At 67.3% G+C, this 230686-nt stretch carries 207 protein-coding genes, 3 tRNA genes, 3 rRNA genes and 2 riboswitches (2 of these 215 running past the window's edge); of the genes, 150 read left to right on the top strand and 63 right to left on the bottom strand.

Going from position 1 to position 230686, the window contains the following annotated elements; genetic code table 11:
- The 3 genes in view from R5O87_RS06510 to R5O87_RS06500 are tightly spaced (each overlapping or abutting the next) and all read right to left on the bottom strand, a layout consistent with a single transcriptional unit that may run on beyond the window.
- On the bottom strand, nt 1-628 hold the 5' portion of the coding sequence (locus R5O87_RS06510) for an ABC transporter ATP-binding protein (RefSeq protein WP_410555736.1). The gene continues 131 nt to the left of window position 1, outside the view; the window shows 628 of its 759 coding nt (coding positions 1-628); it begins with the start codon at nt 626-628; its stop codon lies off the left edge, out of view.
- Nucleotides 604-1572, bottom strand: coding sequence for an ABC transporter permease (locus R5O87_RS06505; protein ID WP_410555734.1), 969 nt, complete (start codon nt 1570-1572; stop codon nt 604-606). Before R5O87_RS06505 ends, R5O87_RS06510 begins: the two co-directional genes overlap by 25 nt.
- Nucleotides 1569-2747: an ABC transporter substrate-binding protein gene (locus R5O87_RS06500; RefSeq protein ID WP_410555733.1), complete on the bottom strand. Its 1179-nt coding sequence runs from the start codon at nt 2745-2747 to the stop codon at nt 1569-1571. Before R5O87_RS06500 ends, R5O87_RS06505 begins: the two co-directional genes overlap by 4 nt.
- Before the next feature lie 422 nt (nt 2748-3169).
- Between R5O87_RS06500 and R5O87_RS06495 the strand changes: the two genes are divergently transcribed.
- The gene (locus R5O87_RS06495; protein ID WP_410555732.1) at nt 3170-3682 is read left to right on the top strand and encodes a GNAT family N-acetyltransferase; all 513 of its coding nucleotides are present in this window, start codon (nt 3170-3172) and stop codon (nt 3680-3682) included.
- A gap of 41 nt (nt 3683-3723) precedes the next feature.
- Nucleotides 3724-4107, top strand: a complete 384-nt coding sequence (locus tag R5O87_RS06490; RefSeq protein ID WP_410555731.1) for a RidA family protein — start codon at nt 3724-3726, stop codon at nt 4105-4107.
- Nucleotides 4108-4528: 421 nt separating this feature from the next.
- Here R5O87_RS06490 and R5O87_RS06485 read toward each other — a convergent pair whose 3' ends face one another.
- Nucleotides 4529-5191, bottom strand: a complete 663-nt coding sequence (locus R5O87_RS06485) for a response regulator (protein WP_410555730.1) — start codon at nt 5189-5191, stop codon at nt 4529-4531.
- 82 nt (nt 5192-5273) lie between these two features.
- Nucleotides 5274-7001: a sensor histidine kinase gene (locus R5O87_RS06480; RefSeq protein WP_410555729.1), complete on the bottom strand. Its 1728-nt coding sequence runs from the start codon at nt 6999-7001 to the stop codon at nt 5274-5276.
- Nucleotides 7002-7200: 199 nt separating this feature from the next.
- On the opposite strand from R5O87_RS06480, the gene R5O87_RS06475 reads away from it, so the two are divergent.
- The 4 genes from R5O87_RS06475 (at nt 7201) to gatB (ending at nt 12395) form a co-directional block, all read left to right on the top strand.
- Entirely contained in the window at nt 7201-8685 is a 1485-nt protein-coding gene (locus R5O87_RS06475; protein WP_410555728.1) for a CitMHS family transporter, read from the top strand.
- 339 nt (nt 8686-9024) lie between these two features.
- Nucleotides 9025-9321: an Asp-tRNA(Asn)/Glu-tRNA(Gln) amidotransferase subunit GatC gene (gene gatC / locus R5O87_RS06470; RefSeq protein WP_003802035.1), complete on the top strand. Its 297-nt coding sequence runs from the start codon at nt 9025-9027 to the stop codon at nt 9319-9321.
- 3 nt (nt 9322-9324) lie between these two features.
- Nucleotides 9325-10887, top strand: a complete 1563-nt coding sequence (gene gatA, locus R5O87_RS06465; RefSeq protein ID WP_410555727.1) for an Asp-tRNA(Asn)/Glu-tRNA(Gln) amidotransferase subunit GatA — start codon at nt 9325-9327, stop codon at nt 10885-10887.
- Nucleotides 10887-12395, top strand: coding sequence for an Asp-tRNA(Asn)/Glu-tRNA(Gln) amidotransferase subunit GatB (gatB, locus tag R5O87_RS06460; RefSeq protein WP_410555726.1), 1509 nt, complete (start codon nt 10887-10889; stop codon nt 12393-12395). The genes gatA and gatB overlap by 1 nt, the downstream gene beginning before the upstream one ends.
- Nucleotides 12396-12490: 95 nt before the next feature.
- Here gatB and R5O87_RS06455 read toward each other — a convergent pair whose 3' ends face one another.
- On the bottom strand, nt 12491-13399 hold the full coding sequence (locus R5O87_RS06455) for a LysR family transcriptional regulator (protein ID WP_410555724.1): 909 nt from the start codon (nt 13397-13399) through the stop codon (nt 12491-12493).
- A 133-nt stretch (nt 13400-13532) separates the two neighbouring features.
- Between R5O87_RS06455 and tdh the strand changes: the two genes are divergently transcribed.
- The 5 genes from tdh to R5O87_RS06430 all read left to right on the top strand — a co-directional run bounded on the left by tdh (nt 13533) and on the right by R5O87_RS06430 (nt 19175).
- Nucleotides 13533-14579, top strand: coding sequence for an L-threonine 3-dehydrogenase (gene tdh, locus R5O87_RS06450; RefSeq protein WP_410555723.1), 1047 nt, complete (start codon nt 13533-13535; stop codon nt 14577-14579).
- A gap of 89 nt (nt 14580-14668) precedes the next feature.
- On the top strand, nt 14669-15865 hold the full coding sequence (locus R5O87_RS06445) for a glycine C-acetyltransferase (RefSeq protein ID WP_410555722.1): 1197 nt from the start codon (nt 14669-14671) through the stop codon (nt 15863-15865).
- Nucleotides 15866-15909: 44 nt separating this feature from the next.
- Nucleotides 15910-17052, top strand: coding sequence for an NAD(P)/FAD-dependent oxidoreductase (locus R5O87_RS06440; protein WP_410555721.1), 1143 nt, complete (start codon nt 15910-15912; stop codon nt 17050-17052).
- Between the two features lie 11 nt (nt 17053-17063).
- The gene (locus tag R5O87_RS06435; RefSeq protein WP_410555720.1) at nt 17064-18275 is read left to right on the top strand and encodes an amidohydrolase family protein; all 1212 of its coding nucleotides are present in this window, start codon (nt 17064-17066) and stop codon (nt 18273-18275) included.
- 111 nt (nt 18276-18386) lie between these two features.
- Complete coding sequence (locus R5O87_RS06430) at nt 18387-19175, top strand: DeoR/GlpR family DNA-binding transcription regulator (RefSeq protein ID WP_377994132.1); 789 nt, start codon at nt 18387-18389, stop codon at nt 19173-19175.
- 34 nt (nt 19176-19209) lie between these two features.
- Here R5O87_RS06430 and R5O87_RS06425 read toward each other — a convergent pair whose 3' ends face one another.
- On the bottom strand, nt 19210-19890 hold the full coding sequence (locus R5O87_RS06425) for a histidine phosphatase family protein (RefSeq protein WP_410555719.1): 681 nt from the start codon (nt 19888-19890) through the stop codon (nt 19210-19212).
- 87 nt (nt 19891-19977) lie between these two features.
- Here R5O87_RS06425 and R5O87_RS06420 point away from each other — a divergent pair, with 87 nt between their 5' ends.
- Nucleotides 19978-20757 carry a CPBP family intramembrane glutamic endopeptidase gene (locus R5O87_RS06420; protein ID WP_410555717.1) on the top strand — a complete coding sequence of 260 codons (780 nt, stop codon included), beginning with the start codon at nt 19978-19980 and terminating at the stop codon, nt 20755-20757.
- A 160-nt stretch (nt 20758-20917) separates the two neighbouring features.
- On the opposite strand, the gene R5O87_RS06415 is transcribed toward R5O87_RS06420, so the two are convergent.
- Nucleotides 20918-21556 carry a VOC family protein gene (locus R5O87_RS06415; RefSeq protein WP_003802054.1) on the bottom strand — a complete coding sequence of 213 codons (639 nt, stop codon included), beginning with the start codon at nt 21554-21556 and terminating at the stop codon, nt 20918-20920.
- A gap of 128 nt (nt 21557-21684) precedes the next feature.
- Nucleotides 21685-21801: riboswitch (SAM riboswitch) on the top strand.
- Nucleotides 21802-21843: 42 nt separating this feature from the next.
- Between R5O87_RS06415 and R5O87_RS06410 the strand changes: the two genes are divergently transcribed.
- From R5O87_RS06410 to R5O87_RS06395, 4 genes are all read left to right on the top strand, one after another.
- Nucleotides 21844-23160, top strand: coding sequence for a bifunctional o-acetylhomoserine/o-acetylserine sulfhydrylase (locus R5O87_RS06410; RefSeq protein WP_410555716.1), 1317 nt, complete (start codon nt 21844-21846; stop codon nt 23158-23160).
- 104 nt (nt 23161-23264) lie between these two features.
- Nucleotides 23265-23380: riboswitch (SAM riboswitch) on the top strand.
- Between the two features lie 12 nt (nt 23381-23392).
- Nucleotides 23393-24574, top strand: coding sequence for a homoserine O-acetyltransferase MetX (metX, locus tag R5O87_RS06405; RefSeq protein WP_410555715.1), 1182 nt, complete (start codon nt 23393-23395; stop codon nt 24572-24574).
- 214 nt (nt 24575-24788) lie between these two features.
- A complete protein-coding gene (locus R5O87_RS06400) occupies nt 24789-26171 on the top strand; it encodes an MFS transporter (protein ID WP_410555714.1) in 1383 nt (460 codons plus the stop codon).
- 102 nt (nt 26172-26273) lie between these two features.
- On the top strand, nt 26274-27422 hold the full coding sequence (locus R5O87_RS06395; protein ID WP_410555713.1) for an alcohol dehydrogenase catalytic domain-containing protein: 1149 nt from the start codon (nt 26274-26276) through the stop codon (nt 27420-27422).
- Between the two features lie 113 nt (nt 27423-27535).
- Here R5O87_RS06395 and R5O87_RS06390 read toward each other — a convergent pair whose 3' ends face one another.
- A complete protein-coding gene (locus R5O87_RS06390) occupies nt 27536-28438 on the bottom strand; it encodes a LysR family transcriptional regulator (protein WP_410555823.1) in 903 nt (300 codons plus the stop codon).
- Nucleotides 28439-28582: 144 nt separating this feature from the next.
- Between R5O87_RS06390 and mmsB the strand changes: the two genes are divergently transcribed.
- The 3 genes from mmsB (at nt 28583) to R5O87_RS06375 (ending at nt 31757) form a co-directional block, all read left to right on the top strand.
- Nucleotides 28583-29485, top strand: a complete 903-nt coding sequence (mmsB, locus tag R5O87_RS06385; RefSeq protein WP_410555712.1) for a 3-hydroxyisobutyrate dehydrogenase — start codon at nt 28583-28585, stop codon at nt 29483-29485.
- Between the two features lie 91 nt (nt 29486-29576).
- On the top strand, nt 29577-31061 hold the full coding sequence (locus R5O87_RS06380; RefSeq protein WP_410555711.1) for a CoA-acylating methylmalonate-semialdehyde dehydrogenase: 1485 nt from the start codon (nt 29577-29579) through the stop codon (nt 31059-31061).
- A 204-nt stretch (nt 31062-31265) separates the two neighbouring features.
- Entirely contained in the window at nt 31266-31757 is a 492-nt protein-coding gene (locus R5O87_RS06375) for a hypothetical protein (protein ID WP_410555710.1), read from the top strand.
- Between the two features lie 110 nt (nt 31758-31867).
- Here R5O87_RS06375 and R5O87_RS06370 read toward each other — a convergent pair whose 3' ends face one another.
- The 3 genes from R5O87_RS06370 to R5O87_RS06360 form a co-directional block, all read right to left on the bottom strand.
- Entirely contained in the window at nt 31868-32530 is a 663-nt protein-coding gene (locus tag R5O87_RS06370) for a hypothetical protein (protein WP_462836397.1), read from the bottom strand.
- Nucleotides 32531-32635: 105 nt separating this feature from the next.
- Nucleotides 32636-33871, bottom strand: a complete 1236-nt coding sequence (locus R5O87_RS06365; RefSeq protein WP_410558274.1) for a winged helix DNA-binding domain-containing protein — start codon at nt 33869-33871, stop codon at nt 32636-32638.
- A gap of 64 nt (nt 33872-33935) precedes the next feature.
- Nucleotides 33936-34808: an SGNH/GDSL hydrolase family protein gene (locus tag R5O87_RS06360; RefSeq protein WP_410558277.1), complete on the bottom strand. Its 873-nt coding sequence runs from the start codon at nt 34806-34808 to the stop codon at nt 33936-33938.
- Between the two features lie 94 nt (nt 34809-34902).
- On the opposite strand from R5O87_RS06360, the gene R5O87_RS06355 reads away from it, so the two are divergent.
- Complete coding sequence (locus R5O87_RS06355) at nt 34903-35553, top strand: alpha/beta hydrolase (RefSeq protein WP_410558273.1); 651 nt, start codon at nt 34903-34905, stop codon at nt 35551-35553.
- A 6-nt stretch (nt 35554-35559) separates the two neighbouring features.
- On the opposite strand, the gene R5O87_RS06350 is transcribed toward R5O87_RS06355, so the two are convergent.
- Complete coding sequence (locus tag R5O87_RS06350) at nt 35560-35793, bottom strand: RNA-binding S4 domain-containing protein (protein ID WP_410558272.1); 234 nt, start codon at nt 35791-35793, stop codon at nt 35560-35562.
- A gap of 33 nt (nt 35794-35826) precedes the next feature.
- Between R5O87_RS06350 and R5O87_RS06345 the strand changes: the two genes are divergently transcribed.
- From R5O87_RS06345 to R5O87_RS06335, 3 genes are all read left to right on the top strand, one after another.
- The gene (locus tag R5O87_RS06345; RefSeq protein WP_410558271.1) at nt 35827-36849 is read left to right on the top strand and encodes a DMT family transporter; all 1023 of its coding nucleotides are present in this window, start codon (nt 35827-35829) and stop codon (nt 36847-36849) included.
- A 175-nt stretch (nt 36850-37024) separates the two neighbouring features.
- Nucleotides 37025-38410, top strand: coding sequence for a glycine--tRNA ligase (locus R5O87_RS06340; protein WP_003802092.1), 1386 nt, complete (start codon nt 37025-37027; stop codon nt 38408-38410).
- 2 nt (nt 38411-38412) lie between these two features.
- Nucleotides 38413-39390: a GNAT family N-acetyltransferase gene (locus R5O87_RS06335; RefSeq protein WP_410558270.1), complete on the top strand. Its 978-nt coding sequence runs from the start codon at nt 38413-38415 to the stop codon at nt 39388-39390.
- Between the two features lie 57 nt (nt 39391-39447).
- Here the strand turns inward: R5O87_RS06335 and R5O87_RS06330 are convergent, their stop codons facing one another.
- Genes R5O87_RS06330 through R5O87_RS06320 form a run of 3 tightly spaced genes read right to left on the bottom strand, consistent with a single transcriptional unit; the run spans nt 39448 to nt 41948 of the window.
- Nucleotides 39448-40290: a lysophospholipid acyltransferase family protein gene (locus R5O87_RS06330; RefSeq protein WP_410558269.1), complete on the bottom strand. Its 843-nt coding sequence runs from the start codon at nt 40288-40290 to the stop codon at nt 39448-39450.
- Between the two features lie 16 nt (nt 40291-40306).
- Nucleotides 40307-41137 (bottom strand): DUF1295 domain-containing protein, encoded by an 831-nt coding sequence (locus tag R5O87_RS06325; RefSeq protein WP_410558268.1) that lies wholly within the window; start codon nt 41135-41137, stop codon nt 40307-40309.
- A gap of 49 nt (nt 41138-41186) precedes the next feature.
- A complete protein-coding gene (locus tag R5O87_RS06320; RefSeq protein ID WP_410558267.1) occupies nt 41187-41948 on the bottom strand; it encodes an alpha/beta hydrolase in 762 nt (253 codons plus the stop codon).
- A gap of 110 nt (nt 41949-42058) precedes the next feature.
- Here R5O87_RS06320 and R5O87_RS06315 point away from each other — a divergent pair, with 110 nt between their 5' ends.
- From R5O87_RS06315 to R5O87_RS06290, 6 genes are all read left to right on the top strand, one after another.
- Complete coding sequence (locus R5O87_RS06315; protein WP_410558265.1) at nt 42059-43510, top strand: YibE/F family protein; 1452 nt, start codon at nt 42059-42061, stop codon at nt 43508-43510.
- A gap of 94 nt (nt 43511-43604) precedes the next feature.
- Nucleotides 43605-44786 carry a tRNA dihydrouridine synthase DusB gene (gene dusB, locus R5O87_RS06310; protein ID WP_410558263.1) on the top strand — a complete coding sequence of 394 codons (1182 nt, stop codon included), beginning with the start codon at nt 43605-43607 and terminating at the stop codon, nt 44784-44786.
- Nucleotides 44770-46083, top strand: coding sequence for a deoxyguanosinetriphosphate triphosphohydrolase (locus R5O87_RS06305; RefSeq protein WP_410558262.1), 1314 nt, complete (start codon nt 44770-44772; stop codon nt 46081-46083). The genes dusB and R5O87_RS06305 overlap by 17 nt, the downstream gene beginning before the upstream one ends.
- Nucleotides 46084-46156: 73 nt before the next feature.
- A complete protein-coding gene (gene dnaG / locus R5O87_RS06300; protein ID WP_410558260.1) occupies nt 46157-48196 on the top strand; it encodes a DNA primase in 2040 nt (679 codons plus the stop codon).
- A gap of 111 nt (nt 48197-48307) precedes the next feature.
- Nucleotides 48308-48380 (top strand) — tRNA-Asn (locus R5O87_RS06295).
- 125 nt (nt 48381-48505) lie between these two features.
- Nucleotides 48506-48578, top strand: a tRNA-Asn gene (locus R5O87_RS06290).
- A 144-nt stretch (nt 48579-48722) separates the two neighbouring features.
- On the opposite strand, the gene R5O87_RS06285 is transcribed toward R5O87_RS06290, so the two are convergent.
- From R5O87_RS06285 to R5O87_RS06275, 3 genes are all read right to left on the bottom strand, one after another.
- Nucleotides 48723-49130 carry a hypothetical protein gene (locus tag R5O87_RS06285; protein ID WP_076798221.1) on the bottom strand — a complete coding sequence of 136 codons (408 nt, stop codon included), beginning with the start codon at nt 49128-49130 and terminating at the stop codon, nt 48723-48725.
- 120 nt (nt 49131-49250) lie between these two features.
- Entirely contained in the window at nt 49251-49442 is a 192-nt protein-coding gene (locus R5O87_RS06280; RefSeq protein ID WP_410558259.1) for a hypothetical protein, read from the bottom strand.
- Nucleotides 49443-49613: 171 nt separating this feature from the next.
- Nucleotides 49614-50834 carry a multidrug effflux MFS transporter gene (locus tag R5O87_RS06275; protein WP_410558258.1) on the bottom strand — a complete coding sequence of 407 codons (1221 nt, stop codon included), beginning with the start codon at nt 50832-50834 and terminating at the stop codon, nt 49614-49616.
- Nucleotides 50835-51015: 181 nt separating this feature from the next.
- Between R5O87_RS06275 and R5O87_RS06270 the strand changes: the two genes are divergently transcribed.
- The 6 genes from R5O87_RS06270 to R5O87_RS06245 all read left to right on the top strand — a co-directional run bounded on the left by R5O87_RS06270 (nt 51016) and on the right by R5O87_RS06245 (nt 56354).
- Nucleotides 51016-51897: a phage holin family protein gene (locus tag R5O87_RS06270; protein ID WP_410558257.1), complete on the top strand. Its 882-nt coding sequence runs from the start codon at nt 51016-51018 to the stop codon at nt 51895-51897.
- A 55-nt stretch (nt 51898-51952) separates the two neighbouring features.
- Nucleotides 51953-52576 carry a CDP-alcohol phosphatidyltransferase family protein gene (locus R5O87_RS06265; protein ID WP_410558256.1) on the top strand — a complete coding sequence of 208 codons (624 nt, stop codon included), beginning with the start codon at nt 51953-51955 and terminating at the stop codon, nt 52574-52576.
- On the top strand, nt 52576-53484 hold the full coding sequence (locus R5O87_RS06260; RefSeq protein WP_410558255.1) for a DMT family transporter: 909 nt from the start codon (nt 52576-52578) through the stop codon (nt 53482-53484). Before R5O87_RS06265 ends, R5O87_RS06260 begins: the two co-directional genes overlap by 1 nt.
- A 105-nt stretch (nt 53485-53589) precedes the next feature.
- Nucleotides 53590-54786: a glycosyltransferase gene (locus R5O87_RS06255; protein WP_410558254.1), complete on the top strand. Its 1197-nt coding sequence runs from the start codon at nt 53590-53592 to the stop codon at nt 54784-54786.
- 143 nt (nt 54787-54929) lie between these two features.
- Nucleotides 54930-55003, top strand: a tRNA-Ile gene (locus tag R5O87_RS06250).
- 160 nt (nt 55004-55163) lie between these two features.
- Nucleotides 55164-56354, top strand: a complete 1191-nt coding sequence (locus tag R5O87_RS06245) for an acyl-CoA dehydrogenase family protein (protein WP_410558253.1) — start codon at nt 55164-55166, stop codon at nt 56352-56354.
- A 178-nt stretch (nt 56355-56532) separates the two neighbouring features.
- Here R5O87_RS06245 and R5O87_RS06240 read toward each other — a convergent pair whose 3' ends face one another.
- Complete coding sequence (locus R5O87_RS06240; RefSeq protein ID WP_410558252.1) at nt 56533-57102, bottom strand: M23 family metallopeptidase; 570 nt, start codon at nt 57100-57102, stop codon at nt 56533-56535.
- Nucleotides 57103-57525: 423 nt separating this feature from the next.
- Between R5O87_RS06240 and rpsB the strand changes: the two genes are divergently transcribed.
- The 6 genes from rpsB to R5O87_RS06210 all read left to right on the top strand — a co-directional run bounded on the left by rpsB (nt 57526) and on the right by R5O87_RS06210 (nt 62494).
- A complete protein-coding gene (gene rpsB, locus R5O87_RS06235; protein WP_410558251.1) occupies nt 57526-58374 on the top strand; it encodes a 30S ribosomal protein S2 in 849 nt (282 codons plus the stop codon).
- Between the two features lie 126 nt (nt 58375-58500).
- Nucleotides 58501-59337 carry a translation elongation factor Ts gene (gene tsf / locus R5O87_RS06230; RefSeq protein WP_410558249.1) on the top strand — a complete coding sequence of 279 codons (837 nt, stop codon included), beginning with the start codon at nt 58501-58503 and terminating at the stop codon, nt 59335-59337.
- A gap of 125 nt (nt 59338-59462) precedes the next feature.
- Entirely contained in the window at nt 59463-60200 is a 738-nt protein-coding gene (pyrH, locus tag R5O87_RS06225) for a UMP kinase (protein ID WP_236807821.1), read from the top strand.
- Between the two features lie 96 nt (nt 60201-60296).
- Complete coding sequence (frr, locus tag R5O87_RS06220) at nt 60297-60854, top strand: ribosome recycling factor (protein ID WP_410558248.1); 558 nt, start codon at nt 60297-60299, stop codon at nt 60852-60854.
- Nucleotides 60854-61777 carry a phosphatidate cytidylyltransferase gene (locus R5O87_RS06215; protein WP_410558247.1) on the top strand — a complete coding sequence of 308 codons (924 nt, stop codon included), beginning with the start codon at nt 60854-60856 and terminating at the stop codon, nt 61775-61777. Before frr ends, R5O87_RS06215 begins: the two co-directional genes overlap by 1 nt.
- A 129-nt stretch (nt 61778-61906) precedes the next feature.
- On the top strand, nt 61907-62494 hold the full coding sequence (locus R5O87_RS06210; protein WP_410558245.1) for a DivIVA domain-containing protein: 588 nt from the start codon (nt 61907-61909) through the stop codon (nt 62492-62494).
- A 93-nt stretch (nt 62495-62587) separates the two neighbouring features.
- On the opposite strand, the gene R5O87_RS06205 is transcribed toward R5O87_RS06210, so the two are convergent.
- Genes R5O87_RS06205 through R5O87_RS06190 form a run of 4 tightly spaced genes read right to left on the bottom strand, consistent with a single transcriptional unit; the run spans nt 62588 to nt 66373 of the window.
- Nucleotides 62588-64054 carry a sodium/solute symporter gene (locus R5O87_RS06205; protein ID WP_410558244.1) on the bottom strand — a complete coding sequence of 489 codons (1467 nt, stop codon included), beginning with the start codon at nt 64052-64054 and terminating at the stop codon, nt 62588-62590.
- A 7-nt stretch (nt 64055-64061) separates the two neighbouring features.
- Nucleotides 64062-64424, bottom strand: coding sequence for a DUF485 domain-containing protein (locus R5O87_RS06200; RefSeq protein WP_410558242.1), 363 nt, complete (start codon nt 64422-64424; stop codon nt 64062-64064).
- Nucleotides 64421-65140 (bottom strand): LytR/AlgR family response regulator transcription factor, encoded by a 720-nt coding sequence (locus tag R5O87_RS06195; protein ID WP_410558241.1) that lies wholly within the window; start codon nt 65138-65140, stop codon nt 64421-64423. The genes R5O87_RS06200 and R5O87_RS06195 overlap by 4 nt, the downstream gene beginning before the upstream one ends.
- Nucleotides 65141-65161: 21 nt before the next feature.
- Nucleotides 65162-66373, bottom strand: coding sequence for a sensor histidine kinase (locus tag R5O87_RS06190; RefSeq protein ID WP_410558240.1), 1212 nt, complete (start codon nt 66371-66373; stop codon nt 65162-65164).
- A 164-nt stretch (nt 66374-66537) separates the two neighbouring features.
- Between R5O87_RS06190 and R5O87_RS06185 the strand changes: the two genes are divergently transcribed.
- Complete coding sequence (locus R5O87_RS06185; protein ID WP_410558276.1) at nt 66538-66921, top strand: DUF485 domain-containing protein; 384 nt, start codon at nt 66538-66540, stop codon at nt 66919-66921.
- Nucleotides 66918-68534: a solute symporter family protein gene (locus R5O87_RS06180; RefSeq protein WP_410558239.1), complete on the top strand. Its 1617-nt coding sequence runs from the start codon at nt 66918-66920 to the stop codon at nt 68532-68534. Before R5O87_RS06185 ends, R5O87_RS06180 begins: the two co-directional genes overlap by 4 nt.
- Nucleotides 68535-68679: 145 nt before the next feature.
- On the opposite strand, the gene R5O87_RS06175 is transcribed toward R5O87_RS06180, so the two are convergent.
- From R5O87_RS06175 to R5O87_RS06160, 4 genes are all read right to left on the bottom strand, one after another.
- Complete coding sequence (locus R5O87_RS06175) at nt 68680-69327, bottom strand: hypothetical protein (protein ID WP_410558238.1); 648 nt, start codon at nt 69325-69327, stop codon at nt 68680-68682.
- A gap of 29 nt (nt 69328-69356) precedes the next feature.
- Nucleotides 69357-69761 (bottom strand): DUF4383 domain-containing protein, encoded by a 405-nt coding sequence (locus R5O87_RS06170; RefSeq protein ID WP_410558237.1) that lies wholly within the window; start codon nt 69759-69761, stop codon nt 69357-69359.
- A gap of 123 nt (nt 69762-69884) precedes the next feature.
- Nucleotides 69885-70445, bottom strand: coding sequence for a hypothetical protein (locus R5O87_RS06165; protein WP_410558236.1), 561 nt, complete (start codon nt 70443-70445; stop codon nt 69885-69887).
- A 140-nt stretch (nt 70446-70585) separates the two neighbouring features.
- The gene (locus R5O87_RS06160) at nt 70586-71059 is read right to left on the bottom strand and encodes an Lrp/AsnC family transcriptional regulator (protein WP_410558235.1); all 474 of its coding nucleotides are present in this window, start codon (nt 71057-71059) and stop codon (nt 70586-70588) included.
- A gap of 196 nt (nt 71060-71255) precedes the next feature.
- On the opposite strand from R5O87_RS06160, the gene pdhA reads away from it, so the two are divergent.
- Genes pdhA through R5O87_RS06145 form a run of 3 tightly spaced genes read left to right on the top strand, consistent with a single transcriptional unit; the run spans nt 71256 to nt 74841 of the window.
- A complete protein-coding gene (gene pdhA, locus R5O87_RS06155) occupies nt 71256-72431 on the top strand; it encodes a pyruvate dehydrogenase (acetyl-transferring) E1 component subunit alpha (RefSeq protein WP_410558234.1) in 1176 nt (391 codons plus the stop codon).
- Complete coding sequence (locus R5O87_RS06150) at nt 72431-73441, top strand: alpha-ketoacid dehydrogenase subunit beta (RefSeq protein WP_410558233.1); 1011 nt, start codon at nt 72431-72433, stop codon at nt 73439-73441. Before pdhA ends, R5O87_RS06150 begins: the two co-directional genes overlap by 1 nt.
- A gap of 8 nt (nt 73442-73449) precedes the next feature.
- Nucleotides 73450-74841 carry a dihydrolipoamide acetyltransferase family protein gene (locus R5O87_RS06145; RefSeq protein WP_410558232.1) on the top strand — a complete coding sequence of 464 codons (1392 nt, stop codon included), beginning with the start codon at nt 73450-73452 and terminating at the stop codon, nt 74839-74841.
- Nucleotides 74842-75206: 365 nt separating this feature from the next.
- Here the strand turns inward: R5O87_RS06145 and R5O87_RS06140 are convergent, their stop codons facing one another.
- Together R5O87_RS06140 and R5O87_RS06135 are read right to left on the bottom strand one after the other, a co-directional pair.
- Nucleotides 75207-76313 (bottom strand): IS110 family RNA-guided transposase, encoded by a 1107-nt coding sequence (locus R5O87_RS06140; protein WP_462836396.1) that lies wholly within the window; start codon nt 76311-76313, stop codon nt 75207-75209.
- Nucleotides 76314-76710: 397 nt separating this feature from the next.
- Nucleotides 76711-77385, bottom strand: a complete 675-nt coding sequence (locus R5O87_RS06135) for an SACE_7040 family transcriptional regulator (protein WP_410558345.1) — start codon at nt 77383-77385, stop codon at nt 76711-76713.
- 144 nt (nt 77386-77529) lie between these two features.
- Between R5O87_RS06135 and R5O87_RS06130 the strand changes: the two genes are divergently transcribed.
- The 7 genes from R5O87_RS06130 to R5O87_RS06100 are packed head-to-tail and all read left to right on the top strand — an operon-like array spanning nt 77530 to nt 85544.
- Nucleotides 77530-79137: a carboxyl transferase domain-containing protein gene (locus R5O87_RS06130; protein WP_410558343.1), complete on the top strand. Its 1608-nt coding sequence runs from the start codon at nt 77530-77532 to the stop codon at nt 79135-79137.
- A 7-nt stretch (nt 79138-79144) separates the two neighbouring features.
- Nucleotides 79145-81361 carry an ATP-binding protein gene (locus R5O87_RS06125; RefSeq protein ID WP_410558341.1) on the top strand — a complete coding sequence of 739 codons (2217 nt, stop codon included), beginning with the start codon at nt 79145-79147 and terminating at the stop codon, nt 81359-81361.
- A 2-nt stretch (nt 81362-81363) separates the two neighbouring features.
- Nucleotides 81364-82539, top strand: coding sequence for an acyl-CoA dehydrogenase family protein (locus tag R5O87_RS06120; RefSeq protein WP_410558339.1), 1176 nt, complete (start codon nt 81364-81366; stop codon nt 82537-82539).
- Between the two features lie 55 nt (nt 82540-82594).
- The gene (locus R5O87_RS06115; RefSeq protein WP_410558338.1) at nt 82595-83437 is read left to right on the top strand and encodes a CoA transferase subunit A; all 843 of its coding nucleotides are present in this window, start codon (nt 82595-82597) and stop codon (nt 83435-83437) included.
- Nucleotides 83438-83439: 2 nt separating this feature from the next.
- Nucleotides 83440-84174: a CoA transferase subunit B gene (locus R5O87_RS06110; protein WP_410558337.1), complete on the top strand. Its 735-nt coding sequence runs from the start codon at nt 83440-83442 to the stop codon at nt 84172-84174.
- The gene (locus tag R5O87_RS06105; protein WP_410558336.1) at nt 84171-84698 is read left to right on the top strand and encodes a MaoC family dehydratase; all 528 of its coding nucleotides are present in this window, start codon (nt 84171-84173) and stop codon (nt 84696-84698) included. Before R5O87_RS06110 ends, R5O87_RS06105 begins: the two co-directional genes overlap by 4 nt.
- Before the next feature lie 15 nt (nt 84699-84713).
- Entirely contained in the window at nt 84714-85544 is an 831-nt protein-coding gene (locus tag R5O87_RS06100; RefSeq protein WP_410558334.1) for an HpcH/HpaI aldolase/citrate lyase family protein, read from the top strand.
- A 21-nt stretch (nt 85545-85565) separates the two neighbouring features.
- Here the strand turns inward: R5O87_RS06100 and R5O87_RS06095 are convergent, their stop codons facing one another.
- Complete coding sequence (locus R5O87_RS06095; protein WP_410558332.1) at nt 85566-87011, bottom strand: lipase maturation factor family protein; 1446 nt, start codon at nt 87009-87011, stop codon at nt 85566-85568.
- Between the two features lie 142 nt (nt 87012-87153).
- On the opposite strand from R5O87_RS06095, the gene dxr reads away from it, so the two are divergent.
- The 11 genes from dxr to R5O87_RS06040 all read left to right on the top strand — a co-directional run bounded on the left by dxr (nt 87154) and on the right by R5O87_RS06040 (nt 98674).
- Complete coding sequence (gene dxr / locus R5O87_RS06090) at nt 87154-88368, top strand: 1-deoxy-D-xylulose-5-phosphate reductoisomerase (RefSeq protein WP_410558330.1); 1215 nt, start codon at nt 87154-87156, stop codon at nt 88366-88368.
- A 19-nt stretch (nt 88369-88387) separates the two neighbouring features.
- Entirely contained in the window at nt 88388-89719 is a 1332-nt protein-coding gene (locus tag R5O87_RS06085) for a M50 family metallopeptidase (protein ID WP_410558329.1), read from the top strand.
- 87 nt (nt 89720-89806) lie between these two features.
- Nucleotides 89807-90517, top strand: a complete 711-nt coding sequence (locus tag R5O87_RS06080; RefSeq protein ID WP_410558328.1) for a MarR family transcriptional regulator — start codon at nt 89807-89809, stop codon at nt 90515-90517.
- Nucleotides 90514-91047, top strand: coding sequence for a hypothetical protein (locus tag R5O87_RS06075; RefSeq protein ID WP_410558327.1), 534 nt, complete (start codon nt 90514-90516; stop codon nt 91045-91047). The genes R5O87_RS06080 and R5O87_RS06075 overlap by 4 nt, the downstream gene beginning before the upstream one ends.
- A gap of 25 nt (nt 91048-91072) precedes the next feature.
- Nucleotides 91073-91366, top strand: a complete 294-nt coding sequence (locus R5O87_RS06070) for a YciI family protein (RefSeq protein WP_354261805.1) — start codon at nt 91073-91075, stop codon at nt 91364-91366.
- 39 nt (nt 91367-91405) lie between these two features.
- Entirely contained in the window at nt 91406-92572 is a 1167-nt protein-coding gene (gene ispG, locus R5O87_RS06065; RefSeq protein ID WP_331573793.1) for a flavodoxin-dependent (E)-4-hydroxy-3-methylbut-2-enyl-diphosphate synthase, read from the top strand.
- Complete coding sequence (locus R5O87_RS06060) at nt 92535-93422, top strand: GNAT family N-acetyltransferase (RefSeq protein WP_410558346.1); 888 nt, start codon at nt 92535-92537, stop codon at nt 93420-93422. Before ispG ends, R5O87_RS06060 begins: the two co-directional genes overlap by 38 nt.
- 38 nt (nt 93423-93460) lie before the next feature.
- Nucleotides 93461-94228 (top strand): hypothetical protein, encoded by a 768-nt coding sequence (locus tag R5O87_RS06055; protein WP_410558325.1) that lies wholly within the window; start codon nt 93461-93463, stop codon nt 94226-94228.
- A gap of 315 nt (nt 94229-94543) precedes the next feature.
- Nucleotides 94544-96355: a proline--tRNA ligase gene (locus tag R5O87_RS06050; RefSeq protein WP_410558324.1), complete on the top strand. Its 1812-nt coding sequence runs from the start codon at nt 94544-94546 to the stop codon at nt 96353-96355.
- A gap of 15 nt (nt 96356-96370) precedes the next feature.
- On the top strand, nt 96371-97165 hold the full coding sequence (locus R5O87_RS06045; RefSeq protein ID WP_410558323.1) for a sulfite exporter TauE/SafE family protein: 795 nt from the start codon (nt 96371-96373) through the stop codon (nt 97163-97165).
- A 57-nt stretch (nt 97166-97222) separates the two neighbouring features.
- Nucleotides 97223-98674 carry a pyridoxal phosphate-dependent decarboxylase family protein gene (locus R5O87_RS06040; protein ID WP_410558322.1) on the top strand — a complete coding sequence of 484 codons (1452 nt, stop codon included), beginning with the start codon at nt 97223-97225 and terminating at the stop codon, nt 98672-98674.
- A gap of 52 nt (nt 98675-98726) precedes the next feature.
- Here R5O87_RS06040 and R5O87_RS06035 read toward each other — a convergent pair whose 3' ends face one another.
- The 3 genes from R5O87_RS06035 to R5O87_RS06025 form a co-directional block, all read right to left on the bottom strand.
- The gene (locus R5O87_RS06035) at nt 98727-99794 is read right to left on the bottom strand and encodes an aminoglycoside phosphotransferase family protein (protein ID WP_410558320.1); all 1068 of its coding nucleotides are present in this window, start codon (nt 99792-99794) and stop codon (nt 98727-98729) included.
- Between the two features lie 191 nt (nt 99795-99985).
- Complete coding sequence (locus tag R5O87_RS06030) at nt 99986-100729, bottom strand: VIT1/CCC1 transporter family protein (protein ID WP_410558319.1); 744 nt, start codon at nt 100727-100729, stop codon at nt 99986-99988.
- A gap of 117 nt (nt 100730-100846) precedes the next feature.
- The gene (locus R5O87_RS06025) at nt 100847-102067 is read right to left on the bottom strand and encodes a DUF4439 domain-containing protein (protein ID WP_410558318.1); all 1221 of its coding nucleotides are present in this window, start codon (nt 102065-102067) and stop codon (nt 100847-100849) included.
- A 105-nt stretch (nt 102068-102172) separates the two neighbouring features.
- On the opposite strand from R5O87_RS06025, the gene rimP reads away from it, so the two are divergent.
- The 5 genes from rimP to rbfA all read left to right on the top strand — a co-directional run bounded on the left by rimP (nt 102173) and on the right by rbfA (nt 108233).
- On the top strand, nt 102173-102790 hold the full coding sequence (gene rimP / locus R5O87_RS06020; RefSeq protein ID WP_410558317.1) for a ribosome maturation factor RimP: 618 nt from the start codon (nt 102173-102175) through the stop codon (nt 102788-102790).
- Nucleotides 102790-103767, top strand: coding sequence for a transcription termination factor NusA (gene nusA, locus R5O87_RS06015; protein WP_076798160.1), 978 nt, complete (start codon nt 102790-102792; stop codon nt 103765-103767). The genes rimP and nusA overlap by 1 nt, the downstream gene beginning before the upstream one ends.
- A gap of 254 nt (nt 103768-104021) precedes the next feature.
- Nucleotides 104022-104363, top strand: a complete 342-nt coding sequence (locus R5O87_RS06010; protein WP_102970850.1) for a YlxR family protein — start codon at nt 104022-104024, stop codon at nt 104361-104363.
- Between the two features lie 152 nt (nt 104364-104515).
- Entirely contained in the window at nt 104516-107386 is a 2871-nt protein-coding gene (infB, locus tag R5O87_RS06005) for a translation initiation factor IF-2 (protein ID WP_410558316.1), read from the top strand.
- A 337-nt stretch (nt 107387-107723) separates the two neighbouring features.
- Nucleotides 107724-108233: a 30S ribosome-binding factor RbfA gene (gene rbfA / locus R5O87_RS06000; protein ID WP_410558315.1), complete on the top strand. Its 510-nt coding sequence runs from the start codon at nt 107724-107726 to the stop codon at nt 108231-108233.
- Nucleotides 108234-108365: 132 nt separating this feature from the next.
- On the opposite strand, the gene R5O87_RS05995 is transcribed toward rbfA, so the two are convergent.
- The gene (locus R5O87_RS05995; RefSeq protein WP_410558314.1) at nt 108366-109487 is read right to left on the bottom strand and encodes a ScyD/ScyE family protein; all 1122 of its coding nucleotides are present in this window, start codon (nt 109485-109487) and stop codon (nt 108366-108368) included.
- 370 nt (nt 109488-109857) lie between these two features.
- Between R5O87_RS05995 and R5O87_RS05990 the strand changes: the two genes are divergently transcribed.
- Both R5O87_RS05990 and R5O87_RS05985 read left to right on the top strand, forming a co-directional pair.
- Entirely contained in the window at nt 109858-111666 is a 1809-nt protein-coding gene (locus R5O87_RS05990) for an HNH endonuclease (protein WP_462836395.1), read from the top strand.
- Between the two features lie 49 nt (nt 111667-111715).
- On the top strand, nt 111716-112201 hold the full coding sequence (locus tag R5O87_RS05985; protein ID WP_410558150.1) for a nucleoside deaminase: 486 nt from the start codon (nt 111716-111718) through the stop codon (nt 112199-112201).
- Nucleotides 112202-112207: 6 nt separating this feature from the next.
- On the opposite strand, the gene R5O87_RS05980 is transcribed toward R5O87_RS05985, so the two are convergent.
- On the bottom strand, nt 112208-113368 hold the full coding sequence (locus tag R5O87_RS05980; protein WP_410558148.1) for a pyridoxal phosphate-dependent aminotransferase: 1161 nt from the start codon (nt 113366-113368) through the stop codon (nt 112208-112210).
- Nucleotides 113369-113459: 91 nt separating this feature from the next.
- Here R5O87_RS05980 and truB point away from each other — a divergent pair, with 91 nt between their 5' ends.
- Genes truB through R5O87_RS05965 form a run of 3 tightly spaced genes read left to right on the top strand, consistent with a single transcriptional unit; the run spans nt 113460 to nt 115277 of the window.
- Nucleotides 113460-114464 (top strand): tRNA pseudouridine(55) synthase TruB, encoded by a 1005-nt coding sequence (gene truB, locus R5O87_RS05975; RefSeq protein WP_410558147.1) that lies wholly within the window; start codon nt 113460-113462, stop codon nt 114462-114464.
- A gap of 2 nt (nt 114465-114466) precedes the next feature.
- Entirely contained in the window at nt 114467-114820 is a 354-nt protein-coding gene (locus R5O87_RS05970; protein ID WP_410558145.1) for a hypothetical protein, read from the top strand.
- Nucleotides 114821-114839: 19 nt separating this feature from the next.
- Entirely contained in the window at nt 114840-115277 is a 438-nt protein-coding gene (locus R5O87_RS05965; RefSeq protein WP_410558144.1) for a hypothetical protein, read from the top strand.
- Between the two features lie 65 nt (nt 115278-115342).
- Here R5O87_RS05965 and R5O87_RS05960 read toward each other — a convergent pair whose 3' ends face one another.
- On the bottom strand, nt 115343-116170 hold the full coding sequence (locus R5O87_RS05960; protein ID WP_410558143.1) for a DUF937 domain-containing protein: 828 nt from the start codon (nt 116168-116170) through the stop codon (nt 115343-115345).
- 276 nt (nt 116171-116446) lie between these two features.
- On the opposite strand from R5O87_RS05960, the gene R5O87_RS05955 reads away from it, so the two are divergent.
- From R5O87_RS05955 to R5O87_RS05925, 7 genes are all read left to right on the top strand, one after another.
- Nucleotides 116447-117430, top strand: coding sequence for a bifunctional riboflavin kinase/FAD synthetase (locus R5O87_RS05955; RefSeq protein ID WP_410558142.1), 984 nt, complete (start codon nt 116447-116449; stop codon nt 117428-117430).
- A 55-nt stretch (nt 117431-117485) separates the two neighbouring features.
- Nucleotides 117486-118340, top strand: a complete 855-nt coding sequence (gene kynA, locus R5O87_RS05950; RefSeq protein WP_410558141.1) for a tryptophan 2,3-dioxygenase — start codon at nt 117486-117488, stop codon at nt 118338-118340.
- Entirely contained in the window at nt 118337-119575 is a 1239-nt protein-coding gene (kynU, locus tag R5O87_RS05945; RefSeq protein ID WP_410558140.1) for a kynureninase, read from the top strand. The genes kynA and kynU overlap by 4 nt, the downstream gene beginning before the upstream one ends.
- A gap of 178 nt (nt 119576-119753) precedes the next feature.
- Complete coding sequence (rpsO, locus tag R5O87_RS05940; RefSeq protein WP_003798808.1) at nt 119754-120023, top strand: 30S ribosomal protein S15; 270 nt, start codon at nt 119754-119756, stop codon at nt 120021-120023.
- 239 nt (nt 120024-120262) lie between these two features.
- Complete coding sequence (locus R5O87_RS05935; RefSeq protein WP_410558198.1) at nt 120263-122527, top strand: polyribonucleotide nucleotidyltransferase; 2265 nt, start codon at nt 120263-120265, stop codon at nt 122525-122527.
- 197 nt (nt 122528-122724) lie between these two features.
- Nucleotides 122725-124068 carry a M16 family metallopeptidase gene (locus tag R5O87_RS05930; RefSeq protein WP_410558139.1) on the top strand — a complete coding sequence of 448 codons (1344 nt, stop codon included), beginning with the start codon at nt 122725-122727 and terminating at the stop codon, nt 124066-124068.
- A 29-nt stretch (nt 124069-124097) separates the two neighbouring features.
- The gene (locus tag R5O87_RS05925) at nt 124098-124559 is read left to right on the top strand and encodes a DUF1579 family protein (RefSeq protein WP_410558138.1); all 462 of its coding nucleotides are present in this window, start codon (nt 124098-124100) and stop codon (nt 124557-124559) included.
- An 80-nt stretch (nt 124560-124639) separates the two neighbouring features.
- Here the strand turns inward: R5O87_RS05925 and R5O87_RS05920 are convergent, their stop codons facing one another.
- Complete coding sequence (locus R5O87_RS05920; RefSeq protein WP_410558137.1) at nt 124640-124906, bottom strand: MoaD/ThiS family protein; 267 nt, start codon at nt 124904-124906, stop codon at nt 124640-124642.
- Between the two features lie 3 nt (nt 124907-124909).
- The gene (gene moaA, locus R5O87_RS05915) at nt 124910-126082 is read right to left on the bottom strand and encodes a GTP 3',8-cyclase MoaA (protein ID WP_410558136.1); all 1173 of its coding nucleotides are present in this window, start codon (nt 126080-126082) and stop codon (nt 124910-124912) included.
- A 272-nt stretch (nt 126083-126354) separates the two neighbouring features.
- Here moaA and R5O87_RS05910 point away from each other — a divergent pair, with 272 nt between their 5' ends.
- The 7 genes from R5O87_RS05910 to R5O87_RS05880 all read left to right on the top strand — a co-directional run bounded on the left by R5O87_RS05910 (nt 126355) and on the right by R5O87_RS05880 (nt 132043).
- On the top strand, nt 126355-127776 hold the full coding sequence (locus R5O87_RS05910) for a molybdopterin-dependent oxidoreductase (RefSeq protein ID WP_410558197.1): 1422 nt from the start codon (nt 126355-126357) through the stop codon (nt 127774-127776).
- Nucleotides 127777-127794: 18 nt separating this feature from the next.
- A complete protein-coding gene (locus R5O87_RS05905) occupies nt 127795-129114 on the top strand; it encodes a molybdopterin molybdotransferase MoeA (protein ID WP_410558135.1) in 1320 nt (439 codons plus the stop codon).
- On the top strand, nt 129102-129596 hold the full coding sequence (gene moaC, locus R5O87_RS05900; protein WP_410558134.1) for a cyclic pyranopterin monophosphate synthase MoaC: 495 nt from the start codon (nt 129102-129104) through the stop codon (nt 129594-129596). Before R5O87_RS05905 ends, moaC begins: the two co-directional genes overlap by 13 nt.
- A gap of 74 nt (nt 129597-129670) precedes the next feature.
- On the top strand, nt 129671-130150 hold the full coding sequence (locus R5O87_RS05895) for a MogA/MoaB family molybdenum cofactor biosynthesis protein (RefSeq protein WP_387100536.1): 480 nt from the start codon (nt 129671-129673) through the stop codon (nt 130148-130150).
- Entirely contained in the window at nt 130140-130625 is a 486-nt protein-coding gene (locus R5O87_RS05890) for a molybdenum cofactor biosynthesis protein MoaE (RefSeq protein ID WP_410558132.1), read from the top strand. Before R5O87_RS05895 ends, R5O87_RS05890 begins: the two co-directional genes overlap by 11 nt.
- A 166-nt stretch (nt 130626-130791) precedes the next feature.
- On the top strand, nt 130792-131550 hold the full coding sequence (dapB, locus tag R5O87_RS05885) for a 4-hydroxy-tetrahydrodipicolinate reductase (RefSeq protein WP_410558131.1): 759 nt from the start codon (nt 130792-130794) through the stop codon (nt 131548-131550).
- A gap of 4 nt (nt 131551-131554) precedes the next feature.
- Nucleotides 131555-132043 (top strand): hypothetical protein, encoded by a 489-nt coding sequence (locus tag R5O87_RS05880; protein ID WP_410558130.1) that lies wholly within the window; start codon nt 131555-131557, stop codon nt 132041-132043.
- A 31-nt stretch (nt 132044-132074) separates the two neighbouring features.
- On the opposite strand, the gene R5O87_RS05875 is transcribed toward R5O87_RS05880, so the two are convergent.
- Together R5O87_RS05875 and R5O87_RS05870 are read right to left on the bottom strand one after the other, a co-directional pair.
- A complete protein-coding gene (locus R5O87_RS05875) occupies nt 132075-133310 on the bottom strand; it encodes a heparan-alpha-glucosaminide N-acetyltransferase domain-containing protein (protein ID WP_410558128.1) in 1236 nt (411 codons plus the stop codon).
- A 61-nt stretch (nt 133311-133371) separates the two neighbouring features.
- Nucleotides 133372-133935 (bottom strand): dihydrofolate reductase family protein, encoded by a 564-nt coding sequence (locus R5O87_RS05870; RefSeq protein WP_410558127.1) that lies wholly within the window; start codon nt 133933-133935, stop codon nt 133372-133374.
- 142 nt (nt 133936-134077) lie between these two features.
- Between R5O87_RS05870 and R5O87_RS05865 the strand changes: the two genes are divergently transcribed.
- The 7 genes from R5O87_RS05865 to R5O87_RS05835 all read left to right on the top strand — a co-directional run bounded on the left by R5O87_RS05865 (nt 134078) and on the right by R5O87_RS05835 (nt 141989).
- Entirely contained in the window at nt 134078-134458 is a 381-nt protein-coding gene (locus R5O87_RS05865; protein ID WP_410558126.1) for a hypothetical protein, read from the top strand.
- A gap of 79 nt (nt 134459-134537) precedes the next feature.
- Nucleotides 134538-135446 (top strand): 4-hydroxy-tetrahydrodipicolinate synthase, encoded by a 909-nt coding sequence (dapA, locus tag R5O87_RS05860; protein ID WP_410558125.1) that lies wholly within the window; start codon nt 134538-134540, stop codon nt 135444-135446.
- Between the two features lie 42 nt (nt 135447-135488).
- Nucleotides 135489-137180, top strand: coding sequence for a ribonuclease J (locus tag R5O87_RS05855; protein ID WP_410558124.1), 1692 nt, complete (start codon nt 135489-135491; stop codon nt 137178-137180).
- 84 nt (nt 137181-137264) lie between these two features.
- Nucleotides 137265-140150: an FtsK/SpoIIIE family DNA translocase gene (locus tag R5O87_RS05850; protein WP_410558123.1), complete on the top strand. Its 2886-nt coding sequence runs from the start codon at nt 137265-137267 to the stop codon at nt 140148-140150.
- Between the two features lie 53 nt (nt 140151-140203).
- Nucleotides 140204-140863, top strand: a complete 660-nt coding sequence (gene pgsA, locus R5O87_RS05845; protein ID WP_410558122.1) for a CDP-diacylglycerol--glycerol-3-phosphate 3-phosphatidyltransferase — start codon at nt 140204-140206, stop codon at nt 140861-140863.
- Complete coding sequence (locus R5O87_RS05840) at nt 140860-141345, top strand: CinA family protein (RefSeq protein WP_410558121.1); 486 nt, start codon at nt 140860-140862, stop codon at nt 141343-141345. Before pgsA ends, R5O87_RS05840 begins: the two co-directional genes overlap by 4 nt.
- Before the next feature lie 191 nt (nt 141346-141536).
- Complete coding sequence (locus tag R5O87_RS05835; protein WP_003798764.1) at nt 141537-141989, top strand: helix-turn-helix domain-containing protein; 453 nt, start codon at nt 141537-141539, stop codon at nt 141987-141989.
- A 197-nt stretch (nt 141990-142186) separates the two neighbouring features.
- Here the strand turns inward: R5O87_RS05835 and R5O87_RS05830 are convergent, their stop codons facing one another.
- Nucleotides 142187-142696 (bottom strand): MarR family winged helix-turn-helix transcriptional regulator, encoded by a 510-nt coding sequence (locus R5O87_RS05830; protein WP_410558120.1) that lies wholly within the window; start codon nt 142694-142696, stop codon nt 142187-142189.
- A gap of 42 nt (nt 142697-142738) precedes the next feature.
- Here R5O87_RS05830 and R5O87_RS05825 point away from each other — a divergent pair, with 42 nt between their 5' ends.
- The 7 genes from R5O87_RS05825 (at nt 142739) to dapF (ending at nt 149286) form a co-directional block, all read left to right on the top strand.
- Nucleotides 142739-142978 carry a DUF3046 domain-containing protein gene (locus R5O87_RS05825; protein WP_410558119.1) on the top strand — a complete coding sequence of 80 codons (240 nt, stop codon included), beginning with the start codon at nt 142739-142741 and terminating at the stop codon, nt 142976-142978.
- Nucleotides 142979-143186: 208 nt separating this feature from the next.
- Nucleotides 143187-144239, top strand: coding sequence for a recombinase RecA (gene recA, locus R5O87_RS05820; protein ID WP_076798124.1), 1053 nt, complete (start codon nt 143187-143189; stop codon nt 144237-144239).
- 151 nt (nt 144240-144390) lie between these two features.
- The gene (locus tag R5O87_RS05815) at nt 144391-144879 is read left to right on the top strand and encodes a regulatory protein RecX (protein WP_410558196.1); all 489 of its coding nucleotides are present in this window, start codon (nt 144391-144393) and stop codon (nt 144877-144879) included.
- Nucleotides 144880-144898: 19 nt separating this feature from the next.
- Complete coding sequence (gene miaB / locus R5O87_RS05810) at nt 144899-146446, top strand: tRNA (N6-isopentenyl adenosine(37)-C2)-methylthiotransferase MiaB (RefSeq protein WP_410558118.1); 1548 nt, start codon at nt 144899-144901, stop codon at nt 146444-146446.
- Nucleotides 146447-146450: 4 nt separating this feature from the next.
- A complete protein-coding gene (miaA, locus tag R5O87_RS05805) occupies nt 146451-147350 on the top strand; it encodes a tRNA (adenosine(37)-N6)-dimethylallyltransferase MiaA (protein WP_410558117.1) in 900 nt (299 codons plus the stop codon).
- 23 nt (nt 147351-147373) lie between these two features.
- On the top strand, nt 147374-148345 hold the full coding sequence (locus R5O87_RS05800; protein WP_410558116.1) for a DMT family transporter: 972 nt from the start codon (nt 147374-147376) through the stop codon (nt 148343-148345).
- Nucleotides 148342-149286, top strand: a complete 945-nt coding sequence (gene dapF, locus R5O87_RS05795; RefSeq protein WP_410558115.1) for a diaminopimelate epimerase — start codon at nt 148342-148344, stop codon at nt 149284-149286. The genes R5O87_RS05800 and dapF overlap by 4 nt, the downstream gene beginning before the upstream one ends.
- Here the strand turns inward: dapF and R5O87_RS05790 are convergent.
- Nucleotides 149267-149881 carry a class I SAM-dependent methyltransferase gene (locus R5O87_RS05790; protein WP_410558114.1) on the bottom strand — a complete coding sequence of 205 codons (615 nt, stop codon included), beginning with the start codon at nt 149879-149881 and terminating at the stop codon, nt 149267-149269. The genes dapF and R5O87_RS05790 overlap by 20 nt on opposite strands.
- A gap of 395 nt (nt 149882-150276) precedes the next feature.
- Between R5O87_RS05790 and hflX the strand changes: the two genes are divergently transcribed.
- Nucleotides 150277-151854 carry a GTPase HflX gene (gene hflX / locus R5O87_RS05785; RefSeq protein WP_410558113.1) on the top strand — a complete coding sequence of 526 codons (1578 nt, stop codon included), beginning with the start codon at nt 150277-150279 and terminating at the stop codon, nt 151852-151854.
- The gene (locus R5O87_RS05780; RefSeq protein ID WP_410558111.1) at nt 151847-153919 is read left to right on the top strand and encodes an ATP-dependent DNA helicase; all 2073 of its coding nucleotides are present in this window, start codon (nt 151847-151849) and stop codon (nt 153917-153919) included. The genes hflX and R5O87_RS05780 overlap by 8 nt, the downstream gene beginning before the upstream one ends.
- A gap of 60 nt (nt 153920-153979) precedes the next feature.
- Here R5O87_RS05780 and lexA read toward each other — a convergent pair whose 3' ends face one another.
- Nucleotides 153980-154723, bottom strand: coding sequence for a transcriptional repressor LexA (gene lexA / locus R5O87_RS05775; protein WP_410558110.1), 744 nt, complete (start codon nt 154721-154723; stop codon nt 153980-153982).
- 364 nt (nt 154724-155087) lie between these two features.
- Here lexA and R5O87_RS05770 point away from each other — a divergent pair, with 364 nt between their 5' ends.
- From R5O87_RS05770 to R5O87_RS05735, 8 genes are all read left to right on the top strand, one after another.
- Nucleotides 155088-155438 (top strand): LysM peptidoglycan-binding domain-containing protein, encoded by a 351-nt coding sequence (locus tag R5O87_RS05770; RefSeq protein ID WP_410558195.1) that lies wholly within the window; start codon nt 155088-155090, stop codon nt 155436-155438.
- A gap of 147 nt (nt 155439-155585) precedes the next feature.
- Entirely contained in the window at nt 155586-156704 is a 1119-nt protein-coding gene (locus R5O87_RS05765) for a histidinol-phosphate transaminase (RefSeq protein WP_410558109.1), read from the top strand.
- Nucleotides 156705-156763: 59 nt separating this feature from the next.
- On the top strand, nt 156764-157390 hold the full coding sequence (hisB, locus tag R5O87_RS05760) for an imidazoleglycerol-phosphate dehydratase HisB (protein ID WP_003798736.1): 627 nt from the start codon (nt 156764-156766) through the stop codon (nt 157388-157390).
- The gene (gene hisH, locus R5O87_RS05755) at nt 157387-158124 is read left to right on the top strand and encodes an imidazole glycerol phosphate synthase subunit HisH (protein WP_410558108.1); all 738 of its coding nucleotides are present in this window, start codon (nt 157387-157389) and stop codon (nt 158122-158124) included. Before hisB ends, hisH begins: the two co-directional genes overlap by 4 nt.
- Nucleotides 158125-158283: a hypothetical protein gene (locus R5O87_RS05750; RefSeq protein ID WP_306922126.1), complete on the top strand. Its 159-nt coding sequence runs from the start codon at nt 158125-158127 to the stop codon at nt 158281-158283.
- A gap of 91 nt (nt 158284-158374) precedes the next feature.
- A complete protein-coding gene (gene priA, locus R5O87_RS05745; RefSeq protein WP_087873510.1) occupies nt 158375-159121 on the top strand; it encodes a bifunctional 1-(5-phosphoribosyl)-5-((5-phosphoribosylamino)methylideneamino)imidazole-4-carboxamide isomerase/phosphoribosylanthranilate isomerase PriA in 747 nt (248 codons plus the stop codon).
- A gap of 90 nt (nt 159122-159211) precedes the next feature.
- Nucleotides 159212-160072, top strand: a complete 861-nt coding sequence (locus R5O87_RS05740) for an SseB family protein (protein ID WP_410558194.1) — start codon at nt 159212-159214, stop codon at nt 160070-160072.
- A 59-nt stretch (nt 160073-160131) separates the two neighbouring features.
- Complete coding sequence (locus R5O87_RS05735) at nt 160132-161430, top strand: MFS transporter (protein ID WP_410558106.1); 1299 nt, start codon at nt 160132-160134, stop codon at nt 161428-161430.
- Between the two features lie 140 nt (nt 161431-161570).
- Here R5O87_RS05735 and R5O87_RS05730 read toward each other — a convergent pair whose 3' ends face one another.
- Nucleotides 161571-161957 (bottom strand): DUF1844 domain-containing protein, encoded by a 387-nt coding sequence (locus tag R5O87_RS05730; RefSeq protein WP_003798723.1) that lies wholly within the window; start codon nt 161955-161957, stop codon nt 161571-161573.
- 383 nt (nt 161958-162340) lie between these two features.
- Here R5O87_RS05730 and infC point away from each other — a divergent pair, with 383 nt between their 5' ends.
- The 4 genes from infC to R5O87_RS05710 all read left to right on the top strand — a co-directional run bounded on the left by infC (nt 162341) and on the right by R5O87_RS05710 (nt 165162).
- Nucleotides 162341-163327, top strand: a complete 987-nt coding sequence (gene infC, locus R5O87_RS05725) for a translation initiation factor IF-3 (RefSeq protein ID WP_410558104.1) — start codon at nt 162341-162343, stop codon at nt 163325-163327.
- Between the two features lie 117 nt (nt 163328-163444).
- Complete coding sequence (rpmI, locus tag R5O87_RS05720; protein ID WP_076798109.1) at nt 163445-163639, top strand: 50S ribosomal protein L35; 195 nt, start codon at nt 163445-163447, stop codon at nt 163637-163639.
- Between the two features lie 117 nt (nt 163640-163756).
- On the top strand, nt 163757-164212 hold the full coding sequence (rplT, locus tag R5O87_RS05715) for a 50S ribosomal protein L20 (protein ID WP_314195606.1): 456 nt from the start codon (nt 163757-163759) through the stop codon (nt 164210-164212).
- A gap of 53 nt (nt 164213-164265) precedes the next feature.
- Nucleotides 164266-165162, top strand: a complete 897-nt coding sequence (locus tag R5O87_RS05710; RefSeq protein ID WP_410558103.1) for a TrmH family RNA methyltransferase — start codon at nt 164266-164268, stop codon at nt 165160-165162.
- A 272-nt stretch (nt 165163-165434) separates the two neighbouring features.
- Here the strand turns inward: R5O87_RS05710 and R5O87_RS05705 are convergent, their stop codons facing one another.
- Entirely contained in the window at nt 165435-165710 is a 276-nt protein-coding gene (locus tag R5O87_RS05705) for a GlsB/YeaQ/YmgE family stress response membrane protein (protein ID WP_076798106.1), read from the bottom strand.
- 229 nt (nt 165711-165939) lie between these two features.
- Between R5O87_RS05705 and R5O87_RS05700 the strand changes: the two genes are divergently transcribed.
- Nucleotides 165940-166893: a cation diffusion facilitator family transporter gene (locus R5O87_RS05700; protein ID WP_410558102.1), complete on the top strand. Its 954-nt coding sequence runs from the start codon at nt 165940-165942 to the stop codon at nt 166891-166893.
- A 65-nt stretch (nt 166894-166958) separates the two neighbouring features.
- On the opposite strand, the gene R5O87_RS05695 is transcribed toward R5O87_RS05700, so the two are convergent.
- Nucleotides 166959-168164: an MFS transporter gene (locus tag R5O87_RS05695; RefSeq protein WP_410558100.1), complete on the bottom strand. Its 1206-nt coding sequence runs from the start codon at nt 168162-168164 to the stop codon at nt 166959-166961.
- 128 nt (nt 168165-168292) lie between these two features.
- Between R5O87_RS05695 and R5O87_RS05690 the strand changes: the two genes are divergently transcribed.
- Nucleotides 168293-168751, top strand: a complete 459-nt coding sequence (locus R5O87_RS05690) for a (deoxy)nucleoside triphosphate pyrophosphohydrolase (RefSeq protein WP_410558099.1) — start codon at nt 168293-168295, stop codon at nt 168749-168751.
- Between the two features lie 86 nt (nt 168752-168837).
- On the opposite strand, the gene R5O87_RS05685 is transcribed toward R5O87_RS05690, so the two are convergent.
- Entirely contained in the window at nt 168838-169977 is a 1140-nt protein-coding gene (locus R5O87_RS05685) for an Rv2578c family radical SAM protein (protein WP_410558193.1), read from the bottom strand.
- A gap of 82 nt (nt 169978-170059) precedes the next feature.
- Here R5O87_RS05685 and pcp point away from each other — a divergent pair, with 82 nt between their 5' ends.
- On the top strand, nt 170060-170755 hold the full coding sequence (pcp, locus tag R5O87_RS05680) for a pyroglutamyl-peptidase I (protein ID WP_410558098.1): 696 nt from the start codon (nt 170060-170062) through the stop codon (nt 170753-170755).
- Here the strand turns inward: pcp and R5O87_RS05675 are convergent.
- Together R5O87_RS05675 and R5O87_RS05670 are read right to left on the bottom strand one after the other, a co-directional pair.
- On the bottom strand, nt 170708-171418 hold the full coding sequence (locus R5O87_RS05675) for an SIMPL domain-containing protein (RefSeq protein WP_410558097.1): 711 nt from the start codon (nt 171416-171418) through the stop codon (nt 170708-170710). The two genes, pcp and R5O87_RS05675, sit on opposite strands and share 48 nt — an antisense overlap.
- Complete coding sequence (locus tag R5O87_RS05670) at nt 171411-171941, bottom strand: hypothetical protein (protein WP_410558096.1); 531 nt, start codon at nt 171939-171941, stop codon at nt 171411-171413. The genes R5O87_RS05675 and R5O87_RS05670 overlap by 8 nt, the downstream gene beginning before the upstream one ends.
- Before the next feature lie 360 nt (nt 171942-172301).
- Here R5O87_RS05670 and pheS point away from each other — a divergent pair, with 360 nt between their 5' ends.
- Both pheS and pheT read left to right on the top strand, forming a co-directional pair.
- A complete protein-coding gene (gene pheS, locus R5O87_RS05665) occupies nt 172302-173363 on the top strand; it encodes a phenylalanine--tRNA ligase subunit alpha (RefSeq protein WP_410558095.1) in 1062 nt (353 codons plus the stop codon).
- Nucleotides 173364-173365: 2 nt separating this feature from the next.
- On the top strand, nt 173366-175909 hold the full coding sequence (gene pheT / locus R5O87_RS05660; RefSeq protein WP_410558094.1) for a phenylalanine--tRNA ligase subunit beta: 2544 nt from the start codon (nt 173366-173368) through the stop codon (nt 175907-175909).
- 104 nt (nt 175910-176013) lie between these two features.
- Here the strand turns inward: pheT and R5O87_RS05655 are convergent, their stop codons facing one another.
- The 3 genes from R5O87_RS05655 to R5O87_RS05645 form a co-directional block, all read right to left on the bottom strand.
- Nucleotides 176014-177363 (bottom strand): M1 family metallopeptidase, encoded by a 1350-nt coding sequence (locus tag R5O87_RS05655; protein WP_410558093.1) that lies wholly within the window; start codon nt 177361-177363, stop codon nt 176014-176016.
- Nucleotides 177364-177392: 29 nt separating this feature from the next.
- Nucleotides 177393-181370, bottom strand: coding sequence for a Pls/PosA family non-ribosomal peptide synthetase (locus R5O87_RS05650; RefSeq protein WP_462836435.1), 3978 nt, complete (start codon nt 181368-181370; stop codon nt 177393-177395).
- A gap of 115 nt (nt 181371-181485) precedes the next feature.
- Nucleotides 181486-182451, bottom strand: a complete 966-nt coding sequence (locus R5O87_RS05645) for a quinone oxidoreductase family protein (protein WP_410558092.1) — start codon at nt 182449-182451, stop codon at nt 181486-181488.
- 165 nt (nt 182452-182616) lie between these two features.
- Between R5O87_RS05645 and argC the strand changes: the two genes are divergently transcribed.
- From argC to R5O87_RS05600, 9 genes are all read left to right on the top strand, one after another.
- Complete coding sequence (argC, locus tag R5O87_RS05640; RefSeq protein ID WP_410558091.1) at nt 182617-183648, top strand: N-acetyl-gamma-glutamyl-phosphate reductase; 1032 nt, start codon at nt 182617-182619, stop codon at nt 183646-183648.
- Complete coding sequence (gene argJ, locus R5O87_RS05635; RefSeq protein ID WP_410558090.1) at nt 183645-184811, top strand: bifunctional glutamate N-acetyltransferase/amino-acid acetyltransferase ArgJ; 1167 nt, start codon at nt 183645-183647, stop codon at nt 184809-184811. The genes argC and argJ overlap by 4 nt, the downstream gene beginning before the upstream one ends.
- 68 nt (nt 184812-184879) lie before the next feature.
- Complete coding sequence (gene argB / locus R5O87_RS05630; RefSeq protein ID WP_377953864.1) at nt 184880-185839, top strand: acetylglutamate kinase; 960 nt, start codon at nt 184880-184882, stop codon at nt 185837-185839.
- Nucleotides 185836-187149 carry an acetylornithine transaminase gene (locus R5O87_RS05625; RefSeq protein ID WP_410558089.1) on the top strand — a complete coding sequence of 438 codons (1314 nt, stop codon included), beginning with the start codon at nt 185836-185838 and terminating at the stop codon, nt 187147-187149. The genes argB and R5O87_RS05625 overlap by 4 nt, the downstream gene beginning before the upstream one ends.
- Nucleotides 187146-188153, top strand: a complete 1008-nt coding sequence (gene argF / locus R5O87_RS05620; RefSeq protein ID WP_410558088.1) for an ornithine carbamoyltransferase — start codon at nt 187146-187148, stop codon at nt 188151-188153. Before R5O87_RS05625 ends, argF begins: the two co-directional genes overlap by 4 nt.
- The gene (locus R5O87_RS05615) at nt 188153-188689 is read left to right on the top strand and encodes an arginine repressor (RefSeq protein WP_410558087.1); all 537 of its coding nucleotides are present in this window, start codon (nt 188153-188155) and stop codon (nt 188687-188689) included. Before argF ends, R5O87_RS05615 begins: the two co-directional genes overlap by 1 nt.
- Nucleotides 188690-188780: 91 nt before the next feature.
- The gene (locus tag R5O87_RS05610; protein ID WP_410558086.1) at nt 188781-189986 is read left to right on the top strand and encodes an argininosuccinate synthase; all 1206 of its coding nucleotides are present in this window, start codon (nt 188781-188783) and stop codon (nt 189984-189986) included.
- Nucleotides 189987-189992: 6 nt separating this feature from the next.
- Nucleotides 189993-191432, top strand: a complete 1440-nt coding sequence (gene argH / locus R5O87_RS05605) for an argininosuccinate lyase (RefSeq protein ID WP_410558085.1) — start codon at nt 189993-189995, stop codon at nt 191430-191432.
- A gap of 253 nt (nt 191433-191685) precedes the next feature.
- Nucleotides 191686-192468, top strand: coding sequence for a maleylpyruvate isomerase family mycothiol-dependent enzyme (locus R5O87_RS05600; RefSeq protein ID WP_410558084.1), 783 nt, complete (start codon nt 191686-191688; stop codon nt 192466-192468).
- On the opposite strand, the gene R5O87_RS05595 is transcribed toward R5O87_RS05600, so the two are convergent.
- On the bottom strand, nt 192469-192978 hold the full coding sequence (locus R5O87_RS05595) for a methylated-DNA--[protein]-cysteine S-methyltransferase (RefSeq protein ID WP_410558083.1): 510 nt from the start codon (nt 192976-192978) through the stop codon (nt 192469-192471).
- Nucleotides 192975-194612, bottom strand: a complete 1638-nt coding sequence (locus R5O87_RS05590; RefSeq protein WP_410558082.1) for a DNA-3-methyladenine glycosylase 2 family protein — start codon at nt 194610-194612, stop codon at nt 192975-192977. The genes R5O87_RS05595 and R5O87_RS05590 overlap by 4 nt, the downstream gene beginning before the upstream one ends.
- A gap of 135 nt (nt 194613-194747) precedes the next feature.
- Between R5O87_RS05590 and R5O87_RS05585 the strand changes: the two genes are divergently transcribed.
- The 7 genes from R5O87_RS05585 to rrf all read left to right on the top strand — a co-directional run bounded on the left by R5O87_RS05585 (nt 194748) and on the right by rrf (nt 205677).
- Entirely contained in the window at nt 194748-195386 is a 639-nt protein-coding gene (locus R5O87_RS05585; RefSeq protein WP_410558081.1) for a DNA-3-methyladenine glycosylase, read from the top strand.
- A gap of 9 nt (nt 195387-195395) precedes the next feature.
- Nucleotides 195396-195953, top strand: coding sequence for an adenine phosphoribosyltransferase (locus R5O87_RS05580; protein WP_410558080.1), 558 nt, complete (start codon nt 195396-195398; stop codon nt 195951-195953).
- A 127-nt stretch (nt 195954-196080) separates the two neighbouring features.
- On the top strand, nt 196081-198309 hold the full coding sequence (locus tag R5O87_RS05575) for a HelD family protein (protein WP_410558079.1): 2229 nt from the start codon (nt 196081-196083) through the stop codon (nt 198307-198309).
- 93 nt (nt 198310-198402) lie between these two features.
- Nucleotides 198403-199716 carry a tyrosine--tRNA ligase gene (gene tyrS, locus R5O87_RS05570; protein ID WP_410558078.1) on the top strand — a complete coding sequence of 438 codons (1314 nt, stop codon included), beginning with the start codon at nt 198403-198405 and terminating at the stop codon, nt 199714-199716.
- Nucleotides 199717-200227: 511 nt separating this feature from the next.
- Nucleotides 200228-201751, top strand: a 16S ribosomal RNA gene (locus R5O87_RS05565).
- 524 nt (nt 201752-202275) lie between these two features.
- Nucleotides 202276-205400, top strand: a 23S ribosomal RNA gene (locus tag R5O87_RS05560).
- 160 nt (nt 205401-205560) lie between these two features.
- Nucleotides 205561-205677: ribosomal RNA gene (gene rrf, locus R5O87_RS05555) — 5S ribosomal RNA — on the top strand.
- The 16S, 23S and 5S rRNA genes sit together here, the layout of an rRNA operon.
- A 116-nt stretch (nt 205678-205793) precedes the next feature.
- Here the strand turns inward: rrf and R5O87_RS05550 are convergent.
- From R5O87_RS05550 to R5O87_RS05540, 3 genes are all read right to left on the bottom strand, one after another.
- Nucleotides 205794-207815, bottom strand: a complete 2022-nt coding sequence (locus R5O87_RS05550; protein WP_410556789.1) for a multicopper oxidase family protein — start codon at nt 207813-207815, stop codon at nt 205794-205796.
- Nucleotides 207816-207966: 151 nt separating this feature from the next.
- Nucleotides 207967-209886, bottom strand: coding sequence for a cytochrome c oxidase assembly protein (locus R5O87_RS05545; protein ID WP_410556788.1), 1920 nt, complete (start codon nt 209884-209886; stop codon nt 207967-207969).
- Between the two features lie 309 nt (nt 209887-210195).
- The gene (locus R5O87_RS05540) at nt 210196-211206 is read right to left on the bottom strand and encodes a hypothetical protein (protein ID WP_462836394.1); all 1011 of its coding nucleotides are present in this window, start codon (nt 211204-211206) and stop codon (nt 210196-210198) included.
- Nucleotides 211207-211260: 54 nt separating this feature from the next.
- On the opposite strand from R5O87_RS05540, the gene R5O87_RS05535 reads away from it, so the two are divergent.
- The 12 genes from R5O87_RS05535 to R5O87_RS05480 all read left to right on the top strand — a co-directional run bounded on the left by R5O87_RS05535 (nt 211261) and on the right by R5O87_RS05480 (nt 223416).
- A complete protein-coding gene (locus R5O87_RS05535; RefSeq protein WP_410556786.1) occupies nt 211261-212166 on the top strand; it encodes a hypothetical protein in 906 nt (301 codons plus the stop codon).
- 6 nt (nt 212167-212172) lie between these two features.
- Nucleotides 212173-213165 (top strand): HAD-IIA family hydrolase, encoded by a 993-nt coding sequence (locus R5O87_RS05530; protein WP_410556785.1) that lies wholly within the window; start codon nt 212173-212175, stop codon nt 213163-213165.
- 9 nt (nt 213166-213174) lie between these two features.
- Nucleotides 213175-213456: a hypothetical protein gene (locus tag R5O87_RS05525; RefSeq protein ID WP_410556783.1), complete on the top strand. Its 282-nt coding sequence runs from the start codon at nt 213175-213177 to the stop codon at nt 213454-213456.
- 2 nt (nt 213457-213458) lie between these two features.
- Nucleotides 213459-214271 (top strand): TlyA family RNA methyltransferase, encoded by an 813-nt coding sequence (locus tag R5O87_RS05520; protein WP_410556782.1) that lies wholly within the window; start codon nt 213459-213461, stop codon nt 214269-214271.
- Nucleotides 214272-214284: 13 nt separating this feature from the next.
- Entirely contained in the window at nt 214285-215310 is a 1026-nt protein-coding gene (locus tag R5O87_RS05515; protein ID WP_410556781.1) for an NAD kinase, read from the top strand.
- 3 nt (nt 215311-215313) lie between these two features.
- Nucleotides 215314-217053 carry a DNA repair protein RecN gene (recN, locus tag R5O87_RS05510; RefSeq protein ID WP_410556780.1) on the top strand — a complete coding sequence of 580 codons (1740 nt, stop codon included), beginning with the start codon at nt 215314-215316 and terminating at the stop codon, nt 217051-217053.
- A gap of 128 nt (nt 217054-217181) precedes the next feature.
- Nucleotides 217182-218939, top strand: a complete 1758-nt coding sequence (locus R5O87_RS05505) for a CTP synthase (RefSeq protein WP_410556779.1) — start codon at nt 217182-217184, stop codon at nt 218937-218939.
- Nucleotides 218940-218987: 48 nt separating this feature from the next.
- On the top strand, nt 218988-219650 hold the full coding sequence (locus R5O87_RS05500) for an NUDIX domain-containing protein (RefSeq protein ID WP_410556778.1): 663 nt from the start codon (nt 218988-218990) through the stop codon (nt 219648-219650).
- On the top strand, nt 219650-220678 hold the full coding sequence (gene xerD, locus R5O87_RS05495; RefSeq protein ID WP_410556777.1) for a site-specific tyrosine recombinase XerD: 1029 nt from the start codon (nt 219650-219652) through the stop codon (nt 220676-220678). Before R5O87_RS05500 ends, xerD begins: the two co-directional genes overlap by 1 nt.
- 131 nt (nt 220679-220809) lie before the next feature.
- The gene (locus tag R5O87_RS05490; protein ID WP_410556776.1) at nt 220810-221301 is read left to right on the top strand and encodes an 8-oxo-dGTP diphosphatase; all 492 of its coding nucleotides are present in this window, start codon (nt 220810-220812) and stop codon (nt 221299-221301) included.
- Nucleotides 221302-221375: 74 nt separating this feature from the next.
- The gene (locus R5O87_RS05485; protein WP_410556775.1) at nt 221376-221915 is read left to right on the top strand and encodes an RNA polymerase sigma factor; all 540 of its coding nucleotides are present in this window, start codon (nt 221376-221378) and stop codon (nt 221913-221915) included.
- A gap of 1 nt (nt 221916) precedes the next feature.
- Nucleotides 221917-223416, top strand: coding sequence for a hypothetical protein (locus tag R5O87_RS05480; RefSeq protein ID WP_410556774.1), 1500 nt, complete (start codon nt 221917-221919; stop codon nt 223414-223416).
- Nucleotides 223417-223506: 90 nt separating this feature from the next.
- Here R5O87_RS05480 and R5O87_RS05475 read toward each other — a convergent pair whose 3' ends face one another.
- From R5O87_RS05475 to R5O87_RS05460, 4 genes are all read right to left on the bottom strand, one after another.
- Nucleotides 223507-224646, bottom strand: coding sequence for a bifunctional 2-methylcitrate synthase/citrate synthase (locus R5O87_RS05475; protein ID WP_410556773.1), 1140 nt, complete (start codon nt 224644-224646; stop codon nt 223507-223509).
- A gap of 72 nt (nt 224647-224718) precedes the next feature.
- Nucleotides 224719-225624, bottom strand: a complete 906-nt coding sequence (gene prpB, locus R5O87_RS05470) for a methylisocitrate lyase (RefSeq protein WP_410556772.1) — start codon at nt 225622-225624, stop codon at nt 224719-224721.
- On the bottom strand, nt 225625-227145 hold the full coding sequence (locus R5O87_RS05465) for an MmgE/PrpD family protein (RefSeq protein WP_410556771.1): 1521 nt from the start codon (nt 227143-227145) through the stop codon (nt 225625-225627).
- A complete protein-coding gene (locus R5O87_RS05460) occupies nt 227138-227794 on the bottom strand; it encodes a GntR family transcriptional regulator (RefSeq protein WP_410556770.1) in 657 nt (218 codons plus the stop codon). The genes R5O87_RS05465 and R5O87_RS05460 overlap by 8 nt, the downstream gene beginning before the upstream one ends.
- Before the next feature lie 412 nt (nt 227795-228206).
- On the opposite strand from R5O87_RS05460, the gene R5O87_RS05455 reads away from it, so the two are divergent.
- On the top strand, nt 228207-229874 hold the full coding sequence (locus tag R5O87_RS05455) for an HNH endonuclease signature motif containing protein (RefSeq protein WP_410556769.1): 1668 nt from the start codon (nt 228207-228209) through the stop codon (nt 229872-229874).
- 182 nt (nt 229875-230056) lie between these two features.
- Here R5O87_RS05455 and R5O87_RS05450 read toward each other — a convergent pair whose 3' ends face one another.
- Nucleotides 230057-230686, bottom strand: the 3' portion of a protein-coding gene (locus R5O87_RS05450) for a response regulator (protein ID WP_410556767.1). 84 nt of this gene lie beyond the right edge of the window; 630 of the gene's 714 nt are visible here — the last part of the coding sequence; the start codon falls outside the window, past its right edge; it ends in the stop codon at nt 230057-230059.

The following is a 230686-nucleotide window of genomic DNA, read 5'->3' as shown; positions in this document are numbered from 1 at the left end:
TGCCGTGGTCCAGCACGACGATGCGGTCCGCTAGCGCGATCGCCTCATCCACGTCATGGGTGACCAGGAGCACGGCAGGCTGATGGGCGGCCACCAGGTCCGCGAGCAGGCCGTGCATCTTGAGCCGGGTCAGCGCGTCCAGCGCCCCGAAGGGCTCATCCGCCAGCAGCAGTTCGGGATCGCGGACCAGGGATCTGGCCAGCGCCACGCGCTGCTGTTCCCCGCCGGAGAGCTGATGGGGCCAGGCCTTTTCGCGTCCGGCGAGTCCCACTTCGGCGAGCGCACGGCGGCCGCGTTCTTCGGCGTCGTGATCCTGCAGGCCCAGCGTGACGTTCCCCAGCACCGAGTCCCAAGGGAGCAGCCGGGAGTCCTGGAAGACCACCGAGACTTTGGCAGGAACGGTGACCGTTCCGCTACCGCTGACCTCATGGTCCAGCCCGGCGAGGGCGCGGAGCAGGGTGCTTTTGCCGCAGCCGCTGGGACCGAGCAGCGCCACAAACTCGCCGGGTGCGATGTCGAGGTCCACGCCGTTCAGGACGCCCTTGGGTCCGTAGCCGCGGATGAGGCCGCGCACGCTGACCGTTGCAGTTGGGGCGTTCGGGGTCAGCCGGCCATCGTTCGTTGCCATGACAGTGCCTTTCGTTGCAGGAGTTGGACGGCGCCGTCCGACAGGAGGCCGAGGATTCCGTAGACGGCCAGGCCGAGGACAATGATGTTGGTTTGGCCGTACGTGCGGGCGAGCTCCATCATGTAGCCGATGCCGCTGGTTGAGTTGATCTGTTCGACGACGACGAGGGAGACCCAGGCGCCTGTCACCGCGAAGCGCAGACCGAGGAAGAAACCCGGCAGGGCTCCCGGCAACACCACTCGCTTGATGAAGGCCAGGCGGCTCAGCCGCACTGTCTGGGCCAGCTCCACGTATTTGGTTTCGATGCTGCGGAGTCCGGCGTGGGTCTGCAGGTAGATGGGGACGAACACTCCGAGGGTGATGGTGAGGACCTTCATGGTCTCGTCGATCCCGAACCACAGGACGAGCAGCGGCAGGAGTGCGAGGGACGGGATGGCTCTCTTGATCTGCACCGGTCCGTCCACCAGGGCCTCGCCCACTCGGCTAAGCCCGGAAGCCAGGGCAAGAACCACGCCGAGGACGATTCCGAAGAACAGCCCCAGGGCCGCCCGCTGGGCAGAAATTCCGAGGTGCTCCTGCAGTTTCCCCGAGGCCAGTTGCTCACCGGCGGTGGCCACGACGTTCCATGGTTCGGAGAGGATGCGCGGGTCAAGCAGGCCCGCGCCGGAGGCGAGGCACCACGCGGCCAGAAGCAGTGCCGGGCCGGCGAGGGCGGCGAACCGGCGCCGCGGTCCCGGGCCCAGGCGCCGGGTCAGCGGCCGGCGGTCGGCTGCTTCGGAGCTGCTTGGATTTCCGTTGCCTTGTTCGTTGCCTTGTTTAGCGTTGTTTGATTCGCCGTGGCTGGGTTCGCCGTCGCTGGGACCCCGGCCTGGCTGACCGGTGCCGGTGCCGGCGGGCCGGGACACGCCGGCGGCCAGTTTCCGCACCAGCACTCCGGCGGTCATGGCCGGGCCCCGGTGGCTACGGCGGATGGAGTGGCAGCCGGGGCCGGTGCAGCAGCCGAGGCCGGTGCTGCAGGTGAGGCGCCCGATGCTGCAGCTTTGGCTTCTGCGAAGGCGGTGCCGCCAATCGACTCAAACCGGAGGTCGTAGAGCTTGTGGGCGTCAAACTGCGGCTTCTGCTGTTCGCGGGCCAGCAGATCGATGGTCTGCTGGTGACGGGCGATGGCATCTGTCCATGAGGTGGGGATGTCCTTCCGCCCGGCCGCCTTGATGAGGTAGTCGCCGTCTTCTGCGCTCAGGTTCTGGTTGCGGACGTAGTACCCGTCGCGCCATTCCTTGGGATGGTCCTCGATCCAGCGCTGGGCGGCGCCCCAGCGCTGCACGTATTCACGAAGGGCGGCCGCCTTGGCCGGGTCCTGCAGCACCTGGACCGGAGCGTACAGATGGCCCGGATCGTCGCGGAGGCCGTGCTTGATGGTGGTAGCACCTTCGCCGCCGTACTTGGCAAGGTAGCGCTTGATGTTGACGCCGCCCAGGGGAGCGGCGTCCACCTGCTTTGCCGCCAGGGCGGTGGGGTAGACGTCCCCGGTGCTGGGCAGTTCCACGAGCCTAACGTCGCTCTGCTTGAGCCCCGCCTTTTCCAGGATCCGCAGGACCAGCGCGCCCTGTGCCTGGCCCGGGCTGTAGGCGATCTTCCTGCCCCGCAAGTCGGCAAGGCTGCTGATGCCCGCGTTCGGCGCAATGCCCAGTTCGTAGAGCGGGAACCGGACCGCGTCCGCGCGGTACTGGCTGGCGACGATCTTCACGTCCAGGCCGGTCCACGTGGCGTGGATCGGCGGGATGTCCGCCACCGAGCCGACGTCGAGGGCCTTGGCGCGGAACGCCTCAGTGGTCTGCGGGCCGCCGGACAGGTTGGCGAACTTGATGGGGAAGGTGAACTTATCGATCTGCCCGGACAGTTGCAGCGCCACCTGCGTGGTCGGATCGCCCACCACCAGTTCGGTGCCGGCCGGAACCGTGGAGGCCAGCGGCGCCTTCAGTGCATCGGAGTCTGTTTCGCCGGCCGCAGTGGCCTGGACGCTGCAGGCTGTCAGCGCGGCGATGGCGGGAAGGGCAATGGACCAGGCCAGCAGCTGGCGGCGGGTGGGACGCTTCGGACGGTCTAAGTGCGGCGGCATGGGGGATCCTCCTCGGTTGGCGGTGCGGGTGGGTGGACACCACTAAACACGCCCCCGAGCACAGGAGCCAGCGTGCGGGTCGCAAGCCGAAACCGCCGGAAACCCCCGGAAATCCGGCGCAAGAAAGCCGCAATGCCGGGTTATTCGGAGCCTTCCGGAGCCTCGCTTCGTAACACCGCGAGGCTCCTGTGGAGAGCGGCGCGGAAGCGGCGCCGGAAACCGCCGGACCGTCGTCGTAACTCGGCCGGGGCGTCGTCGTAACTCGGCCGGGCCGTCGTCGGGCATGGTTCCCGGACCGTCGTCGGGTTGCCCCGAATGGTTCCGGGCTGCGGCGGGAGCGCCGCCGTCGGTAACGTGATAGTTCAGTCACGGAAACAGCCGTTTCGCGGGGTGCATCGGTTGGCCGGCACTACCATTGACGGGTGCAGCCGCAGATCACCGTCCGTCCCGCCGTCCCCGCCGACTTTGCGGCCATCGCCCGCATCACCCGGGACGCCTATCTGGCGGCCGGATATTTCGAGACCGCTGACCATCCGTACATGAAGCAGATCCAGGACGTGGCCACCCGTGCAGAACTGGCCACCATCTGGGTGGCAGAGCGAGCCGGAACGATTGTCGGCTCCGTGACGCTGGCGCTGGCCGGTGAGAAGTATGCCGATATCGCGCTCGACGACGAGCTGGAGTTCCGCATGCTGGTGGTGGACCCTGCCGTGCAGCGCAGCGGTGCCGGCCTGGCCCTGGTCGAAGCGATCATTGCGCACGCCAGATCACTGGACGGGATCCGTGCCGTGGCGCTGACCACCGGCGGGGACTGGGAAAGCGCCCACGGGCTGTACCGAAAAACGGGCTTCCGCCGGGTGCCCGAGCGCGACTGGTATGTGCCCGGCACCGACATAAAGCTGCTGGTTTTCAGGCTGGAGGTCCGGCCCGCCTAGAGTGGAGCCGACTTAAAACCCCTAGTGAAAGGCGCAGCAGCATGCGCAAGACGTTCGGCACCGGCTCGGTCTGGGAACAGAAGCTCGGCTACTCCCGCGCGGTCCAGGTGGACAACACGCTTTACATCTCGGCCACCGCTGCCAGCGGCGAGAACGGCATCGTCGGCAGCGACTTCTACGAGCAGACCCAGTTCATCCTGCAGAAGCTCGAGACCGTCCTGGCCGACGCCGGATTCGCGCTCGCCGACGTCGTGCAGTCCAAGCTGTACCTGACGGACATCAGCAAGTGGGAGGACGCCGGCCGTGCGCACGGCGAGGTCTTCGGCGAGATCCGCCCCACGATGTCGCTGGTCCACGTCCTGCCGTTCCTGGATCCGGAAATGCTCGTGGAGATCGAGCTCGTCGCCCAGAAGAGCGCCAGCTAGCTCTTCCCGCCCTGCGCGAACCCGAGCGCGAACTGGCCGGTAATGCCCGCAAATCCCGGTTTTGAGGGCGTTACCTGCCAGTTCGCGCTTTTGTTTTTCCGACGCCGAGTCCCCGGCCTGGGCGGTGTTCTCTGTGCTGTGCTGTGCTGTGCTGTGCTGGCTGTGTTGTGTTGCCGTGCCTGCCGTGTCGTTCTTGGATCCGCAGGCGCTCGCGGAGATCGGGCGCGTCGCGCAGGACAGCACCAGCTAGCTAGTACTACCCACCAAGCGCGAACGTACAGTTGGGACCCTGAACCGGCGAATTCAGGGGCCTCAACTGTACGTTCGCGCCAGGCGCCGGCGCCTCGTGCGCGAACATGCAGGTAATGCCCGCAAATCCCCGCTCTGCGGGCGTTACCTGCCAGTTCGCGCTGTCTGGAGGCTAGGAAGCCGGGAGGCCGTAGCGGTGTTCGGGCCGGCCCGTGGTGCCGTAACGGAGCTGGATCTCGACGGCGCCGTCGTCCGCCAGCGAGGACAGGTACCGCTGGGCGGTGGCCCGGGACACGCCAACCCGCCCTGCCACATCGGCCGCCGAGTACTGCTCGCCCGGAACCAGCGACTCCAGCACTGCCGCCTCCGTCGCCGAACGGGGCTTGGCCGATGGCGAGACGTCACCCGGAATGAGCGCCCGCTTTGCCCGTTCCACGGTGTCCTGGTCCAGAGCTCCGGGCTGGCCAAGGATCCGCCGGTACCGTGCGTAGGAGCGCAGCTGCTGGGACAGCGACTCGGCCGTGAACGGTTTGAGCAGGTATCCGAGGGCGCCGCGCCGGAACGCCGTCCGCAGCGACGCCGCATCCGACGCCGCACTGAGGATCATCGTGTCGACGTCAAGCTGGTGCAGGAGGTCCAGCCCGGAGGCATCCGGCAGGTACACGTCCAACAGCACCAGGTCCGGGCGCAGGCTGTGGATGGACTGCAGCGCCAGCGATGCCGAACCAGCCGGCGGCAACGCCAGAAACCCCGCCACGGAATCCACATAGGCAGCGTGGAGCTTGGCGACGTGGAAGTCGTCATCCACGATCAGCACCCTGAAATCCTCAGACATCCTCGTCCTTCCGTCCGGTCTCCATCAGTCTTGTCGGGAATCCTTCAGCCTTGTCCGGCATCCATCAGTCGTTACGCGCCCATTAGTCTTTCCGCGCGGTGGCGGCCGCGGTGGTGGTGCCGGGCAGCGTGGCCATGAACACGGCGCCGGGGCCGCCGACGTTCCCCGGCTCCAGCACCGTGACGTCGCCGCCGCGCCGCCGGGCCAGCTGACGGGCCAAGGCAAGGCCCAGCCCCTGGCCGCCCCCGGCACGGACCGCGCCCCGCACACCATTGCCGGCCGCCGTCGTAAATCCTTCCGCGAACACCGCCTCCGGATTGCCGCCGTCCGGAAGCCCGTCGCCGGAATCGGCGACGACGACGTGCAGCGTACCGCCGCCGTCGCCCTCGCTGTCCAGCAGCTCAAGCTCCACCCAGCGCTCGGCGGCCGTGCCGGCCACCGCCGCGTTGACCGCGTTGTCGATCAGGTTACCGAGCACCGTAGTGACATCCTGCGGCTCCGTCACCTGCCCGCGCACCAGAGTTTCCGGCCCGATCCGCAACGATACCCCGCGCTCGTCGGCCTCCACGCCCTTCGCGCCGATGAACGCCTGCAGATACGGGTCCTGCAGCAGTTCGGCCTGGTCCACGGGGAACTTCAGCGGACCGGTGGCGGCGAGCCGTTCCAGGTAGTCGCGCGCCTGCTGGTGCTGGCCGATACTCATGAACCCGGCGATCGTGTGCAGCTGGTTGGCGAACTCATGCCGCTGGGCACGCAGGGCGGTGGACATGGTTCCCACGGCGTCGAGCTGCCGGGTCAGGTGCTGGAGCTCCGTGCGGTCGCGCAGCATGACCACCCAGCCCAGGTCTTCGCGGCGGTGGAGCGCCTTCCGGGCGCTGGCGACGAGAACCTGTTCGCCGGCCACGAGTTCCACCGCCTCGCCCTCCCGGGCATCGGGCAGGGTCAGGGCCTTGAGCCGGGCCGGTACCGGTGCGTCCTGCCAGAGCTGACCGGCGAGGTCGGGCTGGCCGAGGAGGCGCTGGGCTGCGGCGTTGAACACGCTGATCCGGCCGTCGGCGGAGATGCCCACCACGCCCTCGTCCACGCCCTCGAGGACCGCCACCTGGTCATGCACCAGCGCGCCGATTTCCTCCGGTTCCAGCCCGAGCGTGAGCCGCTGCAGCCGGCGCCTGAGCAGGAAGGACGCCAGGACCCCGGCAGCCAGCGAGCCGGCCGCGGTCAGCACGATCGGCACGATGTCCCGGGCCAGGCTCTGCCCGATGGACTCGGTGGAATAGCCAACGCTCACCTCGCCAACGACAGTCCGGGGGCCGGTACCGGAAGATACGTCCGGCGCGAACACCGGGACCTTCGCCCCGGCCGACGGGCCCAGCGTTCCGGTATTGCGGGTGGTCACCTCGCGGCCGGCAAGCGCCTCGGACGGGTCTGTACTGACCCGCTCACCCAGCCGGTCGGCGTCGGGATGGGCCAGCCGCAGCCCTGTCTCGTCGGTGATCACCACGAACAGGGCACCGGTGCGGGTGCGGGCGCCCTCGGCCACCGCCATGAGCGGCCCGGCCTTCAGCTCCGCGGGCGGGGGAGTGCCCGCCTGCCGGCTGATGGCCTGCACGTTGGCGCGCACCGAAGGGTCCGACGCCACGGTCCGGGCCAGGGTCAGTGCCTGGTTTTCCGCCTCGCGGCCCAGCCGTTCGAAGGTCAGCCACGCATGCACCGCGCCGCTCAGGAGCACAACGAGCAGAACCACGCCCAGCTGCAGGAGCAGCGTCTGGGTGGAGAACCTGAGCGGAAGCCTGCCGGCGGGGCTCTTCATGGCACTCCTTTGCGGGTCGGACGGGCTGCAGGATGGCGTTTCAGGCTGGCAGCAGTGCGTTTGAGCAAAATGCGCAAAATGCTCCCAATAAGCAGTATGCCAATCAATTGAGCCAAAGGCACTGCCGTGACCGGGGCCACTCTAACCTCTGTAGTACGCATCACACCGGGGTGGTGCCGTTCACTAAAAGGAGCCGGCTGTGCTGGTATTACTTGGATTCGCCATGATCGCGGTTTTCATGGTGCTGATCATGACGAAGAAGTTGACGCCAGTGCTGGCGCTGATCATCGTCCCCACCGTTTTCGGTCTTTTCGCCGGAGCCGGCCTTGGCATCGGTGACATGGTGATGGACTCAATGAAGTCCATGACCTCCACCGCGGCGCTGCTGATGTTCGCCATCATCTACTTCGGCCTGATGATCGACGTCGGGCTGTTCGACCCGCTGGTCAGGTTCATCCTGCGCAAGCTCGGCAATGACCCCGCCAAGGTGGTCCTGGGCACCGCGCTGCTGGCCGCTGCCGTTTCCCTCGACGGCGACGGCTCCACCACCTTCATCCTCACCACCGCCGCCATGCTGCCGATCTACCTCCGCCTGAAGATGAGCCCGGTAGTCCTGACCTGCGTCGCCGGCCTGGCCAACGGCACCATGAACATCGTTCCCTGGGGCGGCCCCACCGCCCGCGCCGCCAGCGCCCTGAAGATCGACGTCAACGAGGTCTTCGTCCCCATGATTCCGTCGCTGGTCGCCGGCCTCGCCGTCGTCCTGGTCTTCGCCTGGATCCTGGGCCTGCAGGAACGCAACCGCCTCCGCGCCACGCAGCCGGAGATCTGGGGAACGCCGGAAACGGCTGAAGGGTTCGACGGCGGTACTCCCGCCGGCTCCGGCCGCACCGGCCGCGGTGGTTCGGGCCGTGGTTCCGCACCTGTTCCCGCAAAGGGCGGCCCCGCCGTCGGCGGTTCCCCTGAAGGTTCGTCGGTTGCCGTCCTGGAGCGCACCGAGATCCTGGTGGACGACACCGACACCGCCATGGCCGACACCGCCCTGGACCCCAACCGCAAGACCCTGCGCCCCAAGCTGCAGTGGTTCAACCTGGCCCTCACCGTTGCCGTCATGGGCATGCTCGTAGCCGACCTCGTGCCCCTGCCGTACGTCTTCATGGTGGGCTCCGCCATCGCACTGCTGGTGAACTTCCCGCACGTCAAGGACCAAGGCGCACAGCTCATTGCCCACGCGCCGTCGATCGTCGCCGTCGTCAGCATGGTGATGGCCGCCGCTGTCCTCACCGGCGTCCTGAAGGGCACCGGCATGGTCGAGGCCATGTCCGCCTGGCTGGTGCAGATCATCCCGTCCAGCATGGGCCCGCTCATGGCAGTCATCACCGGTGTCCTCAGCATCCCCATGACGTTCTTCATGAGCAACGACGCGTTCTACTTCGGCGTGCTGCCCGTCCTGAGCGAGACGGCCGCCCACTACGGCATCAGCGCCGCGGAGATGGCCCGCGCCTCCATCACCGGCCAGCCGTTCCACATGCAGAGCCCGCTGGTCCCCGCCATCCTCCTCCTGGTCTCCCTGGCCAAGGTAGACCTGGGCGACCACCACAAAAAGGTCCTCTGGCGCAGCGCAGTCGTAGCCCTGGTAATGCTAGGAGTAGGAATGCTGACAGGAGCAATCGGCATCCACTAGGGGCTCCGGTACCGGATAGAGAAGCCCCGTACAGGACAAATAAACAAAAGGAAAGCAGAGTGCGGAATGACTCCCGCACTCTGCTTTTCGTTGTGCTGGGACGCTGAAAGTGAGATGGGCACGCCGGCAACGGGACGGATATCCGGAAGCGTGCGTCTAAGCGAGTGCCCCGCCGTCGGGTTCCCTGCCCGAGCTTGCGAGGGGAGGGAACGGCGGGGTGTACGAGCGAGCACGCGGAGGATGTCCGGCCCGGGGCCGGAAGGTGAGTAGCAGGAAACCGGCAGGGCAACGTGACAGTAGACTAGTTCGGAAACCCATTCCGAACTTGCAGGGAGATCCATGGCTGCGATCAACCGTGACGACGTCGCGCACCTAGCGCGGCTCGCGCACATTGAGATGAGTGCTGAAGAGCTGGACAGGATGGCCGGCGAACTCGCCGTCATCGTAGACGCGGTTAAGTCCGTGAGTGAGGCCGCCGGTGACGGCGTTCCGGCCACTTCGCACCCGATTCCGCTGAGCAACGTGTTCCGCGAGGACGAGGTGGGCCACACCTTCACCGCGGAGCAGGCACTCTCCGGCGCTCCGGACTCGGACGCAGACCGCTTCAAGGTCCCGGCAATCCTGGATGAGGACTAGAACATGACTGAAACCAACAGCACGGAACTCATCCGGCTTTCCGCAGCCCAGCTGGCCGCGAAGCTCGCCGCCGGTGAGGTCACCGCCGTCGAGGTCACCCAGGCGCACCTGGACCGCATCGCCGCCGTCGACGGGGGAGAACGCGGCGTCAACGCGTTCCTGCATGTCAACACCGAGGAAGCACTCGCCGTCGCCGCCGAGGTGGACGCCATCCGCGCCGCCGGCGGGCAGGCCGCCGAGGAGCTGCACGAGCTCGCCGGCGTCCCCATCGCCGTCAAGGACCTCATCGTCACCATCGGCCAGCCCACCACGGCCGGCTCCAGGATCCTCGAAGGCTGGCACAGCCCGTACGACGCCACCGTCGTCAAGAAGCTGCGCGCCGCCAAGATGCCGATCCTCGGCAAGACCAACCTGGACGAGTTCGCCATGGGCTCCTCCACCGAGCACTCGGCCTTCGGCCCCACCCGCAACCCGTGGGACCTGGACCGCATCCCCGGCGGTTCGGGCGGCGGCTCCGCTGCCGCCGTCGCAGCCTTCGAAGCGCCGCTGGCGCTCGGCACCGACACCGGCGGATCCATCCGCCAGCCCGGCGCCGTCACCGGCACCGTGGGCGTCAAGCCCACCTACGGCGGCGTGTCCCGCTACGGTGCCATCGCCATGGCATCCTCGCTGGACCAGATCGGCCCGGTTTCGCGCACCGTCCTGGACTCGGCGCTGCTGCAGCAGGTCATCGGCGGCCACGACCCGCACGACTCCACCTCGCTGCCGGACCCGGTGGGCGACCTCGTGGCCGCGGCGCGCCTCGGCAACGTGGACGGCATGAAGATCGGCATCATCAAGGAACTCCACGGCGAGGGCTACCAGGCCGGCGTCGAGAACCGCTTTAACGAGTCGCTCGAGCTGCTCAAGGAGGCCGGCGCGGAAATCGTTGAGGTGTCCTGCCCCAACTTCCAGTACGCCCTGGGCGCCTACTATCTGATCATGCCGTCCGAGGCCTCCTCCAACCTGGCCAAGTTCGACGGTGTCCGCTACGGCCTGCGCGTGCTCCCCGAGGACCCGCCCATGACCATCGAGCGTGTCATGGGCGCCACCCGCGCCGCCGGTTTCGGCGACGAGGTCAAGCGCCGCATCATCCTGGGCACGTACGCGCTGTCCGCCGGCTACTACGACGCCTACTACGGGTCGGCCCAGAAGGTCCGTACGCTCATCCAGCGCGACTTCGAGGCTGCCTTCGCCAAAGCCGACGTCCTGATTTCCCCCACCGCGCCCACCACGGCGTTCAAGCTGGGCGAGAAGCTGGATGACCCGCTGGCGATGTACCTCAACGACGTCGCCACCATCCCCGCCAACATGGCCGGTGTCCCCGGCCTGTCCCTGCCCGGCGGCCTGGCCGACGAGGACGGGCTGCCCGTCGGCATCCAGCTGCTGGCGCCGGCCCGCGAGGACGCCCGCCTCTACCGGGTGGGCGCTGTCCTTGAATCCCTGCTGGAAGCGAAGTGGGGCGGTCCGCTGCTGGACAAGGCCCCGTCGTTGGCTGAGCTTGTCGAAACCCAGGAGGCAAAATAATGAGCACTGACGCAATCCTGAGCTTCGAAGAGGCCATGGAGAAGTACGATCCCGTCCTGGGGTTCGAGGTCCACGTGGAGCTCAACACCAAGACCAAGATGTTCTCCTCCGCGCCCAACGTGTTCGGCGACGAGCCCAACACCAACGTCAACGAGGTGGACCTGGGCATGCCCGGCGTCCTGCCGGTGGTGAACAGGACCGCGGTGGAGTCCTCCATCAAGATCGGCCTGGCGCTGAACTGCAAGATCGCCGAATCCTGCCGCTTCGCCCGGAAGAACTACTTCTACCCGGACACCCCGAAGAACTTCCAGACGTCCCAGTACGATGAGCCGATCGCGTATGACGGCTACCTGGACATCGAACTCGAGGACGGCACCGTGTTCCGCGTCGAGATCGAGCGCGCACACATGGAGGAGGACGCCGGCAAGCTGACCCACCTGGGGGGCTCGGCCGGACGCATCCAGGGCGCGGAATACTCGCTGGTGGACTACAACCGCGCCGGCGTTCCGCTCGTGGAGATCGTCACCAAGCCGATCGAGGGCGCCGGTTCCCGGGCCCCCGAGCTCGCCAAGGCCTACGTCGCCGCCGTGCGTGAAATCGTCAAGAACCTTGGCGTCTCGGACGCCAAGATGGAGCGCGGCAACGTCCGCTGCGACGCCAACGTCTCGCTGCGCCCGCACGGCCGGGAACGCTTCGGCATCCGCTCCGAGACGAAGAACGTGAACTCGCTGCGCGCCGTCGAACACGCCGTCCGCTACGAGATCCAGCGGCACGCCGCCGTCCTGGAGTCCGGCGAGCCGGTGATCCAGGAAACCCGCCACTGGCACGAGGACACACGCACGACGACGTCGGGCCGGGAAAAGTCCGACGCCGACGACTACCGCTACTTCCCGGAGCCGGACCTGGTTCCCGTCGTTCCCTCCCGGGAGTGGGTTGAGGAGCTCCGCGCCACCCTGCCGGAGCCGCCGGCCGAGCGCCGCAAGCGGCTGAAGCAGGACTGGGGCTACTCGGACCTGGAGTTCCGCGACGTCGTCAACGCCGGCGTGCTGGACGAGATCGAAGAAACCATCGCCGCCGGAGCCACCGCGTCCGTGGCCCGCAAGTGGTGGATGGGCGAGATCGTCGGCCGCGCCAAGACCGCCGACGTTGACCCCGGCCAGCTGGGCATCGAACCGGCCACCATCGTGGAACTGAGCAAGATGGTGGAAGCGGGCAAGATCAACAACAAGATGGCCTCCCAGGTCCTCGACGGCGTGCTCGCCGGCGAAGGCACCCCGGCCGAGGTCGTCGAGAAGCGCGGACTGGCCGTGGTCTCCGACGACGGCCCGCTCCTGGAAGCGATCGACGCAGCCCTGGCCGCGCAGCCCGACGTCGCGGAGAAGATCCGCGGCGGCAAGGTGCAGGCCATCGGCGCCATCGTCGGCGGTGTCATGAAGGCCACCCGTGGCCAGGCCGACGCCGGTCGCGTTAAGGAACTGATCCTGGAGAAGCTCGGCGTCACCGCCTAGCCGCATCTCACCCGAAACTGGGTCGCAGCACCGGGGCTTCTGAGCGCTCAGAACGCCCTGTGCTGCGACCCAGTTGGGTTTAACCGTGGCTGGCGCTATCCGTGGCTGAGCCGGGACATGATGTCCTGCAGCGCCTCGCATACCACCCGGACCGAGGCGCGCTTCAGGTTTTCCGGGCGCGCCAGGATGTCGATCCGGCGCCGGGTGCTGATCCCGTGCAGCGGCCGCAGCACAATGTCCGGGTTCAGCACGGGCCGGGCCGTGTGCCGCGGCAGCAGGCCGATCACGCTGCCCGACGCCACCAGCGCCGCCACCGTGGAGTAGTCGTTGATCCGGTGCACGATGTTCAGCTCCCGGCTGGACACCGCGGCGACGGCGGACAGCACGTCCGCGGGGGAGTATCCGGCGCGGCTGGTCACCCAGGGTTCGCCGACGACGTCGGACGCCGTCAGCGCCACCTGCCCGGCCAGCCGGTGGCCCGCCGGCAGCGCCACATCCAGCGGCTCGTGCGCCAGCGGAATCACCGCCACCCTTTCCTCCGGCCACTTGGGACTGTGGTCCATCCGGTGCGCCAGCACCAGGTCGTACCGTGCCGTCAGCGCCGGGAAATCCTGCTGCGCCACATCCTCGTCGGAGAGCAGCACCTTCGGCTTGTCCGGGCCGTCCAGCAGCCGGGCCAGCGGCGCAAACAGCGCCTGCCCCGCGCTGTGGAAACCGCTCACCGTCACCGGCGCCACCGTGGAGCTGTGGTACGCGCCGATCGCCATCCGCGCGTCGGCCATGGCACTGACGACGGCGGCACCCGCGTCGGCCAGCACCTGGCCGGCCTCCGTGAGGACCAGGTTCCGGCCCTCCTTGCGCGTCAGCGGCACCTCGACGCTTTTCTGCAGCTGGGCCAGCTGCTGGGAGACGGCCGACGGCGTGACGAGCAGGGTATCGGCCACGGCCTTGACGCTTCCCAGCGCGCCAAGTTCCCGCAGCATTTCGAGCTGGTGGATCTCCATGCCGTCCATCCTATTCCTTAGCGTTTCCTTAATCGTCGATTGAGAAAATTCCCCTTGTGCTAACGGGTCTGAAGTGGCTCTAATGAAGGGAGAATTCCCCGCATGCCACCGCATGCCGAACGTTAGGAAGCCAATGAAGGCCCTCTACAAGTCCGGCGCACACGCCGGGTTTGAACTGACCGACCGCCCGGAACCCGAGGCGGGATCCGGCGAGGTCAAGATCCGCGTGCTGACCACCGGCATCTGCGGAACGGACCTGCACATCCAGTCCTGGGACGCCTGGGCGCAGGGCATCATCGAGGCGCCGCTGATCGCCGGGCACGAGTTCTACGGCGAGGTCGTGGCCACGGGCGAGGACGTGCGCTACGTCAAAGTGGGCGACCGGGTGTCCGGCGAAGGCCACATCGTCTGCGGGATCTGCCGCAACTGCCGCGCCGGCCGCCGCCAGATGTGCATCCACACGGTCAGCGTGGGCGTGCAGCGGGACGGGGCATTCGCCGAGTACGTCGTCATCCCGGAAACGAACGTCTGGGTGCACCAGGACCCGTCCGTCACACCCGAGCTCGGCGCCATCTTCGACCCGTTCGGCAACGCCGTCCACACCGCGCTGAGCTTCCCGCTGGTGGGCGAGGACGTGCTGATCACCGGCGCCGGACCGATCGGCCTCATGGCCATCGCCGTGGCCCGCCACGCCGGCGCCCGCAAGATCGCCATCACCGACGTCTCCGCACCGCGGCTGGAGCTCGCCCGGCAGCTCGGCGTGGACCTGGCCATCGACGTCTCCAAGACGCGCGTCCGGGAAGCGCAGCGGGAGCTCGGCATGCGCGAGGGCTTCGACATCGGGCTGGAGATGTCCGGCCATCCCACGGCGCTGCCGGAGATGATCGACAACATGAACCACGGCGGACGCATCGCCATGCTGGGCCTTCCCAGCCAGTCCATCGACATCGACTGGGGCAAGGTGGTCACGCACATGCTGACCCTGAAGGGCATCTACGGCCGCGAGATGTTCGAGACCTGGTACGCCATGAGCGCCATGCTGTCCTCCAACCCGGCGGTGCACGCCAGCATCTCCGCCGTGGTCACCGACGTGCTGCCGGCCGCCCAGTGGGAGAAGGGCTTCGAGATCGCAAAGGCTGGCGTCGGCGGCAAAGTGGTGCTCGACTGGTCGGAAGTCTGACCCGCACCCCGGCCCGAAGATCAGGCCCCAAATTCCGGACCTAATCCGTCCACAGTTTCTGACAGTTTCCCAGCCGAGGAGAACCCGCCATGTACTCAGCCATCAAAGACCAGCTCGCCGCCGAGCTGGACGACATCCGCACTGCAGGCCTCTACAAGACCGAGCGGCACATCGACTCTGCCCAGGCCAGCCACATCACGGCCGGGCAGATCGGTGAGTCCGGCTCGCCGGTCCTGAACTTCTGCGCCAACAACTACCTGGGCCTGGCCGACCACCCCGAGATCATCGCCGCGGCCAAGGCCGCCATGGACGAGCGCGGCTTCGGCATGGCCAGCGTCCGGTTCATTTGCGGCACCCAGGACCTGCACCTCGAGCTGGAAGCCGCGGTCTCGAAATTCCTGGGCACGGAGGACACCATCCTGTTCTCCAGCTGCTTCGACGCCAACGGCGGTGTTTTCGAGTCGCTCTTCGGCCCCGAGGACGCCATCATCTCCGACGCGCTGAACCACGCCTCGATCATCGACGGCATCCGGCTCTGCAAGGCACAGCGGTTCCGCTACGCCAACCAGGACATGGCCGACCTGGAGGCGAAGCTAGTGGAGGCGAAGGACGCCCGGCGGAAGATCATCGTCACCGACGGCGTCTTCTCCATGGACGGCTACCTGGCCCCGCTGGAGGCCATCTGTGACCTCGCCGAGAAGCACGACGCCCTGGTGATGGTGGATGACTCCCACGCCGTCGGGTTCATGGGGGCCACCGGTGCCGGGACCCCCGAGCACGCCGGCGTTGCCCACCGGGTGGACATCTTCACCGGCACCTTCGGGAAGGCGCTGGGCGGCGCGTCCGGCGGCTACGTGTCCGGCCGCGGCGAAGTGGTGGCCATGCTCCGGCAGAAAGCCCGCCCCTACCTCTTCTCCAACTCCCTCGCGCCGGCCATCGTGGCGGCCACCATCAAGGCGCTGGAGCTCGTGCAGACCTCCGGTGAACTGCGGGCCAGCCTGTTCCGGAACGCTGAGCTGTTCCGCCGCCGGATGACGGAGGAGGGCTTCGAACTGCTGGACGGCGAGCACGCCATCGTGCCGGTCATGTTCGGCGACGCCGTGCTGGCGGCAAAGGTGGCCGACCAGATGCTGCAGCACGGGGTCTACGTCACCGCCTTCAGCTTCCCCGTGGTGCCGCGCGGAGCCGCCCGCATCCGCGTCCAGCTGTCTGCCGCGCACAGCGCCGACGACGTCGAAACCTGCGTCCAGGCGTTCGTCAAGAGCCGGGACGCGGTGGCTGCATAGGCTCTGCCCCCGGAAAAGCCCGGCGATCTGTAAAGATTGAGCCCATGGCATCAACCTACGACGTAGTCATTGTGGGCGGCGGGATCGCCGGGCTGTCCCTTGCCTCCGCGCTGGCCGGCAAGTGCACCGTTGCCCTCGTGGAGGCGGAGCAGCAGCTGGCGTACCACACGTCCTCGCGCTCGGCCCGGCAGCTGATACCCAGTTACGGCCCGCCGGCGGTGCAGGAACTGACCGTCCGCACCCTGGAACTGATTGCACGGGACGACGCCGGACAGTCCCGGCCCGTGCTGTCGCCGCGGAGCTTTCTGCTCATCGGGGACGACGAAGCGGTGCGGGCCGAGGCCAGCGGCGAGATGCGCCTAGTCAGCCATGACGAAGCGCTCAAGTTGTGCCCGGCGTTGAAGCCTGAGTCCTTCTCCGCCGCGGGCCTGGACACGGGGTCCTTCGGGTGCGACGCCCCGGTGCTGCTGGAAAGGCACCGGGCGCGTGCCGAGGCTGCCGGCGTGGACATCATCACCGGCGCCCGCGTCCACTCGGCCCAGCGGCTTGGATCGGGCTGGGAAATCGGTGCCGGGCAGGAAGGCTTCTCTGCCGGCGTCCTCGTCAATGCCGCCGGCGCCTGGGCCGACGAGCTGGCGGTGCTGAGTGGCGTCGAGAAGATCGGCCTGCAGCCATACCGCCGCACGGCGGCGATTGCCGGCGTCGACCATCCGCTGCAGGAAGGCGCCCCCATGGTGGCTGCCGCCGACGATTCCTTCTACTTCCGCAGGGAAGGCAGCGACGTGCTGATCTCGCCGTCGGAACACGTGGCCAGCCCGGCGGAGGACGCGCGTCCCCGTCCCGGGGACGTGGAGCGGCTCATCGCCCGGCTCAACACCGTGACGACGCTGGGGATCGGGCCCGTCCGGACGGCCTGGACCGGCCTGCGCACCGAGGCGGCCGACGGCGTCCCGGTAGTAGGGTTCGACGCCGAGGCCCGCGGCTTCTACTGGCTCGCCGGCCAGGGCGGCTACGGTTTCCAGACGTCGTCCGGCATCGCTGAACTGGCCGCCGCCCAGATCCTTGCCGGCCCGGATGCCCATGCCAGTGCCGGACCTGGCGCCGGCGCGGGGCAATACAGCGGCGCCGGTCCGGTATCCCGGACGGCGGATGCGCTGGCTGCCACACGCTGGTCCATCCGGCGCTGAAGAATGGATCCATGAGCACGCTGATCACCAACATTGCCGAACTGATGACCCAGGACGCGGAGCACCGCGTCCTCAAGGACGCGGCAGTGGTGATCGAGGGGGAACGGGTCTCCTGGATCGGCCAGGCCTCGGAGGCCCCGGCTGCCGACGACGCCGTGGATGCCGGCGGCCGGGCCCTGCTGCCCGGCTGGGTGGACTCCCACACGCACCTGATCTTCGCCGGCGACCGGACGGCCGAGTTCGAGGCGCGGATGGCGGGGGAGGAGTACAGCGCCGGCGGCATCGCCGTCACCACCGAGGCCACCCGGAACACCGCCGACTACGACCTCACGAGGCTGGCCCAGGGCCGCATTGCCGAGGCCGTGTCGCAGGGCACGACGTACTTTGAGACGAAAACCGGCTACGGCCTGGATGTCGAGCAGGAAGCCAGGAGCGCCCGGATCGCCTCGACCGTGGCGGACGAGGTCACCTATCTGGGCGCGCACCTGGTGCCGGCCGGCCTGGATCCCGACGAGTACACCAAGCTCGCCTGCGGTCCGATGCTGGACGCCGTCCTTCCCTATGTCGGCTGGGCCGACGTGTTCTGCGAAAAGGGCGCCTTTACGGAGGAGCAGTCCCGCGCCGTGCTGCAGGCCTGCCGCGACGCCGGGCTGGGGCTGCGGGTACACGGCAACCAGCTGGGGCACGGCGCCGGCGTCCGCCTCGCGGTGGAGTTCGGCGCGGCGAGCGTGGACCACGTCAACTACCTGTCCGGGCAAGACATCGCAGCCCTCGCCGCCGGCTGGTCCGGCTGGGACGCCGCAGCGGGAACGGGCACGCGGGGAACCGTGGCCACCTGCCTCCCGGCCTGCGACCTCTCCACCCGCCAGCCGCTGGCGCCCGGCCGGCAACTGCTGGATGCCGGCGTGCCAGTGGCGCTCGCGTCCAACTGCAACCCCGGCACGTCCTACACGAGTTCCATGGCGTACTGCGTCACCACCGCCGTCCTCCAGATGGGCCTGAGCGTCCACGAGGCCGTCCGGGCGGCGACGTACGGCGGCGCCCTGGCGCTGCAGCGCGAGTCCGGGAACGACGTCGACGGCGAACGGGCGGTGGGCTCCATCGCCGTCGGACACCGGGCAGACCTGCATCTCCTCAACGCCCCGTCGGCCACCCACCTGGCTTACCGGCCCGGCATGCCGCTCACGCACGCCGTTTGGCGCGCAGGGGTGCGTGCACGGTAGTGTCAGGCGGGGTCATCGGCCGTGTGCGGTGACGCAAAATGATCATTAGGGGTCTGATACAATCAAAAAGCGTCATTTTCCGTGACGTTTTAGGATCCCGAAAGGCCCTGCATGACCCGCACCGACCGACTGACGGCCATTCTTGATCTCCTTGCCGAGGCCGGCCAGGTGGAGGTCGAGGAAATCGTCACCCGGCTCGGCGTATCGCCGGCGACCGCCCGGCGTGACCTGGACAGTCTGGCCAAGCGGCGGCTGCTGACGCGGACCCGCGGCGGCGCCACCACCGGCGCCCTGGCGTACGACCTTCCCGGCAGGTACAACAGGGACGACCACGCCGTGGCCAAGCAGGAGATCGCCCTCGCCGCATCGGCGCTCATCGCCCCGGGCATGGTGATCGGGCTGTGCGGCGGCACCACGAGCACTGCCCTGGCGCAGATCCTGGCCACCCGCGAAGACCTGAACTCGCCGTCGAACCAGCCCACCCTCACGGTGGTCACCAACGCCATCAACATCGCCTCCCAGCTTGCCGTCCGCCCCAACATCAAGGTGATGGTGACCGGCGGCATCCTCAACACCCGGTCCTATGAGCTCGTGGGCCCGTACACGGACATCATCATGCAGAAGGTGGTGCTGGACATTGCCTTTATTGGGGTCAACGGCGTCGACGCCGAAGTGGGGCCCACCAACACCGGCGAGGCCGAGGCAACGGTCAACGCCCTGCTGGCCAGCCGCGCCAGCGTCTCCTACGTGATCGCGGATTCCTCCAAGGTGGGCCGCCGGGCGTTCGCCACCATGGACGGCTACAACTTCACGCGGCTCATCACCGACTCGGGCATTTCCGCGGCGGACAAGGCCGCGTTCGAGGCGCGCGGCACCGAAGTGATCGTGGCCGGCGCCTGACGGGCAACTCGCCGATTAACGGGGAAGACGCCGCCTAGAAGATCACCGGCGGGGCGTCCAGCACCGTTTCGTCCACCCTGCGGTCCACCCACTGGGTGAAGGGCGTGTCGAGTTCGTACTTGCCCAGGCTGTTTTGAACCAACATGCGGACCTCGGCGTTTTCGGGGTTGTTCAGCGACTCGAAGTACTCCACCGACCAGTGGAACCACCGCATGCAGAACAGGCGCATGGTCAGGCCGTGCGTCACCAGCAGGGCGTTGGGGGAGTAGTCCGGCTTGGACCAGTGCCGGTACAGGGTTTCCATGAAGGAGGAGATCCGGTCGTAGACGTCGGAGCCGGACTCTCCCTCCCGGAAGCGGTAGAAGAAGTGGCCGTAGGCGTTGCGGAGTTCCTTTTGGTCCTCGATGTCGCCGGAAAGCTGGAAGTTGGCCCAGTCCTGCTCCCGCAGCCGCGGCTCCTCGATCACCCGTTCCGTCAGCGGGCCAAGGTTCAGCGCCTCGAGCGTCTGGTAGGCGCGCAGGTACGGGGACACGTAAACGCTGACCTGCCGGCCGTCCAGCTCGCGGCGGATGCGCTCCCCGGCGGCCTTCGCCTGCTCCAGCCCCAGCTCAGTCAGCGGAATCCGGTAGTCGGGCACCCTGTTGTAGATGGAGGTGTCCGCGTTGGCCGCGGACTGGCCGTGCCGGATCATGATGATTTTCCCGGGAGCGCTCATAGTTCCCCAGCATAGGGTCAGCCTCCGGCCGGACAGGAACCGACGGGCTGACAGGAAAGTACCAGCAGGTACAGGCAAGATAGGACTATGTTGGTTCCCTCCCGCCGCCGGCTGCGGTTCGAAGTATGGATTGTCCTTGGCTTGTCGCTGGGGCAGTCCGCCGTCTACTCCGTGGTGCAGCTGCTGGACAAAATGACCCGGGCGCCGCTGGCGCAGGGTACCTCCACGCTGAACAGGTCGCAAAGCACCCGCGAGTATTTCGACCTGACCTACCAGCTGCTGGACATCATCTTCGCCTTGGTGCCGGTCCTGCTGGTGATCTACTTCCTGACCGACCAGCGCCAGCCGAAGTCCGGGGCCGGGCATGACTCCGGCTCCGCGTTCCGGAAGCTGGGATTCAACCTCGCCCGGCCAGGCAAGGACCTGCTGCAGGGGCTCGGCCTGGCCGCCCTGATCGGCATCCCGTCGCTGGGCCTTTACGCCGCGGGTCGCGCGCTGGGCATTACGACGGCGATCATCCCCAGCGGCCTGGACGCCTACTGGTGGACGGTGCCCGTGCTGGTCCTGTCCGCGGTGCGCCACGCGATCGTGGAGGAAGTCATTGTGGTGGGCTACCTGCTGGACCGGTTCGGCAAGTTCGGCTGGTCCATGCCCCTGGCGATCTTTGTGTCCTCGATGCTTCGCGGCAGCTACCACCTGTACCAGGGGTTCGGGCCGTTCATTGGAAACGCCATCATGGGCGTGGTTTTTGCGTGGGTCTACACCAAAACCCGCCGGGTGATGCCGCTCGTGATCGCGCACGCGCTGCTGGACATCGTCGCGTTCGTCGGGTTCAGCCTGTTCGGCAAAGCCGTCGGCCTGGGCTAAGCGGGCCGGGCTAACCGGCCTGGGCCACCCTGTCACGGGTTAACCGGGCCCGGGCCCCTGGTCCCCGGTTAGCGTTCAGCCGTTAAAAATGATTCGGCCGCCATCGGCGGGTGACGTCGTTGGCACCCGCTGATGGCGGCCGAAGTGAAGGCGGAGAGCGTCAGATGGTGACGGCGCCCGCGGCGGTTTCGAACGTGACGGAGAGGATCCCCGGCGTACCGTGCGGGGCCACCCAGTTCACGGCGACATCCTCCAGCGGCCGTTCAACCGGCTCGCCAAGCCACTCGGTCACGCGCTCGGCAGAGCCCGCGATCGTGAGGCTGGACATCTTCACATTGCTGTCATAGGCGTTGGACGGGTGCAGGCCCGGATCCCCCTCCCACTTCAGCATGTACGGAACCTGCGGGTCCGCGATCAGGCCCAGGATGCCAATCTGCTTCCAGACCAGCTCCCGGCCGTCAGGGAACTTGCGGTTGCCGTTCACGGCGGAGCGGCCAAGCCGCTCCTCGAAGGGGGCGAGGTCGTCAACTTCGACGCACCAGCCCATCCAGCCGCCGCCCGCCGCGGACCGGGCCCGGACGGCCTGGCCGAACGGTGCCTTGTCCGACGCCGGGTGGTCCAGGACCTCAACGACCTCAAGGTACTTGTGGCCGGCCAGCGGAATAATCATGTTCCGGGTTCCAAACCGGGGGTGCACTCCGCCCTTTACGGCTTCGACGCCGAGGGCAGAGGAGATACGTTCGGTGGTGGCCGCGAGGCCATCGTGTTCACAGGCGTAAGAGACGTGATCCATGCGCATGCCCTCATCTTGGCACTTTGTGACGGGGCTCTCAGCTTAGGGTTGCCTAACATTGCGAAAAGTCCATACTTTGACGAAATTCGTCACAAAGCTGTCGGCGTAACAGGGCCATTCCTACACTGATCGCAGGTCATGAGTGCCAGCGAAGAAGGCCCCGGCTCGCTGGCCGGCAACCCTCCACCGCGGCGGGGTGCCCCGGGTGAGGACCTGGCTGCGCGGCGCCCGCCGTGCGGCAAGCGCGGGCCTGTGCCGGGACCAGCACATGCCCCTTGAGCAGAGGAGCCTGCATGTCCAACGCATGGTCATTCGAAACCCGCCAGATCCACGCCGGCCAGGTGCCGGACAATGCCACCGGCGCCCGGTCGTTGCCGATCTACCAGACCACGTCGTTCGTCTTCCCCAGCGCCGAAAGCGCGGCGGACCGCTTCGCGCTCGCCGAGATCGCGCCCATCTACACCCGGATCGGCAACCCGACCCAGGACGCCGTTGAGCAGCGGATCGCCAGCTTGGAGGGTGGGCTTGCCGCGCTGCTCCTGAGCTCCGGCCAGGCCGCAGAAACGTACGCCATCCTGAACATCGCCGAGGCCGGCGACCACGTGGTGGCCAGCCCCAGCCTCTACGGCGGCACCTACAACCTGCTGGCACATACCCTGAAGAAGTTCGGCGTATCAGTCACCTTCGTGGCCGACCCGGACAACCTGGAGCAGTGGCGCGACGCGGTGCAGCCGAATACCAAGCTCTTCTTTGCCGAGGTGGTCTCCAACCCCCGGCAGGACGTCCTGGACATCGAAGGCGTTGCCCGGACCGCGCACGAGGCCGGCCTGCCGCTCATCGTGGACAATACGCTGTCCACGCCGTACCTCATCAGGCCGCTCGAGTGGGGTGCGGACATCGTGGTGCACTCGGCCACCAAATATCTGGGCGGCCACGGCGCCGCCATTGCCGGTGTCATCGTGGATTCGGGCAACTTCGACTTCGGCGCGGATCCGGAGCGCTTCCCGGGCTTCAATACGCCGGACCCCACCTACAATGGCCTGGTCTACGCCCGCGACCTCGGCGCCGGCGGGGCCCTGGGGGCCAACCTGTCCTACATTCTCAAGGCGCGGGTCCAGCTGCTTCGCGACCTGGGTTCCGCGGTGTCCCCGTTCAATGCCTTCCTCATCGCGCAGGGCCTGGAAACACTGAGCCTGCGGGTGGAGCGCCACGTGGCCAACGCGGTGGCCGTCGCCGGCTGGCTGGAAGCCCGGGACGATGTGGAGTCCGTGGCGTACGCCGGGCTGCCGTCCAGCCCCTGGTATGAGCGCGGCCGGAAGTATGGGCCAAAAGGCACCGGCGCGGTGGTGTCCTTCACCGTGACCGGCGGCGCCGAGGCAGGCAAGCGCTTCGTGGATGCCCTGGAACTGCACTCCCACGTGGCGAACATCGGCGACGTCCGTTCTCTCGTCATCCACCCGGCGTCGACCACGCACAGGCAGCTGACTCCGGAACAGCAGAGCGTGGCCGGGGTGGCCCCGGGCCTGGTCCGGCTGTCGGTGGGCCTGGAGCACATTGACGACATCCTGGCTGACCTCGACGCCGGATTCCGGGCGGCGAAAGCCGCCTGATGCAGGCTGTCCCGGTGGCGCTCCCGGCCCGTCCGCGGGCCGGGAGTCACACAGCCGTCACATTCTTCGCGCAGATGTCCGCCTGTTTCGTAAACTGGGCAACAGGTCATGAGTGCCAGCGACAGCCCCGGCTTGCTGGCCGGCAACCCTCCTTCCGCGGTGGGGTGCCCCGGGTGAAGACCTGGCCTGCCGGACAGCTGCCGGCGGGCAAGCGCGTAGAAGAGGTTTACCTATGACTATTTCTGTCAGCAGCACCGACGTACCCGCCGCCGAGGCCCCGGACGGCACTGTAGTTCCGGACGGCAGCGTAGTTCCCGAGGGCCGCACTGTTCCTGAGGGCACTGTCCAGTACCTCAACATCGGCAGCCTCGAGCTCGAGGCCGGAGGATTCCTGCCGGACGTGACCCTGGCCTACGAAACCTGGGGAACGCTCAACGAGGACGGCTCCAACGCCATCCTCGTTCAGCATGCCCTCACCGGCAGCACCCACGTGACCCGGGGTGCCGGTGACGAGGAGGGCTGGTGGGAGCAGCTCGCCGGGCCGGGTGCGCCGGCGGACACTGACAGGTTCTTTGTCATTTCCATCAACATCCTGGGCGGCTGTTACGGGTCCACCGGACCGTCGTCGACCGCCCCGGACGGCAAGCCGTGGGGCTCACGCTTTCCGCTGGTGACGCTCCGGGACTCGACCGTTGCCGAGGCGAGGCTCGCCGACCGGCTCGGCATCGGCAGCTGGCACGCCGTGGTGGGCGGATCCATGGGCGGGGCACGAGCGCTCGAATGGGCAGTGACTTTCCCGGAGCGGGTGCGCCGCTGCGGTGTCATCTCCGTCGGCGCCAGGAGCACGGCCGAACAAATCGCCTTCGCGCAGGCGCAGACCCTGGCCATCCGGCAGGACCGCCACTTCAACGGCGGCGACTATTACGGCGGCCAGGAACCCGCGGAGGGCCTGGCGCTCGCCCGGCGGATTGCCCACATCACCTACCGGTCCGCCTTCGAGCTTGATTTCCGGTTCGGCAGGAACGCCCAGGCCCCCGAAGAGCCGCTGCAGGCCGACGCCCTGGCAGGTCGCGGCCGGTACCAGGTGGAGAGCTACCTCGACCACCAGGGCAACAAGCTGGTCCGGCGCTTCGACGCCAACAGCTACATCGCCCTGACGGAAGCACTCATGAGCCATGACGTCACCCGCGGGCGGGGGACGCTGAAGGAAGCCCTGGCCCGGGCCACGGCCGACTTCTTCGTGGCCGCCGTGGAGACGGACCGGCTGTACTTTCCCGCCCAGACGCTGGAACTCGCCGAGGCCCTGCCCGGGAACGTCGACGTGCACATGATCGATTCACCGATCGGCCACGACGGGTTCCTCACCGAGATCGGCCAGCTGAACGCCCAGCTCAGGGAACACTTCCTCAACTGATTCCGGGCCGGTCCCTGCGGCCGGAGCCGACCGCACCGTGGCAATACCGGTGCAGCAGATGTGCATTTATGCAGATGCGCCCTGCACTATTTGGCGTTGAGCTTGCGTCATGGGCAGACCATACTCGTTGAATCCGGCGTTCGTGGTGCGCATCACACCAGTTCGCCATCGACTGGTCCCCGTGGTGTCGAGGAAGACGCCGAAGGAGTTCGCAATGAGTACGGAAAACTCCGCCGTAAGGCGTGCAGAAGAAACCGACGTCAAGGCCTCAGGCCTCAAGAAAGTTGTCACGGCGTCCATGGCCGGCACGGTCGTGGAGTGGTATGAGTTCTTCCTCTACGCCTCGGCCGCCACCCTGGTCTTCGGCAAGACATTCTTCCCCAACGCCGGCACCGAGCTGGACGGCATCATCGCCGCCTTCCTCACGTACGCCGTCGGCTTCGTTGCCCGCCCGATCGGCGGCATTGTCTTCGGCCACTTCGGCGACAAGTTCGGCCGCAAGCAGCTGCTGCAGCTGAGCATCATCCTGGTGGGTGTTTCCACCTTCCTCATGGGCTGCCTCCCCACGTTCCAGCAGATCGGCTACTGGGCGCCGGCGCTCCTGGTCTTCCTGCGGTTTGCCCAGGGCTTCGCCGTCGGCGGCGAATGGGGCGGCGCGGTCCTCCTCGTGGCAGAGCACAGCCCCAGCAAATCCCGCGGCTTCTGGGCCAGCTGGCCGCAGTCCGCCGTGCCCATGGGCAACCTGCTCGCCACGGCCGTGCTGTTCATCCTGTCCTCCACGCTGACCCAGGAAGCGTTCCTCGGCTGGGGCTGGCGCGTGGCGTTCTGGCTCTCCGCGGTGATCGTCCTGATCGGCTACTACATCCGCACCAAGGTCAATGACGCCCCGATCTTCCTCGAAGCCCGCAAAGAGGTCGAGGCCGGGCACAAGGGCTACGGCGTTGCCGAGGTGTTCAAGCGCTACCCGCGCGGCGTCTTCACCGCCATGGGCCTGCGCTTCGCCGAGAACATCCTCTACTACCTCGTGGTGACGTTCTCCATCACCTACCTCAAGACCGTGGTCCAGGCCGATACGACGCGGATCCTGCTCCTGCTGCTGTTCGCGCACGCCGTGCACTTCGCCGCCGTTCCCCTGGTGGGCAAGATGTCGGACCGCTTCGGCCGCAAGCCCGTCTACATGGCCGGCGCCATCCTGGGCGCCACCTGGGGCTTCTTCGCCTTCCCGATGATGGACACCAAGAATGACGTGGTCATCCTGGCTTCCATCATGATCGGCCTGCTGTTCCACGCACTGATGTACGCCGGCCAGCCCGCGATCATGGCGGAAATGTTCCCCACCCGGATGCGCTACTCCGGCGTCTCGCTGGGCTACCAGGTGACCTCCATCGTCGCCGGTTCGCTGGCCCCGATCATTGCCGCGTCGCTCCTGGCCACCTATAAGTCCTCCGTTCCGGTGGCCATCTACCTGCTGATCGCCTGCGCCATCACCGCCGTCGCGGTGTTCTTCCTGAAGGAAACCCGCGGCGTCTCGCTTCACGACGTGGACGCAGCGGACGCCCAGGGCACTGCCGACCTGCTCGCGGCCGGCAAGAAGTAGACCCGGCCGGCTTCAGCCCCGACCCTAACGAGCACTCAGCAACTGCCCGGACCCGCCCAAGCGGTCCGGGCAGTTGCCCGTTGACCGAGACCAAGGATTCCCATGAAAGCAGCAGTCCTCTACTCCACCGTCGCCAACACCGAAACCGAAGCGGGAGCTCCGTCGCAGAAGCCCAGCTACACCGACGCCCGGCCCCTCGTGGTGCAGGAACTGGAGCGGCCGGAGCCGCGCGCCGGCGAGCTTGGTATTGCCATCACCTACTCCAGCCTGTGCCATTCCGACCTGTCCGTGGTGGACGGTTCGCGGGTCCGGCCCCTGCCCATGGCGCTGGGCCATGAGGCGGTGGGGCGGGTCGTGTCCGTCGGCGCCGGCGTCACCGATGTATCCAGGGGTGACCACGTGGTGCTGGTCTTCGTGCCGAGCTGCGGCGACTGCCGCGCCTGCCGGTCGGGCCGTCCTGCGCTGTGCCACCAGGCGGCCGAGGTCAACGGCTCGGGCGACCTGCTGCACGGCGAGGCGCTGCTGCGGACGCCGGCGGGGGAGCGAATCAACCACCACCTGGGCGTCTCGGCGTTCGCCGACTATGCCGTGGTGGCCCGGGAGTCGGTGGTGGTGATTGACGACGACGTCCCGGACACTGTCGCGGCGATGTTCGGCTGCGCAGTGCTCACCGGCATGGGGGCGGTGCTGAACACCGCCGCTGTCACGGCCGGCCAGTCGGTGGCCGTCTTCGGGCTCGGGGCAGTGGGGCTTTCCGCCGTCATGGCGGCCTCCCTGGCCGGGGCCGCCGGCGTGATCGCCATCGACCCCAATCCCGGCAAGCACCAGTTCGCCCTCGACTGCGGCGCCACCGCGGTGGGGACGCCCGAGGACGCGGCCGGCCTTATCAAGGAAGCCGCCGGCGACGGCGTCGACGTCGCCATCGAAGCCGTCGGCTCGGCCGGTGTGATCGCCGCCTGCCTGGGGCATGTGACCAGGGGCGGCGCCGTCGTCTCGGTCGGCCTGCCCCATCCGTCAGCCGAGCTGACCGTGCCGGCGCTGCAGTTCGCCGGAGCGGGCAAGCGCCTGCTGGGTTCGTACATGGGTGACGCCGTTCCCGCACGCGACATCCCGCTTTACCTCGGCTACTGGCGCGAGGGCAGGCTGCCGGTGGAGCTGCTGCACACCGACACCAGGCCGCTCGCCGAGATCAACGAGGGACTGGATGCACTCGCGTCCGGACAGGTGGTGCGGCGGCTGTTCCAGGCCTGAGGCCTGGTGGGACAGGCCCGACGGCGGGCGCCCGCCTGCCGGGGGAACAGCCCGCTGGGCGGGTGCGAGACGGCCGTGCAGCGCACGGCGTGTAGGGGCTGCACGGCCGCGCGTCAGCCCGCCAGCACTGCTGCCCGGGCCTTCACTTCCTCCTTGAGCGACGCGATGACGGCCTGCACCGGGGCGGAGCGGAGGGATTCCGGCCGTGCCACCGCCCAGATGGGCAGCTGGCGCTCGAAGTCGTCGGCGAGCACGGGAACAAAGTCCGGCTGCCCGGCCACCATGAAGTTCGGCAGCAGCCCGATGCCTGCGCCCTGCCGCACGGCCTCCACCTGGGCGAACACGCTCGTGGCCTGGAAGCTTGAGCTGGGCATCGGCAGCTCGGAGGACCAGCGGTGCCCCAGCTCCGCCACCTGGAGTGCAGACTCAACGTAAGAGACAAAGCCGTGCTGCCCCACGTCGTCGAGCTTTTCCGGCAGTCCGTGTTCCGCGGTGTAGCCGGGGCTGGCGTAGAGGCGCAGGTAGTAGTTGCTCAGGAAGATGGTCTGGGCGTTGGTCACGTCGGTCCTGCCCACCACGATTTCCAGGTCCACGCCGGACCTGTTCTGGCTGACCTTCCGGGTGGCGCTCAGCATCTCGACGTTCAGCTGCGGGTTGTGCTGCTGCAGCCGGACCAGCGCGGGCGTGACGAACACCGCCCCGACCCCGTCCGTCGTCGCGACACGCACCAGCCCGGACAGGGCGCTCCGGTCCTGGCTGATGAGGCCGGAGAGGGATCCGAGCGTGCTCTCGATGGCCTCCGCCGCCTCCACTGCGGAGGCGCCGAGCTGGGTCAGTTCCCAGCCGTGCGGGCTGCGTTCCAGGGTCCGTCCGCCCAGCTGCTTGTCTAAAGCAAGGATCCGGCGGGAGATGGTGGTGTGGGTGGTGCCCAGCGTTTCCGCCACCGCATTGAACCTGCCGAGGCGTGCCACTGTCAGCAGGATCAGCAGGTCGTCCGGGCTCGGAAGCCGCCTCAGGTCCACGGCGGGCCTTTCGTTCTGTGTGCATCAGTGCACATGCCGTCTGTAATTTTTCCCCTTGATTGCACTCTAGCAGGGTGTGATGGTGGACACAGACCTTCCGGCCCCGGCGGCCGGATCCGTAGCAAAGGAGCTTACGAAATGGCAGTAATCGGCTGGATCGGCCTCGGAAACATGGGCGGCAACATGACCGCGAACCTGGCGAAGGCCGGGCACGACGTCCGCGGCTTTGACCTCAACCCCGCAGCGCTCGCCGCCGCCGAGGGGGCCGGCGTGAAGCCGGCCGGCAGCATTGCCGAGGCCGTCGAGGGCGCGGACGTGGTGTTCACCATGCTGCCCAAGGGCGAGCACGCCCGCGCGGTCTACCTCGGCGAGGACGGCGTACTGGCACATGCAGACACCCGCACGCTGCTGGTGGATTCCTCCACTATCGATATCGCTTCCGCCCAGGAACTGCACGACGCCGCCGCTGCCGCCGGCTTCCGCTTCGTGGACGCCCCGGTCTCCGGCGGCATGAGCGGGGCCAAGGCCGGGACGCTGACCTTCATGGTGGGCGGCGAGCAGGGTGCGGTCGCCGACGCCACCGGCTACATCGGCCCGATGGCGGCCAACATCATCCCCACCGGCGGCGCCACCACCGGTCAGGCAGCGAAGATCTGCAACAACCTCATGCTCTTCATCAACCTGGCGTCCACCGCCGAGGGCGCCGTCCTGGCCGACCGGCTGGGCCTGGACAAGCAGGTCTTCTGGGACATCGCATCCGTCTCCTCCGGCGACTCCTGGGCCCTGCGGACCTGGTACCCGGTACCCGGCGTGGTCCCCACTGCCGCCTCCAACAACGACTTCGCACCCACCTTCACCACCGAGCTGGCCAACAAGGACATCGGCCTTGCCATCAGCGCCGCCGAGGACACCGGCACCCCCCTGGAGATCGGCAAGCACGTCCAGCAGCTGTTCCAGCAGCTCATCGACGCCGGCGAGGCGGGCAAAGACTGCTCGATGATCATCAAGCTCGCCGACGGCTCGCTGGCCTCCGCCAAGTAGCCCGGCTCTTCCGGCACATTCCCCAGCCCCACCTGCAAGCAAGCATCTTCAAGCAAGCCTTCTGCAAGCAACGCACGAAAAGAGACCTCCCATGGAAACCATTCCGCATTTCATCAACGGCCGCCGTGTCAGCGACGCCGAACGCTTTGGCCCCGTCTTCAACCCCGCCACCGGCGAGCAGGAGAAGCAGGTGGCGCTCGCCTCGGCGTCCCGGACCGAGGAGGCCATCGCCGCCGCCCGGGCCGCGCTGCCGGCGTGGCGGGCCACCAGCCTGGCCAAGCGCACCAACATCTTCTTCCGGGTCCGCGAGATCCTGAACCAGCGCAAGCCCGAGCTTGCTGCCATCCTCACCAGCGAGCACGGCAAGGTCCTCTCCGATGCCGAGGGTGAGATCTCCCGCGGCCTGGAGAACATCGAGTTCGCCACGGGCCTGTCGCACATGCTCAAGGGTGAGCGCTCGGAGCAGGTCTCCAGCGGCATCGACGTCCACTCCGTCCGGCAGCCGGTGGGCGTCGTGGCCTGCATTACGCCGTTCAATTTCCCGGCCATGGTGCCGCTGTGGATGATCGGCAGCGCCCTGGCCTGCGGCAATACCGTGCTGCTGAAGCCCAGCGAGAAGGACCCTTCCGCCGCGATCTTCATCGCGGAGGCCTTTGCCGAGGCAGGGCTGCCCGCGGGCGTGCTGAACGTGGTCCAGGGGGATAAGGAAGCGGTGGACGTCCTGCTTGAGCACCCCGATGTGAAGGCGGTGAGCTTCGTAGGCTCCACACCCATCGCGCAATCGATCTACAAGCGGGCGGCCGATCACGGCAAGCGTGTCCAGGCGCTGGGCGGGGCGAAGAACCACATGGTGGTGCTGCCCGACGCCGATCTGGACATGGCTGCCGACGCTGCGGTTTCCGCTGCCTACGGTTCCGCCGGCGAACGCTGCATGGCTGTCAGCGTCCTCGTGGCGGTGGGCAACATCGCCGACGATCTTGTGCAGGCCATCTCCAGCCGCATGGCCGGCCTCAAGATCGGCCCGGGAACCGACCCCGCCTCCCAGATGGGCCCGCTGATCACCGCGGAGCACCGGGACCGGGTGGCTTCCTACGTTGCGGGAGCGGAAAACGAAGGCGCCACCGTCGTCGTGGACGGGCGCTCACAGCAGTTCGACTCGAACGGTTTCTTCATCGGCGTCAGCCTGGTGGACAATGTGAAGCCGGGCATGAGGGTGTACGACGATGAGATCTTCGGCCCGGTCCTGTCGGTGGTCCGCGTCGACACCTACAGTGACGCCGTCCGGCTGGTCAACGAGAACGAGTTCGGCAACGGCACGGCCATCTTCACCCGCGACGGTGGCGCAGCACGGCAGTTCGAGTTCGACGTCGACGCCGGCATGGTGGGCGTCAACGTCCCCATCCCCGTTCCTGTGGGCACCTTCTCGTTCGGCGGCTGGAAGAACTCGCTGTTCGGCGACACCCACATGTACGGCCCGGACAGCATCCGCTTCTACACCCGCGGCAAGGTGGTCACCACGCGCTGGCCGGACCCGTCCACGTCGGTCATTGACCTCGGCTTCCCGCAGATCGACTAAACTCGAAACTCGGTTTACATCAAAACTTGAGTTCGGGCCGGTTACGGCCGGCCCGTGCCCCAGCCCGCGTCCCGCAGCCACAAGCAGCGGGCCGCGGGCTGTTTTTGTTCCCGGTACGTTTCGCGCGAACGTACACTTGTGGCCCGTGGTCAGCGGGCGCGGGAGCCTGTGGTTTTCGGGTGTGTCCGGCCCTATGCTGGCCGCATGGTCCGACTGAGGCCCATTGCATGCCTTGCAGTCCTGCTGCCGGCGCTCCTGCCGGTCACGGGATGCGGCAAGACCTGCCCGTCCATGGCCTGGATCAACTACGTCACTGTGGCCTTGGACGGGGACACCCGCGGCGTGACCTGGGTCCAGCTGTGCACTCCGGAAGCATGTTCCCAGGCAACGGACCGCCCAGCCCCGCCGCCGGTGCTTCCAACGGCAACTCCAACTCCAACCGGGGCCAACGGTCTGGGCTTCCCGCCCGGACAGGGACCGGCCGAACACCACATCTCGGTCGAGCGGACCGGTTCCGATGCCTGGCGATTTGGATTCGTCGTGGAATCGCCAGGCTCAGTGACTGTGCGTGCCCTCGACCGTGCCGGCAAGACCCTCGCGGAGAAACGGGTGTCACTGGTCTGGCAGCAGATTGGCAAAGCGACGGAATGCGGCGGTCCAGCGACGGCGGCCCCCGTCACGCTGACCATCAACTGAACCTGACAGTCGATTCAAGCTGACGGTCAACTCAAGCTGACAGGACTCACACTGACGGCCGTTCAGAGGCGGTCCCGCAGGGCACGGGGATTTGCGGCGCGGGCCTGCTGCTAGCCGTTCATGATGTCGTTGCGCCGGGTCATGTACTCCTCCATGGAGATCTGGCCGTCGCTGTACTGCTGATCGAGCTCGGCCAGTTTCCGTGCGCGGAACCCCTGCGGGGCCGACGGCGGCGGGGGAGTTGAGGGGGCTGCTCCAGCGGGAGGGGCGGGGTTTTGCTGAGTCTGGGGCGGGTTGGCCCGGTATTCCGGGCTGTCCTCGTAGGGAATCGGCCCCTGCTGCCAAGGGGGCGCGCCAGTTCCACCGGGGCCAGTCTGGTTGGGGTAGGGCTGGTTTGGATACGGCTGGTCCGCGTACGGCTGGTTTGGATACGGCTCGTTCGGGCCGGGCTGGGGGTATGGCGGGTAGGGCTGGTTCAGGGGCGGAAGCTCTTCACGGCCACCGCGCTGCGGGAATCCGAATCCGCCGCTGAAGTAGTCCTGCTGTGTGTAGCCGTCCCTCGGCCGGTTGTCCGGGCGGCCAGAGAATGGGCCACCGAACGGGTTGCCCGGCTGGTTGCCGAACTGGTTGTCCCCGTGGTTGGGGAACTGGCCGGGGTACTGTCCGGGCAGGCCGGGCCCCTGGTTCCGCCGCTGGACCGTCCTCCGGTACATCCGCATGCCCATGGGAACCAGGACGGCCAGAATGATGATCCAGAAAAAGAAATCGAACACGGTGGGGCCTCTCGGTGAGTGTCCATTCCAGCTTAGTCCCGTCAGATAACGCGCCCGGGATGCTTATGCCCAGAGCGCACGGCAGCGCACGGCAGGTGGCGGAAGTCAGGTGCCGGGCGGAATCCGGACCGTCGGCATGCCGAGGAAGTCCCTGTACCTGGCCACGGCAGCCTCCAGGGCTTCATTCACAGCCACCTCGGCGGCATGACCCAGCGGCCGGGAGAGCCGGATGTCCAGCTCGCAGCGTTCCGCGGCGGACCCCCGTCGCACCAGCGAATGCCGCCAGGAACCCGCCAGCACCCCGTCGAGCAGGACCACGTGCATAGGGTTGTCGCCAAAGGGATAGGCCGGCGCGGTTCCGCCGAAATAACGCCGCGAGACCGAGTAGCCCATGATGTATTCGTCGTAGCACTGGACCAGGTCCACCTGCGGCCGCCCGTCGCCGGCCTGTCCTGGTTCGCAGGCCCTGCCCGTCCCCGGCCCGGGACTTCCCGATCCACCGATCTGCCCCGAAACAGCGCCCGGCCCCAGCGCGTCCCGGCCGTACTCAGCGGGCCGAAGATAGAAGTCGGCGCCGTCGAAGCTGACGCCAGCGATCCCTCCGGGATCAATCTCGTCCGCCAGCGCCAACCCCTTGCGCACATCCGTCATCGTGAGACCCGACCAGTCCGCGCAATCCCGGACGGTGGCAGGCCCGCGGCTCCCGAAATACCTCAGCACCAGGGCCGCCAGCGATTCCTCCCGCGAGGGCACAACGGCCCAGGCGGTCCCAGCCACACGCTCATCGAACGCCGCATAGGTCTGCCGCAGCGCGCCGCCCGGGCTGCGGACGGGCGTGCCGCTGACCAGCACCCCGCTGATCTCCGCATGCATGATCAGGTACGCGAGGGCGAGACCTTTGGCCGGGAAGCCGGCGCCCGCCAGCCTGTCAGCCAGCTGCTCACGGGTGAGGTGCACCCCGCCCGCCACCGCTTCTGCCATGACGTCTGCGCTCCGGGATGCCGCTGCGTCGTCGATTCCGGTCCTGCGGTACGTGCCGGCGTTTGCCTGGTGCAGCCGGGGTTCGGACAGGGCCCGCAACCACGGCAGATCGTCGCGGTGCACAAAATGCCAGGTGGGCCGCAGGATATGGGTCCGGAGAATTCGTCCGTCGGCAACCGCCTGTTCCACATCCTCCGCCGTGGCACCCGTCGTCCGCTGGGCAAGGGACCAGCGCGCGTAGGCGAACTCCTGCGCCTGCACGGCCAGCAGGTTCTTCAGGGCTCCCTCTGCCGTTGCTGCCTGCGGCTCCCTCAGCTGCTGGCCGGCCAGCCGGGTCCGCAGCACCTCCTGGGGTTCCATGCCCGACGACGCTCCTCACTTTTAGCGGATAAGTCACCTCTGGAGTTAGGTCACTCACCTCCGGCTACTGACGGACCGGATTACCCAGCCTCAGCGGACCTTCACCCGAACCCAACGGGACGCCCGGGCCGAACACAGGTCCCGGCGTCGGGCGTTTGGGGGTGATGCCGTCGCCGGAGGACCGGTGGCGCAGTCGCCGGACCACCCACGGCACAAAATACTCCCGCGCCCAGACGAGGTCTTCGCTGCGGGCCTCGCGCCAGCTGCGGGGCGGCAGCGGCTTCGGCGCGAGCGGTTCCAGGCTGTGCTGGACATTCAGGGCCTCGAGCACCATGGCGGCGATGGTGTGGTGTCCCAGCGGCGAGAAGTGCAGCCGGTCCTCGTTCCACATCTGCGGATCCTTCAACTGCCGGAGCGACCACATGTCGGCAATGATCGCGTCGTGCCGGGCGGCGATGGTGCGGAGGTTCTCGTTGTAGATGGCCACCTTGCTGCGGATCCGGCCCAGCACCGACGAACCCGTATCCGGACCGTTGAACAGCACCACGGTGGCGCCGCTCATTCCCAGGATCTGCACCACGGGGTCGAGCCGTTCGGCGAGGGCGTCCGGGTCGCCGCCGGGCCGGATGAGGTCGTTGCCGCCGGCGGACAGGGTGACCAGGTCAGGCTTGAGGGCCAGGCACGGTGCGAGCTGCTGGTCGATGATCTGCTGCAGCAGCCGTCCCCGCACGGCCAGGTTTGCGTAGGCGAAATCCTCCTGGCCCCGTCCCAACTCTTCCGCCACCCGGTCCGCCCAGCCGCGGTAGCCGCCCGGGCTGCTGGGTTCGGGGTCGCCGATGCCTTCGGTGAAGGAATCGCCCATGGCCACATACCGGCTCCAGGGATGGCGGCCCGCAGGCTCATTCGCTTCTTCTATAGGCTCCGGGGCCTGCTGCATGGGTTCGGTTCCGCTCACCTTCCCATCCTGTACCGTCAGCGCCCGGCTACGCCACCGTAGGTTGTTACCGGAGGGTAACTGTAAGAATGGAGCCATGACTTCTGCCGACTCCTTTCCTGCCCCCGTTGTTCTGTGGTCCAAGCCCGAGGAAGCCAGGGCCGGCAAGCCCCTGCTCGTCCTGCTGCACGGGTACGGCGCGAACGAGCAGGACCTCCTCAGCCTGGCTGACATGCTCCCGGACGACTTCGCCGTTGCATCTGTCCGCGCACCCATCGCCATGGGACCCGGCTTTTCCTGGTTCCCGCTGACCGGCTCGATCGAATACTCCGTCGACGCCGTCAAGGCCGCGTCAGCGTACGTCCTGGACTGGCTGGACACGGTCAGGGCCAACCACCCGTCCGTCACCCTTCTCGGGTTCTCGATGGGAATGGCCATGGCCACCACGCTGCTGCGGCAGCGGCCCGCTGACTTTGCTGCCGTCGTCGGGCTTTCCGGCTTTGTGGTCAATGCGGATTCCGACGGCGAGTTCCGGGACTCCGAGCTGGACGGAACGGTCCCGCTGTTCTGGGGCCGGGACCAGCAGGATCCGGTCATCACGCCGGACAAGATCGAATACACGATGGGCTGGGTGCGCAAGCACGTGAAGCTGACCAAGGTGCTGTACACGGGGATGTGGCACGGCATCAACGCCCAGGAGGTCGGCCACGTCTCCGAGTTCCTCACCCATGAAGTGCTGAAGAAGTAGGTTTCCTTAGTCCTGGGGAGCGCTGACCCGGACGGTCTGGCCGTTCACCGTTACCGTGTCCCCGTTGTGAAGCTGCCGGCCGCGCCGGTCGTCGATCTCACCGTTGACCTTGACCAGGCCGTTCTTGATCAGCTCTGTTGCCTCCACGCCGTCCTCCACGAGGTTGGCGAGCTTCAGGAGCTGGCCCAGGCGGATCATGGTGTCGCGGATGGGGATCTCTTCGATTTCCGGGTTGCTCATACCTGTAATGATGCCTGACGTTAGGTGAACCGAATGACCCATGCACCCCGGCTGCCCCTTGCCGTGGGCCTTCCGATGGCCGTGGCCTCCGGCCTTGCGATTCCCGTCCAGGGGCGCATCAACGGGGCCCTTGGTGCCCGCCTCGGCGACGGCATCGCCGCCGCCGTCGTCAGTTTCAGCACCGGGCTGATCGTGATGGTTCTCGTCTCCCTGCTGGCTCCGCGCGGGCGGGCAGGGCTCGCCCGGATCCTGCCCGCGCTGCGTGAACGCCGCTTCCCGCCGTACTACGCGCTCGCGGGCGGCATCGGCGCCTTCTTCGTCTTCGCTCAGTCCTTCACCGTGGGGCTGCTGGGCATCGCCCTTTTCACGGTGGCCACCGTCACCGGCCAGACGCTCAGCGGCCTGTTGGTGGACCGCCTGGGCATCGGTCCGGCGGGCAAGAAATCCGTGACCGGCATCCGCGTCATCGGCTGCATCCTCACTATCGCCGCGGTTTCGTGGGCTGTGTCGCCGCGCTTCTCCGGCGGCGCGGCGGGAGCGTCCGGTGCGTCCGGCGTCGCCAGCGGTGCGGCCGGCGCCGGGGCGGCCGATCCCGCGGCTCTCCTGCTGCCGATCATCCTGCCTGTCCTGGCCGGCTTCCTCATGAGTTTCCAGCAGGCCATGAACGGAACCGCCACCGTGCACTACGGGACGCCGATCGCCGCCACGCTGGTGAACTTCATCGCCGGCACCTGCGTGCTGTGGGTTGTCTGGTCCATCAAGGTGGCCGTCGCCGGACCGGCCAACCCGCTGCCGGGGGAGTGGTGGTACTACCTCGGCGGACCCATGGGCTGCGTGTTCATCGGCCTCGGCGCGCTGCTGGTTCGCAGCCTCGGGGTGCTGGTGACGGGCCTTGGAATGATCGCCGGGCAGCTGCTGGGGTCGCTGGGCCTGGACCTGCTGGTGCCCACGCCGGGCACAGTGGTGGAGGCCGCCACGGTTCTGGGGACCCTGCTGACCCTCGCGTCCATTGTCGTGGCCACCCTGCCCTGGCCGCGGGGCGCCCTCCGGAGGTGACGGGTTGTCTTCGAAAGTCAGGGGCGCCCTCCACAGGCAGCTCCCGGTAGGCTAGGACACGCAGCTTCCTGCACAGTTTTTCCCTTTCACACGCCCCCGCCCGGCATCCAGCCGCGGTCACGGGCCAGAGACACCGCGGACCGCACCCAGCGGCCCTGTAGAAATTGGAGTTCCCATGGCAGCAAAATCCGTCCTCGACCAGGTCATTTCCCTTTCCAAGCGGAGAGGATTCGTTTTCCAGGCCGGCGAGATCTACGGAGGCTCGCGTTCCGCTTGGGACTACGGACCCCTCGGTGCCGAGCTGAAGGAAAACATCAAGCGCCAGTGGTGGCAGTCCGTGGTCCGCGGCCGTGAGGACGTGGTGGGCCTGGACTCCTCCGTGATCCTGCCCCGCCAGGTATGGGAAGCCTCCGGCCACGTTGAGGTCTTCTCTGACCCCCTCGTCGAATGCCTCTCCTGCCACAAGCGCTACCGCGCCGACCACCTCGAAGAGGAATACGAGGAGAAGAAGGGCCGTCCCGCCGAGAACGGCCTCAAGGACATCGCCTGCGCCAACTGCGGAACCCGCGGCGAATGGACCGAGCCGCAGGAATTCTCCGGCCTCCTGAAGACCTTCCTGGGCCCCGTGGCCAGCGATGAGGGACTGCACTACCTGCGCCCCGAAACCGCGCAGGGCATCTTCGTGAACTTCAGCAACGTCCTCACCACCTCCCGGAAGAAGCCGCCGTTCGGCATCGGCCAGATCGGCAAGTCCTTCCGCAACGAGATCACGCCCGGCAACTTCATCTTCCGTACCCGTGAGTTCGAGCAGATGGAGATGGAATTCTTCGTGGAGCCGGGCACGGACGAAGAGTGGCACGAATACTGGATGAAGGAGCGTATGGCCTGGTACACCGGCCTGGGCATCCGCGAGGAGAACCTGCGCTTCTTCGAGCACCCGCAGGACAAGCTCAGCCACTACTCCAAGGGCACCACGGACATCGAGTACCGCTTCGGTTTCCAGGGCTCCGAGTGGGGCGAGCTGGAAGGCATCGCCAACCGCACCGACTTCGATCTCTCCACCCACGCCAAGGCCTCCGGAACGGACCTCAGCTACTTCAACCAGGCCACCAACGAGCGCTACACCCCGTACGTGATCGAGCCCGCCGCAGGCCTGACCCGGTCCTTCATGGCGTTCCTCATCGACGCCTACACCGAGGATGAGGCCCCCAACGCCAAGGGCGGCGTGGACGTCCGCACCGTGCTGAAGCTCGACCCGCGGCTTGCCCCGGTCAAGGCGGCCGTGCTGCCGCTGAGCCGCAACGAGGACCTCTCCCCGAAGGCCAAGGACCTGGGCACGCAGCTGCGCAAGAACTGGAACATCGACTTCGACGACGCCGGCGCCATCGGCCGCCGCTACCGCCGCCAGGACGAGATCGGCACCCCGTTCTGCATCACGGTGGACTTCGACACGCTCGAGGACCAGGCGGTCACCATCCGTGAACGCGACACCATGAGCCAGGAACGCGTGTCCCTGGACAAGGTGGAGGGCTACCTGGCCGCACGGCTGATCGGCGCCTAGCCGTGGCGATCCAATACCGCGAATGGCGCGAGGGCGACGACCTCGCCCTGCTGGAAATCTGGGGCGACCCCGAAACTGACCAGGCAGGGCAGTTCCGCGGCACCCTCGCGCCCTCCGGCAACGCGCCGTGGCGGCGCTGCATCGTGGCCGAGGACGTCGTCGACGGCGTGGCCATCCCGGTTGCCGCAGGCGTGGTCCACGAGGCCAGCCTGCACCCGGAGCGGCTGTGGGTCTACGTCGAGGTGGCCCGGGACCACCGCAGGGCCGGCATCGGCTCCACGCTGCTCATGATGCTGCGCCGCGAGGCGGAGGGATCGCCGTCGGGCGTCACCCGGCTCCGCTGCAAGGTGGAGCCGGGCACCTCCGGCGCCGCCTTCGCGGAGGCGGCGGGGCTCACCCCGATCCAGCACACCCGGCTCGTCGTGGTGGAGCCGGCGGCCCTGAAGCTGCCGGTCTTCGGCGACGGTTCCGAGGACGCGGCGTCGGAGCGCATTCAGGATCTGGCCACAGGTTCGGTGGAGCTGTCCGACGTCGTGGGCCGGTACTACTCGTCCGTCCACGGCTGGGACAGCCCGGGCGAACTGGGCATCGGCACGGTGCAGCGTCTGTTCCTGGACGAGCTCAGCGGCGCGCACGGCGCGATAGTGCTGCGCGCCCCGAAAGCCAGTGCCTTCGGGTCCGGCGTGCCGGCCAGCCGCAAGGGCAAGATCCAGGCCTTCGCGATCAGCTATGCGCAGCAAAACCCCGAACAAGGACATGCTGACCACCCGTCCGACGTGTTCCTCGGCCACGAGCCGGAGCTGGACGCCGACGAGGCGCAGGCAGCGGTCCGTGACCTGCTGGCCCTCATCGCGTACCAACACCCGGTGCTCATGGAAGTGGACGATTCCATGTCAGCGCTGCGCGCCGTCGTCGGGCCTTTGATGGAAGCGGGCAAGGCCCGCCGCCAGGGCGCGGAGACCTACGTCGTCTCCGACTGACCCATCTATGTAGCAGAACAGGGCGTTCCCAGGCTTGGGAACGCCCTGTTCTGCTACTTACTTGGGATGCTGCCCACCTTTGGACGTACGACGGCGGTCCCTCGCCAGATCGGCGGCATCGAGCCTTTGGCGCTCCTCCTCGGAGATGGCGCCGCCGCCGAGGTCCGCCGGCATCCACCAGTCGCCCGGCCGGGCCGCCACGGGGAAGCTGGCGATGGCGTCGTCGATTCCCGCCTGCAGCGTCCGGCGGAGCCGCGCCGTTTCAGCCTCCGCGTCGATATCCGCGGCCAGGTGCACCGGCTCGCCGATGTGCACCCGGACCGGTGCGCGCCGGATGCGGTGCAGCGGAAGGCCGTTGCCGCGGGTCAGGATCCGGTGGGCGCCCCAGACGGAGACCGGGATGAGCGGCACTCCCGCCTCGGCCGCCATCCGCACTGCCCCTGTCCTGCATTCGCGGACCCTGAAGCTGCGGCTGACACCGGCTTCGGGCATGACGGCCAGATACTCACCGGCGCGGAGCCTGGCCACGGCGTCGTCATAGGCGGCCGTCCGCGAACCGTGGCGCACCACCAGCTGGCCCGCTGCGCTGATGAAAGGCCCAGCGAGCCAGTGGTCGGCCGCGCCCTGATGAATCAGAAACCGCAGCTGCCCGCGGTTGTGCCGCCACAGCACGAGCTCGGCAGCGGCGAAGTCCAGGTAGCCGAAGTGGGTGATGGCGACGACGGCGCCGCGGCCCGGCAGCACCGTCCTCGCAGCCTTGGCGGGGCTTCGCGCTCCGCCGTCCGGCAGGTTTTGCTGCCCGGTCACGATCAGGCGGACTCCGAACAGCCACCGCAGGAACAGCCCGGTCCGGACGAGGAGGCGGTAGAAGCGCTCGCTGGCGGCTGGTGTCCAATGCATCTGGAGTTACCGGATCTCAGTGCCGCCGCGGCGGCCACGGGAAGAAGCCGCTGGTGGACTGCACGTATTCACGGTAGCCGGGACGGCCGGACATGGCCCTCTCCGTGAGCGGCTTCCCGGTCTTGCCGGCCAGCGTCCAGATCATCAGCGCGGGGGAGAGGATGGTCAGCACGCCGGGCCAGGACTCCGCCGTGATAAGGAACAACCCGGTCCAGACGGCGGCGTCGCCGAAGTAGTTGGGGTGCCTCGTGTAGCGCCACAGCCCGGTGTTCAGGACGGTGCCCCTGCGGGCCGGATCGCTCTTGAACCGCTCCAGCTGAAGGTCTCCCACTGACTCAAAGATGAACCCGGTCAGCCACACCGCCAAACCCGCGACGGCGATCCACCCCAGCGGACCCGTGGCGAACATGCCCACCTGGATGGTCAGCGAGACGAAGAACATCACCAGGCCCTGCGGCAGATAGACGCGGCGGAGGGCGAAGGCGTTCCGCGACCCGCGTGCCCCTTTGAGCAGCTCCACGTAGCGGGGGTCTTCGTGACCGCCAAGGGCCCGGCGGCCGATGTGCGTGCCGAGCCGGATTCCCCAGACGCCTGTCAGGGCCAGCAGGAGCACCCGCCGGCCGCCGTCGCCTTCCCCGGCCGAAAGGATAAAGGAAATCACCGCAATCACGACGAAGCCCGGGCCCCACACCACGTCCATTACCGAATGCCGGGCTTGGCCGCGGGGGTCTGCACCAACGGATCCGGCGCCAACGGCCGCGGCGTAGGTGACGGCGAGCACCAGCACCACCCCCAGCCCCGCCCAGGGCAGGCTGGTGAGGAACGCCTCCAGCGGGAACGGGCTCATGAAAGTGGCCGCCTCACAGCACCAGCCGCCTCACAGCACACCGGTCGCATCACAGGACCAGGGGCAGTGACTCGCCGGACGGCGGAAGCACCCTGTCGAGGGCGGCGGCAGACGCGGTGGCCCCGGCCCCCGGAACTCCGGTCCGCTCCGTGAAGGCCTTCATCAGGAACCCTGTGGCCAGCCTGTGCCACAGTCCGACCCGGCGCAGCATGAAATGCCCGGCCCCGCGGAGCGATACGTACCGCAGCTCCGCCGCTTCCGGCGCCGCGCGGCGCGCGAACCGGAGTGAGGCCGACGGGCTCGTCCACCGGTCCTCGTTCCCGTGCACGATCAGGACCTTCCGTCCGGCGACCGCGGAAGCGGGCGTGGCGTCATCGAGCCACGGAGCCAGCGCCACCACGGCCTCCACGTCCGGTTCGTCCGCGGCGCAGATCGCGGTGAGGCCGCCCATCGAATGCCCCAGCAGGTAGATGGGCACGCCGGGGTGCTCCGCGCGGACTTTGGCCAGCGCCCAGCGAGCATCCTTCAGCGGGGTCATGTCCTCGCCGTTCCAGCCGCGCACGCTGTTCCGCAGGATCCAGACCGCCAGGCCGTGTTTCCGGCCGGCGGCGTGCAGGTGGCGGGCGAAGGGCACCATCCGCGCCGGGCTCAGGTGCGTGGCCTGGACGGGCTCGAAGCTGTGCGACTTGCCGCCGTGCAGCACCAGGGCCACGCCCCGGGTGGGTCCGGACGGGGCCAGAACAGTCAGCACCGCTTCATGATCAGTCCGGCGTTGGCTCACGTCTGCATCCTCCGACACTTCCTCGTCCATTTATCAACCCTATGGCCGCCGCCGTAGAGTTCAAGCATGAGGTCTAACTGCTGATGGGTGCAGGTCACTCCCACGGTCATACAGGGCATTCGGAGCCAACGGCGGAAGCGATGGCCGCCCGCAGGAAAGCAAACAGGATTCTGGCAGCGGTGCTGATTCCGCTGACCCTGCTGACCCTCGCGGCCATGGCGGCGCTGTGGCCTTCTGGGAACAGGGAGGGCCTGACCCTGGCCAACCCGTATGCCGCAGCTCCGGGCGTCACCTTCGACACCGGCCGGATCCAGCGCGTAGTCACGGAGAGCTGCACCCAGGCGGCCGCCCAGGACAACGGCGGCTCGCAGTGCACCTTCGCGATCACCGAACCGGACAAGGGCGGCAACCCGGTCAAGGTGGTGATCAACCCGGACATCGCCAAATCGCACGGCGTGAAGGTGGGCGACAACATCCGCTACCTCAATCTGACCCACGCCCAGGCGGCCGCCACCGGCGCCGATGCCCCGGCGGCCCAAGGGTCGCCGTCGTACATCTTCGTGGACTTTGTCCGCACCATGCCGATCATCCTGCTGGCCCTCCTCTACGCCGTCGTGGTGGTTGCCGTGGCGCGCTGGCGGGGGCTGCGTGCCCTGATCGGCCTCGTCGGCGCCTACTTCGTGCTGGTCAGCTTCATGCTCCCCGGCCTGGTAGAGGGCAAGCCGCCGCTCCTGCTGGCCCTGGTCGGTTCGACGGTGATCATGATCGGGGTGCTGTACTTCGCGCACGGCTTCTCGGCCCGGACCTCGACGGCACTGCTCGGCACCATCTTCGGGCTCGGCATCACCGCCCTGCTCGCCGCCTGGGCCACCGATGCGGCGAACCTCGCGGGCGTGGGCAGCCACGACGCCGCCACGCTCGTGAACATCTCGGACAAGATCTCCATCTCCGGCATCATCCTGTGCGGACTCATCATCTCCGGGCTTGGCGTGCTGAATGACGTGACCATCACGCAGTCCTCCGCGGTGTGGGAACTGTACGAACTGGCGCCCAACACGAGCGCCCGCAAGCTGTTTTCGTCGGCCATGCGGATCGGCCGCGACCACATCGCCTCCACGGTGTACACGATTGCGTTCGCCTACGCCGGGGCGGCCCTGCCCATCCTCATCATCGTGATGCTCTACAACCGTCCGCTGGGGGAGGCTCTGACCAGCGCCGAACTGTCCGAGGAGGTCATCCGCACGCTGGTCGGCTCGATCGGCCTGGTCCTGGCGATTCCGGTCACCACGCTGATCGCCGTGCTGGTGGTCAAGGCCACGGGCGTCCGGTCGGCTGAGCTGCCGACTTCGGCGGAGGTGCCCGGCACCTCCGCTGCGGATCACCGCGCCGGCGGCCATGCCGCCATAACGGCCGACGACGTCGACGACACCGGCGCGCTCGCGGCCGCAGCGGCGGTGGCCGGCAGGGAACGCGCCGAAGCGGACGCACCGCCGGCAACCCGGCGGGGACGGCGCGCCGCGCTGCGTGACCAAATACTCCGTGATCAACCACCGGGGGACCAAACACAGGGGAACGGAAGACGGCGGGACTGAATACAGCGGCGGCTGAGCAACGGGCCTTAGGTGCCGCCGTCGGCATCCTGCCCGGAATTCCGCCCGATTTGCCCGGCTTTGAGACAATGGACGGGTGACTGTTGTAGCAACGCCTCCCGCCCCCCGGCTGGAACTTCCGCCGCTGAAGCTCGGCCCCATCACCGTGGACACCCCGGTGGTGCTCGCGCCCATGGCCGGAATTACCAACACCGCCTTCCGCAGGCTCTGCCGTGAATACGGCGGCGGGCTGTACGTGGCGGAGATGGTCACTTCCCGCGCCCTGGTGGAGCGTACGCCGGAATCGCTGCGCATCATCTCGCACGACGACGACGAGAAAGTCCGCTCCGTCCAGCTCTACGGCGTGGACCCCGGCACCGTGGGTGCGGCCGTCCGCATGCTGGTGGAGGAAGACCGGGCAGACCACATCGACCTCAACTTCGGCTGCCCTGTGCCCAAGGTCACCAGGCGCGGCGGCGGTTCGGCCTTGCCCTGGAAGATCGACCTTTTCACCTCCATCGTCCAGACCGCCGTCCGCGAGGCGTCCAAGGGCGGCATCCCGCTGACCATCAAGATGCGCAAGGGCATCGACGACGACCACCTGACGTACCTCGACGCCGGCCGGATTGCCCGCGATTCGGGTGTTGCCGCCGTCGCCCTTCACGGCCGCACGGCGGCGCAGTTCTACTCCGGCCAGGCGGACTGGTCCGCCATCGCCCGCCTGCGCGAGGCGCTGCCGGATATTCCGGTGCTGGGCAACGGCGACATCTGGTCCGCCGAGGACGCCGTCCGCATGGTCCGCGAAACCGGCATCGACGGCGTCGTGGTGGGCCGTGGCTGCCAGGGCCGTCCGTGGCTGTTCGGCGACCTGCAGGCCGCCTTTGAAGGCAGCGACAAGCGGCACCGTCCCGGCCTGCGCGAGGTGGCCGAGGGCGTCTACCGGCACGCCGAGCTCATGGTGGAAACCTTCGGCAACGACGAATACAAGGCGCTGCGTGAGATCCGCAAGCACATGGCCTGGTACTTCAAGGGCTACGTGGTCGGTGGGGAACTGCGGGCAAAGCTGGCCACCGTGCCCACGCTTGAGGTGCTCCGCGAACTGCTGGACGAGCTCGACATGGACCTGCCGTACCCCGGCATCGATTCCGAAGGGCCGCGCGGGCGTGCCGGTTCGCCGAAGAGGCCGGCCCTGCCCAAGGACTGGCTGCTGAGCCGCCAGCTGAACGAGGATCAGTCGCGGGACATCGCCGCGGCGGAACTGGATGTGTCCGGTGGCTGAAAGCCGGCTGGCGGAAGCCCGCACCACGCCGCAGGCCCTGCCGGGCTACGAAGCGCACGACTCCGCCCGCTGGGTAGAGGAACCGCCCAAGAGCACGTACCGCTCCGACTTCGAGCGCGACCGCGCCCGCGTGCTGCATTCCTCGGCCCTGCGCCGGCTCGGCGCGAAGACGCAGGTGGTGGCCCCGGACACCGACGACTTTGTCCGCACCCGGCTGACGCACAGCCTCGAGGTGGCGCAGGTGGGCCGGGAATTGGGCCGCGCCCTCGGCTGCGACCCCGACGTGGTGGACACCGCCTGCCTCAGCCACGACCTCGGCCACCCGCCGTTCGGCCACAATGGTGAATCGGCGCTGAACGAAATGGCCCACGCCATCGGCGGGTTCGAGGGCAACGCCCAGACCCTGCGCCTGCTCACCCGGCTCGAGCCGAAGGTCCTTGACGGGGAGGGCAGGCCGGCGGGCCTGAACCTCACCCGGGCGAGCCTGGACGCGGCCGCGAAGTACCCGTGGTCCGCCCTGGACGCGCCGGTGATCCACGGCCAGCGGACCAGCAAGTTCGGCGCCTATGAGGACGACCTCCCCATCTTCAACTGGATCCGCGAAGGTGCCCCGGAACGGCGGTCCTGCCTCGAGGCGCAGGTCATGGACCTCGCGGACGACATCTCGTACTCGGTGCACGACGTTGAGGATGCGATCGTGGCCGGCCACTTCCAGCTGCGCTGGATGGACAACCCGGACCACCGGGCGCGCGTGGTGGGCTACGCCAAGCAGTGGTACCTGCCGCACAACGATCCCGCCGCCATCGACGCCGCCCTGGCCCGGCTGGAAGCCACTGACGTCTGGGTGCGCGAGGCCGATGGCAGCCGCAAGTCCATGGCGGCGCTGAAGGACATGACCAGCCAGCTCATCGGCAGGTTCTGCCAGAGTGCGCTGGAAACCACCCGCGCCGTCTACGGCCCGGCGAACCTGACCCGGTACAACGCCGAGCTCATGGTTCCGGAGGAGACCGTCCTGGAGATCGCGGTGATGAAGGGCCTGGCCACCACCTTCGTGATGACCACCGACCACCGGCAGCCGATCTACGAACGCCAGCGCGAGGTGCTCCATGCCCTGGTGACGGCGCTGAACGCCTCCGGGGACCGGCACCTTGAGCCCATGTTCGCCGCGGACTGGCGGGAAGCGGCCGACGACGGCGCCCGGCTCCGCGTGGTCATCGACCAGGTGGCGTCGCTGACGGACGGCTCCGCGCTGGCCATGTACGAACGGCTCGTGGGCAGCCTGCCGTCCCTGTGGTGAGATTGGACGCACTCAGTCCACATAAGGCCGGAACCCGGGTTCGTGCCGGGGTGCCAAAGACTAGGATTGCTTCGTGGCTGGGCTGATTAAACGGGAAGATATCGATGAAGTCCGCCAGCGCACGGACATCAAGGAAGTCGTCGACGGATACGTCACGCTCAAGGGCGCCGGCCTCGGCTCCTACAAGGGCTTGTGCCCTTTCCACGACGAGCGCTCGCCGTCGTTCACCGTCCGCCCGCAGGTGGGCCGTTACCACTGCTTCGGCTGCGGCGAGGACGGCGACGTCATCTCCTTCGTGCAGAAACTGGACCACACCTCCTTCCACGAGGCCGTGGAGAAGCTTGCCGCCCGGATCGGGTACGAGCTCCGCTACGAGGACGGCGGCACCGGGCCCAGCCGCGAGGAAGTCGGCAAGCGCCAGCGGCTCCTGGACGTCCACAAGATCGCCGATGAGTTCTTCCGCGCCCAGCTGCTCACCGCCGGCGCCGCCGAAGGCCGGAAATTCCTACAGCAGCGCGGCTTCGACCGGGCAGCGGCCGACCACTTCGGCGTCGGCTACGCACCGCAGGGCTGGGACGCGCTGCTCAAGCACCTGCGTGGCCGGGGCTTCACCGATCCCGAGCTGAAGCTCACCGGCATGTTCTCCGAAGGCAACAGGGGCATCTACGACCGCTTCCGCGGCCGACTGATCTGGCCCATCCGGGACATCGCGGGCGACACCATCGGCTTTGGCGCCCGCAAGCTCTACGAGGACGACCAGGGACCCAAGTACCTCAACACCCCGGAAACCACGCTCTACAAGAAGTCCCAGGTGCTGTACGGGATCGACCTTGCCAAGCGGAACATCGCCAAGGACCGGCAGCTGGTGGTGGTGGAGGGCTACACGGACGTCATGGCTTGCCACCTTGCGGGAATTCCGACGGCGGTGGCCACCTGCGGTACGGCGTTCGCCGCCGACCACATCAAGATCGCCCGCCGGCTGCTGTCCGACGACGGCACCGGCGGAGAGGTCATCTTCACCTTCGACGGCGATGCCGCCGGCCAGAAGGCGGCCCTGCGGGCCTTTGAGGAGGACCAGCGGTTTGTGGCCCAGACCTACGTGGCCGTCGAACCCACCGGGGCCGACCCCTGCGACCTGCGCCAGACACGCGGGGACGCCGCCGTCCGTGACCTGATCAGTTCCCGGCGCCCGCTCTTCGAATTCGCCATCCGGGCCACCCTGCGCAAGCACAACCTGGACACGGTGGAGGGACGGGTGGCCGCGCTCCGCGAGTCCGCCCCCGTCGTGGCCCAGATCCGCGACGCCGGCCTGCGGCCCGGCTACGCCCGGGAACTGGCCGGGTGGCTGGGCATGCCCATCGAGGACGTCACGAGGGCTGTGGCGGCCGCCGCCAAGCGCGCTGCGCCTGGTGCGCCGGGTTCGGGGGCGCAGGCGTCCGGTGCGCCGGCCCGCGGAGCGCCCGGTGCCGGAGCGCAGGGCAGCGGGGCGGGTGGCGGCTACAACAATGGCGGTTACAACGGTGCCCAGTCCGGCGGTGCCGGCTACAGCGGTGCCGGATACAACTCAGCGCCGGGAAACGGCCAGAACGTGCCCGGCGTAGCGGCGCTCCCGCCGTCGGGCGTCCTGCCGTCCTTCCACCGTCCGGATCCGCGGGATCCGGTGGCGTCCATGGAGCGGCAGGCCCTTGAGGTGGCGCTGCAGGAGCCGGCGATGCTGGGCGGCGCGGCCTGGGAGCGGTTCGTTACCGCCCGGTTCGCCACGCCCGCCTACCAGGCCATCCACGATGCCATCCGCGCCACGGCTCCGGGCTTCTCCGGCGATGCCGTGCAGTGGGTGGAGGCCCTGCGCCAGGAAGTTGCCGAACCGCTTCAGCCGCTGGTCTCGGAACTCGCTGTTGTTCCGTTGCCGGCCCATACCGCCGAAGCGGTGCAGAAGTACTGCCGGGACATCCTCGCCAGGCTGTTCGAGCTGCAGATCACCCGTGTGAAGGCGGACAAGCTCGGGCAGCTGCAGCGGCTGGATGCCGTTGCCCACCCCGAGGAGTTCCAGCAGCTGAACCGGGAGCTCATGATGCTCGAGATGGAGCGCCGGTCGCTCCGCTCGGACGCCTAAGCTGCCAGGGGTGGCCGCTTCAAGGGCCGTCTCGCGCGGCCGGCTCCGGGGCCTGAAAGTCGCCGATTTCGTATCCGGGCCGGGTGTTTGCTAGGCTAGTACCCGCTTCATTCCTCCTTAGCTCAATTGGCAGAGCATTCGACTGTTAATCGAAGGGTTGCTGGTTCAAGTCCAGCAGGAGGAGCGCACAGTCCCCGTTCCGGTTTCCGGAACGGGGACTTTTTTATACCCGGGAGGGGTATTTGCGCCCAGTGTTGGCGCCGATTTCACATTGCGGCGGAACGTTTGCTAATGTCATACCTGCTTCATTCCTCCTTAGCTCAATTGGCAGAGCATTCGACTGTTAATCGAAGGGTTGCTGGTTCAAGTCCAGCAGGAGGAGCGCACAGTCCCGCGGTTGGCCCCAGAGCCGGCCGCGGGACTTTTTTGTTTTGTGACGCGGGCCGTCGGGTGCAGCTATCCCGGTAACCCCGCCAACCGGTGATCCTGCTCACCCGGTGATCCTGCTCACCCGGGACAGCAAGCGTCAGACGAAGTCCATTTCCACCTGCAGGAAGCGTTCGGCCTCGGCGATGGCGGCCTCGAACGCCTCCCGCTCCGTGGGGGACTTCCGCGGCTCGCGGGGGTGCCACTCGTGGGGAGAGGAGTGCACGCGCGTGAAGCCGCCGTCGGGCGGGGCATAGAAGATGCCGAACCTCTGGACGGGCCATTCGGGGGAGGTCTCGGGGGCCACCAGCAGGGCAGCATTGAAAGCCGGGTTGAACCACTGGGCTATGGGCCGGCGCCGGTCCTCAGTGAAAAGTCCCGCCGCATAGAGCGCTGCCGACTGGGCACTCGTCTGGGTGCACAGCCGGTCCCACCACAACGGCAGAATGCCGGAGTCGCACCGCTGCCACGTGGCCGGAAGTGGGGGATGATCCTGCCAGTGGGGCACGTAACAACTTTATCGCGCAGCCACCCCAGCGAACAGATGGCCGCTAGCCAACCGACGGCGGCTGATCGGCTCCGGGGCCTCCGGCGGGAAGGCCCGGCATGGCTCAGGGGAGACGGTGGGTCAGGGCCTGTTCCAAGGTCCCGGATTGACGCGGTACAGCAGGGCAGAACCGACGACGGCGCCCACCAGGATGCCCAGCGCCGCGTTGCCCATCATCCTGCCGGCGAAGAAGCCGGCCACGGCGCCGAGGATGGCTCCGAGGAACAGCCCTCGTCCGTTGCGGTGGGGTTTGCGGGTCGGTTTGCGGGCCATGGGGCCAGCCTACAGGCGGGTGACGGCCCGCTGACGGGCGCCGCCCTGACGGCCGGTGCCGGCCTGCCCGTCGTGGCTGCCGGGTCCCGGACCTGGACGTGCCCGGGAGCCGGCAGCCAGGCCATCGTGAGCTCACCGGGAGCTCACCGCAAGCGCTGCGGGTGGCCGGACTCAGTGGATGGACGGCACGGTGCGGGGCCGGACCACTAGCCACAGGGCGGCCGCGGCCAGGAAGATGCAGCAGGCCTGGACCGCGCCCATGGGCGTGGCGGAATTCCCGCCCAGCCAGCCCACCACGGGGGAGATGATGCCCGCCATCAGGAACGTGGAGGCTCCCAGCAGGGAGGCTGCCGTGCCGGCCTGGGCACCGTGGCTGGCCAGCGCCAGGACCTGCACGCAGGGGAAGGTGAAGCCGGTGCCCAGGATGTAGAACCACAGCGGCACCATGACGCCCCAGAGCCCGAACCCGAGCTGGTCGAACAGGAGGATCAGCACGGCCATCAGGAACATCCAGGCCGTGGAGCAGGCCAGGATCCACTGCGGCGGGACGCGTTTGATCAGCCGGGAACTTGTCTGCACTCCGGCCACAATGCCCAGCGAGTTGACGCCGAAGAGCAGGCCGTACTGCTGGGGTGAGAACCCGAAGACATCCTGGAACAGGAACGGGGACGCCGACAGGTAGGTGAACAGGCCGCCGAAGTTCATGCCGCCCAGCATCAGCAGGCCCACGAAGACCCGGTCGGAGAAGAGCACGCCGTACCGCTGCCGGGCCGTCAGGCCGGACTGGCCCCGTTTCTCCCGCGGCAGCGTCTCCCGGACCAGCACGATGGCGCACACAATGACCGCGGTGCCGTAGCAGGCCAGGAACACGAAGATGCCCGGCCACGGCATGACAAGGAGCAGCTGGGACCCGATGACGGGCGCCAGGATGGGGGCGAGCCCGTTGACCAGTGCCATCCGGGAGAACATCCGGACCATGGCGTAGCCGCTGAACAGGTCGCGGACCATGGCCATCGCCACCACGCCGCCGCCGGCAGCGCCGATGCCCATGAGGACGCGGAACACGCCGAGGGTGGCGATGTCGGTGGAGAGCGCGGCGCCCAGCGACGCGGCGATGTGGAGGGCGGTGGCCAGGATCAGCGGGAGCCGGCGCCCGAACTTGTCGCTGAAGGGCCCCACCACCAGCTGCCCCAGCGCGAAGCCCACGGTGGTGCCGGTCAGGGTCAGCTGCACGGCGGCTTCCGAGACGTTGAGGCTTGCTTCCAGGGCGGGGAAGGCGGGCAGGTAGAGGTCCACGGTGAACGGCCCGAGGGCAGTCAGGGCGCCGAGTAGAAGGACGTAGAGGAATTTTTGCCGGCGGCTGAGGGCATCGCCCGGGTTGGTGGTGGTCACAGAGAACCATCCTAGGGCTGACAGATCAGACTTTTACAGCGTTGGAGGGGCTCGCCGGGGCTGTTTCCAGAAGTTCCTGCGGACCCTGAATGATAGTTTTGTCAGCGGGGGCGCACGGACGCACCGGAAACCCCCGCGGCAGCGAAGAAAAATCTACGACGGAACCAGTTAGGCGGAACCTATGAGCGGGCGTCACAGCGGGCGGACCAACCAGGGATTGCGTATCACTGCGCTGCCAAAAACCCTTAAGCTCGCGTTCAAACTCGCGCCCCGCCAGCTCAATGATGAGATCGCGCTGGCCAAGATTGAGGCAAAGCGCAAAGGCAAGCAGCTCGGCGTCGCCGGCGCATTCTTCGGGGTGGCCGCCGTCTTCCTGGCTCTGCTCATCACGGGGCTGATCGTCGCCGCCATCATGGGGCTGGCTACCATCATGCCCGCCTGGCTGGCGGCCCTGCTCGTCAGCGCGGTCTTCCTCCTCATCGCCCTCATTGGCGGGCTCATCGGCCTCCGGAAGTTCAAGCAGGCCATGCCGCTGATTCCCGAGGACACAGTCCGCGGCCTCAAGCACGACCTGGGCATCGCGAAGGAGGGTTCGGACTTCGACGCCGCCGTGCTCGATCCCAACTCGCCTCAGGCCAAGGCCGCCGCCGAGGCAAAGGCCGCGGAGAAGGCCAAGGAGAAGGCGGACAAGGAAGCCAAGAAGGCCGCCGAGGCCGTGGAGGTTCCAGTGCCCACCGAGCCCGAACTCCGCCGCCGCCTGAAGCAGCGCCGTGAACACCTGACCGGTGTCCGGGACGAGCTCGGCGAGGAACTGGACGTCAAGACCCAGGCCCAGGCACTGCTCGGCGTCGCCAGGCACCGTGCCGCTGAAGGCAACGAAAAGTTCCAGGAGGCCCGCGAACGTGCGGCCGAACGCTTCGCTGCCGTGTCGGCGTCGGCCCGCTCCGCTGCCCCGTCGGGCTCCCTGCCCGGGCAGCTCGAGGCGCGCTGGAAGCCGCTCCTTGCCCTCGCCGCCTCCACCGCCGTCCTGCTCACTCTGCTGCGGAAACTCTTCAAGAGCTGAGCTTTGCCCTGAACGAAGACTGTAAAAGGCCGCCGGCCGCGGAGAGGGAGGCCTGATGAGATTCATCGGCGCTGGTTCCCGCCCCGGGCAGCCGCATGTCGATCGCGATCTGGTCTACACCGTCCCCAACCTCCTCACGGTACTGCGCTTCATGGGCGTGCCGATCTTCATCTGGCTTGTGCTGGCCCGGAAGGAGTACGGATTGGCCGTGCTGGTGCTGGCCATCATGGGCAGCACCGACTGGGTGGACGGTTACGTCGCCCGGCGGTTCAACCAGACCTCCAAGCTGGGGCGGGTGCTGGACCCCATCGCCGACCGGCTGGCCATGATTGCCGTCGCTGTCACCCTGGTGATCGCCGGCGTCGTGCAGTGGTGGTACCTGGCAGCGCTGGTGGTTCCCGACGCCGTCCTGCTGGGCATGTCCCTGTTCTACTTCCGCGGCCACCCGGACCTTCCCGTCAGCCTGGTGGGCAAGGCCCGCACCGGCCTGCTCCTGCTCGGAACCCCGCTCCTGGTGCTGTCCCAGCTGCCCATTCCGTTCGCCGGAGCGTGGTTCGTCGCCGCCTGGGTGGTTCTGGGGCTGGGACTCGTCGGCCACTGGGTTGCTGCCTACAACTATTTCTGGGCGATCCAACGCAAAGGAAAAATGCTGGCGGCCGACGACGGCGGGAACGGCTGATGGTCTGGGTTGCGGTTTTGCTCGCGGTCATGGGCGCCTTTTGCCTCGCCTTTGGTGCCCAGCGCCAGGGCAGTGCGGTCAAGGCGGACACCGGTGGCCTGGCGCTGAGCTCCAATGGTTTCCTGCGCCTGCTGCGGAACCCCCGGTGGGTCTTCGGCCTCCTCCTGCTCTGCATGGGTATGGCGATGAACTCCGTCGCGCTGGTCACGGCACCCCTCACCGTGGTGCAGCCCATCGGCGCTATCGCCCTGGTGATCACCACAGTGGTCAACACCAAGGACCAGGGGCTGAGCATCAACCGGGCCACGGTGGTGGCCATAACCGCATGTGTGACGGGGTCGGCGCTGTTCGTCCTGCTCGCCGTGACTGTCACGCAGGAGAGCCACCACGTCACGCCTGAGGACGAACTTACCGTGGTGCTGTTGCTGGCCCTGGCGGTAGGCATCTTCGGCAGCCTCGCGGCCATGTTCAAGCACCGCATGAGCGCGTTCATCTACATCCTGGGTGCCGGCATCCTCTTTGGTTTCGTGGCCGTGCTGACGAGGATCATCGGCAAGCACCTCCTGGACCCGAACGGCCTGTTCCTCCTCAACGTGCCGTGGTATTCAGTGGTGGCCATCGCCGCGGCCGGGGGACTCGGGTCCTGGTTCGTCCAGAGCGCCTACTCCACCGGGCCGCCGGATCTGGTGATCGCCGGCCTCACCGTGGTGGACCCGATTGTGGGCATCGCAATTGGCATCACGATTCTTGGCGAGCTGCGCCCCGATGTCCACGCCGTCCAGGCGATTGCCATGGGTACGGCGGCAACCCTTGCTATCGTGGGGGTAATCGCCCTTTCAAGACACCATCCCGAGGTCACCAAGCGGAAGAAGGAAGTTCGGAAGGCCACGGGCAGGGCGTCCCACTAGCCGGTTTTTACTGCGGACCAGGCAAGAATGTGCCGGTGCACCACGCGCCGGCAGGCCGGTGTGGTCAGCCGCAGCCGACCACCATGACCACCAGGAGCTTTCTACGTGACCATGCCCGACGCCCAGCGTCCACTGACCATCCTCATCGCGGCGGACACGTACCCGCCTCACGTTAACGGAGCCGCCCAGTTCGGCTACCGGCTGGCCAAGGGTATGACGGCGCGCGGACATAATGTCCACGTGCTGGCCTGCCGGCAGGACAAGGGCAAGAGTTTCACCGAGTTCCGCGCCGAAGCCACTGTCCACCGCCTCCGCTCGCACAGCGTTTTCACGCATGAGTACTTCCGGATCTGTTTCCCGTGGGAGATCAAGAAGGAAATCAGCCTGCTGTTCGACAAGGTCCAGCCGGACGTGGTGCACATCCAGAGCCATTACATGATCGGCGAGCACGTCCTGTACGAGGCCGTGAAGCGCGGCGTCCGCATCGTCGCCACCAACCACTTCATGCCGGAAAACCTCAACCCGTTCCTGCCGTTCCCGCAGTGGTTCAAGGACATCATCGGGAAGATCTCCTGGAAGGACATGGGGAAGGTCATGGGCCAGGCGGACGTCGTCACGACGCCCACGCCGCTGGCCGCCAAGGCGATGCACCAGCACGCCTTTCTGCGCAAGGTGCTCCCGCTGTCCAACGGCATCGACTCCGCAGCCTACGAGCTCAAGCCCGACGAGGTCATTGAGCCGCATGAGCACCCGACAGTGCTGTTCGCTGGCCGCCTGGCCGAGGAGAAGCACGTCGACGTGCTCATCAAGGCGGTGGCTGCCACCCCTGCCGACCTGAATGTCCATCTCGAAATCGTCGGCGGCGGCGAGGTGCGGCAATCGCTCGAGGACCTGGTGGAACGCCTGGGACTGCAGAGCCGGGTGAAGTTCCTGGGACTGGCTAGCGACGACGAACTCCGTGAGGCCTACATCCGGGCCGACCTGTTTTGCATGCCCGGCACCGCGGAGCTCCAGTCCCTGGTCACGCTGGAGGCAATGTCCGCGTCGACACCTGTCCTGCTGGCAAATGCCATGGCGCTTCCGCACCTGGTGCGGGACGGCGAAAACGGCTACCTGTTCACGCCGCATGACAGCGCCGACCTCGCTGCCAAGATCACCCGGATTTTCAGGCTGCCGGCGGAAGACCGGAAGGCCATGGGCAAAGCCAGCCGGTGCATGGTGGAACCGCACAGCATCCAGGGGACGCTGCAGACGTTCGAGGACCTGTACTACGGGGCGAACTATGAGGACAAGGTTGTCTAAGGTCGCAGCCATCTGAGGCCAGCAGTGGCCGAAGTGGTCTGGAGCCCTTCGCCGGTTTGCTAGAGTGAATCTGCCCCGCCTGCGACGGGCCCTTTAGGGGCCGCTGCCGGCCGGGCGCGCCTGCCCTTGCGGGGCTGGTGCATGGGGCTATAGCTCAGCTGGTTAGAGCGCGGGACTCATAATCCTAAGGTCCTCGGTTCAAGTCCGAGTAGCCCTACTTTCAGGGCCCTGATCTGCGTCTTTCGCAGATCAGGGCCCTTTCCTTTTTCCGGCACACTGGGATAAGTTACTGATCAGTAACTAGCCCGCCGGTGCCGTGTAGTTGTTCCACCCTGTAGTTGTTCCATCGCGGACGCCGGCCAGTGTGAAGGAGCGCCATGTCCGCCGCTGCAATTGACATCAACAGCCTGCCCTACGCTGACGGGGACTTCTTCGCCTTCGAGCAGCTGCTCAGTTCCAAGGAGCAGGACAGGCTGGCCGAGGTCCGCTCCTTCCTGGCCCGGGAAGTAAAGCCGATAGCCGTGGACTGCTGGAACCGCGGCGAATTCCCCCTCGACCTGATTCCCAAGCTGGCCGAGCTCGACCTTGTCAGCCCGGTGCGCCGCCAGGGCTATTCGAATCTCTTCGCCGGCATCGTGCACGCGGAAGTTACCCGCGCGGATACGTCCATCGCCACCTTCATGGGCGTGCACGACGGCCTTTTTGCCGGTTCCATCGAGGCCCTGGCGTCCCGGGAGCAGCAGGATGCCTGGCTGCCGGACATCTACTCGCTGCGCAAGATAGGCGCGTTCGGCCTGACTGAACCCCTGGGCGGATCCGACGTCGCCGGCGGCACCCGCACCACGGCAGAGCGGGAGGGCGACCGGTGGATCCTCAACGGCGCGAAGCGCTGGATCGGCAACGCAACATTTTCCGACTGGGTGGTGGTCTACGCCCGCGATGTCGCTGACAACCAGGTCAAGGCCTTCCTTGTGGACACGGCGCTGCCGGGCTTCAGTGCAACCAGGATCGAGAACAAGATCTCGCTGCGGACCGTGCAGAACGCCGACATCACGCTGGACAATGTGGCGGTGCCGGACTTCTTCAAGCTGGCCAACGCCAACAGCTTCCGCGACACCAACAAGGTCCTGAAGGTCACCCGTCTTGCCGTTGCCTGGCAGGCGGTGGGCCAGCAGCTCGCTGCCTTCGATGTGGCCCGGCGATACGCCGTGGAACGGCACCAGTTCGGGCGTCCGCTGGCCTCCTTCCAGCTGGTGCAGAGCCAGCTGGTCCAGATCCTGGGGAACGCGGTCAGCTCGATGGGCATGATGGTGCGGCTCTCCCAGCTCGAGGATGCCGGCCAGGCCAAGGACGAGCAGTCCGCCCTCGCCAAGGCGTTCACCACCGCACGGATGCGGGAGAGCGTCGCAATCGGCCGCAGCCTCCTCGGTGGAAACGGCATAGTGACGGACTTCGAGATGGCAAAGATCTTCGCCGACGCCGAGGCAATCTACTCCTATGAGGGCACCCACGAAGTGAACACCCTGGTGGCCGGCCGGGCCATCACCGGCGTCTCCGCGATCGTCTAAGCAGGCCCCGCGCCAACGCTGGCGCCGCCATTAAGCCGGAGCCATCGCCTAAGCTGGCGCCGCCCTTAAGCCGGAGCCATCGCCTAAGCTGGCGCCCCCGTCCGCGCTAGCGCCGTCGCCTAGCCGGCGCAGCCGTCGACGCTAGCGCCGTCGCCGCCGTCCGACCCGGGTGACCTGCCTAGCCTCCCGGTGGCCCGCTGCCTTTCAGCGGCAGCAGCACCGAGGGCCGCAGGTCCAGTATGAAGGACAGCGGATTGAGGTACTCCTCTCCGCGGCGGACGCCCCAGTGCACGCATGGGGAGCGGCCGCAGTGGCCTGTCAGCAGGGTGCCCACCACGGCGCCCTTGGCCACGTACGCGCCCTTCTTGAGTGTGCTCCGCACCGGTTCGAAGCTGCTGCGCAGGCCATTGCCGTGATCAATGGTGATGACCGGCCGGTCCACCACCACGCCCACAAAGCTGACGGTTCCGGCTTCCGGCGCGGTGACGGGGCCGTCGGGCGCTGAGCCGAGGTCCACGCCCCGGTGCCCGCTCAGCCACGGTTTGTCCGGGGGATCGAACGGGCGCAGGACCGGCGGCCGCGGCGCAAGCGGCCAGCGCCACCCCTCCGGCGCGGGCGTAGGGGCGCGGACGGGGGAGGCGGCTGTCATGGAGTACGGAGCCGGGGCGGCGGAAGGCGCAGTAGCAGCGGAAGGTGCGGCGGCCGCCGTCGTGAGCAGGAGCACCGCCGCCATCACGTAAGCTTTCATGCCCTCAGCATGGGCGACTGATCCGCCCGCCGGAACGGGACCTTCGGCCTATGTGGAAAACGCCGCCCGGTGCGCCGGAACCGGTGCATTTGCCGCGGGACGCTGTAGTACACTTGGTGGAGCAGTTTGCTGTGCCCTCAACGCATTCCATATTAGTGGGTCGCGTCAGCACGCCCCATTCAGGAGTGCGGGGGAGCAGCAGCTGACTACGCGTATCCAGCCCTCCACAACCGGTAAGCAGTTGCTTCCTGCTGCGGAGGATTGCGCCTCTTGCGGTCAGGCCCGGCAACGGTCCTGATGAGATGTGCAATGGATGCCAGGAGCCTGTGCCCGCCCGGGCAAGGCTAACTAACCGTCAACTATTGGCAGGGTAAGAGCGGCCGCGGCCGCTCTCATGAATGACCTGCCGGAAGGAGCGTCGGCATGCCCGTCGTAACCATGCGCCAGCTGCTTGACAGCGGCGTCCACTTTGGACACCAGACCCGCCGTTGGAACCCGAAGATGAAGCGCTTCATCTTCACCGAGCGCAACGGCATCTACATCATTGACCTCCAGCAGTCGCTGTCCTACATCGACCGCGCCTACGAGTTCGTCAAGGCCACCGTTGCCCACGGCGGCACCGTGCTGTTCGTCGGCACCAAGAAGCAGGCTCAGGAAGCCATCGCCGAGCAGGCCACCCGCGTCGGCCAGCCGTACGTCAACCAGCGTTGGCTCGGCGGTATGCTCACCAACTTCCAGACCGTTGCCAAGCGTATCCAGCGCATGAAGGAACTCGAAGAGATCGACTTCGACGACGTCGCCGGTTCCGCTTACACGAAGAAGGAACTGCTGCTCCTGCGCCGCGAGCTGACCAAGCTCGAGTCCAACCTCGGCGGTATCCGCAACCTGACCAAGGCACCGTCCGTGCTGTGGGTTGTTGACACCAAGAAGGAGCACCTGGCTGTTGACGAGGCCAAGAAGCTCAACATCCCGGTTGTGGCCATCCTGGACACCAACTGCGATCCGGACGAGGTCGACTTCCCGATCCCGGGCAACGACGACGCCATCCGCTCCGTGAACCTCCTGACCCGCGTTGTTGCTGACGCCGTTGCCGAGGGTTTGATCGCCCGCAACCAGCGCGCAACCGGCACCACCGAGACTCCGGAAGAGCCGCTGGCTGAGTGGGAGCGCGAGCTCCTCGAAGGCAGCAAGGCTGAGGCTCCGGCTGCCGAAGCTGCTCCCGCCGCTGAGGAAGCCCCGGCTGACGCCGAGGGCACCGACTCCGCGAAGTAACAACTTCATCGGGATTTCCGGTCGCTGTCCGCAGCGCCCGGGCAACTGACAGGATGGCCGCTCACCCAGTGAGCTGCCGTCCTGTCGGTCCGTACACACAAAAATTTTCTAGACAGAGGGGTTCACATGGCGAACTACACTGCCGCTGATATCAAGGCTCTGCGCGAGCGCACCGGCGCCGGCATGATGGATGTCAAGAAGGCTCTCGACGAAGCCAACGGCGACGCCGAGAAGGCAATCGAGATCATCCGCATCAAGGGCCTGAAGGGCGCCACCAAGCGCGAAGGCCGCTCCACCGCTGAAGGCCTGGTTGCTGCCAAGGTCGACGGCGGCGTCGGCGTAATGATCGAGGTCAACTGCGAGACCGACTTCGTCGCCAAGGCTGACAAGTTCATCCAGCTGGCTGACAAGGTCCTGGCGATCGCCGTCGAGTCCGGCGCTGCCGACCTCGAGACCCTGCTCGCCACCGATGTTGACGGCAAGCCGCTGTCCGAGGTTGTCGTCGAAGAGGGCGCTGTCCTCGGCGAGAAGGTTGTTGTCCGCCGCATCGCCCGCATTGAGGGTGCCACGGTCGACGCTTACCTGCACAAGACCTCCAAGGACCTCCCGGCCCAGGTCGGCGTCCTGTTCGCTGTTGACGGCGAAGGTGAAGCAGCCACCACTGCGGCCCACGACGTCGCTGTCCACATCGCGGCAATGGCCCCGAACTACCTCTCCCGCGAGGACGTTCCGGCCGAGCTGGTCGAATCCGAGCGCCGCATTGCCGAGGAGACCGCCAAGGCCGAGGGCAAGCCCGAAGCTGCCCTGACCAAGATCGTCGAAGGCCGCGTTACCGGCTTCTACAAGGGTGAGGTCCTGGTTGACCAGGCTTTCGCCAAGGACGCCAAGAAGACTGTGGCGCAGGTCCTCGAAGAGGCCGGCGTCAAGGGAACCGCATTCACGCGTTTCCGCGTCGGCTCCTAGTCTGACACGCAAGGGGGTGGCCACTTCGGTGGCCGCCCCTTTTGCATGCACCGGCCCATAAGAAATGTGAGCGCTGGCCGGATGCGCGATAACCTAGCTCAGAGTTCACCAAACCGGAAGGCATCATGGAAGCCGTCAACACTCCCGTCCAGTCAGAGAAGAGCAGGCGCCGGGTCCTCCTGAAGCTGTCCGGTGAAGTCTTCGGCGGCGGCAAGCTGGGCGTCGACCCGGACACCGTCCGCGCAGTCGCCAAGCAGATCGCCGCTGCCGTTCCCGATGTCGAGGTGGCTATCGTAGTAGGCGGCGGCAACTTCTTCCGCGGCGCCGAACTGTCCCAGAGCGGCATGGACCGCTCCCGTGCCGACTACATGGGCATGCTGGGAACTGTCATGAACTGCCTTGCGCTGCAGGATTTCCTGGAGCAGGCCGGCGTTGAGACCCGGGTCCAGAGCGCCATCACCATGGGCCAGGTGGCCGAGGCCTACATTCCCCGCCGCGCGATTCGCCACATGGAAAAGAACCGCGTGGTCATCTTCGGCGCCGGCGCAGGCCTGCCGTACTTCTCCACCGACACCGTGGCTGCCCAGCGCGCCCTCGAGGTGCACGCCGACGTGGTGCTCATGGCCAAGAGCGGCGTGGACGGCGTCTACACCGCCGACCCTAAGAAGGACCCGACGGCGGAAAAGCTGGAAAACCTCAGCTACGACGACGCCCTCCGCCGCGACATCCGCGTGATGGACCAGACCGCAATGACCATGTGCAAGGACAACAAGCTCTCCATGGTGGTGTTCGGCATGGAAGGCGAAGGCAACGTCACGCGCGCCATCCGCGGCGAAAAGCTGGGAACGCTGGTCACGCCCTAGTTACAGCTAGGATATTTCTAGGACGGTTCCGCCACTGGGCGGGACCAGGTTTGTGAAATGCCCGGTTGGCCGGGAACCAATTTCTGAGGAGAGATCGTGATCGAAGAAACCTTGCTCGAAGCCGGAGACAAGATGGACAAGGCGGTTGAGGTAGCCAAGGAAGACTTCGCCTCGATCCGCACCGGGCGGGCAAACCCCGGACTGTACAACAAGGTCATGGTGGAGTACTACGGGACCCCCACGCCGCTGCAGCAGTTGGCTTCCTTCGCGATCCCGGATGCCCGCACCATCCTCATCACGCCGTTCGACAAGACTGCACTGCGCGACATCGAGCGTGCGCTGAGTGATTCCGAGGTCGGCGCCAACCCGTCCAACGACGGCAACGTCATCCGCATCACCATCCCGGAGCTGACGAAGGAACGCCGCAAGGAATACGTCAAGATCGTCAAGTCCAAGGGCGAGGACGCCAAGGTGTCCATCCGCAACATCCGACGCAAGGCGAAGGAAACCCTTGACCGCCTCGTCAAGGACGGCGAAGCCGGCGAGGATGAGGGTACCCGCGGCGAAAAGGAACTCGACGCGATCACCAAGCAGCACGTCGACGGCATCGACGAGCTCCTCAAGCGCAAGGAAGCTGAGCTGCTCGAGGTCTGATGGGCCAGGCACAGCAGGCCCCCGGTGCGCGGGCCCGAACGCGGACCCGCCAGCCAAGGCCCAACCCCACCCCCGGGGCGGGGCGCAACCTGCCGGCAGCAATCGCCGTGGGCCTGGCCATGCTCCTTGCGGTGCTCGGCGGGCTGCTCTTCCTGCCGCTCGGCTTTGTGGCCGTCGTTACGACGTTCGCTGCTTTCGGTGTCTGGGAGGTCTTCCGGGCCCTCGAAGCGAACGGCACGCGCCTGCCCATCGTGCCGGTCATGGTGGGTACCGTGGCCATGCCGTTCTCGGCCTACTTCGGGGGCCTGGAAAGCCTGCTGTTCGCGATGCTGTCGAGCAGCGTCGCTGTGCTCCTGTGGCGGTCGGTGGAAAGTGCGACGGGCTCGGCCCGCAGCATTTTCGCCGGGGTCTTCACCCTCGCCTGGGTGCCGTTCCTGATCAGCTTCGCCGCGCTGCCCCTGCACGTCGAAGGCGGCGCTTCCCCGGTAGGCCCCTGGCCCGGCGGAACAGTGCCGGAGGGTGCCTGGCAGATCGTCATCCTGCTGCTCCTGGTGGTTTCCAACGACACCTTCGGCTACCTCGTGGGCGCCCGTTTGGGCAAGCACCCCATGGCGCCCAAGATCAGCCCGAAGAAGTCGTGGGAGGGTTTTGCCGGATCCATCGCGGGCGCCATGCTCGTCGGTATCCTGGCCAGCATCTTCCTGCTGGACAAGCCCTGGTGGGTGGGGGTTGTGCTGGCGATCGGCATGGTCGCTGCCGCCACTGCCGGCGACCTCGCCGAATCGATGGTCAAACGCGAGCTCGGCGTCAAGGACATGAGCAGCATCCTGCCGGGACACGGCGGGGTGATGGACCGGCTGGACTCGATCGTGTTCGCTTCGCCGGTGGCCTTCATGCTGTTCGTCCTGTTTTCCGGGGCCTGAGTTTTCCCGGCCCGCGCAGGCCCGTGATGGCCGGCCTCAGTCTTTCCGGCGGGGATCCCTGGCACCCGGCCCTGCGCAACGCCCTAGAATAATGCGGTTACGACCCGCCGAAGAAGTATCGAAGGAAACATGGTGAGAGTGGACAGCAAGCGTCAGATCCCCGCGTCGTTCGAACGCGTGGCGCGGACCGACTACGGCTACAACGCCAAGCAGGTGGACCAGTTCCTCCAGCAGGCCCGCGTATCCCTGGAGACGCCCGAGGCTGCCGCCCACCCCCTCAAGAGCGCCGACGTCCGGTCCGTGTCCTTCGACCCCGTCAAGGGCGGATACTCGGCCCCCGCCGTCGACGCCGCCCTGGACCGGCTGGAGGACGCCTTCGCCCGCCGGGAGCGGGACGACCTCATTGCCGAACGCGGCGAGGACGCCTGGCTGCGCCAGATCGGACAGCTGTCCGGGACGCTCCGCGGCCGCCTTCACAGGCCCGACGGCGAGAGGTTCCGCCGCCCGGTCAAGAAAAAGGCGCGCAGCTACAACACCAAAGACGTCGATACCCTGTGCCGCGACCTCATCGGTTACCTCGAGCAGGACAAGCCCCTCAGCGTTGACAACGTGCGCCGGGCCGTCTTCCGGCCCGCGGTCGGCAAGGACGGCTACGAGGAGACCCAGGTGGACGCGTTCCTCGACCGCGTGGTCGAGCTGATGGCCGCCATCGACTGACCGCCTGGCCACGGCCGGCCCCGCCGCTCCGGGTCACGATGCGGCCGACCCGCCGCCGGCCCATCGGCACTCCGGCCGCCGGGCCCCGGCAGCTCAGCGTTCCGTGGCCAGCGGCCGTTCGGGCGTGTGCAGCCTGTTCATCACCCTGGTGATGGTCCGCGGCACGCGGGAACTGGTGGCACGCGACGTCAGGACCATCACGGTAAAGGCGGCCGGCACCGTCCAGGCCGCCGGCTGCGCAAGCCACGGCGGCGTCCCCGCCACCCCGAGCAACGTCCCTGCTACCATGGCGCCGCCGCACAGCAGGCCACCGGTCACCATGCCGGCGATGGCACCGGCGTCGGTCAGGCCCCGCCACCAGATGCCGAGCAGCAGGACCGGGCAGATGGTTGACGCCGTGAAGGCGAAGACCAGGCCCACGCTGCCGGCAAGTGCCAGCGAGTCTGTCATCAGCGCCAGGCCGAGCGGAACGGTGATCGAAACCAGCGCCGCCACCCTGAAGCCGCGCACGCTGCCGCCCAGGACGTCCTGGCTGATCACACCGGCCAGCGAGACGACGAGTCCCGACGTCGTGGACAGGAACGCGGCAAAGGCCCCGGCCACGACGAGGGCGGACAGCAGTTCGCCGGCGGGGCCTCCAACGAGGCGGCCCGGAAGCAGCAGCACCAGTGCATCCGCCTGCCCGGCCCTTGCCAGGTCAGGGGCGAACAGCCTGCCGGCCAGGCCGAACGCCGTCGGAAACAGATAGAACACGGACAGCAGGCCCAGCACGATCAGCGTGGTCCGCCGCGCCGAGTGCCCGTCCGGGTTGGTGTAGAAACGGACCAGGACGTGCGGCAGCCCCAGCGTTCCGAACAGCAGGGCAACTAGGAGCGAGACGCTCTGGTAGGGGCTGGCCGGATCCGCTCCGCCCGGGTTCGTGGCAGCCTCCGCCAGCGCGGGTGAACCGTTGTCTGCCAGCGCCAGGAGAATGAAGATGAGGGGCACGGCCAGGGCCGTGAGCTTCAGCCAGTACTGGAAGGCCTGGACGAAGGTGATCGAACGCATGCCGCCGGCCACCACGGTGAGGCACACCACCACCACGACGGCGGTTGAGCCGGCCCAGGGCGGCAGCCCGGTGGTGGTCCGGATGGTCAGGGCGGCGCCGTGCAGCTGCGGGACGATGTAGAGCCAGCCCACAATGACCACGGCCAGGCTGGTCACGCGCCGAACTGCCCGCGAATCGAGCCGGGCCTCGGTGAAATCGGGGATGGTGTACGCCCCGGAACGCCGCAGCGGCGCGGCCACGAACAGCAGGAGCATCAGGTACCCGGCCGTATAGCCCACGGGATACCAGAGGGCATCCGTGCCGGACAGCAGGATCAGGCCGGCCACGCCCAGGAAGCTCGCCGCGGACAGGTACTCGCCGCCGATCGCCGACGCGTTCCACCAGGGCGGCACGGTTCGCGAGGCGACATAGAAGTCGCCGGTGGTGCGGGAGATCCGCAGTCCGTAGAAGCCGATCACCGCCGTCGCCACGGAAACGGCGGCGACCGCCGCAATGCCCACTGCCGGATTCATCGGCGCATCACTTTTCCCCGGCGAGGTCGCGGTAACGGGCCTCGTTCCGTGCTGCGCTGCGGATGTACAGCCAGGCGCTGATTCCGGTCACAGGGTAGATCCCGGCGCCCAGCAGGAGCCAGTCGAACGGAATCCCGGCGATCCGGGTCGCCGCCAGACCCGGTATGGCGGCAAGCAGCAGCGGAAACGCGCCGAGGATTAGCAGGAAACCGCCGGCCACCACCAGGGCCAGCCGGAGCTGGGACCGGATGAGCGAGCGGACGAACACCTGGCCGACGGCCGACTCCTCGGCGGACTCCCGCGGCTCGGCCGGGGAGTCGGCGGAAATGCGGGATGCCGAACGGGGAGCCGTGACCCTGACGCGCGTCATGCCTGGGGCCGGATCCTGGTTGCCTCAAGCTTCTCGCGGACGGCAGGCAGGTGCCGCCGGCTGATCGGCAGCTCGGCGTCCTCGACGGACACGCTGGGCCGGACCGCGGCGAGCTTGAGATGGGAGATGTGGGCGAGGGCCACCAGGTAGGACCGGTGGGTGCGGATGAAGCCCGCGTCGGCCCACTGCTGTTCCAGATCGGCGAGCGGAACCCGGATCAGGTAGCTGGCATCGGCGGTGTGGAGCCGGGCATAGTCGCCCTGGGCCTGGACGTACGTGACGTCGTCGCGCCGGATCATTCTGGTGGTGCCGCCCTGGTCCACGGTGATCATCTCAGGTGCGGTCCCGCCGTCGCGGATCAGTTCACTGATCCTGCCCACGGAGCGGGCCAGCCGTTCGGCCCGGACGGGCTTCAGCAGGTAGTCCACGGCCGCCAGCTCGAACGCTTCCAGGGCGCAGTCCTCGTCCGCAGTCACGAAGACGACGGCGGGCGGCCGGCTGCTGCGGGATATGGCCCGTGCGATGTCCAGGCCGGACACCGCAGGCATGTGGATGTCGAGGAAGACGGCGTCCACCGCCTCGGCTTCGAGGGCACGCAGCGCCTCGGCGCCGGAGGAGGCACGGAGGATGGTGCCGATCCGCTCATCCCGGCCCAGCAGGAAGGCCAGCTCCTCGATTGCGGGCAGCTCGTCGTCGGCGACGAGAACGTTAATCATGGTCCTAGGTTAGCTTTCGGTTCAGGCATCGTGGTCCGGCTGGGACTTGGGCACCCGCATGGTGATGAGCGTGCCCTCACCGGGTGCCGTCTCGATCACTAGGCCATGTTCGTCCCCGTACACCTGCCGGAGCCGGGCATCGACGTTGCGCAGGCCCACATGCTCGCCGTCCACGTGGCCGGCCAGCATGGACTGCAGCTGCACCGGATCCATCCCCACGCCGTCGTCCTCGATGGTGACCTCCGCGAACGCACCCGAATCGTTGGCGGAGATGGTGATGTGGCCCGGACCCTCCTTCGCCTCCAGGCCGTGCCGGACAGCGTTCTCCACGAGCGGCTGCAGGCTCAGGAACGGGATCACCGTGCTCAGCACCTCCGGCGCGATCCGCAGGCTGACCTGCACCCGCTCGCCGAACCGCGCCCGCTCCAGCAGCAGGTACCTGTCGATGCAGCGCAGCTCCTCGGCCAGCGTGGTGAAATCCCCGTGCCGCCGGAACGAGTAGCGGGTGAAGTCCGCGAACTCCACCACCAGTTCCCGCGCCCGGGCCGGATCGGTGTTGATGAACGAGGCGATGGCGTTCAGCGAGTTGTAGATGAAATGCGGGCTGATCTGGGCGCGGAGGGCCCGCACCTCCGCTTCCATCAGGAGCGTCCGGGAGGCGTCCAGCTCAGCCAGCTCAACCTGGGTGGCCACCCAGTCGGCCACTTCGGTGGTGGCGCGCACCAGCCCTGCGCCCGCCTGCGGGGCGAAGGCCGCCACGGCGCCCACCACGCGCGAGCCGGCCCGGACGGGAGCCACGACGGCGGCCGCGACCGGCCCGGATTTGGCGGGTCCGGACGCCGGGGAGTGCAGCAACAGGTCCGCGGCGTTGAAAACCTGGGTCCTGCCATTGGCGAGCACGTCCGCGGCGAGCTCCATCAGCCCTGGGCGCAGTTCCTCGGCGGCCCCGTCCCAGGCGAGCACGCCGGACACATCCAGGATGGCCAGCGCGTCGCAGCCAAGCAGGCCCCGCAGCTGCCGGCTGGCCTTGGCGGCACCCGCCGGGTTCAGGCCGGTGCGCAAATGCCGGCCGGCTTTCGAGGCGGCGTGGAGGGTGTTGTACGTGGCCCGCTCGGCGTCGGTGCCCAGCTCGCGGAAGGAGCGCAGCACCTTGAGTCCGACGGCGACGACGGCGGCCACCGCGAGCGCGATGACGGCCACGGCGGCTGCGGAATAGAGAGGGGAATCCGGCATGCTGCCCAGCGTAGCGCGTGCCGTTTGGCGCAGCATCGCCGCCGTTTGCCGACCGGCGGCGCGCAACCACTGGCCTATGGTCCGCTCTGCGACGCACAGTGATGGCAGTCACAGTGGCCCGTGGGGTGGGGCCGTGTGGGAGTTCATCTCAATGAGGAGGAATGATGGGTAACGATGCCCGAACCCAGGACGCGGCGGCGTCCGCGGACTTCGAGGAAGTCCAGGCCACGCAGCAGTTCAAGGACCTGCGCAAGCGCCACCGCAGCTTTGTGTTCCCGATGGCCATCGCGTTTCTGCTCTGGTATTTCGCGTATGTCATCCTTGCCGCCTATGCCGTGGACTTCATGTCCACCAAGGTGTGGGGCAACATCAACGTGGGCATCATCATGGGGCTGCTGCAATTCGTGACCACGTTCGCCATCACCGGGTGGTACGTCAGTTACTCGAACCGGCGCCTGGACCCGATTGCCGCGGACATCCGGCACGGCATCGAAGGCCACGAGTATGACAAGTCCGGCAGCGCGGCACTGGGCGGAGGGGCACAATGACCGCCATCCCCGCAGCGGTTGACGTCGCCGCGCTCAAGGACACCACGCTGCTGAACATGGGCATCTTCGCCCTGTTCGTCGCCGTCACCATGGTGATCGTCCTCCGGGCCAGCCGCAACAACAAGACCGCCGCCGACTACTATGCCGCCGGCCGTTCGTTCACCGGCTCGCAGAACGGCACCGCCATCGCCGGCGACTACCTGTCCGCAGCCTCGTTCCTGGGGATCACCGGCGCCATCGCCATCAACGGCTACGACGGCTTCATGTACTCCATCGGCTTCCTGGTGGCCTGGCTCGTGGCCCTGCTGCTGGTGGCGGAGCTGCTCCGGAACACGGGCAAGTTCACCATGGCAGACGTCCTTTCGTTCCGCCTGAGGCAGCGCCCGGTGCGCATCGCGGCCGCCATCTCCACGCTGGCCGTCTGCTTCTTCTACCTTCTGGCCCAGATGGCCGGCGCCGGAAGCCTGATCTCGCTCCTGCTCGGCATCAGTGACTGGGGCGGACAGGCGCTGGTGATCATCGTCGTCGGCGCCCTGATGATCATGTACGTCCTGATCGGCGGCATGAAGGGCACCACGTGGGTGCAGATCATCAAAGCCATCCTGCTCATCGCCGGGGCCGCCGTCATGACCCTTTGGGTCCTGGCCATCTACGGATTCAACCTGTCCAGCCTGCTGGGCGGCGCGGTCGACGCTGCCAACAACCCTGCCGTGCTCAACCCGGGCCTGCAGTACGGCAAGACGGAAACGTCCAAGCTGGACTTCATGTCCCTGGGCCTCGCCCTGGTACTGGGCACTGCCGCCCTGCCGCACGTGCTGATGCGCTTCTACACGGTGCCCACCGCCAAGGAAGCCCGCAAGTCCGTGGTGTGGTCCATCTGGCTGATCGGGTTGTTCTACATCTTCACGCTGGTCCTCGGCTATGGGGCCGCCGCCCTGGTGGGGGCGGACACCATCAAGGCAGCCCCCGGCGGCGTCAACTCCGCAGCGCCGCTGCTGGCCTTCCACCTGGGCGGGCCGTTGCTGCTGGGCTTCATCTCGGCCGTGGCTTTCGCCACGATCCTCGCCGTCGTCGCCGGCCTCACCATCACCGCAGCCGCCTCGTTCGCCCATGACATCTATGCCAACGTCATCGCGAAGGGGAAGGCCGACGCCGACACTGAAGTTAAGGTGGCCCGCCGCACTGTGATTGTGATTGGCATCCTCGCCATCCTGGGCGGCATCTTCGCCAACGGCCAGAACGTGGCGTTCCTGGTGGCGCTGGCGTTCGCCGTGGCGGCCTCCGCCAACCTGCCCACCATCATCTACTCCCTGTTCTGGCGCCGGTTCACCACGCAGGGCGCGATCTGGAGCATGTATGGCGGGCTCGCGGCGGCGATCATCCTGATCGCACTCTCCCCGGTGGTGTCCGGCGGCGCCACCTCCATGATCAAGGGCGCCAACTTCGCCATCTTCCCGCTGAGCAACCCGGGCATCGTGTCCATTCCGCTGGCATTCCTGCTGGGATGGCTCGGCACCGTCCTGGACAAGAGGCAGGAGGACAGCAGCAAGCAGGCCGAAATGGAGGTCCGCGCACTGACCGGAGTGGGCGCCGAGAAGGCGGTGGAGCACTAGCAAGCCCGATTAGACAGGCAGGAGCCCCCGCGCATCGCGCGGGGGCTCCTGCCGTGTCTGCCACGTCTGCCGTGTCTCCCGACGCCGGAACTTGCCGCCGTCGTGCCGCCGTCGGACCCTGCCGCCGCCAGGGTGCGCCTGCGGCTCAAGGCGAGTGGTGGCCTCCGGTGTGTACTCCGTGCGGCACCGCGAACTGGCCCGCCGTCGACGCGGCGAGTCCCGGCGTCGTAATGGCGGCAACCAGCAGTGCCCCGGCGAAGGCGGCGGCGAGCACTGGCCCGGCACCCAGGCGGCTTTGGCCCGTTGCGGTCTGGACCGTTGCTGTCTGGCCCGGTCCGCCCTGGCCGGGTCCGCCCGGAAGCCTCGGGGGCCGGCGGCCGAGCCACGACGTCGCCGCGAGGATCATGAGGGTCAGCAGCAGGGCGGCGAGGTGGCTGATGCCCAGCCCAGCCATGCCGCTTCCTGCGCCCAAAACGATGGCACCCGCGTGCACGGCGGCAGCGGCGGGCAGCAGGACAGTAGAGGTCCGGGGCAGCGGGAAACGGTTCCTTCCCAGCCCGGTAACCGTCCACCCCAGCAGGGCCGTTCCCCAGAGCAGGGCGGCCGCGGCGCCGGCCGCCCTCGCCGGGAGGGCAGGGCCGGCGGCTGCAATCAGGCTGGAGGCCACGGCGAGGTTGACCGCTGCGGCGCCGAGCCCGGCAAAGCCGGCGAACAGCCGCACAGCATCGGAACGCGACATTTCCTGCGTGGCGGGGGTTCCCGGGGCTGCCGGGATGGCTTGGCTGGTCATCATCTTGGCGCGGGGTCTCTCGGGTGCGTGTCTTAGGCGCGGGCCGTGGCGGGGACCTTGTCCAGGGACAGGCCGACGCCGAGCAGCAGGACGGCGCTCGCCAGGTGGAGAACGTTGTCCGCTCCGTTGAGGGCAATGATGTTGAGCGGCGAGCTAAGCAGGAACAGGCCGAGGATGCCCACCAGCAGGTACACCGCACCCACTGCCGTGTTGACGGTGCGCGAAAGCTGGATGTCCCTGACGCCGGCGTAGAGCAGGGCGGCGCCGATGGCCAGGTGGATCACGTTGTGCAGCGGGTTGATCTCGAAGATGATCAGGTTCGCGCCTTCGGTGGCGAAGAAGCCGACCCCCGAGGTCACGGCGAAGCCGACGAGGCCCACCAGCAGGTAGACGGCTCCGAAGACTGTGGCGACAAGTCGGTTGGGTGAGTTGCGCATGGCCAATTTCCTTCCGGTAGGAGCCGGGGCTGTTTCCCCGGCCTGGTTGCGGAGTCCCGGACGGACCCCTCGGAAGCAATTCGGCCCTGGTGCGGGCGTGGATGGGTGCCGGTCAGATGAGAATTAAGCCTTTGGCCGGAGCTTTATCGTGACCAGCTTCAGATCGTCCTTGCCGGCGAAGCGGTACACGAGTTCGATGTCCCTGCCCGGGCATTTGATGAGCCCGGCCACGTCCGCAATGTTGTTCTCGTTCTGCGTGCTGACTTTGAGGTCGTCGTAGGCGGGGGTGCAGGCCGGGTCCAGCTGGAGGCTCTTGACGCCGGAAGCGAATTCCTCGCGGCTCAGCTGCTCCTTGAGGCTGGGATCCATGTAGTCGTTGTAGGCCTTGTCCGTGTCACCGGCGATGACCAGCTTGGTGAAGTCGTCGGCGAGGTCCCCGGCCTGCCGGGTGGCTCCGCCCACGAGGTTCACCAGGAGCAGCACCCCGACGACCACCAGCAGGAGTACTCCTACCACAATGCCGACGACGATCCAGAGGCCCTTCCGGCTCTTGGCCGGAGGCAGGCCGGGCAGGCCGAACGGGGAAGGCGGAAGCGACCGCCGGCCAAGTGGCTGCGGACCCGGCTGGTAGGGGCCGGGCTGTTGCGCGCCGGGCTGCTGCGGAGGGAGCGGGGGATTGCTCAAGGGAGGGCCTTTCCGGCACCGCACCAGCGGCGCTCCAACTAACGGGGCACGCCGGCGCCCGGTCACTTTTGTGGAATAGCCTATAGCGCCGGCGGCCCGGAACAGCGATGTTGTCCCGTGGTTACGGCCGTCTGTGGCGGTCAGTCGTCCGCGGAGTTGCGCGCAAGCAACGGCTGGATCCGGAATGGGATCAGTTCACCCATGGCCAGGGCCGTATCGGTCCGCTCGACGCCGTCGCAGGCCAGGATCTTCCCGTTGATCCGGAAGAGGTCCTCGGCGTCCAGTGCCACCACGCGCAGCAGCAGGTCCGCCGAGCCCGTCAGCCCGTATCCTTCAAGGATCTCCGGCACCGCGGCCAGCTCCTCGGCGAGGGAGCCGAGCTTTTGCTGCTGTACATGCACCGAGATGAAGGCCATCAGCGGATAGCCCAGGGACACCGGATTGATGCGCCGCTCGAACGAGAGGAACGCGTGCTTCTTCTCGAGCTGGGCCATCCGCGCCTGGACGGTGTTGCGGGAAAGTCCGAGCTTCTGCGCGAGAGCCACCACGGTGCGGCGCGGGTCCTGCGACAGGGCGGAGAGCAACCGGGTGTCTGTGCCATCCAAAGCTTGCATAATGCGCAAGGCTAGCACGGTCTGGAGCTGCCAGACAGTGCATTGTGCTCAGTTTTAGCCACGGTGGTTGTACCACCTGAACATTGTGAGTATGGTCACAATTAACCGGGGCAAAGGCGCCCGGGAGGCCGGAATGCGGCGGTATCACGAGTCCTGCCGCGGGATGGTTACACGACGTCAGAAGGTTGCGGCAACAGTGGTGACAGACGATGCGGGCCAGGGCGGAACAGCCGCCGGCCGGGACAACAAGACAGGGCACCAGGGTGGCGCTGGCCACAGCATGGTCCAGCTGATTACCCCCGCAGGGGAGCGCGTCAGCCATCCGGAGTACGACCCCTGGGTCAAGGACGTATCAGACGAGCAGCTGTGCTCGCTCTACGAGGACCTGGTGGTGATCCGTCGGATCGACAAAGAGGCCACCGCGCTGCAGCGCCAGGGCGAACTGGGCCTCTGGCCGCCGCTGCTGGGCCAGGAGGCCTCGCAGGTGGGATCCGTGCGGGCACTGCGCGAGGACGACTTTATTTTTCCCAGCTACCGCGAGAACGGCGTGGCCTACTGCCGCGGGGTGGACCTGAAGGACATCCTGCGTGTCTGGCGCGGGGCCGCGTCCGGCGGCTGGGACCCGTACAAGTTCAACCTGGCCATCCCGCAGATCGTCATTGGCGCGCAGACCCTGCATGCCACCGGCTATGCCATGGGAATCCAGAACGACGGTGCCGATTCGGCTGCCATCGTCTACTTCGGCGACGGCGCCACCAGCGAGGGCGACGTCAGCGAGGCCATGGTCTTCGCCGCCAGCTACCAGGTCCCGCTGGTGTTCTTCTGCCAGAACAACCACTGGGCCATCTCCGAACCGGTGCGCGTCCAGTCCCACACCCAGCTTGTGGACCGCGGCACCGGATTCGGACTCCCGAGCATGCGCGTCGACGGCAACGACGTGCTGGCCGTCATGGCGGCCACGCGGGTGGCCCTCGACCGTGCCCGCCGGGGCGGAGGTCCCACGTTCATTGAGGCCGTCACCTACCGGATGGGCCCGCATACGACGGCGGATGATCCCACCCGGTACCGCGACCCCAACGAGCTCGAGGACTGGGCGGCCAAGGATCCGATCGGACGGGTCCACGCGCTGCTTGACCGGAAGGGCCTGTTCACCGAGGAGTTCGAAACCGGGGTGCGGACCAAGGCAGACGCCGTCGCCCGTGACCTGCGTGCCGGCTGCGTCGGCATGCCGGACCCCGAACCCCTGGATGTCTTCAAGCACGTCTACAGCACCCCCAACTCCTGGCTGGAGCGCCAGCAGGACCACTACTCCCGTTACCTTGCCTCCTTCGGCGATCCCGAAGCGGCAACACAAGAAGAAGGTGCACGCTGATGACGCAGATGACCTTTGCGCGGGCAATTAACTCCGGCCTCCGCAGATCCCTCGACAACGATCCCAAGGTGGTCCTCATGGGCGAGGACATCGGCACCCTGGGCGGTGTTTTCCGCGTGACTGACGGACTGCAGAAGGACTTCGGCAAGCACCGCGTGGTGGACACGCCGCTGGCTGAGTCCGGGATTGTGGGCACGGCTGTCGGCCTCGCTTACCGCGGGTACCGGCCGGTGGTGGAAATCCAGTTCGACGGTTTCGTCTATCCCGCCTTCGACCAGATCGTGTCCCAAGTGGCGAAGATGCATTACCGCAGCCGCGGCACCGTAAAAATGCCCATCACCATCCGCATTCCCTTCGGCGGCGGCATCGGGTCGCCGGAGCACCACTCCGAGTCGCCTGAGGCCTACTTCGCGCATACGGCAGGCCTGCGTGTGGTCACCCCGGCCAGCCCGCAGGACGCCCACACCATGATCCAGCAGGCCATTGCCTGCGATGACCCCGTCGTGTTCTTCGAGCCCAAGCGCCGGTACCACGACAAAGGCGAGGTGGACGAGGCTCTCGACCCCAAATCAGCCCCGCCGATGGGCCAGGCCCGCGTGGTCGCGGACGGCAGCGACGTCACGCTTGTGGCGTACGGGCCACTGGTGAAGACTGCCCGCGATGCTGCTTCGGCGGCCGCGGACGAGGGCGTCTCCGTTGAGGTCATTGACCTGCGGTCCCTGGCTCCCGTGGACTTCGCCACCGTTGAGGCCTCCGTCCGGAAGACGGGCAGGCTCGTGATCACCCACGAGGCCGGCCAGTCGGGCGGGCTCGGCGCCGAGGTTGCCGCCAGCATCACCGAGCGCTGCTTCTATCACCTGGAGGCGGCACCGGTCCGCATCACCGGTTTTGACGTGCCTTACCCATATTCGAAGGTGGAGATGCACCACCTGCCGAATCTGGACCGGATCCTCGACGGCGTCGATCGCGCGCTGGGCCGGCCGAATTCGCTGAGCGGGCTGGAAGGATGACCGCCACCATGATCAAGGAATTCCGGCTGCCCGATCTCGGCGAAGGACTGACCGAATCCGAAATCGTCAGCTGGAAGGTGGGGGTCGGGGACACCGTCAGCCTGAACCAGGTCATCGCCGAGGTGGAGACCGCCAAGGCAGTCGTGGAACTGCCCTCACCGTTCGCAGGTGTGATCACGGCCCTGCATGAACAGCCGGGAACGGTCGTGGAGGTGGGCAAGCCGATCGTCTCGTTCGAGGTAAAGGACGACGCCGGCAACCAGCCCGCCGCCGCCGCGCCGGCTGAGGCGGCGCTCCCCAGGCGGGAGCCCAACCTCGTGGGGTACGGCGCCGTCGTCGAAAGCACCGGCCGTCCCGCGCGGCGGCAGCGCACCCTGGCGGCGCAGCCCGCCCCGGTGGCTGAGCCTGCCCCGCTCGTTGGGCCCGTCGAAACCAAGACCCCGCTGGTTGAGCCTGTCGAAACCAAGCCAGCCGAAACGAAGGCCCCGGAGACCAGACCCGCCGAGCGGCCGCGTTCCACACCGCCCGTCCGGAAACTGGCCAAGGACCTTGGCGTGGATCTGGAAAAGGTGGCGGGGAGCGGCCCCGGCGGCTTGATCACCCGTGACGACGTGCACAATTTCGTGGGCGGTGGGGATCTTCCCGCGGCCGCCGAGGAACTGGCAGCACAGGAAGCGCAGCCCGCCCCGGCACAGGGCGAGCGCGAGGTGCGCACGCCGATCAAGGGGGTCCGCAAGTACACGGCCGCCGCCATGGTCAGCAGCGCCTTCACGGCGCCGCATGTGACGGAGTTCCTGACGGTCGACGTCACTCCGGCCATGGAACTGCTGGCCAGGCTGAAGGAAAGCAAGCCCTTCGCCGGCCATAAGCTGACACCGCTGACCCTCGTGGCCAAGGCTGTCCTGATCGCCCTGCGGCGCAGTCCCGGGCTGAATGCCAAGTGGGACGAGGCCAACCAGGAGATCGTGCAGTTCAACTACGTAAACCTGGGCATCGCGGCCGCAACACCGCGCGGCCTCACGGTTCCCAATATCAAGGATGCCGAACGCCTGACGCTCGTCGACCTCTCGACGGCGCTCGCGGAACTGACGGACACGGCCAGGGCCGGCAAGACCAGCCCGGAAGACCTCTCCGGCGGCACCATCTCCATCACGAACATCGGTGTCTTCGGCATCGACGCCGGCACCCCCATCCTCAACCCGGGGGAGGCTGCGATCCTTGCCATGGGCGCTGTCCGGAAGACGCCCTGGGAGTACCAGGACCAGGTCGCGCTGAGGCAGGTCATGACGCTGAGCCTGTCCTTCGACCACCGGCTGGTGGACGGCGAACAGGGGTCCAGGTTCCTGGCCGACGTCGGCGCCCTCCTCGCGGATCCCGGCATGGCCTTCGCGATGGTGTAGCCGCAGGGCCAAACCAGAGGAACCTCCAAACCAAAACGGGGCACTTTGAAGCCGCATTCGGGGACTGATATGTAGCTTCAGTTGTCAAGAGGCATAGATGAGCGGCTCCCGGTCTTGGTTCCGGGGGCCGCTCATCCTGTGCGGTCCGGTCTGGTGGGGTGTGTGGTGGCGGGTCTTGTGTCGACTGGGCAGTGTCAGACTGATATTCGCGGGTTGGGTACCGCATGACGATGTGTTCGGCCGGGAGCGTTATCGGTGTCTAAGGTCGAGCGTCGACGGTTGGATCCGCCTGCTCATAGTCCATTCTCGAGTTGGCTCCGGTTGCTTGCCAGCGCATTTCCACCGTTTTCGGAGGCACGTTCTGGTCAGGGTTCTGCCATGGGTTGCCTTTGCTGGAGCGGGGTGGCCAGTGACCAGCACCAGCCTGCCAACTCGCGGGCGATTGCGGTGTTGGCCTTCAGTGACATCTTGTGGCGGTGATCGAAGGCTTCCCATTTGTGATGCAGCCGGTGGTTTCCTTCCAGGGCGCGGATGCGGGTTGCCGGGGCGACGAGCTCCAGCTGGCGCAGCAGCCGTTCCCCGGGCCGGGCGTAGGGGCGTCGGTGCTGCCAGGCTGCCTCGATCAGGAGTTTGCGGGCGTAGGTGTTCCCGGCCTTGGTGATCGGGCCTTGGTGGCGTGACGGGCCGGAGGACTCTTCGCTGGGAACCAGGCCGAGATGGGACCCGATGGTCGAGCCGGTGAAGCGGGTCCAGTCGCCGATCTCCACGGCCAGCCCGAAGGCGGTCGTGAGCTGGATGCCACGAAGGCACATCAGGGCGGCAATCACTGGAGCATAGCGGCACGCACCGGCAGTGGCGGCGACCTGTTTGTCGATGCGTGCCAGGTGCGCGGCGAGCAGCTCGGCTTGCTCGACATCGGCGTCGTAGGTGAACTGAAGCGCCGGTTCGTCAAAGTGCTGGCGGTGCAGCCAAAGACGGTGTTCTTTTGTCCACCGGGTGGCTTTCGGATAGCGGATGCCGTGGCGCAAGAGGATGGCGTTCACGTGCTGGCGGGCGTGCGCGAGGTCCCTGGCCGCACCGGAGCGCAGCCGCGACAGATCCCGCAGGGACTCTTCGTCAGGGTCCGGGATGCGGACCTCGGTGACCGAACCGACCGCGAGCATTTCGGCCAGCACCCTGGCGTCCCGCCGGTCGGTTTTCACCCGGTCCCCGGGTGCGCGCAGCAGCTTCGAGGATGCTGCGACCACGCAATTGATCCCCGCAACCCGCAGATGGCGTGCCAGGACAAACCCTGTCGGGCCCGATTCGTAGACGACCTTGACGGGCGGCTCGAACCGACTGACCCACTCCAGCACCACGGCCGGGTCAGGCGCCATGGTATGCCGTGTGATCTCACTAGTGTCCGGGTTCAATGCGTGCCCAACGACGTTGACCGCGTGAACATCAAGACCAATGAAAGTATGCTCGAACATAGCCGGGACCTCCCAACCTCACATGTGGCACTACCATTGCACCCCGCAGCAGCTTCGCAGGCCACGGGAGCCGCTAATGGCAACCCACGGACGCTGTGAAACAGAAGGCCCCGGCCCCCCGTACTCCTGCCAGAACCTGCCCGTCCCGGGATAAAGGACATCACCGCCGGGAACAGGCCCTGCAGCGCCACCCTCTCGGAACATGGCACCGACCCACATCAAGCTGGCGCTGCAGGACCGCCCGGCGATAATGGCCGGCCCGGACGTGTAGGACCCCCGACCACACTTCATATCGTCTAACCGCTGAAACCCCGGCGTGTCGGCGTCTCAGTGTCCCGTTTCGGCGCGGGACCCGACAGGGCATGGGCGTGAGAGGGATGTGACCCGGCCAGCAGGGCTACTCGCCGAGCGGGCTGGCCGTCACCAGGAGAGCCGCCAGCGCCATGTTCTCCAGGAGCGGCCGCGCCGACTTGATGGCCACCCGCCGGCCGTGGCTGCGGACGGAGTGCGGTGTTGAGTTGATGAGGCCAAAGGTGGCGTGGGCGCGCATGCGGAGATCGGCAGTGTCGGTGGTGCCGTGGATACCCGCCAGCACGTCCACCCACAGTTCCACGTAACTGCGCTGCAGGGCCCGCACCTGTGCCTGGTCCTCGCCGGTCAGGTTGCTGAAATCCCTGTCCTGCACCCGGATCACGTCAGGGTTGCTGAGGGCAAAGTCCACATGGAACTGCACCAGCCGGGCCAGTGCCGAAGAAGGATCGGCCGCGTCGGCAACCACGTGGCGGCCCCCGTCGAGCAGGTCCTGGCTGACGGTGAGCAGCAGTGCACCCAGTACGGCCTGCTTTCCGGGGAAGTGGCGGTACACGGCGGGTCCGCTCACGCCGGCCGCGGCGCCAAGGTCCTCGAGGGAAACCCGGTTGAACCCGTTGACCGCAAAGAGTGTGGCCGCTGCGGACAGGAGCGCCTGCCGGCGGGACTCCTTCGCCCGGCTGCGCTGTGTGGGGACGGACGCCTCCGGACCGTTTGGGGCCTGGACAGGAGCGGTGAGCTCTCCGTGATCTGTGGTGGGCACTTTTCCTCCTCGGAACCCAAGAACTCTACCAACATCCTGTGTTGGACATCACAGTTACTAGAGACTAACCTAAACTCAGTTACGAGGCACTAACCGAAATGCGGCAGGACTGCCGCCGGAAGTGCCCGGGAATGGAAGCGGTCAATGGAGACACTCGCCAGCCGGCTGGACACCGCCGGCAGCGCATTCGAGGCCAACAGCCTCGCTCAGCGCGCGCTCGCCGATGAGCTGCGGAAGCGTCTTGCGACGTCGGCCCTGGGCGGCCCGGAAAAATCCCGCGAGCGGCACATGGCCCGCGGCAAGCTGCTGCCCCGGGAGCGGATCGACCGCCTTCTCGACGACGGCAGCCCCTTCCTCGAGATCGCCCCGCTGGCGGCGAACGGCATGTACAACGACGATTCACCGGGTGCCGGCATCATCGCGGGCATCGGCCTGGTGCACGGCCGCCACGTGCTGGTGATTTCCAACGACGCCACCGTCAAGGGCGGCACCTACTATCCCATGACGGTGAAGAAGCACCTCAGGGCCCAGGAGATCGCCCTCGAGAACCGGCTCCCGTGCATCTACCTCGTCGATTCCGGCGGGGCGTTCCTTCCCAAGCAGGACGAGGTCTTTCCGGACCGGGACCACTTCGGCCGGATCTTCTACAACCAAGCCAGGATGTCCGCCGCCGGGATTCCCCAGATCGCTTCCGTCATGGGCTCCTGCACCGCCGGTGGCGCCTACGTTCCCGCGATGAGCGATGAAACGGTGATCGTCCGCAACCAGGGCACCATCTTCCTGGGCGGGCCGCCCCTCGTGAAGGCGGCCATCGGCGAGATCGTCAGCGCGGAGGAGCTCGGGGGCGGCGACGTGCACTCCCGGATCTCCGGCGTCACGGACCACCTCGCCGAAAACGACGAACACGCCCTGCAGATCGTCCGCGACATCGTCGCCACGCTTCCCGGACCCGCCGCGCCCGCCTGGGACGTGGACACCGCCGTCGACCCCGTTGCCGAGCCCGGCCAGCTCTACGGCGCCGTGCCCACGGACGTCAACGCGCAGTACGACGTCCGCGAGGTGATCGCCAGGCTGGTGGACGGCAGCCGCTTCCATGAGTTCAAGAAAAACTATGGCCCCACCCTGGTGACCGGTTTCGCCAGGCTTCACGGCCATCCCGTGGGCATCGTGGCCAACAACGGCGTGCTGTTCAGCGAGTCGGCCCTCAAGGGCGCCCACTTCATCGAGCTGTGCGACCAGCGCGGCATTCCGCTGCTCTTCCTGCAAAACATTTCCGGCTTCATGGTGGGCAAGGACTACGAGCAGGGCGGCATCGCCAAGAACGGTGCCAAGATGGTCACCGCCGTGGCCACCACCCGCGTGCCCAAGCTGACCGTGGTGATCGGCGGGTCCTTCGGCGCCGGCAACTATTCGATGTGCGGCCGGGCCTATTCGCCGCGCTTCCTGTGGATGTGGCCGGCCAGCCGGATCTCGGTCATGGGCGGCAACCAGGCGTCAAGCGTCCTGGCAACCGTCAAGCGTGACCAGTTCGAGGCTGCCGGGCAGGAGTGGTCCGCCGAGGACGAGGAAGCCTTCAAGGCGCCCATCCGCCAGCAGTACGAGGGCCAGGGCAGCCCGTACTACTCCACCGCGCGGCTGTGGGACGACGGCGTGATCGACCCCGCGGATACCCGCACCGTGCTGGGCCTGGCCCTCGACGTCGTCTCCCGTGTCCCGCTGCCGGAGTCCTCCTTCGGCCTCTTCCGAATGTGAGCCAGAGATGACTTCCGAGAACATGTTCCGCACCGTCCTGGTGGCCAACCGCGGCGAGATTGCCTGCCGGGTGATCAGGACACTGCGCGCCATGGGTATCCGTTCGGTTGCGGTCTACAGCGATGCCGACGCCGGTGCCCGCCACGTGCGCGAAGCCGACACCGCCGTCCGGATCGGCCCGGCCGCGGCGGCGCAGAGCTACCTCAGCATCGACGCGATGATCAGGGCCTGCCAGGACACCGGCGCCCAGGCCGTGCACCCCGGCTACGGCTTCCTCAGCGAGAACGCGGACTTCGCCCGGGCACTGGGCGCCGCCGGCATCGCCTTCATCGGCCCCGGGGTCGAGGCCCTGGAGGTCATGGGCGACAAGATCCGCTCCAAGAACCACGTGTCCGGGTACGGGGTTCCGGTGGTCCCGGGCATCGCCGAGCCCGGCATGACCGATGCGGAACTCATTACCGCCGCTCCGGCCGTGGGCTTCCCCCTGCTCATCAAGCCCTCGGCCGGCGGCGGCGGCAAGGGCATGCATACAGTGGAGCGCCCGGAGGACCTGCCGGCTGTCCTTGGCACCGCACGGCGCGTGGCCGCGAGCGCCTTCGGGGACGACACCCTGTTCCTGGAACGCCTGGTGACGTCCCCGCGGCACATCGAGGTGCAGGTCCTGGCGGATACGCACGGCAACGTCATCCACCTGGGGGAGCGTGAGTGCTCCCTGCAGCGGCGGCACCAGAAGGTCATCGAGGAGGCCCCGTCACCGCTGCTCGAATCGCTGCCCGACGGCGACGCGGTCCGCGCGAAGATCGGCGAGGCCGCGTGCCAGGCCGCCCGCAGCGTCCACTACACCGGCGCCGGCACCGTGGAGTTCCTCGTTTCGGACGACTCCCCGGACGAGTTCTTCTTCATGGAGATGAACACCCGCCTCCAGGTGGAACATCCGGTGACGGAAATGGTCACCGGCATCGACCTCGTCGAATGGCAGGTGCGCATCGCCGCCGGTGAGGTACTCACCGTCGGACAGGGCGACGTCGAACTTAACGGCCATGCCGCGGAGGCACGCGTCTACGCCGAAACGCCGCACCGGAACTTCCTGCCGTCCTCGGGCGAGGTGGTGCTCCTCGACGAATACGGTGGCCTATTTACGCCCCCGGGCGGTCCGGACCTCCAAAGCCGGAGCGTGCGGATCGACTCGTCGCTGCTTCCGGGGCTGAAAATCTCCAGCGACTACGACCCCATGCTGTCCAAGGTCATCGCCTGGGGAACGGACCGCAAGGCCGCGCTCGACAGGCTGGACGCGGCACTGGAGCACTACACCGTCCTTGGCGTCGACACCAACGTGGAATACCTGCGGCTCCTGATCAACGACGACGACGTCCGCGCCGGCCGCCTGGACACCACGCTGATCGACCGCAAGATGCCTGAGCTGGCGTTCCGGGACATCAGTGACACCGAACTCACGGCTGCCGCCCTCCGGTTGTGGTGTGGCGACGCCGAGGCCGCTGCATCCCGCCGGGGACGGGCAAGCGCCGGGTCGCCCTGGGACAGTGCCCGGGGCTGGCGCCTCGGCGCCCCCGCGGCCTGGCGGATCAGCTTCGGCCTTCCCGGCGGGTCGATGGCCACCGTGGCCGTCACCCCGCAGGCCATCACCCCTCAGGCCATCACCCCTAAGGACGGCGTCGACGAAGAGGGTGTCCGTGCCCTGGCCCGCGTCGACGACGGGCCGGCGCGCGCGGTGCGGGTCCCGGGGCCGGCCGCCACTGACGTCATCACCATCGAGGTGGAAGGCCTGCGACACACCTTCGCCATCGGTGGCTCCCGGGAGAAGCATGCCGACGGCGGTCTCCGGGAAGGGCGCCCGGGGCACCTCTACCTGGGTAGCGGCGGCTGGTCCAGCGGGCTCGAAGTCCTCACCCGCGAGTCCCGCCTCGCGCGGGTGCTGGCCGCCGTCGAGCGCGAAGAGGGCGCCGCCGATCCGGAAGTCCGGTCGCCCATGCCGGGAACCGTCGTCTCCGTTGCCGTGAACGACGGAGACCCTGTGGAGGCAGGTCAGGCGCTGCTGTCCGTGGAGGCCATGAAGATGGAGCACCAGCTCGTGGCCGAAGTCTCCGGGACCGTCCATATCAGCGTCGCCACAGGTGACCTGGTCAAGGCCGACCAGGTCGTCGCCACCATCCACGCGGAACAGCCCGCAACCCATGATCCAGCAGAAGAACGTAAGGAGGCCTAGCGATGGCCGATTTTGACCTCAGCGAGGAATACCAGGACCTCAGCAAGACCGTCCGCGAATTCGCCGACGAGGTGGTGGCACCCGTCTCCACCAAACACGACGAGGAACACAGCTTCCCCTACGAAGTGGTCTCGCAAATGGCCGACATGGGGCTGTTCGGGCTGCCGTTCCCGGAGGAATACGGCGGCATGGGAGGCGACTACTTCGCACTGGCCCTCGCCCTGGAACAGCTGGGTCGCGTGGACCAGTCCGTGGCCATCACGCTCGAAGCAGGAGTGTCACTCGGCGCGATGCCCGTGTACCGCTTCGGCAACGAGGCCCAGAAACAGGAATGGCTGCCGCTGCTCGCATCGGGAAAGGCGCTCGCCGGCTTCGGCCTGACCGAACCGGAGGCCGGTTCCGACGCCGGCGGCACGAAGACCATGGCCCGGCTGGAAGGCGACGGGGACGCAAAGAACTGGGTCATCAACGGCAACAAGGAATTCATCACCAACTCGGGAACGGACATCAGCAAACTGGTGACCGTCACCGCCGTCACAGGCCAGCAGGAACGCAAGGACGGCAGCATCAAGAAGGAAATCTCCACCATCCTGGTGCCCACCGACACGCCCGGCTTCAAAGCGGAGAAGGCGTACAACAAGGTGGGCTGGAATGCCTCGGACACGCACCCCCTGACCCTGCGGGACGTCACGGTTCCCGAGGCGAACCTGCTGGGGGAGCGGGGCCGCGGCTACGCCAACTTCCTGTCCATCCTGGACGAGGGCAGGATCGCCATCGCTGCGTTGGCCACCGGCGCGGCGCAGGGCTGCGTGGATCTCTCGGTCCGTTACGCCAAGGACCGCAGCGCTTTCGGGACAAATATCGGCAAGCACCAGGCCGTCGCCTTCAAGATCGCACGCATGCAGGCACGGGCCCATACGGCCCGTCTGGCGTACTACGACGCGGCCGCCCGGATGCTCGCCGGGAAGCCGTTCAAGACGCAGGCGGCCATAGCTAAGATGGTCGCAGGCGAGGCGGCCATGGACAACGCGCGGGATGCCACCCAGGTATTCGGCGGCTATGGCTTCATCAACGAGTTCACCGTGGCGCGCCACTACCGGGACTCCAAGATCCTGGAGGTCGGGGAGGGCACCACGGAGGTCCAGCTGATGCTGATCGCCCGGGAACTGGGGCTGTAACGGGCCCGGTGGCCGTGTCTGTCGAGAGTCTGCGGAGACGCCGAAAGGATCAACGATGATTGACAAGGTTGTTGCCAGCGCTGACGAAGCGGTCGCCGACATATCCGACGGCGCGTCGCTCGCCGTCGGGGGTTTCGGACTGTGCGGGATCCCGGTGGCGCTCATCGATGCCCTCCACCGCCACGGCACCAAGGACCTGGAGACGGTCAGCAACAACTGCGGCGTCGACGACTGGGGCCTGGGGATCCTCCTCAAGGACGGCAGGATCCGCCGGACCGTCAGCTCGTACGTGGGGGAGAACAAGGAGTTCGCCCGGCAGTACCTCGCCGGTGAACTGGAGGTGGTCCTGACCCCGCAGGGCACCCTGGCCGAGAAACTCCGCGCCGGCGGCGCCGGCATCCCCGCCTTCTACACCAAGGCGGGTGTGGGGACCCAGGTGTCCGACGGCGGCCTGCCGCAGAAATACGACGCCGACGGCGGCATCGCCATCGCGTCGCCGGCCAAGGAAGTGCGGAGCTTCGACGGCGTCGATTACGTGCTCGAGGAATCCCTGACCCCCGACTACGGCCTGGTCCATGCCTGGAAGGGCGACCGCCACGGGAACCTGGTCTTCCACGCCACGGCCATGAACTTCAACCCCCTCTGCGCCATGGCGGGCCGGATCACCATCGCGGAGGTGGAGGAACTCGTGGAGCCGGGCGAGCTGGACCCCGAACATGTCCACCTGCCGGGCATCTTTGTCCAGCGGGTGGTCGTGGTGCCCGAGCCCGAGAAGCGCATCGAGAAGCGGACGGTGGCACTGTCCGCTGCGTCGGCGGCCCAGCCAGCTGCTGCCGGCACAGCGGGAACCACCGCCGCGGCAGGAACCACAGGCACCACCGAACAGGCAGGAGCGTGAACATGGACCCCAACAGCCCCCTGGCTCCCCGTCCCGAAGCAGTCCGCCACGAGTACCGGCGGGCCGCTTCCTCGCATCCCGAGGGCAAGGGCTGGACCCGCAATGAGCTCGCCGCCCGCGTGGCGCAGGAGCTGAGCAACGGCCAGTACGTGAACCTGGGCATCGGCATGCCCACCCTGATTCCCAACTACATCCCGGCCGGCGTCGAAGTGGTGCTGCACTCCGAAAACGGCATCCTCGGCGTCGGGCCCTATCCCGGCGAGGACGAGGTGGATCCGGACCTCATCAACGCCGGCAAGGAGACCGTCACGGTAAACAAGGGCGCGGCGTTCTTCGACTCGGCGCAGTCCTTCGGCATGATCCGCGGGGGCCACGTGGACGTGGCCGTACTCGGCGCCATGGAGGTGGCCGCCAACGGGGACCTCGCCAACTGGATGATCCCCGGAAAGATGGTCAAGGGGATGGGCGGCGCCATGGACCTGGTCTTCGGCGCCAAAAAGGTGATTGTCATGATGGAGCACGTGGACCGCAGCGGGAAACCGAAGATCGTGGACCGCTGCTCGCTGCCTTTGACGGGCAAGGCCTGCGTGGACCGCATCATCACCGACCTCGCCGTCCTCGACGTGACCCCTGACGGCCTGATCCTGCGTGAGCTCGCCCCCAACGTCTCGGCAGAGGATGTTGCCGCGGCCACCGGTGCGGAGCTGTATGAGGAAGACCAGGAACTCACCGTATGAGCGCGGTTTCGCCGGGCCCAGCCACCGGCGGTGCCCGGGTCGTCGAGCAGCGCGGACTCTACTTCGAGGAACTCGAGGAAGAGGTCGTTTACGCCCACCGCCCCGGCCGGACGGTCACGGAGGCGGACAACGTCCTGTTCACCACCATGACCATGAACACGCAGGCGCTGCACCTGGACGCGGCCTGGAGTGCGGGCCAGCCCTTCGGCCAGCGGCTGGTGAACTCCATGTTCACGCTGGCCACGGTGGTGGGGCAGTCCGTCGGCCAGCTGACGCAGGGCACCATCATTGCGCAGCTGGGGCTGACGGACGTCTCCTTCCCGCACCCGCTCTACCACGGAGACACCCTCTATACGGAGACGGTCATCACCGGGAAACGGCTGTCCGGATCCCGGTCCGGGCAGGGCGTGGTTACCATGCAGCACACCGGCCGCAACCAGGACGGAACTGTGGTGGCACTTGCCACCCGGAGCTGCCTGATGTGGACGCGCGAGGCGCATATAGAGGCGCAGCGGGACAAATAATCGGACAATGAAGCTATGACTTTTGTGATGGGCCCTGCCCTGCTTTTCTGCCCAGCCGACCGTCCCGAACGCTACCAAAAGGCCGCCGAACGCGCCGACGCCGTCATTCTGGACCTCGAGGATGCGGTGGCCGCGCCAGACAAGCAGCGGGCACGGGGCGCCATCCTGGCCCAGCTCGGCGGCTCCGGCGAGGGGCCGGAGCTCGACCCCAGCCGGACCATCATCCGCATCAACCCGGCCGGCACCGAGGACTTCGAGAAGGACCTGCACTGCCTGGCGCACACGCCCTACCGCACGGTCATGCTTGCCAAGGCCGAGAGCGCGAGCCAGCTCCGGGCCCTGCCGGACTTCCATGTGATTGCCCTGTGCGAGACGGCCGCGGGCGTGGTCCATGCACCCGCCATTGCCGCCGAACCCAACGTGGTGGCCATGATGTGGGGGGCGGAAGACCTGCTGGCCTCCCTCGGCGGGACGTCCAGCAGGAACGACGACGGCGGCTACCGCGCCGTGGCCCTGCACGCCCGCTCCTCCGTGCTCCTGGCAGCGGGCGCAGCCGGGAAGCAGGCCGTCGACGCCGTCTACGTGAACATTCCGGACCTTGACGGGCTTGCCGCGGAGGCCCGGGATGCCGCCGCGTCCGGGTTCGGCTCCAAAGCCTGCATCCACCCCAGCCAGGTGGCCGCCGTCCGTGCCGCTTACGCACCCTCGGGCGAGGACGTGGCAGCCGCCACGCACCTGCTGGAGGCGGCAAAGGAAGCCGGGACCGGCGTGTTCCAGTACCAGGGCCGGATGATCGACGGCCCGATCCTCCGGCACGCGGAGTCGGTGCTCCGCAGGGCCCGGTAGTCCCGCGCAGTCAAGCCGCCTTCATTTCCTTGCCCGCAGGGAAATGGGCGGAATCGCCTCGTAGAGCGGTGTCCGGATCCAGCGCTGGCCGGTCTCCCGGAACTCCGCCCGGGTGGCGAAGCGGTAAAGGTAGGTGCGGGCGCGCACCCAGCGGGGGCGTTCGCCGTCGAACGGGTCATGGCGCAGCAACCGCAGCATGGCTGCATCAGCCTCCAGCAGCTTGCCGAGGAAGGCATAGAACCATTCCTCGTGGACGGTGCGCAGGGGCAGGAACCACATGAGCCAGTCCAGCCGCAGATGGTAGGGCGCCCACTGGCGGGGGAGCCGGTGCACCTCGCCGGGTTTTCCCTTGAAGCCGTACTCGCGCCAGTCGGCCGCCTCGTCCGGGTCCTCGTCCAGGGTGCCCTCCACCGCCACCTCGATGCGCTGCTTGGTCACCGTGCCGAACGCGCCATAGGTGTTGACCAGCTGCCAGCGGTTGAAGCTGGCATTCATCAGCTGGTACTGCGAGAACAGGTTCTTGATGGGCCAGTAGCTGAGGACCACCAGGAGCAGCGACGCGGCCAGCGTGATGAGAAGCCACCACAGCGGCGTCTCCCCGGCATCGTGCCAGTCCAGCGGAATGAAGGGCAGCACCGTGTGCGCCACGGAATCGCTGACGCCGGCGAAGGCCAGCACGATCGCAATCCAGTTCAGCCACGCGAAATTGCCGCTGGCCACCAACCACAGCTGCGTGAAGATGATGATGCCCGCCGCGATGCTGCCCAGCGGCTGGGGCGCGAAGAGGAAGAACGGCACCACCAGCTGGGCGAAGTGGTTGCCCACCACCTCCAGCCGGTGGAAGGGCTTCGGCAGCAGATGCGCCTGGCGGCTCAGCGGTCCCGGCATCGGCTGGGTCTCGTGGTGGTAGTACAGGGCGGTGAGGTCGCGCCACTCGCGGCCGCCGCGGATCTTGATCATGCCGGCCCCGAATTCCAGCCGGAACACCAACCAGGCCACGAGGATCAGGATGGTCCGGGGCGGGTCGGTCTGGTCTGATCCCAGGAAAGCCACGGTAAAACCGGCCTCGAGGAGCAGCATCTCCCAGCCGAACCCGTAGAACGTCTGGCCCACGTTGACCACCGACATGTACAGCAGCCACAGCGCCAGGAACGCGATCAGCGGCAGCCACGGCGGACCCAGCTGGGGGAGACCGAGGACCAGCACGCCGGAGACGACCAGCCCCACCGCACAGACGGCCCGGAACAGCCGGTCCGAGTACCGCCAGCGGAACAGCGTGGGCCTGCGCATCCGGCTGAAGGCCTTCAGGTAGTCCGGAACAGGAAGGAGCCCGCGCTCGCCGAGAAGGGCGGGGAACTGGTTGAGGGAGGAGAGGAACGCAACGAGATACAGTGCGGCAACACCGCGCTGCAGCACCTGCCGGGCGAATTCATAGTCCGGCGCATCGAACCACGCGGCCCCGTCCACGGGCACCACGTTACCCCCGCGCCGAATCGCGTCAAGGTGCCCGGGGAAGCACGCCTGGCCGCATGATTCATGCGCGCGGCATCCGCTCACCGTCACCCCCGCCCACGTCCTTGGGCCACCGGTGGTGCGGGATACTTAAGCCATGCAGACTTCCGGCTCCAGCCGTCCAGCCCGCCAGCCGCGCACCATCGTCATTCTCGGATCCACCGGTTCCATCGGCACCCAGGCGATTGACGTCGTCGACGGCGCCCCCCACCTTTTTGTGGTTGTGGCGCTGAGCGCCGGGGGCGGCAACCTCGAACTGCTTGCCCGGCAGGCCGTGCACACCCGGGCCGGTGCCGTAGGGATTGCCGAAGGCGATCCGGCACGCCTCCGGGACCTGATCAACGACGCCGCCCGGGCAGCCGGGGTGCGGGACTACCGTCCAGAGATCATCGCCGGCCCCGACGCCTCAACCACGATCGCCGCCTTGAAGGCGGACGTGGTGCTCAACGGCATCACGGGCTCGATCGGGCTGGCGCCCACGCTCGCCGCGCTGGAATCCGGTGCCACCCTGGCGCTCGCCAACAAGGAATCCCTGATCGTTGGCGGTTCACTGGTGAAGGCCGCCGCCGCCGACGGACAGATCGTGCCGGTTGACTCCGAGCATTCCGCCATCGCCCAGTGCCTGCGCTCCGGGACCGCCGCCGAGGTGGAGAAGCTCATCCTGACCGCCTCGGGCGGGCCCTTCCGCGGCCGGACCCGCGAACAGCTCTTCGCCGTCACCCCGGAGGAGGCGCTGGCCCACCCCACCTGGGACATGGGCCTGATGGTCACCACCAACTCCGCCAGCCTGGTGAACAAGGGACTGGAAGTCATTGAGGCGCACCTGCTGTTCGACATCCCGCTGGACCGGATCGACGTGGTGGTCCACCCGCAGTCCGTGATCCACTCGATGGTGCAGTTCGTGGACGGTTCCACGATCGCCCAGGCGTCGCCGCCGGACATGCGTCTCCCGATCGCCCTTGGCCTGGGCTGGCCGGACCGGGTCCCCAACGCGGCCACCCCCTGCGACTGGACGCAGGCCACCAGCTGGACGTTCGAGCCGCTGGACTCCACGGCGTTCCCCGCCGTCCGGCTGGCCAAGGACGCAGCGCGGCAGGGAAGCACCTACCCCGCAGTGTTCAATGCTGCCAATGAAGAAGCGGTGACGGCTTTCCACGCCGGGCACATCCCGTTCACGCGCATCGTGGACACCATTGAGGCCGTCCTCAGCGAACATTCGGGTTCCTCCGGGCTGACGGTCGGATCCGTGCTCGATGCTGAGAAATGGGCACGTGCGCGCACCCACGAACGTTTAGCAGTGAGCAGTCTCTAGGAAGCAGCAGATCTGAAGCATGAATCCCGTCATCCTCTTTATCCTCGGTGTCGTCTTTGTGGCGGTCGGCATCGCGGTTTCGATTGCGCTGCATGAGGTGGGCCACCTGGTGCCCGCCAAGCTGTTCAAGGTGCGCGTCACCAAGTACATGATCGGCTTCGGTCCTACGCTCTGGTCGACCAAAAAGGGCGAGACCGAATACGGCTTCAAAGCGCTGCCGCTGGGCGGCTATGTGTCGATGATCGGCATGTATCCGCCCAACAAGGAAGACGGCTCCGTGCGCCCGTCCAGCACCGGCATGTTCCAGACGCTGGCCAGCGAGGCCCGCTCCATGGCGCACGAGGATGTGGGACCGGGGGATGAGAACCGCGTGTTCTACCGGCTTCCGGTCTGGAAGAAGATCATCATCATGCTCGGCGGCCCGGCCATGAACTTGCTGATCGGCCTCGTGCTCACGGCGGTGCTGCTCATGGGCTTTGGCATTTCCGAGCCCACCACCACCATCGCCGATGTTTCCAAGTGCCAGGTGAAGGCTGGGGAGACTGTCGATCCAAACTCGGCGGACTGCAAGCCAACACCGGCTGCTGCGGCCCAGCTCAAGCCCAACGACGTCATCACCGCCTTCGACGGGAAACCCGTCACCAGCTGGGACCAGCTGACGGGCTGGATCCGTGCCTCAGCCGGCAAGGAAGTGTCCATCACCGTGGAGCGCAACGGCTCCCCGGTGACCAGCACCGTCACCCCTGTCCTGTCCGCACGCCCGGTGGTCGGAGCGGACGGGCGCCAGGCCAAGGACGACGCCGGAAAGCTCCTGTACCAGGACGTCGGCTTCCTGGGCATCGGTGCGCAGACCGCCCTGGTGCCCCAGCCGGCGTCGTCCGTCCTTCCCATGGCGGGGGAGAACATCAAGCAGGTGGCAGGTGTAGTGCTCAACCTGCCGGCCCGGGTGGTCGGTGTCGCCAAGGCGGCGTTCAGCGAAGAGCCCCGCGACCCCAACGGCCCCATCAGTGTGGTGGGCGTGGGCCGCGTGGCCGGCGAGGTGGCCGCCATGGAGGAAGTCCCCGCACAGGCAAGGCTGGCCGCCCTGGTGGGACTCCTCGCCGGACTGAACTTTGCCCTCGCCGTTTTCAACCTGATCCCGCTGCTCCCGCTCGACGGCGGCCACGTCGCCGGCGCACTCTACGAGGCCGTGCGGCGCCGGGTGGCCAAGCTGTTCGGCAAACCCGACCCGGGCGCCTTCGACATTGCGAAGCTGCTGCCGGTGACCTACGTCGTGGCCGCGCTGCTCATGGGAATGGGTGCGCTGCTGATCTATGCAGACATCGTGAAGCCGGTAAATCTGTTCGGCTGATCTTCCATAATCATCTCTTTATGGCTGATTATAAGAAATCAGCTCTAAATGATTGATTTGGGGATATAGGCCGGATACGGTTTAGTCATGTACGTTCTGACCATCGACCAGCGCGGCAGCACCAACGACGTGGACCGCGTGCCCGAGCTCCTCGAAGTCCTCGGCAGCCATCCTGCTGTCCGCTTCGAACGCTCCGTCGGCGACGAAGTGCAAGGGGTGCTGCAGGACCCGGCCCTCGTGGTCGACGTGGCCCTGCATGCACTGCGGAGCGGCCGCTGGTATGTGGGAATCGGCGTGGGCCAGGGAACCCTGCCGCCGGAGGCGAGCCCGCGCGAAGGATCCGGGCCGGCCTTCGTTGCCGCGCGCCGAGCGGTGGAGCGGGCCAAGTCGGCCGCGAGCCATGTCCCGGCGGCCGTGGTTGCGGGGAGCCGCGAGCGCGAAGCCGCCGCGGCGTGCGCCAACGCCGAGGCGGTACTGCGGCTGGTCGGAAGGCTGGTGCAGGACCGGACCGAGGCCCAATGGCGCGTAGTGGATGCCCTCCGCGCGAAGAGCGGGGCCGGCACCGAGCAGGGCCCCGGGCGTCACGGACTGCAGAAACGGGTCGCCGCGGAACTGGGAATCAGCGAACAGTCGGTGAGCCGGGCCGTCCTGCGGTCCGGCTGGCAGGAAGAATGGGCGGCAAGGCCGGCGGTGGAAACGCTGCTGGCCGCCGCCCACCGCCTCATCCTTGGGAACCTCATGCCGGAGAATCGCACCTCCGGAAACCAGGACGGCGACGACAACCGAGGAGAACTGTGAACGCTGTCTGGATCGCAGCAGCCCTGCTGACGGCCGGGTTCGTGGGCTGGCCTGTCACGGCGCTGGTTTTCCGCCTGGCCCGCACCATCGACGACAAAGCCGATGCCGCTGCAGGTGCTGGCCGGGACAGCGAAGACGACCCGGCGGCGGATGTGACGGTGGACAGTCCCGCCCCTGCTGGGAGCTGTGCTGGCAGCCCGGCCGCGGGGGACAGCGCCAATACGGTGAACGGCGACATCACGGTGGACGCCGGAAGCGCCGCGGCGGAACCCGGAGGCGAGGCGTCGGCCACACGGATCCTCCGGGGCGGGGCCATCATCGGAGTGCTCGAGCGGCTGGCTGTCTGCCTGGCCATCCTGGCCGGGCAGCCCGTGGCGATCGCCTATGTGGTGGCCATCAAGGGCCTGGGCCGGTTCGCGGAACTGAAGGAAACGCCCGTGGCTGCGGAGCGGTTCATCATCGGCACCCTGGCCTCCATGCTCTGGGCGGCGGGCGTTGCCGCATTCACGAAGGTCGTGCTCCTCGCCTAGCCCGGCCGCGGGATAGGGTATCTCTATGACTGTTTTTGCTGTTGAGTACGTATACGACGCCGAGTCCTCCGAAACGCGCGCGGCCACCCGCCCCGCCCACCGCGAATGGACTGCAGGACTGGCGCAGGACGGCACTCTTCTTGCCAGCGGACCCTACGGCGACGGCGCAGGCGCCCTGCTCATCTTCAAGGCGGCCGACGAGGCTGCACTCAACGAGCTCCTGCGGCAGGATCCTTTCGCTGCTGCGGGCGTGATTTCCGGCACCCGGACCACCGAATGGGCACCCGTGACCGGCCTCCTGGCTGAGCACGCAGCCTAGCCGCCCCGCACTACCGATTTTCGAATACAAGGAGTCCACGTGACCTCGGTCAGCCTGGGAATGCCATCCGCACCGCCGCCCGTCCTTGCCCCGCGCCGCAAGACGCGCCAGATCAAAGTGGGCTCCGTCGGCGTCGGTTCCGATTTCCCCATCAGCGTGCAGTCGATGACCACCACGCCCACCACCGACATCAACGCCACGCTGCAGCAGATCGCCGAGCTGACCGCGTCCGGCTGCGACATCGTGCGCGTCGCCTGCCCGTCGGCCGATGACGCCGAGGCGTTGCCGATCATCGCGCGGAAGTCCCAGATCCCGGTCATCGCGGACATCCACTTCCAGCCGAAGTATGTTTTCGCGGCCATCGAGGCGGGCTGCGCTGCTGTGCGCGTCAACCCGGGCAACATCCGCAAGTTCGACGACCAGGTCAAGGAGATCGCCGCGGCGGCCAAGGACCACGGCACGTCCATCCGCATCGGTGTGAACGCCGGATCGCTGGAGCCGGGCATCCTGAAGAAGTACGGCAAGGCCACCCCGGAGGCTTTGGTCGAATCGGCGGTCTGGGAAGCCTCCCTGTTCGAGGAGCACGGCTTCCACGACTTCAAGATCTCCGTCAAGCACAACGACCCCGTGGTCATGGTGGCAGCCTACGAAATGCTCGCCGAGAAGGGCGACTGGCCGCTGCACCTCGGCGTGACGGAGGCCGGCCCCGCCTTCCAGGGAACCATCAAGTCGGCAACAGCATTCGGTGCCCTCCTCTCGCGCGGCATCGGCGACACCATCCGCGTGTCCCTCTCCGCCCCTCCCGTCGAGGAGATCAAGGTGGGCAACCAGATCCTGCAGTCGCTGAACCTGCGCCCCCGCAAGCTCGAAATCGTCTCCTGCCCGTCGTGCGGGCGTGCCCAGGTGGACGTCTACACCCTCGCCGAGCAGGTCACCGCCGGACTCGAGGGCATGGAGATCCCGCTGCGCGTCGCCGTCATGGGCTGCGTCGTCAACGGCCCGGGTGAGGCACGGGAAGCTGACCTCGGCGTCGCCTCGGGCAACGGCAAGGGCCAGATATTTGTGAAGGGCGAGGTCATCAAGACTGTCCCCGAGAGCCAGATTGTTGAGACACTGATCGAAGAGGCCATGCGTATCGCGGAAGAGATGGGGGAGGCCGATGGCGAAGATGCTGTCAAGGGTAGCCCCGTGGTTAGCGTCTCATAAAGACGGCGCCGCGCCGGACGGTTCCACCGTCCGGGTACTGGGTGTTGCGGACACCCGTCAACTGCGCGAACTGGCAGAGACTGATCCCGTCGCGAATGTGTTCATCCTGGCGCACCTGGAGTCGACGGACTCCGCCGCGCCCACTCCGGGCGGCGCGAACGTCCTGGGCGTTTTCGACGACGACGTGCTGGTTGGCGCCTGCTGGGCAGGGGCCAACCTGGTCCCCGTGCAGCTCGCCCCCGAACTGGCCGGCCCGGTGGCTGCTGCGGCCCACCGCTCCGGGCGCCGGTATGCGTCGATCTTCGGGCCGGCCGCCACGGTCCTGGCCCTGCACCACCACCTGGAGGAGCTGGGCCACGTTGCCCACGAGGTGCGGCCCGCCCAACCGCTCATGACCATCACCGGGGCCCCGGCCGTGGAGCCGAACTGGGAGCTGGGATACGGGCAGTACGCAGATTTTGACGCCATCCTTCCCGCATGTGCGGCGATGTTCGAGGAAGAGGTTGGCTACTCGCCCTACCTCGGCGGCCGCGACTTCTACAGCCGCCGGGTGGCGGGTCTGATCCGCCAGGGCCACTCGCTGGTCCACCTGAAGGACGGCGAGGTCGTGTTCAAGGCCGAGCTCGGCGCCGTCACCGCCGAGGTGACCCAGGTGCAGGGCGTCTGGATGAATCCCAGCCACCGGGGACTCGGCCTGAGCGCCGGCTACATGGCGGCCGTGGTGCTGCTGGCCCAGAAAATGGCACCCGTCACCAGCCTGTACGTCAACGACTACAACTCCCGGGCGCGGGCCACTTACGAACGCGTCGGCTTCCAGCAAGTGGGGACCTTCGCTACAGTTCTCTTCTAGCGGGCGCCGCCGGCACATTCATTTATTGGGGGAACAACTTGAAATCAGCTCTGCAAATTTTTGCTGCCACAGCACTGCTCGCGGCCGGACTGTCCGCCTGCGGCAGCCCCGCGAACACTTCTGCCGCAGCGACGGCCACGGCATCTCCGTCCGCCACGTCCACTCCCGCCGCCGCGCTGAGCCCGAAAGCGACGCCGACACCCACCGCGGCGCCGATCAAAAAATACACGAGCGCCGAACTGACAGCCTTGGTGGGCCAGCTGCGCGACGCCGGCGGCAAGAAGCTGTCCGTGATGTCCAGCGCCGACCTTTCAGGAAGCGTTGAGCAGAGCAAGGGCATGATGGCGTCGGCAGCCGTGGAGCCTGCGGTATGCCGGGAACTCGCGGTCGCCGGGAGCGCGCCGTCGGTAGCGGGCGCGGCGGCCGCGATGGGTACCAGCGTCGACGCTGCGACCGGTGGCACTACGGCCATTGCGCTTACTTCGGGCTTGGATGCCGCGTTTCTGAAGAAGAGCTTTGCCCAGGCCGCGGAGCTGAAGAAGTGCGCGAACATGTCGATGACCGTGTCGGGCGTGCGGGTTTCCGTCACGGTCACCCAGCTCAGCGGCATCGGCTCCGTACCGGGAACTGTCGCCTACAGGACGGATACCGGACTGCCGGACGGCCGGACGCAGTCCATGGTCACCACGCAGGCAGTGAAGCGCGGAGTCCTGATCACCGTTCTTGCCATCGGTGGCGCAAGCGAGGCGGAAGCCAGCTCCAGGGCCGGAAAGCTCCTGGACTCGGCCGCAGCGCTGGTCAAGTAGCCGGTCCGGTCCGGCGGCCAAGACCGCGCCACCCGACACCGCCCAGCCAAACTGAATTTGTATCGGTGACGGCTATCACATAGGTTCTTTCTAACCGCGTTTTCGGACTCGGGTGGTCTCACGAGAATTAGCGGCATGACCGGCCGCGAAGCCACGCCACCACAGGGATGACCAGCCGGAAACGGCCAGGGGCTTCACCTGCGGGGCGTGGCTTTTCTGTTCAGCTGCCACAGGGCCCCGAAACCTGTACTGCTGTCCAGCCGGTAGATTAGTACCCAGACAATCAGCACTTCCCCCAGAAACGGACACCTACCCGTGGTTCTTCGACTCTCCAAGCTTTTCCTGCGCACCCTGCGTGAAGACCCCGCCGACGCCGAGGTGGCCAGCCACCGGCTGCTCGTGCGCGCGGGCTACATCCGCCGCGCCGCTCCGGGCATCTACACTTGGCTGCCGCTGGGACTGAGCGTGCTGCGCAAGGTGGAGCAGGTCATCCGCGAAGAGATGGCCGAGATCGGCGCCCAGGAAGTCCATTTCCCGGCGCTGCTCCCCAAGGAGCCCTACGAGGCGACCAACCGCTGGACCGAGTACGGCGAAGGGCTGTTCCGGCTGAAGGACCGCAAGGGCGGCGACTACCTGCTGGCCCCGACGCATGAGGAGATGTTCACTCTCCTGGTCAAGGACCTGTACTCCTCGTACAAGGACCTGCCGCTGAGCATCTACCAGATCCAGAACAAGTACCGCGACGAGGCACGTCCGCGCGCCGGCCTCCTCCGCGGCCGCGAATTCATCATGAAGGACTCCTACTCGTTCGACGTCGACGACGCCGGACTGGACGCCAGCTACGCGGCCCACCGGGCGGCGTACCTGAAGATCTTCGAGCGCCTGGGCCTGGAAGTCATCCCCGTGACGGCCACGGCCGGTGCCATGGGCGGGTCCCGGAGTGAGGAATTCCTGCACCCCACCGAGGTCGGAGAGGACACCTTCGTGCGCTCGGCCGGCGGCTACGCCGCCAACGTCGAAGCCGTAACCACCGTGGCGCCGGCCGAGATCGACTTCACCAACGCCCCGGCCGCGTTGATCCGGGATACCCCGAACACTCCCACGATCGACACGCTCGTGGCTGCCTCCAATGAGCTCGCGCCGCGCAGCGAGGCCGACGGCGGCCCCTGGACTGCCGCCGACACGCTTAAGAACGTCGTTCTCGCCGTCACCCTGCCCACCGGGGAGCGCCAGATCGTCGTCCTTGGTGTCCCGGGCGACCGGGGTGTCGACCTCAAGCGCGTCGAGGCCAACATCGGCGCCTACCTCCCGGTGGCCGGCGAGATCGCCGTGGAAGCAGCCGGCGAGGAGGACCTGGCCCGCAACCCGCTCATCGTGCGCGGATACCTCGGCCCGGGCATGTCCCTGAACGAACCCCTCCTTGGCCTGGAAGGCGCCGCCAAGCTCCTGTATCTGGTGGATCCGCGCGTCGTCAGCGGCACGGCCTGGATCACCGGCGCCAACATGGCGGGCAAGCACGTCTATGACCTCGTGGCCGGACGCGACTTCACCTGGGACGGCGTCATCGAGTGCACCGAAGTGCGCGCCGGTGACGAGGCCCCGGACGGCTCCGGTCCGCTCGAAATCGCCCGCGGCATCGAGATGGGCCACATCTTCGCGCTGGGCCGCAAGTACGCCGAGGCGCTGGAACTGAAGGTCCTGGACCAGAACGGCAAGCAGGTGGTGGTCACCATGGGTTCCTACGGCGTGGGCGTCACCCGTGCCGTGGCCGCCCTGGCGGAATCCAACCACGACGCCAAGGGCCTCGTCTGGCCCCGCTCCGTGGCTCCGGCCGATGTGCACGTCGTGGCCGTCGGCCGCGGCGAGGAGATCTTCGCCGCCGCTGAGCAGCTCGCCCTCGAGCTGGAAAGCGCCGGCCTGGAGGTCATCTACGACGACCGGCCCAAGGTTTCCCCCGGCGTCAAGTTCGGCGACGCCGAGCTTGTCGGCGTCCCCACCATCCTGGCCGTCGGCCGCGGACTGGCGGACGGCGTCGTCGAAATCAAGGACCGCCGCAGCGGCGAGGCGGAAAACGTGGCGGTGGACAAGGCCGTTGACTTCGTGGTCAACGCCGTCCGCAGCAACTGACGCCCGACCCGCTCAGTGGTTTCGGGGTTCGAATCGATCCAGCTTGCCACTATCGTCCTGATAGTGGTGGCTGGATTCTCCGCAGGCTGGGTGGACGCCGTCGTGGGGGGCGGCGGACTGCTGCAGCTTCCGGCGCTGCTGCTCGTGCCGGGGATCACCCCGGTACAGGCGCTGGCCACCAACAAGATGGGCTCCATCTTCGGCACCACCACCAGCGCCGTGACCTACTACGGACGCGTCCGGCCCGATCTGCGGACGGCACTGCCGATGGCAGTGATCGCGCTGGCCGGCAGCTTCGGCGGGGCCCTGCTGGCCACGCGGCTGCCGGCGGAGGTGTTCAAACCGATCATCGTGGTGGCCTTGGTGGCGGTCGCCCTGTTTACAGCCCTCAAGCCCGACGCCGGACACCTGACCGAGCTGAGGCATGAAGGCCATACGCACTACGTGGTGGCCTGCGCCATCGGCGCCGTGATCGGGTTCTACGACGGCCTGATCGGACCCGGCACCGGATCGTTCCTGGTGATCGCGCTGGTCTCGGCGATGGGGTACGCCTTCCTGGAGGCCAGCGCCAAGGCGAAAATCGTCAACATGGCGACGAACGCCGGGGCGCTCATATTCTTCCTCCCGCACGGCTCACTGCTCTGGGGAGTCGGCCTGCTGCTGGGCACGGCAAACATGGCCGGGGGCTACCTCGGCGCACGCACTGCCGTCAGGCAGGGGAGCAAGTTTGTGCGTGTGGTGTTCCTCGTGGTGGTTTTCGCCCTGATCGTGAAGCTTGCCTTCGACGTTTGGCAGGAGAACTTCGCGTGAGCCGGTTCGCGTGAGTGTGTCCTCGCGGGCAGTCCCGGGACGGCGTAGCATGCCTCTATGTCAGCCGGTGCGGAACCGTACCGGGATGCCTTGGCCGCAGCCGTCCGGCACGCCACGCGCTGGCTGGAAAGCCAGCCCGGCCGCCGGGTAGGTCCGCAGCAGACAGCCCGGGAACTTGCCCCAGCGTTCGACGGAGCGCTGCCACAGTCCGGCATGGCCCCGGCCGACGTGGTGGACTACCTGGCCCGCCATGCCGAGCCGGGCCTGATGGCCATGCCGTCCGGCCGCTTCTTCGGCTGGGTGATCGGCGGCACCCTCCCGGCCGCCATGGCGGCGGACTGGCTGGTCAGTTCCTGGGACCAGAACTCGGTACTCCGCTACGCCACACCCGCCATCGCCGCCATCGAGGATGCCGCCGGCCACTGGCTGCTGCAGCTGCTGGGTCTGCCGGAGGAGTCCGACGTCGGTTTTGTCACCGGGGCCACCATGGCCAACTTCACCGGACTCGCCGCCGCCCGGTGGCGGCTCCTGAAGGACGCGGGCTGGGACCTGGAACGCGACGGGCTCTTCGGCGCGCCCCGGATCCATTGCCTGGTGGGGCAGGAACGGCACGAGACCGTGGACCTCGCGCTGCGCTACCTGGGCATGGGCAGCCCCACAGTGGTTCCGGCCGACAGCCAGGGACGCATCGACGCCGCGGAGCTGGACTGTGCCCTGGACCGGATAGCCCTGGAGCATGCTTCCGCGCAGCGTTCGGCCGGCGCCCAAGCTGGCGGAGTCCAGGGGCCTGGCCGTGCGCTGGTGCTGGTGTGCCTGCAGGCCGGAAACCTTCACTCCGGAGCCTTCGACCCCTTCGCCGCGGCTGTTGCGGTGTCCAAAGCACACGGTGCCTGGGTGCATGTGGACGGGGCCTTCGGACTGTGGGCTGCGGCCGTTCCGGAACTCGCAGGGCTGACGGCGGGCGTGGAAGGCGCCGACTCCTGGGCCACCGATGCCCACAAGAGCCTCAACGTCCCCTACGACTGCGGCGTCGTCGCGGTTCGGGACGCGCAGGCGCTGCGCAGCGCCATGGGGCTGAACGCCAGCTACCTCCTCCAGGATGCCGACGGCTCCGGTGACCCCAGCCAGCGGGTGCCTGAGCTCTCCCGCAGGGCCAGGGGAGTGCCCGTCTGGGCAGCGCTGAAGTCCCTGGGCAGGGACGGCGTGGCCGAACAGATCGGCCGCCTGGCTTCCTCCGCCGCCCAGCTCGCTGAGAAGCTCACCGCCATTGACGGGGTGGAAGTGCTCAACGACGTCGGCTACACGCAGATCACGGTGGCTTTCGGGGACGACGCCACAACCCGGCGCGTGGCGGATCGGCTTATCGCCGACGGCAGGGTCTGGATGTCCGGGTCGCGCTGGCACGGCAGGGACGTGGTGCGGATATCCGTCAGCAACTGGACCACCGACGCCGACGACGTCGCCACCGCCGTTGAGGCGGTGCGGACGGCAGTCGAAGCGGTCCGCTAGCTACCGCCCGCACGTTCCTACCTACTGAACGTTCCTACCCACCGAACGTTTCCTACGGCGGGGAGGAACTCACGGCTTCCTCGCCCGGTTCGGGCAAGTCGTGGGCAGCCGGAAGCCCGTCCAGGGTCCGCCCGGCAAGGGTGCTGGCCACCCACAGCGAGCGCGCCATGTCGCCGCCGTGGCCCGGCCTCGAGGCGTAGTGCAGCGCGTTGTCCACTTCCCGGGCCAGGCTCCACTGCCGGGCCACCTCCGGGTCCAGCCCGGCCGCCGCGCTGAAGTCATGGCACCTCGCCAGCAGCCCGCCGGCCGGATCCGATGCCGGCAGGTCCGGGATCCGGTTCCAGAGCACGGGAGCCACGGCGAATTCGGCCTCCCCCACCATCGGCTGGGGGTCGATGGCGGCAAAGCCGTCGGCGGCGGCATTCACGTTTGCGGTGATCCCGGACCCGGGTCCGGGGGCGTCCAGCCTGGCCAGGATGTTGAGATAGTGGAAGTCCGTGTTCACCAGGACGTCCTCGGAGGATCGGCGGCCTACGGCGCCGCGCGTCTGGCAGACCTCGAGAGCGGCTTCCAGCAGCCACCGGGGAAAGGGACGCCCCAGCTGTTCCCATTCGGCGGGCAGGTCGTCGCTCCACTGTTCCGCCCTTGCGGCCACGTGCACGAATTCCTGCCACTGCGGCCGGCTGTCGGGCCGGAGGCTGAGTTGCCGCAGCAGGCTGCCCCACACTTCAATGGCGATGTCCATAGGCTCGGTCCGAAGCGACCTGCCCGCATCCAGGCGCTCGAGGAGCATGGAGCACGTTCCGGCGTCGGAGGCCAGCAACCTCACCGCGCCGTGGCCGTTCCAGAGCGCCAGCGCGTGGCGTTCCACCAGGGCTTCATCGTGCGGAAAGGCCACCTTCAGTGCGGCGGCCGATCCTGCTGCGCGGACCGGCACCACAACCCCGCCGTGTCCGCTCCACGGAAGCGCTCCGGGTTCAAGGTCAAGCTCAAGCTGCCACTGCTCAAGCCGGCCACGGATCATGTCCGGCAACGACGCCAGCCAGGCCCGGCCGGCGGAGCTGCGGGAATAGCGGCGAGTCAGGTCCGGGGGAATGGGAACGTCTGCTGGCGGGCTCACAGCTCCAGCGTAGTTGAGGACGCCTAACGGACCGGGTAGGTGGAACGGGACGCTTGGCATGGAGTTTTTGTCCAGATAATGGCCGCTGAAGGCCCTCGAAGTCGCGACAAATGGACAAAAACTCCTCGCCGATGGCTTGGGTGACACCTGCACGATGCCGCCGGCGCCCCCAGACGATGCTGCCGCCGGCCTTAGACGATGCCGCTCGCGCCCAGCAGGTTGCCGATGGTGAACGTCGCAGCCAGGGCAAGGCCGCCACCCACCACCACCCGTGCAGCCGCCCGGACCTTCGATCCGCCGCCGATCCACGCCCCGACAGCGCCCGTCACAGCCAGGGCCAGCAGAACGGCGCCAAAGGTCACGGCGACGCGAATGTTTTCCGGCGGCAGCAGGATGGCGAGCATCGGCAGCATGGCCCCCAGCGTGAAGGCGATGGCCGAGGCGAAGGCGGCATGCCAGGGGCTGACGATGTCCTGTTCGTCGATGTTGAGCTCGGCGGACAGGTGTGCGGCCAGGGCATCGTGCTCGGTGAGTTCCCGGGCGACGTTCCGGGCTGTTTCCTCGCTGAGGCCCTTGCTCCGGTAGATCGCTGCGAGCTCCAGAAGCTCCTCTTCCGGTTCCTCGGCAAGCTCGCGCCGTTCCTTCTCTATCATTGCCTTCTGGCTGTCGCTCTGGCTGCTGACGGAGACGTACTCGCCCAGGGCCATGGATACGGCACCGCCCACGAGTCCGGCGGCGCCGGCAGCGAGGATGGGGCCGTGCTCGCTGGTCGCACCGGCCACGCCCACCACAATCGCCGCTACCGACACGATGCCGTCGTTGGCTCCCAGGACACCTGCACGCAGCCAGTTCAGGCGGTGCACAATGTCGTTGCCGTGGGGTTCATTGGCGTGCTGCCCGTCAGGGGGCAACGCCGATTTGTCCGCTGAATCCATGGCTCCAGCAAACCACTTGGGGGCAGCTGCCTGCCAGTGCGATGTCGCCGGCCGAGCCTTGACACTCCGCCGAAGCGAACAGGGACCTTCAGCCGGAGGGGACAGCCCGCCCCGCGTTTAGGATGCGGGTGCTGCCGCGCCGCCGTCGGTCTGGCGCGCCGAGCCCGCCGGTTCCGGAAGCTTCGGCAGGAGCGCGGTGTCCAGGACAATGCCGGGTACGGGCCCCGGATCGGATCCCCAGCGCATTGTCCTCTGGGCCGCTGCAACGAGTGAGGAGACGGCCCACCGCCGGGTCTCACCGTCACTCAGGGCCACCAGGTCCCCGTAGACCGGGAGCGTACCGGCTTCCAGGCTGGCCAGCCCCGCAGCTGGTTTCTGCAGGAACGAGGTGCCCAGTGTGTAGCCCGGTTCACGGGGAGGAACTGACGCGCAGTGAACACGGGTGTACGTCTCTGCCTGGCCAACCAGGGTTTCGTGGGTGGCCAGCAGGGCGGCGGCCTGGTCCGCGGCAGACCCGTCAAGGCGCGTCAGGGCCACCTGGTAGCCGTAGACCGTCTCGACCTCTGTCCGGACCACCCGGCTGAGGGCGGCCGCCAGCGTGGCATTGCCAGCCGGGTCCGCCGTTTGGGCAGGCTGGCCACCGCTGCCGGACTGGGCGCCGTCCTGTGATCCGGTGCTGCTGCCCGAAGGGGTGGCCACGGAGCATGCCGTGGCCGCGTTGCGCTGCGTTGCCGCCGGCGCCTGCAGCGCAGGCGGCTGTGTCCCTGCAGCCTGTGCCAGCGTCGTCGCCTGAAGCAGTTGAGCGGTTCCTACCGCGGCGAGCAGGCGGGCCATCCCGCCGTCGGCCCTCTCGGCATTGGCGAGACGTGCCTTGCCGCTCTTGGACAGCGCGGCCACCAAGGCCGGCAGCGTGGCCGTGCCAGAGGGTGCTGCGCCTGATGATGCCGTGGCGGTGGGCCCTGTGGTTCCGGATTGCCCTGGGGTTCCCAACTGCCGGCCGGCCCCTGAACTTGCGCCGGCCCCTGAACCGGAAGTGGCGCCGCCGGGAAGAAGGAGCGCCCGCGCCTGCGTAGTCAGCAAAGTCACAGTGTGCGAAAACAGCTGGCGCCGGGCGCCGGACGATCCGTCCGCAAGCTGCTGGCTGGCCGTCCTCAGGTCCAGGGTTTCGGCGAGGGCGGCGGCGCGCGCCTGCTCGGAGAAGGGAGGCGCCGCCGGTGCCGGGGATTCGCGCGGAATCAGGGCAAAACCGAGACTCAGAACCAGGAATGCGGCGAGTGCCAGCAGACCGTACCGGAGATAGCTGGCCGGCGTTCTTTTTCGCCCGCTGTCGTCATTCACAACAGACCATGTTGTCACGGCCGGCGGGAAGTCCGTGCACCAAGGCGCCCGGAAAATCGCTACGCTAGTAGTCACAACATCATCTAACGGGAGGCGGCCGGCATCGTGAGCAATGCAGAAGCCACGACTTCATCAGACCGGACCGACGCGGGAAAGGCTGAACCCGCGGCTGTCCACAATCCCGAGGCTGAACGCCTCCGGGCGCTGCTGGAACCCGCAGTCCAGTCGCACCGGCTCTACCTGGAGGATGTTGCCATCCACATCGCAGGTTCCAACCGCGTGGTCCACGTCGTAGTGGATCTGCCGCAGGAAGAAACGGGCGGGGTGAGCCTTGACGTCATCGCCGACATCTCCAAGGAACTCTCCGACATCCTGGACAACGACCCCGGCACCGACACCCGGCCCTACGACCTTGAGGTTTCATCGCCAGGCGTTGGGCGGCCGCTGACCGAGCCCCGGCACTGGCACCGTGCCCGCGGCCGCATGGTCAACGTCAACGTGATCCAGGGCGAGAACGTCACGGGCAGGATCAGCTCCGTCGACGACGCCGGCGTGACCATCGTCCCCGAAATCGCCGTGAAAAAGGGCATGAAGCCCAGGCAGGGCGACCCCGTAAAACTTCCTTTCGACAAGATCCGCAGCGGAAAAGTCGAAATTGAGTTCAGCCGCCTCGACGAGGCCGGTCTGGAAACTGAGCACAATGGACCTTCTGAGGAGGCCTGATGGATATTGACATGAGCGCGCTGAGACTCCTGGAGCGTGAGCGCGAAATCCCGCTGGATCTCCTCATCCCCACGATCGAGCAGGCACTGCTCGTCGCCTACCACAAGTCACCGGGCGCCTTCGAGAAGGCCCGGGCGGAGCTGGACCGCAAGAGCGGCCACGTGACCATCTGGGCCACGGAAATCGACGATGACGGCGCACCCATCGGCGAGTTCGAGCACACGCCCGCCGGGTTCGGCCGCATCGCCGCCAGCACCGCCCGGCAGATCATCCTGCAGCGGCTGCGCGACGTTGAGGACGACAACGTCCTGGGCGAATTCAAGGGCCGCGAGGGTGAACTTGTTGCCGGGTTGATCCAGCAGGGCAACAACCCGCACATGATCCAGGTCAACCTGGGCACCGTGGAAGCCCTGCTTCCGCCGCCCGAGCAGGTGCCGGGGGAGAAGTACATCCACGGGAACCGGCTGCGCGCGTACGTGATTGACGTGCACCGCGGCACCAAGGGCCCGTCCATCACCCTGTCGCGTTCGCACCCGGGCCTGGTTCGGAAGCTTTTCGAACTGGAGGTCCCGGAAATCGCCGACCGCTCCGTGGAGATCGTCGCCCTGGCCCGCGAGGCCGGGCACCGCACCAAGATCGCGGTCAAGGCGAACACCCCGGGCATCAACGCCAAGGGTGCGTGCATCGGTGAAATGGGCTCGCGCGTGCGGGCGGTCATGACCGAACTGAACGACGAAAAGATCGACATCGTTGACTTCAGCGAGGATCCGGCCACCTTCATCGCCAGCGCACTGTCGCCGTCGCGCGTGAATTCAGTCACCATCACCGACGAGGCCACCCGTTCGGCCCGCGTCGTGGTGCCGGACTACCAACTCTCCCTTGCCATCGGCAAGGAGGGGCAGAACGCCCGCCTGGCCGCCAAGCTGACGGGGTGGCGGATCGATATCGTCTCCGACGCTGCCGCTCCGCGCGGTTAGAAGCACCGGCCGGACGGCGGAATAACGGTCCGGCACAGGCCCTTGGCTTGACCGGTCTGCCCGCCCCCGCGGCGGGCAGTTTCGGTTTCTGGTTTCGGGTATGGGCCCCGTAAGGGGCTAGAATAGAACTTGGCCGCGCCTAGCGGCCGGCATCAGCGTGTTCGTGCGCCCAGACCTGTCGAAAGCAGGCCTGCCGAAAGGCAGTGGCGGGCGGCCGGGCACGCAGATAGGTACAGGCAGGAAGATACTCGGCAGTGGCACACGTGCAACAACTCGGGAATCAGCCGCAGCGTACCTGCATCGGATGCCGGAAAAAGGGGCCGCGGTCAGAGTTGCTCCGGCTCGTCTCCGACACCGGCGGTTCGTCCGCCGTCGTGGTGGATGAACGACGCCGGATGGCTGGCCGGGGTGCATGGCTGCACCCCAGCGAAGCGTGCCTGGCCCTGGCGGTCAAGCGGCGAGCCTTCGGAAGGGCCCTTAACGGGTCAACCGGAACCGCCGCCGTCGAACGCCGGATAACGGCAGGAGCGCACGCTGCGGATGTCCCGGCGTCTGCAGTACCAACCGTCCAACCTGAAAGCGGGTCAGAAATCTGATGGAAACCCGATGAGTTCCCAGCGATGAGTGCGTAACGATGACAACTTTGTTGCGCTCTGCAATGGGCCTTTCAGCTGTAACAGCAGCGGGGGCCCGCAGTAAGAAGTAGACGGTTCGTGCCTGGCTCGGTGCGGACCGAGACAGGAGAAATGTGGCCAAGGTCCGCGTACATGAGCTTGCAAAAGAGCTCGGTATTACTTCCAAAGATGCAGTAACCAAACTGCAGGAACTGGGCGAATTTGTTCGCTCCGCCTCTTCCACCATTGAGGCCCCCGTGGTGCGGAAACTTCGCAACGCGTTCCCGGCTGCCGCCGCTTCGAAGTCCGAAGCCCCCGCAGCCGCCCCCAAGTCCCCGGCCAAGCCGGCGGAATCCCGTCCCGCGCCGGCTCCCGGTCCTGCTGCTCCCAAGGCCGCGGCACCTGCTCCGGCTCCCGCACCTGCACCGGCCCCTAAGGCCGAGGCGCCCGCAGCTCCGGCTGCTCCCGCGGCCCCGGCGGCTCCGGCTGCCGCAACGCCTGCTGCGCCTTCCACTGGTGCCAAGCCGGGTGCCCGCCCCGCGCCCAAGGCCGAGACTCCGTCACGTCCGGGCGGCGCTCCGCGTCCCGGTGGCCCCCGCCCCGGCAACAACCCCTTCGCCACGTCCCAGGGTATGCCCCGCGGCCGTGGAGGAGACGGCGAACGTCCGCCGCGCCCGGGCAACAACCCGTTTGCAACTTCCCAGGGCATGCCCCGTCCCGGCGGTGGCCGCACTGACGGCGAGCGTCCCGGTGGCCCGCGTCCGGCAGCCGGTGCTGGCGGACCCCGCCCCGGTGCTCCGCGTCCCGGCGCTACGCCCGGCCCGCGTCCTGCGGCCGGTGCAGGTGGCCCCCGTCCCGGCGGTCCGCGTCCGGGTGCCGGCGGAAACCGGCCCACGCCCGGCATGATGCCTAACCGCACCGAGCGTCCCGCACCTGCAGGTGCCGGCCGTCCCGGTGGCGGCGGACGCGGTCCCGGCCGCCCCGGCGCTCCCGGAACCGGCGGCCCCGGTGGCGGCGGCGGTGCTCCGGCCGGCGGTGGCTTCGGCAAGGGTGGCCGCGGTCGCGGTGGTACCCAGGGTGCGTTCGGCAAGGGCGGCGCAGGCCGCGGCAAGCAGCGCAAGTCGAAGCGCGCAAAGCGCCAGGAACTTGAGCAGATGAGCGCACCGTCGCTGGGTGGCGTGAGCGTACCCCGCGGCGACGGCAACACTGTTATCCGGCTCCGCCGTGGCTCGTCCATCACGGACTTCGCTGACAAGATCGAGGCGAACCCCGCCGCACTGGTTACCGTGCTCTTCCACCTCGGTGAAATGGCAACGGCAACCCAGTCGCTGGACGAGGACACCTTTGCGCTCCTCGGCGAGGAACTCGGCTACAAGCTGCAGGTCGTTTCGCCCGAGGATGAAGAGCGCGAACTGCTGAGCACGTTTGATATCGACGTCGAAGCTGAACTCGAGGCCGAAGGCGACGAAGAGCTCGAGGCACGTCCTCCGGTAGTCACCGTCATGGGTCACGTTGACCACGGCAAGACCCGCCTGCTGGATGCCATCCGTAACTCTGACGTCGTTGCCGGCGAGCACGGCGGCATCACGCAGCACATCGGTGCCTACCAGATCAGCCACGAACACGAGGGTGCGCTGCGCGACATCACCTTCATCGATACCCCGGGCCACGAGGCGTTCACCGCCATGCGTGCCCGTGGTGCGAAGGTCACGGACATCGCCATCCTGGTTGTGGCAGCGGACGACGGCGTGATGCCCCAGACCGTTGAAGCACTCAACCACGCCCAGGCGGCCAACGTGCCGATCGTCGTGGCCGTGAACAAGATCGACAAGGAAGGCGCGAACCCGGACAAGGTCAAGGGCCAGCTCACCGAGTACGGCCTGGTTCCCGAAGAATACGGTGGCGACACCATGTTCGTTGAGGTCTCTGCCCGCCAGAACCTGAACATCGACGAGCTGATCGACGCCGTGCTGCTGACCGCCGACGCAGCGCTCGACCTGCGGGCCAACCCGGACAAGGCCGCTCGAGGCATCGCCATCGAAGCGAACCTGGACAAGGGCCGCGGTTCCGTGGCCACTGTCTTGGTGCAGTCCGGTACCCTCGCGGTCGGCGACACGATCGTGGCCGGTACGGCCCACGGCCGCGTCCGCGCCATGTTCGACGAGGACGGCGAGGCCCTTGACGTGGCACTGCCGTCCCGCCCGGTCCAGGTCCTCGGCCTGTCCAACGTGCCTCGCGCCGGTGACACCTTCCTGGTGACCGCCGACGAGCGTACTGCCCGCCAGATCGCCGAGAAGCGTGAAGCCGCTGAGCGCAACGCCCAGCTCGCCAAGCGCCGCAAGCGCATCAGCCTGGAAGACTTCGACCAGGCCGTCGCCGAAGGCAAGATCGACACCCTCAACCTCATCCTCAAGGGTGACGTCTCCGGTGCCGTGGAAGCCCTCGAAGACGCGCTGCTCAAGATCGACGTCGGCGAAGGCGTTCAGCTCCGCGTCATCCACCGCGGTGTTGGTGCGATCACGCAGAATGACGTCAACCTGGCAACGGTCGACAGCGCCGTCATCATCGGCTTCAACGTCAAGCCTGCCGAGCGCGTCGCCGAACTGGCCGACCGCGAAGGCGTGGACATGCGCTTCTACTCCGTCATCTACGCAGCAATCGATGACATCGAGCTGGCCCTCAAGGGCATGCTCAAGCCGGAGTACGAAGAGGTCCAGCTGGGCACGGCCGAGGTCCGCGAAGTGTTCCGTTCCTCCAAGTTCGGCAACATCGCAGGTTCCATCGTTCGCACCGGTACCATCCGACGCAACACGAAGGCCCGCATCACCCGCGGCGGCAAGCTCATTGGCGACAACCTCACGGTGGAGACGCTCAAGCGCTTCAAGGACGACGTCACCGAGGTCCGTACGGACTTCGAGTGCGGTATCGGCCTTGGCTCGTACAACGACATCACCGAGGGCGACATCATCGAGACCTTCGAGATGCGCGAGAAGCCGCGCGTCTAGTCGGTTTACCGGGTGGGGCCGTTGGAATCTTTCCGGCGGCCCCACCTTTTCCGCCGCAGAGGGGGCCCCGCCCCTACGCTGGGTGGCCTACGTCTTACGACGTCGGCCACCCGGCTCCGGCAGCGGAGCTGGCCTTCCCAACACTCGCAAGCTCGCGTCGGGTCCCTAGGCCATCTCCTTAGATGCCACTCCTGGGCCCCTCCGCGGCTCCAAAGGGCCGCCGGAAAGATTCCAACGGCGTCCGTCAGTAGGCTCGCCTTAGGTGCGTGGCATTTACCAAACCTGTGTACGTAAGCGTGATGGCGCCGTCGTACCCCCAATCTTTCTAGGAGTAAAAATGGCTGATCCGGCACGCGCTGCCAAGATGGCGCAGCGGATTAAGGTTGTTGTTGCTGAGGCTTTGGGCCGGAAGGTGAAGGATCCCCGGCTTGAGGGGATTACTGTCACGGATGCCCGTGTGACCAATGACCTGCAGCATGCCACCGTCTACTACACCGTGTTCGGCGACCAGGCCGTGCAGGCTGATGCTGCCAAGGGGCTGGAGAAGGCCAAGGGCGTGCTTCGGCAGGAAGTGGGCCGGAACATCACTGCCCGGCTGACTCCCACGCTCGAGTTCGTGGCGGACCAGATCCCCGTGAACGCGTCCAACCTCGAAGAACTGCTCCGCACCGCGAAGCAGCGCGACGCCGAGGTAGCCGAACTGGCTAAGAACGCCAAGCACGCGGGCGAGGCAGACCCGTACAAGAGCGACGCCCAGCCGGACGTGGACATCGACGAAGACGACTTCGACGAAGAGGACCTCGACCTGGCGGACGACGAGGCAATCGACGAGGACCGGAACCGCTAAGCGTTCCGGGTTCTTTACAGCTCAGTTCTGCGGAGCCCCTGCCGCCAGGCACTGTAAGGGTGCGGCCGGATCTATGCGATCCGGCCGCACCTTTACTTTCATGTGTCCCTATTTCCCGGTTCCTACTTTTCGCTAGTCATCCAGCGGAGCCTTCACCACGTGGCCGTCCGGTGCCGCATTCGGTGCTGGCAGCGAGTTGACCGTGGCGTAGATGGTTTCACCCCTGATGTCCACGTCGGCCGTGAGCATTCCCGGAAGCACCACCGTCTGCTTGCCTGAGTGGGCCGACAGCCTCAGCACGCCCTCACCGAACAGCGACGCGACGTACACGTGCCCGTCGTCGTCCATGTCCAGGCCGGTGGGTGACATCACGTCGTCGGCGAACAGCTTCACGTGGCCATTGTGGGGATTGATCTTGTAGACCGCTCCGCGGGCACCAAGCGCGGGGTCCTCCGGGCCGCCGGGCAGCACGGAGACGTACAGCCAGCCGTCCGGTCCGCGCTTGACGTCCGTGGGCACTGGCTCGAAGCGGTAGGTCTGGCCGGCGATGCAGCCCGGAAGTTTGAGGGCCGCCGCCTCCTTGGCGGTGAACGTGTGCGGCCGGGCGGGCAGCACGGCAACGGTTTCGGCCTCGCCTGACTCCACGTCGACCGACACGATGGCGTTGGCTCCGGCGTCGGCGACGTAGATGGTGTCGCCGTAAACATCGATTCCATAGGGATGCGAATCGATCTGGCCCTTGTAGGAGATCGGCACGTCCTTCGGGAGTTTCGCAGCGCAGGCGGCGGGCAGATCCTTGAAGCCGTAGCTGGTGCCGCCGTCGGCGTTGTGTTTCATCTCCAGGGCGGCAAGGTCGCCGAACGTCCGCTGCTTGCCGTCGGCGTCAATGCTCCTGATGTGTCCGGCCAACGGCCTTGGATCCATCGGGCCCGCGCCCTGGCTCTCGGCCACGTAAATGGTGTGGCCGCGGCGGTCGCTGCCGGCCACGTCCCAGGCCTCGTTCCGGTAGACCACCGATTTGCTGCCGTCCCGGGCGACTTTCGTCAGCTGCCCCTTGAATTCCTCGCTGACCAGAACTGAACCGTGCGGTCCGTCGCTGAGGTGGAGCGGGCTCAGCAGGCCCTTGGCAAGCACCGTGGGTGCCGACTGGGCCGCAGCGGCCTTGCTTGCCGGGGCCGCGTGGCCAGCCGGGGACGCCGACAAGAGGAGCGAGGCAGCCGCGACAGCCGCCCAAAGTGCTCGTTGCTTTTCCATACCGTCTCCAATGTCTTTGTTGCGCATCCAGAACATTGAGACCGATATTGGTCCGAAAAACGGGTCCCCCGACGCGCGTAATTCTAAGCCCGGCTTTCGGCGCCTGTCGATGGGCCGAAACTTTGCCGGAGCCTGCCAAAGAGTTTTCGGTAAGCCCGCGGATGGGGCTATTAGTGTCAGACCCCCTGATCAGACTGGCTCCATGGAAGCCATTGGGGGATTCACCGCGGACCGGGCCTTAGGACCCGGTGCCGGTGGCTTGGCTTCCGTTCCCGGGGACGACGGCGGTGGCCAGCTGAGTGGCGGGGTGCCCGAGGGCGTGCCTGACGCCAGGTCTATTAATGTCAGACCCCCTGATCAGACTGGTTCCATGGAAGCCATTGGGGGATTCACCGAACATCTGGCCTTAGGGCGGGGTGCCGGTGGGTTGGCCGGTGCCGGTGGGTTGGTTTCTGAGCCGGTTTCGGTTGGTGCCAACGCCCTTCAAAGCGTGCCTGCCGGGGCGGTCACCCGTATCCACGTGGGGGACGCGGTTGATCAGGCCCTGGTTTTGCTGGAACAGGACGCGATCACTGCCGAGGACACCGCGTTGTGGGGTTTCCGGCAGTCCGCTGACTTCGCCGGCCGGGTGGAGCAGCTCTCCCGAAGGGTGGAGCGCCTGCAGGTGCTCGCCGCCGGGGCGGTGGACCGGTCCCGCACCGCCACGCTCACGGCCGCGGCATCACCCCTGGTCCCGGTCGCGGATGCCGAGCCCGCCCCGGGGAATGACGGGTCGCGGAACAGTGTCGAGTTCCTCCGGGACAGGCTGCGGATCAGTTCCGCCGAAGCCCGACGCCGGATCGGACTGGCCGACTCGGTCCTGCCCAGGGCCGGGTTCGGCGGGCAACAGCTCCCGCCCCGGTACGAAGAACTCGCCACCGCGGTCGACACCGCCCAGATCAGTTCCCGCGCCGCGACCACCATCACCCTGGCCCTGGACCGGGCCCGGCACTTCACCACCCCGGACCACACCGCCGCGATGGAACACGACCTGACCCTGGCCGCGATCGAGAACGACGCCGACTTCCTCACCCGCGTCGCCCGGCACTGGGCCGAGGCCATCGACCAGGACGGCACCGAACCCTCCGAAGCAGCCCTCCGGCAAATCCAGGGCGCCTTCATCCGCCGCCCCAAACACGGCCTGCAGCACCTGGAAATCTTCGCCACGCCCGAACAGTTCGAAACCATCACCACCGTCATGAACACCGCCACCAACCCCCGCACCCCACCACCGGCCGACCGCCACGAAGCGGACGGGAACGGCATCAACGGAGCGGGTGGCGGCGGCATGGGCCGTGACGGGACCAGTTCCGCCGGGACAGGGGCCGGTGAACCGGCCGGCCACGCTGGCTGGGACACCGCCGACCCGCCCGAAATCTCCCTGGACCACCGCTCACAGGGTCAGAAACGGCTCGACGGGCTCGTCGGCGCACTGCAAACAGTACTCACCACCGACACCCTGCCCGCCAACGGCGGACACCGGCCCCAGATCCTGGTCACCATCAACTACCGCGACCTCCTCACCGACCTCCAACACCGGCAAGACGCCCAATCGGCCCAAAACCCACCATGGGCTTCAGAGGCCCAACGGGCCCAACACCAGCAGCACGGCCACGACGCTCAGGGTTCGCAGCCGACCTCCATCAGCCCGACCAACAACAGCCGGACCAACTTCCACCGGGCCAACGCCAGCCGGGCCAACGGCGGCACCGCCCTGTTCGCGTTCAGCGGGCCGGTGAACCCGGCCACGATCCGCAAAATCGCCTGCGACGCCGACATCATCCCCATCGTCCTCGGCAGCCAGGGCCGGATCCTGGACATCGGCCGCACCACCCGCATCTTCCCGCCCCACACCCGCAAAGCCATCACCGCCCGCGACCAAGGCTGCGCCTTCCCCGGCTGCACCATCCCCGCCGCCTGGTGCGAAGCCCACCACATCACCTACTGGTCCCGCGGCGGACCCACCAGCACCGGCAACGGCGTCCTGCTCTGCAGCCACCACCACCACCTCATCCACAAAGAACACTGGACCATCGAAGTCACCAACCAGGTCCCCTGGTTCAAACCCCCACCTGAACTCGACCCCCACCGAAAACCCCGCCGCAACAACTACTTCCACTCACCACCCCAACACGAATGAATGGCACGTGGCTGTCCCGCTTCGCCATCCGGCTGGCTATGATCAGACCATGCGCGCCCACCCAACAGCTGCAGACGTGACCGAATACCTGACGGAGGCTGTGGCCTTGGCACAGCGGAACGTCGCGGCCGGCGGCGGGCCCTTCGGCGCGCTGGTGGTGACGGCCGACGGCACCGTCCACGAAGGGGTCAACCGCGTCACGCGGGACAACGACCCCACCGCCCACGCCGAGGTGGTGGCCATCCGGACTGCCGCTGCGGAGACCCGGAACTTCGACCTCAGTGGCGCCGTCCTGTACGCCAGCTGCGAGCCCTGCCCGTTGTGCCTCGCCGCTGCACTGTGGGCGCGGATCGACCGGGTGTACTTCGCCGCCGACAGGCACGGCGCGGCCGCCGCGGGATTCGACGACGCGCTTTTCTATGAATACTTCGGTGGCGCCCGGCCGGAACTGCTGCCGGTCAGCCACACCCCGGTTCCGACATCGGAGGAACCGTTTGATGCCTGGCGGAACAGCGCCGAACGCACCGACTACTGAAGCTCGCTACCCAGCGGGTCTGCGCGGGAGCCTGCCGACGCCCTCGACCAGTTCGCTTTGGTCGCCGCACAAGGCGATCCGGATCCAGCCCTCGCCGATGGAGCCAAAGGCGGTCCCGGGCGCAAAGGAGACGCCGGCTTCGGCGAGGAACTGCTTCACCCAGGCCCGGACGTTTCCGCCGCTCACGTGCGAGACGTCCGCCCAAAGGTAGAACGCACCCTGCGCGCTGAGGAAGGGAATGCCCTTCTCTGCCAGGACCGCCGACGCCGCGTCGCGGTTGGCGCGGTAATGCGCGTGGGCCTGCGACACGTAGTCCTGCGGTCCGGTCAAAGCGGCGAGCGCCGCATATTGGGACGGTGACGCCACGCAGGAAACGATCGCCTCCATGACGTTGTTCATTCGCTGCTCCAGCCCGGGCGGGCAGATCAGCGCGCCAATACGCAGACCGGTGAGCCCATAGGTCTTGGACAGCGTCAGCGACGTGAACACGCGCGCCTCGCCCGGGGCGGTGCTGTCGAACCGGGCGGGACTCACGTGCGGGACGTCGTACGTGAAGGCCTCGTAGCATTCGTCCGAGATGATCCACAGATCGTGGCGGCGGGCCAGGTCCACCAGTTCCCGGGTCAGGTCCTCCCGGAGCACCGCTCCCAAAGGGTTTGACGGCGAGTTGAGCATCAGCACGCGCGTCCGGTCCGTGATGAGCGCTTCGACGTCTGCGATCCGAGGCTGGAAATCGTGCGCGGGGTACAACGGATACTCCACTGGGACGGCATGGAGGAGCCGGCTCGTCATGGCAAACGTGGGATAGCCCGGATTGGGAATCAGGATTTCGTCGCCGGGTGCGAGCAGCAGGCTCATCGCGAAGTGCAGGCCTTGCTGGGCGCCGTCGACCACGTATACGCGGTCCGCCCCGATGTCCACCCCGGACTGTTCCCGGAACCTGGCTGAGAAAGCTTCCCGGAGCGGCGGGAGGCCGGCGTTCGGAGTGTAGTTGGTCTCGTCACGGTCCAGGCACGCGATTCCGGCATCCAGGACATGGCGGGGGAGCGGGAACCCGGGCTCCCCGATGCTCAGGATCAGCGCCCCGGGCGTGCGCCACGCCGCCTCGGTGATTTCGCGAATCTGGTTGACGGGTACGTCGCGTATGTGCGCGGAAAGCTCGGGCATGAGTGCCATCCTAGCGTCGGGCCCGGATGTGTCACCGCCGGGCGGGCCGCGTCCCCAATGCCCCGGCCGCGTGCCCGATATACTGATAGGCGTGCTTTCTGGACTGGTAATAGTGGACAAGCCGCAGGGATGGACCAGCCACGATGTGGTTGGACGGATGCGGCGGATCGCCGGTACCCGGAAAGTGGGCCACGCGGGAACGCTGGATCCCATGGCCACCGGCGTGCTGGTGCTCGGCATCAACAAGGCCACGCGGCTCCTCACGTACATCGTGGGTACGTCCAAGACCTACACGGCAACCATCCGGCTGGGCGAGTCCACCATCACCGACGACGCCGAGGGCGAAGTGGTCAGCCGGACCAGCGCCGATTCCCTGACCGAGAACGCCATCCGCTCCGGCGTGGAGTCCCTCACCGGGGAGATCCAGCAGGTGCCCAGCAGCGTCAGCGCCATCAAGGTCAACGGTGAACGCTCCTACGCCCGCGTCCGTTCCGGGGAAGAGGTAAAGCTGGCCGCCCGGCCCGTCACCATCCACCGCTTCGACATCCACGGAATCCGCCGGGATCAGGCCGCCGGACAGGGCACGGACGTCGTGGACGTCGACGTGACGGTGGAATGCTCCTCGGGCACCTACATCCGCGCTCTCGCCCGGGACCTCGGCAATTCCCTCGGCGTCGGCGGTCATCTGACCGCGCTGCGGCGGACCAACGTGGGTCCCTACTCTCTGGACCAGGCGCGCACCCTCGAAGAGCTCGCCGACGACCTCGAAATCCTGGAAATGTCGCAGGCTGCCAGGGCGCTCATGCCCAACCGGGAACTGAGCGCCGACGAAACTACCGAGATTTCGTTCGGCCGGCGGATTGCAGCCGGAACCGCGGCGGGCACACCGGGCGCCGCCACGGCGGAAAAGCCTGCTGCCGCGTTCGCGCCGGACGGCTCGCTTGTGGCGCTGCTCGCGGACAGCGGAAGCTTCGCCAAACCCGTGCTGGTCTTCGCCCCGGGAACGGGACCCGGCAGTTCCGGCACCTCCTACAGTTCCGGCGCAGACGCCGGCATTGCGAACAGTTCCCATGCCGACGGCGGCGGGCAGGCCTAGCGTTGGACGCGTATTTCTACATCATCCTGGCTGTCGGCCTGTTGTCCACGCTCGTCTGTGTGGCGGCCGGCATCATGAAGAAGGCCCCGAACGACATCACCATCCTCTCGGTGGCCGCCGTCGAACTGGCCCTGCTGATCTACCTCGTGGGCTCGATCGTGCGGGTCATCGCGGGGGAGCAGATCGCCGGGGAGGCGTGGGAGTTCTGGGGCTACCTCGCCACCGCCCTCCTGCTGCCCGTCGCCGCCGTGTACTGGTCCATCCTGGAACGGACCCGGTGGAGCAACTTCGTCCTGGCTGCCGTCGGAGTTACTGCCCTCGTCATGGCCGCCCGCATGAATCAGATCTGGTACTGAAGTGGAAGAAGCACGTAAGTTGACTGATACGTCCGAACACACCGGCAAGCGTCCCGCCGATACGAGGAACACCGGCCCCGGCCGTCTCCTGATAGCCGTTTACGCCATCTTTGCGATCTCGGCCACCGCACGGGCCGGCTACCAGATCCTCACCAAGTTCTCCGAGGCACCGCTGGCCTACCTGCTTTCCGCCTTCGCCGCCGTCGTCTATGTCGTGGCCACGGTGTCGCTGGCCAAGGCCGGCCGCACCTGGTTCAAGGTTTCCCTGGTCGCCGTCCTGGTGGAACTGGTCGGCGTCATTATCGTGGGGGCGCTGAGCCTGTTCGATCCCGTGCAGTTCCCGCACGAAACCGTGTGGTCCGCTTTTGGCCGCGGCTACGCCTTTGTTCCGCTGATTCTTCCGATCCTGGGCCTCATCTGGCTCTACCGACGGCGGCCGTCAGCCCGGGCGGTCTAGGAACCTCTTCGGTCTCGACCGCTGCGGTCCGGGAACCACTGCGGTCCGGGAACCACTGTTCCGGATCAGCGGTTCTCGTCGGGCAGGTCCACCTCGATCAGCTCGCCGGGCGTCACCGACCGGTGCGCCGGTGGCACTGAGTCGTTCTGTGGCGCTGAGTCGTTCGTTTGGGCTAGGTCGCTTGTACTCGGCGCGGCGTCGGATTGCGTCGGGGGTTCCTGGTCCTGCTCGTTCAGCTGGGCCTGCTGCGGTTGCGAGCCGCCGCCAAGGATGCCGCCCAGGATATCGCCAAGCCCGCCTGAACCGAGTCCTCCCGAACCAGGCCCGCCGGCGCCCTGTCCACCGCCGCCCTGCCCTCCCGAACCAAGGCCGCCCAAGCCACCGAGGCCGCCGCCCAGGATTCCGCCGAGGATGCTTCCCAGGTCAATCCCGCCGCCGCCCGGGGATGACTGCTCCCCGGAATCCTGCGCCCCGGAATCCTGTCCGCCGCCGAGGACCTTCTTGGCCAGATAGGACATGACGATCGGTGCGAGGATTGGCAGCAGCTTGCGGACGAGGTCCCCGCCAACTCCGCCAAGGTTCGCTGTTCCGGCAAGCCGGTTGGCCACCTGGTCCTGCTGGCCGCCGAAGACATGGCCAACGATCTTTTCGCCGTCCTGGGTGTCAACCTGCGACGGGTCCACGCCGCCGTCGGCCAGTCCGTTCCGGTGCCTGGCCAGCTCGGACTCCAGCGCCGCGGCGCCATCGGGCGCCTGGACGTTGTTCTGCATTCCGGCAAGCAGCGTCGGCACGGCGGCCTCCACTGCGGCCTGCGCGGACGCAGTATCAGTCCCCAGCAGCGAAGCAATCTGCTGGACAGGGATTTGTGCCAACAGCTCCTGGATATCACTCATGGCGTGGCTCCTTCCGGCCCGCTCGTCTCGCAGGCGATCCGTGCGGCTAAAACGCGAATGAAACTCAGATAGCTCAGGGCAGCGGTGCCCGGCCGTCGCCTTTGCATCCTAGCCGCGCGTGCCTGCGGGAAGATAGACCCGCCGGTCCGGCCACGCCTCACTCGCCGGGCCACCGAACCGGGCGTCCGTGGCAGGCAGTGATTGCGGGTAACCTTAGAGAGTTCCGGCCCTGGCGCGCCGGAAGCAAGTTCTGTCAGGCAGTAAAAGGCGAGGTTGATGGTCCACATCTGGAATGATCCGACCGAGGTCCCCGAAGACTTTGGTCCTTCCGTTGTCACTATCGGCAATTTCGACGGCGTCCACCGCGGCCACCAGCAGGTGCTGTCCCAGCTCATCCGGACCGCGCGGCTGAACAACGCCAAGTCGGTTGCCGTGACGTTCGACCCCCATCCGGCCCTGGTCCATCGGCCGGAAAGCGCCCCCGAACTGATCATGGGGCTGGAGGACAAACTCCACGCGCTCGGTGAGCTCGGACTGGACGCCATCCTGGTCATGAAGTACTCCCTGGAGCTCGCCAGCCTCACCCCGGAAGAATTCGTCGGCTCGGTCCTGGTGGACAGCCTCCACGCCAGCCACGTGGTGATCGGCCACGACACCCGGTTCGGCAAAGGGAACTCCGGAGACCTGAACACCATGCAGGAGCTGGGGGAGAAGTTCGGCTTTGAGGTCCTCATCATCAGTGAGTTCGGCTCCGAGGGCTTCCCGCTGCATGACGACGGCGGAACAGACCGCCGCTGTTCCTCCACCTGGGTGCGCGAGGCGCTCCGGGAGGGAGACGTCGGCACCGCCGCCGCGGTCCTCGGCCGCGCTCACCGGATGCGGGGCGAGGTGGTTCACGGAGCCGCGCGCGGCCGCGACCTCGGCTTTCCCACCGCCAACCTCTCCAGCGATGCGAGCGGCCTGATTCCGGAGGACGGCATTTACGCGGGCTGGCTCGTGGACGAGGCGGGGACCCGCTGGCCGGCCGCCATCTCCGTTGGCTCCAACCCCACGTTCGACGGCGTGAGCCGCCAGGTTGAGGCACACGTCATCGACAGGCCGGAAGAGCGCATCGAGGACTTCGATCTCTACGGCCAGACAGTAGTCGTGGAGTTCGTGGCCAGGCTCCGCGGCATGGTGGCATACCGTGGGCCTGAAGCCCTCGTGGATCAGATGCGCCAGGACGTCCTGCAGACGCACGACATCCTGCTCAAGCGCTGAACCTCCTGCACCACACGGGTCTGCACCACACAGTATTGGCAAGGAAGGCGACGCTGTGACCGTAGAGAAGAACACCAGGAAACTGGACAAGGGGATTGTGCGGGATTTCAGTTCCCGCATGAGTTACGCGTCCTACCTGCAGCTGCCCACGCTGCTCAGCGCCCAGCAGCCGGTCAGCGTCCCGGAACACCACGACGAGCTGCTGTTCATCATCCAGCACCAGACCACGGAGCTGTGGCTGAAGCTCGTGCTCCACGAGCTCCGCAGCGCCGCGCAGTGGCTGCGTTCGGATGACCTCGGCTCGGCCCTGAAGGGCATCGCGCGGGTCAAGCACATCCAGAAGACCCTCACCGAACAGTGGTCCGTGCTGGCCACGCTGACACCCACCGAGTACGCGGAATTCCGTGGCTTCCTTGGCAATTCGTCCGGTTTCCAGTCCAGCCAGTACCGCGCCGTCGAGTTCGTGCTGGGCAACAAGAACAGGAAGATGCTTCCCGTCTTCGAGTCCGATCCCGAAGCCCACGCGCTGCTGACCGAAGTCCTGCACGCGCCGAGCATCTACGACGAATTCCTCGCCTACCTGCACCGCCAGGGCTTCGATGTTCCCGAGGAGGTGCTGACCAGGGACGTCACCCGCGCGCACGAGTTTGAGCCTGCCCTGGTGCCGCTGTTTAAGCACATCTACGAGCACGCCGCGCAGAACTGGGGAGCCTACGAGGCCTGCGAGGAACTCGTTGATCTGGAGGACAACTTCCAGCTGTGGCGGTTCCGGCACCTGCGCACCGTGCAGCGCACCATCGGCATGAAGACAGGCACCGGCGGCTCCACCGGGGCGGCGTTCCTGCAAAAGGCCCTTGAGCTGACGTTCTTCCCGGAGCTGTTCGCCGTGCGCACGGAGATCGGACAGTGACCACGCAGGCAGGCGCCGCCCTGCTGCAAAAGGCCTGGCGCCTCGACGCCGAGGACCCGCTGGCCCGGTACCGCGACCTGTTCGTCGGCGCAGAGACCGAGCTGTCCTACCTCGATGGCAACTCCCTGGGACGCCCGCTCAAGCGGACCGCCGGAGACATTGCCGCCTTCATCCGGGAGGGCTGGGGCGGTCGCCTGATCAGGGGCTGGGACGAGGAATGGCTGGACATGCCCCAGGCCATCGGTGACCAGCTGGGGCGGGCGGTGCTGGGCGCCGCCGCGGGCCAGACGATCATCGCTGACTCCACCACGGTCGTGCTGTACAAGCTGATCCGGGCCGCGCTGGCCGCCGTCGGGGATCCGGCGCGGACAGAGATCGTGGTGGACACGGACAACTTTCCCACCGACAGGTATCTCGTCGAGGGCATCGCCAAGGAGGAGGGCCTGACCCTGCGCTGGATCGAGGCGGACCCCGCCTCCGGTGTCCACCTCGACCAGGTGAGGGAGGCTGTGGGCCCGGCCACCGCCGTCGTCCTTCTCAGCCATGTGGCCTACCGCTCGGGGTACCTGGCAGACCTGCCGGGCATTACGGAAGCAGTGCACGACGCCGGCGGGCTGGTGATCTGGGACCTGTGCCATTCCGCCGGGTCCGTGGAGCTGCAGCTGGACGCCTGGAACGTGGACTTTGCGGCGGGCTGCACCTACAAGTACCTGAACGGCGGGCCGGGTTCGCCCGCCTTCGCCTACGTCAATAACCGGCACCTGCCCGGACTGGCGCAGCCCATCTGGGGATGGATGGGCCGGAAGGACGCGTTCGAGATGGGGCCGGGCTACGAACCGGCCGCCGGCATCCGGGGATTCCTGAGCGGCACGCCGGCCATTTTCGGAATGATTGCCATGCGCGGCACGCTGGACCTGATTGAAGAAGCCGGCATGGCAGCCATCCGGGAAAAGTCGCGGCAGCTCACCGCCTACGCGCTGGAACTGCACGATGCCTGGCTGGCGCCGGCCGGGGTAAGGCTCGCCACGCCCCGGGATCCGGACCGCCGGGGAGGCCACATCACCGTTGACCATCCCGCCTTCCGGGAGGTGACCGCGGAGCTCTGGGAGAGGGATGTCATCCCGGACTTCCGCGCCCCGCAGGGCATCAGGATCGGGCTTTCGCCGCTGAGCACCGGCTTTGCCGAACTGCACCGCGGCATGGCGGCCATCCGGGATCTGCTCCCCGCAGCCTGACCAGCCCTGTTGCCGTTTCGACAGAATTGCAACACGGCCGGTAAACTAAGCGGTGGATCCGGCTGCAGTCCGTGGTTGCTGGATCCTGCCCTATGCGGAATGCTCCTCGGAGTTCCGCGCGGCACCCCCGGCAGTGATTTTCTGACTCGGGCCTCACGGCACATCTCTAGGAGTTATTGTGGCACTTGACGCCGCCGTAAAGCAGTCCATCATCAAGGAATACGCAACGTCCGAGGGCGACACCGGTTCGCCGGAGGTCCAGATTGCGGTTCTGACTCAGCGGATCAAGGATCTGACTGAGCACATGAAGGAGCACAAGCACGACTTCCACACCCAGCGCGGTCTGCTGGCCATGGTTGGTCGCCGCAAGCGCATGCTGACTTACCTGAAGAACACTGACATCGCCCGCTACCGTTCGCTCATCGAGCGTCTCGGCCTGCGCCGCTAGTCTGTTTGGAGGCGGCCCTTTCCACCCGGAACGGGCCGCCTCGTCAGTACATAAAAACTAAACAGGAGGATCAACCGCATCACGCATTCGCGGTCCTCGGTAGTGATCCCCGGGAAGCTTCAGTGACTGAAGCCGGCCCGTGGGTCTCGATCGATGACCGGGTGCAGGGCCAGTAGACAGATGCTGGACTGGGTTGATGCGGCTGGACTTCCGTTACATAGGAAACGGAGGTGACTCTCTTGGAGGGTCCCGAAATCCAGTTCTCAGAAGCAGTCATTGACAATGGCCGCTTTGGCAAGCGTGTAATCCGCTTCGAAACCGGCCGTCTTGCCAAGCAGGCAGCCGGCGCAGCCATGGTGTACATCGACGAGGACACCGCGCTGCTCTCCGCCACCACCGCCGGCAAGCACCCGCGTGAAGGCTTTGACTTCTTCCCCCTGACGGTGGACGTCGAAGAGCGCATGTACGCCGCCGGCCGCATCCCGGGCTCGTTCTTCCGCCGCGAAGGCCGCCCGTCCACCGAAGCGATCCTGGCCTGCCGCCTCATGGACCGCCCGCTGCGCCCCGCGTTCGTCAAGGGCCTGCGCAACGAGGTCCAGATTGTCGTTACCGTCCTGGCGATCAACCCGGACGAGCTGTACGACGTCGTGGCCATCAACGCCTCCTCGATGTCCACCCAGCTCTCCGGCCTGCCGTTCTCCGGCCCGATCGGCGGCGTCCGCGTTGCCCTCGTCGCCGACGAGCAGGGTTCGCAGTGGGTTGCCTTCCCGAAGCACTCCCAGCTCGAGAACTCCGTGTTCAACATGGTCGTTGCCGGCCGCGTTGCCGGTGACGACGTCGCCATCATGATGGTTGAAGCCGAAGCCACAGACAACTCCTGGAGCCTCATCAAGGAACAGGGCGCCACCGCCCCCACCGAAGAGGTTGTTTCCGAGGGACTGGAGGCTGCCAAGCCGTTCATCAAGGCTCTCTGCGAAGCCCAGCAGGACCTGGCCTCCCGCGCCGCCAAGCCCACGGTCGAGTTCCCGGTCTTCCTGGACTACCAGGACGACGTGTACGCCGCCGTCGAGGCTGCTGCCACGGAGAAGCTCACCGCTGTCTTCCAGATCGCCGACAAGCAGGACCGCGACAACGCAGCCGACGAGCTGAAGGACGAGGTCGTTGGCTCCCTGGCCGAGCAGTTCGAAGGCCGCGAGAAGGAACTGTCCGCGGCTTTCCGCTCCGTGACCAAGCACGTGGTCCGCCAGCGCATCCTCAAGGACCAGATCCGCATCGACGGCCGCGGCCTGACGGACATCCGCCAGCTCACCGCCGAGGTAGAGGTCCTGCCCCGCGTTCACGGCTCCGCGATCTTCGAACGTGGCGAAACCCAGATCATGGGTGTCACCACACTGAACATGCTCAAGATGGAACAGCAGATCGACTCGCTGTCGCCGGTAACGCGCAAGCGCTACATGCACAACTACAACTTCCCGCCGTACTCCACCGGTGAGACCGGCCGCGTCGGTTCCCCGAAGCGCCGCGAAATCGGCCACGGTGCCCTGGCAGAGCGCGCGCTCGTCCCGGTGCTGCCGTCCCGCGAGGAGTTCCCGTACGCCATCCGCCAGGTGTCCGAAGCCCTCGGCTCCAACGGCTCCACCTCGATGGGCTCGGTCTGCGCCTCGACGCTGTCCATGCTCAACGCGGGTGTGCCGCTGAAGGCCGCCGTCGCCGGCATCGCCATGGGCCTGGTCTCCGACCAGGTGGACGGCCAGACCCGCTACGCCGCGCTGACCGACATCCTCGGCGCCGAGGATGCCTTCGGTGACATGGACTTCAAGGTTGCCGGTACCTCCGAGTTCGTCACGGCCATCCAGCTGGACACCAAGCTCGACGGCATCCCGGCATCCGTGCTGGCAGCAGCACTGAAGCAGGCACGCGAAGCCCGCCTCCACATCCTCGAGGTCATCAACGCCGCGATCGACACCCCGGACGAGCTCTCCGAGTTCGCTCCGCGCGTCATCGCCGTCAAGATCCCCGTGGACAAGATCGGCGAGGTCATCGGCCCCAAGGGCAAGATGATCAACCAGATCCAGGAGGACACCGGCGCGGACATCTCCATCGAGGACGACGGCACCGTCTACATCGGCGCCACCGACGGCCCCTCGGCAGATGCCGCCCGCTCCGCGATCAATGCCATCGCCAACCCGCAGGTTCCTGAGGTCGGCGAACGCTACCTGGGCACCGTCGTCAAGACCACCACGTTCGGTGCGTTCATCTCCCTCACCCCGGGCAAGGACGGCCTGCTGCACATCTCCGAGCTGCGCAAGCTCGCCAGCGGCAAGCGCGTGGACAACGTCGAGGACGTCGTCTCCGTGGGCCAGAAGATCCAGGTCGAGATCACCAAGATCGACGACCGCGGAAAGCTGTCCCTGTCTCCGGTAGTAGCTGAAGAGGAAGGCGCCGGCGAAGCCGACCGCGTTCACGCTGCCGCTCCGGCAGAAGGCTCGGACGCTTCCGAGTAGTTCCGGGCTCCGGCAGCTGAGTGCTGCCGGAACCCATCAGGGCGGGGCCGTTGGTTGTACCACCGGCCCCGCCCCGTTTAACCCGCACCCCAAACCTCCGCTTGCGGCGGCAAACAGCCCACGTCAGAGCCACTCCGACGGCGGGGCCCGCTGGTACGATTGCAGGCAGATTTGGCTCCGCTTCCCGAAAGGCCTTGATGACTGTCGTACCCCTGCCGCTGGAGCAGAACCACCCCGGCGACACCCTGATCCATGGAGCCGACGGCGGTTCGGAAGTCCGCCGTTCGGTCCTCCCCGGCGGGGTCCGCGTCCTGACTGAGGCCATGCCGGGTCAGCGTTCAGCCACCATCGGATTCTGGGTGGGCGTCGGGTCCCGCGACGAAGCCCCCGGCCAGCACGGATCCACGCACTTCCTTGAGCATCTGCTGTTCAAGGGCACCAAGCGCCGCACAGCCCTGGAAATCGCTTCAGCCTTTGACGAGGTAGGCGGCGAATCCAATGCGGCCACCGCGAAGGAGAGCACCTGCTACTTCGCCCGCGTGCTGGACACGGACCTGCCGATGGCCATCGACGTCATCGCGGACATGATCACCGGCGCCGTGCTGGACCCCGCGGAGATGGAGCAGGAGCGCGACGTCATCCTCGAGGAAATCGCCATGGACAGCGACGACCCCACGGACGTCGCCCATGAACACTTCGTGGCCGCCGTGCTCGGCACCCATCCGCTCGGGCGCCCCATTGGCGGCACCCCGGACGCCATCCGCGCCGTGGCCCGGGACTCCGTCTGGGACCACTACCGCCGCTACTACCGCCCCGATGAGCTGGTGATCACCGCCGCCGGCGGTTTGGAGCACGACGTCGTCTGCCGGCTCGTGGTGGATGCCCTCCACTCGGCCGGGTGGTCCCTTGAGCCCGGTGCGGCTCCCGTGGAGCGCCGCTCCACCGCGCGCGCGGAGATCACCGGCACCGCCGGGCTGCATGTTGTCACGCGCCCGGTGGAGCAGGCCAACATCATCATGGGCTGCCCCACCATCGTGGCTACCGACGAACGCCGCTACGTCATGAGCGTGCTGAACGCCGTGCTCGGCGGCGGCATGTCGTCCCGGCTGTTCCAGGAGATCCGCGAGAAGCGCGGGCTCGTGTACTCCACGTACTCCTTCGCCTCGTCCTACGCCGACGCCGGCTACTTCGGCATGTACGCCGGCTGCACGCCCACCAAGGTCCGCCAGGTCCTGGAGCTCCTCGGCGCCGAACTCGACAGCCTCGCGGCCGGCGGCATCTCCGACGACGAGCTCCGCAAGGCAGTGGGGCAGCTTTGCGGCGGGATCGTCCTGGCGCTGGAGGACACCGGCTCCCGCATGTCCCGGCTGGGCCGCGCCGAGCTGGTCTCCGGCGAATACCAGGACATCGACGAAACCCTGCGCCTCATCAAGGCCGTGACGGCGGAACAGGTCCAGGAGCTGGCCAGCGAGCTTGCCGCGGCGCCCCGGACCGTCACGGTGGTCGGCCCGTTCGATGAATCGGAAACCTTCGGGCTCTGAATTTCGCCGGTTCCGGCGTAGGAGGAATGATGGAGCAGCCGCAACCGGGCACAGCGCATGAAGCGCTGGAGATCTTCGTCGGGCGCTGGCTGGGAACCACCGAACTGGCCGCGTCGCCGTGGGGTCCGGCACGTACGGCCGCCGCGGAGGTGACGTTCACCCGCGCGGCGGGAGGGTTCGCCGTCGTCCAGTCCTACCGCCACACCGAAGCCGACGGCACGCACTTCGAGGGGCACGGGGTCTTCACGGTGGACCCCGACCACGACGAAACGCTCTGGTACTACGTCGACAGCATGGGCCGGCCCCCGGCGGCTCCGGCGCGCGGGGTGTGGCACGACTCAACCCTCACGGTGGAGCGGCGCAGCGACCGCGGCACCGCCCGGCACACCTTCCGGGTGGACCAGGGCGTGCTGACCCACACGGCCGAACTGCGGCTGGGGGAGGCCCAGGGCTTCCAGCCGTTCATGACCTCGATCTGCCACCGCGCCTGAATTTAAGCGCTGACCCAACTAAGTAGCAGCACAGGGCGTTCCCACGGCTGGGAACGCCCCGTGCTGCTACTCAGTTGGGGTTAGCCGCCGGCGAAAGGCGGCAGGACGTCCACCACGTCGCCCTCGGCCAGGACTGTGGTCCGGTCCCGGACGGCCACCTCGTTCAGCAGGAAGCTGCTGCGGGCCAGAATCCTGTCCAGCGGCGGCGTCCCGGCCGGAGGCTCTGGGCGTTCGACGTCGAGCACGGCCGCAAGGAGCGACTCCACCGTGGAACCCGCGGGAAGTTCAAAGCGCTCTTCCTCCACGCCTGCCGCGGAGCGTGCGGCAGCGAAGTATCGTACGTTCAAGGATCAGCCTCCGATGGCGCTCATGCTGCGGTCCGGCTGGACGAAGTCCGGGGCGTCGAGTCCCACGTGGTCCATGCCGTGGGCTTTGGGCTTCAGCCACATGGCATCCTGCCAGCGTTCGGCGAGCTGCTCGTCGCTGGCGCCTTGCCTCAGCAGGCCGAGCAGGTCGAATTCCTCGCGGGAGAACAGGCAGCTCATGATCTTGCCCTCGGCGGTGATCCGGGTCCGGCGGCAGTCGGAGCAGAACGGCTCGGTGACCGAGGCGATGATACCCACGGTGCCAAGCACGGGGCCGAGTGAATCGGAACTGTGAGTATCGCCGGAACCGGTTGTCCGGCGTCGTACTTCAAAACGTTCCGCCGGCGCGCCGTCGCGGGCACGCGGATCCGGACTGAGCACGAAGTCCTCGGAGAGGAGCTCCCGGATCTCGGCCGCGGTGATCATGTTCCGGCGGGTCCAGCCGTGGTCGGCGTCCAGCGGCATCTGCTCGATGAACCGCAGTTCGTAGCCGCGCTCCAGCGCCCAGGCGAGGAGGGCCGGCGATTCGGTGTCGTTGATGCCCCGCATCAGCACGGCGTTGAGCTTCACGGGACCCAGGCCGGCGGCCCAGGCGGCATCCACCCCCGCGAGCACCCGGTCCAGGAACGGGCGCCGGGTCAGTTTGGCGAAGGTTTCCTCATGCAGCGAGTCCAGGGAGACATTAATTCGGGTCAGGCCGGCGGCCTTGAGTGCTGCGGCCTTGCGGTCCAGGCCCACGCCGTTCGTCGTCATGGAAATGGGGAGCTCGGGGTGTGCCTGGCGCAGGGCGGCAATGATGTCGACGAGGTCGGCCCGCACCAGCGGCTCACCGCCGGTCAGGCGCAGTTCGCGCACGCCCAGCAGGTTGACGCCGATGCCGACGATCCGCACGATTTCCTCGCCCGTCATGACTGCCTGCTTGGACAGCCACTCCAGCCCCTCGGCCGGCATGCAGTACGTACACCGCAGGTTGCACTTGTCCGTCAGGGAAAGGCGCATATCCGTGGCCCTGCGGCCGTAACGGTCGGCGAGGCCCGCGGGAGCCTCAGCCGGGCGGCGGGCGGGGATCCCGGCCGCGGGCGCAGCCGGAAGGGGCTGCGAACCCGAAGCGGGTGCGCCTCCTTCACGGAGCTGCGGGATGCCAAGCTGAACACTCATTACTTCAGGCTACGCCACGATGGGGCGTCGATCACACCCGGCCCGAACAGTGACTGCGCTGCGGCCGCTGGCCAGCAGCTGCCCCGTCCGCGGAGGGGGCAGGGACGGTGCCGGAAAAGCGCTGCCGAACCTATGCTTGAAGGGTGAATGGGTCCCAGAAGCCAGGCCGGCACCGGCGCCGGTGGGCGGCGGCTGCAGGCGTGGTGGCAGCCGGCACCGGACTCGTCGCGAGTGAACTCATCGCCGGCTTTGTCAGTCCTTCACTGTCAACCATGAGCGCCCTGGGCGGCGCCGTCATCGACGCTGCCCCGCCCGGCGTCAAGGACTGGGCTGTTTCCCTCTTCGGCACGGCGGACAAACTGGCCCTGCTGGCCGGCATGGCGCTGGCCATCGCCGCTATCGCCGCCGCCGCAGGCGTCCTCGAGCTGCGCCGGCGCTTCGCGGGTGCCGCCATCTTTGCCGTTTTCGGCGTCGTGGGCCTGGCCGCCGTCCTGACCCGCGCCCAGGTGACCGCAGCCGCCGTCGTTCTTCCGCTCCTTGCCGCCGGGATCGGTATCGCGGTGCTGCTCAAGCTCGTGAGGCGCCTGGCCGCCCCGGACGCGGGCGGCGATGCCGGAACGGGCCCGGCCCGGCGGGGCTTCTTCCAGCTGCTGGGCGGCACCGCGGCCGGCGTCGCGGTGGGCGGCGCTGTCGTCACCGTGTGGCGGGGCGGGGCGGCCGGCGTCAACGAGGTCCGCCGGACCCTGCGGCTGCCCGTGCCGGAGTCAGCGGCGCCGCCCATTCCGGCCGGTGCCGACCTCCGACTGGCCGGGGTAGCGCCGCTGGTCACGCCCAACAGCGACTTCTACCGCATCGACACCGCGCTCTCCGTCCCCGTCCTTGACTCCCGCGAGTGGCGGCTCAGGGTCACCGGGCTGGTGGAACGGGAAGTCGAGATCACGTTCGAGGATCTGTTGGCGAAACCCCTGGTCGAGCGGCACGTGACCATCGCGTGCGTGTCCAACGAGGTGGGCGGCGACCTGATCGGCAACGCCCGCTGGCTGGGCTGGCCGGTCCGGGAGCTGCTGGCGATGGCCGGCCCCAAGCCGGAGGCGGACATGGTCCTGTCACGGAGCTCGGACGGCTTTACGGCCAGCACCCCGCTCGAGGCGCTCACCGACCGCCGCGATGCGCTGCTCGCCGTGGGCATGAACGGCGATCCCCTTCCGCTCGAGCACGGCTTCCCCGTGCGGATGATCGTGCCAGGGCTCTACGGGTATGTCTCTGCCACCAAGTGGCTCACCGAACTGAAGGTCACCAGGTTCGCCGACGACGTGGCCTACTGGACGCCGCGCGGCTGGTCCGAACGCGGCCCCATCAAGATCTCGTCCCGGATCGACGTGCCCCGGGACGGAGCCTCGGTGCCGGCCGGGAACGTGGTGTTCGGCGGTGTCGCCTGGGAACAGCACACCGGAATCGGCAAGGTCGAGCTGCGCGTGGACCGGGGGAGCTGGCAGCCCGCCAGGCTGGCCCCGGGCATCTCGGCGGACACGTGGTACCAGTGGCAGCTCGGCGTCGACCTGCAGCCGGGGCAGCACGAGATCCAGGTGCGGGCCACGGACCTCAAAGGCACTGAACAGACGGAGGAACACCGCTCGGTGGCGCCGGACGGTGCCACGGGCTTCCACACCATTAGAGTGGACGTGAAAACGTAGCCCACCAAAGGCCGGACCATGCACAGCCCCCACGAGCGCAGCACCCGTCAGCACAGCCAGCACGATGAGGGCAAACACGATCACCACGCCCCCGATCACGGTGAACACCGGCACGGTGACCCCGAACACCCCGTTCACCGGAGCGTCGAGGATCACCGGCGGGCCGTCAGGGAGCTCCTCGAACCTTTGCTGTCACCGGCGCGGACCGAAAAACTGCCACTGGTCCAGGCCTTGGGCCGCGGACTCGCCGAGCACATCACTGCTCCAGTCAGCCTGCCGCCGTTTCCGAACTCCCAAATGGATGGCTTTGCCATCCGTTCCGGCGACGTGCCCGACGGCGGCGCGGCCCTGCGCGTGGCGGCTCCGGTTCCGGCGGGCGCACAGCCCGCACCCCTGGAGCCCGGCACCGCCGTCCCCATCATGACCGGTGCCATGGTGCCCGACGGGGCAGACGCCGTCGTACCCATTGAACAGGCTGTCCCCTCTATCTTTCCGGCCCCGGGTGAAGAAGCCGAGGTGAGGCTGCCGGCCACGGCGGCCGGGACGTTCATCCGCGCCGCCGGAAGCGACATCGAAGCGGGCCGGCAGGCGCTGGCCGCGGGCACCTGCCTGGGCCCGGCGCAGCTGGGCCTGCTCGCCGCGCTGGGGTTGCCGGAGGTCCTGGTCCACCGGCAGGTTTCGGTCCTGCTGGTCACCACCGGCGATGAAGTGGTGGAACCAGGGGAACCGCTGGGGGACGGCAAGATCTACGACGCCAACGGCACGCTCCTGGAGTCGTCCCTGCGGCAGGCGGGACTTGCCGTGACCAGGGCAGGCATTTCCGCCGACAGCCCGGACGGCCTGCGGACGCTGCTGCGCACGCACACGTCGGCGGTGGACCTGATTGTCACCACCGGGGGAGTCAGCAAGGGCGCGTACGAGGTGGTGCGGCAGGCCATGGACGGGCAGGACGTCGCGTTCCAGCATGTCGCCATGCAGCCCGGCGGGCCCCAGGGACTGGGAACGTTCGACGGCGTCCCCCTCCTTGCGTTTCCGGGGAACCCCGTCAGCTGCCTCGTCTCCTTTGAGATGTTCCTCCGTCCGGTGCTGGGCGAACTGTTCGGCGCGCCCGCCCCCCGGCCCGCGGTCCGTGCCCGGCTGGCCCAGTCGCTGACCTCCCCGGCCGGCAAGCACCAGGTCCGGCGCGGGTCATTGCAGGCTGACGGCACTGTCCGGCTGCAGGGCGGTGAAAGCTCGCACCTGGTGCAGGCACTGGCCCACTCGAATGCCCTGGTGCACGTGCCCGTTGGCACCGCTGCTCTCGACGAGGGCGCCGAGGTGGAAGTATGGACGTTGTGACTGCAGAAAATGACCACGGCGCCCTGACGCACCTGCGCCGTGACGGCACGGCCCAGATGGTGGACGTCTCAGGAAAACCGGAAACCACGCGCGAGGCCACGGCCACGGCGACGGTCCGCAGCACCGCCGAGGTCCTGGCGCTGCTGGGCACCGGCGGCCTGCCCAAGGGCGATGCCCTGGCCGTTGCCCGGGTTGCCGGGATCATGGCGGCCAAGAAAACCCCTGAGCTGATCCCGCTGTGCCACCCGCTCCCCATCTCGAAGGTGACCGTCGACTTCAAACTGGGCGCCGAGACCGTGGACATCCTGGCCACCGTCAAGACCCGCGGTGTTACCGGCGTCGAAATGGAGGCCCTCACTGCCGCCTCCGTGGCGGCGCTGAGCGTCTACGACATGATCAAGGCCGTGGACAAGCACGCTGTCCTCACGGACATCAAGGTCCTGGCCAAGAGCGGCGGCAAGAGCGGGGACTGGGCCCTGTGAGCACCGCTGATTCGAAAACCCCCGCTTCCACATCCGCTGACTCCAGAGCCAGGGGTGCGCACGTCCACGGCGAGGTGCAGGGCCGCAAGGCCGGCGTCGTCATTGCCTCAACACGCGCTGCCTCGGGCGTCTACCAGGACGAGACCGGGCCTGTCATCACCGACTGGCTCACCGAACACGGCTTCGTGCCGTATCCGGTGATGGTGGTGCCTGACGGCGAGCCGGTGGGCGCGGCGATCCGGGCGCTCCTGACCCAGGAACCCGCCGTCGTCATCACCAGCGGCGGCACCGGCCTGAGCCCGGACGACCGCACGCCGGAAATGACGCTGCCGCTGCTGGACCGCGAAATCCCCGGCATCATGGAGGGTATCCGCCAGTTCGGTACGGCGAAGACGCCGCATGCCATGCTGAGCCGCGGACATGCCGGTTCGGCCGGCCGGACTTTCATTATCAACCTGCCCGGATCACCCAAGGGGGTCATGGACGGCCTGTCCGTCCTGGACCCGGTGATCGGGCACCTGTGCGACCAGTTGGAGGGCGGACATGGCCACTGAGGCATCGTTCGAAGTAGTAACCGCGGTGCTCAGCGCCGAACCCATTTCCGTGGACCAGGCCATCGCCGCCGTGGAGTCGGACACTGCAGGCGCCGTGGTCAGCTTCAGCGGCGTGGTCCGGAACCACGACGGCGGCAAGCCGGTGGACCGGCTCAGCTACAGCGCCCATCCCACGGCCCGCAAGGTGCTTGACGACGTCGTGGCGCAGCTGGTGGCCGAACAGGCCGAGGCAGCCGGAACCGGCGCGTCCGCTGATGGCGCCGTGGTTCCGCCCGTCCGGATCTGGGTCGCGCACCGCGTGGGTCCGCTGGAAATCGGCGACCCTGCCCTCGTCTGCGCGGTATCGGCCGCCCACCGCGGGCAGGCCTTCGCCGTGTGCTCGGAGCTGGTGGACCGGGTCAAGGCGCAGGTGCCGATCTGGAAGGAACAGTTCTTCAGCGACGGCACGGTCGAATGGGTCGGGGCCGGGGAGTAAAGGCTGGCAGCGCAGGCGAGTAATGGACGGTAGCGCCAGGGCGAATAACGGACCTCAGCGCCGGCGCGCAAGTGCCGGCGCGGCCGGCATCCGGGCTGTCCGCGCGTGAGGTAACGCATGCGCTCCGGTTCCGTCCGCCGGCCGCCCGAACGGTAGTGTTGAACCCATGACCCAACAACTTCCTGTCGCCGTTCTGGGCGCAAACGGGCGCATGGGCGCCGAGGCCGTCAAAGCTGTGGAAGCGGCCCCGGACATGAAGCTTGTCGCCGCGCTGGGACGCGGTGACTCCCTCGATGCCCTGCTCGACGCCGGTGCCCGGTACGTCGTGGACCTCACCGTTCCGGAGAGCACCGAGGAGAACGTCCGCTTCGCCGTCGAAAACGGCATGCACGCCGTGGTGGGCACCACGGGCTGGGACCTGGGCAGGCTGGAGTCGCTGGAGACCCTGCTGGCCGGCCACCCGGAAGTCGGTGTGCTGATTGCACCCAACTTTGCCCTCGGTTCCGTGCTCACGTCGGCCTTTGCCGCCAAGGCGTCCAAGTATTTTGAATCCGTGGAGATCATCGAACTCCACCACCCTGACAAGGTGGACGCGCCGTCGGGTACCGCCGTGCGCACCGCCCAGCTGGTGGCTGCCGAACGCGAGGCTGCCGGCGTTGGCCCCAGCCCCGATGCCACCACTACTGAACTGGCCGGCGCCCGCGGCTGCGAGGTGGACGGCGTGCGCGTGCACAGCGTCCGGCTCCGCGGCCTCGTGGCCCATCAGGAAGTCCTGCTCGGCGGCCCGGGGGAGCAGCTGACGCTCCGTCACGATTCCTTCGACCGTGCTTCGTTCATGCCCGGGGTTCTCCTTGGCGTGCGGAATGTCGCAGCGCACCCCGGACTCACCGTGGGCCTGGACGGCTACCTGGACCTGGGGCTGTAACGCAGTGAAACCGCTTCTTGGCTGGCTGAGGACCAACCGAACCAAGATCTGGGTGGGCGCGGTGACGCTCCTGCTGGTCTTCTACCTCGTGGTGTCCTTCCAGCGCTCCGTCCTGCTGCTGACGGATGCCGAGCCGGTGGCCAAGGCCATCGGCGCGGCGTACCTCGTGCTGCCGGTGATAGGCGCCTGGGCCCTGATCCGCGAACTCCTCTTCGGTGCCCGGACGGAACAGATGGCTCGGGTGCTTGAGGCCGAAGGCGGCCTGCCGGAGGACAATCTGCCGCGAACCCCCGCCGGCCGGATCATCCGGGCCGCCGCGGACCAGGAGTTCGAGAAGTACCGCGCTGAAACCGAAGCCGCGCCGGACGACTGGCGGTCCTGGTTCCGGCTCAGCTGCGCCTATGACGCGTCGGGCGACCGGAAGCGGGCACGGTCCTCGATGCGTGACGCGGTGCGGCTGTTCCGCTCCTCCGGCGACGCTGTGGCCCGCTAGTAGGGGACAGCCACGGCCCGGCAGCGGCCGGCTAGCGGACTTGTGCCCTCTGGAGCCGGCCCACCTGGTTGGCGGCGTGCCCGAGCCATTCCAGCGGACCCCGCCATTTCAGGATCACGAACAGCATTCCGATCAGCACGGCCAGCGCCGCGTGGGCGAAGTACATCCCGTCCTCGGTCCAGCCCACCGGTAGCGGCTTCAGATGGAACGATGCCACAACGCACACATGGGCGGTGTACAGCGTCAGCGTCATGGCCCCCGGTCCGCGCAGCGGAAGCAGCAGGTCCAGGGCCAGCCACTGCCCCAGCCGGCCCACCAGAAGGCAAAGGCCGACGACGGCGGCCGCCACGCCGCTGGTATGCAACAGGTCCAGCGTGGTTCCGGAATGGGGCGCGCTGCTGGCCAGCCACCACCATGACCCCTCCTGCCGGACGCCGGCCAGATTGACCTGCAGGAGGCTGTCCAGCGGATAGTTGGGGTCCGTGAGGATGTCCTGCAGGGCGGCGCGGCCGCCCCATTGCTCCATCGCCGCCGTGCCCAGGACCTTGGAGAAGGCCGCCACCGCGGTGCCGCCGAGCAGCAGCAACACCGGAACAAATGCCGTGGTCAGCGCGAGCCTGCCGATGATGAGCCCCACCAGGAGATACGAAATCCACTGGAACACCGGGTAGTACCCCGTGAGGAACAGGTCGCCCAGCAGCTGTCCCGGCGTCGTGACGTCTTCCCACCCTGGATTGTGGTTGAGCTGCAGCGGCGGGTCTGCGGCCATGAGCCACGGCCGCAGCAGGAACGCAATGACCGGGGAAAGCAGGATCCAGCCCGTTGCCCAGGCACAGAGGGCCTTCAGCCGCAGGCCTATGAACGGCAGGATGCACAGGAACAGCACTGCGTAATGCACCAGGATCACCGCGACGTTGACGTCAAGTCCGCCGAGCGCGAGCCCGACGACGGCAATCACCAGGGCGCGCATCGCGATGCCGCGCCGTGCCGCCGTCAGCGCGGGTCCGTCAAGCGGCTGTTGCTTGCCGGTGGACAGGGCGAGGCCGATTCCCGCGAGCACGGCAAACAGGGCCGCGGCGCGGCCGGAGAACGTCAGGCCCACCCAGGTGGGCGTCAGCGCGGCATTGGGTTCGAAGGTCGGGAGCAGGTGGGTGGCCATCATGCCAAGGAGGGCCAGGCCGCGGGCGGCGTCAATACCGGCCAGTCGGACGCCTGTAGCCGGCCCCTTCGCTGTCTTGGAAGATGCAGCCGTGCTCCGCGAGGTCATGGTGTGATCGTCTCACATCAGCCATGGCGCCCTGATTTCGTGAATCACTCCCTCCGGCGCCCTAGCCGCCGCCCGAGTAATGCAGCAGGACGACGCCGTTGCTGAACGCCCGCGTCCCCTCAAGCCTGAGGCTTCTCCGGACATCCGGGTCTTCGAACAGCGGCCGGCCCCGCCCCAGCACCACGGGATGGACGAGTATCCGGAACTCGTCGATCAGGCCCTGCCGCATGAAGCTGGAAGCCAGGTTCGCCCCGCTAAGCGCGATGTCACCGCCGGACCGGGCCTTCAGTTCCGCGACTTGTTCAGGCACGACGTCGGGAATCACCGTCGTGTTCCAGCCGGCCCCGGTGAGGGTCCGGGAAAACACGAACTTGGGCATGGCCCGCCAGATCCCGGCGAACTCGGCCATAGGGGCCGAGAGGCCGGGATCCCGGTCCGCGGTCGGCCAGTAGCGGGCCATCAGCTCGTGGGTGATGCGCCCGGACATGAAGGCACTCATCGTCCGGAACCGGTCGTTGAGGTCGCCGAGGAGTTCGTCGTTGACCAGATGCCAGCTGATATCCCCGCCGGGCGCCTCGAAGAAGCCATCCAGGGACACCGACATCATCAGGATGATTTTGCGCATTCGGGCACCTCCGGCTGGCGGCGGAAGGCGGCAGGTCGCCGTCGTATCTTCCAGTGAAGCATCCGAGGATCCGGCAGGACAGGTCAGGATGAGTCCATGCCGGACCTTGTATTCGAATATATGTTCGAATAGGATTGCCGGCATGAAGAAGTCATCGGGGCGTTCGGCAGGTCAGCGGCTGGAAGGGCGGACGCGATCCTCCAGGGCTGATCCGCCAAAGGGTGATCAGCCAAAGGGTGATCCGCTGAAGGCGATGAGCCCCGGGGTGGTGGACTTCCTGTTCCGGCAGCTCGTGGCGGGGGAGCCTGCCGAGGACGTCCAGTGGGTCCGGGAAGGCGTTGCACTCGCCGACCAGGCGCCCGGGCCGGAGCTCGCCCGCCGACTGTCCGAAACGGACGTCGACGCACTGACGCCCACCGAGCTGTTCCACTACGTCCGCGCCGCGCAGCGCCTCACCCTGTGGGCCGAATCGCTGCGGGAGGCCGCCGTGGAGCGATACTGCTCGGGAGCAGACCCGGCCTAGGAGCTGCGCGCCGGAATTTGACGATCATCACGCGGCGGCCATTGTCCTAACCTGCACGTGACAGGGTAACGTTTTTCCCATGGCTGACACTTCCGCGAACATTCCTGCCCTGGGCACTCTCCTGACCGCAATGGTCACCCCGTTCACCACGGACGGCAAGGTCGATTACCAGCAGGCCGCGGAACTGGCCACCAAGCTCGTTGACGACGGCTGCGACGGCCTCGTCGTCACGGGAACCACCGGCGAAACGTCCACCCTCACCGACGAGGAAAACCTCGGAATGTTCCGCGCCGTGATGGAGGCCGTTGGCGGGCGTGCCGCAGTCATCGCCGGCACCGGAACCAACGACACCGCCCACTCCGTGCACCTGTCCCAGGAAGCCGCAAAGCTGGGCGTCGACGGCCTGCTGATCGTCACGCCCTACTACAACAAGCCCAGCCAGGCCGGCGTCCGGGCCCACTTCGAGACGGTCGCCTCCGCCACGGACCTGCCCGTCATGCTCTACGACATCCCCGGACGGTCCTCCATCGAGATCGCCCCGGACACCATGATCCGGCTGGCCCAGCACCCGAACATCGTGGCCGTCAAGGACGCCAAGGCCGACTTCGCAGCGGCCACCCGTGTCCTGGCCGAGACCGACCTTGCCTTCTACTCGGGCGATGACGGCCTGACCCTGCAGTGGATGGCCCTCGGCGCCGTCGGGCTCGTGGGTGTCACCACGCACGTCGCCACCCGCCGCTTCCGGGAGCTCATCGACGCGATCAACGCGAACGACCTCGGCACGGCCCGCAAGATCAACTTCGAGCTTGAGCCCGTAGTGCGCGCAACCATGACCCGGGTGCAGGGTGCCGTTGCAGCCAAGCAAATTCTTAAATGGCAGGGAGTCCTGCCCAACTCGATTGTCCGCTTGCCCCTCGTGGAGCCGGACGAAGCCGAGATCGAAACCATCCGCGAGGACTTGGCGGAAGGAGGGCTGGTCTTTTCCTGACGGACTGAGACCGGCACTCTTCCGTCTGGAAAGAAGTGCATTATGACCCAAGTAGCCCTCCCCGGCCTCGTTACGCCTCCCCGCCTTCCCCAAGGCACCCTGCGGATTGTCCCGCTGGGCGGGCTGGGCGAAATCGGCCGGAACATGGCTGTGTTCGAAATCGACGGCAAGCTGCTGGTTGTCGACTGCGGTGTCCTCTTCCCCGAGGAAACCCAGCCCGGCGTTGACCTGATCCTGCCCGATTTCTCCTACATCGAGGACCGGGTCGACGACATCGTCGCCGTGGTCCTCACCCATGGCCACGAGGACCACATCGGAGCCGTACCGTACCTGCTGCGGCTCCGCAACGACATCCCGCTCGTTGGCTCCCAGCTGACCCTGGCACTGGTTGAGGCCAAGCTGCAGGAACACCGGATCAGGCCCTACACGCTGTCCGTCACAGAGGGCCAGGTGGAGCAGTTCGGCCCGTTCCAGTGCGAGTTCGTGGCGGTCAACCACTCCATCCCGGACGCCCTGGCCGTCTTCATCCGCACGGCCGGCGGCACGGTGCTGCACACGGGCGACTTCAAGATGGACCAGCTGCCCCTAGACGGCCGCATCACCGATCTCCGGCACTTCGCCAAGCTGGGTGAAGAAGGCGTGGACCTGTTCATGTCCGACTCCACCAACGCCGACGTCCCGGGATTCACCACCGCGGAAAAGGAGATCGGTCCCACCCTGGACCGGCTCTTCGCGCAGGCCAGCAAGCGCATCATCGTGGCGTCGTTCTCCTCGCACGTCCACCGCGTGCAGCAGGTCCTGGACGCCGCGGTCAAGCACGGCCGCAACGTTGCCTTCGTGGGACGTTCCATGGTGCGGAACATGGCCATCGCCGCCAAACTCGGCTACCTGCATGTGCCGGACGGCATCCTGGTGGACCTGAAGAACATCGACACGCTGCCCGACAACCGGGTGGTGCTCATGTCCACCGGTTCACAGGGTGAACCCATGGCCGCGCTGTCGCGCATGGCCAACGGCGACCACCGCGTGGTGGTGGGACAGGGCGACACCGTCATCCTGGCGTCCAGCCTCATTCCGGGCAACGAGAACGCCGTCTTCCGCATCATCAACGGCCTGCTCAAGCTCGGTGCCGACGTGATCCACAAGGGCAACGCCAAGGTCCATGTGTCCGGCCATGCCGCGGCCGGGGAGCTGCTCTACTGCTACAACATCCTCGAGCCGCTCAACGCCATGCCGGTGCACGGTGAGACGCGGCACCTGATCGCCAACGGCAAGATCGCCGAGGAGTCGGGCGTTCCGTCCGCCAGCGTCCTGCTGGCGGACAACGGCACGGTGATCGACCTGCGGGACCACCAGGCGGACATCGTGGGCCAGGTCGAAGTCGGCTTCGTATACGTGGACGGCTCCAGTGTCGGCGAAATCACCGACGCGGACCTCAAGGACCGCCGCGTCCTGGGCGACGAAGGCTTCATCTCCATCATCACGGTCATCAACCGGGCCACCGGCAAGGTTGTCTCCGGACCCGAGATCCACGCCCGCGGCGTCGCCGAGGACGATTCGGTCTTTGACGACATCATTCCCAAGATCAACGCCGCGCTGGAGGAGGCCGTGCTCAGCAACGCTGACCACACTAACCATCAGCTGCAGCAGATCGTCCGCCGCGTCATCGGCACGTGGGTCAACCGCAAGCTGCGCCGGCGCCCCATGATCATCCCGGTGGTCCTGGAGGCCTAACCGGCGGTGCCCGGGGGCTGAACACAGCCCCCGGGAGCCCGGAAATCCGCGGCTCCGCGGCCGCAGTGGAGTACCGTGGCAGATATGGCCACACGTACTTCCCCCGCGCCAAAACGTACCCCCAGCAGTAAATCCGGCGCATCCGCAGGCCGCAGCGGCTCCTCGGCAGCCAAATCCGGCCGCGCCGGATCTTCAGCCGGCAGCGCCCGCACGCGCCAGCTTCCCGCCGTCGAACACCGGCAGCCCTGGCTGCTGCGGGTGGCTGGCGGAGCATGGCTGGGCATCGGCCACCTGGTGGGCGGGGGAGTGCGCCGCATTGGCCAGGACGTCAGCGACCTCGCACCCGAAGACCGCCGTGACGGGGCCGCCCTGTTCAACTTGGCCTTGGCGGTCTTCATCGCCACCTTCGCCTGGTGGGGCTTCCGCGGCTGGTTCCCGGACGCCGTCTACGCCGTGGTCAACGGCACTTTCGGCTGGATGTCGCTCGTCCTGCCGCTCATGCTTTTCGTGTGCGCCTGCCGGCTGTTCCGGCAGCCCGTGGACGGCCGCGGAAACAACCGCGTGGGAATAGGCTTCCTCATCATGACCTTCGCCGGCTGCGGCATCGCGCACATCGTGGGCGGCCAGCCGACCGTCAGCGAGGGCTTTGACGGGCTGCGGCAGGCCGGCGGGATGCTGGGGTTCCTGGCCGCCTCCCCGCTGGCCGCCATCCACCCCGCCGTCCCGGTGGTCCTGTACGGGCTGCTTGCATTCGTGTCCGTGCTCATCGTCACGGCCACGCCGTTCGGAGCCATTCCGCGCCGGCTCCGCGGCGCCTATGAGCACCTGATGGGCATCGACCTTCAGGAGAACGACGGCAACGCCCACGACCGCAGCTACCTCTATGAAAACACTCCTCCCGCCCCGAAGAAGAAGCGCAAGCGGCTCTTTGGCAAGGACGAGGAAGCCGATCCCCGGCTGGAGGGCTACGTCGGGGACGAAGCCTTTGAGCACGCCGTCATCGACGACGACGACCCCTCACCGGACGCCGGCAAGGGAGGCCCCGCCGTGGCCCCCGGAGTCCGCCGCCCCACCCAGGCGGAGATCGCCGTCGAGAAGATCAAGGCAGCCCAGGGCCTCGGCGTTAAGGGCGCCGACGCCGAGAACGCCACGGAGGCCATCCCGCTGGTGGTCCCCGGCATGGCCGGTCCGGCGGCGCCCGGTGCAACTCCCGGCGCTGCCGCGCGGGTGCCTTCCAAGCCTGTGGCGCCTGCGCCGCTGCCCACCCCCATTCCGCAGCGCACGGAGCAGCTGTCCCTCGCGGGCGACGTCACCTACACACTTCCCTCGTCCGATGTGCTGACGCCCGGATCCGTTCCCAAGGAGCGCACGGAAGCGAACGACGCAGTCGTGGCCGCCCTGACGGACACGCTCCAGCAGTTCAACGTGGATGCCTCCGTGACCGGCTTCAGCCGCGGGCCCACCGTGACCCGCTACGAGATCGAACTGGCACCCGGCACCAAGGTGGAGCGGGTCACCGCACTGTCCAAGAACATCTCGTACGCCGTCGCCTCGAGCGACGTCCGCATCCTCAGCCCTATCCCGGGCAAGTCGGCCATCGGCATCGAGATCCCCAACACCGACCGTGAGACCGTGTCGCTCGGCGACGTCCTGCGCAGCCAGAACGCCCGCCGCACGGACCACCCCATGGTCATGGGCGTCGGCAAGGACGTCGAGGGCGGCTACGTCGTGGCCAACCTCGCGAAAATGCCCCACCTGCTTGTGGCCGGCGCCACCGGTGCCGGTAAGTCCTCGTTCGTGAACTCCATGATCACGTCGCTGCTGATGCGGGCCACCCCCGACGAGGTCCGCATGGTCATGGTGGACCCCAAACGCGTGGAACTTACCGCCTACGAGGGCGTGCCGCACCTCATCACGCCCATCATCACCAATCCCAAGAAGGCGGCCGAGGCGCTGCAGTGGGTGGTCCGCGAAATGGACGCCCGCTATGACGACCTCGCCAACTACGGCTTCAAACACGTCGACGACTTCAACAAGGCAGTGCGCGCCGGCAAGGTCCAGCCGCCCGTCGACTCCAAGCGCGTCATCCGGCCCTACCCTTACCTCCTGGTGATCGTCGACGAGCTCGCCGACCTGATGATGGTGGCGCCGCGCGACGTAGAAGACTCGATTGTCCGCATCACGCAGCTGGCGCGTGCCGCCGGCATCCACCTGGTGCTCGCCACGCAGCGGCCGTCCGTCGACGTGGTCACCGGCCTGATCAAGGCCAACGTGCCGTCCCGCATGGCCTTCGCCACGTCCTCCGTGACCGACTCCCGCGTGGTCCTCGACCAGCCAGGTGCGGAGAAGCTGATCGGGCAGGGTGACGCGCTGTTCCTCCCGATGGGTGCCTCCAAGGCGATGCGCGTGCAGGGCGCCTGGGTCAGCGAATCCGAGATCCACAAGGTGGTTGAACACGTCAAGGGCCAGCTCCAGGCCGTCTACCGTGACGACGTCGCCCCCGAAGCGGAGAAGAAGCAGATCGACGACGACATCGGGGACGATCTCGAAGTGCTGCTGCAGGCCACGGAGCTGGTGGTCACCACGCAGTTCGGCTCGACGTCCATGCTGCAGCGCAAGCTCCGCGTCGGGTTCGCCAAGGCCGGCCGCCTCATGGACCTGCTCGAATCACGCGGCGTGGTGGGCCCGTCGGAAGGCTCCAAAGCCCGCGATGTGCTGGTCAAGCCGGACGACCTCGCCGCCGTGCTCGCCGCGATGAAGGGGCAGGAAGCTCCTGCCTCACCCGATTCCCAGACCGCCGCGCTCAGCGACAACGCCAACGCCAACATCGCGCAGGGCGGCTATGCGGAGGACCTCGTTGCCGCCGATCTGGACAACCGCACCCAGAGCGTGGACTATTACGACGGGGCCGACGGTTCCGGTGACGACGGGGACGGATCCGAAGACGCCTGGTCCCTCACGGGCCGGTAGTTCCGAGGTGAAGACCAGGAAGCCGGCAGCGCCAAAGACGGTAGCCTAGAAGGGTGACTAGCACCGAAGCGACCGCGGCCGGCTCCAACAGCTCCGGGATCTGGAATCTTCCCAACATCCTCACGATGCTCCGCATTGTGCTGGTGCCGTTCTTCGTGTGGTTCCTCATCGCCGACGCCCCGGGCCTGCACAGCCAGTCCGGCGGATGGCGCTGGGCAGCCGTGGCGGCGTTCGCCGTCGCGATTTACACGGACAAGCTCGACGGCGACATCGCCCGCAGCAGGGGACTGGTCACCGATTTCGGCAAGATTGCCGACCCGATCGCGGACAAGCTGCTGACCGGATCGGCGCTGGTCATGCTGTGCGTCCTGAATGAGCTGCCCTGGTGGATCACGATCGTGATCCTGGTCCGGGAATGGGGGATCACGGCGCTGCGGTTCTTCGTGATCCGCTATGGCGTCATCCCGGCATCACGCGGCGGCAAGCTCAAGACGGTCGTCCAGACCGTCGCCATCTTCCTTTACCTCCTTCCGCTGGCGGCCATCGCACCGTGGCTGACTTGGGTGGCCCTGGCGGTAATGCTGGCAGCCGTGCTGATCACGGTCTGGACCGGCGTCGAATACGTTATTCAGGCACTGAAAGTCAGGTCGGAGGGGCTCCGCCGGCTGGCTGCCGACGCCGGCCACGACGAAAACGGGGAGGCCCAGCCGTGACGAATCTGCACCGGATCGCCGGGGAGGCCGTCGCTGCGGCCGTGGGGCGTGGCGTCACTGTCGCCACTGCGGAGTCGCTCACGGCCGGAATGGTCGCCGCCGTCCTGGCCGACACCCCCGGGGCGTCCGCCATGCTGCAGGGCGGCGTAATCTCCTACAACAACACTGTGAAGCGTGACGTCCTTGGTGTTCCGCAGGACCTGCTGGACGCCGTCGGGTCGGTGGACGAAGCGGTGGCTGCGGCCATGGCGGAAGGTGCCCGGCGGGTCTGCGGCGCGGACCTCGCAGTTTCCACCACGGGTGTGGCCGGACCCGATGCGCATGACGGCAAGGCCGTGGGTACGGTGTTCGTAGGCGTCGCCACCGCAGACGGTGTGCAGACCTTTCCCTATAACTTCCAAGGCACCCGGGCAGAGATCCGCGGGCTGGCCTGTGGCGCTGCATTGGAGCGGCTGCAGGCGGCCCTCGCTGCGTTAAGCTGAGTTTCCGGCCTCGCTGGTCTGGCCGCCTGACTGCGCTAAGCTACCCGGAGTAAGGTTGCCGGGAACAAAAAGCGAGTCCGAATAGTTGTCACATTGTGTCGCCTCTCCCTGAGGGAGGCGCCTAGGATGAAGAGAACATATGCGGTTTACGTCACAGTGAACCGGAACCATGAGGGAGCAAGGCGATACAGATGGTAAAGCAGCCCGTGTCCGTAAACGGCGTTGTCCGCTGGAAGGACGTGGGCCTCGCCGATCAGGCCAAGAGCGAACAGAAGGAGCGCAAGATGGTAGTACTTCGTCACGAAATCGGTGATGTACTGCGCGATGTCCGCCAGCGTCAAGGGCGTACCCTCCGCGAAGTCTCGCACAGCGCCCGGGTCTCCCTGGGTTACCTGAGTGAAGTGGAACGCGGCCAGAAGGAAGCTTCCTCGGAACTTCTCTCCTCGATCTGTTCGGCTCTGGATGTACCGCTTTCCAGCATGCTCCGCGAGGTCAGCGACCGCGTGGCTGTCGCCGAAGGCGTTGCCGTACCGGACACCGTCCCGCAGGAATTCTCCCAGCGTTACGGCCGCGACCTTGAACGCGACCTGAGCAGCGAGCTTAACAACGAGCTCGCCACGGAAATGCTTTCCGGCGCCCGGTAACAGGACCCGGAAACCCCGGCCAGATAACTGCAGTGAAGGCCTCCGGCATTGTGCCGGAGGCCTTCCCTGTGTCCTGTAATTTGTGCCCTGAAAATTTCCGTCAGGACACCCCGTGTTCTGACGGGTCCTGTTGCCTGTTGGACCCTGTCTCTGCTCGGTGTTCCTGTTAGGCGGTGTCCTGCTCGGAGGTGTTCCTGTTAGGAGGTGCCGTCGCGGGGGAAACCGTCGCGCTCGTAGGTGGCGTTGAGCTTGGCCATGTAGGCGGCCAGTGCCTCGAGGTCCTCCACCGGCCATTCGCCCAGGCGTTCACGGAACACCTGACGCCGGGCATCCTGCACCTGGTGCATCTTCTCTTCGCCCTCGGCGGTCAGCCGGATCGTTTGCGCCCGGCCGTCCAGCGGGTCGGCTTCCTTGAGCACCAGGCCGATGCTCTCCAGGAACGCGATCTGCCTGCTCACGGAGGGCTTGCCGACGCCGATGCAGGACGCGAGTTCGGTGAGCCGGATGGGGCCTTGCTTGCGGATCACGGTCAGCAGCCCGTAGGCGGCGGGCTCCATGTCCGGATGGACCTCGCGCGACAGCTGCTGGGAAACGGACCGCGCCCGTCGCCAGAAGATGCTGATCTGATGCTCCACGTTGGTCAGTGCCGTATCAAGCGTGTCCTCGAAGGGGGCTGCGGCTCCGGGGGCTTCAGCGGGGTTGCTCATGGCAACCATTCTAGAGTCAGCGTCCGTGAGAGACTGTATTGGGTGAGGATTAGTGATTTCTGGCGGCTGATGGACGACGAATTCGGGGCCGGCTACTCGCGCGTGCTGGGCGGTTCCCTCGTCCTGGCCGGAGTCGGCGGCCGGACGGCGAACCAGGCCCTCGCTGCCGGTGTCAGTCCGCGCGACATCTGGCTCGCGGTGTGCGACGTGCAGGACGTTCCCGAGGAGCGCCGCCTCGGCCGCGACATCAAGCCCCGCCAGAACGGACCGGACCTGGTCTGAGCGGCTGCCCGCCCGGCCGGGAAGCTGCTGACACGCCGACCGATTGTTCGAATATCTGTTCGGGTGCGACTATGCTTTTTGCCAGCGGGTTATCCACATACGCACGCCTGCCCGGTAAGAATGTCAGCGGGTGGCACTAGCGTCGGTGATGACAGACAAAGGGCCGCAGAGGCCCCTCCAAAGCGAGAAAGCATTAGAGGTGTGAACCATGGCGGCAGCCCCGGATCGTGAAAAAGCGCTTGAAGCAGCGCTCGCGCAGATTGACAAGCAGTTCGGCAAGGGATCGATCATGCGGCTGGGCGACGAAACACGCGCCCCCATCGAGGTCATCCCCACCGGCTCCATCGCACTGGACGTCGCCCTGGGAATCGGAGGACTCCCGCGGGGCCGCGTCATCGAAATCTACGGACCGGAATCGTCGGGTAAGACCACCGTGGCCCTGCACGCCGTGGCCAACGCCCAGCGCAACGGCGGCATCGCCGCGTTCATCGACGCCGAGCACGCCCTTGACCCCGAGTACGCCGCCAAGCTCGGTGTGGACACGGACGCCCTGCTGGTCTCCCAGCCGGACACCGGTGAACAGGCGCTGGAGATCATGGACATGCTGGTGGGATCCGGCTCCCTGGACATCGTGGTCATCGACTCCGTGGCAGCCCTGGTGCCGCGCGCGGAAATCGAAGGCGACATGGGCGACAGCCACGTCGGCCTGCAGGCCCGCCTCATGAGCCAGGCCCTGCGAAAGATCACCGGCCGGTTGAGCCAGACCAAGACCACCGCCATCTTCATCAACCAGCTGCGCGAAAAGATCGGTGTGTTCTTCGGCTCACCCGAAACCACCACCGGTGGTAAGGCGCTGAAGTTCTACGCGTCCGTGCGCATCGACGTCCGCCGCATCCAGACCCTGAAGGAAGGTGCCGATTCCGTCGGTAACCGCACCAAGGCCAAGATCGTCAAGAACAAGATGGCCCCGCCCTTCAAGGTCGCCGAATTCGACATCATCTACGGCCAGGGCATCTCCCGCGAGGGCGGCATCATCGACATGGGCGTGGAGCACGGCATCATCAAGAAGTCCGGCTCCTGGTTCACGTACGACGGCGACCAGCTCGGCCAGGGCATGGAGAACTCGCGCCGCTTCCTGCGAGACAACCCGGAACTCGCCGCGGAACTGGAACGGCTCATCAAGGAAAAGCTCGGCGTGGGAACCAAGCCCGCAGCCGACGCTGAGGCCTCACCGAAGCTGAAGGCCGTTGACGGCTTCTAGCAAACGCCGGTCCTCTTCGGCCTTCGCCGAGGCCGGAGGGGACCGCACCGGAGGGGACCGCATCGCAGGATTCACACCGCCGACAGGACCCACGCCGCCGACAGGACCCAGCCCGGAACCCGAGGAGGACCGGGACGCGGATCCCGCGTCGGTGGCGCGCGCCATCGTCCTGCGCCAGCTGACCGCATCACCCAAGAGCCGGCTGCAGCTTGAACGCAAGCTGGCCGAGCGCAACGTGCCGGAGGACGTCGCCGCGGCCGTGCTGGACCGCTTCGAGGAGGTCCGGCTTGTTGACGACGCCGAATTCGCGGACATGTGGGTGCGGAGCCGGTCGCAGTCGAGGAAACTGGCCAAGGGAGCCCTCCGCCGGGAACTCGCGGACAAGGGCATTGACGCTGACACGGCGGCCTCGGCCCTGGAGCAACTCAGTGACGAGGACGAGGAAGCCGCCGCGCGCCAGCTCGTGGAACGCAAGCTGCGGCCGGGGACGGACCTGTCGGACCGGGCGGAGCGGGACAAGACCACGCGGCGGCTCGCGTCCATGCTCGCCCGCAAGGGGTACCAGCCCTCGCAGGCCTTCCGGATCGTGGCCGAGGTCCTTGACGCAGCGGAAGCCGGTGGGCGCAGCACGTACGCGTAGCAGCCGGTACCCTTATTGGGTGAGTCTGACCTTTCCTTCCCCCGCAACCGGCACCGAGAACGACCCCGCTGGTGACGCCGGCGCGCACCGCACCTACCAGGTGCGCACCTTCGGCTGCCAGATGAACGTTCACGACTCCGAGCGGATGGCCGGGATGCTTGAGGCTGCCGGCTACGTGCCCGCGGACGGTGCCCAGGCCGACGTCGTGGTCTTCAACACCTGCGCTGTGCGGGAGAACGCGGACAACAAGCTCTACGGCAACCTCGGCCAGCTGGCGCCGATCAAGGCAGCCAACCCGGGGATGCAGATCGCCGTCGGCGGCTGCCTCGCCCAGAAGGACCGCGAAACCATCCTGAAGAAGGCGCCCTGGGTGGACGCCGTCTTCGGCACGCACAACGTCGGTGCCCTGCCCGCCCTCCTGGACCGGGCGCGCCACAACAACGAGGCGCAGCTGGAGATCCTCGAGTCGCTGGACGTCTTCCCGTCGACTCTGCCCACCAAGCGCGACTCGGTCTATTCGGGCTGGGTGTCCATTTCGGTGGGTTGCAACAACACCTGCACCTTCTGCATCGTCCCCGCCCTGCGCGGCAAGGAAAAGGACCGCCGGCCGGGGGAGATCCTCGCCGAGGTCCAGGCCCTGGTGGACGACGGCGCCATCGAGGTGACGCTCCTGGGCCAAAACGTGAACTCGTACGGCGTGGAATTCGGCGACCGCCAGGCCTTCTCCAAGCTGCTGCGCGCCTGCGGCGAGATCCCGGGCCTGGAGCGGGTGCGTTTCACGAGCCCCCACCCGGCCGCGTTCACCGATGACGTCATCGACGCCATGGCCGAGACGGCCAACGTCATGCCGCAGCTGCACATGCCGCTCCAGTCGGGGTCGGACAAGGTGCTGCGCGACATGAAGCGTTCCTACCGGTCGGCAAAGTTCCTCGGCATCCTGGACAAGGTCCGCGCCAAGATGCCACACGCCGCGATCTCCACGGACATCATCGTCGGATTCCCGGGGGAGACCGAGGAGGACTTCCAGGCAACCCTGGACGTTGTCGAAAAGTCACGCTTCGCCACCGCCTTCACCTTCCAGTACTCCAAGCGGCCCGGCACACCGGCAGCCGACCTGCCGGACCAGCTGCCCAAGGCCGTCGTGCAGGAACGCTTTGAGCGGCTCACCGCGCTCCAGGACCGCATTGCGGCCGAAGAAAACGCCAAGCAGCTCGGCCGCCGCGTCGAGGTCATGGTCACCGCCCAGTCCGGCCGCAAGTCCGAGGAAACCCACCGGCTCTCGGGCCGTTCCCAGGACCAGCGTCTGGTTCACTTCACGGTGCCCGAGGGTGCTCCCGCCCCGAGGCCCGGTGACCTGGTGACAGTGACCATTACTGAGGCCGCCGCCTTCCACCTGATCGCAGACCCGGCCACCGCAGCCGACTACTCCCTGCGCCGGTCCCGCGCCGGCGACGCCTGGGACCGGGCGCAGGCAGACTCCTGCGGCGCGCCTGCACCGAGTGCAGCCGGGGCTGGCAGGACCGGCGTGTCGCTGGGCATGCCCTCGCTCCCGGCGCGGAGCAGCTGACCCGGTGGCGGGCCAGCCCCCCGTCATAGCTGTCGTTGGACCCACCGGATCGGGCAAGTCCGACCTCGCCGTCGATCTTGCCCTCGCCCTGGACGGCGAGGTGATCAACGCCGACGCCATGCAGTTCTACCGCGGCATGGACATCGGCACCGCCAAGGTCACCGAGGCTGAACAGCGGGGCGTTCGGCACCACTTGCTGGACATCCTGGACGTGACGCAGGAGGCGTCGGTATCCGACTTCCAGCAGCAGGCGAGGGACGCCATCGCCGACATCCACCGCCGCGGCAAACGCGCCGTCCTGGCCGGCGGGTCCGGCCTGTATGTCCGCGCCGCCCTGGACGTGCTGGACTTTCCGGGAACCGACCCTGAAATCCGCGCCCGGCTCGAACAGGAGAACGCCGAGGCAGGCACTGATGTGCTGCTGGACCGGCTCCGGGCGGTGGATCCTGTCTCCGCCGGGCGCCTCGGCGACGCCCGCCGCATCATCCGCGCGCTGGAGGTGTTCGAACTGACGGGCCGCCCGTTCAGCTCGTTCATGCCGACGCGGGAGTACCACCAGCCGGCCGTCCAGGTCGGTCTGGAAGTGGACCGGGAGCAGCTGCGCGACCGGCTCGCCGTCCGCGTGCACCGGATGGTGGAGCGGGGGCTGCTGGCGGAAGTCGGGCGTCTGGACGCCCAGGGCCTGCGCCGCGGCAAGACCGCACCGCGCGCACTGGGCTACGCCCAGTTCCTCAAAGTGCTCGACGGCGAAGCGGACGTGCCGCAGGCGGCCGAGGAGACCATCGTGGCCACCAGGCAGTTCGCCCGCCGGCAGCTGACGTGGTTCCGGGCCGATCCCCGCATCAGCTGGCTCGACTGGCAGGACCCTGAGCTGGCTGCAAAGGCCGCCAACCTCTGCCGCTGAGCCCCGACGGAAGAAAAACCCTTATGACCCTCGCCGTTGCCACCACGCCAAAGCGCGCCTCGCGGCGGACCCTCACCGTTGCGGTCGCCTCGCTGCTGGGGGCGACGCTGTTCTGGGCCGGCAACTACGTCGTCGGAGCCGGCGCGGTGGCGAGCATCGACCCCCTCAGCCTGGTTCTGCTGCGGTGGTCGCTGGCCCTGGTTCCGCTGCTGGTCATCGCGCAACTGGTGGAGCGCCCGCAATGGCGCCAGGTGCTGGCCGCCTGGCCGTGGCTGATCGCACTGAGTGTGTCCGGTCTGCTGGGCTACAACCTGCTTTTGTACACGGCCCTCGAGCATACGGATGCATTCAACGCGTCCCTCATCAATGCGTTCAACCCTGCGCTGATCACCCTGGCCGCTGCCGCCTTCCTGCGCGAACGCCTGACCCTCAGGGCAGTGGGCGGCGTCCTGATCGCGCTCGTGGGCGTCCTTCTGGTCCTCAGTAACGGCAACGCTGGCAGGCTGCTGCACGCCGGATTCGGTACCGGCGAGCTGTTCATGATCGGGGCCATCGGAGCGTGGTCCGCCTACACGATCACTGGGCGGCTGGCCCCGCCGCTGCCCCCGATAACCGCCACGGCCCTCCAGGCCGCGATCACCATCGTGGTCCTCGCCCCGTTCAGCCTCGCTGCCGGCGGTCCGTCCCTGCCCTCCGCGCCGGGGGCCATCGCCTCCCTTGCTTTTATTGCGCTCTTTCCTTCGGTGCTGTCATACCTGCTCTGGAACCGCGCGCTGACGGTCATCCCCGCCGGCAGGGCCGGAGTGTTCCTTAACCTCATCACCGTCTTCACGGCTTTGTTCACCATCCTCAGCGGGCACCCCTACACCGTCGCCCAGATAGCAGGCGGCGTGATCGTCATCGCCGGCATCCTCCTGACCAGCACCCGCGGACCGGGTAGCAGGTCCAGGCCGTTTTTCGGGCGCCGCCGGCGGGCGGGTAACCTTGAACCATGAATGAAACCCTTGCAGAAGCAGCCCGGCCCGCCGCCACCACACTGAGCGGACTGCGGTTCTCCAAGGGCCATGGCACCGGCAACGACTTCGTCCTGGTTGCCGACCCCGAGGGCGTGCACGCCATCTCCCCGGAGCAGGTCGCCCAGCTGTGCGACCGCCACCGCGGCATCGGCGGTGACGGCCTCATCCGCGCTGTCCCGTCCCGTCTCCTGGACGAGGGCCGGCAGATTCTTGCCGAAAATCCCGACGCCGAGTGGTTCATGGATTACCGCAACGGTGACGGTTCCCTGTCGGAAATGTGCGGCAACGGCGTGCGCGTGTTCGTCCACTTCCTGCTTGCCGAAGGCCTCGCTGAGCTGCCCGCCGGCGGCGCACTGACCATCGGCACCCGCGGCGGCGTCAAGACCATCGTCCGCACAGCTGAGGGCTACGCCGTCGACATGGGCCCCTGGGAATTCATCTTCCCGGACGAGGCAGCGGCCCGCGCCATGGATTCGCTGGTCAGCGCCGACGGACTCGAGGTGCCGCGGCCGGCACTGTCCGTCAGCATGGGCAACCCCCACACGGTGGTTGCCCTGGCCGAGCTCTCCGAACTCCGGGACACCCGGCTCTTCACCGCCCCGCACGTCGACCCCACTCCGGTGAACGGCACCAACGTCGAGTTCGTCGTCCCGGCCGAGCCGCTGGTGCACGACGGCGTGGGCACCGTGACCATGCGGGTCCACGAACGCGGTGTCGGCGAAACGCAGTCCTGCGGAACCGGCGCATGCGCCGCCGCGGTCGCGATCCGCCACTGGGCCGGGCAGGGCGCACCGGACGCCTGGCAGGTGAAGGTGCCGGGCGGCGTCGTGGGCGTGAAGTTCTTCACAGTCGCTGGCGGCCGCGAGCATGTCGAGCTCAGCGGACCCGCAACGATCGTCGCTACCGGGACGCTTTCCTGACGCGAAGGATCCTGAACGACTTGGACGTGCTCTCCCGCGACACGGTGAAGGTGTCGTCCAGAACCTCCGCCAGCCAGCGCTGAAGCGAATCCGAGCCCAGGTTCTTCTGCACCACCAGCCATGCCGAACCGCCCGGTGCCAGCCTCGGCAGCCAGAGCAGCAGGAGTGAGTGCAGTTCATCCTTGCCGATCCGGATCGGAGGGTTGGACCAGATGGTGTCGAAGCGGATTTCGGGGTCGACGCCCTCCGGCGTGCTGGCCGCGACATTGTTCAGCCCAAGCAGTTCTGCGTTGCCGTTCGTGAGCGCTATGCAGCGCTCATTGACGTCCACTGCGTAGACCTGCGCGTGCGGCGCCCGCAGCGCCATGGTCAGCGCGATGGGTCCCCATCCGCAGCCGATGTCGAGCAGGTTTCCCTGCGGTGCGGGAGCGGGGACCTCGGCCAGCAGGATGGCCGTCCCCTTGTCGATGCCGTCGGGGCTGAAAATGCCGGATGAGGTCTGCAGCTTCCGCGTTTCACCGGCCAGCTCCACTGTGAGGGGCTTGCGGGTGAACGGCCCCGCGGGTGAGGCGCTGAAATAGTGGGCAGACTCCATAACTGGCCAGATTAGTGGCCCGCCCGCCTGATGGGAAACCGGCCAGCTGCCAAACCGGTCCTGCTGTTCTGCTATCCTAGAACGCATGTTCCTGATTTTTGAGTAGCCGGCTTTCTTTGCCCGCGGCCTTCAGCCGCCGGTACCGGCCCGGGGCTTCCTCCCGACGCGACGCAGGTCCTGCCTTTGATAGGCGCAGCTCCTTCCGCCCGGTGCGCAGTTCGAAACAGCGCAGCCCACACAGCACTCGATCAGTCCACTTCCCGCCGGCCCAGCGTGTCCGCTGCCGGCATGTCAGGAGCACCTCCATGACCCCTCGCAGTCAGCCCAGCGCGAATACCGCAGCCAAGGGCGGCAATCAGCACTATTCTGAAGATGCAGAACCTTCAAAGGAGACCATGACCAATCAGCAAAATTCCGGATCCGAGCCAGCCGCCCAGGACATGAGTCCCGAGGAGATCCAGGCTGTCATCGACCGGATTCTCGCCAAGGACGTCCCGGCCAGGAACGCAGCGGCAGCCGACGGCAGCCGCGCCGACAGCAAGGGTGTCCTGGGCAAGGCGCAGGCCATCTCGCAGCTCGCGGAAGAGCACAGCACGTTCGACGGCGACCAGCAGGACCTCGAGGAACGCCGCGCACTGCGGCGCACGGCCGGGCTGTCCACCGAACTCGAGGACGTCACCGAGGTTGAATACCGGCAGCTGCGTCTGGAACGCGTTGTTCTCGCCGGCCTCTGGAGCGAAGGCACGCTCGCCGACGCCGAGAACTCGCTGCGCGAACTCGCAGCGCTGGCGGAAACGGCGGGCTCGGAAGTCCTTGACGGGCTGGTCCAGCGGCGGGCCAAGCCGGATCCCGGCACCTTCCTCGGGGCGGGCAAGGCCTTGGAGCTCAAGGACGTGGTGATGTCCACCGGCGCCGACACGGTCGTGGTGGACGCAGAGCTCGCCCCGTCCCAGCGGCGCGGCCTTGAAGACATTGTCAAGGTGAAGGTCATCGACCGCACGGCCCTCATCCTGGACATCTTCGCCCAGCACGCCAAGAGCCGCGAAGGCAAGGCCCAGGTGGAGCTGGCACAGCTCGAATACCTCCTTCCGCGCCTCCGCGGCTGGGGTGAATCCATGTCCCGCCAGGCCGGTGGCCAGGTGGGCGGCGCAGGCGCCGGCATGGGCTCACGCGGTCCCGGTGAAACCAAGATCGAACTCGACCGGCGGCGGATCCGCACCCGGATGGCCAAGCTGCGGCGCGAGATCGCCGCGATGAAGCCGGCACGGGAGACCAAACGGGCCAACCGCCGTCGTAATGAGGTCCCGTCAGTGGCCATTGCCGGATACACCAACGCCGGCAAGTCCTCGCTGCTGAACCGCCTCACCGACGCCGGCGTGCTGGTGGAGAACGCCCTGTTCGCCACCCTGGACCCCACCGTCCGCAAGGCCGAGACCTCAGACGGCGTCGGTTACACACTGGCCGACACCGTCGGCTTCGTCCGGTCGCTTCCCACCCAGCTGGTGGAGGCCTTCCGCTCCACCCTGGAGGAAGTGGCGGATGCGGACCTGATCCTGCACGTTGTGGACGTGTCCCACCCGGACCCGGAGGGCCAGATCGCCGCGGTGCGCTCGGTGTTCGCCGAGGTGGACGCCCGCAAGGTGCCCGAGATCATCGTCCTGAACAAGGCCGACGCCGCCGATCCTTTTGTGGTGGAGCGGCTGAAGCAGCGCGAACCGCGGCACGTGGTGGTTTCGGCGCGCACGGGGGAGGGCATCGCTGAGCTGCTCGCTGCCATCAGCGAGTCCATCCCGCGGCCCAACGTCAAGATGCAGCTCCTCGTCCCGTACCACCGCGGCGATCTCATCAGCAAGCTCCACGACTCCGACGCGGAGATCCTGAGCCTGGATCACGAAGAGGGCGGAACCCGCGCCGTGGTCATGGTCCGGGAAGGCCTCGCGGCTGAACTGGAATCCTTCAGCACCGATGACTGACGGGGCGGCAGCGGCCGGCGCAGCGGACAATGCCTCTACCACGGCCGGCGAGCAGCATGTGCTTGACCTGCTCGACCGTGCCGTGGCGGGCATGGGCGGCCAAAGCCGCAGCGGCCAGCACGAGATGGCCCGGCAGGTGGCGCGCGCCATCGAAACGGGTGACCATCTGCTGGTGCAGGCCGGCACGGGAACCGGCAAGTCGCTGGCTTACCTGGTCCCGCTCATCGCGCACTCGCTGGAGAGCAACAAGCCTGCGCTGGTGTCCACTGCCACCCTCGCGCTGCAGACCCAGATCGTGGGCCGGGACCTTCCCCGGCTGCTGGAAAGCCTCAAACCGGCACTCGACCGGCCGGTGAAGATTGCGCTGGTCAAGGGCCGCGCCAACTACGTCTGCCGGCACAAGCTCGAGGGCGGCTTTCCCTCTGAGGAGCCCTCGGAGGGACAGCTCTTCTCGCTGGGTGAGGACACCAGCGTCCCGCACTTCGCCGCGTCCGTGGGCGGCCCCTCGTCGCAGCTCGGCAAGGAGGTGGTCCGGCTCCGCGAATGGGCGGAACAGACCACCACGGGTGACCGTGACGAGCTGCTTCCCGGCGTCACGGACCGGGCATGGCGGCAGGTGTCCGTCACGTCCATGGAGTGCCTTGGCTCGCAGAAGTGCCCCCTCGCGGAGGAGTGCTTCAGTGAGCTTGCCCGCCATAACGCCACGGAAGCCGACGTCGTGGTGACCAACCACGCCATGCTGGCCGTCAGCGCGTTCGAGGGACTCGCTGTATTGCCGGAGTACGACGTCGTGGTGGTGGACGAAGCGCACGAACTCCAGGACCGGGTGACCGGCGCGGTTTCGGGGCAGCTGTCGGTGGCCATGGTCCACGCCGCAGCGTCCGGCGCCCGCAAGCACACCGGCATTACCGTTGACGCGCTGAACACCGCGGCCGCGAACCTTGAGGTGGCTCTCGCCGGCGTTCCCAGCGGCCTGCTGCCCAACGGCCTGAACGACGAGCAGCTGGACTGTGTGGACCAGCTTCGCGAGGCCTGCCGGGCTGCGCTGTCGGATTCCAAGGGGGACAGCAATACAACGGCCGACGGCGGGCGGCAGCTCGCGCGCTCCCGCCTGCTGGTGATTTTGGAGCTTTGCGAACGGCTCGTCGCCGCCCGGGAAAACCGGGAAGTGGTCTGGTTCTCCCGGAACAGCACGTTTGATCCGCAGCAGGGATACTCGGCGCCCGACGAGACGGCCCCGGCGCTGGTCAACATCGCCCCGCTGAGTGTCGCGGGCCGGCTCCGGGAAGGCCTGTTCGCCGGGCATACCGTGGTGCTGACATCGGCCACTCTCGCCATCGGCTCTGCCTTCGAGCCCGCCGCAGGCGGGCTGGGCCTGGTCGGGGAGGGCGCGCCGAACTGGACCGGCGTCGATGTGGGTTCGCCCTTCGACTACCCGCGGCAGGGCATCCTCTACGTGGCGGGCCACCTGCCGAAGCCTGGCCGTGGCACGTCGCCCGAAGCGCTGGACGAACTCGAGTCGCTGATCCGTGCCTCCGGCGGGGGAGCGCTCTGCCTGTTCTCCTCGCGGCGGGCCGCCGAGGAAGCGGCAGACGCCCTCCGCACCCGGCTGGATGTCAGCATCCTCTGCCAGGGCGAGTCCACCATGACGGCCCTGGTGAAGCAGTTCGCCGACGAACCGGACACGTGCCTGTTCGGCACGATGTCACTGTGGCAGGGCGTCGATGTGCCGGGCGGATCGTGCCGCCTGGTGGTCATTGACAGGATTCCCTTCCCGCGGCCTGACGACCCGCTGATGACGGCGCGGTCCCGTGCCGTTGCCCAGGCAGGCGGCAACGGCTTCATGTCCGTGTCGGCCACGCATGCGGCCATCAGGCTGGCCCAGGGCGCGGGGCGGCTCATTCGGTCCACGAATGACAAGGGCGTCGTGGCGGTGCTGGATTCCCGGCTGTCCACGGAACGTTATGGCGGGTTCCTGCGGGCCGCCCTGCCGCCGTTCTGGCCGACGACCGACCGGAAGACCGCCGTCGCGGCCCTCGAAAGGCTCGCCGGCGCGCAGGCATGACGAAGCCCCGGGCTGGAGCAGCCCGGGGCTGAAGTTTTCTGGGGAACAAGCCCCTAGACGCTACAGCGAGCGGAGTACGGAAACCACCTTGCCCATGACAACGGCGTGGTCGCCGAGGATGGGTTCGTACTGGGTGTTCTGGGGCAGCAGCCAGGTGTGGCCGTCCCGCTGCCGGAAGGTCTTGACCGTGGCTTCGTCGTCGAGCAGCGCCGCCACAATGTCACCGTTGACTGCGTCGCTTTGCCGGCGGACCACCACCCAGTCCCCGTCGCAGATGGCGGCGTCCACCATGGAGTCGCCGGCGACCTTGAGCATGAACAGTTCGCCGTGGCCCACCAGCTGGCGGGGCAGCGGCATCAAATCCTCCACCATCTGGTCCGCGAGGATGGGGCCGCCGGCGGCGATCCGGCCGACCAGCGGGACCATGGCGGTGTCCATCGCGCTGGGCAGTTCGGACACAGGGGCGCCTGCCGTGCTCAGGGTCGGGGCCTTGTCTGCGCCGCCGGATTTCGCCCCCGCATCCAGGGTGAGCGGCATCAGGACCTCCATGGCGCGCGGACGCTTCGGGTCCCGCCGCAGGTAGCCAAGCTTTTCCAGCTGCGAGAGCTGATGGGTCACGCTGGAGAGGCTGGCCAGGCCGACGGTGTCGCCGATTTCCCGCATCGACGGCGGGTAGCCGTTCTCGTTGACCGAACGCTGGATCGTTTCCAGGATCTTCTTCTGGCGGAGTGTCAGTCCCTTGGGGGTCCGCTGAGACCGCGGGCTGCGCTGGGGAGCCTTGCCGTCAGAGGCCTGTGCTGCCATGTTCGCCAACGCCTTTCCGTTCCTCCCGGCCGCGGTAGCTGAAGTGGCCGGGAACTTCCGGCCTGAAATGTCAGACCCTGCTGATCAACTGCAGATGTGGTTGTTCTGTGATTTCCAACGTAGGCCAGCCATACGGCTTTTTCAAACATTTGTTCTAGCGAGTCTCGACTTAATTCGTTGATAGGTGCTAAAACTAGGAAAAGCAAAGTTCGAACATGTGTTCTAGTGAGGGCCGCTTGATAGCCCGGTGTTCGAACTGTTTGTTCGAACGCGAGGCAGCACAACTTGGTCCAGGAGGGCTCACGCCATGTCAGCTTCAACCGCAGCAGCAACCCAGTCCCGCGCCGCGCACCGGTCCGGCAGCATGCACCATTCCAGTGCAGCTTCCCGGCCCGGCAAGCCGCCGCGCCTTCGGCTCACCCGACGTGGCCGGATTGTCCTGATCGGGCTGCCGCTGGTCCTGCTCGCCGCCGTGATCCTGTCGCTGGCCGGGCTCCTCAACTCGCCGGCGAAGGCTGCGGACAGTGCCAGCGGACTGTCCGTCACGCCGACGGTTTCGGTCACTGTGCAGCCCGGTGAATCACTCTGGGCCATCGCCGGAAAGGTCGACCCGGACCGCGACCCCCGGGACGTCATTGCGGACATCGTCCAGCTCAATGACCTTCAGGCCGGGAAGGTGATGCCCGGGCAGCAGCTGTTTGTGCCCAACAAGTAACGCCCGGCCCAACCAAGTAACGCCCTGCCCAACAATGGCCCCGTGCCCGACAAGTAGCGCCCCGTGCGCAAGCAGGCGCGCGGTTCTGCGGGTGCCCGGAACCGTCACAGTTTCCGGCCAGCCCTCTGCGTTACTTAAACTGTCTAGGTGACTGACCAGCTTGAGCGACTGAACCGACTGCCCCTGCGGACCAACCTGAGGGGGCTGTCCCCTTACGGCGCCCCGCAGCTTGACGTTCCGATCCTGCTCAACGTCAACGAGAACACGCATGGCGTGCCCGCCGACGTGCGGGCGGCCATCACCGCGGCGGTAAGCGAGGCCGCCACCGGACTCAACCGGTATCCCGACCGCGAATTCACGGAACTTCGCGAAGCCCTGGCGGAATACCTTGGCCACGGGCTCGGCGCGGACAACCTCTGGGCGGCCAACGGTTCCAACGAGGTGCTCCAGCAGATCCTCCAGGCCTTCGGCGGCCCGGGCCGGTCGCTCCTGAGCTTCCCGCCGACATACTCCATGTACCCCCTGCTCGCCAGCGGCACGGACACCGCCTACATCGCCGGAAAGCGCGCCGATGACTACGGCCTCAGCGCCGAGTCGGCCGCGAGCCAGGTACGCGAACTCCAGCCGAACATCGTCTTCCTGTGCTCGCCCAACAACCCCACCGGCACCGGCCTGGGCCTGGATGTGGTGGAAGCCGTCTACGAGGCGGGCGAGGCCAGCCAGGCGGTCGTTGTCGTGGATGAGGCTTACCACGAGTTCGCGCACGACGGCACGCCGAGCGCACTCACCCTGCTGCCCGGCCGGGAGCGGCTCATCGTCTCCCGGACCATGAGCAAGGCATTCGCCCTGGCCGGTGCCCGGCTCGGTTACATGGCCGCCGCCCCGGAGGTGACCGACGCCCTCCGGCTGGTGCGCCTGCCGTACCACCTCTCGGCCGTCACGCAGGCCACCGCCCTGGCCGCGCTGCAGCACCGCGAGGCGCTCATGGCCGACGTCCAGGACATCAAGCGCCAGCGCGACCGGATTGTCGCGGAGCTAACCCGGATGGGCCTCCGGCCCGCAGCCTCCGACTCCAACTACGTCTTCTTCGGCGGGCTGGAGAACCCCCACGGGGTCTGGCAGGAACTCCTGGACGCGGGGGTGCTTGTCCGGGATGTCGGCATCACCGGCCACCTGCGGGTCACCGCCGGCACTGAGACGGAAACCACAGCCTTCCTGGAAGCACTGGAAAGCATCCTGGCCCGGCAAGCTGCACTTCCGGCCTAAACTTGAACATGGACCAGGTCAGGTCCGCCCCCATCCTTCGTCAAAGGACATCTATCACCATGAGCGACACCGGAATCAAGGCTGCCGAGGCACGGACTGCACGCATGGAGCGTGCCACCAGCGAATCTTCCGTGCTGGTGGAGATCAACCTCGACGGCACCGGCGTGTCGGACATCAGCACCTCGGTCCCCTTCTACGACCACATGCTGACGGCGCTGTGCAAGCACTCACTCATCGACATGACCGTGAAGGCCACCGGGGACACCCACATTGACGTCCACCACACCGTCGAGGATGTTGCCATCACGTTCGGCGAGGTGCTGCGCACCGCCCTGGGCAACAAGGCAGGCATCCGCCGCTTCGGCGAGGCCACCGTGCCCCTGGACGAGGCTCTTGCACACGCCGTCGTCGACGTCTCGGGCCGGCCCTACCTGGTGCACGGCGGCGAGCCCGCGGGGCAGGAGTACCACCTGATCGGCGGCCACTTCACGGGATCTCTGACCCGGCACGTCTTCGAGGCAATCACGCTGCACGCCGGCATCTGCCTGCACATGAACGTCATCGCCGGCCGGGACCCGCACCACATCGTGGAAGCCCAGTTCAAGGCCTTCGCCCGGGCACTGCGCGCGGCCGTCGAGCCGGATCCCCGCGTCGAAGGCATTCCGTCCACCAAGGGAGCATTGTGACCGGCAAGGTATTGCGCGAGGGCGCGATCATCGACCCCTCGGCCACGCTGAAGCCGGCCTCCCCGGAGGGCAAGCCCACCGTCACCGTCCTGGACTACGGCTCCGGCAACGTCCGTTCGGCCGTGCGTGCCCTGGAACGCGCCGGTGCCGAGGTGATCCTGAGCTCCAAGCCCGAGGACGTGCTGAACGCTGACGGCCTGGTCGTGCCCGGCGTCGGTGCCTTCGAAACCGTTATGCGCGAACTCAAGGCCGTCGATGGCATCCGGATGATTGGCCGCCGCGTTGCCGGCGGCCGTCCGGTGCTCGGCATCTGCGTCGGCCTGCAGGTGCTCTTCGAAGCCGGTGTGGAACACGGAACCGAAGCCGAAGGCATGGGCGAGTGGCCCGGCAAGGTGGAGCTCCTTCCCGCCGAAGTGGTGCCGCACATGGGATGGAACACTGTCAAGGTCCCGGAAGGATCCAGGCTGTTCGACGGTGTCCAGAATGAGCGCTTCTACTTCGTGCACTCGTACGGCGTCCAGAACTGGGATTTCGACGTCATCCAGCCCCGGATGGCGCCGCCCCTGGTCACGTGGTCAGAGCACGGCGCCCCGTTCATCGCCGCCGTCGAGAATGGCCCCCTGTGCGCCACCCAGTTCCACCCGGAAAAGTCAGGCGACGCCGGTGCCCGGCTGCTCAGGAACTGGGTCGACGGGCTCCGCGGTCCGCACTCCCGGCAGGCGGCGGACGCCTAAATGTGGTCAATTCTCCTGATGGGACTGGCCGGCCTCCTGGTAGGCGGCGGCCTGTCCTTCAGGCAGCAGCGCAAGCCGCTCTGGATCCAGATCGGGTTCTACGTGCTGGCTGCCATGTCGCTGCTGGCCGCCTACCTGCTGACCCTCCCCGGCAAATAACCATCCAGCCCGCCGTGCGCCCGCAGAAGAACCCGCGCACGGGAACAGGGTTCAAAGAACCAGAGCGCCTACAAGAACTGAGGAACCGCCGATGACCAGCCAAAACGAGCTGCCGGTACTTGAACTGCTCCCCGCTGTCGACGTCGTGAACGGCCAGGCTGTCCGCCTGGTCCAGGGCGAGGCCGGCAGCGAAACGAGCTACGGAACGCCGCTGGAGGCAGCGCTGAACTGGCAGCAGCAGGGCGCGGAGTGGGTCCATCTGGTGGATCTGGATGCGGCCTTCGGACGCGGTTCGAACGCGGACCTGCTGCGCGAAGTGGTGGGCCGGCTGGACATCAAGGTGGAGCTTTCCGGCGGGCTTCGGGACGACGAGTCCCTGGAAAAGGCGCTGGACCTGGGCGTCGCCCGGGTCAACCTCGGCACCGCGGCCCTGGAGAACCCGGAATGGACGGCACGGGCCATCGACCGCTTTGGTGACCGGATCGCCGTCGGCCTCGACGTCCGGGGAACCACCCTGGCCGGACGCGGCTGGACCAAGGAAGGCGGCGACCTCTGGGACGTGCTGGGCCGCCTCGAAGAGGCCGGCTGCGCACGCTACGTTGTCACCGACGTGACCAAGGACGGCACGCTGCAGGGACCGAACGTTGAACTGCTGCGGCAGATGGTGGAGAAGACCGGCAAGCCCGTGGTGGCCTCCGGCGGCATTTCCAGCCTCGATGACCTGAAGGTGCTGCGCTCCCTGGTGCCGCTCGGCGTCGAAGGCGCCATCGTGGGCAAGGCCCTGTACGCCGGCGCCTTCACCCTGCCCGAAGCCCTCGACGTCGCCGGCCGCCGCTAAGGCACGGCCGTGACCGAGCACCAGCACAATTCCCCGGACCCCGGTGTACCGGACCCGGGTGTACCGGGCGCCGGCGTTTCGGGCACGGACGTGCCGCCGGCACGCCGGCTGCCCGGTCACATCGAGGCCGCCCTCGCCGGAGCGGGCGGCGCCACTGATTCGGCGGGCCAGCCCTGGGCCGGGCGCAGCCTCGCCGGCGAGGACGCCAAGATCCACAATTTTGAGGACGACGACGGCACGGCCGACGCCGGCTACCTCACCGCAGTCGCCGCCCTCGTCGCCGGCGACGGAGACGAAGCCGCGGTGGTTGCCTCGCTGGCTACCGCCCGCGTCTTCGTCCCCGTAGTGGCGCAGCTGGCGGAGGAAGCCGAGGGGGCTCACGGCGTGCACGCCGACAAGCAGGCGGACATGGCGCTGGTGACGCTCAAGGCGCCGGACGGCCGGCTCGCCATGCCGGTGTTCACGTCGGCCGCAGCCCTGGCGGCGTGGCACCCGGAGGCACGGCCCGTGGCCGTTTACGCCGCGAGGGCCGCGCTGTCAGCAGTCTCCGAGGGGGCCGAGCTCCTCGTCGTGGACCCTGGTTCCGACGTTACCTTCGTGGTTCGGCGCCCTGGCGTCTGGGCCCTCGCCCAGCAGCGGCAGTGGGTGCCCGCCTACCAGGACAGCGAGCTCGCAGCAGTGCTTCGCGCCGGAGCCGAAGGCGAACCCGCGGTCCGCGGACTCGACGTCCTTCCCGGCGGGGGAGTGGCCACTGCCACAGCCTCCGGCAGCCGGGTCGAAGGCGGCGGAGCCGGACCGGAGCTGCGGGTGGTGCTCTACCTGGAGGATGGACTCGACGCCGCTGCGGTCCAGAACCTCGTTGCCGGCCTCCAGGCCGAGTGGAGCAGGAATGTATTGTTTGGTGAGCGCGTTGATTCGATCGAAGTCAAACTAAGGCGCGCCGCGCAGTAACCGCCGACCGGTGGAGGTCCGTTCAGTTGCTGTCCGGCGGCTGAACCGAGGACCCACCTGTGAATTTCACCCTGTACCGGGAGCTGCTGGCCGTCAGGCCCATACGGCGGCTCCTGGCCGTCGGCATGATCGCCCGCATCCCCCATTCGGCGGCGGGCGTGCTGCTGACCCTGCACATTGTCCTGACCCTCGGCGAGGGCTATGCCGCTGCAGGAACGGCAGCGGCCGTGATGACCATCGGCATCGCGCTCGGCGCACCCTGGCGCGGACGCCGGGTGGACACGGCGGGCCTTCGCACTGCGCTGATACCTTCAGTGATTTCGGAAACCGTCATCTGGTCCATCGTGCCGCACGTGTCCTACCAGTGGCTGCTGCCGCTCGTGTTCGTGGGCGGCCTGCTGACGCTTCCCATTTTCAGCGTGGTGCGGCAGTCCCTCGGGGTCCTGGCGGACGGCGACCAGCGCAGGACCGCCTTCGCCCTGGATGCGGTCAGCACCGAGCTGGTGTTCATGATCGGCCCGGCCGCAGGTGCTGTGGTGGCAACGAGCGGCCACTCGGTGCTTGGGCTGACCGCCGTCGGTGTCTCGACGTCGCTGGCCGGGCTCTTCCTGATGTGGTTCAACCCGCCCACCCGCAGTCCGGTCCGCTCCGAATCCTGCGAGGCGGACGAGCAGGAGGCTGCGGAGGTGGCCGTTGTGGCCGCGGCGCCGGCACACCTGCAGGAGGCTGCGGCTGAGCTCGGTCCGGCGGCTGCGGGCAGCAGGCGGCGGGCAGCCCTGAAACGCAGGGTGGCCCACAGCTTCGCCTGGTTTACCGCCGGTGTCGCTGCGGTGTTCGCGGTGGCCGCCGGCGCCGGCATGGTGCTCAGCGGTACCGACGTGGGCATCGTGGCCGCGCTGGAGACCGGCGGCCACCAGGGCGAGATCGGCGTCGTGTTCCTCTTCTGGTGCGCGGCGTCGGTGATCGGCGGCCTCGTGTACGGGGCCATGCACCGGCCCGTTTCCCCGATCCTCCTGCTGCTCGGCATGGCGGCCCTCACCATTCCCATGGGGTTCGCCACCGACACCCTGACCCTCAGTCTGCTGTCGCTGCTGCCGGGGCTCCTCTGCGCGCCGGTCCTTTCGGCGGCCTCCGAGAAGGTTGCCGAACTGGTGGACGAGGAAAGGCGGGGCGAGGCCATGGGCTGGTACGGGTCCGCGCTGACCGCCGGTGTGGCACTGGGGGCTCCGCTGGCCGGGCTGTTCATCGACGGTATCGGGCCGGCGGGAGGCTTCGTGTCCGTCGGCGTGGCAGGCGTGCTGCTGTGCGTCGTGGGGCTCGTCCTGCAGCAGCGCCGGCGCCGCGCCGGCACCCCCTGACGGACGCCAGCCCCTGACGGACAGCACCTCCTGACCGTCACCGCGGGGACGGTCACCCGGGACGGTCGCACGACAAACACGACAAACAACGGCGGCGGGCCGGCCCGAAGAGCCGGCCCGCCGCCGTCGGACGTCAATCCCTAGTTCACTGCACCGGTGAACTTCTCACCGGGACCCTTGCCCGGGGGATCCGGAATGATGGATTCTTCGCGGAAGGCGAGCTGCAGGGAGCGCAGGCCATCGCGCAAGGGACCGGCATGCTGCGAACCGATCTCCGGGGCGGCTGCCGTCACCAGGCCGGCGAGGGCGGTGATCAGCTTGCGGGCCTCGTCCAGGTCCTTCAGCTCAGCGGCGTTCTCCTCAGCGGCCAGGCCAAGCTTCACGGCGGAGGCACTCATGAGGTGCACGGCGGCGGTGGTGATGACCTCGATCGCGGGAACTTCGGAGATGTCGCGGATTTGCTGCGTGACGTCGTCCCCGGCGCCGGGCGCCTGGTAGACGTGTGAATTGCTGTCTGGAGTGCTCATACTGGTAAGCTTGTCACAGACCGACTGGATGTCGTTATTTTGCCGTGTATGAGACCCACTGCCGCAAATGTGCGGTATGCGGGTATCTTTCTGTAGAATTGATACTCAGTTTGCAAGCGGAGTTCTCTCCCACCCGCGTCAGCCGTTTTCCCTGGAAGGTTCAGGGCAGCAAGGTTGCCGGGTAACGGTCGGGCGGTTCACCGGGCAGGAGTCCGGTGGAGTGCGTGCAGTCCCCCCGGGGAAGTGCACATCCGATCTTTGAGGCCTTCGATTGCTCCGGCAATTGGGGGCCTTCTCTATTTTGTCGGTGGAACACCCATTACAAACACAGGAGCTTTAACATTAGCGAGCCAAGAATCAATGAGCGTATCCGCGTCCCTGAGGTGCGGCTGGTCGGCCCTGCCGGCGAACAGGTAGGGATCGTCCGTATCGAGGATGCCCTGCGTCTGGCTGCCGAGTCCGACCTGGATCTCGTTGAAGTTGCACCGCAGGCCAAGCCTCCGGTGTGCAAGCTGATGGACTTCGGCAAGTACAAGTACGAAGCCGCAGTCAAGGCCCGTGAGGCCCGGAAGAACCAGACCAACACGGTTCTGAAGGAAATCCGGTTCCGCCTGAAGATTGACACCCACGACTACGAGACCAAGCGCGGCCACGCCCTCCGCTTCCTCGGAGCCGGGGACAAGGTCAAGGCCATGATCCAGTTCCGCGGCCGTGAGCAGCAGCGCCCCGAAATGGGCCTGCGCCTGCTGCAGCGTTTCGCTGAGGACGTGGCTGAAGTTGGTGTCGTGGAGTCAAGCCCGCGCATCGACGGCCGCAACATGGTCATGGTCATCGGTCCGCTGAAGAACAAGGCCGAGGCAAAGGCCGAAGCCCGCCGCGCGTCCCAGCGTGCCGAGGCCAAGGCCCAGAACGAAGCCAAGGCCGCCGCCCGCGTCGATGTCTCCGGCAAGGACCAGGCGCCGATGACGCAGTCGCTGGGCGACCTCCTTCCGGAGGGCTTCAAGGTTTCTGCGGACGCCGCCGACGAGGCAACGGCAACGCAGGAAGCTCCGGCTGAGGCCGTGGCTCCGGCAGTTGAGGCTGCTCCGGCCGCTGAAGCTCCGGCTGCGGCACCTGCCGAAGCGCCCGCCGAGCCCAAGGCGGCTGCACCCAAGGCTGCTGCCCCGGCGGCACCCGCGGCGCCGAAGGCTGCTGCCCAGGCACCTGCGCCCAAGGCTCCGCAGGCCGAAACGCCTGCCCCGGCAGCGCCGAAGCCTGCAGCTGTGCCTGCCCCGCCGAAGCCGGTGGCCAGGCCCGCTGCGCCGAAGCCGGTGGCACGTCCAGCTGCACCCCGGCCCACGCCGAAGCCGGCAGGCAAGAAGACCAACTAGTTCAGAACTGCGGAAGGCATCCCCTTCAGGCAGCCAGCAACCAGCACGCCGTCCCCCGGGGCGGCTGCGCGAAAGACTGCAGACATGGTCTGCGGATACGTTAGGAGATCGGTTCCCATGCCGAAGATGAAAACCCACAGTGGTGCTAAGAAGCGCTTCAAGCTGACCGGTACCGGCAAGCTGCGCCGCCAGCAGGCCAACCGCCGCCACTACCTTGAGCACAAGTCCACCCGCCTGACCCGTCGCCTCGCCGGCGACAAGATCGTCTTCAAGGGCGACGCCAAGGTCATCCGGAAGATGCTGGGCATCTAGTTCCAAGCTCTTAGGCTGCCGCCGTCAGGCAGCAGCCACCCACCAATAAAGCCTTCTCAGGCCAGCCGGATAACCGGCAAAAGATGCTTGGGACAAGAATTCTGAAGGAGTACGCACGTGGCACGTGTGAAGCGGGCGGTAAATGCCCACAAGAAGCGCCGGGTTGTCCTCGAACGCGCCAAAGGTTACCGTGGGCAGCGCTCACGCCTGTACCGCAAGGCAAAAGAACAGCTGCTGCACTCGTTTGTGTACAGCTACGGCGACCGCAAGAAGAAGAAGGGCGACTTCCGCCGCCTGTGGATCCAGCGCATCAACGCTGCATCCCGCGCCAACGGCCTGACGTACAACCGTCTGATCCAGGGCCTGAAGGCTGCTGAGGTTGAGGTTGACCGCCGCATGCTGGCCGAGCTCGCCGTTTCCGACGCCAACGCCTTCGCTGCGCTGGTCCAGGTCGCCAAAGACTCCCTGCCTGCTGACACCTCCGCTCCGGCCGCCAAGGCTGAGGCTGCACCGAAGGCCAAGGCTACCCGCGCACGCGCTGCGAAGAAGCCGGCCGCTGCAGCTGCTGAGTAAGCAGACAGCTCCCAGTTCAAGGACCGGTGGCAACAGCCACTAAGGTTTCTTATATGAACGAAACCGGGCGCCCGCAAGACTTTCCACTCTCCAATCCCCGCGCAGATCGGGTCAGGGATGTGGCAAAGCTTGCAGGGCGCCCGGCCCGTTTAAAGCGCCGCCAGTTCCTGGCCGAGGGACCCCAGGCGGTACGTGAAGCCCTGGTGCTCCACGGCAAGCGGATTGCGGTCGGCCAGCCGGGCATCGTCCGCGAGGTGTACGCCAGCGAGGCCTGCCTGGACAGGTACCCCGAGTTCGAGGAACTGGCCGTGGGAACCAGTGCCCGGCTCGCGACGGACGATGTCCTGGCCGCCATGGCGGACACCGTCTCCCCGCAGGGGATCGTTGCGGTGTGTGATTTCGTGGACGTCGCGCTGGCGGACGTGCTCGACGGCGGGCCCCGCCTGATTGCCGTGCTGTGCCAGGTCCGGGACCCCGGCAATGCCGGGACGGTGCTTCGCGCCGCAGATGCCGCCGGTGCCGATGCGGTTGTCCTGACCGGATCGAGCGTGGACATCTACAATCCCAAGGCGGTCCGTTCGACGGCCGGCTCCCTGTTTCACCTGCCCGTCGTTTTGGGCGCGGACGTCAATGAGCTGGTGGCGCTGTGCAGGGACCGGGGGATCGGCGTACTCGCCGCGGACGGCTACGGGCAGCTGAATCTTGACCGGCTGCAGGACGAGAACGCGGCGCGCAGGCTTGGCGCATCCACCGCCGGCTCGGACTACGCCCTGGAGAACCCCACAGCCTGGCTCTTTGGCAACGAAGCCCAGGGACTCTCCGAGGACGAGCTTGCCCTGGCCGACCACCGTGTGGCGGTGCCCGTGTATGGCGCCGCCGAGAGCCTCAACCTGGGCACCGCCGCCACCGTCTGCCTGTACGCCAGCGCGAGGTCCCAGCAGCCCGCCTAGCCTCTGGAGCTCCCACCCCGACTCTGGGGCTCCCACCTCAGCTCAGGAGTTTTTGTCCAGATATCGGCCGCTGGAGGCCCTCCAACTCGCGACATCTGGACAAAAACTCCACTCGAACGCAGGGGCCCTCCGGCATGGGCGGCCGTCATACATGAAGGAGCGGGGGCCCACCGTGATGGTGGGCCCCCGCTCCTGTCTGTTTGTCTGTTAAGGGCCTGGGCTTGTCAGTGGGCCCGGGTTTGTTGAGGCCCAGTGCCTATGGTCCTGGCCGGTTATGGTGCCCGGGTGGTCCGGTTGCGGCCGGTGATGGCGCCGTAGATACCTGCGACTACGAGGCCGCCGATGATGGCGAGGATCCAGGTGCCAAGGTCGAAGAACGCCAGGTCACCCTTGCCGAAGAGAAGGCTGCCGATCCAGCCGCCAACGATGGCGCCAACGACGCCGAGAACGAGGCTGGTGACCCAGCCGCCGCCAACCCGTCCGGGCATGACGGCTTTAACAATTGCGCCTACGATCAGGCCGAGAATAATCCAAGCAAGAAAACCCATTGTCTGCTCCTTCATATTCGTCGGGATCGATTCTTATCAGTCCCGATATGGCTTCAAGCTAACACAGCGCGCGTTTCTTTGTCAGCAGGCTTAGTTTTTGGTTTTCGTGGCGTCCGGAGACCGTGCGCGGTGTCTGTTCGGGGCCGGACGGGTACGGTATTTACTAGACGGCGGTTCCCATCCCGCCCTGTCCCATCCGTTGAATACCACGTAAAGAGGTGAGCCTCCTTTGGCTGCAAATGGCGGTACCAAGGCGATTGTTGCGGCGCTGGCCGCCAACCTGACGATCGCCGTCCTTAAGTTCGTCGCGTTCCTGCTGACACGGTCCTCATCGATGCTGGCCGAGGCCATCCACTCGGTCGCCGACTCCGGCAATCAGGTCCTGCTCCTGGTCGGCGGGAAGCGCGCCCAGCGGGCAGCCAGCCCGGAGCACCCGTTCGGCTACGGACGCGAGCGGTACATTTATGCGTTCATCGTTTCCATCGTGCTTTTCAGCGTCGGCGGCCTGTTCGCGCTGTACGAGGCATGGGAAAAGATCCAGCACCCGCACGCGATTGAGGGTGACTTCTGGTGGGTGCCCCTGGCCGTGCTGGTGGGTGCCATCGTCGCCGAAGGATTCTCATTCCGGACGGCCATCCTCGAAGCCAACCATATCCGCGGCAGCCAGGGCTGGATCAGCTTCGTGCGGACAGCCAAGCAGCCTGAGCTTCCGGTGATCCTGCTCGAGGACTTCGGCGCCCTGCTGGGCCTGGTCTTCGCCCTGTTCGGCGTGGGGCTGACCCTGCTGACAGGCGACGGCATCTGGGACGGGATCGGGACCGGCATGATTGGCCTGCTGCTCGTGTCGATTGCCGTGATCCTGGCGATGGAGACCAAGTCGCTGCTGCTGGGTGAGTCTGCCACCAAGGACGACGTCGGCCGCATCCGGCGCGCCATCGAGGCGGACGGCACCGCCATCATCCACCTCAAGACGCTGCACCTGGGTCCGGAGGAGCTGCTCGTGGCAGCCAAGATCAGCGTGGGAGCCGGTGATTCCGGGCTGGGTATTGCCAAGGCCATCGACGACGCCGAAGCACGGATCCGCTCGGCAGTTCCCATTGCGCGGGTCATCTACCTGGAACCCGACATCCGCCGTGCAGAGGTGGCCAGCGGGCCCGCCCTCGCGGGCGACTCCGGCGCGTAGCCGCCCGAAATAAGAAGTTGGGCCGCCGGCCCCTGCACGTTGGGCCGCTGGCTCCGTAACTCCTGTTACGGGGCCAGCGGCTTTTTGCGTTCCAGCAGGCCGCTGAGCAGGGCCACCATCAGGCCGAGAATGGCCAGGACGGCACCCACCAGGGCGGGCGCAACATAGCCCCAGCCCCAGGCGATCACCACGCCGCCGAGGAAAGCCCCCAGGGCGTTGGCGACGTTCAGCGCAGCGTGGTTGAGTGAGGACGCCAGCGACGGCGCATCGGGGGATGCGTCCAGCAGCCGGGTCTGCAGGGCCGGGACCAGCATGGACCCGGCACCTCCCACTACGAATACCATCACGAAGGCTGACCACGGCCAGTGCACGGCCACGGCGTACACCACAAGGGCGACGGAGATTCCCGGCAGGACGCGGTAGATCGTCCCCATCACAGACTTATCCGCGATCCGGCCGCCGACGATGTTGCCGGCCACCATGCCCAGGCCGTACAGGGCCACCACGAACGGCAGCAGGGCCGCGGGCATCCCGGCAACGGAGGTCATCGTGTGGGAGATGTAGGTGTACGTGGCGAAGAACCCGCCGAAGCCCACGATGCCGATGAGGATCGCCAGCCAGACCTGTGCCCGCCTCAGGGCGCCCAGCTCCCTGCGGATGCTGGCATCCGCATGCGCCTTCTGGAACGGAACGAACTTCCAGATGAGTGCCAGTGTCACCAGACCCAGCACTCCCACCAGGACAAACAGCAGCCGCCAGCCAAAGGTCTGGCCGAGCCAGGTGGCGAACGGAACACCGACCACGTTGGCAACGGTGAGCCCCGCCATGACCATGGAGATGGCCCAGCCCCGTTTCGTCGGCGCCACCAGGGATGCGGCGATCACGGCGGCAACACCAAAGAACGCGCCGTGCGGCAGGCCGGCGGCGAACCGGGAGACCAGCATGCTCGCGTAATCGGGGGCGACGAACGAGGACAGGTTGGCGACGCTGAAGAACAGCATCAGGCCCAGTGCGAGGAACTTGCGCGGCAGCTTCGCGCCGACGGCGGCAAGAACCGGAGCTCCGACGACGACGCCGAGGGCGTAGGCGGAGATGAGGTGGCCGGCCTCGGGAGTGCTGATCCGCAGTCCGGCCTCGACCTCCTTGAGCAGCCCCATCATGGCAAATTCGGTGACCCCGATGCCGAAGCCGCCCATGGCCAGGGCCAGGATGGCGGGACCGATGCGAGTGGTGGACTTGGGCGTGCGCGGAGCCTGGACAGTGGAAGTCATGTGCCTGCTTTTCGAAGGGGGTTACGGAGTAGGCTTCGTTGCCACTGTTATGTCTGATTTTAACAAGCTTCGCGGCGGGATGGATATTCCGGCGGAGGGCCGAGGCGTTGCCCTCATAGACTGGACCGGTGACTGAACTGATCAACGTCGTCGGCGGGGCCGTACTGGACTCGCTCTCCGCTCCCGCCCGGCTGCTCGTGGCCCGCCGCACGGCGCCTCCGCAGTTTGCCGGCATGTGGGAATTCCCGGGCGGGAAGGTGGAACCCGGGGAAGCCCCCGAGAGCGCACTGCACCGGGAGCTCCGCGAGGAACTCGGCATCGACGTCGTCCTGGGGGCGGAGCTGGCGGCGCCGGAGCCGGCCGGGTGGCCTTTGAACGCCAAGGCCGTGATGCGCGTGTGGTTCGCGGAGGTGGCGGACGGCGAGCCTCGGCCGCTTGAAGACCACGACGAACTCCGGTGGGTCAGCATCCGCGAAGCTGATGAAGCCCTCAGCCTGCCCTGGATCCCGGCCGATCTCCCGATCGTCGAGGCCCTGCTAGCCAGCGTCGCCTCCGCAGGCCGTGCCGGCTCCGTCCCCGGAAATTAACAACAAGGGAATTAGCGCCAAGGGAAATTACTCCACGCAGGACGGCTCCACGCAGGACGGCGCCCGGGTGCAGCGGTACCGCGGGCTCAGAACAGTGTGGGCTGGTCCGCCCGGGCCGTGCTGTGGTGGGCCTGCTGGCCTGGCGCAGTCTGGCCTGGCACCTGCTGGCCTGTGCGGCGGTGCGGAATGCTTCCCTGCGGGTAGGCTGCTTCCTCGCCGCGGGGATCGTCGGCCTGGTGGTCATCGACGTCCCGGTGGCTGAACCCGTGCGAGTTGGAGAAGCCGTGCCGGGCCTTGAAGAAACGGACCCTGCCGGCCAGCCAGATGCGGTATTCCTTGGAGGCGTATGAACCTGTGCCGTACAGCCTGCGGTAGCGGCCCACGAGTTCCGGGTGCCGGGCGGCGATCCATTGCATGAACCATTCCCGGGTGCCCGGCTTCAGATACAGTGCTCCCGCCGTGACGCCGGTGGCACCCGCGGCGGCCAGCGAGCCGAACAGCGAATCCAGTGCCTCATCGCTGTCCGAGAGCCACGGCAGGATGGGCATGGCCATCACCCCGCAGGGCAGCCCGGCCTCACGGAGCCTGGACACGAGCTTCAGCCGGGCCCGCGGTCCGGGTGTGCCGGGCTCGATGGCCTCGGAGAGCTGCTCGTCCGTCATGGCGAGCGAGATCCCGATCCCCACCGGCACCTGTGCCGCGGCATGCTTCAGCAGCGGAATGTCGCGCGCCAGCAAAGTGCCCTTGGTCAGGATGGACAGCGGGGTTCCGGAATCGGCCAGTGCACCGATGATGCCGGGCATCAGCCGGTACCGGCCCTCCGCCCGCTGGTAGGGGTCCGTGTTGGTGCCCAGTGCCACCTGCTGCCGGTTCCAGGATTGCTTGGCCAGCTCCTTGCGCAGCACCTCGGCCGCGTTGATCTTCACCACCACCTGGCTGTCGAAATCGAGCCCGGCGTCGAAGTCCAGGTAGGTATGGCTCTTGCGGGCGAAGCAGTAGACGCATGCGTGGCTGCAGCCCCGGTACGGGTTCACAGTCCACTCGAACGGCATCCGGGAGCCTGCGGGCACCTTGTTGAGCACCGATTTGGCGGTGACCTCATGAAAGGTGACGCCGGCGAACTCGGGCGTGGACACGGACCGCACCAGGCCCGCGAGGGGCAGCAGCGGTGCAGTCCCGGGCATTTCTTCCTGTGCCGGTTTGAGTGCCTGCGCGTCCCATCTCATGTCCTCCATTCGAAGGTATGTTCGAACTTAAGTCAAGGTCCGCCGTCGGCGTTTCCTGCGGTCCGGCGGCTACGCTGGGTCCGTGATCCTGCTCACCGGCTTTGAACCTTTCGGCGGCCAGCCCATGAATCCTTCATGGGCGGCCGCACTGTCCGCGCGGGATCTGCTCCGGGCAGAAAGTCTCGCAGTGGAGGCGGTGGAACTGCCGTGCGTGTTCGGCGCCGCAGGGAACGCGCTGCGGAAGGCGCTCGATGAGCTGGAACCGGAACTGGTGGTGTGCATCGGGCAAGCCGGCGGCCGTGCGCGGGTGTCCCTGGAAAGGGTTGCCATCAACTGCGACGACGCACCCATCCCGGACAACGCGGGGAACCAGCCCGTGGACCGGCCGGTGGTACCGGGTGGCCCGGCTGCCTATTTCACCTCGCTGCCGGTCAAGGCAGCCCTTCTTGCCGTGGAAAAGGCAGGGATTCCGGCCGAGGTCTCGCAGACGGCGGGAACGTACGTCTGCAACCACACTTTCTATGCGCTCATGCATGAGCTCGCATCCCGTCCGGGCATCCGCGGCGGATTCGTGCACGTGCCGTTCGCACCGGACCAGGTGGAGCAGGGGAGCGGCGCCCCCTCGCTGACGGTGGACTCGATGGCAGAGGCGATCGCCGCAGTCGTCCGGACCTCGCTTAGCTACTCATCCGACCTAACCCGGCCATCCAACCTAACCCAGCCATCCGAGCTAACCCGGCCCGCCGACGTCGCGCTCGCCGCCGGCCGCATCCACTAGCAGCTGCCACTCAACCGTGACACTGGTGCTGACACTGGATTCACCGGTTTCGACCGTCATGGAGTCGGCGGCGAAGGCCCGCTGTATCCCGCCCACCGGAATGGGTGCAGACGGAACCGGGTTCTGCCGGACCGAGAGCACTTCACCCAGCCCGGCGCCCGCCAGCGCCGCGAGCTGGGCTGCTGCTGCCCGCGCATCGGCCCAGGCGGCGTCGCGGGCCAGTGCCATCACGGCTGCGGCATCGGCAAAACCGAGCTGCACGCCGTCCAGGCGCACATCGTTGCCGCCTGCCTCCACGGCCGCGGCGATGACCGCCGAACCCGCGGCGGGATCACGTAGCCGGACACTGAGCATGCTGGATGCCACGTAGCCGGTGACCTGCTGGCCCCGGCCCTCCTGCCAGACGACGTCGGCGCGGACGTTGAGCCCCGACGTCCTGATGTCCCGGTTCCCCACGCCCCGGCTGCGCAGTGCGCCCGTGACGGCAGCGGACGCCGCTCCCGCGGCGGAATAGGCGTCAGCCGCGTTGTCGCGCCGGCATTCCACGCCAATCGACAGCGTCAGCAGGTCCGGTGCGGCCTCGGCGGTCCCGAAGCCCGTGACGGTGACTGTCCGGGCGTTCGCCGGGGCAGTGTGTTCACTCATACCCGTGCGCTCAGGCATGCCCGTTCCTCCGGCCAGACATCGGTCTTCGGTGGGAACTGTGCCTCCGGTCAGACCCGCGCCTCCGGTCAAGCCACAGCATCCTGTCCTGGAGCCGCCGGTCGACATAGCCGCCGGCCTCGAGGCCGGCATGCCGCTCGAAGGGATTTCCCGACGCCGGATCGCCGTACCGCACGGCCGACCAGGCAGCGGACGCGAAATAGAAGAGCAGGAAGGGCAGTCCCAGGCACCACGCGTACTGGGTGCTGTGCCGCTCCTCGTGCTCCAGGAGCGTGCGTCCGGTCAAAGCTGCGTCGGCGTCCGTACGGAAGATAACCACGTTGCCCACAGTGAAAGCGCCGGCCACCGGCAGCCGCCAACGGTAGCCGGTGGCCACAATCAGGCCGCGGGGACCCCGGAACGTCCGGGTGCCGGCCAGCCCTGCAAGCACCAGGCCCAGCGGCGTGGAGGCATTCAGCACGTTGGCGAGTTGCCGCAGCCGCTGTCTTCGCGTCAGCGGGCCTCCCGTTCGGCGGCCAAGCATCACTGGACCATGCATCCGAGGGCCACGCATCCGAGGACCTTCATCGGTGGGCCTTGCATCTGTGGGCCAAGCATCATGAGGCCATGCTAGCGGCGGGTGCCAGAGCAATACAGGCATCCCCGCGCAATACAGGCGCCCCCGCAGCGTCCGCTGTCAATTAGCCCGGTGCTGTCAATTAGACTGGGAACAGTGCCTGCCGGCCACCCGCCGGCGAGCCTGCCCTTGTCCTTGGATGGCGTCTTTGGCGGCGTCCCTGGATGACTTTCTGCAATGACGTGCCAGCGACGGACGCGCGGCCGGGGTAACCGGCGCGGCTGCACCGGCCGCTGGCACCACCCGACTCGTAGCTAAGAACAGTAGATGACTGAAACTTTGCCGGGCGCCGCCGTCCCGAACCCTCTGGATGAAACCGCCATCAACGCCGCCGTGGACCAGGCCGTCGCCGCCATTGCCGGCGCGTCCACGCTCGATGAACTCAAGGCAGTCCGCCTGGCCCACACCGGTGAGAAGTCGCCGCTCAGCCTGGCCAACCGTGGGATCGGAAGCCTGCCCAAGGACCAGAAGGCCGCCGCCGGCAAGCTGATGGGTTCTTCGCGCGGCCGAGTTAACAAGGCGCTCGCGGACCGTACCGCCGAACTCGAAGCGGAAAACGACGCCCGCATCCTGGTTGAGGAGACCGTGGACGTCACGGCAGCCCCGCGCCGCCGCCGGGCCGGAGCCCGCCACCCGCTGTCCACGCTGCAGGACCGCGTCGCGGACATCTTCGTGGGCATGGGCTGGGAAATCGCCGAAGGGCCCGAGGTGGAATCCGAATGGTTCAACTTCGACGCACTGAACTTCAAGCCGGACCACCCGGCCCGCGAAATGCAGGACACGTTCTTCGTGGAGCCGCCCGAAGCACACCTGCTGATGCGCACCCACACCTCGCCGGTGCAGGTCCGTTCCATGCTGGAGCGGGAGGTGCCCATCTACGTGCTGTGCCCGGGCAAGGTGTTCCGCACCGACGAGCTCGATGCCACCCACACCCCGGTGTTCCACCAGGTCGAGGGCCTGGCCATCGACAAGAAGCTCAGCATGGCTGACCTCCGCGGAACCCTGGAGCACTTCGCCCGCCAAATGTTCGGCGACGAGGCCCAGATCCGGCTGCGCCCGAACTACTTCCCGTTCACCGAGCCGTCCGCCGAGCTGGACATCTTCCACCCCGGCGCCAAGGGCGGGCCGCGCTGGATCGAGTGGGGCGGGTGCGGCATGGTCAACCCCAACGTCCTGCGGGCCGCCGGCATCGATCCGGACGTCTATTCAGGTTTTGCCTTCGGCATGGGCATCGAGCGGACGCTCATGTTCCGCAACGAGGTCGGCGACATGCGCGACATGATCGAGGGCGATGTACGTTTCAGCGAGCACTTCGGGATGGAGATCTAACGGTGCGTATCCCACTTTCCTGGCTGCGTGAATTCGCGCAGGTACCGGCCGGAGCCACGGCCGAAGACGTCATGGCCGAGCTGGTCAAGGTCGGCTTCGAAGAGGAAGCGGTCCACCGCCCCACGGACGCCCTGCGAGGCCCCGTCGTGGTCGGACAGGTCCTGAGCCTGGTCAAGGAACCGCAGTCCAACGGCAAGACCATCAACTGGTGCCAGGTCCGCGTCGTCCCCGAGGGGCAGGAACAGACCCTGACCGGCAAGGGCATCGATCCGTCCGGCGTGCAGGGCATCGTCTGCGGCGCCCACAACTTCGTCGAGGGCGACAAGGTGGTGGTCACCCTGCCGGGCGCCGTCCTGCCCGGCGACTTCCACATTTCGGCACGGAAGACCTACGGCCACATGTCCGCAGGCATGATCGCCTCGGTCCGCGAACTGGGCATCGGCGAGGACCACGACGGCATCCTGGTCCTTTCCCGGATCGGCCTGGACCCCGAGATCGGGACCGACGCCATGGAACTGCTGGGCCTTTACGACCAGGCCGCCGAGATCAACGTGACCCCGGACCGCGGCTACGCCTTCTCGATCCGTGGCGTGGCCCGCGAATACGCCCACGCCACCGGCACCATGTTCACGGATCCCGCGTCGAAGGTCAACGCACCGGCTGTCCTCTCCGGCGGCTACGGCGTCAAGATCAACGACGACGCGCCGATCTACGGCAAGCCCGGCTGCGACCGCTTCGTGGCGCGCACCGTCCGCGGTGTGGACGCCACCCGGCCCACCCCGCCGTGGATGTCCTCGAGGCTTCGGTTGGCCGGCATCCGGTCCATCTCCCTGCCCGTGGACATCTCGAACTACGTGATGCTCGAACTCGGCCAGCCGCTGCACTTCTACGACCAGGACAAGCTGTCCGGCGACATTGTGGTGCGCCGGGCCGTGGCGGGGGAGAAGCTGACCACCCTCGACGGCAAGGAACGCTCGCTTGACCCCGAGGACCTGCTGATCACGGACGCCTCCGGACCTATTGGCGTCGCCGGCGTCATGGGCGGTGCGTCCACCGAGGTTTCCGACGCCACCACGGCTGTCCTGATCGAGGCCGCCCACTTCGAGGAAGTCTCCATCGCCCGTTCGCGCCGGCGCCACAAGCTCCCGTCCGAAGCCTCCAAGCGCTTTGAACGCGGCGTGGACTGGCAGGTCGCCAACATCGCGGCCCAGCGCGCCGTCGACCTTCTCGTGGAACTTGCCGGCGGAACCGCCGACGAGGCGGGCACCGACGTCGGGACCGCGCCGGATCCCGTGACCATCGCACTGCCGGCGGACTTCCCCGCCGCCCGGATCGGCATCGACTTCACCGAAGAGCAGATCGTCACATCCCTCGAGGACCTCGGTGCCGTTCTCGAAAAGACCGGTGCCGGCTGGACCGTCACCGCGCCGAGCTGGCGGAACGACCTGGAAACCAAGGAGGACCTCTCCGAGGAAGTGGCCCGCCTGGTGGGCTACGACCAGATCCCCGCGACGCTGCCGGTGGCTCCTCCCGGCCGCGGCCTGACCCGCGTGCAGCAGCAGCGCCGCCGCCTGGTCCAGGCCCTGGCGGATGCCGGCCTGACCGAGGTCCTGGCCTACCCCTTCGTGTCGAAGGCCGCCAACGAGACGTTTGGCGTGGCTGAGGAGGGTGCGCCCCGCAGTGCGGTCAAGCTCGCCAACCCCATCAGCGAGGAGCACGGGTACCTGCGCACATCGGTGCTGCCGGGCCTGCTGGAGGTCGCCAAGCGCAACCACTCCCGCGGCTTCCGTGACCTCGCCGTCTTCGAAGCCGGCTTGGTGTTCCTGCCCGGTGACACCGTGGGGACGCCGTCCATTCCGCCGCTGGGCGTCAGGCCAAGCGATGAGGTGCTGGATGCACTGTACGACGGCGTTCCGGACCAGCCGCTGCACGTCGCCGCCGTCCTGACCGGCCATGATTCGCCCGCTGCCGCCGGCCACGCGCCGCGGCTGTGGGACTGGGCCGACGCGCTGGACATCGCCCGCCTGGCCGGTGACGTCCTGGGCGTGGAGCTTGTGGTTACCCAGGGCCGGCATCAGGCCTTCCACCCGGGCCGCGCCGCGCAGCTGTCGCTGCGCTCCGGCGAGGTGGTGGGATACGCCGGCGAGCTGCACCCCAAGCTCCTGGCCGCGCACGACATGCCGGCGCGGTCCGTCGCGCTGGAGCTCAACGCGGACGCCCTCTTCGAGGCGGCTGCCGACGTTGTGGTGGCCCGCCACATCTCCACCTTCCCGGTGGCCACGCAAGACGTGGCCCTCGTGGTGCCGCAGGACGTCCCTGCCGACGACGTGCTGGCAGCCCTGCGTGAAGGCGCCGGTGAGCTGCTCGAGGACGTCGCCCTGTTCGACGTCTACGCCGGGAAGGGAATCGAGGACGGCAAGAAGTCCCTCGCTTTCGGCCTGCGGTTCCGCGCCACCGACCGGACCCTGACGGCCGACGAGGCATCGGAGGCGCGGGAGCGCGCCGTCGCCACGGCAGCCGAGCGGTTTGGCGCCGTCCAGCGATAAAGAGTTCAGCGATAGCTGACCATAAGGAAAGACCACGCCGTCTGGCGTGGTCTTTCTTTATGCCCCGAATCTTTGACCGCGGGAAACTCAGGGCCGGAAGCACTTCACGGCAGCGGCGGCAGGGCTTCCTCGTAGAGCCAGGGATGCAGCAGCGATTCCGTGTCCAGTCCCGTGACGCGGTCGGCCGTGAGGATGAACTCGGGCGTCGACACGGACCTGTGGGCGTGTGTCCGGGTCCATTCCTGCAGCAGCGCGAAGAAGGCGAGGTCGCCGCAGCGCCGGCGCAGGGCGTGCAGGGCCAGCGCCCCGCGCTTGTAGACCCTGTCGTCGAACATCAGCTCGGGCCCGGGATCACCCACCAGGAGGTCCTGCGCGCCGGCCTTGAGCCGCCGCCAGGCTGCGAGCGCCCGCTCGTGGGCGGGCATCACGCCGGCTTCCTCGGACCAGATCCACTCCGCGTAGCAGGCGAACCCCTCGTGCAGCCAGATGTCGTTCCACGTGCCCAGCGTCAGCGAGTTCCCGAACCACTGGTGGGCCAGCTCATGTGCGATCAGGCGCTGTGACTCCCACCCGGTATCCAGGTGGTTGCGCCCCAGGATGGACAGCGACTGGGCCTCGAGCGGAATTTCCAGTTCGTCGGCGGTGACCACCACCGTGTATTCCGGGAAAGGATACGGGCCGAAGCGGCTCACGAAGGTGCCCATCATGGCTTCCTGCCGGGCCAGCGCGGTCTCTGCCCGGGCCACCAGTTCCGCAGGTGCAGCAATGAACTGGGGTACGCCGGCCGAGTCCGGCAACCGCATCAGCCCGTAGCGGCCGATCTGGATGGTGGCCAGATACGTTGCCATCGGTTCACGCTGCTCATAGACCCAGGTCTGGCGGCTGGACCTCATGGTTTGTCCCACCAGGAGCCCGTTGCACACGGCGCGGTAGCCGGCGTCCGTAGTGACGGTAATGCGGTAGCTGGCTTTGTTCCGCGGGTGGTCGTTGCACGGGAACCAGGACGGGGCTCCGTTGGGCTGGCCGGCCACGAGGACGCCGTCGGTGAGCTCCTCCCAGCCCACCTCGCCCCACAGCCCCCGCCGCGGCTGCGGGTTGCCGTCATAGCGGATCTCGAGGCTGAACTCGGCGCCCGCTTCGAGGGGCTGTTCGCAGTGCACCACCAGCTGTTCCGCCCGCTGCGTGAACCTCCGCACGCGGACCCCGTTCAACTGCACCTTCAGGGCGCGCAGTCCGGTCATATCGAGTACGACGGCGGACGTGCGGCGTTCTGCCACGGCGGCCAGTACGGCACGGCCGGACAGCCGGTTGCTTGCGAGCCGGTAGTCCAGCTCCAGTTCGTAGTGCAGGACGCGGTAGGCATCCGTTCCGTGGCCCGGGACGTAGGGGTCGCCGGTGGCCGTGGCGCCGGCGGAGAGGACGGCGGCCGGGCCGGGCGATTCTCCGGAGCTCATTCTGCGTGACTTCCTTAGCTGTGCTGGGGCTATTTCAGGCGGGGCGCGGGAACGGCGGGCCCGGCCCACGGGCTGACCGGATTCCCCATCCAGTACGTCCCGGCCGGAACGGTCTCGCCGCGCATCACCAGGGACGCCGGACCAACGGTACCGCCCTTGCCAATCCTCGCCTGCGGCAGAATCACGCCGTGCGGGCCCATCGTCGCCCCGTCTTCGAGACTAACAGTGTCGATGCTCATGATGCGGTCGTGGAAGAGGTGGGTCTGGACGACGCAGCCGCGGTTGACCGTGGAGCTGGCGCCGAGGGTCACGAGGTCGGCCTCGGGAAGCCAGTAGCTCTCGCACCAGGTGCCCCGGCCGATCCTGGCCCCGAGGGCACGCAGCCACCAGACGAGGGCCGGGGTGCCGCTGGCGGACCGGGCGAACCACGGGGCGCTCACCATCTCGATGAAGGTGTCCACCACCTCGTTGCGCCAGATGAAGGAGCTCCACAGCGGGTGTAAACCGGTCTTAATCCTGCCCACGAGCAACCACTTGGCCGCAACGGAGGAGCCTGCCGCCACCCCGCCCGCCAGCAGCAGGACCACGCCTCCGAGTGCCGCTGCCGCACCGTAGCCCAGGACGGTGGCGAGCCAGTCGAAGACGAGCAGCACGCCAAGGGCCAGGCCCACCGTCAGGGCTACCGGCACGAACCGGCACAGCTCCCAGAGGCTCCTGGCCACCTTGAGCTTTGCCGGTGGCTGGAAGGTCCGGGTGCTGTCCGATGCGACCGCGGTGCGCCGCAGCCTGACAGGAGGGCTGCCCAGCCAGGACGTGCCTGACTTTGCCTTGCCCGGCGTCGCGGAGAGGACCGCAACCAGGGAGTTCTTTGGCACGCTGCGCCCGGCCGCGGTCATGCCGGAGTTGCCGAGGAAGGAGCGCTTTCCGATTTTCGCCGGCGCGATCCGCATCCAGCCCCCGCCGAGCTCGTATGACGCCACCATGGTGTCGTCGGCAAGGAAGGCACCCTCGCCCACCGTGGTCATGCGCGGCAGCAGCAGGACGGTGGAGGCCTCAACATTCTTTCCGACCTTCGCGCCCAGAAGCCGCAGCCAGACGGGTGTGAAGAGGCTGGCGTAAATCGGGAACAGCATGTCCCGTGCCATGTCCAGCACCCGTTCGGTGGCCCACACCTGCCAGCCGACGCGGCTGCGGACGCGGTAGTAGCCCTCCTTCAGGCCGAGGCCCAGCAGCCTGGTGGTGGCCAGGATCAGCAGCATGTTGGTGAGGAACCAGGTCAATGCCGCCAGCGGAAGCGACGCCAGCACCTGTGGCACTGCACTAAGCAGGGACTCGTTGCCCCTGATGAACAGGAAGACCACCAGGGCCGCGGCCACCGCCGAAACGTAGGGAATCAGGGCGAGGACGGCGGACGCGGCAGCGAAGGCCGTGAACCAGAGGCGCCCCAGCAGGGAGCTAACCGGCTGTCCGGCGGGCCAGTCCTGCTTCGCCTTGCCCCGCCGTTCGGCCGGGGAACCCGCCACAACCTGGCCGGCCTTGACCTTGCCCAGCACGGCGGAACCCGGTTCCACCTGGCCGCCGGCGCCGATGCTGGCCCCGGGCATCAGGGTGCTCCGGGCTCCCACGGTGGCGTCGGCTCCGACGTGGATGTGGCCGATGCGGACGATATCGCCGTCGATCCACCAGCCGGACAGGTCCACCTCGGGTTCGATGTTGCAGCCGCGGCCCAGGGTGAGGAAGCCCGTCACCGGGGGAAGGGAGTGCAGGTGGATGTTGCTCCCGATCTTGGCGCCGAGGGCCCTCGCGTAGTAGGGCACCCAGGGGGCGCTGGCGAGGCTGATGGCCCCGGCCAGGTCCTGGATCTGTTCGGTCAGCCAGAGGCGCAGGTGCACCTTGCCTGCCCGCGGGTAGTTCCCCGGCCGCACGTTGCGGAGCAGGAGGCGGGCGGCGGCAACGGAGATGGCCATCCGTCCGGGCGGGCTGACGAAGACCAGCCAGGACGCGGCCACCCACCACCAGGACACGGTGGGCGCGGCCGTGAATCCGGCAAAAGCGGACAGGACGTTGTTGGCGGCCATCAGGTAGGTCAGCCAGCGCATGCCCGCCAGAATATGCAGCGGTATGCCCATGAGCGTCTGGAAGACCTGCGACTTCAGGGCTGTGGGGCGGACCGGCCGTTCCGGGGCCGGACCGGCGGAGACGCCGTCGGGCAGGGACTGGCGGGCGGCCTCGATCAGCGCTCCGATACGCGGGGTGGCGTAGATGTCGGCCACGGTGACGGTGGGGTAGCGGACCCGGAGTGCGGAGACGAGCTGGGCCGCGGCCAGAGACCCGCCGCCGTGGGCGAAGAAGTCCGCGTCCAGGCCGGCGACGCTGCTGCCCAGGACTGCCTGCCACTGGTCAACCACCCACTGGGCATCCTCCGGCAGGTTCAGGGGCGCTGCGTCGGCGGCGGCGGCGCCGGCACCCGGCAGCGGCCAGGGCAGAGCGTGCCGGTCGACTTTCCCGCTGGTTTTGGTGGGCAGGGTATCGACGACGGTGAGCATCGGGATGAGCGGAGCGGGCAGCGTGGCGGACAGCAGTTCCCGGAACGCGGCCAAATCCAAAGAGGGCTGGCCCGCGGAGTCCGTCCCGCCGGCAGAGGCCAGGTAACCCACGAGGACCTGGTTGCCGGCCGCCGTCGTGCGGACTGCGGCGGCGGCGCCCGCAATGCCCGGGAGCGATTGCAGGGCAGCGTCGATCTCGCCGAGTTCGATCCGCCGGCCGCCGAGCTTGACCTGTTCGTCGGCCCGTCCCATGAAGATCAGGCCGGCCCGCTCGAACCGCACCAGGTCGCCGGAACGGTAGGCTCGGTCCCAGCCCAGCGAGGGCATGGCGGCATATTTCTCCGCGTCCTTCGCCGGGTCGAGGTAGCGGGCCAAGCCCACGCCGCCGATGATGAGCTCTCCCACCTCGCCTTCGGCCACGGGGACGCCGTCGGAGTCCACCACCGCCAGGTCCCAGCCGTCCAGGGGGAGCCCGATCCTGACCGGGCCGGTACCGCCCAGGGGAGCGGCGCAGGCCACGACCGTTGCCTCGGTGGGGCCGTAGGTGTTCCACACCTCGCGGCCGTCCACGGCCAGGCGCTCGGCCAGCTCCGGCGGGCAGGCCTCGCCGCCGAAGATCAGCAGCCGGACGTTTTCCAGGGCCTCTGCCGGCCACAGGGCGGCAAGCGTGGGAACGGTGGAGACCACCGTGATGCCGTGGTTGATCAGCCACGGTCCCAGGTCCATGCCGGTGCGGACGAGGGCCCGTGGGGCAGGCACGAGGCAGGCGCCGTGGCGCCAGGCCAGCCACATCTCTTCACACGACGCGTCGAAGGCCACCGACAGTCCCGCGAGCACGCGGTCCTGCGGCCCCACCGGTTCGTTCTGGAGGAAGATGCGGGCTTCAGCGTCCACGAACGCAGCCGACGAGCGGTGCTGCACTGCGACGCCCTTGGGCGTCCCGGTGGAACCGGAGGTGAAGATGACCCAGGCGTCGTCGTCGGGTGCGGCCGGGCGCGGCGCGGGGAAGGGGTGCGGCCGCTTATGGTCCGTGACGATCTCGCCGTTGGCCCGCAGAATGCCGGCCACCCGTGCCTCGCCGAACACCAGCTTGGCCCGTTCGTCCGGATCGTCCGCGTCCACGGGCACGTACGCGGCGCCGATCAGCAGGATGGCAAGGATCGCGATGTAGAGCTCGTTGGTTCCGGAAGGGATCCGGACGCCGATCTTGTCTCCCGCTCCCAGTCCGGCCTGGTGGAGCCGCCGGCCCTCGGCCTTGACCGCCGCCAGGAGCTGGGCGTAGCTCAGCGAGCGGCGGCCGTCGTCGAGCGCGGAAGCATCCGGGAAACGTGCCGCGGTGTCCGTGAGGATGTCCACCAGGGTCCGCTCGGGCGGGGCGGCGGCAGCGCCCGGCAGCTGGGCCGGGTACACCTCTGCCGCCGCCGGTCCGCCGGCGGCGGCAGTGGGTACGGTTGTGTCCAGGGTTTTGGGGAGCGGCTCAATCACGGCTGGATTCTCCCCCAGCAAGATGAACGGAAGATGACATCGTTTCCCCTGCGTTAACCTGGGACCGCTTTGTTACGGGACCGCCAGCCGGTCAGGGGACCAGCAGAACCTTGCCGGTGGTGCGCCGGCCTTCGAGGTCTTCGTGTGCCTTGCGTGCCTCGGCCAGCGGGTAGGTCGCACCGACGCGGACGTTGAGGCTGCCGTCGGCCGCGGCGCCGAAGATCTCCGTGGAGCGCCAGAGCCGTTCCTGCGGGTTGCCGAGGAAGTGGGCGAGCGACGGGCGCGTGAGGGTCAGCGAGCCCCCGGCATTGAGCCGCTGCGGGTCCACCGGCGGCACGGGCCCGGACGCCGCGCCGAAGAGCACCAGCGAACCGCGGGTGCGCAGGCTGGCCAGCGAACCGTCGAACGTGTCCTTCCCCACGCCGTCGTACACCACGTTCACGCCGGCGCCCTGCGTCAGGTCCCGGACGGCGTCGGCGAAGCCGTCGTAGCGCAGCACCTCGTCTGCGCCGGCGCCGCGGGCCAGCGATTCCTTTTCATCAGTGGAAACGGTGGTGATGACGCGGGCGCCGCGGGCCTTCAGGAGCTGGATCAGCAGCAGGCCTACCCCGCCTGCGCCTGCGTGGACCAGGACGTTGTGCCCGGGTTCGACCCGGAACGAGGAATTGATCAGGTAGTGGGCCGTCATGCCCTGGAGGGGGAGCGCTGCGGCGGTGTGGTCGTCCACGCCGTCCGGCACGGGCAGGGCCTTCGCGGCGTCCAGCACGGTGTAGCCGGCGTAGCATGCGGTTCCCTCGGCCGTGGCCACCCGGCTTCCCACCGCGAAGTCCTCCACGCCCTCGCCGATTTCCTCGACGGTGCCGGCTGCTTCTGATCCGGGGGTGAACGGATAGGCCACCTTGTAGGTGCCGCTGCGCTGGTAGGTTTCGATGAAGTTGACGCCCGTTGCGGCTACCTTCACCAGCAGCTGGCCGGGGCCGGGGACGGGGCGGTCGATCTCCGTGAAGTCCAGGACCTCCGGTCCACCCGGCTGCCGGGCGACGATGGCGTGCGTCATGGAATTTCTCCTTTTCCGGGCCGGGACCTCCGGCACCCTTCCTCACTTCATCCTAGGGACCGGGGCGGTGCAGGCGAAGTCGGCCGGAACCCGGCGTAAGGAGGCGCGGCTACTCCATGCATAAATATCGGGACCTATGCATAGTCTTGCTGTATAGTCGTCTTCATGACTATTTCTGTTGCCGTTTCCGGCGCCAGCGGCTACGCCGGCGGCGAAGTCCTCCGCCTGCTGGCCGGCCATCCGGACGTCACCATCGGAGCCATCACGGCACACAGCAACGCCGGTTCCAGACTAGGCGAACTGCAGCCGCATCTCCATGGCCTGGCGAGCAGGATTCTCGAGGACACCAGCGTGGATAACCTGGCCGGGCACGACGTCGTGTTCCTGGCCCTCCCGCACGGGGCGTCCGCCGAGATCGCGGCCAAGCTCCCCGAGGGCACGGTGGTGATCGACGCCGGTGCGGATCACCGCCTGGAATCCGCCACTGCATGGGAAAAGTTCTATGGCTCTGACCACGCCGGAACGTGGCCCTACGGCCTGCCGGAACTGCCGGGCCAGCGCGAAAAACTTAAGGGCGCCAGCCGGATCGCCGTCCCGGGCTGCTACCCGACGTCGTCGCTGCTCGCCCTCACGCCCGGCTTCGCCGGCGGCCTGCTGGAGGGAAACGACGTCGTCATCGTCGCCGCCTCCGGCACCTCCGGGGCCGGCAAGGCTGCGAAGGTGAACCTCATCGGTTCCGAGGTCATGGGCTCCATGAGCCCTTACGGCGTGGGCGGCGGCCACCGGCACACGCCGGAAATCGAGCAGGGCTTGTCCAACGCCTCCGGCGAGCCGGTGACGGTATCCTTCACGCCCACCCTGGCGCCCATGAGCCGGGGCATCCTCACCACCGCCACCGCCCGGGTCAAGCCCGGCGTCGGCGCCGAGGAACTGCGCCGGGCCTGGGCTGAGGCGTACGACGACGAACCGTTCGTCCACCTGCTGGCCGAGGGCCAGTGGCCCACCACCAAGTCCGTGCAGGGCTCCAACCACGCCGCCATGCAGCTGGCCTTCGACCCGCACGTCGGGCGCGTCATTGTCACGTGCGCCATCGACAACCTGACCAAAGGCACCGCCGGTGGAGCGGTGCAGTCCATGAACATTGCCCTTGGCCTGCCGGAAACCGCCGGCCTCAACCTGCAGGGAGTTGCCCCGTGACCGTTACCGCCCCCAAGGGATTCCGCGCCTCCGGTGTCACCGCCGGGCTCAAGGCCTCGGGTAACCCGGACCTCGCGCTCGTTGTCAACGACGGACCGTCCAAGGCGGCGGCCGCCGTCTTCACTTCCAACCGGGTGGCCGCGGCCCCCGTCCACTGGTCGCGCCAGGTGGTTTCGGACGGCCGCGTCGACGCCGTGATCCTTAACTCCGGCGGCGCCAACGCCTGCACCGGCCCGCAGGGCTTCCAGAACACGCACACGACGGCGGAGAAGACGGCCGAGGCGCTGGGCCTGTCCGCCACCGACGTGTTTGTCTGCTCCACCGGCCTGATCGGTGAGCAGCTGCCCATGGACAAGATTGTTCCCGGCATCGATGCCGCGGCCGCCGCCCTGAGCGCCGACGGCGGTCCCGAAGCCGCCACGGCCATCATGACCACCGACACGGTGTCCAAGCAGGCGGTCTTCACCGGCACCGACGCCGAGGGAAATGAATTCACCATCGGCGGCATCGCCAAGGGCGCCGGCATGCTGGCGCCCGGGCTGGCCACCATGCTGGTGGTGCTCACCACGGATGCCGACATCCAGCCGGAACTGCTCGACCTTGCCCTTCGTGACGCCACCCGCGTCACGTTTGACCGCGCCGACTCGGACGGCTGCATGTCCACCAACGACACCGTGGTGCTGCTTGCCTCGGGCGCGTCCAAGGCCGTTCCGTCTGACGGGGTCTTCGGCCAGGGCCTCACCCAGGTCTGCGCCGAACTGGCGCGCAAACTGATCGGCGACGCCGAGGGCGCCAGCCACGACATCGCGATCCGCACGTTCAACGCCGCGAGTGAGCGCGACGCCGAAACCGTCAGCCGCGCCGTGGCCCGCTCCAACCTCTTCAAGGCGGCCATCTTCGGCAAGGACCCCAACTGGGGCCGCGTGCTCTCCGCCGTGGGCACCACCGACGCCGTGTTCGAACCGGACCAGCTCAACGTGTCCATGAACGGCATCCAGATCTGCCAGAACGGCGGGATCGGCCAGGACCGCAAGCTGGTGGACCTGGAACCGCGCGAGGTGGTCGTGGAGATCGACCTGCAGGCCGGCGGGGCGGAAGCCACCATCTGGACCAACGACCTCACGCACGACTACGTCCACGAGAACAGCGCCTACTCAAGCTAAGAGTGCCTATTCGAGCTAGGTCTGCCCACCCACGCTAGATCCGCCAGCAACCCTGGAGAACCAGCCGCATGAACACCCAGACCCGCGAGTCAACGTCCATGAGCGATGCCCAAGACAAGGCCGGCACGCTGATCGAAGCCCTGCCCTGGATCCAGCGCTTCGCCGGAACCACCATGGTGATCAAGTACGGCGGCAACGCCATGGTCAACGACGAACTGCGCCGCGCCTTCGCCGAGGACGTCGTCTTCCTCCACCACGTGGGCATCCACCCCGTGGTGGTGCACGGCGGCGGCCCGCAGATCAACTCGATGCTGGGCAGGCTCGGCATCGAGTCGGAGTTCAAGGGCGGACTGCGCGTCACCACGCCCGAGGCGATGGACGTGGTGCGCATGGTCCTCACCGGCCAGGTGGGCCGTGAACTGGTGGGCCTGATCAACTCGCACGGGCCCTACGCCGTCGGCATGTCCGGTGAGGACGGCGGGCTGCTGCGCGCCGTGCGCACCGGCACCGTCGTTGACGGCGAGGAGGTGGACCTCGGGCTCGTGGGCGAGGTGGTGGGCGTGGACCCCGCCGGCATCGTGGACATTCTCGACGCCGGACGGATCCCCGTGATCTCCACCGTCGCCCCGGAAATCACCGACGCCGGCGACGGCGTGGCGGGAACCGCACGCTTCCAGCCCACCGGCCAGGTCCTGAACGTCAACGCGGACACCGCAGCGGCGGCCGTGGCCTCCGCCCTGGGCGCCTCGAAGCTGGTCATCCTGACCGACGTCGAAGGCCTCTACGCCAACTGGCCGGACAAGTCCTCGCTCATCTCATCCCTGACGGCCTCCGAGCTGCGCGACATGCTGCCGAGGCTCGAATCCGGCATGATCCCCAAGATGGCCGCCTGCCTCAAGGCCATCGACGAAGGAGTAGAGCGGGCGCACATCGTGGACGGCCGCCTGCCCCACTCAATGCTTCTGGAAACATTTACGACGGCGGGCATCGGCACCCAGGTTGTCCCGGACGAGGAGACGAACGCATGAGCAACACCGAACTGAGCCATTCCGCCGAGGGCGCTGTCACTGCTGAAGGCCCTGGCGCTGCGGAGGCCGCCGCAACCGCACTCGTCGCCAACAGCAGCGGTTCCGAGTGGCTGGCGCGCTACTCGTCGTCGCTGATGGGTGTCTTCGGCACACCCCAGCGGGTGCTGGTCCGCGGCGCAGGCTGCCTCGTGTGGGACGCCGACGGCAAGGAGTACCTGGACCTCCTGGGCGGCATCGCCGTCAACGCGCTGGGCCACGCCCACCCGTTCGTGACGTCGGTGATCTCGAGCCAGCTGGCCACCCTGGGGCACGTCTCCAACTTCTTCACCAGCCCCACCCAGATCGCCCTGGCCGAGAAACTGCTGGAACTGACTGCAGCTCCGGCCGGCTCGAAGGTGTTCTTCACCAACTCCGGCACGGAAGCCAACGAGGCCGCCTTCAAGCTGGCCCGCCGGAACTCCGGCACTCCCGCCGGGGAAGCCGGCGGCAGGCCCCGCACCCGGATCATCGCGCTCGAAGGCGCCTTCCATGGCCGGACGATGGGCGCACTCGCGCTCACGGCCAAGGAGGCCTACCGCACCCCCTTCGAGCCCGTGCCCGGAGGCGTTGAGCACATTCCGTTCGGCGACATCGATGCCCTGCGCAACGCCGTCGACGACACCGTGGCCGCCGTCTTCCTGGAGCCGATCCAGGGCGAGGCAGGCGTCCGGCCCCTTCCGGCCGGCTACCTGAAGGCCGCCCGCGAGTTCACCGCCGAAGCCGGTGCCCTCCTGATCCTCGATGAGGTGCAGACCGGCATCGCCCGGACGGGCAAGTGGCTGGCCAGCGAGGACGCGGGGATCGTGCCGGACGCCATCACCCTGGCCAAGGGCCTCGGCGGCGGTTTCCCGATCGGCGCGCTCGTCACGTTCGGCGAGAAGACGTCGTCGCTGCTGGGCGCAGGGCAGCACGGCACCACCTTCGGCGGCAACCCCGTCGCCACCGCCGCCGCACTGGCTACGCTGCACGCCATCGAAAGCCAGCACGTGCTGGACAACGTCCGCACCGTAGGTGAGCATGTGCGGCAGGCCCTGGCCGCCGTCGACGGTGTCACCGAGGTGCGCGGCGAGGGACTGCTGATCGGCTTCGACCTGGACGCCGACGTCGCCCCCGCCGCCGTGACCGCAGCCCTGGACGCCGGCTTCATCATCAACAGCCCCGGCCCCCGCACCATCCGCCTGGCCCCGCCGCTCATCCTGACCACCGAGCAGGCAGACCGTTTCCTGGCCGCCCTTCCGGCCATCCTGCAAACCGCAAAGGACGCACAGTGACCTCCACCGGCACCATCCGCCACTTCCTCAAGGACACGGACCTCAGCCCTGCCGAGCAGGCGGAAGTCCTGGAACTCGCGGGCCGCATGAAGGCGGCGCCGTACAGCGTCCAGCCGTTCGCCGCCCAAGGCAGCGGCCGCAAGACCGTCGCGGTGATCTTCGACAAGACCTCCACCCGGACCCGGGTCTCCTTTGCCACCGGCGTGGCGGACATGGGCGGCAACGCCCTGATCATCAACCCGGGCGAGGCGCAGATCGGCCACAAGGAATCCGTCGAGGACACCGCCAAGGTCCTCGAGCGCATGGTGTCCACCATCGTGTGGCGCACCGGCGCGCACTCCGGCCTCGTTGCCATGGCTGAAAACTCCAGGGTCCCGGTCATCAACGCCCTGTGCGACGACTACCACCCGTGCCAGCTGCTGGCCGACCTCCTGACCGTCAAGGAGCACAAGGGCGAACTCAAGGGCCTCACCATGGCCTACCTCGGCGACGCCGCCAACAACATGGCCAACTCCTACCTGCTGGCCGGCGTCACCGCAGGCATGCATGTGCGCATCGCCGGTCCCGTGGGCTACCTGCCCGCCGCCGGCATCGTGGCCGCCGCCCAGGAACGTGCCGCCGAAACCGGCGGCTCCGTCCTCATCACCACGGACGCTGCCGAGGCACTCAAGGGAGCCGACGTCGTCGCCACCGACACCTGGGTCTCCATGGGCCAGGAAGCCGAAAAGGAAGCACGGATGCAGCTGTTCCGTGAATACTCCGTGGACGAGGCCGCGCTGGCGCAGGCCGCCGCCGACGCCGTGGTGCTGCACTGCCTGCCGGCCTACCGCGGCTACGAAATCTCCGCCGGCGTGATTGACGGCCCGCAGTCGATCGTGTGGGACGAGGCCGAGAACCGCCTGCACGCGCAGAAGGGCCTCATGGCCTGGCTCATGCACCAGTCCGGGCTGGCATTCGTCGACGGGCTTTCTCCCGTTGAGGGCACCGGGGAGAGCACGTTCTAGTGTCCACCAACCCGGCGGCCCCCGGCGCGAGCCCGGCCACCAAGACCGCCCGCCAGGCGCGGATCACCGCGATCCTGACCGGCGAGTCGGTGCGTTCCCAGGCCGAGCTCGCCGCGCTGCTCGCGGACGACGGCGTGCAGGTCACCCAGGCCACGCTGTCGCGTGACCTCGTGGAGCTTGGCGCTGTCCGCGTCCGGGGCAAGGAGGGCGTGCTGGTGTACGCCGTCCCCGGTGAAGGCGGGGAGCGGGCGGCCAAGAGCGGGGTCAGCCAGGAAATCCTTGATGCGCGGCTGGCGCGGCTCTGCGGGGAGCTCCTGGTGACGGCCGAGGCCTCAGCCAACCTCGTGGTGCTTCGGACCCCGCCGGGCGCGGCGAACTTCCTCGCCCTCGCCATCGACCACTCCGTGATGCCCTCCATCCTGGGCACGATCGCCGGGGACGACACCGTGCTGCTCGTGGCCCGGGACCCGCTGGGCGGGCCGGAACTGGCCGCCCGTTTCCTGCAGCTCGCCGAGGAAGCCGGCACGGGTCAGTAGCATCCGGGCCAACAGCGTCCAGGCCAGTAGGGCCCGGCAGCCAACTTCAAGACAAACAAAACAAGAAACAAACAACTAAGGAGCATGTTCCGTGACTGAGCGTATTGTTCTGGCCTACTCAGGTGGCCTGGATACTTCCGTAGCCATCGGCTGGATCGGTGAAGCCACCGGCGCCGAGGTCATCGCCGTGGCGGTCGACGTCGGACAGGGCGGCGAATCGCTGGAGACCATCCGCCAGCGCGCCCTCGGCTGCGGCGCCGTCGAGGCCTACGTGGCTGACGCATCTGACGAGTTCGCCAACGAATACTGCGTGCCCACGCTGAAGGCCAACGCCCTCTACCAGGGCCACTACCCGCTGGTTTCCGCCATCTCCCGCCCGGTCATCGTCAAGCACCTGGTCAAGGCCGCCCGTGAATTCGGCGCCACCACCGTGGCCCACGGCTGCACCGGCAAGGGCAACGACCAGGTCCGCTTCGAGGTTGGCATCCAGACCCTCGGACCCGACCTGAAATGCATCGCACCCGTCCGCGACCTCGCGCTGACCCGCGACAAGGCCATCGCCTTCGCCGAGGAAAAGGGCCTGCCGATCGAGACCACCAAGAAGAACCCGTACTCGATCGACCAGAACGTCTGGGGACGCGCCGTCGAAACCGGCTACCTCGAGGACATCTGGAACGCCCCCACCAAGGACATCTACGACTACACCGCCACGCCAGAATTCCCGCCGGCACCGGACGAGGTCACCATCTCCTTCGAAGCCGGCGTTCCGGTCGCGATCGACGGCGTGAAGGTCACCCCGCTGCAGGCCATCAAGGAACTGAACCGCCGCGCCGGCGCCCAGGGCGTGGGCCGCATCGACGTCGTCGAAGACCGCCTCGTCGGCATCAAGTCCCGCGAAATCTACGAAGCACCGGGTGCCATGGCGCTGATCACCGCCCACAAGCACCTCGAAGACGTCACCATCGAGCGCGAGCAGGCCCGCTTCAAGGCCACCGTTGGCCAGCGCTGGGCCGAACTGGTGTACGACGGCCAGTGGTTCTCCCCGCTGAAGCGCTCCCTGGACGCCTTCATCGAGGACACCCAGAAGTACGTCACCGGCGACATCCGCATGGTGCTGCACGGCGGCCAGGCGATCGTGAACGGACGCCGCTCCGAGACCTCGCTCTACGACTTCGAGCTCGCCACCTACGACACCGGCGACACGTTCGACCAGTCCATGGCGCGCGGCTTCATCGAGCTGTGGGGCATGTCCGCCAAGGTTGCCTCCGGGCGCGACATCCGCGTCGCAGGAAAGTAAAAATCAGTGGTTGAGCCTGTCGAAACCCCGAAATCCGAAGCGACGAACACCGGCGCACTGTGGGGCGGCCGGTTCGCCGGCGGCCCCGCCGATGCCCTCGCGGCGCTGAGCAAGTCGACGCACTTCGACTGGCGCCTGGCCCGCTACGACATCGCCGGGTCCAAGGCGCACGCCCGCGTGCTGCACAAGGCCGGGCTGCTGGATGCCGCCGAACTCGACGGCATGCTCGCCGCCCTGGACCAGCTGGATGCGGACGTCGCCTCGGGCGCCTACGTGCCCGCGGAATCCGATGAGGATGTGCACGGTTCGCTGGAGCGCGGCCTGATCGAGCGCGCCGGCACCCAGCTGGGCGGCAAGCTCCGGGCCGGGCGCTCACGCAACGACCAGGTGGCCACCCTCGGCCGCATGTTCCTGCGTGACCACGCCCGGATCATCGCCCGCGGCGTGCTCGCCACCATCGATGCGCTGGTGGAACAGGCCAAGGCGCACCCCGGCGTGGCGATGCCTGGCCGCACCCACCTGCAGCACGCACAGCCCGTCCTGCTCAGCCACCACCTGCTGGCCCACGCCTGGGCGCTGCTGCGCGATGTGCAGCGGCTCCAGGACTGGGACAGGCGCGCCGGCGTTTCGCCCTACGGTTCGGGTGCCCTCGCCGGCTCGTCGCTGGGCCTTGACCCCGAGGCAGTGGCCGCGGACCTGGGCTTCTTCTCCGCCGTCCACAACTCGATCGACGGCACCGCGGCCCGCGATGTCTTCGCCGAGTTCGCCTGGGTGGCCGCCATGATCGGCGTTGACCTGTCCCGGGTTTCCGAGGAGGTCATCTTCTGGGCCACCAAGGAGTTCTCCTTCGTCACGCTGCACGATTCCTACTCCACGGGGTCGTCCATCATGCCGCAGAAGAAGAACCCGGACGTGGCCGAGCTGGCCCGCGGCAAGGCCGGCCGCCTGATCGGCAACCTGACCGGCCTGCTGGCCACGCTCAAGGGCCTGCCGCTCGCGTACAACCGCGACCTGCAGGAGGACAAGGAGCCGGTGTTTGACGCCGCCGACACGCTGGAGCTGCTGCTGCCGGCTGTCTCGGGGATGATCGCCACGCTCAAGTTCAATGCCGACCGGATGGAGTCGCTGGCCCCGCAGGGCTTTGCGCTGGCCACGGACATCGCCGAGTGGCTGGTCCGCCGGGGCGTGCCCTTCCGCGAGGCGCACGAACTGTCCGGTGCAGCCGTGAAGCAGGCCGAAAGCCGCAACGTGGAGCTCTGGGACCTGACGGACGAGGAGTATGCCGCCATATCGGAGCACCTGACGCCCGAGGTCCGCAGCGTCCTCAGCACGGAAGGCTCGCTCAACAGCCGGAACTCGCAGGGCGGCACGGCACCGGCCGCCGTCGAACGCCAGCTTGCCGCGCTGGAAGGCGAGCTCAATGGCGTCCGCGAGTACGCGGGATAGCCTCCGCCCACACGCTCTCTCACTTGCCGCAGCGTTTCCGCCGACCCTCCTGCACCACCTGCAGGAGGGTCGGCGGATTTTCTGCAAAAGGTGAGAGAGCGTTCCGCATGCGACCCGGGGCCGCGGCGGAATTCTGCTGACCCTGCACGGCAGGCAGATCCCCGCGGCAGGCAGATCCTCGCGGCGGGCAGCGCTTGCGCTGAACCGCACCTACTCGCGTTAACTGCGATTAACCGTCGGCTACGATTGCGGCATGACCGCGATCTCACCCGACGCTTTGCTCGCCGAACTCCACAAGGCAGCCGACGCCGTTGCCTCCCTGGCCGCCAAGCTCACCGAAGCTGACGTCCCGGCTCCCTCGGCATTGCCGGGCTGGACCCGAGGGCATGTCCTGGCGCACATCACCGGCATCTCCAACGCGATGGCACGGCAGCTCGAATACGCCGCGCGCGGGGAGACGGTGGAACTGTACGACGGCGGCTATGACGGCCGTACGAAGGCCATCGAAATGAGCGCCGGGCACGCGCTGGAACAGCACCGCGCCGACCTCGACTCGGCGCTGCAGCGGGCGCTGCGTGCCTTCGATTCGCTGGATGCCAGTGCCACGGAGGGCGACGCCGCTGCAGGTGCCGCTTCGGCTGATGCCAGTGGCTGGCACGCACCAATTTCCTATCGCGGGGGAGTGGTGCTGGATGGCGGCTTCGCGCTCTGGCGCGAGCTGGTGATCCATGCGTCCGACCTCAACACCGGCCGCGGGCCGGAAACGTGGAGCAGGCAGTTCTGCGAGCACCTGTTCACGTTCCTCGCCGCGCGCGTGCCCGAGGGCCAAAAGCTGGTGCTGCAGCCGCTGGGCCTTCCTCGTGTGACGATCGGGACGGGCGGCCGCTCTACCGTGGTCAGCGGCATGGTCACCGACATCGCCGCCTGGCTCGCCGGCCGGGAACCGTCGCTGGGCAGCCTGCGCGCCTCGGCCGCTGCCGACGGCGTCGACCTGCCAGAACTCCTGCCCTGGCCATCCGGGGTTCCGGCGAAGTAGCTAACCCGCCGGAACTCCCTGCTTTTCGCGGGCCAGCAGGCTCTCCTTGATCCGTAGGCCCCAGCGGAATCCGCCCATCGTGCCGTCCGTGCGGACCACGCGGTGGCACGGAACGAACAGCGCCGCGGCGTTGAACGCACAGGCACTGGCGGCGGCCCGGACCGCCTTGGCGTTGCCGGACAGCTCCGCATATTCGGTGTAGGTCACCGGTGCCCCCGGGCTGAAAGTGCGCAGCATATCCCAGGCGTGGGCACGGAACGGGCCTGATTTCTGCAGGACCGGAACGCTCATGGCCGGGGCCGGGTCACCGGCGTAGAACGCGTCCACGGCCGCGGAGATCGGGCCGAGGTGCTCAACCGGTTCGTAGGTGTCCGGCAGCAGCTCCGGATGGATCTGGCCCGTGAGGTCATGGCGGTCGGCCGTCCAGCCGGAGGCGAGCACCACGCCGTCGCGGGCGATGATCGTGAACGGCCCGTCCGGCGTGGTCATGGTGAGGAGCTGGGCTTTCATTGCGCTGTCACTTTCATAGCACTGCTTCTTTCATTGATTTCGTTGTCTGCGCCCCGCAGGGCGGCCGTTCTGGAACTCTTCGCCGCTGCCCGCCAGAGGTGCATGGTGGCGTACGAACGCCACGGGCTGACTTCGCGGAAGTCTGAGAACGGTAGGTCCGACGGCGGGATGTCCGACGACGGCGCGGCGCTGGCTCCCGGAGCGCCCCCGGGCAGTGCCCGGATTCCGTTGCGTACCGCGGCGTCGTTGGCCAGGAAGACGTCCGGCGCCCCGATCACCCGCATGGCCACGTACCCCACGGTCCACGGCCCGATGCCCGGCTGCGGCAGCAGCTTGGCGGAAAGGCCGGGCAGATCATCCCCGTAGCCAAGGTCCAGGGTGTTGCCGGCCAGTGCCGCGGCCACGGCCAGCAGCGACTCTATCCTGCGCCGCGGACCCCGCAGCAGCTCGGCGCCGGCCTCGGCGATCTGCGCGGGCAACGGGAACATCCGGGAAAGCCCGTCGCCGGCGGCCGTGCTGGGACTGCCCGCCGCGGCCAGCTGCGTGAGGGCCGTGCGCGCGGCGGCCACTGTGATTTGCTGCCCCACCATGGCCCGGATGAGCAGTTCCTGCGGATCGAGGGCACCGGGCAGGCGGATCCCCGGCGCTGCCGCCACGGATGCCGCAAGCCGGGGGTCGGTGCCGAGCGCGCCGTCGATGGCGACGGGATCGGCGTCGAGGTCAAAAAGCCGGCGGACCCTGCTCAGCAGCGCCGGCAGGTCCCGGAGGTCCACCGCGCCGATGGTGAGCACCAGGGAGCGCCGGTGCGTCCCGCCGTCGTACTCCAAAGTTCCGCCAGCCAAACTTCCGCCGGCCGCTTTTCCACCCCCGACGGTGCCGTTGCCTGCGCCCGTGTATTCCACGCTGAACCGTGCGTCCCCGTGCGGGAGCCGCAGTGTCCGGGCATAGGAGGTTGCGGTTCCGGCCTCGATCCCCGGAATGGCGCGGACGGCGAGGAAGCTGAAGACGCCGGGGTCGAACGGTTCGCGGTAGGGGAGAGCCAGGGTCAGCGACGTGCTGGCGGGAGCGGACGGATGATGCCGGGCGGTGCTGCGCAGGGCGGTCGGCGTCATGTCGAACACCTCGGCCACGGTTTCGTTGAACTGGCGGACGCTGCTGAACCCCGCGGCGAAGGCGACGTCGGCGAGCTTCATCCCCGTGGACACCAGCAGCGTGCGCGCAGTCTGCGCCCTGCTGGCGCGGGCCAGGGACAGGGGACCGGCGCCGAGCTCGTGGCTGAGGATCCGGTTCAGCTGGCGGGACGAATAGCCTAGCCGCGCGGCCAGCCCCTCAACGCCGTCGCGGTTGATCACGCCGTCGTTGATCAGGCGCATGGCCCGGCTGGCAATGTCCGAGCGGAGGTTCCAGGCCGGTGTGCCCGGAACGGCCTCGGGCAGGCAGCGCTTGCAGGCACGGTACCCGGCTTCATGGGCGGCGGCGGAGGTCTCATAGAAGGTGACGTTCTCCGCCTTGGGTGTCCTCGCCGGGCACGACGGCCGGCAGTAAATGCCCGTGGTCCGCACCGCCGTAAAGAACTGCCCGTCAAAACGGGTGTCCCGCGCATCGATGGCGCGGTAGCGCTGCCAGAAATCCATGACTCCATCCTGCCAGCCGCCAAGGGGCCGTGCTAGCGGAAATCGGACATGGCCGTGGAGGTGGTTGGTGGAGAGCCTGCGGGTGGCTTGCCTGGCACCGGGTCCGGACAACAGTCGCTTCGGTAAAGTCGGGGCATGACCACCAGCGGCCCTGTGCGGCAGTTCCTGTCCGGCGATGCCCGCGAAATAGCCCCGCTGCTCCTTGGCGCTGTCCTGACGCACCACAGCGGGGAAGGTCCGGTCGCCGTCCGAATCACCGAGCTCGAGGCCTACATGGGTCCGGTCGATTCACTGCACCCTGACCCCGGATCGCACACGTACCGCGGCCCCACCCGTCGGAATGCCCCCATGTTCGGCCCGGCCGGCCACCTCTATGTCTACTTCACCTATGGCATGCACTACTGCGCCAACATCGTCTGCGGTCCGGCCGGCCACGCCTCGGCGGTCCTGCTGCGCGCGGGGGAAATCGTGGAGGGCCGGGAGCTGGCCCTCGCCCGGCGGCCCACGTCGAAAGCCGCCAAGGATCTTGCCAGCGGTCCTGCCCGGCTGGCCACAGCACTGGGACTGACCACGGAGGACAGCGGGCGGGACGCCCTGGGGCCGCCGTTTGGGCTGGTCCTGCCGCCGGCACCCGCCGCCCACGTCAGCAGCGGGCCCCGCGTCGGGGTCGCCGGGCACGGCGGCACGCACGATTATCCATGGCGGTTCTGGCTGACAGGCGACCCCACCGTGTCGCGTTACAAGGCTGCGAAGGCGCGTCCGCCGCGGGCGTAGGCTTGACGGGTGAATCAGAGCGAACATGCCCCTGCCTCCAGGCCCGTCCCCGTGGACGAACTCATCACGAGCCTTTGCGCGACCGTTCCGGACTACCCCAAACCCGGAATCACCTTCAAGGACCTGACCCCCGTCTTCGCCGACGGCCCCGCGTTCCGGGCGGTCGTCGACGCGCTCGTGGAACCGTTCAAGGGACAGTTCGACGCCGTGGCCGGCGTTGAGGCACGCGGGTTCCTGCTCGCCGCGGCAGCGGCCTACGCCACCGGCACCGGCGTGGTGACAGTGCGGAAGGCCGGGAAGCTGCCGCGCGAGGTCTACTCCGAGGACTACGCCCTGGAATACGGCAACGCCACCCTGGAACTGCACACCACGGACCTCGCCCGCGGCAGCCGGGTGCTGATCCTCGACGACGTCCTCGCCACCGGCGGCACCCTCGGGGCAGCCGCCCGCCTGTTTGAACGCTGCGGTGTCCACGTCTCGGGCGTCGGCGTGGTGATGGAACTCGGCGAGCTGCGCGGCCGCTCCGCCCTGGCCGGGCACCGCGTGCGGTCGCTGCTGCGCCTCTGACCAGCGGGCTTGTCGGTGAGCGCCGGGGCTGTGCCGTCAGATAACCTGCTTTAAGCAGCTCAACAGCCGCCACGTAAGCCGAAAAAGGTTATAGAATGGACGGTCTGTCTTTTGCGATAGGGGAACGATGCTCGACGCCGATTTGGCCCACGAACGGGACTACGTAGCCGGTCTGTATGCCCGGCTTGATGAACTGCGCGAGGAAAAGCGCGCCCAGCTGGCCCAGGTGCGCCGTGCGGGAGCAGTCGGCACCATGCAGAACGTCTCCGAACGTGACGCCTTCGCGGCCCTCTACGAGGACCGCCTCGCCCAGCTCGACGCCGTCGACGACCGCCTCGTGTTCGGCCGGCTGGACCTGGACTCCGGCGAGGCGCAGTACATTGGCCGCATCGGGCTCACCACCGAGGACCTCGTCCGGCTCATGGTGGACTGGCGCGCACCCGAGGCCGGCCACTTCTACCAGGCCACGGCCTTTGACCGGCAGGGCGTGCGCCGGCGCCGGCACCTGATCCTGCAGGGCCGCGAAGTCAAGGCCATCGAGGATGACGTCCTCGACGCCGACATGCTCTCCGACGCCGACTCCCTGCAGGGCGAGGGCGCCCTGCTGGCCGCACTGAATTCCAAGCGCACCGGCCGCATGTCGGACATCGTGGGCACCATCCAGTCCGAGCAGGACCGCATCATCCGGTCCTCCATCTCCGGCGCCCTCGTGGTCCAGGGCGGACCGGGCACCGGCAAGACCGCAGTGGCCCTGCACCGCGCCGCCTACCTGCTGTACACCCACCGCGACCGGCTGAAGTCAGCCGGCGTGCTGCTGGTGGGCCCGTCGTCGTCGTTCATGAAATACATCGAACGCGTCCTGCCGTCGCTGGGTGAAACCGGCGTGGTAATGGCCAGCCTGGGCAGGCTCATGCCGGGCATCAACGCGGTGCCGGAGCAGGAGGCGGACGTCGCCGCCATCAAGGGCAGGCTGGAGATGGCCGAGGTCATCGCCAACGCCGTGGCCAACCGGCAGCGCATTCCGGCCGAAAACCGGATCCTGGAAGTCGACGGCCGCAAGCTGACCCTCACGCCCCGGCAGGTCCGGCGCGCCCGCGAACGCGCACGGTCCACCGGCAAGCCGCACAACGAGGCCCGCGTCACGTTCGTCAAGATCCTGCTCCGCGAGCTGACGGAGCAGATGACCGAACTCGTTGAGGCGGGCAATATCGGCAACAACGCCGACCGCTCCTACCTCGCCGAGGACGTGCGGACCGCCCGCGACGTTCGCATTGCGCTGAACCTGTGCTGGATGCCGATGACGCCCGAGAAGCTCGTGGGCGAGCTCCTCAGCAAGCCCGCCCTGCTGGAAGCCTGCACGCCCGGGCTGTCCGCCCGGGAACGCGAGCTCCTGCTGCGCGCACCCGATGCACCCTGGACCGAGGCCGACGTGCCCCTGCTCGACGAGGCCGCGGAACTCCTCGGTGAACTGGACCCCGCCGCAGGCCGCGGCCTGGCCCAGCAGGAGCAGGACCGCGCCCGCGCGCTGGCCAACGCCCGGCAGACCCTGGTCAACATGGAGTCGGCCGGCGTCGACGTGCTGATGTCCGCCGAGGAACTCGTTGAACAGAACGAGGAACGCGAAGCCCGCCTGACGGCCGCCGAGCGCGCCACCAGTGACCGCACCTGGGCCTTCGGCCACATCGTCGTCGACGAGGCACAGGAACTCTCGCCCATGCAGTGGCGGCTCCTGGTCCGGCGCTGCCCGCTCAAGTCCTTCACCATCGTGGGGGACATCGCCCAGACCAGTTCCGTGGCCGGCGCGAAGTCCTGGCAGGGGGCCCTCGCCCCGATGTTCGGTGACCGCTGGCAGCTGGAGGAACTCACGGTCAACTACCGGACGCCGTCGCAGATCGCCGAAGCGGCTGCGCGCATGGCCAACGCCGCCGGCCTGGTGGTTTCCGCCCCGAAGGCCGTCCGGGAGGGCCGCTGGTCGCCCATCATCGACCGTGTGGAGCACTCTGGCCTTGTCAGCCGGCTGGTGGAAGTCCTCCCCGAGGAACTCGAAGCGCTCGACGGCGGTCTGCTCGCCGTGATTGCCGACGGCGACCTGCTGCGGGAAGCCACCTCGGTGCTGCGTGCCAAGTACGGTTCCCGGCTGGGCACGGGTGCTGGCAGCTATGAACAGGACGTGGTGGTGATCAGCCCACGGGAGGCCAAGGGCCTTGAGTTCGATGGCGTCGTGGTCCTGGAACCGAGCGCCATGCTGAACCACGAGCACGGCAGGGTGGGCGATCTGTACGTCGCCATGACGCGCCCCACCCAGCGGCTTCGTCTGATCGCGGCCGCGGACGTTCCGGCAGGCATCGAACGCTAGGGGTTCCGGGGCAGGCCCGGCCAATCGCGGCCCGGCCTGCCTCCTGCCCTTCACGGGGGTCGGCGTGGCGCTGATCCTGCTAACTTAGAAGGCGTGTCACAACTAAACGACCTCGAATCCCAGCAGAACGACCCCAGCTTCGCCAACATCTGGCAGGAGCTCAAATGGCGCGGCCTTGTCCACGTATCCACCGATGAAGTGGAGTTGGAAAAGCTGCTCGCCGGGGAGCCGGTCACGTATTACTGCGGATTCGACCCCACGGCGCCGAGCCTCCACCTGGGAAACCTGGTTCAGCTTCTCCTCATGAGGCGGCTCCAGCTGGCCGGCCACAAGCCCCTGGGGCTCGTGGGCGGTTCCACCGGGCTGATCGGCGATCCGCGTCCGACGGCGGAACGCACCCTGAACACGAAAGACACCGTTTCGGAGTGGGTCGGTTACCTGCAGGCGCAGGTCCGCCGGTTCCTCAGCTTTGACGGCGCTAACGCCGCCCGGATGGTCAACAACCTTGACTGGACCGCGCCGCTGAGCGCGATCGACTTCCTCCGCGAGGTCGGCAAGCACTTCCGCGTGGGCACGATGCTGCGCAAGGACGCCGTGGCTTCACGCCTCAGCTCCGAGGAAGGCATCAGCTACACGGAGTTCAGCTACCAGATCCTGCAGGGCATGGATTACCTGCAGCTCTACCGCGACTACGGCTGCATGCTGCAGACCGGCGGATCCGACCAGTGGGGCAACCTCACCAGCGGCACCGAACTCATCCGCAAGGTGGAGGGCAAGACGGTCCATGCGCTGGGCACTCCGCTCATCACCAATGCAGACGGCACCAAGTTCGGCAAGAGCGAGGGCAACGCCATCTGGCTGGACTCAGCCATGGTCAGCCCGTACACCTTTTACCAGTTCTGGCTTAACACCGCCGACGCGGATGTTGTGGACCGGCTGAAGGTGTTCACGTTCCTGACCCGGGCCGAGATTGAGGAAATTGCCGTGTCTGTGGCCGAGCGCCCGTTCGCCCGCGAAGGCCAGCGGAAGCTCGCCTACGAAGTGACGGCACTGGTCCACGGAGTCGAAGCGACCGAAAAGGTCATTGCTGCTTCCGCGGCTGTTTTCGGGAACGGCGATCTCTCAGTGCTCGACGAGCAGACGCTCGCAGCGGCGACTGCAGAACTCCCGTCCGCTTCGGTGGACGGAACGGGCCTCGGCATCATCGACCTGCTGGTTGCCTCGGGGCTGTCGGACAGCAAGTCCGCCGCGCGCCGGGTGGTCGGCGAGGGCGGCGCCTATGTCAACAACGCCAAAGTTACGGATCCGGACGCGGTGATCAACCCGTCGGAGCTGCTGCACGGCAAGTACCTGCTGCTCCGCCGCGGCAAGAAGAACCTGGCCACGGTCCAGGTGTCCGGCGCCTAGCACCGGAACGCCTAGCACCGGAACAGGCAAAATGCACGCTCCTCCGCAGCCGATTTGCACGGCCGCGGGGGAGCGTGTAATGTCTTCTGAGTCGCCGCCGCTGAGTGGTGACAAACCCCCTTCACTGAGAAGCAATTCTTCTACTTCGAAATGAACGAAGAAAAGCTGCGCTTAGTGCTGGGCGGATTCATTCATTGAAGTGAATACCGGGTGAATAACCCGGATTTGCAAAGTGAAAATGAATGAAATAAGCTAGAAACATCGCAGCGAAGAAATACGAAATGCGAATTCCAATATTCAATTGGAAATAATTTCGGGAAGTATTCGAATGTGTCTGTTGTTTGAGAACTCAATAGTGTGCCAAGTTTGTTGATACCGATTTTTTATGAATTGGTTGAATTGCCGGGCCATGTCACCCCCGTGGTGTGGTCTGGTGTTTTTGGCTGGTTTCAAATTTTGTGCAGCCTGGTTCCGCGTTATTTCCGTGGGGCCTGGTTGTGTCTGTTTGTTTTCAACGGAGAGTTTGATCCTGGCTCAGGATGAACGCTGGCGGCGTGCTTAACACATGCAAGTCGAACGATGATCCGGTGCTTGCGCCGGGGATTAGTGGCGAACGGGTGAGTAACACGTGAGTAACCTGCCCTTGACTCTGGGATAAGCCTGGGAAACTGGGTCTAATACCGGATATGACTCCTCATCGCATGGTGGGGGGTGGAAAGCTTTTGTGGTTTTGGATGGACTCGCGGCCTATCAGCTTGTTGGTGAGGTAATGGCTCACCAAGGCGACGACGGGTAGCCGGCCTGAGAGGGTGACCGGCCACACTGGGACTGAGACACGGCCCAGACTCCTACGGGAGGCAGCAGTGGGGAATATTGCACAATGGGCGGAAGCCTGATGCAGCGACGCCGCGTGAGGGATGACGGCCTTCGGGTTGTAAACCTCTTTCAGTAGGGAAGAAGCGAAAGTGACGGTACCTGCAGAAGAGCGCCGGCTAACTACGTGCCAGCAGCCGCGGTAATACGTAGGGCGCAAGCGTTATCCGGAATTATTGGGCGTAAAGAGCTCGTAGGCGGTTTGTCGCGTCTGCCGTGAAAGTCCGGGGCTCAACTCCGGATCTGCGGTGGGTACGGGCAGACTAGAGTGATGTAGGGGAGACTGGAATTCCTGGTGTAGCGGTGAAATGCGCAGATATCAGGAGGAACACCGATGGCGAAGGCAGGTCTCTGGGCATTAACTGACGCTGAGGAGCGAAAGCATGGGGAGCGAACAGGATTAGATACCCTGGTAGTCCATGCCGTAAACGTTGGGCACTAGGTGTGGGGGACATTCCACGTTTTCCGCGCCGTAGCTAACGCGTTAAGTGCCCCGCCTGGGGAGTACGGCCGCAAGGCTAAAACTCAAAGGAATTGACGGGGGCCCGCACAAGCGGCGGAGCATGCGGATTAATTCGATGCAACGCGAAGAACCTTACCAAGGCTTGACATGGACCGGACCGCCGCAGAAATGTGGTTTCTCCTTTTGGGGCCGGTTCACAGGTGGTGCATGGTTGTCGTCAGCTCGTGTCGTGAGATGTTGGGTTAAGTCCCGCAACGAGCGCAACCCTCGTTCCATGTTGCCAGCACGTAGTGGTGGGGACTCATGGGAGACTGCCGGGTCAACTCGGAGGAAGGTGGGGACGACGTCAAATCATCATGCCCCTTATGTCTTGGGCTTCACGCATGCTACAATGGCCGGTACAAAGGGTTGCGATACTGTGAGGTGGAGCTAATCCCAAAAAGCCGGTCTCAGTTCGGATTGGGGTCTGCAACTCGACCCCATGAAGTCGGAGTCGCTAGTAATCGCAGATCAGCAACGCTGCGGTGAATACGTTCCCGGGCCTTGTACACACCGCCCGTCAAGTCACGAAAGTTGGTAACACCCGAAGCCGGTGGCCTAACCCCTTGTGGGAGGGAGCCGTCGAAGGTGGGACTGGCGATTGGGACTAAGTCGTAACAAGGTAGCCGTACCGGAAGGTGCGGCTGGATCACCTCCTTTCTAAGGAGCACCTACAACACTGTTTCCTGGACGTATGTGCCGGGGGTGGGTGTTGTCAGGAGTAAAGGCCCGCAGCACAAACGGATGTTTTGTGGCGGGTGCTCATGGGTGGAATATCAACGGATAGCGGCTGCGTGGTTTTTGTCCTGGTTCAGTACGGTCGGGTTCCCTTTGGGGGGTCTGTCCTGGAACGGCGGGGGCGGGGGTTGCGTGGTTTAGTGTTTGGCACACTGTCGGGTCCTGAGGCAACAGGACCGGGGAGGGTAACTCTTTTCCGGGACGTTTGTTTCTGGTTTCCTGGCTGCACCGATCACACGGTTGTCTGCGCTGTTGGCGCGGGGTGTGTGGGGTGTGTGGTACGGGGTTGTTGTTTGAGAACTACATAGTGGACGCGAGCATCTTTTATAAGAAGCAATTTCCAAGATATTTGAACCTGGATCTGGCTGCGCTGGTGGTGCCCTTTGGGGTGTTGTTGGTGTGGTTGGTTTCTGTGGTTCTCTCGAGAAAATGTTTTTGATCTTTTGTGGTCAAGTTTTAAGAGCACACGGTGGATGCCTTGGCATTAGGAGCCGAAGAAGGACGTAGGAATCTGCGATAAGCCTGGGGGAGTCGATAACCGGACTGTGATCCCAGGGTGTCCGAATGGGGAAACCCCGCCAGACGCGCGAGTGATCTGGTGACCCGCATCTGAACACATAGGGTGCGTGGAGGGAACGCGGGGAAGTGAAACATCTCAGTACCCGCAGGAAGAGAAAACAACAGTGATTCCGTTAGTAGTGGCGAGCGAACGCGGATCAGGCTAAACCGTTTCCATGTGTGATAGCCGGCGGGCGTTGCATGGGCGGGGTTGTGGGACTTGTTGTCCTGGTTCTGCCGGACCGGGGAGGTGTGAGTGCTGGTATAGGTGAACGGTCTTGAAAGGCCGGCCGTAGAGGGTGTGAGCCCCGTAACCGTAATGCTGTGCGCCGCCTTTGATGAGTATCCCAAGTAGCACGGGGCCCGAGAAATCCCGTGTGAATCTGTCAGGACCACCTGATAAGCCTAAATACTCCCTAATGACCGATAGCGGACCAGTACCGTGAGGGAAAGGTGAAAAGTACCCGGGAGGGGAGTGAAACAGTACCTGAAACCGTGTGCTTACAATCCGTCGGAGCAGCCTTGTAGTTGTGACGGCGTGCCTTTTGAAGAATGAGCCTGCGAGTTAGTGTTACGTCGCGAGGTTAACCCGTGTGGGGGAAGCCGTAGCGAAAGCGAGTCTGAACAGGGCGTTGCAGTGGCGTGATCTAGACCCGAAGCGAAGTGATCTACCCATGGCCAGGTTGAAGCGACGGTAAGACGTCGTGGAGGACCGAACCCACTTCAGTTGAAAATGGAGGGGATGAGCTGTGGGTAGGGGTGAAAGGCCAATCAAACTTCGTGATAGCTGGTTCTCCCCGAAATGCATTTAGGTGCAGCGTTGCGTGTTTCTTTCCGGAGGTAGAGCTACTGGATGGCTAATGGGCCTACAAGGTTACTGACGTCAGCCAAACTCCGAATGCCGGTAAGTGAGAGCGCAGCAGTGAGACTGTGGGGGATAAGCTTCATAGTCGAGAGGGAAACAGCCCAGACCACCAACTAAGGCCCCTAAGCGTGTGCTAAGTGGGAAAGGATGTGGAGTTGCGAAGACAACCAGGAGGTTGGCTTAGAAGCAGCCATCCTTAAAGAGTGCGTAATAGCTCACTGGTCAAGTGATTCCGCGCCGACAATGTAGCGGGGCTCAAGTACACCGCCGAAGTTGTGGCATTCACATATTTTCCAAGCCTTTGTGGTTCAGGAGTGTGGATGGGTAGGGGAGCGTCGTGTGGGCGGTGAAGTCGCGGTGTAAACCAGCGGTGGAGCCTACACGAGTGAGAATGCAGGCATGAGTAGCGAAAGACGGGTGAGAAACCCGTCCGCCGGATGATCAAGGGTTCCAGGGTCAAGCTAATCTGCCCTGGGTAAGTCGGGACCTAAGGCGAGGCCGACAGGCGTAGTCGATGGACAACGGGTTGATATTCCCGTACCGGCGAAAAACCGCCCATGTTGAACAGGGGATACTAACCGCCCGAAACCTGCCCGACGCCCCTTGTGGGTGAAGGGTTTTGGTGGAGCGCGGGACCTGATCCTGGGAGGCAAGCGTATTAACAGGTGTGACGCAGGAAGGTAGCCGAGCCGGGCGATGGTTGTCCCGGTCCAAGGATGTAGGGCGAACGGTAGGCAAATCCGCTGTTCATGTGCCTGAGATCTGACGGGACTCCCGTAAAGGGGGATTCGGTGATCCTATGCTGCCTAGAAAAGCATCGGCGCGAGGTTTTAGCCGCCCGTACCCCAAACCGACACAGGTGATCAGGTAGAGAATACTAAGGCGATCGAGAGAATTATGGTTAAGGAACTCGGCAAAATGCCCCCGTAACTTCGGGAGAAGGGGGGCCCAACCTTGAACACCACTTGCTGGTGGGAGGGGATCGGGGCCGCAGAGACCAGGGGGAAGCGACTGTTTACTAAAAACACAGGTCCGTGCGAAGTCGCAAGACGATGTATACGGACTGACTCCTGCCCGGTGCTGGAAGGTTAAGAGGACCGGTTAGCCTCACGGCGAAGCTGAGAATTTAAGCCCCAGTAAACGGCGGTGGTAACTATAACCATCCTAAGGTAGCGAAATTCCTTGTCGGGTAAGTTCCGACCTGCACGAATGGAGTAACGACTTCCCCGCTGTCTCAACCATAAACTCGGCGAAATTGCAGTACGAGTAAAGATGCTCGTTACGCGCAGCAGGACGGAAAGACCCCGAGACCTTTACTATAGTTTGGTATTGGTGTTCGGAGTGGCTTGTGTAGGATAGGTGGGAGACGTTGAAGCCCGGACGCCAGTTCGGGTGGAGTCATCGTTGAAATACCACTCTGGTCACTTTGGACATCTAACTTCGGCCCGTAATCCGGGTCAGGGACAGTGCCTGATGGGTAGTTTTAACTGGGGCGGTTGCCTCCTAAAAAGTAACGGAGGCGCCCAAAGGTTCCCTCAGCCTGGTTGGCAATCAGGTGTCGAGTGTAAGTGCACAAGGGAGCTTGACTGTGAGAGAGACATCTCGAGCAGGGACGAAAGTCGGGACTAGTGATCCGGCGGTACATTGTGGAATGGCCGTCGCTCAACGGATAAAAGGTACCTCGGGGATAACAGGCTGATCTTGCCCAAGAGTCCATATCGACGGCATGGTTTGGCACCTCGATGTCGGCTCGTCGCATCCTGGGGCTGGAGTAGGTCCCAAGGGTTGGGCTGTTCGCCCATTAAAGCGGTACGCGAGCTGGGTTTAGAACGTCGTGAGACAGTTCGGTCCCTATCCGCTGCGCGCGCAGGAAATTTGAGAAGGGCTGTCCTTAGTACGAGAGGACCGGGACGGACGAACCTCTGGTGTGTCAGTTGTACTGCCAAGTGCACCGCTGATTAGCTACGTTCGGATGGGATAACCGCTGAAAGCATCTAAGCGGGAAGCTCGCTTCGAGATGAGATTTCCATACACCTTGTGTGTGAGAGGCCCCCAGCCAGACCACTGGGTTGATAGGCCGGATGTGGAAGCGAGGACTAACGACTCGTGAAGCTGACCGGTACTAATAGGCCAACAACTTACACCACACAAGAATCAATGCATGCTTGCGTCCACTATGTGGTTCCCAACCAACAAACCCGCCCACGGGTTTCACGGGAACCAAGATAACTGAATACAACACCACAGTTGTAACACCACAGATTTCCCACACCAGGGCCCATCGCCCCACGGTGCCGGGAGCAAGGGTTACGGCGGTCATAGCGTGGGGGAAACGCCCGGTCCCATTCCGAACCCGGAAGCTAAGACCCACAGCGCCGATGGTACTGCACCCGGGAGGGTGTGGGAGAGTAGGTCACCGCCGGACAACCATTAGAGAAAAAACGGTCGAGAGCCCCAACCACACGGTCGGGGCTCTCCCGCATTTAAAACCCATACTCACCGGCCCCGGGTTTCGACAGGCTCAACCAGCGGTGTCAGGCGTCAGCTGGTTCTGACACTCGCCGTCGCAGTCCCGCCAACGCTCGATTCGGCCTTGACGGCGGTGACCTGCCTGGCAGGTCCGGGCTTTGCCGTCAGCGTCCAGGCTCCCAGGGCGTTGGCCTTCACCGTACCCAGGCGGGTGGCGGCACGCCCCGGCGTGACGTCGTACAGCACAACGGTGGCCGAGGTGGCCGCCGTCGAGCCCGTGAACTTGGAGGTTCCGGCGAAAGCCATGTCCTTCTTCAGCCGGTGCCGGGCGGTGGTGATGGTCACAACGTCTTTCTCTCCCACGGGTGCCGCTGCCGGGGAGGGTGCGGGCGCTGCGGGGGATGCCGCGGGTGACGTAGTGGGCGCCGGCGCAGCCGCTTCTGCGGGCTGCGTGGTCTCCGGTGCCGGCACTTCCGCCGGTGCAGCTTGGCCCGGCGCCGGCTGATTGATCGGATGCGGCCGTACAGCTTCAACCGGATGATTCGGATCTGCGTCGTTCGTGTCGATCCCGACGCTGAACTGGGCCATCATGTCATGGTCCTCGTGGGGTAGGTTGTGGCAGTGGATCATGTACCTGCCGCGGTTGTGCTCGAACTTCATGAGCAGCCGGACCGTTTCCCCTTCGCCCACGTAGACCACGTCCTTCGGCCCCTTCTCGTGCGCGAACGGTGCCTGTCCATTGCGGCTGAGTACCTGGAAATCCACCAGGTGGATGTGGACCGGGTGGAACCATCCTCCTGAGCTGTTTTCAATCTCCCAGATTTCCACATCGTCCAGGTCGGGATCGGCGAGGACCTTCCTGTAGCCGCTCTCGACCACCTCGTCCCAGGTCATGCCCCCGATGGTCCAGATGCCGTTGTCCCGCTTCACGCGCATGCGCCTGGTCTTCACCGAGTCCGACGTCTTGAGGCTCATGGCCGTGCTGGGGGCGAGAAGCGTCGGCAGCACCTTGGCGCCGGGTCCGGACGTGTCGACCGGCTCGTCCGTCACGTCGAAGGCCATGACCCTGCCGGTGAAGTCGTAGTCCACATTGTTCTTGTTGGACAGGTTGCGCAGCTCCACCCGTTTGCCGACGGGATACTTCGAAAAGTCGATGAGCACCTCGTAGCGCTCGGCGCCGCCGTGCCGCCAGGATGTCACCTGCTGGGCGGCCGGCATCAGACCGCCGTCCGTAGCGACGATGGTCATGGCGTCGCCCGTGCTCAGGGAGAAGCGGTAGGAGCGCGCAATGGATGCGTTGAGTACGCGGAACCGGTAGATCCGTCGCTGGACCTTCATCACGGGCCACGGCGCCCCGTTGACAAGGATAACGTCGCCCCACAGGCCGGAGTGGGTGTTGTCGTTGTAGCCGAGCGAACCGTTGGCTGCGAACATGGCGTCGGACACGGTCAGCGGCACATCGAACTTCCCCTGCGGAAGAATGCTGCCTTCCACTTCGTCGTGCAGGTGGTACTGGGCCGCCAGGCCGGAGTAAACGCTCTGGCCCGTATTGTGCACGGCGTGGTCGTGGTACCACAGGGTCCGAGCCGGCTGGAAGTTGGGGTATTCGTAGTCTTTGCAGTAGTCCCGCCCGGTGAGGTCGTTGGCGTAGCCGTCGTACTGCGGGAGCGACGCAGACCCGTGGAGGTGGGTCGAGGTGTCAAGCCGGTACCCCCACTGCGGGTGGAACAGAGGCAGGATGTTGTCCATCTCCAGGGTGATGCGTTCGCCCTGGTTCACTTTGATGGTCGGGCCCGGGAACGTCCCGTTGTAGCCGAGGATAGGGGTGCTGAGCCCCGGAACGATGTTTGCCAGGGCAGCTTTCTGCTCAATCTTGTACAGGTGCCGCTTGCGGCCATCCGGGTCCACCGTCGTGCTCGTGGGCCGCAGTATTTCGGGGATGGGAAGCGTCCGCTGGTAGGGCTTGGGCATGTTGCGGGACGCCAGCTGGCTTGCCGACTTTGCGTTGACCGACGTCAAGGGTACAGCCAGGCCAAAGGCACCGATGATCCCCACTCCACCTATTTGCAGTGCCTGACGGCGTGTAACTGACACGACTACCTCCGACGTCGCTAGAAAGTCCAATTGATTTAGTTGAAGGGTGTAATACCTACCCTGCGGAAACCTTGCGGGAGACAGGGTTGCCGGCGGCCTTCTTTGGGTGGAAAGCCACCCATGGGCACGCCTGTCTGGGCGAGCGTGCCCATCAGGGCTCTGAGGACATCACAAGGTCGTGGGCGCGTTCCGAAGAGGAGCGGACCCGTCGCCCGGTGCCCGCGGAACGGCGCCGGCGGGCCCGGTACAGTACTGCCGCTGCCGCCACGACCAGCGCGCCGGCCGCGATGACCCACATGGCCATTCCCGCCGGCTCCACGACCGCCAGAACCGGCTGGTCCCAGGGCTGGCCCACGCTGATCAGCCATTCCTGCCGCCGCGAGTCCGGCAGCTGGTCCGCCTGTTGGGCGAGCGCCCAGCCGTATACCCCGTAGAGTGCAGCCACGGCACCTATGGCCGCGAGCCTGGCTGCCACTGACGATCCAGGCCCGCGGTCCGTGGCACGGGCAAGGGAGGCCGTAAACAGGCAACCGGAGATCAGCGTCAACAGGGCCATGGCCTGGTACCCGAACTGGGTGCGTGCCGAGTACTCCAGCAAAGGCGTGTAGTAGAGGGCAGCCAGCACGGCGGCAAGCCCTGCGGCCGCCACGTAGGGAGCCGCCGCAGCATTCAGAACCGGACGCACAGATAATGTGAGGGCTTCGGCGCCGCCTAGGGTCCCGTCCTGCCTGGGCGTTGCGGCGAGCCTGGCCAGTGTCAGCGGCGCACCGGGAACCAGCAGGAGCGGTACGACGGCGATGAGCAGCATCTGCGTCGTGACATGGGCACTGATCAGGAACTCCTGGTAGAACCGAAGCCCTCCGTTGGTCACCAAAAACAGCAAGCCGACACCGGTGAACCAGAGCCCGGCGCGGTAGGCAGGCCAGTGCCCGCCCCGGTTCCGGACACGCTGCATTCCGGCCCCATACAGGAACACAGCAACGGCGCAGAGGAAGATCCACAGGGCGTCGGGCTTCCAGCTGCTGAACATATCCACAAGGCCCGGAAGGCGCAGCGAAACCGGGGCGGGCGCTGCCTGCGAAACCGTAGGCGGCGGGGTGCGCGCCAGGGCCGCCGCGAGTCCTGATGCGGCCGCCATGATGGCCAGCTCGGCCACCGCCAGAGCTGCGAACATGGTCCGTGCCCTGCCCGGGACCGACTCCAGCTTCGTGAGGATCCACTTCCGGTGCAACACTCCGAACACGCCCAGAACCCCCAGAAGTGCAGTCTTTGCCACCAGGATCAGGCCGTACTGCGTGGCCAGCCCGTCGAGCGTTCCGAGCCCTGTCAGCCCAGCCGCTACGCCCGAGATGGCCAGGGCAAGGAAGGACAGCAGCGCCAACGTCGAGTAGCGCCGGACCGCGGCCAGCAACTCTGTTCCCAGCGTCCGCCGCAGCAGGACGATCGTGGCCAGGCCGCCGATCCAGATGGCCGCCGCGACCATATGCATGACCACCGAAACCGTACTGTCGGCATGGTTGGCACCGCCTGCGGCATGGGAATTCAGGGCCAGGGGTATCAGCCCCGTGGAAGCCAGCACCGCCGTGACGGCCACAGCCCGCTGGCTCTGGACGCCGAAACACAGGAGCGCAGCGGTTGCCGTAATGACGACTGTCAGGGCGCTCCTTCGGCCGGCGTCAACGTCCGTCAGGAAACTGACGAAGATGGTCCCGGATCCTTCCGAAAAGAGGGGCAGGTTAGCCAGCGAGTGGAAGGTGAGGACACTGATCGCGGCCGCAGCGGCCGTCCAGAGGACTGCGGAAATACCGGCAAGGACCAGTGCCTTGGAGAACGCTCTTCCAGTCGGGGGGAGGGCGAAGAGGGCCAAAATCAGTGGGCCGACAGTCCCGGCGGCCGCGACGTTGAAAACAAGTTTGGCAACAGGAAGTCCCCAGATGACCACCGCGCCGGTCCGGTCCAGGAATCCTGCCTCCCGGCCGGCCTCACTCGAGTAGGCAACGAACAGTGCCAGTAGCCCGCAACCCAGGATCATGGCAGCAGCGGCCACCGGCTTCGTCCGTGATTTCTTCATGGTTCCCCCTCGGCGGATGCTGTGGGAGCCAGTCTTGCCACGCCTCCTTGGATTTTTCCTGTGGGCTATTGCGGTCCTCTGGACGCCCGGAGGCATGATCGGGCGCCCTGGCCCACAGCAGATTGAGCGGCCCGTGCCCCTGTGAGGATGCACACGCCAGCCTGTGGGAGGCCCCCGCCGTTAGTGGCTGGCACTGGCTCTCACCTAGAATTGCTAGAGATATGCGGACACCGGATGCATCACTACGGGTCGCGCAGGACAACCAAACACGGATAAGAGCGGCTGCACATCGCGCCAGTGGTCGGCTCACTACAGGAGGAATCCACCATGGCTGAGCACAAGGGCGGCGGTTACCGCGGCGGAAATGACCGGGGGGACTCGGGAAACAACCGGGGACGGCAGGGGGGCCCTTTTAGGGGGACCAATAATTCCGGCGGGGATCCGCGGGGTTTCCGCGCCCGTGACGGCCGCGGTTTCGGCGGTGACTCTGACCGTAAGCCGTTCTCTGACCGTCCGCGCCGTGAGGGTGAGGGTGATCGCCGCGGTTTCGGTGGCGGTGAGCGTAAGCCGTTCGGTGACCGGGACCGTAAGCCGTTCTCTGACCGTCCGCGCCGTGAGGGCGACGGCGATCGCCGCGGTTTCGGTGGCGGTGAGCGTAAGCCGTTCGGTGACCGGGACCGTAAGCCGTTCTCTGACCGTCCGCGCCGCGAAGGTGACGGCGAGCGTCGCAGCTTTGGCGACGGCGATCGCCGCGGTTTTGGTGACCGTCCGCGCCGCGAGGGCGAGGGTGACCGCCGCGGTTTCGGTGGCGGTGAGCGCCGGCCGTTTGGTGACCGTCCGCGCCGCGAGGGCGAGGGTGACCGCCGCGGTTTCGGTGGCGGTGAGCGCCGGCCGTTTGGTGACCGTCCGCGCCGTGAAGGTGAGGGTGACCGCCGCGGTTTCGGTGGCGGCGAGCGTAAGCCGTTCGGCGATCGTGACCGCAAGCCTTTTGGTGACCGTCCGCGCCGTGAGGGCGACGGCGACCGCCGCAGCTTTGGCGGCGGAGACAACCGCCGCCCCTTCGGCGACCGGCAGGACCGGGCACCCCGCGAAGAGCGTTCCGGCTGGCAGGACCGCGGTGACCGGCAGGATCGGGCACCCCGCGGCTTTGACCGCGGCGACTCCGGTCCCCGCCAGTTCGGCCGCGACAGGGCTGAGGACCGCCCGGCCCGCGTCCCCAACGCCCGCGACCTCCGCAGCGCCAACCGCCCGGACCGTGAGCGTTCGCCGGAAATCGACGAGGACGTCACTGGCAAGGAACTCGACCGCGCCACGCAGCACCAGATCAAGACCCTGGAGTCCAACAGCGCGGAATGGGTTGCCCGCCACCTGGTGATGGCCGGACGGCTTATCGACGAGGAACCTGAACTGGCGTTCCAGCACGCCCTCGCCGCCAGCCGCCGCGGCGGACGCCTTGCTGCCGTCCGCGAGGCAGTGGGCCTCACGGCCTATGCCGCCGGACACTACGGCGAGGCCCTGCGCGAGTTCCGCACCTACCGGCGCATCAGCGGTTCCAACGTCCACCTTCCCGTGATGGCCGACTGCGAACGCGGCCTGGGCCGGCCCGACCGCGCCCTGGACGTCGTACGTTCCGAGGAGGCCCAGGACCTCGACGCACCCGGCAAGGTGGAGCTGGCGATTGTCGCCTCCGGCGCTCGCGCCGACCTTGGCCAGCCGGACGCCGCCGTGGCCGAGCTGGAGATCCCGCAGCTGGACATCAACCGGGCCTTTTCCTACAGCCCGCGCCTGTTCCGCGCCTACGCTGACGCCCTGACCGCCGCCGGCCGTGAAGCCGAGGCCGGCAAGTGGCAGCGCCAGGCCGTCGTGGCGGAGGAAGCCCTGGGCCTGGGCATGGCCGAGGAACCCGACATCATCGACCTCGGCTGGGACGAGGAAGAGGAAGCCCGGGAGGAAGCCGAACGCCGGAAGCGGATCGCACAGGCAGCAGGCACGCCGGCGCAGGATGAAAGCGGGTCTTCGGACAGCCAGGCGGTCCCCGGAATCAGCGCCGCGGAGGAAGCTGCCGCGCAGCGGCCGACATCGGACCTCGCCGCAGGCAACGCAGAGGACGAAAACCTGGACGACGCCGAAGCCGACTACTTCGAATCCGACGACGCCGAGTCCGACGAGGACTCCGCCGAGCAGGACGACGACGCGGAAGGTGACGTTGAGGACGACGTTGCGGCCGGACACAGCGAAGAGCAGGATGCAGACCGCCGCCAAAACGGCTCGGAGGACTAATCGCATATGAGTGAAGCACAACTGATTTCCCGGTTCGACGCCCTGCTGGCTGACCTGGACGGAGTGGTCTACAGGGGTCCCCACGCCATCCCCGGAGCTGTGGAGTCCCTGCAGCGGCTGGCCGAAGTCGGCGTCGGCCTCGGGTACGTGACCAACAACGCCTCCCGTACCCCGGCGCAGGTCGCGGCCCACCTGCGCGAGCTTGGCGCCCCTGCCGAGGACCACCAGGTGGTGAGCTCTTCCCAGGCCGGTGCCGACCTGCTGGCGTCCATGCTTTCCCCGGGCGCAGCCGTGCTGATCACCGGCAGCCCTGCGCTGGCCCACGAGGTTGGGCTCGTTGGCCTGAAGCCGGTGCACAGCGCCGAGGATAATCCGGTGGCCGTCGTGCAGGGCTTCAACCCTGGGATCGGCTGGAAGGACCTTGCCGAAGCGTCCTTCGTGCTGGCGGACGGTGACGTGCTGTGGGTTGCCACAAACACCGACATGACGCTCCCGCAGACGCGGGGAACCGCTCCCGGCAACGGGTCCCTCGTGGCCGCGGTGGCGGCAGCAACCGGCCGGCAGCCCCTCGTCGCCGGCAAGCCGGAGGCCCCGCTGTTCCACGCCGCCGCCAAGCGGCTGTCTTCGGACCGGCCGCTGGTTGTGGGCGACCGTCTCGACACCGACATCCTGGGCGGCAACCGGGCCGGATTCGCCACGGTGGCCGTGCTGACCGGCATCGACACCCTGGAATCCATGCTGGCGGCCCGGACCGACGAGCGCCCCGGCCACATCATCCAGGACCTGACCGGCCTCTACGAGCCGTACCCGGAGATTAATAACGACGGCGGGACGTTCCGTTGCGGTAACGCCACGGCAACCGTGTCCGGAGACACCATCCGCATCTCCGGGTCCAAGGACGACCTCGACTCGTGGCGCGCGGCCTGCGCGGCGTGGTGGATGGCCCGGCCCGACGCCGAGGTCGCCACGGCTCCCGAACTCGAGTGGCTGGATCAATAGACTGCTGCCATGCCAGAGTTGAACAACGACGCGCCGGACGCCGCAATGTCGGATGCCGCCTGGCCGGACCTGACCGTGCCCGGCGGCGGCGCTGCGGATGCCGGCGCCGCTGACCCGGCGGTGCTGGCCATCCTGGACCGGGTCCGCGAGGTCCCCGGGCTTCCGGTTTCGGAGCACCCGGCCGCCTATGCAGGCATGCACGACGCCCTGCTGGAAGCCCTGAACCAGGAACCGCAGCACCCGGAACCGCAGCAGCATCAGGAACCGCAGCAAGGGCCGGGTGTCTCCTGACCATGCCCAGACTCGACCGACTGCTCGTCAGCAGGGGACTGGCGCGGTCCCGCACGCACGCTGCCCGGCTCATCGCGGAAGGCAAGGTGTCCTCCGAAGGTGACGTCCTGGCCAAAGCGTCGCTGCAGGTCGGCGACGACCGTGAACTGAGCGTCGCGGAAGATGAGACGGACGCGTACGTCAGCCGCGCCGGCCACAAACTGGCCGGCGCGCTGGACGCGTTCCCCGGGGTCGCCGTCGGCGGCAAACGATGCCTTGACGCCGGAGCCTCCACGGGGGGCTTTACCGACGTCCTGCTGCGGCGGGGCGCCGCGCACGTGGTGGCGGTCGACGTCGGGCACGGCCAGCTGGTGCCGCAGCTCCGCAGCGATCCCCGCGTGAGCGTCCACGAAGGGCTGAACGTCCGCTACGTGGACCCGGAACAGATCGGCGGCCCGGCTGAGATTACCGTTGCCGACCTGTCCTTCATCTCCCTGACGCTGGTGCTGGCCCCGCTCGCGGCCTGCACCGCCCCGGGCGGCGACCTGGTCCTCATGGTCAAGCCGCAGTTCGAGATCGGCAAGGAACGGCTCGCCCGCACCGGAGTGGTCACGTCGGAGCGCGAACGGCGCCTGGCTGTCGGTAAAGTGGCGGGGGCGGCGCTCGACGCCGGCCTGGAACTGCGGGGGCTGGCCACCAGCCCGTTGCCGGGCCAGGACGGAAATGTCGAATACTTCCTGTGGATAACGCAAAGAATGTCAGAAGACTTGCCTAAGATCGAAGAGCGGGACGCAGCCGTTGCTGCGTTGCTGGGAAAGATCTGGCCGAACCACTAGAGAGCGGAACCCGATGAGCAGGCGTGTACTGGTACTTGCCCATACCGGCCGCGAGGAATCCCTAAAGGCGGCCTGGGAGGCGTGCGCCCAACTCCACGCCTCCGGCATCATCCCCGTCATGCAGAAGTCCGAACTGGCCGACATGGAGGGCTTCTTCGGCGTCATGGACCAGCCGGTCGAAATCCTCCACGACCACATCCAGCTTCCGGACGTGGAACTGGTCATGGTGCTGGGCGGGGACGGGACCATCCTGCGGGCGGCAGAGCTGGTCCGCGAGGTGGACGTGCCGCTGCTGGGCGTGAACCTGGGCCACGTCGGCTTCCTCGCCGAGAGCGAACGTGCGGACCTCGCCCAGACAGTCGAATGGATCGCCAGCCGTGAATACACGGTGGAGGAGCGCATGACCATCGACGTCCAGGTCTGGGTCCGCGGCCAGAAGATCTGGCACACCTGGGCCCTGAACGAGGCCGCCATCGAAAAAGGCGACCGGGAGCGCATGCTCGAACTGGTCACCGAGGTGGATGAGCGCCCGCTGACCTCCTTCGGCTGCGACGGCGTGGTCCTGGCCACGCCCACCGGATCCACTGCCTACGCCTTCTCTGCCGGCGGCCCCGTCGTGTGGCCCGAGGTGGAAGCCCTCCTCATCGTGCCCATCAGCGCGCACGCTCTCTTCGCCAAGCCACTGGTGGTCTCGCCCCGGTCCAGGCTGGCCGTGGAAGTCCTCAACCGGACGGACGCCCTCGGCGTGCTGTGGTGTGACGGCAGGCGTTCCGTGGACCTGCCTCCCGGCGCGCGGGTGGAGGTCACGCGGTCCACCACCCCTGTCCGCCTGGCCCGCACCCACCAGACCCCGTTCTCGGCGCGGCTGGTCCGCAAGTTCGAGCTTCCCATCCACGGCTGGCGCGGCCCCGTGCCCCAGTCCGAGCAGATCCACACCGGTCCGGTGCCGATCGTGCGCACGCCCCGGACCATGGCGCCGCCCTCGGGCCTCCGGCCGTACGAACCCGGTTCAGAATCCGATCCTCCGACTGAAAAGTGAACCATGCTTGAAGAACTGAGAATCCGTGATCTCGGCGTCATCACCGACGCCACACTGCCGCTGGGCCCCGGGCTCAGCGTGGTGACCGGCGAGACCGGTGCCGGCAAGACCATGGTGGTCACCGCCGTCGGGCTTCTGCTCGGAGCCCGGTCGGACGCCGGCGCGGTGCGCAGCGGCGCGAAGAGCGCCTCTGCCGAAGCGGTGGTGCAGTTGCAGTCCGGGCACCTCGCCCTGGAACGCGCCCGGGACGCCGGGGCCGAGGTTGAGGAGTTCGACGGCGGCGCGGAACTGCTGCTGTCACGGCGCCTGGGCGCGGACGGACGCAGCCGGGCCTTCCTCGGCGGCCGGGCCGCCCCGGTGGGGGTGCTGGCCGAAATCGGCGAGTCGCTTGTAGTGGTGCACGGGCAGACAGACCAGATCCGGCTCAAGGGCGCCGCGGCACAGCGCGAGGCCCTCGACAAGTTCGCCGGGGACGGGCTGGCCTCCACGCTCGGCGGATTCCAGGACCTCTACAGCTCCTGGAAATCCAGCCAGGCCGAGCTGGACTCGCTGCGCAGCGCGGAACGCGAGCGGCTCCGCGAGGCTGAGTCGCTGGAAGCCGCGCTGGCGGAGATCGACGCCGTGGATCCGCAGGCGGGGGAGGACGAGGCCCTGAAGGCGGAGGCCGTGAAGCTGGCCAACGTCGAGGAACTCCGGATCGCCGCCACCACGGCGCACCAGGCCCTGATTGCCGAGGACTTCGGGGAGGCCGGCGACGCCACCTCGCTCGTGGATGCGGCCAAGCGGACCCTGGAACACGTGGCCGAACACGACGAGGAACTCGGATCGGCGGCCGCCCGGCTCGCCGAGGTGGGGTTCCTGCTCAACGACATCGCCACCGAGCTGGCCAGCTACCAGGCCGGGCTGGACTCGGAGGGGCCGGAGCGCCTGGCCGAAATCGAGGAACGCCGGGCCGCCCTGGCCAAGCTGGTCCGGAAGTACGCCCCGAGCATCGACGAGGTCCTCGAATGGGCGGAGAACGCCCGGGCGCGCTTTGACGAACTGCAGGGCGACTCCACCCGGATCGAGAACCTGGAAGCGGAGGTGGCCAGGGCCTCGGCCGAGCTGAAGAAGCAGGCTGCAGCCATCAGCAAGGTCCGCGCCAAGGCCGCCAAGGACCTTTCCGCCCGGGTCAGCGCCGAGCTGAAGGCCCTCGCCATGGCGGACGCCACCCTGGTGATCACCATCGAGGCCGCAGCCCAACTGGGGCCCTATGGCGCAGACGAGATCTCCTTCCTGCTGCAGCCGCACTCCGGCGCGCCGGCCCGGCCGCTGGGCAAGGGTGCCTCCGGTGGCGAGCTCTCCAGGGTCATGCTGGCCATCGAGGTGGTGCTGGCCGCGGTGGACCCGGTGCCAACCTTCGTCTTCGACGAGGTGGATGCCGGCGTGGGCGGGCGCGCCGCGGTCGAGATCGGCCGGCGGCTGGCCATGCTGGCCCGCCACGTCCAGGTCCTGGTGGTGACGCACCTGCCACAGGTGGCGGCGTTCGCCGACCAGCACATCCGTGTGACCAAAACCTCGGTGCGCGGCTCCGACGGCTCCACCGCCAAGGGTTTCACCTCCAGCGACGTCCAGCTCCTGGACGAGGCGGAGCGCGTCAAGGAACTGGCCCGGATGCTGGCAGGCCAGGAGGACTCCGAAACCGCCCAGGCCCACGCCCAGGAGCTTCTGGACGACGCCAAGCTCCTGCCGCAGCAGGCCTGAGCCCGGCAAAGGCCCGGCAGCACGTTTGCCCGCCCCTTGCCGGGAGCCCTGCTATTGCCTGCGGGGCGCGGACAGGCAAAACTGAAGCCTTTGGGGACCGCATACCCGATCCGTGGAAGGCTCAATTGATGATAGGCTCGAATTCCGTGGTGCAGCGATCAAATTCCCGTGTAAATTCCCGGTTCCCGGGCTCCTCCAAGACGACCAAACACATCTTCGTCACCGGCGGTGTGGCGTCCTCACTCGGCAAGGGACTGACGGCCTCCAGCCTCGGCCACCTGCTGCGGGCACGCGGCCTGTCGGTAACTATGCAGAAGCTCGATCCCTATCTGAACGTGGATCCGGGCACGATGAACCCCTTCCAGCACGGCGAGGTTTTCGTCACAGACGACGGTGCTGAAACCGACCTCGACATCGGACACTACGAGCGCTTCCTCGACGAAAACCTCGAGGGTTCGGCCAACGTGACCACCGGCCAGGTGTACTCCACGGTCATCGCCAAGGAACGCCGCGGCGAGTACCTCGGCGACACGGTCCAGGTCATCCCGCACATCACCGACGAGATCAAGCGCCGGATGCGGCTGCCCTCCGAGGGCAAGAACGCGCCGGACGTCATCATCACCGAGATCGGCGGCACCGTTGGCGACATCGAGTCGCAGCCCTTCCTCGAGTCCGCCCGCCAGGTCCGCCAGGACATCGGCCGGACCAACGTCTTCTTCCTCCACGTTTCGCTGGTCCCGTACATCGGCCCTTCGCAGGAACTGAAGACCAAGCCCACGCAGCACTCCGTGGCTGCCCTCCGCTCCATCGGCATCCAGCCGGAGGCCATCGTGATCCGCTCGGACCGCGAAGTCCCCGACGCCATGCGTGAGAAGATCGGCCGCATGTGCGACGTCGACATCGACGCCGTGGTCAACGCCGCCGACGCCCCCAGCATCTACGACATCCCCAAGACCCTGCACACCCAGGGCCTGGACTCGTACATCGTCCGGGCGCTGGACCTGCCGTTCAAGGACGTCGACTGGACCAGCTGGGACAAGCTCCTCGAAGCCGTCCACAACCCCAAGCACGAGGTTGAGGTTGCCCTGGTGGGCAAGTACATCGACCTTCCTGACGCCTACCTCTCCGTCACGGAGGCCCTGCGCGCCGGCGGCTTCGCCAACGACGCCAAGGTCAAGATCCGCTGGGTCCCGTCCGACGAATGCGAAACCCACGAGGGCGCGGTGCGTTCCCTCGAGGGCGTCGACGCCATCTGCGTTCCGGGCGGCTTCGGCATCCGCGGCCTGGAAGGCAAGCTGGGCGCACTGAAGTTCGCACGCGAGTCCCGCCTGCCGGTCCTGGGACTCTGCCTCGGCCTGCAGTGCATGGTCATCGAGTACGCCCGCAACGTCGTCGGCCTGGAGGGCGCCTCCTCCAGCGAGTTCGAGCCGGACTCCAAGTACCCGGTCATCGCAACGATGGAAGAGCAGCTGGAATTCGTCGAGGGCCGCGGCGACCTCGGCGGCACCATGCGCCTGGGCCTGTACGAGGCCAAACTGGACGAGGGCTCGGTCATCGCCGAGACCTACGGCAAAACCACCGTCAGCGAACGCCACCGCCACCGGTACGAGGTGAACAACAAGTACCGCGACCAGATTGCCGCCGAGGGCCTGGTGTTCTCCGGCACGTCGCCGGACGGCAAGCTGGTGGAATACGTGGAGCTGCCCCGCGAGGTGCACCCCTACTACGTGGCCACCCAGGCGCACCCGGAACTGAGCTCCCGGCCCACCCGGCCGCACCCGCTCTTTGCCGGCCTGGTGAAGGCAGCCCTGGACCACCAGAGCGGAAGCGACAGCGCCGGTTTCGAACCTGCCGCGGCCGCCTCCGGCGAAGCCGCCGCAGAGTAGAACCCCTGCAGAGTAGTTCCACAGCACCCATAGAGTAAGGACGGCGCGATGCCCGGTAAATCTGGAAAAACACCTGCTGACCGGCAGGTTTCGGATGCGCCGAGCCCGCGCCGTCTGCTCTCCCGGGAGCGGGTCTACAACGGCCGGATCTGGGACGTTGTCAGCGACAGCTTCAAGCTGACCGCCGAGGGCGATCCCCTCGTCCGGGACTACATTGAGCACCCAGGTGCCGTCGCCGTGCTCCCCATGAACGACGACGGCGAGGTGCTGCTGATCAAGCAGTACCGCCACCCGGTGGGCATGGACCTGTGGGAGATTCCCGCAGGCCTGCTCGACGTCGAGGGGGAGGACTTCGTGGTGGGCGCCGGCCGGGAGCTCGCCGAGGAAGCGGACCTGATCGCCAGCGAGTGGAACGTCCTGGTGGACTTCTTCAATTCGCCCGGCTCCTCCAGCGAGGCGATCCGCATCTACCTGGCCCGCGGCCTCACCGAAGTCCCGCATCACGAACTCCACGTCCGCACGGACGAGGAAGCCGAAATCGAGCTGCACTGGATCCCGCTGGAGGATGCCGTTGCCGCGGTGCTGGAAGGGCGCCTGCACAACCCGTCCGCCGTCGTCGGAATCCTTGCTGCCGCCGCTGCGAAAGCGGACGGCTTCAGCGGACTGCGGCCGGGCGACGCCCCCTGGCCGGCGCACCCCAGCCAGCGCTGATGTCCGCGGACACGGCGGCACCGGAGGAATCTCCGGCCCCATCGGCACCGAAGCCAACTGACAGTGCCGAAACGGCACCGCCGGAACGGCCCCGCACCGCGATTGACCGCGGAGTGACCGACTATCTCCAGCACATGGGCGTCGAACGGGGCCTGGCGGCGAACACACTGTCCGCGTACCGCCGCGACCTCGCGCGCTACTCGGCCTACCTCGCCGGGCAGGGCCTCAGCAGCCCGGCTGACATCACCCGCCACCACGTCACGGGCTTTGCCCAGGCGCTTTCCGACGGCGCCGACGGCGGCACTCCGCTGGGGGTGCGGTCGGCGGCCCGGACCGTGGTGGCCGTCCGCGGGCTGCACCGCTTTTGGGCGCTGGAAGGGACGACGACGGCGGACCCCGCCAGCGATGTCCACCCACCAATGCCCGGCAAACGGCTCCCCAAGGCCATCACCGTGGACGAAGTCACCAGGATCCTGGAAGCCGCCGGGACCGACACCGCCACCGGCCTCCGCGACCGGGCCCTGCTCGAATTCCTGTACTCCACCGGGGCCCGGATCAGTGAGGCCGTGGGCCTCGACGTCGACGACCTGTCGGTGCAGGCTGCCGAATCCGGCCCGGCCATCGTGCGCCTGTTCGGCAAGGGCTCCAAGGAACGGCTGGTGCCGCTGGGCTCGTTCGCGGCCCGCGCCCTCGACGCCTATCTGGTCCGGGGCCGGCCCCTGCTCGCAGCCAAGGGCAAGGGCACCCCGGCGCTGTTCCTCAACGCCAGGGGCGGACGCATCAGCCGGCAGAGCGCCTGGACCATCCTGAAGGCAGCGGCGGACAAGGCCAACATCGCCAAGGACGTCTCCCCGCACACGCTCCGGCATTCCTTCGCCACCCACCTGCTCGAAGGCGGAGCGGATGTCCGGGTGGTCCAGGAACTGCTCGGGCATGCCTCGGTGACCACCACGCAGGTGTACACCCTCGTCACCGCCGACACGCTGCGGGAAGTCTACGCCGCGGCGCATCCCCGGGCGCTGGGATAAATCCTCGGACGCTGGGATAAATCCCCGGGCGCTGGGATAAATCCCCGGGCGCTGGGATAAATCCTCGGACGCTGGGTAACCGGGCCGGATACAGGCCTCCGGACAGCGACGGCACAGCTAGGCTGGTCTGCATGACTTCCGTGCCCGTCACCCTCTGCTTCCTGCTACGGGAACACCCGGAGGCCGGCCCTGAAGTGCTGCTTGGCCTGAAGCGGACCGGCTTCGGGACCGGCAAGATCGTCGGACTCGGCGGCCACGTCGAGGCAGGCGAAACCGATGCCCAGGCGGCATGCCGGGAGGTGCTGGAGGAGGCCGGCGTCGTGGTCCGTGAGGAGGACCTGTCCGACGCCGGAAAGGTGGAGTTCGTCTTCCCGGCCCGGCCGGACTGGAACATGTCCACCCGCCTGTTCACCACCCGCCGGTGGGCCGGCGAGCCGGCCGAAAGCACCGAGATCATTCCGGAGTGGTTCCTGGTTTCCGCCCTTCCGCTGGAGCGCATGTGGCAGGATGCGGAGCACTGGCTGCCGCTGGCTCTTGCCGGGAAAGTGGTGGACGCCGTCATCACCCTGAACGAGGACAACGAGACAGTGGCGTCCGCCCAATATTCTTTCCGGGCCGTGTAACCGCCCGTTCCCTGCCGGAAACTATAGGGTTAGCCTGCCTGGTCAGGACATAACTTCTTACGTTTGGGGGATACGTGGATTCGGAACGCGAGCTGGCGTTCGTCGCCGTTCACAGGGACAGCTATCCGCGGGTTTACAGATATGTGCGGCGGCGGGTGGAATCGCCCGAGCTCGCTGAAGAGCTCGCAGCCGATGTGTTCCGCGTTGTCTGGCAAAAATGGCACGACCAGCCGCATCCGGATATTGCCTGGCTGCTGACCGTGGCGCGGAACCTGATCGGCAATGCGTACCGGAGCCGCGATCGGCTCGTGGCCCTGCAGGCGAAACTCCGGGCGTCCGCCGAGCTGCGCTCCGGTGCGGATTCCGAGGACCTGCAGGTCCACGACGCCATGGCCGCCCTGCGTGACAGTGATCGCGACATCCTGCAGTTGGCCTACTGGGATGAGCTCAGCATGGCCGAGATCGCCGGCGTTTTGCAGTGCAGTGAAGCCGCAGCCAAGGTCCGCCTGCACCGTGCGCGGGCCGCCTTCCGCAAGCAAATGCCGGTGAGCCCGGGGACGGGCAAACAAAAAACGGGCAAACAGAACTCGGTGACACAGAAAATGGGTGCATGAGATGGATCCGATCAAGAACCTGATTTCCGGGTCTGACCCGCTCCGTGACGACCCTGCCGCGGTGCCGGACGCCGAAGCTGCCCTGCGGCGCGTGACCACCGAAGCCCCGATGTTCACGGACAGCCTGCCGCCAAATGTGCTGCGGTTTGAGGACCGGAAGCGGCGGCGGGCGCGTGTTGCCGGTGTGCTGACCCTGGCAGCGGCGGCGGTGACCGCCGGCGTGCTCGTGGCGACCAACCTCGGAACGCTGGTATCCGCTCCCGAACCCGCGGGCCCTGTTGCGCCGTCGCCGTCGGAATCGACAGTGTCGGCAACGCCAACGCCCACCGCAACCCGGACGGCTGGAGCAACGCCGACGCCAACCGCTACCGGCGCCCCCGCCACGTGGACCACCTTCACGGACGCCACCGGCCAGGCCACCTTCGAACACCCGCTGGGCTGGAAGGTGTCCCAGGAGCCGCAAACCATCGACGGCGGTCAGTACAACATCGTCGAGATGAAGAACGCCGCGGGCAAGAACATGGCCACCCTGCGTTTGGTCTACGACGTCACGGGTGGCCCGGTGTGCCCGGACCCGAAGCCGTACCAGACCCTCGACTCGGTGGTCGTGGACATTCCGCAGAAGGCGGCCAAACTCAGGGAACATCCTCAAGGTCCGTCCGCATTTGTCTTCCGGGTGATCCAGGGGGACAAGGTTTACGGGTCGCTCGCCTTGGCCGACGGAGACCTGGCTCCGCAGCCCACGACCTGCGGCCTGTACAACGGCATCCTCGGTCCGGACAACGTTCCCATTGCGCAATTTGGCGATGCTGTTTGGCTCACCGCGGACGGAAGGGACGCTCCGCTCACGTTTGGTTCTGTTGCCGAGGCCAAGGCCTATATGGGGACGCAGGAGTACAGGGACGTGAAGCGCATGCTGATTTCCCTGGCGCTGCAGCCAGCCAAAACAGCCGCGTCGAGCCCGCGCTTCGTCAGCCAGGACGGGAAAGCCAGCTTCGTTCTCCCCGAGGGATGGACCGCCAAGGACGTCCCGGTCGGGACGCCGGACTACCCGGGCTCGGGAATCACGGTGTCCGACGAAGCAGGCAAGACGGCAGCTCGTTTCGAGCACCGTGCTGCGGGCGGCCTCGGCGGCGCCTGCACGCAAGGCACCTACAAAATCACCGAACTCGATAGCGGTGCTGCATCCCTCAGCGACGCGTGGGCGGTGGAGCGCGGCGTGCGGTTCTCCTATCGGGTGATGGACAAGACCTCGCTCGGCCAGGGATTCAGCTACCAGCTGGGGCTGGTGGACAAGGACAGCGGCTCTGTCAGCGACAGCTGCCTTATGTACACAGTGGTCACCGGTACCCCTGTGGGTCTCCTGTCCTTCGCGGACCGGGCCGTGCAGGACCCCGCCGAGCCGACGTTCACCACCCTGGCCGAGGCCAGGGCATACATGGAGACGCCCGCGTATAAGAAGCTGAAGGGCATGATCCAGAGCCTGAAGATCACACTCTAACGCCACCCTCAACGGACCCGACGACAAACGACGCCGGGCCGGCCACCGAAAGGTGACCGGCCCGGCGTCGTACGCGTTACAGGCGACCGGCTACGGCACGTGCCGTTCGTCCGGACCGTTGTACGCGCTCAGCGGGCGGATGAGCGAGTTCGCGTTCAGCTGCTCCATGAAATGGGCGGTCCAGCCGGTGATCCGGCTGGCGACGAAGAGCGGCGTGAACATGTTCGTGTCGAAGCCCATAAGGTGGTACGTGGGCCCGGCCGGGTAGTCGAGGTTCGGCTTGATGCCCTTGGCCTCGTCCATGGCAGATTCGAGCCCGTTGTACAGGCCCAGCAACTCGGGCCGGCCGAAGTGGGCGATCATCTTGTCGAGCGCGGCCTTCATCGTGGGGACGCGGGAGTCACCGTGCTTGTAGACCCGGTGGCCGAAGCCCATGACCTTCTTCTTCTGGGCCAGGGCGTTTTCCATCCATGTCTTGGCGCGGTCGGCAGCCTCCTCGAGTGACTCCTCGGGACGGATCCCGATCTCGTCGAAGGTGTGCATGACGGCCTCGTTGGCGCCGCCGTGCAGCGGCCCCTTGAGGGCGCCAATTGCGCCGGTCACCGCCGAATGGAGATCGGACAGCGTGGACATGATGACGCGCCCGGTGAACGTGGAGGCGTTGAAGGAGTGCTCCGCGTAAAGAATCATGGAGACGTTGAAGGCCTCCACCACCTCCGCGACGGCCTCCTCACCGAACGTCATCCAGAGGAAGTTGGCCGAGTAGCCCAGGTCATCCCTCGGCTCCACAGGCTCCTGCCCGCGCCGGCGGCGCTGGTCGTACGCCACCACCGCCGGCATCGCGGCAAACAGGTCCGTCGCCTTGGCCATGTTGGCTTCCCGGGAGGAATCCTCCGCGAGCTCGTGGCGGGCGCCCATCACCGATGCGGCAGTGCGGCAGACATCCATGGGGTGCGCCGTCGTCGGCAGGGCATCAACCACCTGCTTGACTACGGGATCCAGAGCCCTGCCGGCGCGCTCGCGGGACGTAAACTCAGCCAGTTCCTCCTGGGTGGGCAGCTCGCCGTTCCACAGCAGGTAGGCAACCTCTTCGAAGCTGCACCGGGCGGCGAGCTCCTGGACGGGGTAGCCGCGGTACAGCAGTGAATTCGTGTCGGGATTGACCTTCGAGACCGCGGTGTAGTCCACCACGACGCCATCGAGGCCCTTCTTGATCTCTTCTTCAGCCATGCTGAACTCCTTCGTTCCTTGCGTCCGGTTACCGGCCGGAAAGGGCCGGTGGTCCTGCGGGGGATTTGGGTGTCAGTCTGTTCCGGGGATCCGGAAGTTGAAGACGCCAGTGTCAAAGCGGTTGTAGGCCTCGTAGTCCACCAGGTCATACAACCGCGCGCGCGTCAGCATGCTTCCTACCTGTGCCTCCTGCGTTCCGTCGGCCTTAATTGAGTCCAGCGTACGCTCAGCTGCCCCCATGGCACTACGGAGCAGGGTCACCGGATAAATCACCATGTTCACGCCCACATTTTGCAGCTGGTCCACGGTGAAGAGGTCGCTCTTGCCGAACTCGGTCATGTTGGCCAGGATGGGCACGTCCACGGCGTCCCGGATGGCCTGGAATTCGCTGAGGTCACGCATGGCTTCGGGGAAGATCGCGTCCGCGCCGGCCTCGACGAGGGCCTTGGCCCGGTCCTTCGCCGCGTCCAGTCCTTCCACAGCCCGGATGTCCGTGCGGGCCATGATGAGGAAGTTCGGGTCCCGCCGCGCGTCCGCTGCGGCGCGGATCCGTTTGGTGGCGGTGTCCAGATCCACGACGTTCTTCCCGTCGAGGTGGCCGCAGCGCTTGGGGTTGAACTGGTCCTCGATGTGGCACCCGGCGAGGCCGGCGTTCTCGAGTTCCTGGACGCTGCGCGCCACGTTCATGGGTTCGCCGAAGCCGGTGTCCGCATCCACGATGGCTGGCAGGTCGGTCATCCTGGCGATCTGCCCTGCTCTTGTCGCGACTTCGGTGAGGGTGGTGAGGCCGATGTCCGGCAGCCCGAGGTCGTTGGCCAGGACGGCGCCGGAGATGTAGACCCCGGCGAAGCCCTTCTCCTCGATCAGCCGGGCGGAGAGCGGGTTGAACGCCCCGGGGAACTGCTGGATGGTCCCGGAGGCCAGCAGTTCCCGGAAGCGCAGCCGCTTCTGCTCCGGGGTGGATTTTGAGTACAGCATCTAGAACAGCCCCTTGGGTGCCGCGTTGAAATCGATGACGCCGGGAGCCGCCGTGATGTTGAGCTGGTCCAGTTCGCCTGCCGCCAGTTCCGGGAGGCGTTCGACGGCGGCCAGGAACCTTTCGATTTCGTCCTCCGTTACGAGGCCCTTGGCCAGCGTGCGGAACTTGTTGACGTACTGCTCGCGGGTGAACGGCCGGGCGCCGAGCGGGTGGGCGTCCGCCACCGCGATTTCGTCGGTGATGACGGTGCCGTCGGTGAGGGTGATTTCCACGGAACCGCCGAAGGCCTTCTCGGAGATGTCCAGGGAGTGGTAGCGGCGGGTCCACTCCGGATCCTCCACCGTGGAGACCTTCTGCCACAGCTCCACCGTGTCGGGGCGGGCGGCGCGTTCGGGGGAGTAGGAGTCCACGTGGTGCCACGCCCCGTCCTGCAGTGCGACGGTGAAGATGTACGGGATGGAGTGGTCCAGGGTTTCCCGGCTGGCGGTGGGGCTGTACTTCTGCGGATCGTTGGCGCCGGAGCCGATCACGTAGTGGGTGTGGTGGCTCGTCTTGATCAGGACGGACTTCACGTTTGCCGGATCGGTGGCTTCGGGGTGCTCCCGGTTCAGCTTGCGGGCAAGGTCGATCCAGGCCTGGGCCTGGTACTCGGCCGAGTGCTCCTTGGTGTAGGTGTCCAGGATGGCGCGCTTGGCCTCGCCCTTTTCCGGCAGCGGAACCTCGTAGGAGGCGTCCGGGCCGTCCAGCATCCAGGCGATGACGCCGTCCTCGCCTTCGTAGATCGGCACGGGGGAGGTCTGTCCGCGCATGGACCTGTCCACGGCCTCGACCGCCATCTTCCCGGCGAACGCGGGGGCGTGCGCCTTCCACGTGGAGATCTCGCCCTTGCGCGACTGCCTCGTGGCGGTGGTGGTGTGCAGGGCCTGGCCGACGGACTGGAAGATCGTCTCGACGTCGAGCCCCAGGAGGGTGCCGATGCCGGCCGCCGCGGCCGGGCCCAGGTGGGCAACGTGGTCGATTTTGTGCTTGTGCAGGCAGATCGCCTTCACCAGGTTCACCTGGATCTCATAGCCGGTGGCGATGCCTCGAATCAGGTCCTTGCCGCTGGACCCCACGTGCTGGGCGACAGCGAGGATCGGCGGGATGTTGTCGCCGGGGTGCGAGTAGTCCGCCGCCAGGAAGGTGTCGTGGTAGTCCAGTTCGCGGACCGCCACGCCGTTGGCCCACGCCGCCCACTCCGGGGAGACGCGTTCGCCGATGCCGAAGACCTTGGCTCCCTTGCCGCCGCTGGACGGGCCGTGGGTGAGCGCCTGTGCCCGGGCCGCGACGATCGGGGCCCGGTTGAGGGAGGCGACGGCCACCGAGGCGTTGTCGATGATCCGGTTGATGACCATGTCCGTGACATCTGGGGTTACTTCCACCCGGTCTGCGGCGACCACGGCGATCTTGTGGGCGAGCTGATCTTCGCGCGGGAGGTTTTCCTCGCTCTTGTAGACGCGGACGTGGTGTTCCTTAACCATGGGACTCCTTAAGGGCGGATGTATGGACGGCTTTGACGTGCGAAAGACTGCGGTGCAGGTGGACGGTGGTGGCTGCCTCGGCCAGCCGGGGGTTGCCGGCCGCTATCGCCTCGGCGATAGCGGCATGTTCTGCTGCGGCGGCCGTGAGCCGGGCGTGGTCGTCGGCGGCCAGCCTGCGGACCCGGACCAGGTGGACGCGCAGGCTCCGCATGGCCTGCGCCAGGTAGGAGTTGGAGATCGCAGCATCGATGGCAGCATCGAGGCGGCCGACGAGTTCGTAATAGTCGTGCCGGGCGGGGTCGGGGGAGTTGAGCAGCGCGGGCGCATCCAGCAGCTCTTTCTGCAGTCTCCGGAAGATGCTGGCATCTCCGCGCTGGGCTGCCAGTGCGGCAGCTTTGCCCTCAAGGGTTTCGCGGAGTTCGAACAGCTCGTCGATGTCGTCCAATGAGATATCCGTGACGACGACGCCCCGGCCGCCCGCCGCGGTCAGCCCTTCCGCCGTCAGGCGGCTCAGCGCTTCCCGGAGGGGCGTCCTTGAGACACCGAGCCGGGCGGACTGCTCCACTTCGGCAAGCACCGTGCCGGGGAGGAGGCGCCATTCGATGATGTCATCACGCAGCGCTGCATAGGCTCTGTCGCTGGCACGCATCCCGGCTCCCTTCTTCGGCTCGATTTAACTCGAGTGTATACATGGAAGGGGAGTTTGCCTAGCTATTCTGGGTTTCGCGTCAAATTTCGCACTGCCATGTATACATACGCAGTGTTTTAGGGCTGCCAAGGCTGGCCGACGGCGTCGCAGGCGATTGCACGTAGGAGCGATTGCCTTGCTCATAGGTATGATTGCCCACCCGGTAACCCCGTGGTCCGCTTCGTGCGGTTTGGGCCTTTCGCTTCCTTCGGTGCCCAACTGGGTAGCAGATGAGGGCGTTCTCAGCGCGGGGAACGCCCTGTGCTGCTACCTGGTTTTCGTTCTCGGGCGGCTCAAAAAAATATTTTCGGGCGGGCCCGCGGCAGGCCCGGGCCGCCCCTAAATTGTCGTACCCCCCTGTCATGCTGTGGGTATGGAAAACGCGGCAGCAGTGGAGACGATGAAGGGCATTGGGTCCTCTGTTGCTGTGTTGGCTGGCTTTGTCCGTGAGGCCACCGGCGCCGAGGCCGGTAGTAGCTCCGTTGCCGGTGCTGAGTCCCTGGTTGGTGCCGGCTCTGTTGCTGGTGTCGGTTTCGTGGGCGCTGCGGGTCTTGGGGCGGCTGGTGATCCGTTGCGGGATGAGGCGGATGCGTGGCTGGATGTGCTGGCCGAGACGGCCCGGCTGGAGGCCCGGGTGGCGGCGTTGAAGGTGCAGGCCGGGGCCGGTTTCGTTGCTGCCGCGGCGGCTTTGACGGCTCCTGATGCGTCCGCCTCGGAGCGGGACGCGCTGGAGATGTCGGTGACGGCCGAGGTCGCTGGCGCCCTGACTGTGAGCGAAGGTGCAGCGGCGCGCTTTCTGGAAGAGTCGGTCAGGCTGAGCACGAACCTGCCGCTGACCCTCGCCGCGCTCGGGGCAGGAACACTGTCGTGGCTGCACGGGCGGATCATGTGCGATGAAACGGACGGGCTGGCGGCCGAAGCCGCGGCGGTGTTTGAGGCGCATTTCCTGGACCCGGACGCACCGAACCCGGCGCGGGGTTGCCCGGCCGGGGAGCTGACGCCGGCGAGGTTCCGGGCGAAGGCACGGTATTGGCGGGAACGGCATCATCCGGTCAGCATTGAAAAACGCCACCACAAGAGCGTGGAGGACCGGCGGCTGGAGTATGCCCCGGACCGGGACGGCATGGCCTGGCTGTCGGCGTATCTGCCCGCGGACCAGGCGGCCGGGATCTGGAACCGCACCACGGCCGCAGCCCGGGCCGCGCAGGGCCGGACCGAAACCCGAACCCTGACCCAGCTCCGCGCCGACGCGTTCGCCCGGTGGTCGCTTGAACCGGCCCAGAGGGTCGATGGCGGGGTTGATGTTCCGTCCCCGAAGGCGCAGGTCCTGGTCACGGTGCCGGTGTTCTCGCTGCTCGGCCTGTCCGAGGAACCGGCCACGCTGGATGGTTACGGGCTGATCCCGCCGTCTATGGCCCGTCGGCTCGTGGCCGAGGGAGCAACCTCGTTCCTCCGGGTCCTCGCCGACCCGCGCGACGGGGCGCCTTTGGAGATCGGACGCACCAGCTACCGGCTGACCAAACCAATGCGCCAATGGCTGCGGCTCCGCGACGCCAAGTGCACGTTCCCCAACTGCAACAACCACTCCCTCGACAACGACGCCGACCACATCCTCGCCTGGGCCGACGGCGGCGGCACCGGCGTCGCCAACCTCGGCCAACCGTGCCCTAAACACCACCGACTCAAACACTCCACGCAATGGAGACCGGTCGGCGCCACCCGCGACGCCCCGCCGGGCTGGATCTCACCCATGGGCCGGTCCTATCCGGCCGAGCATCAGGACTGGGAACCACCCGCTTGGCCGGAACCGCCGCCCGGCCAAGAACTGCCCGAGTTCCCGGCCTTGCAGAACTGGCCCGAACCGCCGCCCGTCGAAGACCGGCTGGAGCCCCCGCCAGGCCAGGACTGTCGGCAACTGCCAGCCAGCCAGGTTTGGCCGGAGCCGCCGGACTGGCTGGAGCTGCCCGACGGGCCCGACGACCTGGATCCACCGCTGCCGATGGATCCAGGGCCCTACTGGTCCTCACCCGCGGCCGCGTGAGGGCAGGTCTCAATTCAGGGGCCAGCGCTATAAGGCGCAGTAGAGGTCCCTCTATGCCGGTGTAAATGGGGGTGTGCCGGACGGGCCGCCCTGCAAAGGGCTTGTCGCTAAAGGGGTGTCCCGGGTGTCCCGTACAGGCGCCGGGCCATGATCAGTGCCCAGCAGCCCGCGCCTGCTGGTGATCAGACGCGGGACCAGCGGTATTCGTTCTCGGGGCGCCCCGGCGCGCCGTACCGTGCCGTGCGGGAGACCGTTCCGGCGTCGGCCAGGTACTCAAGGTAACGGCGGGCGGTTACCCTCGACATGCCCAGGGCAGTCATGACTTCGGTGGCCGAGACGGCACCGGGCTGTCCCTTCATAAAGTCGCGGACGGCGTCGAGCGTTGAAGGGGCCAGCCCCTTCGGCAACGGAAGCTCCGACGGCGCCCGCAGGCTCGCGAACGCCTGGTCCACGTCGCTCTGCGACGCCGCTGCCTTGGCGGAGCCCGTCTCCGGTCCCGCGAGCTGCTCACGGAACTGCCGGTAGCTCTCCAGCTTGTCCGCGAACGTTGCGTAGGTGAAAGGCTTGATGAGGTACTGCACGACGCCGATGGAGACGGCACTGCGGACAATCCCCAGTTCCCGGACGGCTGTGATTGCGATGATGTCGGCGAAATGCCCGGCGGAGCGCATCCGCCGGGCAATGTCGAGGCCGTGCAGGTCCGGCAGGTTCATGTCCAAGAGAACCAGTTCAACCGGGCTGCCGGCTGCGGAAAGCTCGGTGAGCATGCGGAGCGCGGACTGGCCGTCCGGAGCTGTTCCCGTCAGCGTGAA

Source organism: Arthrobacter globiformis, from assembly GCF_046536215.2.
GTDB lineage: Bacteria > Actinomycetota > Actinomycetes > Actinomycetales > Micrococcaceae > Arthrobacter > Arthrobacter globiformis_E.
The sequence above is the reverse complement of the archived record's forward strand: the minus strand, read 5'-3'. Positions and strand labels throughout refer to the sequence as shown.

Bases quoted from the DNA above. Each gene is read 5' to 3' on its own strand.
- R5O87_RS06480 (WP_410555729.1), bottom strand. From the start codon at position 7,001: ATGAAGAGCCCCGCCGGCAGGCTTCCGCTCAGGTTCTCCACCCAGACG.
- R5O87_RS06115 (WP_410558338.1), top strand. From the start codon at position 82,595: ATGATTGACAAGGTTGTTGCCAGCGCTGACGAAGCGGTCGCCGACATA.
- R5O87_RS06505 (WP_410555734.1), bottom strand. From the start codon at position 1,572: ATGACCGCCGGAGTGCTGGTGCGGAAACTGGCCGCCGGCGTGTCCCGG.
- R5O87_RS06355 (WP_410558273.1), top strand. From the start codon at position 34,903: ATGACTTCTGCCGACTCCTTTCCTGCCCCCGTTGTTCTGTGGTCCAAG.
- R5O87_RS05490 (WP_410556776.1), top strand. From the start codon at position 220,810: ATGACTTCCGTGCCCGTCACCCTCTGCTTCCTGCTACGGGAACACCCG.
- R5O87_RS06410 (WP_410555716.1), top strand. From the start codon at position 21,844: ATGTCCAACGCATGGTCATTCGAAACCCGCCAGATCCACGCCGGCCAG.
- R5O87_RS06085 (WP_410558329.1), top strand. From the start codon at position 88,388: ATGAATCCCGTCATCCTCTTTATCCTCGGTGTCGTCTTTGTGGCGGTC.
- R5O87_RS05695 (WP_410558100.1), bottom strand. From the start codon at position 168,164: ATGACTTCCACTGTCCAGGCTCCGCGCACGCCCAAGTCCACCACTCGC.
- R5O87_RS05780 (WP_410558111.1), top strand. From the start codon at position 151,847: ATGACTGACGGGGCGGCAGCGGCCGGCGCAGCGGACAATGCCTCTACC.
- R5O87_RS06030 (WP_410558319.1), bottom strand. From the start codon at position 100,729: ATGGATTCAGCGGACAAATCGGCGTTGCCCCCTGACGGGCAGCACGCC.
- R5O87_RS05545 (WP_410556788.1), bottom strand. From the start codon at position 209,886: ATGAAGAAATCACGGACGAAGCCGGTGGCCGCTGCTGCCATGATCCTG.
- R5O87_RS05990 (WP_462836395.1), top strand. From the start codon at position 109,858: ATGGAAGCCATTGGGGGATTCACCGAACATCTGGCCTTAGGGCGGGGT.
- R5O87_RS05575 (WP_410558079.1), top strand. From the start codon at position 196,081: ATGCTCGACGCCGATTTGGCCCACGAACGGGACTACGTAGCCGGTCTG.
- R5O87_RS05930 (WP_410558139.1), top strand. From the start codon at position 122,725: ATGACTGTCGTACCCCTGCCGCTGGAGCAGAACCACCCCGGCGACACC.
- tdh (WP_410555723.1), top strand. From the start codon at position 13,533: ATGAAGGCCCTCTACAAGTCCGGCGCACACGCCGGGTTTGAACTGACC.
- R5O87_RS06070 (WP_354261805.1), top strand. From the start codon at position 91,073: ATGACTGTTTTTGCTGTTGAGTACGTATACGACGCCGAGTCCTCCGAA.
- R5O87_RS06305 (WP_410558262.1), top strand. From the start codon at position 44,770: ATGTGTCCGGTGGCTGAAAGCCGGCTGGCGGAAGCCCGCACCACGCCG.
- R5O87_RS05790 (WP_410558114.1), bottom strand. From the start codon at position 149,881: ATGGAGTCTGCCCACTATTTCAGCGCCTCACCCGCGGGGCCGTTCACC.
- R5O87_RS05685 (WP_410558193.1), bottom strand. From the start codon at position 169,977: ATGAGATGGGACGCGCAGGCACTCAAACCGGCACAGGAAGAAATGCCC.
- pheS (WP_410558095.1), top strand. From the start codon at position 172,302: ATGACTGAAACTTTGCCGGGCGCCGCCGTCCCGAACCCTCTGGATGAA.
- R5O87_RS05960 (WP_410558143.1), bottom strand. From the start codon at position 116,170: ATGAGTGATATCCAGGAGCTGTTGGCACAAATCCCTGTCCAGCAGATT.
- R5O87_RS06185 (WP_410558276.1), top strand. From the start codon at position 66,538: ATGGGTAACGATGCCCGAACCCAGGACGCGGCGGCGTCCGCGGACTTC.
- R5O87_RS06500 (WP_410555733.1), bottom strand. From the start codon at position 2,747: ATGCCGCCGCACTTAGACCGTCCGAAGCGTCCCACCCGCCGCCAGCTG.
- R5O87_RS05850 (WP_410558123.1), top strand. From the start codon at position 137,265: ATGGCCACACGTACTTCCCCCGCGCCAAAACGTACCCCCAGCAGTAAA.
- R5O87_RS06160 (WP_410558235.1), bottom strand. From the start codon at position 71,059: ATGCAAGCTTTGGATGGCACAGACACCCGGTTGCTCTCCGCCCTGTCG.
- R5O87_RS06395 (WP_410555713.1), top strand. From the start codon at position 26,274: ATGAAAGCAGCAGTCCTCTACTCCACCGTCGCCAACACCGAAACCGAA.
- R5O87_RS05800 (WP_410558116.1), top strand. From the start codon at position 147,374: ATGACCCTCGCCGTTGCCACCACGCCAAAGCGCGCCTCGCGGCGGACC.
- R5O87_RS06420 (WP_410555717.1), top strand. From the start codon at position 19,978: ATGTTGGTTCCCTCCCGCCGCCGGCTGCGGTTCGAAGTATGGATTGTC.
- rbfA (WP_410558315.1), top strand. From the start codon at position 107,724: ATGGCTGATCCGGCACGCGCTGCCAAGATGGCGCAGCGGATTAAGGTT.
- R5O87_RS06215 (WP_410558247.1), top strand. From the start codon at position 60,854: ATGGGCCAGGCACAGCAGGCCCCCGGTGCGCGGGCCCGAACGCGGACC.
- R5O87_RS05645 (WP_410558092.1), bottom strand. From the start codon at position 182,451: ATGACGCACGCCATCGTCGCCCGGCAGCCGGGTGGACCGGAGGTCCTG.
- R5O87_RS06345 (WP_410558271.1), top strand. From the start codon at position 35,827: ATGACCCATGCACCCCGGCTGCCCCTTGCCGTGGGCCTTCCGATGGCC.
- hisB (WP_003798736.1), top strand. From the start codon at position 156,764: ATGAGCGACACCGGAATCAAGGCTGCCGAGGCACGGACTGCACGCATG.
- R5O87_RS05875 (WP_410558128.1), bottom strand. From the start codon at position 133,310: ATGACCTCGCGGAGCACGGCTGCATCTTCCAAGACAGCGAAGGGGCCG.
- R5O87_RS06080 (WP_410558328.1), top strand. From the start codon at position 89,807: ATGTACGTTCTGACCATCGACCAGCGCGGCAGCACCAACGACGTGGAC.
- R5O87_RS05670 (WP_410558096.1), bottom strand. From the start codon at position 171,941: ATGCTTGGCCGCCGAACGGGAGGCCCGCTGACGCGAAGACAGCGGCTG.
- R5O87_RS05705 (WP_076798106.1), bottom strand. From the start codon at position 165,710: ATGGGTTTTCTTGCTTGGATTATTCTCGGCCTGATCGTAGGCGCAATT.
- R5O87_RS05530 (WP_410556785.1), top strand. From the start codon at position 212,173: ATGAGTGAAGCACAACTGATTTCCCGGTTCGACGCCCTGCTGGCTGAC.
- gatC (WP_003802035.1), top strand. From the start codon at position 9,025: ATGGCTGCGATCAACCGTGACGACGTCGCGCACCTAGCGCGGCTCGCG.
- R5O87_RS05520 (WP_410556782.1), top strand. From the start codon at position 213,459: ATGCCCAGACTCGACCGACTGCTCGTCAGCAGGGGACTGGCGCGGTCC.
- gatB (WP_410555726.1), top strand. From the start codon at position 10,887: ATGAGCACTGACGCAATCCTGAGCTTCGAAGAGGCCATGGAGAAGTAC.
- R5O87_RS06485 (WP_410555730.1), bottom strand. From the start codon at position 5,191: ATGTCTGAGGATTTCAGGGTGCTGATCGTGGATGACGACTTCCACGTC.
- R5O87_RS06375 (WP_410555710.1), top strand. From the start codon at position 31,266: ATGGTCCGACTGAGGCCCATTGCATGCCTTGCAGTCCTGCTGCCGGCG.
- metX (WP_410555715.1), top strand. From the start codon at position 23,393: ATGACTATTTCTGTCAGCAGCACCGACGTACCCGCCGCCGAGGCCCCG.
- R5O87_RS06150 (WP_410558233.1), top strand. From the start codon at position 72,431: ATGACGCAGATGACCTTTGCGCGGGCAATTAACTCCGGCCTCCGCAGA.
- R5O87_RS05465 (WP_410556771.1), bottom strand. From the start codon at position 227,145: ATGGTTAAGGAACACCACGTCCGCGTCTACAAGAGCGAGGAAAACCTC.
- R5O87_RS06445 (WP_410555722.1), top strand. From the start codon at position 14,669: ATGTACTCAGCCATCAAAGACCAGCTCGCCGCCGAGCTGGACGACATC.
- prpB (WP_410556772.1), bottom strand. From the start codon at position 225,624: ATGCTGTACTCAAAATCCACCCCGGAGCAGAAGCGGCTGCGCTTCCGG.
- R5O87_RS05835 (WP_003798764.1), top strand. From the start codon at position 141,537: ATGGTAAAGCAGCCCGTGTCCGTAAACGGCGTTGTCCGCTGGAAGGAC.
- R5O87_RS05460 (WP_410556770.1), bottom strand. From the start codon at position 227,794: ATGCGTGCCAGCGACAGAGCCTATGCAGCGCTGCGTGATGACATCATC.
- R5O87_RS06330 (WP_410558269.1), bottom strand. From the start codon at position 40,290: ATGCATTGGACACCAGCCGCCAGCGAGCGCTTCTACCGCCTCCTCGTC.
- R5O87_RS06425 (WP_410555719.1), bottom strand. From the start codon at position 19,890: ATGAGCGCTCCCGGGAAAATCATCATGATCCGGCACGGCCAGTCCGCG.
- R5O87_RS06270 (WP_410558257.1), top strand. From the start codon at position 51,016: ATGAGCGGGCGTCACAGCGGGCGGACCAACCAGGGATTGCGTATCACT.
- R5O87_RS05955 (WP_410558142.1), top strand. From the start codon at position 116,447: ATGGTCCACATCTGGAATGATCCGACCGAGGTCCCCGAAGACTTTGGT.
- R5O87_RS06380 (WP_410555711.1), top strand. From the start codon at position 29,577: ATGGAAACCATTCCGCATTTCATCAACGGCCGCCGTGTCAGCGACGCC.
- R5O87_RS06400 (WP_410555714.1), top strand. From the start codon at position 24,789: ATGAGTACGGAAAACTCCGCCGTAAGGCGTGCAGAAGAAACCGACGTC.
- R5O87_RS06110 (WP_410558337.1), top strand. From the start codon at position 83,440: ATGGACCCCAACAGCCCCCTGGCTCCCCGTCCCGAAGCAGTCCGCCAC.
- R5O87_RS06200 (WP_410558242.1), bottom strand. From the start codon at position 64,424: ATGACGCGCGTCAGGGTCACGGCTCCCCGTTCGGCATCCCGCATTTCC.
- R5O87_RS06360 (WP_410558277.1), bottom strand. From the start codon at position 34,808: ATGCAGCAGGCCCCGGAGCCTATAGAAGAAGCGAATGAGCCTGCGGGC.
- hflX (WP_410558113.1), top strand. From the start codon at position 150,277: ATGACCAATCAGCAAAATTCCGGATCCGAGCCAGCCGCCCAGGACATG.
- argB (WP_377953864.1), top strand. From the start codon at position 184,880: ATGAACACCCAGACCCGCGAGTCAACGTCCATGAGCGATGCCCAAGAC.
- R5O87_RS06455 (WP_410555724.1), bottom strand. From the start codon at position 13,399: ATGGAGATCCACCAGCTCGAAATGCTGCGGGAACTTGGCGCGCTGGGA.
- R5O87_RS06105 (WP_410558336.1), top strand. From the start codon at position 84,171: ATGAGCGCGGTTTCGCCGGGCCCAGCCACCGGCGGTGCCCGGGTCGTC.
- recN (WP_410556780.1), top strand. From the start codon at position 215,314: ATGCTTGAAGAACTGAGAATCCGTGATCTCGGCGTCATCACCGACGCC.
- R5O87_RS06435 (WP_410555720.1), top strand. From the start codon at position 17,064: ATGAGCACGCTGATCACCAACATTGCCGAACTGATGACCCAGGACGCG.
- R5O87_RS05830 (WP_410558120.1), bottom strand. From the start codon at position 142,696: ATGAGCAACCCCGCTGAAGCCCCCGGAGCCGCAGCCCCCTTCGAGGAC.
- R5O87_RS05995 (WP_410558314.1), bottom strand. From the start codon at position 109,487: ATGGAAAAGCAACGAGCACTTTGGGCGGCTGTCGCGGCTGCCTCGCTC.
- R5O87_RS05515 (WP_410556781.1), top strand. From the start codon at position 214,285: ATGAGCAGGCGTGTACTGGTACTTGCCCATACCGGCCGCGAGGAATCC.
- R5O87_RS06350 (WP_410558272.1), bottom strand. From the start codon at position 35,793: ATGAGCAACCCGGAAATCGAAGAGATCCCCATCCGCGACACCATGATC.
- R5O87_RS05585 (WP_410558081.1), top strand. From the start codon at position 194,748: ATGACCACCAGCGGCCCTGTGCGGCAGTTCCTGTCCGGCGATGCCCGC.
- R5O87_RS05590 (WP_410558082.1), bottom strand. From the start codon at position 194,612: ATGGATTTCTGGCAGCGCTACCGCGCCATCGATGCGCGGGACACCCGT.
- R5O87_RS06210 (WP_410558245.1), top strand. From the start codon at position 61,907: ATGGTGAGAGTGGACAGCAAGCGTCAGATCCCCGCGTCGTTCGAACGC.
- gatA (WP_410555727.1), top strand. From the start codon at position 9,325: ATGACTGAAACCAACAGCACGGAACTCATCCGGCTTTCCGCAGCCCAG.
- R5O87_RS05525 (WP_410556783.1), top strand. From the start codon at position 213,175: ATGCCAGAGTTGAACAACGACGCGCCGGACGCCGCAATGTCGGATGCC.
- R5O87_RS06315 (WP_410558265.1), top strand. From the start codon at position 42,059: ATGGCCGCCCGCAGGAAAGCAAACAGGATTCTGGCAGCGGTGCTGATT.
- R5O87_RS05505 (WP_410556779.1), top strand. From the start codon at position 217,182: ATGATAGGCTCGAATTCCGTGGTGCAGCGATCAAATTCCCGTGTAAAT.
- moaC (WP_410558134.1), top strand. From the start codon at position 129,102: ATGGACGTTGTGACTGCAGAAAATGACCACGGCGCCCTGACGCACCTG.
- mmsB (WP_410555712.1), top strand. From the start codon at position 28,583: ATGGCAGTAATCGGCTGGATCGGCCTCGGAAACATGGGCGGCAACATG.
- xerD (WP_410556777.1), top strand. From the start codon at position 219,650: ATGTCCGCGGACACGGCGGCACCGGAGGAATCTCCGGCCCCATCGGCA.
- R5O87_RS05475 (WP_410556773.1), bottom strand. From the start codon at position 224,646: ATGGCTGAAGAAGAGATCAAGAAGGGCCTCGATGGCGTCGTGGTGGAC.
- R5O87_RS05865 (WP_410558126.1), top strand. From the start codon at position 134,078: ATGAAGAAGTCATCGGGGCGTTCGGCAGGTCAGCGGCTGGAAGGGCGG.
- R5O87_RS06125 (WP_410558341.1), top strand. From the start codon at position 79,145: ATGACTTCCGAGAACATGTTCCGCACCGTCCTGGTGGCCAACCGCGGC.
- R5O87_RS05905 (WP_410558135.1), top strand. From the start codon at position 127,795: ATGCACAGCCCCCACGAGCGCAGCACCCGTCAGCACAGCCAGCACGAT.
- R5O87_RS05855 (WP_410558124.1), top strand. From the start codon at position 135,489: ATGACCCAAGTAGCCCTCCCCGGCCTCGTTACGCCTCCCCGCCTTCCC.
- R5O87_RS06060 (WP_410558346.1), top strand. From the start codon at position 92,535: ATGCTGTCAAGGGTAGCCCCGTGGTTAGCGTCTCATAAAGACGGCGCC.
- rpsB (WP_410558251.1), top strand. From the start codon at position 57,526: ATGCCCGTCGTAACCATGCGCCAGCTGCTTGACAGCGGCGTCCACTTT.
- R5O87_RS05980 (WP_410558148.1), bottom strand. From the start codon at position 113,368: ATGCCCGAGCTTTCCGCGCACATACGCGACGTACCCGTCAACCAGATT.
- R5O87_RS06340 (WP_003802092.1), top strand. From the start codon at position 37,025: ATGGCAGCAAAATCCGTCCTCGACCAGGTCATTTCCCTTTCCAAGCGG.
- R5O87_RS06190 (WP_410558240.1), bottom strand. From the start codon at position 66,373: ATGCCGGATTCCCCTCTCTATTCCGCAGCCGCCGTGGCCGTCATCGCG.
- R5O87_RS05985 (WP_410558150.1), top strand. From the start codon at position 111,716: ATGCGCGCCCACCCAACAGCTGCAGACGTGACCGAATACCTGACGGAG.
- R5O87_RS06365 (WP_410558274.1), bottom strand. From the start codon at position 33,871: ATGGAACCCCAGGAGGTGCTGCGGACCCGGCTGGCCGGCCAGCAGCTG.
- lexA (WP_410558110.1), bottom strand. From the start codon at position 154,723: ATGGCAGCACAGGCCTCTGACGGCAAGGCTCCCCAGCGCAGCCCGCGG.
- R5O87_RS06205 (WP_410558244.1), bottom strand. From the start codon at position 64,054: ATGAATCCGGCAGTGGGCATTGCGGCGGTCGCCGCCGTTTCCGTGGCG.
- R5O87_RS06120 (WP_410558339.1), top strand. From the start codon at position 81,364: ATGGCCGATTTTGACCTCAGCGAGGAATACCAGGACCTCAGCAAGACC.
- R5O87_RS06240 (WP_410558252.1), bottom strand. From the start codon at position 57,102: ATGAAAGCTTACGTGATGGCGGCGGTGCTCCTGCTCACGACGGCGGCC.
- R5O87_RS06415 (WP_003802054.1), bottom strand. From the start codon at position 21,556: ATGCGCATGGATCACGTCTCTTACGCCTGTGAACACGATGGCCTCGCG.
- R5O87_RS06170 (WP_410558237.1), bottom strand. From the start codon at position 69,761: ATGCGCAACTCACCCAACCGACTTGTCGCCACAGTCTTCGGAGCCGTC.
- argC (WP_410558091.1), top strand. From the start codon at position 182,617: ATGACTATTTCTGTTGCCGTTTCCGGCGCCAGCGGCTACGCCGGCGGC.
- R5O87_RS06195 (WP_410558241.1), bottom strand. From the start codon at position 65,140: ATGATTAACGTTCTCGTCGCCGACGACGAGCTGCCCGCAATCGAGGAG.
- R5O87_RS05500 (WP_410556778.1), top strand. From the start codon at position 218,988: ATGCCCGGTAAATCTGGAAAAACACCTGCTGACCGGCAGGTTTCGGAT.
- dapB (WP_410558131.1), top strand. From the start codon at position 130,792: ATGACCCAACAACTTCCTGTCGCCGTTCTGGGCGCAAACGGGCGCATG.
- R5O87_RS06320 (WP_410558267.1), bottom strand. From the start codon at position 41,948: ATGGACGAGGAAGTGTCGGAGGATGCAGACGTGAGCCAACGCCGGACT.
- R5O87_RS06260 (WP_410558255.1), top strand. From the start codon at position 52,576: ATGGTCTGGGTTGCGGTTTTGCTCGCGGTCATGGGCGCCTTTTGCCTC.
- R5O87_RS05535 (WP_410556786.1), top strand. From the start codon at position 211,261: ATGGCCGGACGGCTTATCGACGAGGAACCTGAACTGGCGTTCCAGCAC.
- pyrH (WP_236807821.1), top strand. From the start codon at position 59,463: ATGGAAGCCGTCAACACTCCCGTCCAGTCAGAGAAGAGCAGGCGCCGG.
- R5O87_RS05870 (WP_410558127.1), bottom strand. From the start codon at position 133,935: ATGCGCAAAATCATCCTGATGATGTCGGTGTCCCTGGATGGCTTCTTC.
- nusA (WP_076798160.1), top strand. From the start codon at position 102,790: ATGGATATTGACATGAGCGCGCTGAGACTCCTGGAGCGTGAGCGCGAA.
- R5O87_RS06280 (WP_410558259.1), bottom strand. From the start codon at position 49,442: ATGGCCCGCAAACCGACCCGCAAACCCCACCGCAACGGACGAGGGCTG.
- recA (WP_076798124.1), top strand. From the start codon at position 143,187: ATGGCGGCAGCCCCGGATCGTGAAAAAGCGCTTGAAGCAGCGCTCGCG.
- rpmI (WP_076798109.1), top strand. From the start codon at position 163,445: ATGCCGAAGATGAAAACCCACAGTGGTGCTAAGAAGCGCTTCAAGCTG.
- R5O87_RS05770 (WP_410558195.1), top strand. From the start codon at position 155,088: ATGCACCATTCCAGTGCAGCTTCCCGGCCCGGCAAGCCGCCGCGCCTT.
- R5O87_RS05655 (WP_410558093.1), bottom strand. From the start codon at position 177,363: ATGAGCTCCGGAGAATCGCCCGGCCCGGCCGCCGTCCTCTCCGCCGGC.
- R5O87_RS06180 (WP_410558239.1), top strand. From the start codon at position 66,918: ATGACCGCCATCCCCGCAGCGGTTGACGTCGCCGCGCTCAAGGACACC.
- R5O87_RS06130 (WP_410558343.1), top strand. From the start codon at position 77,530: ATGGAGACACTCGCCAGCCGGCTGGACACCGCCGGCAGCGCATTCGAG.
- R5O87_RS05730 (WP_003798723.1), bottom strand. From the start codon at position 161,957: ATGAGCACTCCAGACAGCAATTCACACGTCTACCAGGCGCCCGGCGCC.
- R5O87_RS05625 (WP_410558089.1), top strand. From the start codon at position 185,836: ATGAGCAACACCGAACTGAGCCATTCCGCCGAGGGCGCTGTCACTGCT.
- R5O87_RS06175 (WP_410558238.1), bottom strand. From the start codon at position 69,327: ATGATGACCAGCCAAGCCATCCCGGCAGCCCCGGGAACCCCCGCCACG.
- R5O87_RS05455 (WP_410556769.1), top strand. From the start codon at position 228,207: ATGGAAAACGCGGCAGCAGTGGAGACGATGAAGGGCATTGGGTCCTCT.
- R5O87_RS06040 (WP_410558322.1), top strand. From the start codon at position 97,223: ATGTCAGCCGGTGCGGAACCGTACCGGGATGCCTTGGCCGCAGCCGTC.
- dapA (WP_410558125.1), top strand. From the start codon at position 134,538: ATGGCTGACACTTCCGCGAACATTCCTGCCCTGGGCACTCTCCTGACC.
- priA (WP_087873510.1), top strand. From the start codon at position 158,375: ATGACCAGCCAAAACGAGCTGCCGGTACTTGAACTGCTCCCCGCTGTC.
- R5O87_RS05910 (WP_410558197.1), top strand. From the start codon at position 126,355: ATGAGCGCCCTGGGCGGCGCCGTCATCGACGCTGCCCCGCCCGGCGTC.
- R5O87_RS05600 (WP_410558084.1), top strand. From the start codon at position 191,686: ATGACCGCGATCTCACCCGACGCTTTGCTCGCCGAACTCCACAAGGCA.
- R5O87_RS06100 (WP_410558334.1), top strand. From the start codon at position 84,714: ATGACTTTTGTGATGGGCCCTGCCCTGCTTTTCTGCCCAGCCGACCGT.
- R5O87_RS05710 (WP_410558103.1), top strand. From the start codon at position 164,266: ATGAACGAAACCGGGCGCCCGCAAGACTTTCCACTCTCCAATCCCCGC.
- R5O87_RS05595 (WP_410558083.1), bottom strand. From the start codon at position 192,978: ATGAAAGCCCAGCTCCTCACCATGACCACGCCGGACGGGCCGTTCACG.
- R5O87_RS05480 (WP_410556774.1), top strand. From the start codon at position 221,917: ATGGATCCGATCAAGAACCTGATTTCCGGGTCTGACCCGCTCCGTGAC.
- R5O87_RS06490 (WP_410555731.1), top strand. From the start codon at position 3,724: ATGCGCAAGACGTTCGGCACCGGCTCGGTCTGGGAACAGAAGCTCGGC.
- R5O87_RS06145 (WP_410558232.1), top strand. From the start codon at position 73,450: ATGATCAAGGAATTCCGGCTGCCCGATCTCGGCGAAGGACTGACCGAA.
- dxr (WP_410558330.1), top strand. From the start codon at position 87,154: ATGCAGACTTCCGGCTCCAGCCGTCCAGCCCGCCAGCCGCGCACCATC.
- tsf (WP_410558249.1), top strand. From the start codon at position 58,501: ATGGCGAACTACACTGCCGCTGATATCAAGGCTCTGCGCGAGCGCACC.
- R5O87_RS06140 (WP_462836396.1), bottom strand. From the start codon at position 76,313: ATGTTCGAGCATACTTTCATTGGTCTTGATGTTCACGCGGTCAACGTC.
- R5O87_RS06440 (WP_410555721.1), top strand. From the start codon at position 15,910: ATGGCATCAACCTACGACGTAGTCATTGTGGGCGGCGGGATCGCCGGG.
- R5O87_RS06265 (WP_410558256.1), top strand. From the start codon at position 51,953: ATGAGATTCATCGGCGCTGGTTCCCGCCCCGGGCAGCCGCATGTCGAT.
- R5O87_RS06430 (WP_377994132.1), top strand. From the start codon at position 18,387: ATGACCCGCACCGACCGACTGACGGCCATTCTTGATCTCCTTGCCGAG.
- R5O87_RS05675 (WP_410558097.1), bottom strand. From the start codon at position 171,418: ATGCCTGAGCGCACGGGTATGAGTGAACACACTGCCCCGGCGAACGCC.
- R5O87_RS06325 (WP_410558268.1), bottom strand. From the start codon at position 41,137: ATGAGCCCGTTCCCGCTGGAGGCGTTCCTCACCAGCCTGCCCTGGGCG.
- dapF (WP_410558115.1), top strand. From the start codon at position 148,342: ATGAATGAAACCCTTGCAGAAGCAGCCCGGCCCGCCGCCACCACACTG.
- moaA (WP_410558136.1), bottom strand. From the start codon at position 126,082: ATGAGTGTTCAGCTTGGCATCCCGCAGCTCCGTGAAGGAGGCGCACCC.
- R5O87_RS06245 (WP_410558253.1), top strand. From the start codon at position 55,164: ATGTCCGCCGCTGCAATTGACATCAACAGCCTGCCCTACGCTGACGGG.
- R5O87_RS05925 (WP_410558138.1), top strand. From the start codon at position 124,098: ATGGAGCAGCCGCAACCGGGCACAGCGCATGAAGCGCTGGAGATCTTC.
- R5O87_RS05750 (WP_306922126.1), top strand. From the start codon at position 158,125: ATGTGGTCAATTCTCCTGATGGGACTGGCCGGCCTCCTGGTAGGCGGC.
- R5O87_RS05890 (WP_410558132.1), top strand. From the start codon at position 130,140: ATGGCCACTGAGGCATCGTTCGAAGTAGTAACCGCGGTGCTCAGCGCC.